Here is a 230,686-nt window from a genome sequence, read left to right as displayed (position 1 = left end):
TTGTGGGCATAGGTGAATATCTTTGAGAGGTCTTCGATGAGGGCGTTCTGAGCCAGGATGGCCTCGATCTTGCCGGGGATCCGATCCAGCTCGATCAGTAGGCGTTCGTACTGTTCGTTGGAGATGGTCTTTTTTTCTTTGCCGATGTTGAGCGCCATCATGATCAATATCAACACCTGTGCCGTGAAGGCTTTCGTGGAGGCGACACCGATTTCCGGTCCCACATGGGTGTAAGAGCCGGCGTGGGTGTTGCGGGCAATGGAAGAGCCGACCACGTTGCAGATGCCATACACAAAAGCGCCCGCCTTTTTGGCCAGTTCGATCGCTGCCAGCGTATCGGCTGTTTCACCCGATTGGGAGATCGCGATAACGATATCGTCCGGATAGATCACCGGGTTACGGTAGCGAAACTCGGAAGAGTATTCCACCTCTACCGGGATGCGACAGAACTCTTCCAATAGGTATTCCCCTATTAGCCCGGCGTGCCAGGAGGTGCCACAGGCAATGATCAGGATGCGACGCGCATTGAGAAAGCGCTCTTTATGGTCGATGATGCCGGAGAGAGCCAGGTTGTTACAGTCTACATTGATGCGTCCCCGCATGCAATCGCGCAAGGTACGGGGTTGTTCGAATATCTCTTTGAGCATATAATGGGGGTATCCACCCTTCTCCAACTCATTCAGGCTGACCTCCAACTGGATGATCTGCGGTGTCTTTTCCAGGTTGCTCAGGCTTAGGATCTGAGGCGATTTGTCGCGGTGTACTACCGCGATCTCCTCGTCCTCCAGGTAGATCACCTTATCGGTATACCCTACGATGGGCGAGGCGTCGGAGGCGATAAAGTATTCCTCTTCGCCAATGCCGACCACTAACGGGCTGCTTTTTCGCGCCGCGATGATGAATTCCGGATTCTCTTTCTCTACAATGGCAATGGCATACGCACCGACTACCTGCTGCAGGGCCAGCCGAACGGCTGTGATGGTATCCGTTTGATGGCTGACTTTGATATATTCAATCAGCTGAACAAGTACCTCCGTGTCGGTTTCGCTATGAAACACATATCCTTTTTGCTTCAAGCCCTCTTTCAGAACCGTATAGTTCTCGATGATGCCGTTGTGGATCAAGGCCAGGCTTTCAGATTGTGAATAATGGGGATGCGCGTTGGCTTGGTTGGGCTCACCGTGTGTAGCCCATCGGGTGTGAGCGATGCCAATATGCCCGGAAATATCTTTGCCTTCGCAAAAGAGCTCTAAATCGGATACGCGTCCTTTGGTTTTGTAGATGTTTAATTCGTTTTGGGGGCTAATCAACGCTACACCGGCACTGTCATATCCTCGGTACTCTAAACGGTGTAAGCCTTTTATTAAAATGGGAAATGCCTCTTGCTTCCCAATATATCCTACGATGCCACACATGTGTCTTTTTGTTTTAATAAGAAAGTACAAATATAGTAACAATATTTTGCGGGCGCAAGGTGGAAAACAGCATAATGTAAATTTTAATATGTATTATCTTTCAATAAGTCATATATAGTTGTTTTTAATTGTCATTATGTCAAACTGCTTCGATGGGCCTGTTTCGGGATTCAACACGAAGAACACGAAGATCTATCTAAAAAACGGAGTTCACAGCGGGAGAAAGCGCCAATAAAATTCTAAACAGCTTCTAAAAAGTATTACTTTTGTCAGAAACAATAAAACAAAGGATATATGGCTGCATACAAACGAGTTCTCCTGAAACTGAGCGGTGAGTCGCTGATGGGAGGAAAGCAATATGGAATAGACGAAACACGCTTGGGCGAATACGCTGCGCAGATCAAAGAAATCACCGACCTGGGTGTACAGGTGGGTATCGTGATCGGTGGCGGAAATATCTTCCGCGGATTGAGCGGTGCCTCCAAAGGGTTCGACCGGGTAAAAGGTGACCAGATGGGCATGCTGGCGACAGTGATCAACAGCCTGGCCCTAAGCTCCGCCCTGACGGCGATAGGTGTGAAGGCCGATGTCTTGACGGCTATCCGCATGGAGCCGATCGGTGAATTCTATAATAAATGGAAAGCGATCGACCTGTTGGAGCAGGGCCATGTGGTGATTATGTCGGGCGGAACGGGTAATCCTTTCTTTACGACCGATACCGGTTCGTCGCTCCGGGGCATCGAGATCGAAGCCGATGTGATGCTGAAGGGCACCCGGGTAGATGGTATCTACACCGCCGACCCCGAGAAAGATCCGACCGCCACAAAGTTCGATGAGATCACCTACGACGAGATCTACAACAGAGGGCTGAAGGTGATGGACCTGACAGCCACCACGATGTGTAAAGAAAACAACCTGCCGATTGTGGTGTTCGATATGGATACGATAGGCAATCTGGTGCGTGTCATTCGCGGAGAAAAGATCGGTACGCTGGTGCACAACTGATCTCCGGATCATCTCTTACTATTATCTGTTAACCTTATTTGTACGAAATGAAACCAATCTTTCGACACCTTTTTCTTTTCTTTCTTGCCGGTCTGTTGTTACTGACTTCGTGCGACAGGCAGGAGAAGAAAAAGATTGTCGTGGGGTTGTCACAATGTATGCTGGACGATGCCTGGCGGCAGACAATGATCCGGGAGACCCTGATCGAAGCCTCCAATCACGACGATCTGGAGGTGATCGTCCGCAACGCCGACACCGACAACCGGCAACAAATCGCCCAGATCAGGGAACTGATCGCCTTGGGTGTCGATGTATTGATCATCTCTCCCAACGAGTCCGACCCGCTTACGTCTGTGGCCGAAGAGGCCTATCAGGCTGGCATTCCGACGATTATCACCGACCGGAAAATCAGTAGCGAATTATATACCACCTTTGTCGGCGCCAGTAATTATGATATCGGGCGCGACGCGGGGCTTTACGCCTCCCGCAACCTGCCACCGAACGCCACTATTCTGGAGATATGGGGGCTTTCCACCTCTTCGCCTGCCCAGGAGAGACATACCGGGTTTGTGGAAGCCCTGGTGGGACGGTCGGATCTCTCGTTTATCAAACTGGAGGGCGAATGGCGCTATGATACCACCGCTGTGCGCATTGCGCGGAGGGAGTTGCCCCGGCAGATCGACCTGGTTTACGCGCATAACGATGTGATGGCCTTGGCGGCCCGCGAGTATTTTATGGCCGAGGACTCCGCGCGAGGAAAAGAGGTGCACATCATTGGCGTCGATGCCGCGCCGGGAGCCGGCCTGGAAGCCGTGGCCGACGGACGCATCAATATGTCGTTTCTCTATCCGCGCGGAGGGGAAGAGGTGATCCGTGCCGCCCTGAAAATAGCGCGGGGCGAGACGGTACCCCGTCATATACCACTTCATACGGCGCAGATCGACCGGGATATCGCGCGAACACTGCTGTTGCAGGCCGATCAGTTGATCAATTACCAGCGGCGGATCGAAGGGCAGGTGTCGCGTCTGGAGGAGCTTTTCAATCGCTATCATTTTCTGCAAAACTCGCTTTGGATCATCTCTTTCCTGATGGTCGGAATGGTGGTATTGATGTTTTATATCTTCCACCTGTTTAAGAAAATGCGCCGTACGAACCGGACCCTGCGGGAGATCAATAAAAAGGAGGAGGAGCAACGGCGCAAACTGATTGCCCTGAACGCGGAGATCAAAGAGGTGACGGCGCAGAAACTGCAATTTTTCACCAACATCTCGCACGAGGTACGCACGCCGCTTACGCTGATCCTGGCGCCACTCGACCGCCTGATCGGTCTGCTGTACGATTCGCCTTACCTGCCCGATCTGCAGTTGATACGCAAAAACGCCGACCGCCTGTTGCGGGTGATCAATCAGATCCTTGATTTCCGCAAGATCGAAACACAACAGGAAAAGGTAAAAGCGCGGGAAATTGATTTTGTTCCGTTCGTGCGTGAGGTGATGAGCTATTTTGATAGTATGGCGGCGGTAAGGCATATCGATTACCGGTTCGTATCGGATTTGAAACAGTGCAAACTATGGCTCGACAGCGACCAGATGGAGAAGGTATTGGTGAATCTCTTGTCGAACGCGTTTAAATTTACACCCGAAAAGGGAAAGATCGAGATAATACTCCGGCAGGAGGCCGACCGGGTCACCTTACGGGTGGCCGACAGCGGGCAGGGCATTCGGGCGGAGAACATTCCCTACCTGTTTGATCGCTTTTATACCGAAGACCGTTCGGTCGGCACCGGCATCGGCTTGCACATGGTTAAGGAGTATGTCGCGATGCATGGCGGAGAGGTGTCGGTCGAAAGCGAATGGGGAAAAGGTACGGTCTTTTCTATTGTGCTTCATACGGGGAAGGAACATCTTACAGGCGATCATGTGACGGTTACCGACCTCTCGCCCCTTTCTTTCCAGGCTTCTCAACTGGACGATTCAGAGGTGGATGCAATGCTGGCGAAAACCTATGATTATACCATTCTGTTGGTGGAAGACGACGAGGAGGTGAGAAGCTTCCTGGCGGGAGAACTGAAAGATCAATTCCGGGTATTGACGGCTGAGAATGGGAAAGAGGCGTTGCAGGTGTTGGAAGAGCAGGAGGTCTCGCTCGTATTAAGCGATGTGATGATGCCGGAAATGAATGGGTTTGAATTATGCCGCACGCTGAAAACCAACCTATCTTACAGTCATATACCGGTTATACTATTGACTGCCCTGACCGATGAGCGGCAGCGTCTTTACGGCGTTTCCCGCGGTGCCGATGGCTATATCCAGAAGCCGTTCCAGGTGAATTATGTGAAGGTGAAGATCATCCGCCTGTTGGAAGACCGCCGGTTGTATCGCGAACAGTTACTAAAGAAGCTACAGGACAACCATATGTTGTTGGGCGAACCGGAAAAGGCGGAGAATATGGACGACCTGTTCCTGCGACGCTTTATCGCGCAGCTCGAAGAGGTGTATACGGACGCGGAGTTTAATGTGGAGAAACTGAGCGATACGCTGGGCTTGTCGCGCGGACATCTCTACCGGAAGGTGAAGGAACTGACCGGTACAACGCCGGTGGATTTACTGCGTAACTTCCGGTTGAATAAGGCCACGCAGCTTCTCCGGCAGAACCAGTTGTCTGTCAGTGAAATTGCTTATCAGACAGGATTTACCTCTCCTGCCTATTTCTCGAAATGTTTTAAGGCTGTTTACGCGATGACCCCGAAGGAATACCAAAGCGGAGCGGAGCCGTCGGACAGCTAAACCAACGGGTTATCCCGGATTATTCACCGGCTCTTTGGGCTTGCGGTCGAAGAACGGATTCTTGCTTCCGGCACTCATCGGGATAGCCATCACGCATTTACATGCTCCCAACATCCCCAATTTCTGAGCGGCCCAGCCCGCGCTGAACATCACCCGTGTGTCGATACGCAAATCGGCTGCCATGGCACAGGCGGAACCGATGGCGATGCCCAGGTCGACGCTGTTGATGGCGCAGGGCACAAACTCAGGCTTTCCCTCGCAGGTGTTGTATCCGCAATGGGCACAATTCAATCCCTGTACCTGCTGCATCGTTCCAATGATCATGACTACATCGGCGCTTTCCAGGTTGTCGGCATCCCGCAGGAGGAATTTCATGCCGGTCTCTTCGGAGAGTTGGCGCATCTTGGTCGACAGGCATTCGATGTCGCCATCGGTCACCAAAGCCATCTCTATAATATCAACTCCTTTCCCTTTCGGGGCGGTGCGCGCGGCGGTCATCATGCGGCGCGCTACGTCCATCACAAGGTCTTTCCGTAGGTTACGTTCGTTTAGTATCATGTTGTTTATACTTGTAAATTGGTCATTGTTGTTGTCATCTCGAATGGATAGTCGGGATAATCGTAGATGCTGAACTGCGGTTCGGTCTTTCCCCTCCGGTAGTTCCAGATCGTACGGTATTCCTCCGTGTCTTCGCCCATCTCTTTCAGTTGACGAAGATAGGCGGCAATCGATTTGTTTTCCACGATATATACCCGGCCCATCGTATGGATAATCGGACTGTGGATGCGGCTTCCGTCGTGATCAAAGCGAAGGATGCGTTTGCCCTCCGCGGTGATGCCCACTGTCTCGAATGTCATACTCTTTCCAATCCCCGGCAAATTAAGCACATTTCTGTCTGTTCCCGCGAAAAGAAGGTGATTTTCTTTGAGGAAACGGGTGAGTTGTTTGCCTAAGGGGCGTTTGGCGCGTATGATTTCATCCAGCTCTTGCCGCTTTTCTTTCGGGATAAGGCCAAACACCTTCTCTTCGTGTTCCTCCTGAAGCGATCGGCTGTTGGGGGCAAACATGGCATAGTTCTCGCGGAAGCCTTTGACGGAGAAGGTATAATAACAAACCACTCCCAGGGCGTTGAGCGTCTGCCGTAGCTTGGCGGTGTGGCCGCGTCGTGAGGCGGCTACGGTGAATACCAATTGATTGGTGATGGTCCATCCGGCATTTTGGATGGCTTCGATGGCTCGTTTTGCCTCTGGTGTTACTTCTAAAGGCGATTGGAAGTGGGTCTGTATGTAGCATTGCACGATGCCTGCCTGCGCCGCTTTCTCTTTGAACTCACGCAGTATTTCCACCAGATCGTCGGTCACGCGCATGGGCAGGTAGGCCAAGAGGCGGCTGCCGAGGCGTACGCGTTGGATCTCCGCATATTTGTCGGTGTCGGGGCGCGATTCGTTTGCCTTTCGCTTGCGGATTGCCATCTTATAAACGGCATCCAGTATCTTACGCAGTGTCGCGTTCTGGCTCATCAGGGCGTCTCCACCAGTGATCAGGATATCGCGCAACTGGGAATCCTCTTCGAAATAGTTCATCAACCGGCGCAATTTCTTATCCCAGCTCTCTTTGGGTTTCAGGGCGTCGAAGTCGAAATTCAAACGCTCGCTCTGGAAGTCATACATACGCTGGCAGGAGGCGCAAAGCCCTCCGCAGGCACGCCCCATGGAGTCGGGAATCAGTATAGCCACCTCCGGGTAGCGGCGATGGATATTATGTCCGTCGGGCAAAAGCCATCCGGCAGCGTTAGGTTCGCCGCCCACCACGACATCCTCCTTCTCCCAGGCACGGATATCGCCGTAGGTCTCTACCAACTCTTCGGAATAAAGGATGTAGGAGCGTATCGTTTGGTCGTCGTAGCCCGCCTCTCCTGTGTTTAATAAGGAGAGGTAGTAAGGCGTAACGAAGAAGGGCATACCTTTCTTTTTAGCCTGCATCAGCCGTTGCATGGTCTCGGGCGAGAGCGTGTTACCTAAGAAAAGATTGAGCTCGGTCGGGCTTTTTATCGCCATCGCCAGATGGAAGCGGCTACTGTTCCACCAGGTTTCTACCTGCTGTTGTTTCTCTTCGTAAGAGATGCCTTCGGCGAACTGGTAGCGTGCCGTGGGTGAATGATGGCGTTCGATCCTCCGGATCAATAGGCGGATGATACGCTCTTTGTTCGCTTGCCGGATGGTCAATACCTCTTCTTCCAGGCCGGTCGGCCAGCGTGCCATCTGCCGCTTGACGCGGTTGCGATCCGGTTCGGGCTCTTTCTCCCGGTCTAACGCGATAAATAGGTGGAATAGGTCATTGAACAGGTCGGTCGATCCGTTCTCGGTGTATGAGCGGTTCAGGAACTGCCATAGATAGCTTATGGTCTTTATCGGGAGCTCTTCGCCGGTCGACAATTCATTGACCGATCGGTTGTCGTAATCAATCAGGAGGAGGATCTGATTGATCACCTCTTGTTGTTTTCCGTTGACTGTAACATATTCCCTTACGGCTTTTTTGAACGCTGTTTCATTCTCCGAGCCTTGCGCGATAGTACATAACGCGGGAAGATGCTGCGAATAACGCTTGTATAACTTTTCGATACTGTCGGACGGATGTTTTTTTCTTATCATAAAATGCTCTTGTTGATTAAGGAAGATACCTTGCCAAACACAGTCCCTGATTCTCATTAGGTATTGTGTTTTTCTCGTATAAATGCCGGGAGTGATTTTCCTCGTGGTGTGATTCGTGTAAACGAATTCTTACTGTTCTCTACAAATATAGTGAAAGCAGAGCGCAATCAAGCTTGCTTGAAATTGCCGAAGCGCATCCTATATTCTACAAATATACGAAAAAAAATCAACAAAAGAAACGCGAAAAAGGCTTAAAGCACCATAACTGAAGCTCTCCACCTTGTTGTTAGATGGGGCTATGGTGTTTTAAGCCTTCGTATATATATAAGGAACAATTAGAATGTTAAAGCGGGACAGTATTTGCTTAACGTTTCTTTCAGTACCTTTATATTGATCGGTTTTGTGATGAAATCGGAAGCGCCTGCCTGGCGTGCTTCTTCCATGTCAGAATCAAAAACATAGGCTGACTGCATGACAATAGGGATTGTCTGGGATATTTTCCGGATCTCTTTCAATGCCTCGATACCTGTCATTTCCGGCATTTTGATATCCAGCATGATCAAGTCGACTTTGTTTTGCTGAAACATATCCAGCGCCTCTTTTCCGGTTTTAGCACGGATCAGGTCACAATATTTATGCAAAATAGTTTTCAGCAATAAATAATTGCTTTCTTCATCTTCCGCAATCAGAAGAGTTACTCTGTCTTGTGTAGGCGCATCCTGTGTTGCTGTACTCATATTACCTAATTTATTATGTATAATCTGTCGCTTTTTTCTGTTTTTTGCAGCCCCTGCCACGGTGGCAAGAAGCGAGAAAAACCCCCTTGTTCTCAAAAAACGCTCAAATATATTAAATAAATTGCCTCCTGACACACCTTTTTGGGTTCTTACACAAAGAATTTCACAATTTTACCTTTTTTTGAGGGTCTCTCCAGCCTTTTTGTCCCTCTTTGTAGGGGTATTTTTTTTATTCTCACCCGCATGAGAATTTTTTCTCACGCGGGTGAGAATTTTTTTGCACGGTTTTTTAAGGGCTGAGAAAAAATTCTCAAGGTGTAAAAAAAACGTGAGAATTTTTCTGAAGATCGTTGCCGGGCTAAGAAAAAATCATGTTTTATTTTTTTTGTAAAAATTAATGTATACATTTGGCTGCAGCGATTGAAACTTAATAGATACTCTACTTTTTAGTAAAGGCTCAAGGGCTTTTATTTTTGATATATCAGCGAACAAACTCTAAGCCTATCGATACATGAGATAGGACTATATTTACATTTAATTCATAGAGATATGAAAAAACGACTAACACTTTTTACGTTCCTGTTATTCTTACTTATAACAGGGCAATTCAGCGCCATAGCGCAGATCAGTGAAGGAGGACTTCCTCCCAGTTTTGAACACCCGTCTCTTTCCTTACGCCAGGCTACGGTGCCTTTTACGGCAAAGGTCGACTTCGACGTGAACACGCTTATTCGTGAAGACCTCGAACGGGAGACTATGGGGGTACCGCTCCGCGCGGCCATTTCCATTCCCGAGAATATCAGCCTCATGCAAAAAGGGGAGTGGGCAACGCTGTCGAATGGTCAGCAGATACTCCGATACACCATTCATGCGCCGGGAGCTATCGCGACGCTTCTGACCTATGAGGAATTTTATATCCCGGAAGGCGGTAAGTTGTTTATCTACAATGCCGACCAGACACAGGTGTTGGGCGCGTATACCAGCCGTACCAACCCGTCGGGCGGTCAGTTCTCTACCCAGCTATTGTCGGGTGATGAGTTTACGCTGGAATATGTGAGTCCCTACAAGGCGAACGAAAATATATTTGTGGCGGTAGAACATCAGCCACGTATCAATATCTCCGGTATTGGTTATGGTTATAACTATATGGAGACCTACGACACCCGTCCGCAACTTCGTGCCGGTGAATCCGGAAAATGTATGGTCGATATCAATTGCGAAGAGGGTGATGATTGGCAGGTTGAAAAAACCGGCGTTGCCAAATCACTTACGCGCATTGGCGGTGCCAGTGGCGGATGGTATCTATGTTCGGGTACGTTAATAAACAATACGGCTCAGGACCTGACACCGTTTTTCCTGACCGCGTCTCATTGTTTCACAGACAATAAAGGTGTTGATGTAAGTGCGGAAGATCTTTTAATGGCTCAGTACTATTTTGACTACGAGTATGATACTTGTGGTAGTCTGGTGGTTCGCTCTGATGTGAAGACGCTTATCGGATCCGAGATGTTGGTGCGTATTCCGATCGAAGGCGCTTCCGACGGTGCTTTGTTGAAACTGGAGACCCAGCCTGATTGGCAGGTTTATTTCAATGGTTGGGACAGAACTAATACGCCTATGACAAGTGGTGTGGGTATTCATCATCCGCAGGGTGACGTGAAAAAGATCTCAACGGTAACCACTCCCGCGGTCGATGCCTCCTGGGCAGGAAGCGATGGCTCCAGAGGTGCTGAAAATGCCCATTGGAATGTCTATTTCTCACAAACCCAAAACGGGTATAGCGTAACCGAAGGTGGTTCTTCCGGTTCGCCTCTGTTCAATCAGGATGGCTTGGTTGTCGGAACACTGAGTGGAGGTAGCTCCAGCTGTAGCGCTCCGAATGGACGTAACCTCTATGGTAAGCTTTATTACCACTGGGATCAGGTGAATGACTTGGATTTACAGATGGCTGCTTACCTCGATAAAGGGGCTACGGGCGCCACCCGTTTAGAAGGAACCTATGAAGGGGGAGGCAAAGCTACCGCTTTCTTCAAAACGAACGCAACGGAGATCTATGTGTTTAAATCAATCACGTATACCAACCTATCCAGTCGGGCGACCAGTTACGAATGGAGCTTCCCCGGAGGAAATATCACCAGCTCTACAGAGATTGGTCCGCATACCGTTACCTATAATACGCCGGGCGAATACGAAACAACGCTGACGGTCAATAAAGGAACGGAGAATGAAGCGGTTTATAGCTTGACTATTCATGTGGTTGAAAAAGGGGATAACCCGGTAGCGCCGAAAGCCTCTTTTGCTATTGAAAACGCGGTTATGCAAGAGGGTTTTGATAATGTGGTCTATGCAACCGATTTCCCACCGGCAGGTTGGACTGTTAGTCTGGGTGACGAAGCGCAGAGTGCCAACCAATGGGTTCCGGGCAATCCGGGCTCATCAACGCCTACGTTTAACACGATCAATCCGGACAATGTAGCTTCCGCTATGGTTGTCTATGATGAAGCGGCTCCTGTCGATGCCTGGCTGTCGACTCCGCTGATGAATATACCGGCGAAGGCCAAGCTTGAATTCTATGCCGGATACTCTTCCTTCCGCTTAGAAGGGGGTGTTTTGAACTGTTATATCGTGGAAGCCGGAAAAGAACCGATTAAAGTATGGACCAACGCTACGGATATTGGCGGGTCACTTGCCTGGAATTGGTATCCGCAAACGGTCGACCTATCTGCCTATGCCAATAAAGAGGCTCAGATAGCCTGGCAGTATTACGGACAGACCGGTAACCTGGCAGGAATCGATGGTGTTCGTATGACAGAAGCTACCCAGGAAAAGGTAACGATCTACGTGGGTGAATACATTCAACTGACCGACCTCTCTACCGGACCTCCGATCCTGTATGACTGGACATTCGACGGAGGTAGTCCGGAGGCTTCTGCTGAGGAAAATCCAATCGTGCAATACCTCAATCCGGGAACCTATGATATCACCCTGCGTGTGAAGAACTACAGAGGAGAAGATACTTACACCCTGGAAGATGCTATTACGGTCAAACAACGCGTGCCGGTAGGTGGTTTTGAGGCTGTTGTTGAAGGTGGATACACCCTGACATCCTACGGCCCGTTCGCACCGAAAGAGGCAAATGTCTATTTTGCCGATAAATCGGAAAACTATCCGACAGAGTGGGATTGGCAATTCTATGGTGGAACCCCGAGCGCTTCCACCGCGCAAAACCCGGGCAAGGTAGTCTATAATCAAACAGGGGCCTATGATTTTGCTTATACGGCTACCAATGGCGAGGGAAGTGATAAGATCGAACTCGAAGAGTTTGCGAAGATCGGCTATACATCCGGTAATATCTGGAATATGAGTTACGGGGAAGAGACGATGGAAGCACACGCCTTTAGCGGAGGATATTACACCGGAACAAATACGGGTAACTATGGTAAAATGGCGGAACGCTTCGAAGCGCCTGTCGAAATGGGCTTTATCGAATCGGTAGACCTGATGATTCTGACCGGTGACCTGACGGGTGGAAATGACCTGACCGTATCTATCGCTCGCGAAGCGAAAGGCCTGCCGGGTACAATCATACAAACGAAAGCTTTGCCGCTTTCCGAGATTAATCCCAATGGATATACCACCGTTGTGTTTGATGAAGCGGTAGCCTTAGACGAAGCGTTTTATATTGTTGTGGACGGATTTAGACAAAACAAGGCGACACTTGCTATTGCCGCATCCGAAGGCAGAGAAGGTGAGATCCTTAAGAATACGGCTTATACGGAATACTATCTGGGTATTTTTGGCATGTATCTACGTATCGGTTGGTATCCATATACCAATTCAGCCGTATCAGGCATGGGGCTTTCCTTGAATATTGCTCCTAAGTTTACCTATACCCGCTTTGATCTGAAAGGTGATTTGGCGGTAAAACGGAAAAATATCGATAAGACCCAATCTACGGTACAGGTGGAAACGACCGCGCCTTGGACGGCAACGGCTGATTCTTGGATCACTATTCAGAACGGAGAAGGCATAGGCAACGGAAGCTTTACGTATACCGTGGAAGAGAATACCGGAAAGGCGAGAAAAGGATTGATTAAAGTAGCGCTAAGCGGAGGCACCATAGCGAAATATGTTCTTGTGGAACAAGCCGCCGTGACCCCGATCAATCTTAGTGCCGAACTGCTGGATACGAACGGAACGTTTAAGCTGAGCTGGGATACTGGCATCGTAGAAACGGAATCGGCTCCTGCCGTAAACACGGAGCAGGCAACCGCTTCACCGGTCGTAATCAATAGCGTGGAGACACAGCCGGAATACACCGCGGAAGAACTGCGGATTATCGAAGACCTCAAATCCGGCAAGATCGATATCAAGCAATTGGGTATTTCGGATGATCCCGAAGTGATCGAAGCCTTAGAAGCGATGATTATTAAGGGCGGACAAAATAATAAACTGGAAGTTGCCCAGATAGCTGTCCCGGGTGTTAAGACAAAGGCTAAAAAGAAAGATAATAACACGGCAAGAGAGATCCCGACCACCGACCTGGGGTATACCGACGGTGTATCGACCGGAAATTCTATCGGAACGGCAGCCGGAGGCGAATTGGAAGTAGCTATCCGATTGACACAGGAAGAACTCTTGAACTATCATGACGCGAAGATCAAATCAGTCAATCTGTTCCTTATGTCGGAACCGGTTGATGGTATCACCGTAAATGTTCGTCGTGGCAATACGATTATCCACTCACAAAAGGTAAACAATCCGGCGGTAGGTGAATTTATCCAAGTCGAACTGAATAAAGAGGTGCGTATCTACGCGGCCGAAGATATGTATATCGGATATGCGTTCAAACAGAAACCGGCGACCAATGATACACCCAACTATGTTCCGGCTACCGACGCGGGACCGGCTGTTCAGGGTAAGGGCGACTTGATCGCGTTCCCGGGAGATCCGTTTGAAAGTGTGGGCGCTATGGGATTGAACTACAACTGGCTGATAACGGCATCCGTAGAGGATATGCCTAATGATCCGACGATGTACACGATCTACCTGAATGGTAAGTATCTCGCTTCTACGAAGGAGTTGAGCTATACCGGTCAGATCTCTAAGAAGGATAACGCCTTCAAGGTGGCGGCAACCAACCTGTATGATTTGGAATCATTATTCACCAAAGAAATCCATCTGGAATACAGAGTGCACAAGATCAATATGCCGAAGGTGAAGGGTCTTACTTACGACAGCGATGTCCACGAGGCACTTGATGGTAAAGACTATACATTCCGCATCATTGTTGCTAATGGATATGATATCTCAAACATGACCATAACGACAAATAAGGGAAATGTTGTGGAGGATAATCTTGATGGCACATACACGATCAAGAACATAACCACCAATGTAAATGTCTCTATCAAAGGTGTAAAAACTGCTCCTAAAACGAAATCCGGTCTATACGACACGGGCTTTAGTGATAAGAATGCGGTTTGGACTACCGAAGGCCATATCTACATCTGGTATAACGGAGAACAGAAGACCGATAAGGGTGATATCCGCATATACACCTTCAACGGACGCTCCATCCTGATCACTCCGCTTAAGGAGGGTGAAACCGTATGCCAGGTTCCGGCAGGCAGCTACATCGTGCTTGTCGACGGCGAAAGCTTTAAAGTGATCGTGAAATAAACGATCGTGAAATAAACGAAAAGGTAAGGGCATCCCCCCTTATCGCAAACTCTACTTAGATCGACGAGGCTGTCTCACATGAGGCAGTCTCGTTTTGATTTCTAAGGTGGGGGAGTGGCATTTTTATATAAACTTGTTATTACAAATCCCGGGAATCTACCTCTTGGCATTACTGAACATAATATTTTACACGAACGTTCACGACGGAACCCTCATTTGATACAAACATTTCATGATCTAAACCTTATGGAGGGTGAGGGCTCTGGTTATGATTTGATCTATGAAAAATTAGCAAGAGATGGAAAGCAGTTACCCGTAATTGAGAGTACAAGTAGATAATCGCTTCCAACCTAAGTATGATATCGAAAGAGGACAGAGTAGAGGGGTCAAGATGTAAATTGATCATTATTTGTGAAAATACCGACGTCTGCACATATATTTTGCACACCGAACACCTATCTTTGCAACAAATCTATTTCGTATGACAACAAAATTGAGACGATATTTTTGGCTGATTGACACTCTTGGAAAAGGTGAACACACACTCGAAGAGTTAAGTGATAAATGGGATCGTAGTGTATATAACATAAACCATATAAGTCTATCGCGCCGTACATTTCAGGAACACAAGAATGCGATCAACAGTTTAGATATTGGGATACAAATCAGTTATAACCCATCTGACCATACTTACTTCTTGGTATCAGATGATAGGAAAGAAAATGCAACCGCCAACTGGATGTGGAATATGATGTCTTTGCAATCTGCCATTTCGCAAAACACCAGGATAAAAGACCGTATCATAACAGAAGAGAATCCTTCAGCGCAGTTATATCTTCAAAAGATATTGGATGCTATTCGTGGCAACAATGTTATCGAATTTTCTTATAAGCGATTTGGCGGGGAAGAGTTCAGCGTGATATGTTATCCATACTTTGTTCAGTTTACTAATCAACGGTGGTATATGTTTGGAATAAAAGAAGGAGAGGATAAGATGAAGGCTTATGCGCTTGATCGGATGAAAAGCATTGTTGTAAAGAAAGAAACCTTTAAATTTCCGGAAGAGTTCAATGCAGAAGAATACCTTTCAGAACATGCTGTTGGAGAGTATGAGAACATCCCGATCATGGATGTTGTCATACGTGCGTATGGTAAACAGGTGGATTATCTGCGAACACAGCCCTTACATCCTTCACAAAAGGAAACAAAGACGGAGGAGGGGAAGTCGGAGTTTACATACAGGTTGCGACCAACCACAAAGTTCTTCGGAGATATTCTGTCGAAAGGAAAGTATGTGAAGGTTCTTTCGCCCGGATATGTGAGGAAGAAGATGAGGGAGACGGTGGGGCAATTATCATTATACTATTAAAACATTATGGAAGATCGATTACAGAAGCTGATAAATATATCAGACAAACAACTTGCTTCGATGCAGAAAATAGCTCGTTCAAGAAAGCAGCAAGGTGTGCGGGATTATGTGCAGAACCCTCATCATTTCTCCGTTGAGGAGTTGGAAGAGCAGGAAGCCAGTCATTTGAAAAGGGAGAGTGAGAAGCGGATTTGAAATAGAATAAAATACAAATATTATGGCAAAAAAATGCAAAGGGAAATTTGAAGCTCTTAACCCTGAAAATAAGCTTTTCGAAATTTTGACAATAAAGAATAATCCTCCAAAATGGTGGAAAGAGATGTTAGAGGATAAAGACTTATACATTGAGATAAGAAAAGATAACTATATTAATGTATATTATTACGGAGGCTGTCTTGTCAAAATTTCATATAATCATAAAAATGGAATGATAGTTGAGACACATCAGAAGTATATGGGGGATATAATGCCCATTGGCAAAGATAAGAAAGGGCATGACATTTTCGAATATAGAGATTGCAGGAACGAGCTTACCTCTGTTTCTCACTATTTGGAGTTTCTAAAGAATAATATAGCAAAGGTGTATCTAAAAGAAACTGATAAAGGAAGAGAAAAACTTATGAAAAATAAGCTAACAGTCTCATCAGAGAAGAAGGTGCAAGGAGAACTCATTTTAGGGAATCGCAATCTCTATATAGACTCTGAATTTGCTTATCAAAGAGCTGATTCAGAGAAAGAAACTATTCGTTTTGATTTAGTAAGTTTGAACAATGGTATTTTACGGTTCATCGAACTTAAATTGATCTCTGATCCAAGACTAAGAGGAGAAAAAACAGACATTAGAGGAGAGAAAATTGATATTGTAGGTCAAATGAAAAAATACAAAACATTTATACAAGACAAAAAGAATTTCTTTTTAGATTATTATGAGAATGTTATCAAAATCAAACATAAGATTGGGATTATAGCAGAAAATCCAGTTTTAACTAAAATAAATTGCAAACCACTCCTCCTTATTGTTAACAACTATTCTGAACTAACTAAAGGTCGTGAAGAACGAATGAATGACATTGAGAATATTTTGAAGAAAGAAGATGAAGATTATATGATTATAAACTATCCTACATGCAAATAACCATCCACAGAGGCATCAACCAAATCGGTGGCTGCATCACTGAGATCGCCACCGATAAAACAAGGATTCTTATCGATTTAGGACAGAATCTTCCTAAAGGGAATGTTCCTTCGGACGACAATATGGCAAACAAAGAGAATATTGAAGACCTGACAAAAGGAGTGAATGCAATCTTCTATACCCATTATCACGGAGATCATGTTGAATTATTTAAGTATGTGCCCGAAGGCATCGAACAACATATTGGAGAGGTTGCGAAACAGGTTATGCTCTGCAAATATGAAGCTTTGATACATATTCCAGAGGATGCTCCTGTTAAAGTAGAAGACATCCAACTGCTTGAATTATTTAAAACATTCCGGGAAAAGCAGGAAATTCCTATTGGAAACATCAAAATAACCCCATACTTTGTTAGCCATTCCGCTTGTGATGCCTATATGTTCTTGATTGAGGCAGAAGGGAAGCGTATCCTGCACACAGGAGATTTTCGGGATCATGGCTACTTGGGTAAAGGACTAATGCAAGTCCTTGAAAAGATCATATTGCATAAAGGTGCGATAGATGTACTTATTACAGAAGGTACGATGCTGTCAAGATCGACCGAGAAGGTGTTACACGAAAATGATATAAAGTTAAATGCGATAGAACTGATGCGCCAGCATAAATACGTATTTGTTCTGTGTTCATCAACAGATATAGATCGCTTAGCTTCTTTTTATCAGGCAGCACAAGAAACGGATCGTAGTTTTTTGTATGACAACTATCAGAAGAATGTACTGAATATATTCACTGAAACGAAAGGAGCTATCTATAAGTTGTTTAGGTTCGATAATGGATATTATTATAAACACGGTCATAAAAAGCAGTTGGACATATTAAAGGGAAAAGGTTTCTGTATGTTGGTTCGGCCTAAGCATTATGATCAGATCAAAGAGCTTCTAACTCAATTGCCGGAAGAACAAACACTCTTTATCTACTCTATGTGGAGTGGTTATCTCAATGAGGGAGAAAACCAGAAAAAAGAGTATGTGAAAATAGAGAAGTTATTTAAAGGTAGAGTTAAAAGGCTACATACAAGTGGGCATGCTACTCCTGAAGCATTGGCAAAGGTCTGCAATTTGGTTAATCCGACAACAGCAATTATTCCTATACATAGTGAAGCCTCTTCAAACTATGCTAATTTGCCGATTACAGAGCATTTACGGCAAAAAATTATGACAACCTCATGTAGTATAGATAGTGTAAATATAGGAATTAATCAAAATAGTACTAATTAAAATGAGACAGCTAAAAATAATAAAGAGTGCTTGCAATGAGAGTCATGAGAGCTATGAATCTCGGGAACCAATGCCTGAATTTGAAACTATTCAGGAACAAAGAGCATGGGCTAAAAGTGAGTTTGAAAAGAGAACAGGGTTGAAGGATGGAGCTAAGGTTCGATATAGGGGTAACGAAAACAAAGATTATCGAACTTGGAACGGTCGTTGTTCTGACCCACACGATATATTAGACACTGATACTGTTTACGAAATTGAGTTCATTGAAATACATCGCTCTTTTACGATTGCCAAATTATTAGGATTTCGAGAAGTGGAATTTCTTGGCGGAATATTCATCCCTGTTGATAAGACAGAAGCAAAAAAATGGTTGAAAGAGGGGGATACTGTTCGTTATATTGGCAGATATAATAAAACCTTACTTTTTGATGATGCAAAAGCATACGATGCACTGGAATACGAAGGTGTTTATGAAGTAAAAAGCATCGTAGAAGACAGAGAGTATATAGGTCACCAAGCTTTAAAGTTGGTTGGGTTTGAAGGTTTATTATTTAATCGCTTATTCTTTGAAAAAATTATAAAAAGCATATAATCATGGACTATAACACAATTAGAGCAGCAGTTACTCACTCGTATGGAGAATACACACTGGTTTACACAGCTTGCAAAAAACAACGTAAAATCGATAAAATTGTGCGCACATTGTGTACAAATACACAAAAAAAGCAGCCACTTTTCAGTAACTGCTTCCTTTCTTCGTAGCGAGACCCGGGATTGAACCGGGGACCTCATGATTATGAATCATGCGCTCTAACCAGCTGAGCTATCTCGCCATCATGTTTTGTTTGTGCTTTCGGAAGAACACCTGCTTCCGTTGATTGCGGTGCAAAAGTAGAGGTATTTTTTTGATTCTGCAACCTTTTTCAAAAAAAAGTAATGGGAGGTATGTGGTGTTTTCAGAAAAAACGGTGAGGCTCAGTGGCGTTTTTGAAACATATATGGCGTTCGTTCCGTTTTTTCTGTGTAACTTGGGCGCAATAACATAAAAATTACTGGGATGAAAAAAGAGAAGTTTCATATCGAGTATGTTTTTGATAAGGTTTCAAAACGCAGTTTATGGAACCATGTAACCACTCCCCCCGGTCTTTCTTCGTGGTTTGCTGACGATGTGATGATCAATGGTTCTACCTATACGTTTATATGGGACAAAGATGAAGAGCAGGCGGAAGTGGTCTCGTTGAAGCCGGAGGTAAGTGTCCGTTACCGTTGGATAGAGGAAGAAGAGGAAGATGTTTATTTTGAATTTAAGCTACATACGATAGAGTTGACCGGAACCACGGCGCTGGAAATTACCGATTTTGCAGATGCTGACGAAAAAGAAGATGCGATCGACCTTTGGGACTCTCAGATAGACCGGCTTAAACATACACTGGGAATTTAACCGCCTGTTAGCGTAGTTTCACTCTTTTGCATGTGCTTATTATCGTTTTTTACACTACTTTTGCGCATTCAACCGGATAGGCCATGTTGAGAATAAAACGATTATATACATTTATATTACAGACTTTCCTGCCGTTATTCGTTATGACGTTCGGGATTTGTCTGTTTATTGTATTGATGCAATTCCTCTGGCGTTTCATTGACGATCTGGTTGGAAAGGGATTAGAGATGTCTGTCTTGGGCGAGATGTTCCTGTATGCCGCCTTGTCGTTGGTCCCCATGGCGCTTCCTTTGGCTATTTTGCTTGCTTCGCTTATGACATTCGGTAACCTGGGTGAGCGCCTTGAATTGCTGGCTATGAAATCGGCCGGTGTGTCGTTGATACACATTATGCGTCCGTTGATGGTCTTGATTGTCGCTGTCTCTATCGGTGCCTTCTTTTTTCAGAACAACGCCATGCCGGTGATTCAGGTAAAACTCTATACCCTTTTAAGCTCTATCCGTAATAAATCGCCGGAACTGGAAATACCGGAAGGCTCTTTCTATAAAGAAATCACCAACTTCAATGTATATGTAAAGGAGAAAGATAAGAAGACCGGCCTGTTGAAGGACATGATGATCTACGATTATTCGAATGGCTTCAATAATGCCCGGGTGATTCTTGCCGACTCCGGCCGCCTGAAGACTTCTGACGATAAGCTCTTCCTGGTGTTGACGATGTATGACGGTGAATCGTTTGAGAATATGCGTAAACAAACCTCAAACCGGGGACAAACAGCCGTTCCTTACCGTCGCGAGACATTCAAAAGTAAAGAGGTATTGATTGAGTTTGATGCCAATTTCAACCGTTACGACGAGTCGCTTATGGCCAATATGTATGTCGGGAAAGACTTGAACGACCTGCAACTGTCGATCGACTCTATGAGTGTGCGCCTTGACAGTATCAATACGCTGAACGCGCGTACGGTCTACTCCAGCTCCTACAAGCGATCCTTTAATCAGATTCAATACGCCAATACCCCCGAAGAGGAGAAAAAAGAGATCGACTTCAAAGAGTTTATGCGCTCGGATGAGGTGCGAGCTACGGAGGCGGCACAAATCAATTTCGATACCTATTACGCGGCGCAAAGCCCGAGTGGCCAGGCGACCATCCTGAACCGAGTGAAAAACTCCATTGATAATACGCGTACCGACTATATGTTTCGTGCCACCAATATCGGCACGGAGGCCAGTACTCTACGGCGGCATAAGACGGAATGGCATAAGAAATTCACCCTATCCGTAGCCTGTCTGCTCTTCTTCTTTATTGGCGCGCCTTTGGGAGCGATCATTCGTAAAGGAGGATTAGGAGTGCCAGTGATTATCTCTGTATTGCTTTTCATCTTCTATTACATCATCGATAATATCGGCTTTAAGATGGCCAAGGAGGGTGTATGGGATGCCTGGCAGGGGATGTGGCTGAGTACGGCGGTCTTGGCGCCTATGGGTATATTCCTTACCTATAAAGCGGTAAACGACTCGGTGATCCTAAACGCCGATACCTATATCAACGCGTTGAAGAACCTGATAGGAAAACGTTCGGACCGCAAGGTAGACATGAAGGAGGTGATTATTTATGCCCCGGATTACCAAACGGCTTCTGTTCGTTTGCAGCAGTTGATCGCTGATTGTACACAATACCTCTCTTCTCATAAGCGCTGGGTCAATTATTTTAGTTTCTGGAAACAGGGCGGAAAAGATCCCTCTGCCCGTCGTTTCTCAGACGAGGTAGAGTCTTTGGTAGAGGAGTTGGGTAATTCGGATCAGATCCTTATTATCAATAAACTGATGGATTACCCTATTATGACGGGTTATTATCAGATGAATGTCGACATAAACCCAACGTTGGGGCTTATTGTTGCACTCCTTTTCCCGATAGGTGGGCCTCTCTATTTACTTGCCACCTACAAGCGCAGGCTGCTTAACCACGACGTGAAGGTGGTGCAGCGCACCAGTGAGGAACTGCTCTCTTTGATTACTTCCCATTAATTATTGTTATATTGTATTATTCCGTACGTAAGGCTTCGGAATAATTGTTGTACTTTTGTCAACGAATTAACACAAAGGCTATAAACCATGAACGAATTTAAACTGAACACCATAGAAGAGGCGATAGAAGACTTCCGCGAAGGGAAATTTCTGATTGTAGTCGACGACGAAGATCGTGAGAACGAAGGCGACTTCATTATCGCTGCCGAGAAGATTACTCCCGAGAAGATCAACTTCATGATGTCGGAAGGACGCGGACTCCTCTGTGCGCCCATTACGGAAGAGCGTTGCCAGGAACTCGAACTGGAGATGCAGGCGCAACAAAACACCTCGATGTATGATACGCCCTTTACGGTGACGGTCGATAAGATCGAAGGCTGTACCACCGGCGTCTCTATGCACGACCGCGCGCAAACGATTCTCGCCTTGGCAAATCCGGAGACCAAGCCGACCGACCTGGCTCGTCCGGGACACATCAGTCCGCTTCGTGCCCGTTCCCGGGGCGTATTGCGTCGCTCGGGACATACGGAAGCAACTGTCGACCTGGCTCGTCTGGCCGGACTCTATCCTGCCGGGGCGTTGATAGAAATTATCAATCCGGACGGAACGATGGCTCGTCTGCCCGATCTTATCAAAGTGTCGCAGAAATTCGGTATCAAGATCATCACCATAAAAGACCTGATTGCCTATCGTCTTCAAACGGAGTCGATCGTAGAGAAGGGGGTGGAAGTGGATATGCCGACCGAACACGGCCATTTCCGTCTGATCCCGTTCCGCCAGAAAAGCAACGGATTAGACCATATCGCCCTAATCAAAGGAGAGATCAAAAAAGATGAACCCATCCTGGTGCGCGTTCATTCCTCGTGTGCGACCGGAGATATCTTCGGATCGATGCGCTGTGAGTGTGGCGAACAACTTCGTAAATCCATGGAGATGATCGAAAAAGAGGGCGAAGGCGTAGTCGTTTACCTGAACCAGGAGGGACGCGGCATTGGTTTGATGGAGAAGATGAAGGCTTACAAATTGCAGGAAAACGGTTTGGATACGGTAGATGCGAATCTGCATTTAGGTCACCAGGCCGATGAGCGCGATTATGGGGTAGGGGCACAGATCCTCCGGCATATCGGGGTGACCAAGATGCGTTTGATGACCAATAATCCGGTGAAGCGTGTGGGGCTGGAAGCCTATGGTTTGTCGGTGGTGGAAAACGTGCCTATCGAGGTGACGCCCAATGCCTATAATGTCTTTTATCTGAAGACAAAAAAAGAGCGGATGGGACATCAGCTGCACAATATCAAATAAATAACAAAGTGTTGCCTAAATCGAGAAATATGGTTACTTTTGTCGCCGAATTCATATAATACATAACAAATTACAGTTTTATGACACAAGTTTCAGATCGTTTAGCAAGTTTGTCGCCTTCGGAAACGCTGGCGATGTCGCAGAAGAGCCAGGAATTAAAAGCACAGGGTATTGATGTGATCAACCTGAGTGTTGGTGAGCCTGATTTTTTCACACCGGATCATATCAAAGAGGCGGCTAAGAAAGCCATCGACGACAACTTCTCATTCTATTCTCCCGTACCGGGATATATGGATCTTCGAAAGGCGATTGTGGACAAACTGAAACGGGAAAACGATTTGGACTATACAACCGATCAGATTATCGTGAGCGGTGGGGCGAAACAGTCGGTTTGTAACGTATTGTTGAGCATTGTCGGCCCGGGCGATGAGGTGATCGTGCCGGCTCCTTACTGGGTGAGCTACGTAGAGATGGTTAAACTGGCCGAAGGAACCAATGTGATTGTTGAAGCCGGTATCGACCAGGACTTCAAGATTACGCCTGCTCAGTTGGAAGCTGCCATCACGCCGAAAACCAAGGCGCTCATCCTCTGTTCGCCATCCAACCCGACCGGAAGTGTTTACTCGCAGGAGGAACTGCGCGGATTGGCCGAGGTATTGGCGAAACATCCGAACGTGATCGTATTGGCCGATGAGATCTATGAACATATTAATTATATCGGCAAACACCAGAGCATCGCGCAGTTCAGCGAGATCAAAGACCGCGTAGTGGTGATCAATGGTGTTTCTAAAGCTTATGCCATGACCGGCTGGCGTATCGGCTTTATCGCCGCTCCGCTTTGGATTGCTAAGGCTTGTAATAAATTGCAGGGGCAATATACCTCGGGAGCCAGCTCTATCGCGCAGAAAGCGTCCGTAGCGGCCTTCAATGGCGACCAGACCTGCGTGGAGCAGATGCGTGAAGCCTTCCTTCGTCGTCGCGACCTGGTGATCAATCTTTGCAAAGATATTCCGGGTATCAAACTGAATGTTCCTCAGGGTGCTTTCTATGTGTTCCCGGAAATGGATTATTACTTCGGCAAGAGCGCGGGCGACCGTGCGGTCAACGACGCGAGCGACCTGGCGATGTATCTGTTGGAAGTAGGTCATGTGGCTACCGTAGGGGGGGCTGCTTTCGGTGCACCGAAATGCTTGCGCTTCTCGTATGCTACCTCCGACGAAAACCTGATCGAAGCGATCAGCCGTATGAAAAAAGCATTGGCTAACCTGAAGTAAGCCAACGAATCAGTACAAAGAAAAGCTATTTCCTCCGGGGAATAGCTTTTTTGCATACATACACCTTTTGTTTTATTTTGATATGAAAGCATTATATACCGTATTACTCCTTGTCGGTTCCAATATTTTTATGACATTAGCCTGGTATGGCCACCTGAAGTTGCAAGAGATGAAACTTATCGATAACTGGCGATTGGGTAGCATCATCCTCTTCTCCTGGGTATTGGCCTTCTTTGAATACTGCCTGCAGGTGCCTGCCAATCGGATTGGCTTCATTGGAAACGACGGTCCCTTCTCATTGATGCAGCTCAAGGTGCTTCAGGAGGTGATCACGCTGGTTATCTTCACGCTGTTTGCAACGATCTTTTTCAAAGGAGAATCCCTTCACTGGAACCACCTGGCTGCGTGCGTTTGCCTGGTGTTGGCTGTTTATTTTGTTTTTATGAAGTAAAGACTTTAAGGACTTTAAGGACTTTAAAGTCTTTAACGACCTTTCCTCCCAAAAAAGAGCCGGCCGGATCATGCGATCCGGCCGGCTCTTTTTTTTATGATCGAAATAGAAATTAATCTACATTCAATGTTACGCGTTTGAAAGCAACCACTGTCAACTCCTTGTTCTGTTGTTTCAGATACTGGTCGATAGTCATTTTGTTGTCTTTCACGAATTCCTGTTGCAACAGGGTGTTTTCTTTGTAGAACTTCTGCATAGCGCCTTCGGCGATACGATCCAACAGGTTTTCCGGTTTGCCAGCCTGACGAGCTTTGTCGCGGGCGATTTCCATTTCCTGATCGATGATTTTCTGTTCTACTTCAGCCGGCGTAATAGCTACCGGATTCATAGCAGCCACCTGCATAGCCACGTCGCGTGCCACCTGACGGTCTACCGTCTGGTTGAAAGCAACGATCGTTGCCAGTTTATTTCCCGGGTGGATATAAGATACCGTACAAGCACCTTTCACGAATTCATAGAAGCCAAGTTCCATTTTTTCGCCGGTTACCCCGATACGGTCTGTGATATGATCCTGGATAGCGCGTCCGTCAGCCAACGGAGCAGCAGCCAACTCTTCCAGAGAAGCCGGCATTTTGTCTGAAGCAACGTTCAGGATATTCTGTGTCAGCCCGATGAATTCTTCCCCTTTCGCAACGAAGTCCGTTTCACACTTCAGGGCAACGATAGCAGCAAATTCGCCATTGTCCTGTGCCAATACGCAACCTTCAGCCGCTTCGCGGTCAGAACGTTTTGCAGCCACAGCCTGTCCCTTCTTACGAATGATCTCCATTGCTTTGTCGAAATCACCTTCTGATTCTGCTAAAGCATTTTTACAATCCATCATTCCAGCTCCGCTCATTTTGCGCAGTTTGGAAATGTCAGCCATAGTAACAGCCATAGTATTTATTCCTTTCTAATTTACGGGTTTATTATTCTTCTTCTTTTGCCTCTGCTTCAACGGCAGCTTCCGGAGCTTCCACTTCCTCTTCTACCTCACCTTCCGCTTTCGGGTTTTTCTTCACGGCAGCACGTGTGCGACGTTCTCTGCGTGGAGCTTCTCCTTCACCGGCAGCTTCTGTATCTACTTTTTCCGCTTTGCGTTCTTCCAAACCTTCTTTCATGGCCTGGCAGATAGCGCCAACGATTACCTCTACTGATTTAGAAGCATCGTCGTTTGCCGGAATCACATAGTCGATGTTGTGCGGATTCGAGTTGGTATCAACCATAGCAAATACGGGAATACCCAGACGGTTCGCTTCGCGTACGGCAATATGTTCTTTCATCACGTCTACCACGAACAAAGCAGAAGGCAGACGAGTCAGGTCTACGATAGAACCTAATGTCTTTTCCAATTTTGCACGTTGGCGGGTGATTTGCAGTTTTTCTCTCTTAGACAGATTATCGAATGTACCATCTTTCGTCATCTTGTCGATCGTGGTCATCTTCTTGATCGCTTTACGGATTGTTGGGAAGTTGGTCAACATACCACCCGGCCAACGTTCAATCACGTAAGGCATACCGATTGCTGATGCCTGATCGGCGACGATTTGTTTCGCTTGTTTTTTCGTAGCAACGAAAAGCACCTTCTTGCCCTGACGAGCCAGGTTTTTCATTACTTCGGCAGCTTCATCTACTTTAGCAACTGTTTTATATAAGTCAATGATATGAATACCATTGCGCTCCATGAATATATAAGGAGCCATCGCGGGGTTCCACTTTCTTTTTAAGTGTCCGAAGTGAACTCCGGCTTCTAATAACTGATCAAAATTTACTCTTGACATGGTTTGTTTTTTAATCGTTTACATTCTTTGTTTCGTTCAATCCCCAGGTAGTCCTCCCACATATCAGCATGTAAAAGAAATCCTGTCGATTTAGATACTAAACGCATTGTTTTTTGTAAGAGATACTCACAATAACATTAACGCTTACTGAACTGGAATCTCTTACGTGCTTTCGGACGTCCCGGTTTCTTACGTTCCACTTCGCGTGGGTCACGGGTTACGAAACCTTCTGCTCTCAAAGCTGGTTTGTCTTCCGGATTGATCTTGATCAATGCGCGGGCGATAGCCAGACGAGCTGCTTCCGATTGTCCTTTGAAGCCACCTCCATCGAGGTTGATCTTAATGTCATACTTTTCAGCTACATCCAATTTGTTCAATGGCTGTTTCACCACGAACTGCAGGATGCTGGATGGGAAGTAGTTTTCCAGATCACGTTTGTTGATTGTTATTTTTCCGGTACCTTCGCTAACGTATACGCGAGCCACAGCTGCTTTACGTCTTCCTATTGCATTTACAACTTCCATAGGTATTATTTATATAAATTTATATCAATTGACTTAGGTTGTTGTGCTTCGTGCGGATGTTCGCCTCCTTCATACACATAGAGGTTTTTCAGGATCTTGGCACCCAGACGGTTCTTAGGCAACATACCTTTTACTACTTTACGGAACAAACGATCCGCCCCCTTGTCCATCAGAACCTGAGGAGTAAACTCACGCTGTCCACCGGGATAACCGGTATATCTCAAATAAATACGATCGTTCCATTTGTTTCCTGTCAGAACGATTTTCTCTGCATTGATGATAATCACATTATCACCACAATCAACGTGCGGGGTGAAATTGGGTTTGTACTTACCGCGCAAAAGTTTCGCAACTTTTGAGCAAAGACGTCCCAAAGTCTGATCGGCTGCGTCTACAACCACCCATTCTTTGTTAACAGTTGCTTTGTTTGCAGAAATGGTCTTGTAACTTAAAGTATCCACTGCTTTTAAATAATTAATTAATAAAACATTTTTTTCGATCGAGTCTTCTCCTTAGGCTTGCATTATCGCTCGGACACATTTGATACAATAATGCGCTAAGAATTAAACTCTTAGTACATTTACGGATAATAATCGGCTTGCAAAGGTACGGTTTTTCCCGTAAATACAAAAGGTTTTAGATTCTTTTTCTCCCTTGCCCGCGTGGAGCTTGCGGTTGAGGATACTTAGAATTAGGGGTTTTGGGTTATTTCGTTCAACTCCCTGGCGAAATCACGGATTGCCTCCTTAATACGATTCTCTTGTTCCGGCGAAGGCTTTTTGGTGCCACTGATATAGGCGGCAAGCAGACTTTGTTTCATGCCCAACCGACGTGCCATGGCGGATGCGTTTAGCTCGGGAAATGTACGAAACACCAAAGAAACCCCTGTGGGCTTTGGGTCGTCATATAAAAAACTGGCCAGGCTTATATCTTCATCCAGCTCCTCCCAGCGTATGCCTTCGTTTTTTATCTTGTAGTCTAATCGTTGTTTATCAGTCGCTTTTTTCAATCGAGGATACCATAGAAGCGACTGCCAAAGCTCGCGCCCATCATCCAGAAGGATAAAAATCTTCTCATGGCTGAACCATACTTTTGTTGCTTTCATCGCTTTTGTTTTTTTGTGAAAAATTCCGGAGGATTATTCCCCACCGAAAATTTTCTTCCATTCATTAATAAAATTCTCTTTGTTCTCTTCCAGAATGCTTTCCGCCAATTTTATGTCTTTAGGTTTAAGCCCTCTGTTGTATACAAGTTTAACTTCTGTCTCTATCTCAAACTTTGCTTCACCATCTGAACTTTCTATAAGTATAGGTTCATGATCTCTGGTGAAAAAGTAAAATCTCAATCCGAATAAAATAAGTAATGTTGGCATATGTTTCAGTTTTGGTTTACTGCAAAGATAGGATATAAATTTATAACCTGCAAATTGTTTGGTGATGTTTTATCCCAACCTCGGGTTATGCCATGTCTTCCCCATACCATACAATAGGTCCATCCGGTAAATGCGTATTTGAATTCAGGTAGTGTAATGATGAAGGTGGGAGCGGATCTTCAGATTTAGTAATATTGAAGGAGAAAGGAGAAAGGAAAAAGGGACGTCTTTAGATATAGTAAAAATTGAAGATTTGAAGGAGCTGGGATATATATTCATAGCTGAAGGCCACAGAGGGCTGAAGGGCCGAGTCCCAACGGGACGAAGACTTAGCCCACGGGTAAGCAGGCTGAAGGCCTGCGCCACCCTGGGATTCCATGGATATATAAAAATGAGTTCTGTAAGAACGAAAGAAAAAATCCACTATTTACAGAACCTATCATCACATATTCTATCAAAGTATCTATCGTTCCTTCAGAACTCAATTTATTATATTGTCATGATACCCAGGGTAAGCAGGCTGAAAGCCTGCTTACCCTGGGCTAAGTCTTCGTCCCGCTGGGACTCAGCCTTCCAGGCTCTCTGTGACTTTCAGTCATATAAATAAAATCTTCCAATTTGGGAAGGTGTCATAAAAATAGTATCAAATTTTCTCCTCCTTAGCAAAGGAGGAGTACCCGAACGCAGAGAGGGGGAGGTGGTTTGGTGTAACTCTTTGTACATGGTATGTTGTTGGCAAATAGACATATATATAAGATCAAACCACCTCCCGGCTCGTACCTCGCCGTACTCCTCCTTTGCTAAGGAGGAGAAATTTTGTCACTATGTTTAGTATGTCTTTATCTTCAGATTTTGTAAGAACGGAAGGTGGGGATCGCGCTGCCAGCGCGAGATTATGCATAACCGTATGCAAGCATAGCGCAGCTTACGGTATAGCGACTCCCTGTCAATCAAGCGCCGCAGGTGCGAGATCTGCCATAATCCCGCCCCATGCGGGGCTTTTTATATAGAGGATTCACTACCGTAAGCTGCGCTACGCTTGCATACGGTTATGCATAATCTCACGCCTGCGGCGTGCTTCCCCGCAATCTTCCCATCTTCTCCCTTTCTCCTTTCTCCCTTTTCCTTTCTCCTTCCAATCCCCTCCAATTTGATTATAATGTAAAAAATACGCATTCGCCGGATGAACCATACAATATCTCTCGAAATGTTAAAATACAAAATGTAAGCAAAACCGCCATTTCGCTTTACAATATGATACGTTAAAAAGTGTTACTCCTGCGACTAATTTTAAATACCCCTACGTTTTTGGAAAAAAAGTCGGGCGATTTTGACAAAATGGTAGTTGGCGATTTTTGGAAAATCGGGTGAATTAACATTTGTTTACCGTTTTGCCTACTCCCCTTGAAAGCGAATCGTCTGCTGGGTAGATAGAACGGTGATTTCGATAAGGTCGCCTTTTTCTACCGGCCAGTTTAGGTATAGGGTGACTTTGTTATCGTCGCTGTCGAAGTAGCGGAAGCCTAAGCGTTTGCCATTCACCTTGACGGCGAAGCTGCTCTGGGCGTTGTCGATGGTGATTGCGGCTGCCTGGCTGAATTCAAACACCGGGAGTACCGGGGTTTTGAGACTCAGGTTAGCTGCTTTGCCGCTTACCGGGGCAAGCAAGGCCTCTTCTTCGGCTGTTCGCACCGGTCTTTTAACGCCGCCGGGACGCAGGAACGGGTTGAGGAAGCTGCGTGGCTCTGCCGCGTCGGGATAGTAGAGGACGCCGCCCTTGAATCCCATATTATTATGTGGGAACTCCGGGTTGGATGACTTCTTTACCGTGATATCGTAAATCATCGGTGTCGACCAGGAGACCCATTTGATCAGCGGATTGTGGTAGTTGTTGTAGGGGTCGTCGCGCAAGGTTTCGAATACGGTACAGCCCCAGGCTATCAGGGCGTTCTCGCTGTCGATTTTCACGGTCTCGCCCTGTCCGTACAGGCCGGATCGGAGCGTCAGGTAGCGGTTGAGTTCGTCGTCGTTTTGCAGGTATTTCCAATCACTGGGCAATACGCGATAGGCCGGATCGCCCACTTTGTTCTCGTACCACAATCCCAGGTCGCCTGTCCATAAGGCGCGTTTCAACGCCTCGAAGCCCCATGGGTCGTATCGGTAGAACTCCCAGCGGTTGCTCACCGGAACCCAGGTGCCGTCGTTGGTGCCGTCTTTCGATTCGCGCATCGTACCGTGCCAGTAGGTGGTGCCGGTCGATACATATTCGCCTCGGCTGGATAGGTAGGCACCCACATTGTTCTCGTCGTAGTATCGTCGGCCGTTCTCTTCGCTGCGGGCGGTGTCGTGCGCCGAGGTGATATTGGTGTATACCCAGGGCGCATAGCTGGTGGCTCCGGTGTAGCTGTCGATGCCGTGTCCCCCTTCGTGATAGAGCAGAAACTCGTTTTTATAGCGGGTCATCTTGTAGTCGCGGGTGATGTTGTTGGCCTGATCCTGGAAGATATTACCACCCCAGCCCTCCACGTAGAGTGAGCTGTGGTAGTTGCCACTCTGCTGTCCCCTGCGCTCTGCTTGTTGGTTGGCGTGTTGTCCTTCGGCGACCACCAGCATACCGCCCTGGCGTTTGACGGCAAAATCGGCAATCCGCTGCCCCGGCCGGTCGAACTTCGAAGAGGAGGCAATCTCGGCTTCGGTGTAGGGCTTTCCGCTGGGCCAGGTGGCGTATGTGTGCTGTTGGTTGTTCGAGATGCCCAGGTCGTAATACATACCAGAGAGCAACATGACCTCTTTGGATACCTCCGTGTCGCCATAGATATAGACGCCGGTGAGCGGGCTGCGGTAGACATTGCCTATCCAGGGCTTGAAATTTGCTTCGTAGGTGTTTGCGGTCGGGAGCTGGTTGCCGGCCCAGTCGGCTACGGGAGAATGTCCGAGGTATTGCACGCGGAAACGGCCGTTCATGCCGGCGCCGTAGTTGGCTGTTGCCTCTTCTAGGTTGATAAACTGCCCGAATGCCAACGCGGTGGGGCTCGCCTGTTCGTTGTCGTCGATCCATCCGCCGGCCGATACTTTCCGTTCGTCAATATCCTTCTGGTTGAATCCGAAGAAGCTGCGTCCATAGCTGCCCACGGTGAAGCGGAACTCCGAGTCGCGGGGGAGCGCCAGGGTGATGGCTCGCCACAGATAGCCCCCTGCCATGGTGTGAGGGATGTCCTGCCAGCTCTTTCCGTTGTCGGCGCTGTGTTGTATGCGCCAGTTGTCGGCATCGTAGAGGTTGCTCATGTCTTTCACCTCCCGGTTGAAGCGGATCTCTATCTGATTCTCTGAAATAACCCATACGTGTTCCATATCGAGAGGCGGGTAGGGGCGGGCGTTGATATCGTAGTTGTCGACCTGACAGTGCCAAAACCAGGGCATGGCAGAGCGTACGCCGTCTCGGCCTCTGTCGAACCCTTCGCTGTTCTCGCTCGAGAAATATTCCCATTCCCCATAGATGCCGCACAGGGCTTGGTAGAGGTTGTTGTCGTAGCGCTTGAGCTCTTCGCGGGTATTGACCGGGCCACCGGTGGCTTGCCAGCTGCCGTCGGCCGATTCGGGAATGAACTCATAGAAGATCATAGTGCCGTAGACAAAATAGTCCTCCAGGCTTTTCATCATCCCGACATGGGGATAACGGTTCTCTTCCTTCGCTTTGGCATAGGCGGCAGCGATATGTTTGTCGTAGCGGAAGTCGTCCGGTGCGTTATAGACGCTGCGGGGGGTACGTCGGCATCCCAGGGTGACGCTGTCGTCCATGCCGTTGACCGCCACCTGCCAGAACAACCGGGCAAACGCCTCGCCCAGGTAGAAGAAGTCGCTTTGTGGGCGATCCATCCCGGCGTTGCTTGGCTGGCGCATCACATCGTCGGCGGTTGCCACGATGATGGGCTTGTCGATGGTGCCTTCGATGACCCGGCGTGTTTTGTAATCGTCGGGGTTGAAGAGCTCGCGCCATTGGGGCGCTTCGTAAACCGATTGACCCGGGCCGACCAGCATAACGGCTACCCCGTAGTCTACTGCGTTTTGGGTGATCAGTTCCGCGCGTCCGGTCATCCGGTGGATGCCACCGGCGGCATAGTCGATCACATGCTCGTGGGAGTAGGCCGTGCCCAGGTGTTTGTCGTTTGCTGCCGTGGTGGCGCACGCCTGGCTGCCGGTAACGGTCAGTTTCGATTTCGATCCTATATTCATATAATCATAGAAGGGGACCCAGCGGGCGGTCACGGTCTGTTTGCCGCTGGCCACCTTCACGCGCGCTGCGGCTTTAGGGCCTAAGGTGGCCTGGGTGTTTTCGCCCGGTGTGCGGGCATTGCCTGTTTTGCCTTTCCAGGTGCCAGTCTCCAAGGGGGTAGCCAGGCGGATATTGATCACCGGCGCGTTGGCGTATGTCCCGAAATCGAAGTAGGAGAGGTAGCTATATGCGATTTTTATTCCGTCGACTGTGATGGTGAACGCGTCGTACACCTCTTGGCTGTTGGCCGGCTTTGTCGAGCAGACAATCTCAACCTCCCGATCGCTGATCAGGTTAACTGCCTGGATAGAAAATTTCTTTGCCTTTTGTTGTAGCTGACTATTTTCACGTCCATGAGCCATCCCGAAAGCGAATAGGATGGCTACACTAAATAAGAATAACTTTTTCATGGATTAGACTATTGTACTAATTTGTGTTTTGCATGATTCGGGATGACAAGATACAAAATCTTGTATCGAACGAAAAGAGGGGTCGTACGGGAAAAATAGACTAAAACAATAAAAAAACAATCTATAATTTTCATGTAAAATATTGTATTTTCTTTTCTTTCAGGTGGTTAATGGTATGGGTGGGGAGGGGAGTCCTTTGGATGTTTTTTCTATGAAATTAGATTATTCTTATACTTAAACAATGTAAAGTATACTTAATTTGCATGTAGTTGGTTTAGGATAAATATAACAAAGCATAATATGATAATGATGAAAAAACTGAGTTTTCTTATTCCCGCGGTGAGTTGTCTTTTGTTGGCGACGCCATGTCATGCGGAAGCACACTCTTCTACCTCTCCGGAAAAGATATCTTTGGCAGATGTCCGGTCGATTGTTAAAGTAGAACCGATTCAAATCGAATCGCCGGTAGCAACCACCCCCCGCTTGCCTTATCAGGTCTGGGTGACCTATTCCGATGGCAAAGCGGAATATCGCCAAACGAAATGGTCTAATTCGGCACGTGCCGTAGAGGAGGATCAAGCCAATCCGACGACGCATCCGGTTGGACATGAATATGATATCGAAGGGTTTATCATTGGCGACAATACCACCGCCAATGGGTATCCGATCACCGCTCATGTGAAGGTGGTCTCTCAGGCCTACGATGTGCCGTCAAACAAGCCTGTGGCTGAGGCGGTACCCCTAAATAAGGTGACTATTTTAGGTGATAACCGTTTGACCTCCAACCGGGAATTGGCTATCCGTGAGATCATCAGCTGGGATGTTGCTCAACAGCTCTATAACTACCGTGACACCTACGGCATGCCTACCGAAGGCTATCCGAAGTCCGACGGATGGGACTCGCCTACCACCAAACTGAAGGGGCATGGCTCGGGTCACTATATGTCTTCGTTGGCGTTGGCTTTCGCGAGCGCTACGAATCCGGAGCACAAAAGAATATTGCGTGAGAATATGACCCGGATGGTCAACGAATTGCGCGCATGTCAGGAGAAAACCTTTGTGTGGAATGAGGAGTTAGGCCGTTATTGGGAAGCGCGTGACTTCGCACCGGAAGAGGAGCTACGTGAAATGAAAGGCTCCTGGAAAGACTTCGACCAGCACAAGACAGAATGGGCGAAATATGGTTATGGTTACCTCAATGCCATCCCGGCTCACCACGCCGCGCTTATAGAGATGTATCGCGCGTATAATAATGAGAACTGGGTGTGGGCTCCCTATTATTCCATTCACAAACAGCTGGCGGGCTTGATCGATATCGCCACCTTTGTCGACGATCAGCAGGTAGCCGATAAAGCCCTGTTGATTGCCAAAGATATGGGGCTGTGGATCTGGAACCGCTTGCATTACCGTACCTACGTGAAAACAGACGGTACACAGGAAGAACGTCGGGCCAACCCGGGCAATCGCTATGAAATGTGGAATATGTATATCGCCGGCGAAGATGGCGGAACCGGCGAATCGTTGGCGCGTCTTTCCGAGATGGTAAATGATCCGCAGGAGAAAGCCCGTCTGCTTGAGGCATCGGCCTTTTTCGATAGCCCTGCCTTCTATGAGCCGTTGGCACGGAATATAGACGATGTGCGTACCCGTCATGCTAACCAGCACATACCGAAAATTATCAGTGCTCTCCGTAGCTTCCGGGGGAATAATGAAGCCTATTATTACAATCTGTCTCAGAATTTCTGGGAGATGATACAGGGGCGCTACCGCTATTCTACCGGTGGTGTCGGCAATGGTGAGATGTTTCGTCAGCCCTATACGCAGATTCTGAGTATGACTACCAACGGGGCGCCTACGTTGAATGAAACCTGTTGTGCCTACAACCTGGCTAAGCTGACGAAGGATCTGAATTGCTTCCATCCGGATGATGCCAAATATATGGACTACTACGAGCGTATTTTATACAATCAGCTGGTGGGTTCTCTGCATCATTCACATTATATGACTACCTATCAATACGCGGTAGGTCTGAACGCTTCCAAGCCTTGGGGTAACCATACACCGCAATCCTCTTGTTGTGGTGGAACAGGTTCCGAGAACCATGTGAAATATCAGGAGGCGGCCTATTTTGTTGGGGGGAACACCCTTTGGGTGGCGTTGTATATACCCACCTCGCTTTGTTGGGATGCGGAAGGAGTGGTTATTCAACAAGACTGCTTGTGGCCGGCTGAGAAATCGACCATCCGTTTGACGGAGGGCAAGGCTAACTTCGAGATGAAATTGCGTGTGCCTTATTGGGCTACGGAAGGTTTTGAGGTGAAGCTCAATGGTGTCTCTATCGCTGCCAGCTATCAGCCGAGCTCTTATGTCTCTATCCCCGCGCGTGATTGGACCACCGAAGATGTGGTGGAGGTGATTATGCCGTTTAGTAAACATCTCGATTATGGTCCTGATAAGATGGAAACTGCTACGGTGGGGCGCAATCAGCCCAATCTACAGCTGGACCCCATGTGGGCAGCTACCCTGATGTATGGTCCGTTGGCTATGACGGCTACCGGCGTGAACGAATGGGAAGAGGCGACGCTGACAATCGATTCCTATTTGGAGAGTATTATTGCCAATGGCCCCAGCGGTGGCTCGACCGGATCGAAAGGGAATCTTTACACCCTGACGCTTGGCGGGAATACTTTTGAGCCGGACTATTACAAAGATGAGAACTCGACACACTATTTCCGCATCAACCTGGTGGGTGATATGATTGGTGAATTCAGAAGCCTGTTGTCGGCAAAATTGCGGGATGCCGCTGTTTTCCAGCCGAAGAACTACACCAAAGCCTCTTATAAGGCATTGAAAAAGGCCATGGCTGCCGGCGAGAAACTGGTACATGCCAAGGAGGTGTCCCAAGGGCAGATCACGGCTCAGATTGCTGCGATCGATCAGGCGATAAATGGGTTGGCTTCAGTCAAACTGAACAAGACGGCGCTTGCTTCGATACTGAAAGAGGCTGAAGCGAAGGTGGCGGCTGACTATACCTGGGACAAATACGATGCGCTTCAAATGGCGATTGCTTCTGCCAAAGAGGTGAACGAAAAAGGTGACTTGCAATTGCAGGTCGACAAGCAGATCCTGACGTTGCGCAAAGCGATGGACGACCTGGTGCTGGCCTCCAGCGTCGACAAGAGCGCTTTGGGTGCCGTATTGGAACTGGCTGCCGAAAGGAAGAAGGCACAGGAGGCGTGGAACGCGCTGGCGGTGAAGGTGCCGGAATATTCCCCATGGGCACCGCATGCCTACAGACGCCTGATGGGACAACTCCAACGCGCGCAAATAACCTATCAAAACAAGGATAAGAACTATAACCAGAATGAAGTTAATCTGGCAACCTCCTCTCTTAACGCAGCAATCAACACCATGAGACCCGGTAACCTACCCGAACCGGAAGATCTCTATCCGTTGTCAACCCTGCTCCGACAGGCCGGAAGAGTGATCCCTTCCGAGGTGACACCGACAATCGCTGACGCGATTGCCTACGCGGAGATGGTGACGGCCTATGTCATCGATGGAAGCGGCACGCATGATATGATACAAAATGCGGTTGAAAAGCTGAAAGACGCGCTGAAATAAATGAAAGAAGAGGGCAGCAAAACTATGATTTTGTTGCCCTCTTTTTCTGTTGTAATGCAAAAGCGCGATTCGGCATAATCGGGTGTCGTGTTTTTGTGAAAATAAAAGTCATTAAATTTCTTTTTTATATCCAAATAATGGATACATTTGTCCCGTAATAGGACTGAAATAGAGGTGTTTTAGGGGGCGATCTTCTTGAAACATTTTCTGTTTAAGGACAATCAATTTGTGCTGATGTCTTAATTATTAATTTAAACGAACAAAATGACAATTTTTTTGAAGGCTAATAGAGCGAATTGCAATAAAATCTAGGAAATAGCTAACAAAAAGAACATTCGAAAAACACATGGAAAAGAAGACAATTGTAACCGGCGTGATCGGCGCCGATGTGCATGCTGTTGGAAACAAAATTATCGCGTATGCACTCGAGAAAGAAGGATTTAACATTGTGAACCTTGGCGTAATGGTTTCTCAGGAGGAATACATTGCCGCTGCTTTGGAAACAAACGCGGATGTAATCTTGGTTTCCTCCCTCTACGGACATGGCGAGATCGACTGTCAGGGATTGCGCGAAAAGTGCGATGAGGCAGGGTTGAAAGGCATTCCTTTGTTGGCCGGTGGCAATCTGGTTGTAGGGAAGCAGGATTTTGCTGAAGTGGAGAAGCGATTCATGGATATGGGATTCACCAAAGCCTATCCTCCCGGAACAACTATCGAAACAACCATCGCCGACCTGAAAGAGATATTAGGCCTATCGTAGGACTCCCCAACATTGTACGATGAATATTCTTACGGTAGATTTTGGTAGTACCTATACCAAACTCACGGCAATTAATGCGACCGATGCCGTTATTTTAGGCACCGCAAGCGCATTTACCACCATCGATACAGATATCATGCATGGCTTTCATGCCGCTTTGCATCTACTGGAGGAGCGGATAGGGGCTTTTCGCTATGATCGCCTGTTGTGTTGCAGCAGCGCCGGCGGCGGACTGAAGATGGTTGCCCTGGGGCTTGTGCCCGAACTGACTGCTCAGGCAGCCCGTTTGGCCGCGTCGAGCGCCGGTGCCAAGGTGATCCGTACCTACTCGTTTGAGATATCCCGCATGGAACAGGAGGAGATCTATGCGATCGATCCCGATATTATTCTACTCTGCGGGGGCACCGATGGGGGCAACAAAGAGGTGATCATAGCCAATGCCCGCCGTTTGTGTGAGATAGACCGTGACTTTACGGTGATCGTGGCCGGCAATAAGAGTGCCTCCCACGAGATCGAAGCCATTTTCGAAGCGGCCGGCAAGGATTATGTGTTGACAAAGAATGTCATGCCGACCTTCAATAAGCTCGATATCGAACCGGCTCGTCAGAGCATCCGCGACGTATTTATCCGAAAAATTATTGATGCCAAAGGACTCTCCGGCGTGCAGGCACTGGCGTCTGCCGACGTGATCCCAACGCCATTGGCAGTTATGGCCGCTTGTGAGCTGTTGAGCAAGGGCACGCGGAAAACGCCCGGTATCGGCGACTTTATGGCGGTGGATCTGGGCGGAGCAACGACCGATATCTATTCGATGTCGGACGGCAAACCCTCGATGAGTAATGTGTTGGAGAAGGGGCTGCCCGAGCCATTCAGCAAACGAACCGTCGAAGGCGACCTGGGTATGCGTTATAGTCTGCCATCGCTCATGGAGGTATCGGATCTCGAAGCGATGGAGCGTGAGTCGGGCATCAGCCGATCGGCTATCGAGGACTGGGTGAAGCGATGTATTGCCAAGCCGGAAACGATCGCTGACAGCCGCGAAGAGCAACTTATAGATGCTCTTTTGGCACACCGGGCGGTGGAAGTAGCGGTCGAACGGCATTGTGGCTTTTTGGAAAGTTCTTATACGCCTTTGGGCGAGATATTCACCCTGACGGGCAAAGACCTGTCGGAACTCTCTTATATAATAGGTATAGGCGGGGCGATTATCAACAGCTGTCATCCGCCCAATATCCTGAAAGGGAGCCTCTACAATCCACGGAAGCCTTATCTCCTGAAGCCGAAACAACCGGCTTTCCTATTCGACAGGCGATATGTTTTTGCTTCGATGGGGTTGCTGGGGAGTATCGATCCCGAACTGGCATTGCATTTTATGAAAGAAGAGATTATATAAATAAAACACCAAAAATAACTTAAATAAAAAATGGAACTTAAAAACAGAAAACTTACCCAAGATGAGTTTTTCAAAGAACGCGAAGAGGTGCTCCAACAATGGCCTACCGGCAAGTCAGTTGACCTTGAAAAAGCCATCGAGTATCAGCAGGGCATTGCCTCTGCCAAGCGTTTTGGTGACAAATTGGCCAAAGCCAAAGCGGAAGGAGTGACACTGATACAGCCTCGCGCCGGTGTGGCGCTGTATACGGAGCATATCAAGCTTTTGCAATACCTGGAAACGGAAGGCGAAGCGGATCTGTTGCCCAGCACGATCGACAGCTATACCCGCCTGAACCGTTATAAAGAGGCGGAAGTAGGGATTGAGAAGAGCAAGGAGAGCGGTCGCTCGATGCTGAATGGTTTCCCGGCGGTTAACTATGGGGTAGACATTTGCCGTACGGTGACCTCTTCGTTGGAGACGCCTGTGCAGGTACGTCACGGAACGCCTGATGCTCGTTTGTTGACTGAGATCACCATTGCCGGCGGTTTCACCTCGTATGAAGGGGGTGGTATCTCCTATAATATACCTTACTCCAAGAACCACTCACTGGCAAGCACGATTGCTCACTGGCAATATGCCGACCGTCTGGTAGGGATATATGAAGAGGCGGGTGTGTCGATCAACCGGGAACCGTTCGGTCCGTTGACAGGTACGCTGGTTCCGCCTTGTATCTCGAATTCGGTGGCCATTATCGAAGCCTTGCTGGCGGCCACACAAGGGGTGAAAGATATTACGGTGGGTTACGGACAATGTGGTAACCTGATTCAGGACGTGGCGGCTATCCGCGCGTTGAACCACCTGACACGGGAGTATCTGGATAAGTTCGGTTTTGAAGATGTACGGGTAACCACCGTTTTCCATCAGTGGATGGGAGGCTTCCCACAGGATGAGGCGAAGTCGTTTGCTGTGATCTCCTGGGGGGCTGCTGCTGCCGTATTGGCGAAAGCAACCAAAGTGATCGTAAAAACACCGCATGAAGCGATGGGTGTGCCTACCAAAGAGGCGAATGCTGCCGGTTTGAAAGCCACCAAGCAGTTGACCTCGATGCTGAAAGACCAGTCTTTTGTTGAAATACCGGCTGTTGTTGCTGAGAGCCAGATCATCAAAGAAGAGGTAACCTGTATCCTGAACAAGGTAGAGGAACTGGGTAAAGGCGATTATGTGCAGGGCACCATTGCAGCCTTTGAAGCCGGCGTGATCGATATTCCGTTTGCTCCGAGCAAATTCAATGCCGGCAAACTGATGCCAGCACGCGATAATTCCGGTGCGGTTCGCCTGCTCGATACGGGTAATGTGCCATTGACTCCGGAACTGAAAGCTTTCCATCGTTCCAAATTGGAAGAACGTGCCGCGTTCGAAAAACGCCCGGTTAGCTTCCAGATGGTGGTCGACGATGTGTATGCAATTGGAAAGGGATTCCTGGTGGGGAGACCGCATGGGAAATAAAAAATTTTCCTAATCCAGTTCCCCTCCTGCCCGAGGAGGGGGGGACCGCTGCTTGCAGCGGTGGGGTGGTGGGAGAATAAAATGTAAAACAATAAAACAGAATCAAAATGAAAATAAAAAATGTAATATGCGCTCAGGGGAAAACAGGTTTTTTCTTTGACGACCAGAAAGCTATCAAAGCAGGTGCCAAAAACGATGGCGCGTTCTATATCGGAGAGCCGATGACGGAAGGTTTCACCGCCGTGCGTCAGGCCGGAGAGTCTATCTCTGTACTTTTTATCTTAGAAAACGGGGCTGTGGCACATGGCGATTGCGCGGCTGTACAGTATTCAGGAGCAGGCGGACGCGATCCTTTGTTCCTGGCTAAGGACTTTATTCCGTTGATCGAAAAGGAGATTGCTCCGATGTATATAGGCCGGGAGATCACCAGCTTCAAAGAACTGGCTGACCTGGTGGATAAGAGCAAAAGCCCCTCTACCGGTAAGATCTATCATACGGCAATCCGCTACGGTGTGACGCAGGCGTGCCTGGATGCAGTGGCTAAAAGCCAGTCGAAACTGATGGCACAGGTCATTGCAGAGGAATACGGCACGACAGTATCTGACACAATGATTCCTATCTTTACGCAATCGGGCGATGACCGCTACAACAATGCCGATAAGATGATTATGAAGGGTGCTCAGGTATTGCCGCACGCTCTGTTCAATCATGTGGAAGAAAAAACAGGGTTGAAGGGCGAAAAGATAGAGGCTTATATCGAGTGGTTGCGCAACCGCATCCTGCAATTCAAGCCTTTTGAGAGCTACAACCCGGTTATCCATATCGATGTGTATGGCACCTTAGGGCTTGTGTTCGATAATGATTTTAAGAAGATTGCCAACTATATCGCCGGTTTGGAAAAGATCGCCGCTCCTTTTGCGCTGCGGGTAGAGGGTCCGGTGGATATGGGCGAGAAGGAAGCGCAGATAGAAGGCTTGCGTATCATCCGTGAAGAGTTGGAAAATATGGGATCCAAAGCAGAGATCGTTGCCGATGAATGGTGTAACACCCTGGAGGATATCAAAGATTTCACCTTGCGCAAAGCCGGACATATGGTTCAGATCAAGACGCCTGACTTGGGTGGTATCAACAACTCGATCGAAGCGGTTGTCTTCTGTAAAGAGAATAATATTGGCGCTTACCTGGGAGGTACCTGCAACGAAACCAACCGTTCTGCGGAGGTGTGTGCTCATATCGCTATGGCAACTAACCCGGTGCAATACCTGGCCAAGCCCGGTATGGGAGTTGATGAGGGCTATATGCTTATATTTAACGAAATGCAGCGTATCTTAGCGCTGAAAAATGTTTTATAACTAAATCCCACTATACTAACATGGAAGAAATAAGAATACTTTCCCCAACAGCTATTCTCGGCTATGGATTCCCGATGGACTCCTTTGTCGAAGGTATGAAACGTAAGCCGCATGTGATTGCTGTCGATGCGGGTTCCACCGATCCCGGTCCCTATTACCTGGGGGCAGGGAAGTCGTTTACCGATTTTAACTCCGTGAAACGTGACCTGGAAATCATGATCCCCGCTGCTATCGAAGCAGGCATACCGGTGATTATCGGCACAGGCGGCGGTAGCGGTGGACGGCCTCACGTAGCCTTCAACCTGGAGATCATCCGGCAGATAGCTGAAGAAAAGAAACTAACCTTCAAGCTTGCCGTTATCCAGTCGGAACTGGATAAGGAGCTGATCAAGCAGAAACTGGCCGATGGCGATATCGAACCCTTGTTCCCTGCGGAACAGATCACGGCAGAAGAGGTAGATAGCTGTGTGCGCATCGTAGCGCAGATGGGAGAGGAACCGTTTATCAACGCCCTTAATGAGGGAGCCAACGTGATCCTTGCCGGACGTTCTTACGACCCGTCTGTCTTTGCCGCCCTGGCCATCAAAGAGGGATTCGATCGCGGACTGGCGATCCATTTGGGTAAGATACTCGAATGTGCCTCGATTGCTGCCACGCCGGGAAGCGGAAGCGACTGTATGTTCGGCTACCTGCATAAAGATGATTTTGTGCTTGAGCCCCTGTCGCCTTTGCGTAAATGTACGACCCTATCGGTGGCTGCTCATACGCTTTACGAGAAGACAAACCCCTATATGCTGCCTGGACCGGGTGGAGCCATCGACCTTTACGGAGCCACTTTCACGCAGTTGACCGACAATACGGTGCAGGTGAAAGGCAGTAAGTTTGTGCCCACGGAAGAGTATTTTGTGAAATTGGAAGGGGTGAAGAAGGTAGGTTACCGCACGATCTCCGTAGCCGGCGTGAAAGATCCGGTGATGATCGACAAGATCGACGATATAGTGCAGAGCGTAAAAGCGCGGGTGAAAGACAACTTCGATGCCTATGGCATTACCGATTTCTTCCTCGACTTTAAGATCTATGGCAAGAATGGCGTGATGGGACTGTTCCCCGGTGCCGACAACCGCACGGCGCATGAGCTATGCATCGTGATCGAAGCGGTTGCAGATACGCAGGAGCGTGCCGATACGATCTGTGGTTTTGCCCGTAGCACCATGTTGCATTTCGGTTATGAAGGACGTATCTCGACAGCCGGAAACCTGGCATTTCCTTTCTCACCGTCCGACTGTAAAGTGGGCGAAGTGTACGAGTTTAATGTGTACCACCTGATGAAAGTCGACAATCCGTCGGAATACTTCCCGGTGGAGTACATTGAATTTAAATGAAGAATGAGGAGTGAAGAATGAAGAATTGACGCGAAGCGTAAAGTCATTTTGAAATAACTATCTAAAAACTCCCCTCCTGCCCGAGGAGGGGGGGACCGCTGCTTGCAGCGGTGGGGTGGTGGGAGAGCAAAACGTAAAGCAATTAAGAATAAATAAATTATGGAATATACATTAAGAGATATAGCTTCGGTTATCCGGAGTAAGAATTCCGGGCCGTATGAACTGACCTTTGATGTGATCTTCAAAGATTTCGAGACCTACGAGAAGGTGAAGGCAGCCCATGCGATCAATGAACCGGCTTTTGCCGCTTTATACAATATCCCGGAGTCGGATATAATCAAACTGGTCTATTTTGATCCGGCGAAAGCTGTGAAGATCACGATCGTGCGTCCGATCCCTTCGGGAGCGCTGGGCGAAACGGATGTGTACGGTGCGCAACAGCACTCTCCATTATTAGGCTATAAAGTTCAAATATAACAGCGTATGCTCAGCCGGATACAGGACTATTCTGTCTTTTCGCAATATTTCGCCCCGCATGGGCGGGAGCGGTTATTGTTCCTGGGTGAGCAGATCGCCCAGCGCCATCTGACGCATACAGACAGGCTTGTCGGCATTGTTGGTGACGCCGGTTCGGGAAAATCATCCCTCATCCGGGGGATGTTTCCCGGACTGGAACTGTCGAATGATGACGATATGCTTAACCCGCGTAAGATCATGCAGGTGCGCGACCTGTTTGAGGATGTGCAGCAATCGACCACCTATCATATCGATATGCGGTTTCAGATTGCCTTCACCCAGATGTATGAAATCGTTGAATTTGTACAGAATGCGCTCGAACACAAGCGACGGGTCATTGTCGAGCACTTCAACCTGCTCTATCCGGCCTTGGGTATGAATGCCGATATCCTGGTCGGGATCGGGGAGGAGATTATTGTAACCCGTCCAAGCATCTTTGGACCGCAACCGCAGAGTATCTATAATATCGTATCCAGTTCGTTGCACTACCGCCGCGTGGCGCATACGATCGAAGATATCACCATGCTGATACTCTCTACGGAGTTCAACGTAGACCGCAAGATTATCTATCCTTCCGATATGCGGAATGGCTTTATCCTGAAATTGACCAAAGAGGTCGATCTGGATTTCGAACGCTTGAATGCCCGGGTGAAAGAGGAGATAGCCAAGAACCTGGATGTCTGCTATTTCGACGAAGACCATATCCTGATTGGGGACACCAAGGTGGTCTGCAATTTCCCACGCCTGCACGTGCTCAATACCTCGGAGGTCGAGGCCTTTACGTTGATCAAGCGCTATATCCCGGATCCTAAATCGGATACCTTCTGTATCGTGGGCGTATTGAGCAATGATGAGAATATATCGATTGACAACCTGAATACGGTTCATTTCCTACAAAGAAAAAAGATATGATAAGAGAAATACATACCGACAACATAACCGACCTGGTCGAAAAGCTTTGCATTGAAGCCAACTGTCACCTGACAGACGATATCTTTCAGTGCCTGAAAGCGTGCCGGGCTACCGAGAAATCACCTTTGGGCAAGGATATCCTCAATACCTTAGTCGAAAATGCTCAAATCGCCCGCGACGAAACGGCTCCGATCTGCCAGGACACTGGCATGACCGTGGTGTTTGTTACCCTCGGACAGGAGGTGCATATCGCCGGTGGTTCGCTGGAAGAGGCCATCAACGAAGGCGTTAGGCGGGGATATGAAAAGGGCTATTTGCGCAAGTCTGTCGTGCGCGATCCCTTAGACAGGGTAAACACAAAAGACAATACCCCGGCGGTTATCCATTATGAGATTGTACCGGGCGACCAATTCCACCTTATTGTTGCCCCGAAAGGATTCGGTAGCGAGAATATGAGCGGTCTGAAAATGTTGAAACCCAGCCAGGGACTGCCCGGAATCAAAGAGTTTGTTATCCGAACCATCTCCGAGGCCGGCGCCAATCCCTGCCCTCCGATCATTGTCGGAATAGGCATCGGGGGAACGATGGAAAAGAGCGCCTACCTGAGCAAAAAAGCCTTGCTCCGCCCGGTGGGAGAAAAGAATCCCAACCCGATGTTGGCTGAATTGGAGGCCGAATTGTTGGAGACCATCAACAATTTAGGTATCGGCCCGGCCGGATTTGGCGGCACAACAACGGCGTTGAGCGTGAATATCCTGACCTATGCTACGCATATTGCCGGATTGCCGGTTTCGGTCAATATTGGTTGCCATGCGACGCGGCATGCGGAAGGGGAGCTTTAGGTAATTGATAATTATTAATTGTTAATTGATAATTAGGGCGAAACGAAGAAAAAGATATGGAAACAAAAACAATTATAACGCCTCCCTTTACCGAGGAGGTGATCCGGAGCCTGAAGGCCGGGGATATGGTGTATATCTCCGGAGACGTTTATACGGCTCGTGATGCGGCTCACAAACGCATGTGTGAATACCTGGACGAAGGCAAGCCGATGCCTTTTGATTTTGAAGGAGCGGCGATCTATTATGCCGGTCCTTGCCCTCCCAAGCCGGGCAAACCGATCGGTTCTGTTGGCCCTACAACGAGCGGACGGATGGATCTCTATTCGCCCCGCCTTATAGAGCAAGGGCTTAAGGTAATGATCGGAAAGGGCTTTCGCAGCCAGGAGGTGATCGATGCTATTGTGAAACACAATGGCGTCTACTTTGCTGCGATCGGCGGAGCCGCCGCCCTAATGGGCAAATGCGTGGAGAGCGCCGAAGTGATCGCCTACGATGAATTGGGCACCGAAGCGGTCAGACGATTAGTCGTCAAAGAGCTACCCGTTATCGTCGCCATCGACAGCCAGGGCCGTAATATGTACGAAGAGGGTCGCGCGGCGTATAATAAGGGCTAAGTGGTTGCTTTCACTTGGTGAAATTCTTTATAGATTAATCCAACTCCTTTTTCATTTTTTCGGGATTTTGGCGGCTGTCGAAGACTGAAGCAATGAATACGATTTCACTCTCTACCCAGTAAAGGATCTTGTAGTTTCCTTCGACCAGGTAGCGAAATTCTACACTCATATCTTTCAGTAATTCTTCCCGTTGTCCCGCCAATGGGTGGTTGGAAAGTATCTTTGTTCGGGATTGTATTTTGTCACGTATTTTTTTGGCAGTACGTTTGCTTGCAACTTGCACAAAGTAGTTATATATTTCTCGTAGTTGCTTTACGGCAGGTTTTGTCCATGTGACTCTCGCTACCATTTAGTCATCTCTTTTTCGAGATCCTCCTGCGAAATAACATCTCCTTGACGAGCGGCGGTTATTGCTTGTGCTGCCATTTCGCGGTATTCCTCTACAGTCATTCTGCGAGGTGTGTCTTCTGAAATGAAAACATTCTTCACACCTCTCATCAAACGTAGGGCATCAGCAATGGCATCCGCATTTCCGTTGGTGTCTATGTCTACTATTAACGTTTTCATATGTAATCTCTATTAGTTTATTGACAAAGATACAAAATGCTCTGACAGGAAGAGATATTTCATGTATGTTTCTGAGGTGCTATTTCCTCCCCCGTAGCATATGTCGTTTGCCGGGAGGGCCGGGGAGGCGTTCCATTTGGAAGCCGGCGGTTTGCAGGTTGCGGCGCACTTCGCCTTTGGCGCAATAGGTCACCAAGAGCGCACCCGGCGATGCTGATGCATAGAGTTTTTCAAACAAGGGAAGATTCCACATCTCCGGCTGTTTTTCGGGCGCAAAGGCATCGAAGAAGATGAGGTCGATCCCTTCTGGTAGCTGACAGTTGTTAGCGTCTCCCTCCATCTTATAAAGCGAAAACCGATCGGTGATGGCTACCGATTCTTCCCAAGGTGTCCGGTGCAAAGCCATGAAAAGATCTTTCTTTTGTGGTGCGACCGCGTTGGCGTAATTGAGTTCTTCGATCAACTTCTCTTCCAGCGGGAAACGCTCGATGCTGTAATAATCTACCTCTTTGCCGGAGGCAGTGGCTTCGCACAATGTTAGAAAAGCATTCAATCCCGTACCAAAACCTATCTCCAGTATGCGGATCCGCTGTTGTGGCATCTGCTGTAGTCCTGCCTGAATAAACACATGGGTCGACTCCTGAATAGCTCCTTTGGTGGAATGATAATGCTCATTCATAGAGGGGATAAACAACGTATGGCTGCCATCTTCTGTCTCTGTAAGAATTCGTTCTTGGGAAATCATGCGACAAAGATAGTATTTTCTTCATAGTTACGATTTTAAAGGCAAATGTGTTGATTCATATAAAATATTCTTACATTTGTGTGACTATATATATTACTATTGATTAATGTTTGAATCTAAAAGTGTGATAAAACGTTCTGTAAGAGTGTTTTTACAATTCGTAATCGTTTGTCTGTTTTGGGGACTTTGGTTTCCTCTTAACGTGTGGGCGGATGATACAAAACCGATACTGATTATCAGTTCCTATAATCCGGACACCCGGAATATGTCTGCCAATATCGCAGAGTTCATGGAAGAGTATAATCGTTTGGGCGGGAAAGCTCCGATAGCTTTGGAGAATATGAATTGTAAGAGTCTGCCTGAAGCATTGAGATGGAAGGATCGGATGAAGCGTTTATTGGAAAAACATACCGGCGAACGCGAGCCGGGTTTGATCCTGATTCTCGGGCAAGAGGCTTGGTCGTCTTATATTTCGCAAGACGAGATCCCTTTGAAAGATGTGCCTATAATTTGTGGGATGATCAGTCGCAACGCGATCATTCTGCCGGATTCGTCGTCATTCACCGCGGAGGATTTGAAGACGTGGGAGCCGGAGTATGTCGATATCCAAACGTATGAAAGTGAATTCCCCTTGACGGGTTATTTATATTCCTATGACGTAGAGAATACCTTGGAACTGATCAATCGTCTGTATCCCGAGACGGAGCATATCGCTTTGATTACCGATAATACTTACGGGGGGATTGCGCTTCAGACTTTTGTCAAGCAAGAAATGAAGCGTCTGAAAGGATATAACCTGATACTGATCGACGGGCGTGTGAACGGTATCTATGATAATGTGGAACAGATCCGTAACCTGCCAGAAAATACGGCGATCCTGATGGGAACCTGGCGAGTGGATGTGAACGACGGTTACTTTGTGGGCAACGCTACCTACACTATGATGAGCGCCAACTCTTCCATTCCTACGTTCACCCTGACGGCGGTCGGTTTGGGACACTGGGCGATCGGTGGATATATCCCGGACTACGACAATCGCAATATGGGGAGAGACCTGGCAAAGCAGGCCTATGACATTCTTTCCGGAAAGGTAGATCGTGAAGGGTTAAAACCTGAAATCGTACCGAGTGTTTATACCTTTGACGCTATTAAATTGAATGAACTGGGCATTGACAAGAATTTATTGCCCCGTCCTTATACGTTGGTCAATGACGAAGAGAACTTCCTATCGAGATACCGCTTTGAAATTCTGATAGCCCTGGCAGCGGTATTGAGTCTGTTCCTGATCATGGGTATTATTTTCTTCTTACGCATGAAGCGAATGAAAGACAGCCTGGTGGATTTGCAGGAGGACAATGTGCTTATTATGAATAATATGCAATCGTCGATCCGTTTCATTAAACCGGACTTTTCCGTGAAATGGCAAAACCAGATCGATTATCCCTGCAGTCCGCAATATGGTCCGGACAACTGCTTCCTATCGGAGGATGCGAAATTGCCTTATTGCGACAGATGTACGGTTGTGAAGGCTATGGAAACGGGAGAAACGGTGGAAGTAACCCGCGATTGTAACGAAGAGGGTGTTTATATTCATGTCTTGTCGACTCCTGTTTTTGATGATAACGGCAATCTCTTGGGTGTCGTATTCAAGAAAGAAGATGTTACCGGACAGAAGGCAGTTGAGCATGAGTTACGTCAGGCAAAAGAAAAAGCAGAAGAATCAGACCGTTTGAAATCGGCCTTCCTGGCGAATATGAGTCATGAGATACGCACGCCGCTGAACGCGATCGTTGGTTTCTCGGGCTTGTTGGCTGTGACCGAAGACGAACAGGAAAGGATGGAGTATGTTAGCGTGATCAATGCCAATAATGATCTATTGCTGCAGCTGATCAATGATATTCTTGACTTGGCTAAGATTGAGGCCGGTACCTTGGACTTCGCGTATGGCGATGTGGATATCAATCGTTTGTTCTCAGACATCGAACAATCGGGCCGTCTGAAGGTGAAACCGGGTGTGCGCCTGGTCTTCGTCGACAAACAGCCTGATTTTAGGATCTACACAGATAAGAACAGACTTTCCCAGGTGGTGAATAACTTCATTAATAACGCTGTTAAGTTTACGGACGAAGGCAGCATCACGTTCGGCTACCAGCTTCGGGAGGGGGAAATCTATTTCTATGTGAAAGATACCGGTTGTGGTATGTCGGAAGAGGGAGCTAATCAAGTATTCACCCGTTTTGTGAAGTTAAATACTTTCGCTCAGGGAACAGGTCTCGGCTTGTCTATTTGTGAAATGATCGTTAAGAGGATGGATGGAGTGATCGGGGTCGATTCCGAATTGGGCAAAGGCTCTACCTTCTGGTTTACATTGCCTGATAGCATTATCCGTTCGTCAAACGATTTCGACGATCCGATCCTGGTCGAAGAGAAAAAACCGACTCATCAGCCGGTGCAGAAAGCGGAAGGTAAACGAATGAAATTATTGATCGCTGAAGATAACAGCAGTAATTTTATTCTTTTCCGATCGATGCTGAAAGACTTTGAGCTTTATCATGCCCACGACGGTGTCGAGGCGGTACGACTTTTCAAAGAGAATAATCCGGATATTATCCTGATGGATATCAAGATGCCGAATATGGATGGCTATGAAGCGGTGGCTGAGATCCGTAAACTAAACACGACGGTTCCGATCATTGCCGTGACGGCGTATGCCTTTGGTGATGACGAGCGGCGGGTGAAAGAGAGTGGTTTCAACGACTACCTGGCGAAGCCCATCAATCCGGAAAAGCTATTAGATCTCATCGATGCTTACCTCTAACTATAAGAAGAAGCATTGATTCCTACATTTTATTAGAGCAACTGTTCGATCTCTTCCCAACGGAGATGGGCCAATGGGTTATTGTCTTGCACGAACGTATCGAAGAGTGCTGTCTTCGTCTCTTGCAGGTGAAGGATTTTTTCTTCGATGGTCTGGGAAGAGATAAACCGGAAGGCAATCACTGTCTTGTCTTGGCCGATCCGATGCGCACGGCTTAACGCCTGCATCTCCGCGGCGGGATTCCACCAGGGGTCGATGACAAACACATAATCGGCCGCAGTCAGGTTTAGCCCGGTCGCTCCCGCTTTCAGGGAGATGAAGAAGCAATGCGTGTCTTTCTCCCGGTTGAAGCGTTCTATCTCCCTTTCTCTTTGCGTGGTCTCTCCCGTAAGCATGGCATACGCCCAGCCTTCCCGGTCGAACTTTTCGGCCAGTAACTTCAAATGTTTCACATACGAGGAAAAAATAAGCACCTTGTGACCGTTTGCTTTCAGGTTTTCGAAGAAAAGGATGATTTGTTCGAATTTGCCGGAGTCTTCCCGGTAGGCGGGATCGATCATCTGTGGGTGGTTGGCCAGTTGGCGTAGGCGGTTCAATCCCTCCAAGGCGATGAAGGTGTCTTTTTGTCGATCGGGATTCTCTTTTGCTTTCAATAGGGTATGACGGATCCGGTTGGCTTCGGCGTTGTAGAGCTCCTCCTGCGCGTCCGTCATATCGCAATAGATCACCTCTTGAAGCAATGGTGGCAATTCGGGTGTAACCTCTTCCTTCGTGCGGCGAAGCATAAAGGGCGAGATCAGTTGGCGCAGTTGCTTTTCCCGCTCTTCGTTTTTCTCTTTGAGCATCTTTTGGATATACTCTTTCTTGAAGAAGGAGAAGCTGCCCAATAATCCTTCATTGATGAAATGAAACTGTGCCCATAAATCTTCCAGGGAATTCTCGATCGGTGTGCCGGTCAATACAAAACGATGATCAGACTGCAATCGCTTGGCCGCTTTATAGGAGACCGAAGCAGGGTTCTTTATATATTGACTTTCATCTAAGAGAATGATCTGAAACGGATAATCGGCCAGGTATTCAATGTCGTTGCGCATCGTGCCATAGGAGGTGATGACCACTTCGAAGCGATCGAATATCTCCCGAACCGAGTGAGAGCGCATTCGATTGGCACCGGCATAGACAAAGACCCGCAACTCGGGTGCGAACCGCTTTAGCTCGTTTTTCCAGTTGTGCAATAGCGAGGTAGGGGCTACCACCAGGCTGGCGGGCAATGCGGGGCGGAAGGAATCGAACAGGGAGAGCTGTCCGGTTGTCGGCGCGGCACTCTTTCGACCGGCTTCAGCATAGACCGATTGCAACAGGGTGATCATCTGCAGTGTCTTACCCAGTCCCATATCGTCGGCCAGGCATCCTCCGAACTGGTGGTGATAGAGGTGCGACAGCCAATAGAAGCCCTCTTGCTGGTAGGGACGTAGTTCTGCCTTTAGTTGGGCGGGGAGGGGAGGGCGTTTCGCCGGGATCTCTAAGATTTCCCGGAGTCTCTCCTGCTTGTCTGTTGGTATCTCCTCCATTATGGCGGAGGTTACGACCCCTAGGTGTATCTTTTTCAGTTGCAGACGATCGTTTTTCTCTTTGGCATACCGAAACAGATCGGTGTATTTCACAAACCATTCATCCGGCAAGAGCAGGGTGGTCTTGTCGGGCAATAGGTATTCTTTTCTTCCCTCGAGGATATGCTTGCGGAAACGGCTGAAGGGGATGCGAAACTCTCCCGCGATGATTGTGATGTTCACTTCAAACCAGTCGATCTTCTCTTCCAGATCAGATTCTTTGTGTATTGGGCCGATGTAATAGGTTTGCTCCCCGATCTGCTCCAATTCAAAATAGTCCTGCAGCAATACCTCTTTCTTTTGATAGAGCCATTCAATCAGCCGGTAAGGATCTTCTTTGGGCAACGTTGTGTAATGGTTAATCCCCTCTTTCTGTAGCCCTTCGCGGAGTAATAGGGCGGCCAGATGCTCTTCCCATATCTTGTCGCGCTTATACCACTCGATGGCAACCTCTCCCTCTTGCTCCTTTAGTTCGATTACCTTTTTGGTCTTGTCGTCCGGAAAGAAGATCCGGTTTCCGTTATAGAGAAAGGAGAGCAGTAATACGTAGTCTTGATTGAGATCCTTCTCCAGCGTCAGCCTGGCTAAGCGTGTGGGGCGGATCTCGGAGAAGGGGATGCCTTCGATGCGTACATCGTATTTCAACAGGGTTTTGGTGACGAAGTTGCGTATATACATCTTCTCGGATGATGCCGGCACGCTGATGTATTCTTTGGTTAGAAAAGGCTCCAGCTTCTTGGAATCGATATTCTCAATCGTATGGATCTCCTTATCGAGCAACACCACGGCGGGTTTGTTGCTCAACACGATCGCCCGCTTTCCCTGTAGGGTGATCTCCTGCTCTTGGTTGGTGAGCGAAATGAAATAGCGCAATCCTGCCTCCGTGTCTTTCACAAAGTGAAAGCGGCAAGAGGTCGTGTCGCGTAAGATGTCGATTTCATTTTGCACAAACAGCGTATTGTTCGAGAAGTCTGTTCGTATGAAGGCGCGTATGCCGGTCTGTATGGCCAATTGGGTGGCTTTGTGGTTGACCTGTTCGATCCGGGGATGGATATAGCGTTCGAGGGTCTCTTGGGTCAGCTCTTTGTGAAACTCCGTGATCGATTTCTTCCGCGAGTAGTGCTTCATCAGGTTCTGGTCGCTCACCTCGTTGACCTGCCGGATCAGCTCTACCCATTCCGTGGCGCGTCCCTCTTTCTCTTCCTGGTCGGCATCGGGGCTTCCCAATATGCGCATGCTGCCACTTTCTGTCCTTTCGGCAGAAAAGACAGCATATTTCCAGCCGAAATAACGGTGGGCATACAATACTAAAATAAGTTCATCCCTATTCATTAATCTTTGCCTTCGATGCTAAAACCTATCCAGGTAGGTCGGTCTCCGGGGGTTAATAATCCTCCCGGTATTTGTTCTCTTCCCGGTCGGAAAGGATGCTCAGGTAGCTTTTGTAGCGTGATTCGCTGATGCGCCCTTCGCGAATGGCTTCTAATACGGCACAGCCCGGTTCGTGGCGGTGAGTGCAGTTGTTGAATCGGCACTGGGCAGATTCCTGAAATATCTCCCGAAAATAGTGGGAGATCTCCGCGTCTTCCATATCGAATGTGCCGAATCCCTTGATGCCCGGAGTATCTATCAGGTAGCCTCCTTCGGGTAGCTCGATCATCTCGGAGAAGGTGGTGGTGTGCATCCCTTTGTTGTGGTATTCCGAAATATCGCTGGTGCGCAGGTTTACGCCAGGTATCAATTTGTTAATGATCGTCGATTTCCCAACACCCGAATGGCCGGATAGCAGGGTTGTTTTGTCTTTTAGTTCGGCCTTAATCACATCAAAGCCTTCCTCTGTTTTGGCACAGAGGCGGTAGCAGGGGTAGCCAATCGATTCATAGAGTTCGATCAGCTCTTCCATACGTGCTAGGTCTTCTCCCCGGTAGCGGTCGATCTTATTGAACACAATGCGCACAGGCACCTGATAGGCTTCGGCAGTGGCCAGAAACCGATCCGTGAATATGGTCGTGGTGATGGGAAAGTTTACGGTAGCGATCAATATCGCCTGGTCGAGATTGGCTCCGATGATATGGGATTGCTTCGACAGGTTGGAGGCGCGGCGAACAATATAATTTTTGCGGTCTTCGATCTCCCGGATCATGCCCATGCCTTCGTTGTTGATGTCGATATGCACCCAGTCACCAACCGACACAGGATTAGTGCTCCGAATCTCTTTCAGTCGGAAATTACCTTTGATTTTGCTTTCGATATCCTGTCCGTCCTCCGTCCGTACGGTGTACCAGCTACCGGTGTTTTTTATTACTAAGCCGCGCATTTTTTTGAATGATGAATGAAGAATGATGAATTGGAGCGAAGCGGAAATTCATCATTCTTCATTGTTTAATTCTGCCTGACAGAATTAAACCGTCATGATTTCTTTTTCCTTAGCTGCATACAATTCATCCGTTTTCTTGACAAACTTATCATGGATCTTTTGTACTTCTGCTTCGGCATCTTTCTCTACATCTTCGGGCACACCGTCTTTCACACTTTTCTTGAGCAGGTCGATGGCGTCGCGACGGGCATTGCGGATGCTGATCTTCGCATTCTCAGCCTCCTGTTTTGATTGTTTAGCTAGCTGGCGACGACGCTCTTCTGTCAGCGGGGGAATGCCGAGACGGATGATCTCCCCATTGTTTTCCGGCGTGATACCTACATCCGAGTTCAGGATCGCCTTTTCGATCTCTCTGATCATCGGCTTTTCCCAGGGAGTGATAATGATTGTCTTCGCATCAGGCGTATTGATAGAGGATACATTGCTCAGGGGAACCAGTCCTCCATAGTAAGGCACACGCACCCCGTCCAGGATCTTCGGATTGGCTTTGCCAGCGCGGATATGCGAGAGCTGTTCGTCCAGATATTCGATAGCTGATTGCATTTTTTCTTCAGCTGCTTTTACATACTGCTTAATATCTACCATAAGATTAACTGTTTATATGTTCTTTTCGATTCAATTTGATTCTGTTTTCTGGTAAACAAAAGTAGTAAAGATTTTCAACTAAACAAATTAAGCTTTTGATCTGTTCCATGAATATACTAACCTACAAAAAGAAAAAGAGGATGAAGAAGATAGTTTGTTTTGCCGTAATGGCAATTGCATTGGTCGCGTGCGGTACTACCCGTTCGCTCGATCTGAGAAAGCTAACGACAGGCATGAGCAAGGCACAAGTGGAACAGTTGGCCGGTTATCCCAACCGAATGATATCCTTCAAAGAGACCTCCAACGGGGTGCAGGAAGTATTGGAATACCAGACCGCACAACGCGAGGTGTATGCCCTGGAATTTTGGAACGACTACTTAGTCGGTTATGAATATCTTTATGAAGATGTTACTTATGTGGCTCCGGTTAATCCCCCTGTTCATTATCCTCCTTATGGACGCCCCATCTACATTGCACCAAACCGCCCAAATCGCCCTCGCCCGGGAGAGGGAAATGATCGACCTTCTAATAATCGACCCTCGCATGATCGACCCTCAAACGATCGCCCTTCGCATGATCGTCCGTCTGATGTCACCCGTCCAACCACCCGACCCTCTATTGGCAGTCGTCCGGTTGGTACTCAACCTTAAGAAGACTGATAAAGCGAAACAAATCCCTGAAACATATATGGTTTTGGGGATTTCTCTTTTTAAGGTAACCATAAAAAGCCAAACTACGGAATTGTTTTACGCCAAATTGCGGAATTATTTTACGCCAAATTGCGGAATTGCCAAAACGATGTATATCTTTGCTACAGACAATTAGAATAACAAAATGAAAAAATATAAGCAAAGAGTAGCAGACCGTGTACTAGCCAAAAAACTGGCAGGAAAAGGTGCTGTATTGATAGAAGGCCCCAAGTGGTGTGGAAAGACTACTACTGCAGAACAAATTGTTAAAAGCATTCTTTATTTATCTGATCCTGCAACCAAAAGCCAGAATCTTTTGATGGCAGATATTAATCCTCAACTCTTGTTGCAAGGTGAGACTCCACGCCTGATTGACGAATGGCAATTAGCTCCTAAACTATGGGATGCCATGCGTTTTGAAGTAGATCATCGGGATAAGATGGGACAATTTATATTAACAGGATCTGCTGTTCCTCCTGATACCAAGGAAATTAGCCATACAGGTACCGGACGTGTAGGGTGGCTAATGATGCGCCCCATGAGTTTGTACGAATCAGGAGAGTCTAACGGTCAAATCAGCCTGAAGGATTTACTCTCCGCCCCGGAACAAATTATAGCCGAAAATACAATGTCCATTTCTGATATTGCCTATGTAATATGCAGAGGTGGTTGGCCAAAAGCTACAGATTTGAAGGGTGAAACAGCCTTGGAGCAAGCCTTTGACTACTACGAAGCTGTTGTCAAGTCTGATATATCGCGGGTGGACGGTGTAAGTCGAAACCCCGAACGAGTTAAGCGTTTGATGCGTTCTTACGCAAGACTTCAAGGTGCACAAGCACCTCTGAGTACAATTCTACAAGACCTGGAAGCCAATGAATCTACTACAATGGATGATAAAACATTGGCCTCTTACCTAAATGCCCTGGAAAACATATTTGTCATCGAAAATGTTCCGTCATGGAATCCCAATCTGCGTTCAAAAGCAGCCATTCGCACATCAGATACACGTTATTTTATAGATCCTTCCATCGGGACCGCTGCTTTAGGCTTAGGTCCCAATGATTTAATAGCGGATTTGAATACGCTTGGCCTCTTCTTCGAGACGTTGTGCATGAGAGATTTGCGTGTATTTGCAGATACGCTGGACGGGAGCATTTATCATTATCGGGATAAAAGTGGATTAGAGTGTGATGCTGTTCTTCATCTTCGTAATGGCTCGTATGCGCTGATTGAAATAAAATTAGGAGGCGACAACCTAATCGAAAGTGGAGCAGAAAGCTTAAAAGCTCTTTCCGATCGAATAGATACAGATAAAATGAAACATCCTGCATTTCTGATGGTACTTACCGCTATCGGGAAATATGCATATAGAAGAAAAGATGGGGTTTATGTCGTTCCCATTGGTTGCTTGAAAGATTAGCATGTGAGAGAATATGAATTTTGAAAAAACTGTTTATAGGATTTATTTATGCCAACAAGTAAAAATGCGCAGTTGCGTTACGGGAACATGTCAGTCTGCCTTTTTTTATTCTCACCCGCATGAGAATTTTTTCTCACGCGGGTGAGAATTTTTTTTGCCCTGCCAAAAAGGGGTGACAAAAACAACGATTTTGTCGCTTACACTTTGTATTTTGTGATTGATTTCAAATCAGAAGGGGTAGCCTACGGCCAGGTGCCAGGAATATCCTCCTTCTTTGAAAGGATCTACGTTGAAATAGCCCTTTTTCTCGGTGGCGTAGGGGACATGCAAGCCCAGTCCGACATCAAAGCGGATCAGTAGGAACGAGAGGTCGTAGCGTAGTCCCACCCCGGTGCCCAGTGCCAGATCGTTGAAGAATTCGCTGGCTTTGAAGGTGCCGCCGGTGCGATCGTCTTCGCGAGCCGCCCATATGCCGCCGGCATCCAGAAAGAGAGCTCCCTCCAGGTCGCCCACCAGGCGCACGCGGTATTCCAGGTTGGCTTCAAACTTATAATCCCCTGTCCGGTCCACATAGGTATATGGATTTGTTTTGGCATCGGCATAATAACGCCCCGGACCGATCGAACGTATCGTGAAGGCACGTACGCTGTTGGCTCCTCCGATATAGAATTGCTCGTTGTAAGGAGCCACCCGTGAGTTGCCATAGCTATAGATGCCACCCGCCATCAGGCGACCAACAAGGCGGTTGTTTTTATCAATCCGGTGGTTATAGCGAAACTCGGTGGTTGCTTTCACAAACTGTGCGTAGGGGCTACCGAATAGGTTTTTCCCCTCTTTATTGAAGTCGTTTCCGGCGATAGCGCCTATACCACTGATGATATTACCTGCCTGTGTGAGTGATGCCATCCAGGAGAAATAATGGCGTTTGGAGACCGTCGCGTTATCGTAGGTGAACATATAACTCATGGCCGGTACAAACTGATCCTGTAGGCTTAGCCAGAGCGAAGGATTCTCATCCGCTTTCTCGATAAAGAGATCTGTCGGTTTCATTTTGTTATAGTTCAGACGGAAGGGAGTCACCTGGTGGCGCGTGGTTGGCGTGGGACGGAAGTCGTACCCCATGCTTATCCCTAAAGAGGTCATGCGGAAGAAGCGTGCCCGGTTTATCAGGTCGGCACTCAGCTTAAAGACCGTGGTGGATGGCCTCACCAGGTCGCGGTACACAAATCCCGGGAAGAGCACGAAAGGCATGGTCAAGGTGGCATTGGCACCAATCTCGTAACTGTTTATTTTTGTGCCCTCGTTGCGGTTGCCCGTTTGCCATTCGTAAGACCCTTTCACCTGAAATCCCAATAGCTCCCCACCGTGGAACGCATTCCGGCGGGTGATCGAGAAGATAGCCCCCGGCCCGATATAGTCATTGCTCTTTGTGCTGGCATTTACCTCTAACTCGCCATCATAGGGATAATCGAAGACGGTATTGATGCGTACATCCAACTGGTTGTTTTGGTTGTAGATCGCGCTTCGGCGGCGTAGGCTGTCTAACCGTTCGTCTCCTCCCTGCAGGTCACGCACGCGTCGGCGGTACTCCCCCTGCCCGGTGGTGTCGCGCGAGGCTGTTTGCCGTACGGGCGTATATTGAAATTCGGCATATCGGAATACGTTCAGGCGCGAAAGCCCGGTTTGCGTGCGTTGTTGTTCCTCCAGGGTGTAGAGATCGCCCGGCTTGAAGCGCAAGCGGCTGTAGAGAACCTCGGGACGAAGTTTCAGTTTCCCTTCGTAATAGATCGTCATGTCCTTGTATTGGATCGAATCGGTCGGTTCTTCGTTGTCGTATCCGTTCATATACACCGATATATGCCCGATGCGATAGGGGAGCATGGCATTGTAGGGTATCCCTTGTTTGCGCATCACCCGCAGCCATACCTTGCCCGGTGTCTGCAATGTATCCGCCTCGTAGACCACATATTCCGGACGGTAATAATAGAAACCGTTGTTGCGCAACAGGGAAGAGATGCGTTGCCGCTCGTTCTCCAGACGGATCACATTGAACTGATCCTCCTTGCGCAACAGGCTCTCGTGGCGATGGGCGTTGATCAGTGTATCAGCAAAATGGCGCATGCGCATATACTGAATGCTGTCGTAGCGGTAGGCATGATTCATCTCCACCCTGTAATTGATTTTCGCCTGCAGCGAGTCCTTTGCGTTGGGGAGTATCTCATAGTGGACGTTGCCGTCGAAGTAGCCATTCTCGCGTAACATATTCCGGGCAACGGCAACGCGCACATCGGGATTGACCGTATTGATCAGAACCGGCTTGGCCGCAAACTGATCGAATATCCATTTTCCTACCCCTTTTTGGTATTTCTTAAATCCATTGTATATCCATAATCCGAAAGGGATAGGAATGCGTGTGGTTGAACTACCGAACAGGGCATTGTTGGGGGCGTAAGCCAAGGCGCCTTCCACCTCCTGCATTGCCGCGTCGCCTTCGCGCGACGGATCGGGATCGACCACCTCCGTGGCTTTAATGCCTGTATAGAGCACCTCTCCTTCGGGTAGATGTTTGGTGACCGAACAGGAGGTGAACAAGCCTCCTCCCAGCCCCATAAGGAGAGGAAGGATAAAGATAAAGAGCTGATATGTCGTATTCTTTTTGATCATCCTGGCTATTGTTTATCCGTCTGTTCCGGAGTAACGCTTCCGGTTTCGCTATTCTCTTTCTTTTCTTCATATTCATTTTTCTCTTCCGCTACCGCTGTCTCTTTCTTTTGACGGAAATCGAACAGCTCACGCAGGCGAAGCACCTTCTTACGGAACACAATACCGACGCCTGTCTCCACGACCTCTCCTTCTAAGATGCTCTCGTAGTTGCGGTCATGGAAAAACTTAATCGTCTTCGATCCGGCAGGGTCCAAGAGGTATTCGGCAGCGAAATTATCGAGAAACGACTGTGTCTGCTCGGTGGTGTTTCCGGTAGCCACCGTGCCACCCACCGATACGCGGATGCGGTCGTTATAGAATCGTTTGGCAAAACTGAATGTTAGGTCGTTCTGCGTACCCGAAGCGGTCTCATACGTATCCAATCCCAGGTCGATGTCTACCCCTTTCAGGGCGTCTCCGGCGATGGAGTTGACCTGTCCGACCAGGAAGCTGCCTAAGGCGCCGCCCAGATTCATGTTGGTGGGGTCAGAGCCCATGTAGGTGCCGGTGATCATCATATAGATGGCATATCGGGCACGTTCGTCTTTATCTTTCGACGCCAGTTCGGAGCGGATATTCGTATCGTCTACCGCATCGATGATAAACTGCAGTTGCATATTCTCCAAACGCTCCTCGATGCTGATACCTACGTCGAAGTTCGATCGTCGTTGGAGGCCGTCTGCGTCGGTGATGGTGGCACGCATTCGCTCGGTTGCCGTGATATTGATTTGCGGATTCAGCATCTCGCCATCCCATTGCACATAACTGCCCTGGTGGATATCGAACGCCTTCAACGGCACGACCGGCAGGCTGTATTTCACCACGCCGTTGGTAAAGGTGTATCGTCCGTTAAGCACAATATCGCTTGGTGGTTCGTATTGGAGAATCAGCTCCCCACCACCTTCCAGTTCTACGTAGTTCGATTGATCCGGGGTGAGGTCTACGCGGAATTGCACCGTCGGGTCTATCTTCAACGCCAGGAACATCTCCATACCGCCGAATGCCATTTGTTGTCGTCGATCTCTTCGTTGCAGGGTCAGGGTGTCGGTGAACGAGGTGAAGGTGACCAGTCCATCCATGCGGTCTTGCACCGTTAACGGAGAGTCGGTCAATACATAGGTCAGGTCGGTCCCCGCCAGGAAGTGGGCGTCTCCACGAACGGCTAATCCTGTCAAAGGCCCTTTGATGGTGGTGTTGAAGTTCATGAATAATTTGCCATAAACCAGGCTTTCGGGGGTCCGGGCGGCATTCAATACCTGCATATTGTTAGCCGTCAGGCGTAGGTTGGCCATCATACGTGAGAAGTTGGATATATCAATCGTTCCGTCGATCACAAACGGGTTGGTACCGGTTGTCAGCAGGCGGTATTTGTCGAACGAGATATGGCTGTTTTTTACGGTTACTTTCCGGTTGTCAAAACGCAGTCGTGTATCGGCCATGCCGACATATACCGAGCTGGAATCGAGCTGCATAAACCCGTTCAGCATTGGCTGCGACGAAGACCCGCTGATCTGCATACTGCCGTTTAATGCTCCTTCCATTTTCGCCATGTCCTCCGGAATAAATGGGTTGGCTATGGTCAAGGGTAGGGAGAGTATATCGAACGATCCCTCTATATGATCTGTTTTGCCTGCCGTCTTATACAGGGCATAGGCTGTCATTCGCTCTTCCTGTTCGTGGTAGAGATGGACGTCGAATTGGTGTTCGCCATTATCCAGCGGCAGATAGACCGCGTTCAATAACATCTCTCCTACACGTCCGTTTTCGTAGAACAATTCGTCGATATTTGCGTCGGCCACCACCATAAACGTCTCCTCCATCGGGGCGTAGCGCACGTTGGCGTTCAGTATCCCTTTTAGGTTTGGCAACATGGAGAAACCGGAGGTGATTGTGTCCAGGTTCAACTGATTGAACTCTACATGCAACTCCGGGTAGGTGTCGCCCATGTCCATCGAATGGATCCATAGGGCCGCATTTTGTGATCCGGCCAGGCGTATGTTCGCATCCATATCCTGCATGCTTCCGAAGCGGAAATAGTTGTCCGGGTTCAGTTGGAAGGTGTTGAACGCGATGATTGGCTGTTCGGGGAATAACTTAAACCGCATTCCGTCAGCCTCCTTGGTTAGGCTTACACCCAACTGTAGGCCTGTCTCCCGGTGGTGATTGACAAATGAGAGCTCTGTGTCAATATAATTGTTTTTGACCGCTCCATGCATGTGGGCGGTAAAGGGTTGCTGTTGGCGATATTTTTTTTTGATGACATCGGCACTGTAGGTTAATCCGTCCGGATCGGGTCGTATTGCCGCGCGGATCGTATCGATCAGGAAGGTGTCTTTGGCAAACGAGTAGATGCCTGCATCCAGCCTGATCCCGTTCTCCGGAGAGGTAGATGCTTGTATGTCGATCTCCGTAAAGCTGAAGTAATAGGTCTTCAATAGGTTGTATAAAGGGTTGTCGCGTTGTGCCTTTATGGAAAGGCTCATGTCGGGCAGCGATGGTTGCAGGGCAGCAATATGGATTGTCGAATCTGTTTTTAGTTGCTGTGCCAGCTCATCGCCAATCCGGCTAAACTGCTCGAGCATGGTGTTTAATCCGGCGTTGCCGGTGAGTACCATCCTTAGGTCGTCGGAAGTGAGCGACACCTGTGTCGTGTCTTCGTCGCTGCGTGCTTTTACGATCAGCATCTTGGGTCTGAAACGCAGATCCGGCGTACGTATTTCCCAGCTACCCAGCGATACGTCTAATTGATTTTTCTCTTTCCAGTCGCTTTGAGCTTCGGCGTAAAGCGCAAACCCGGTATAAAAGAGGGAGTCGGTGAGGTGGAGCCCCTGGAAGTCGATGCGGTCCGTGTCTAAGATAAGGGTGGCGCTGACATTGTCTTCTTTTAATTCTCCCCAGGCGGTCACATCCATTTTCGCATACGGATAGGCACTCGCTATCGTGGCGGAGTACTGATGTTCTTTCAGAGAGGCCTCCAGGGTGACGTCTGCCAGGCCGGTGTTCTTATATAAGAGGGAGTCGATTCGTCCGTTGATGGCTGTCCAGGTGGTAGGGGCAAAGGGAGCGAATCCTTTCCCTTCCGCCTGCAAGGAGGCCGATACCCAAAGAATAGAGTCGACAGGCATGAAATGGATAGGTTCCAGGCTATCGATCTTCAGGGTGGCAGCATAACTCTCGCTCTGCTCCTGGAAGCGGGCGGCCAGCTGTACGCGGCCATCGCCTTCGGTTAGTTGCAGATCGGCACTGTATTCCCGGTTGTGCAGACCTACCTCGCCAGTCAGGTGTATGCCTGCGGGAATGGCATAACGCGCGCGTTCCTCTTTGGGTAGATAGGAGAGGATGAATTGCAGGTCGTGTGTTAGCGCCTCCAGTTGAATATCCGCCGAACGGCGTAGGCTGTCCATCACTGCGCCAATCTCTCCCGATGCCCTCATCTCTATGGCTCCCGGAATGTCTGCACTGAGTTGGCGAAGCATGATCTTATCGATATCCCCATCGGCCTTTGCTTGAAAGCGTATGGGTTGGGTGGGGTAGTCTTTTAGAAAGTCTGCCGGCAGGTCGGGGGCTAAGAGAAACAGATCGTTTTTTCCTACCGAAGCCGAGAAGGAGGCGTCGAATGCTCCGCTGGGCTCTTCCTCCAATAGGGTCCAGGGTAGGTTGGCCGCCAAAGCGATTTCCGAGTAGGGGGTTTTCAGATTGAATCCGGGAATGCGGATCAATAGGCTGTCTGTTTGAACCTTACCGTCGAGCGACGAAAGCACGAAGCCCGAACGCTCGTCGAATGCCAGCCGGCGGATATCTGCCGCGATCTCTTTCTCCTGATACAGGATAGAACGCACGTCGGCCTGCAGATTATTCAAGGCCAGGTGGGCAGGGTCTAATCCCGGTTGCGGTGCCAATGTATCAGCATCGTAAGTGATTGCCGATTCCGATAGGTGGAATGTGCCGATCTCATAACGCGCCGCACCCAGATCGATTCGTCCGTTCGACAAACCTACCTTTCCGATACCGGCCGAGAGGCTTAAGGTGTCGGCAGGCATATGCAGGGCGAAGGTCGATTGGTTGATCGCGATATCACCGATCCGGATTTTCCAGTTTATCGGTGTCGTTGTTGTGTCTTTTTTTTGTGTAATGGAATCGATGCGCACAAAGAGGTCGGCTTTTTTCAGCTCCGCGTGGTTCAATACGACCTCTTCGTCAGCCAGGTTGATATAGTCAGCCTTCAACAGGAAGTCACCGATCTCTCCTTGGATGAATAGACCCTCCACAAAGTTGCCCGTATTGACCCGGACCTTTTCGAGATGCACCTGCTCGACAGAGATGATCTTTTTGACCAGTGGCATGGGGTTTACGCGGATAGATAGTTGCTGGAGGCTAAATAGGGTGTCGGTGGGCGATTGCATGACCTGCACACCTTTTACTTTTAGGTCCAAAGGGAAGCCCAGCCGTATCCGATCGATATGAATATCCATCCCGCTGGACTCACTGGCATAGTGGGTAGCCTGTCTGACGGCGAAGTTTTGCACCGCCGGGATATATAAAAGGGCAGCCACAAGCAATACCAATACGATTGGTATCAGGAACAACATGCTTATCCACTTAATCCACTTCTTCATTTTTTGCTTGTCGCTTATATAGAGATAACGGATGAATGCCCTATTTAGTTCTAAAATGGGCAGAAAAAACTACACAAGGCAAATGTAGTGAAACTTCTTCTTCCCCCATTATTCAAAGCATCCTCTTTTTCTTATACCGGCCGGGGCTTTCGCCGGTTATCTGGGAGAAGAGGCGGTTGAAGTAGGAGATGTTGTCGAACCCTAGTCCATAGGCGATGTCTTTGATGTTTTCCTGATTAATAAGGATCCTTAACTGGGCTGTTTCTATTTTCTTTTGATTGATGTATTTGCCGGGGGTGCAATGCATCTCTTTTTTGAACAGGCGGATGAAATGGTCTTTCGTGAGGAAGCAGATCTCGGCCAACTGCTCTATCTCTATGGGTTTGTCGATGTTTTTATGGATATAATGCAGGCTTCTGCGGATGCGCTCCTCCATATGTTCGTTTTTAAAGACGGCACGAGCCAGGAAGCGCGAGAAGATCTGTTTGATAATGCCCTGGGATTCTATTTCGAAAGCCAAGGGACTCTTTTGCTGGAGCGCCATATTGTAGGCTACATGTGCGGAGTTATCGTATGAACTCGGGTCGTAATACTGCAACTCTCTTTCCGGGTTAATCCGGATCAACCGCTCTATCAGTTGGATATCCAACGGGTCAGCCTCTATCTCCGCGGGGAAATCGATCTGGTCGAAGATGCTGATATTTTTCCCGAGGTCTTCATATAGATGTATATAGTATAACTCCAACATACCATCGCATTCATAGGCATGTTTGGTATACGAAGGGGTCAGGTAGAGATGATCCTTTTTCAGTTCGGAGAAACCGTCCTCCCGTATGATCTTCGCGGTTCCGCTCTTTACATAATGTATCCGGGCAAAGGGGCTGTGTATGTTTTTCCAGTTCCAGTCCGCATTATGATAGGCATAGCCTACATTCAATAAAATGAAATCTCTTTTCAGTTCCTTTTTAATCATTATCAAGACGATTGAGGTGTAAACATACGGAATTATATCGATAAAGTGCAAGTTTTGGTCGATAATAACAAAGAAAAAGATATCGACATCCTGTAGCTTTGCAAAACAAGGTTTCACTTTAAATATATACCATGCAATACAGAGAAATAGGAAAAACAGGCATGAAGGTGTCTGCCATTAGTTTCGGTGCCTCCTCCCTGGGGGGTGTCTTTCATTCTTTAAAAGAAGAAACAGGAATAGAAGCGGTGCATACGGCGGTCGATAACGGGATTAACTTCATCGATGTCTCTCCCTATTACGGACACCTGAAAGCGGAGATCGTATTAGGGAAAGCGTTGAAAAATATAGATCGTAGCCGTTATTATCTTTCGACAAAGGTAGGTCGTTACGGACAGGACGGGGTGAATACCTGGGACTATTCGGCGCGCAAAGCCAAAGAAAGCGTATACGAAAGCATGGAACGACTCCATGTGGACTACATCGACCTGATCAATATCCACGATATTGAGTTTGCTGACCTGGAGCAGGTATGCAACGAAACACTGCCCGCCCTGGTGGATCTGCGTCGGGAAGGGGTGGTGAAACATGTTGGGATTACCAACCTGAATCTGCGTCATTTCCACTATGTGATCGATCATGTGCCAGCCGGAACGGTGGAGAGTGTGCTCTCTTTTTGTCATTATACCCTGAACGACGATGCGTTGGTGGATTCATTGGATTATTTCGAATCGAAAGAGATCGGGGTGATCAATGCGTCGCCTTTTTCGATGGGGCTGTTGACCGAACGGGGTGTGCCTGATTGGCATCCGGCACCGGAGGCATTGAAGCGTCTGGCGCAGAAGGCTACGGCTTATTGTAAATCCAAAGGGGTGTCTATCGAAGAATTAGCGGTGGCATTCTCGGTCAACAATCCACGGATTGCCACGACTCTGTTCAGCACGACCAACCCGGAAAATGTATTGAAAACGATCCGTTATGCTGAAACACCGCTGAATGAAGAGCTATTGGCTGAGGTGAAACGGATCTTTGAACCAGGGTTTAGGGATACGTGGGTGAATAGTTAATGATGAATGAAGAATGAAGAATTATGAAAGCGATACAAATAACTGAGCAAGGCAGGGTAGGGGTGACGGAGATTCCGAAACCGGAGTTGAAGCCCGGCCATGTGTTACTAAAGATAGGATATGTAGGATTTTGCGGTTCTGATTTAAATACGTTCAGAGGACTGAATCCGCTGGTGAAACTGCCGATTGTGCCGGGCCATGAGATCGGAGCGGTGGTGGAAGCACTGGGGGAGGATGTGCCTGATCATTTACAGCCGGGTATGCATGCCACGGTGAATCCGTATACCAGTTGCGGTCATTGCCCGTCGTGTCGCAACGGTCGGCCGAATGCCTGCGAGTTTAATCAGACCTTGGGTGTGCAGCGTGATGGCGCTATGGCGGAATACCTGCTTGTGCCTTGGGAAAAGGTGATTGCCGACGATGCCATTTCGGTACGCGACTTTGCTTTGGTGGAGCCGATGAGTGTCGGGTTTCATGCGGTCAATCGCGCAGAGGTGACCGATATCGATACGGTGATGGTGATCGGTTGCGGTATGATCGGGTTAGGGGCTATTGTGCGTGCCGCCTTGCGTGGTGCGCGGGTGATTGCGGTCGATGTGGATGACAGGAAACTGGATCTGGCCGAACGCCTGGGTGCGCAATACTCCGTGAATACCTTGAAAGAGAACCTGCATGAGCGGGTAATGGAGATCACCGCTGGCGCTGGCGCGGATGTGGTGATTGAGGCTGTTGGTCGCCCGGAGACCTATGTGGCTTCCATTTCGGAAGTGGCTTTCACCGGACGAGTGGTGTATATCGGCTATGCCAAAGAAAATATTCCGTTCGATACCTCCTGTTTTGTGAAGAAGGAATTGGATATCCGTGGCTCCCGCAATGCGATGCCGAACGACTTCAAAGCGGTGATGGAGTATATGAAGCGGGGGAACTGCCCGGTGGACGAACTGATCACAGCGATATATACCCCGGAAGAGGCACAGACGGCTTTAGAGAAATGGTCGGCCAATCCGGGAGAGGTGTTCCGCTTATTAATACAATTTTGACCTATGTATCCGATAATCGACGCGCATGCCCACCTTTGGCTTCACCAAGAGGCGATAGTGGAAGGAAAGAAGATCAGGACGCTTGAAAACGGGCGCTCCGAGTTTATGGGAGAGATACGCCAAATGATCCCGCCCTTTCTGGTAGATGGCAGGAATACGGCGGAGGCTTTTCTGGCGAATATGGATTATGCCCAGGTGTCGGCGGCTGTTATTACGCAGGAGTATATCGATGGTATGCAGAATGACTACCTCCTGGAGGTGGAACAGCAATACCCGAATCGCTTCTTCTGTTGCGGTATGGTCGATGCCCGTCAGCCGGGGTATTACGCCCATGCGGAAGAACTGATCGCCCAGGGATTTCGGGCTATCAAGATCCCGGCACAGCGTTTGGTGACATCAGCGGGCAGAGTGTGGCTGACCGATCGGGAAATGATGGATATGTTCCATTTGATGGAGAAGAACAACATCATCCTTTCGATCGACCTGGCCGACGGAGCGGAGCAGGTAGCCGAGATGAATGAGATCATTGCCGAGTGTCCTTCGTTGAAGATTGCTATCGGGCATTTCGGAATGGTCACGACAAATGGCTGGCAGGAACAGATCAAATTGGCACGAAACGAACATGTCCGGATCGAATCGGGTGGTATCACCTGGTTGTTTAATGACGAGTTTTATCCCTTCACCGGAGCCGTTCGGGCTATTCAGGAGGCAGCCGGACTGGTTGGTATGGAGAAATTGATGTGGGGATCCGATTATCCGCGCACGATTGTTGCCATCACATACCGTATGTCATACGATTTTGTTATCAAATCAAATCTGCTTTCGGAAGAGGAGAAATCCTTGTTTCTGGGGAAAAACGCGGAGGCTTTCTATGGACTAAAGAACCTGCCGCAGCTTCCTTATATTAAGAATATGTCGGAATAAATTCGCCGGAGTCTTCCGGTAAAAGAAAAACGATTAGAAAAACTATTGAATCCATGAAAAAGACAAAGCAAACATTCGCTTTAACTCTTATTTTCAGTCTGTTCTTCATCTGGGCCATAAGCAGCAATCTGTTGCCGACTATGATCCGTCAGCTGATGAAGACCTTTGAGTTGAGTGCCTTCCAGGCATCCCTCACAGAGGCATCCTATTGGATTGCCTACTTTATCTTCCCCATTCCGATTGCCATGTTTATGAAGCGCTACAGCTATAAAGCAGGTATCATCGTGGGATTGTCTATCGCTGCCTTAGGGGGATTGTTGTTCTTTCCGGCTGCGATCATTCAGGAATACTGGGCCTACCTGGCGATCTTCTTTATTATCGCAACGGGTATGTGCTTCCTGGAAACGGCGGCTAATCCCTATGTGACGGTTTTAGGCGACCCGGCTACGGCTCCGCGTCGGCTTAATTTGGCACAATCGTTCAATGGATTGGGTGCTTTTATTGCTGCGATGTTTCTGAGCAAATTGGTATTAAGCGGGCATGATTATACCCGTGAAACGATACCCGCCAGCTATCCTGGCGGTTGGGAAGGCTTTGTGCAATTCGAGACCAATGCCATGAAGACGCCCTATCTGGTGTTGGCAGCGGTATTGATTCTGATTGCTGTGGTGTTTATCTTCTCGCATTTGCCGAAAATTCAGGAAGGTGGGCAGGAAGAAGGAAGTGCGAAAGGGGAGAAACTAATCGATTTCAGTGTACTCAAATCGTCGCATCTGCGTTGGGGAGTGATCGCACAATTCTTTTACAATGGCGGACAGACGGCCATCAATGCCATGTTCCTGATCTATTGTTGCAAATATGTTGGTCTGTCGGAAAGTACGGCTACGACCTATTTCGGATTGTATATGCTGGCATTTCTTCTCGGACGTTGGATCGGCACGCTGTTGATGGTTCGCTTCAAACCGCAGAATATGCTGGTGGTTTACGCGCTTGCCAATATCTTCTTATGCGGAGTTATTATGGCTTTCGGCGGCATGATTGGTTTGTATGCCATGCTGGGTGTCTCTTTCTTTATGTCGATTATGTATCCGACACAATTCTCCCTGGCGCTCAAAGGATTGGGCAGCAAGACGAAAAGCGGATCTGCCTTTCTGGTAATGGCCATTGTCGGCAATGTAGTGCTTCCGCCGCTGACGGGGCATCTGATGGATATCAATGAGCAATTCTACCACCTGGCTTACTTTGTTCCGTTGATATGTTTTATTTTCTGTGCCTATTATGGTTGGAAAGGGTATAAGGTTATAAATTAAAATACGATAAAGATGAAAAAAGAAGAAGGATATCCGCAAAAGAGGTATGCGGTTCCGACAAAACGTTACTGTCAGACATTGGATCTGAAAGATGATCCCGAGTTGATACAGGAGTATGTGAAACGACATAGCGAAGCCTGCCATTGGCCGGAGATCAAGGAGGGCATCCAGTCGGTTGGTATTTTGGAAATGGAGATCTACCTGTTGGGAACACGATTGTTTATGATCGTTGAGACCCCTTTGGACTTTGAATGGGATACGGCCTTCGAAAAATTGGCCACCCTTCCCCGTCAAGCCGAATGGGAAGAGTATATGTCGATCTTTCAGGTGGCAGATCCCAAGGCCAGCTCTTCGGAAAAATGGAAGCAGATGGATCGGATCTTCCATCTGTATGAGTAGTTAAAACGCTTTGCTCTTTAATACTTAGATTAGAAATGAAAAAACTTTTAACAGCGTTGTTAGTACCGGTATGTCTTGTGGCTTGCCAGCCGGAGAAGAAAGTGGCTTACAACATCGATTCCGTCGCCTCGCCCAAAGGAACAGAAGTGTTTCAGCCCAACTGGGAAAACCTGGCGGAGCATTATCAATTTCCCGAATGGTTTGTCGATGCGAAGTTCGGTATCTTCATCCATTGGGGTGTGTATGCCGTGCCGGCTTATGGCAGTGAATGGTATGCCCGGACGATGTATCTGCAGGATAGCCGGGAATATAAACACCATATAGAAACCTGGGGCGCTCACACGGAGTTCGGGTATAAAGATTTTGTTCCGATGTTTAAGGCGGAGAAGTTTGATGCCGATGAATGGGCCGATCTGTTTAAAAAATCCGGTGCTAAATATGTTGTGCCCGTAGCCGAGCACCACGACGGATTCTCTATGTACGATAGTGATCTCAACGAATGGAACTCCGTGAAGATGGGACCGAAGAAAGATATTGTGGGTTTACTGAAGACGGCTGTCGAAAAAGAGGGACTTGTTTTCGGTCTGTCTACCCATAGGGCGGAGAATGCCTGGTTCTTCAATGGCGGCATGCAGTTCCCGTCGGATGTGCAGGATATGAGTATCTCGCTCTACGGTCGCCGTTATGAATCTGAAAAGTATACGGAAGAGTTTGCCCGTGAATGGCTCACCCACACGTATGAGTTGATCAATAAGTATGAACCCAAGTTGATCTGGTTCGACTGGACAGTGAATAACCCGGTATTGATGCCCTATTTCAATAAGTTTTTGGCCTATTATTACAACAATGCCCTGGATTGGGGCGACCAAGTGGCGGTAAATACCAAACAGGGCTATCCGACCAATATACATGTGTGGGATGTGGAACGCGGCAAATCGGGTAAGATGATGCAATTCCCCTGGCAAACCGACACCTCGGTGGGCAAGAGATCCTGGTCGTATATCGATGGCGAAGAGAATAAAACACCGGAACAGATCGTGCATGATTTGATTGATATCGTAAGTAAAAACGGGAATCTGTTGTTGAATATCGGCCCTCGTGCCGACGGAACCATTACGGACGAACAGAAAGCGGTATTGCTCTCGATCGGAAAATGGCTGGAAGTAAACGGAGAGGCTATCTACGGTACGCGTTGCTGGAAAAAGTTTGGCGAAGGAGATGCCGAACCGACAAAAGGATCTTTTTCGGATAATACAGCTACACCCTACAGCACACGCGATATTCGTTTCACAACCAAAGGAAATGACTTCTATGCTATTGTATTGAACTGGGATGAGAAAGGCGTATTTGTTGCCTCTTTAGATAAGGAGGCTATCGCGGATGCGAAGATACAGCAAGTCACACTGTTGGGATCCGAAGAGAAGATCGCCTGGGAACAGACCGATAAAGGGCTGAAGCTCTCTTTTCCGAAGAACAAACCTTGTGCATATGCCTATTCCTTCAAGATTACTTTCGATAAGCCGGTTGGCCAGCATCTGGCATCCGAAGCAGTCAACGAAGTGATGAAGCATGGTTCGTAAGAACACAGGAGAAGGATTTTTAATAAAAGAATTATATGCGAAAAACTATTATTACAGGCATCATATCGTTTGTCTGTTTTTATTCATTTGCGCAGAATCCGACATACAAGCAGCCGGTAGAAAAGGTTTCCTCCTTTAGCCAGCAAGAGGTTGTGTTAAAGCCTTCCTGGGTAAAAGACCGGGAAGAGCTTAACACGGCCTACCTGAAATCATTGGATCCCGACAGATTGTTGCATAACTTCCGGGTGACAGCCGGTCTGCCCTCGGAGGCTACGCCTTTAGATGGTTGGGAATCTCCGGGTATTGGCTTGAGAGGACATTTCGTGGGGCATTATCTCTCTGCTGTGTCCACCTTAGTGGAGAAATACCAGGATCCGCAACTAAATGAACGCCTGACATACCTGATCGATGAATTGTACCGATGCCAACAAGCCCTGGGAGGAGGTTATTTAAGCGCTTTCCCTGCGAAGAGCTTCGAGCTGTTGGAGGAGAAGTTCACAGGAGTCTGGGCGCCTTATTACACCTACCAGAAGATTATGCAGGGTTTATTGGACGCTTACACTCGGACGGGCAATAAAAAAGCGTATGATATCTTGCTTGGTATGGCCTCCTATGCCGATAATCGTATGTCCAAATTAGATGAAGAAACGATCCGGAAAATGATGTACACGGCTGTTGCCAATCCGCAGAATGAGATGGGCGCCATGAATGAACTGTTGTATAAGTTGTACAAACTGTCCGGCGATCCGAAATATCTGGCGTTAGCTGAGCTGTTCGATCCGGAGTGGTTTCTCACGCCATTGTCCCGGAATGAAGATATTTTGTCGGGACTTCATGCCAACACCCACTTGGTGCTTGTCAATGGTTTTGCCGAACGCTATTCCATCACCCAAGAAGAAAAATACCATAACGCTGTCATTCATTTCTGGGATATGCTTATTCACCGGCATGCCTATGCGAATGGTTCGAGTAGTGGTCCGCGACCGATCGCGACCACCCCGACCTCTGTCACGGCGGAACATTGGGGTGAACCCGATCATCTTTGCAATACCTTAAGCAAGGAGATTGCCGAGAGCTGCGTGTCGCATAATACGCAAAAGCTGACCTCGTATCTCTTTTCGTGGACAGCCGACCCGGCTTATGCGGATGTCTATATGAATATGTTCTACAATGCTGTGCTTCCGACGCAAAGTGATCATAGCGGTTCTTATGTGTATCATCTGCCTTTGGGATCGCCACGTAATAAGAAATACCTGAAAGAGAATGACTTCTTCTGCTGCAGTGGCTCGTCTATCGAGGCCTTTTCACAACTTAATTCCGGTATCTATTATCATAATGATTCAGCGCTTTGGGTGAATCTCTATACCCCTTCCGAATTGAATTGGAAAGAAAAGAAAGTGCGACTGACGCAGGATAGCCATTTCCCGAAAGACAAAGCTGTTCGTTTTACGGTTTCCACCAAACAGAAATCGACATTCACCCTGAAATTATTCATCCCCTCCTGGGCTAAAGAGGTAGAGGTGTATGTCAACAAAGAAAAACAGGCAGTAAATACATCGCCGGCCTCTTACCTCGAATTAAACCGGACTTGGCGCGACAAGGATGAGGTCACGCTTGTGTTCCATTATGACTTCCACCTGAAAGCCATGCCCGACAATCCGAAGGTGTTTGCCATTTACTATGGACCAATGCTTTTGGCTTTCGAAAGTCATGCGGAAATTCTTCTGAAAGGAAACAGGGCGGAAGAGGTATTGACAAATCTCTCTGTTACAGATGAGGAGCAGGCTCGTTTCCGCTTAGTGAACAACGGAAATACATACCCGCTTCGTCCTTTCTTTGATATAGATAAGGAGTCGTATGGCGTATACGCGACCATCCGGAATTATTAACAGTGAATCAAATAGAAAACTAAACACAATAGAAATGAATAAAAGAAATCTAAAGACAACCCTATTCTGCCTGGCCATCCTTATCAGCCACGTTTGTTACTCCCAGATCACTGAGCGGGAACGTCCCAAAGAGTGGGATCAGTTGGTCGATGGCGCCCGTTTCATGGATCGTTTTCTGCCGATGAATGGCAAGGTGTTATCTTCCGATACCTGGGGTGTCGACGGCGTGGTGCCCCGTTATGTTGATAATGGCATCGAAGACCGTATCTGGTCGTATTGGGGTGGCAATATCAAGCAGGGCAAAGACGGCAAATACCATATGCTGGTATGCGGCTGGCTGGAGAGCTCTGCCAAAGGGCATGGCGAATGGCCGAACTCCTATGTGTTCAATGCCGTAAGCGACAACCTGACCGGCCCGTTCGTTCCCCGCAATATGATCGGGAAAGGGCATAACCCGGAAGTATATCAATTGAAAGATGGCCGCTACGTGCTTTATGTGATCGACGGCCGCTATGTGGCTGACGACCTGAATGGAAGCTGGACATACGGGAAGTATGATTTCAATGCCCGCGACCGGCGTATCATTGAAGGCTTGTCGAACCTGTCGTTTGCCCAACGTGAAGACGGGGCTTACGTGATGGTATGTCGCGGAGGAGGTATCTGGATCAGCCGGGATGGCCTTTCGACATACAATCAGATTACTGACAAGCGGGTCTATCCCCCGGTGGAAGGGCGGTTTGAAGACCCGGTGATTTGGCGTGACCATATTCAGTATCATCTGATTGTGAACGACTGGTTGGGACGTATTGCCTTTTACCTTCGTTCGAAAGATGGTGTGAATTGGGTGACCGATCCGGGCGAAGCCTATGTGCCGGGCATTGCCAAGCACGCCGATGGTCGGGTAGAGGACTGGTTTAAGTTCGAGCGCATCAAGATGTATCAGGACGACTATGGCCGGGCTATTCAGGCCAATTTCGCCGTGATCGATACCCTGAAGCCCCAGGATAAACCGTATGACAACCATAGTTCGAAGAATATCGGTATCCCTTTGAATCCGGGACTATTATTGACCGTTCTGGATGAAAAGCCTATCACTTCGCAAACAAAGAGCATCCGTGTAAAGGTACAGGCTGAAAAAGGCTTCAATCCACAAACGGATATGGATATCAACAGCTTGCGTTTCGGTGCAAACACCGAGGTGAACTTCGGCCGTGGTTGCCGGGTAGTGCAAACGGAGAACGACGGTCGGGACCTGATTCTCACCTTCGACGCCCAGGGCAATGGCATAACCGAAGAGGAATTTGCCCCGAAACTGATCGGGAAATACAAAAACGGCCAGATGCTTTACGGATATGCCCGTTTGCCTTACGTAGAATATCTCGAACCGATCCTCTCGGCCCGCGCCCCCCTGTTTGCCCAATCGGAAAAGGGACAGGCCTGCACGATCGAGATAGAGAACTTCGGACAGGTGGCCTCCGCGAAAGCCTCCATCAAGGTGGCCTGTGGAGACCAGATAATCGCCTCCGGCATCGTCCCTCCGTTGAAACCATTTGAAAAGTCTATCCTGCAGCTTCCCTGCAAAAACAAATTCGAACAGGGCAAAGAATATGACTTCACGGTAACCATCTCCTCCGGAAAGAAAGTCCTGTCGACCTTCCAACTGAAAAAGAGGATAGTAGAATAGCGGTAAAAGAGGATTTTCCATGTTTTCCATGGGATTTTCCATTTCCGTAAAAGAACAAGTGTCTATTTTTGCATGACCAATTATTTGAGTCATTGCATATAGACACTTTTTTTAATACCATAGTTTGCATGAATAAGTTATCCTTGTCCTTTTCTCTTTTATACCTGTTCATTACATGTATTGCCGCCAACGACCTGCCGGGGCAGCCTCTGCCGGAAAAAGCGGTATATGCCCAAACCATTGACCTGAGCGGTGAATGGCAGTTCCAAATCGACCGGGAAGATATCGGAGTATCCCAAAAATGGTACAACAGGTCGTTGGAAGATGTGATCAACCTTCCGGGCTCTATGCCGGAGAAAAGGAAAGGCGATCCGGTGACCGTTCATACCCGGTTTACCGGAAGCATCTATGACAGCTCCTACTACTTCAATCCTTCGATGGCGAAATATCGGGTGGAAGGAAATACCAAATTCCCCTTTTTCCTCACGCCGGAAAGGCATTATGTAGGCGTGGCCTGGTATATTCGGGAAGTAGAGATTCCGGATTCATGGAGAGGAATGAAAGTCAATCTTTACCTGGAGCGTCCGCATGTCGAGAGCGCTGTCTGGGTGAATGGCCGCAAGGCGGGCAGTCGCAACAGCCTCAGTGTTGCTCATGAATATGATCTGACACCTTATATCCGAGCCGGAAAGTGCCGGATCGCTGTGCGGGTCGACAACCGGATGAAGGATATCAACGTAGGCCCTGACTCCCATTCGATAACCGACCAGACACAAGGCAATTGGAACGGCATCGTCGGACGACTGGAGCTACAGGCAAGACCCAAGGTGCATTTTCAATCGATTCAGCTGTTTCCCGACCCCGACTCCCGGATGGTCAACGTGAAAATGACACTCGATGCTTCTGAAAACACAACCGCGTCGATCACCCTGTCGGCCGAAAGCTTCAATGCGCCCTCCACCCATCGGGTGGCACCGCTCACCATTACGGAAAAGGTACGCAAGGGAGTGCACGAGATAGAGGTCTCTTTGCCTATGGGTGATGATTTCCTCCGATGGGATGAGTTCTCTCCGGCACTTTACCGGCTGAAAGCCCGGATAGAGAGTCGGGCGGGCATCGAGGAAAAGGATATGCAGTTCGGTATGCGCACATTCCGGATCGATGGGAAATGGTTTTATGTCAATGGCCGAAAAACCATGTTGCGGGGAACGGTCGAGTGTTGTTGTTTCCCCCTGACGGGCTATGCGCCGATGGATGTGGCTTCCTGGGAACGGGTGTTCCGCAAATGCCGTGAATATGGCTTGAACCATATGCGCTTCCATTCCTATTGTCCTCCCGAAGCGGCTTTTATCGCGGCCGACCTGGTAGGCTTCTACCTGCAACCCGAAGGACCGAGCTGGCCCAATCACGGGGTCTCGCTGGGCGATGGATTACCGATTGATAGTTATCTGTTAGACGAAACAATCCGGATCACCGAGCAGTATGGCAATTACCCCTCTTTCTGTATGCTTGCCTGCGGAAATGAGCCTTATGGCAGGCATTGGGTGGATTGGGTGAGCGATTTTGTCGATTTCTGGAAAGAGCGCGACGACCGACGAGTCTACACCGGCGCCTCCGTGGGCGGCGGCTGGCAATGGCAACCCCATAATGAGTTTCATGTCAAAGCCGGTGCCCGTGGTCTCAACTGGAAGCAGCAGCCGGAGAGCCGGATCGATTTCAGCGAGAAGATCGACAGTGTCCGTCAACCTTTTGTCTCGCACGAAACAGGGCAATGGTGTGCCTTCCCCGATTTCGATGAGATCTATAAATACACCGGCGTGAACAAAGCCCGGAACTTTGAGATCTTTCGCGATATCCTTTCCGATAATCATATGAGCGAGATGGCCGGGCATTTCAAGATGGCCTCCGGTAAATTGCAGGCGCTTTGCTACAAATATGAATTGGAACGAACCCTGAAAACACCCGATTATGCCGGTTTTCAGATCCTGTCTCTCAACGATTATTCGGGACAAGGCTCGGCGTTGGTGGGTGTGTTGAATGTGTTTTTCGAAGAGAAAGGTTATATCACGGCGGCAGACTTCCGGCGTTTCTGTGCCCCGACGGTCTTGCTTTCCAGGATGGATAAGTTTACCTATAATGAAGGAGAGTCTTTTATGGCCGATATTGAAATTGCTCACTTTGGCGATTCGCCCCTGCGGGATGCGGAGGTTGCATACCGATTGACGGAAGAGTCGGGTCGGGTAGCGGCGCAAGGCACGATCCGTAAGGGGAATATCGCGATAGGACAATCTGTTCTCGGCAAGGTAGCTCTTTCGCTCCCTGCCACCGGTGAAGCCCGGAAGATGAACCTGGAGGTTCGCATCAAAGGAACCGATGTGGTAAACGATTGGAATATTTGGGTCTATCCGGCTAAACAATCTGTCGATCAGGGCTCCGTTTATGTGACGGACAGCTGGGATGATCGTGCTAAGCAGGTATTGCAAGCGGGTGGAAACGTTTTATTGACCGTGGCGAACAAGGTCTCTTATGGTGACGGAATCGTCCAGTATTTCCAGCCTGCCTTCTGGAATACCTCTTGGTTTAAGATGGCTCCTCCGCATACGACGGGCTTGTTTATCAACGAAAAGCATCCGTTGTTTGCCTCTTTCCCAACCAGCTATCACAGTGACCTGCAGTGGTGGGAACTGGTACACAACGCGCAGCCTATGCTCCTAAGTGATTTTCCGGCCACTTATCAACCGTTGGTACAAAGCATCGATACCTGGTTCCTCAGCCGCAAACTGGGACTGTTGATGGAGGCAAACGTGTTGAATGGCAAATTGATGGTCACCAGTATGGATATCACCTCGGAGCCTGACAAACGCATCGTGGCCCGCCAGTTGCGCCATGCCCTATTGACCTATATGAATTCAGACCGCTTTATGCCCGAACATTCTGTGGTCGCCGAGCGAATAGACGACCTCTTCCTCAAAAAGACACCGGAGGTTAATATGTTCACCAAAGAATCGCCGGACGAACTCAAGCCGACCAACATCAAATAGGATACGACTAATAATAAGAACTGAAAAAAGAGACAAGAAGCGTCAGGAAGTGCTCTGTTTCGCAGGCAAGCGAAGGGTAATGAGATAGGTTGCGCACCGGCGACGGAACAGAGGCGATCTTTCGGCCTCGCCGGGAGCTATCGCCGCGAAGCACGGTGTGCAGGATATCCAGGTTGGTATTGTGTAGGAGTGTGCCATGGAAAAGCTGACGTTTCGAGGTGGCATACGAAGCCGTCCCCGATACCTTATAGCCATCCACCAATAGTTCGTTGCGCTTTCCGGCTTCTGCTCGGATACCGAACGAGGCCAGGGCGTCGATGATGGGGAGCAAGGGCTGACTGTCTAAGATGGAAATGGCTGTGCGATTGGAGATAAAAGCATAGTTGATATTGCCCTCGTCATGATAGACGGTGCCTCCGCCCGAGATGCGCTGAAGTACCGGGATATGGTGTGCACGGCAGAAGGCGGTATCGACCTCGGCCTCGATCGCTTGGTTGCGCCCGACAATAACCGATGGCGCGTTGATATAGAACAACAAAAAGTCCCCCGCAGGCTTCTCCAACAATTCTCTTTCCAGCGAAAGATTATAGGATGGATCGTGCGAGGGACTTTTTATAATTTGCATACCGTTATGGGTTTATACCACGTTGAATGCTTTACGCAGCGCTTCGACCTCTTCTTGTGAGATCGGCTGCAGTTGACCCAACGGAGTGGCCATAATCAGTGATTTGGCTGTAAACTCAGCTACCTCCAGGCGGTCGAACGTATTGATTAGTTTATCACCCGTAACGACTACCGAGTCGTTGGCAATCAACACACAGGGAACGCTCTTCAGTGTCTCGGCAATTTGCTTGTTTGCCTCATACTGCACACCGAAAGGAGCAGTCGGCACATCTTTGAGCATGATCCAGCTTTCCGGAATGGTGCGCACATCGAACTTCGCACCCGACGTGCTGAAAGCCATCAGGTTGGGCGACTGCGTAAGGATAATGGAGTTGATATGCGGATTCATGCGATAGATGATGTCATGCAAAGCGATCGAACGGCTGGGATGTTTGCCGGTCTCCACCAATCCGTCGCGAACCTGGACAATATCCTCCAAGGCCATATCCCAACGGGGAACACCCGAGGGAGTGATCAGAAAGTCATTGTCGCGCCAGCGCACAGACACCGTTCCGTATGAGCTGATCATCAAGCCCTGGTCGCAGGCGCGGCGTACCATTTTTACGATCTCGGCACGGATTGCCCGTTCATCCGAGGGATAAACGGCATTCATGAAATGCGGATATTCAGCCGACAGCGCCTTGTCGTGCAATGCGATCTGTTCGTCTGTCAACGTATTGGCTCCGCCCAGTATCTTTGCATTCAACAGGGTACGGGCAGAGAACTCCAATGTCTCAAAGCGTTGGTAGGCATCTTCCATATCTTCCCCGCAGAGCACAACGCCATGGTTCTCCATGATAACAGCTTTGTAGTCGGGATTATCCTTAAACTCCTTAGCGATATTCTCACCCAGTTTCTGGCTTCCCGGCACGGCATAAGGTGCGAAACCAATCTTACCGCAAATGCCTCTTGCCTGCGGGATGATGTTGGTGTCCGGAATCTGATGCACGATACTGAAAGAGACCAGTGCGGGCGGATGCGCGTGGATCACGGCAGTCATGTCGGGACGCATGTCGTAGATCGCTTTATGGAACGGAAACTCCGAGGAGGGCTTATGAAGACCTACGATGGTGCCGTCGGCTTTGACACACATAATGTCTTTTGCTGTCAGTGCTCCCTTGTCGATCGAGCCGGGTGTAATCCATATATCTCCCTGTTCGTCTTTGATGGAGATGTTACCACCGGAAGTGGTGGTCATGCCACTGCGATAGATACGCCCGATAATCAGGGTGATCTGGTCGGCAGGATGCATAAGCTTTGTATCAAGCTGTTTCATTGAAATAAGTATTTAGTCCGACAATTTGTCGGCGTTAGCCAATAGGTAATTTTCCGCTTCAACGCTCCACAAGCCTTTGTTGCCTTCGCACAGCTCGTGCAGGTGTTTGAAGACAGGGTTTGTTTCTCCCTTCTGCGCAAAGTCTGCGATGGGAGTCAGCGGCATATCGATATGTGTATAGATCAGTTTCTTGCCGCCGGGTATCTGGGGCAGGTTCATGGTGGTGTCGATCACGGCATTCAATCCGCCGATATGGGTCACCAATCCGGCCGGGTTCAGTCCCTTGCACATCAGATCCAGGGCTTCGACCATATCGCTGGTGTTGCCGCCACTGGTAGCAGCTACGTGGGTCGCGGCATAGTGGATGTTGTAGAAGTTCAACGAAGCGCGGAACTCGGGGTTAGCCGGTCCGGCAAAGAAGTTCAGGCAACCGTCGTGCGAAAGGATGGCGTCGGCCTGTTCCACCACCGGTGTAACCGGAGCAAACACAAACACATCGTTATACCCCTTACCGCCGGTCAAGGCGCGAAGCTCGGCTACCACATCCTTCATGGTTGCCGTATTGATATAGCGCAGATCGATACCATCTTTGGCCGCCTCTTCCACCGGGCACAACATAGCCGCCCGATCCAGGCGATCCTGGTCGATATCGGTCACGATCATCAAGCCCGGTTTGCGGTCGCGATGCAACAAATATTCTATCGCCGCCATACCCATCGGGCCCGCTCCGGCGAGGATAGCCAATGCGCCTCCTTCGACAATGTCCATCTTATGGATATAGGAGCCGGGAGATGTGTGGTAGTTGGCATGAACCGCACCGATCACACAGGAGAGGGGTTCGGAAAGTGACGCTGGGAAGAAACCTTCGCCGGTGTACTTCAACAGGCAATTCAATTCCATCACCTCGCGTGGAATAATCACATAGGTGGCATCGCCGCCCACAAATTCATACGAATAGCCGGGAGCGCTCAGGACACCGACCGGACCATTTTCGTAATTCAACGCCGGCTGGATAGAGAACTTATCGCCCGGAGCGAATTGATCTTTCCAACGGGCTCCCACCTCTACCAGTTCACCGGAGAACTCATGACCGATGATAACCGGACGCTCGGCAATGTTGCGCGGCACCCGTTTGTGGACATCCGCTTCATGCGTAGCTTTATAAGACGACATGCAGATGCTGTCGCATACCACTTTGGCCAGGATCTCGTCCTCTTTAATCTGCGGCAACTCGAACTCCTCCATGCGCAGGTCGTTCTTACCGTATAATCTGATTGCTTTTGTTTTCATATGGATTGTTTTAATTCATCATAACCTGTCCGCCGGTCACAGGGATAGCCTGTCCGGTTTCACAGGTCTGTTCGATAAGATACAGGATAGCTTTCGTCACGTCTTCCGGGCTGGTTCCCTTGCCCATCGGTACCTGAGCCATGTAGAAGTTGCGCACATCGTCGATGGTCTTAGCCCCCGGCACCTTGCCTGCGCGCAGGTATTGTACGAAGAGTCCGTTCTCCGGATCCGACCAAAGCGGGCCTTCGTAGAAGTTTCCGGGGCATACCGAATTGACCTTGATACGGAAAGGCGCCAATTCGAGGGCAAACGACTGGGTGAGTCCGATGCCGCCAAACTTACCGCCGGCATAGGCGAAGTTGGCTTTCGAGCCTCGCAGTCCCGACTTGGAATTGATCTGGATAATATCGCAGTAATTGTCGGCCTTATATCGGTTTTGCAATTTCATCACGGGCGATACCGCCTTGGCGCAATAGAAGTAAGCCGAGTAGTTGATCTTCGTAACAAACTCAAACACTTCGGGCGTCATATCCTCTAATCCGCCTGCGCGCAACACACCGGCATTGCTCACAAACACATCCAAGCCACCGAAGGCGCAAAGGGTTTCATGTACCAGATTGTCTAAACTATTTGTGTCTGCTACATTGGTCTTGACGAATATCACCCGGTTGCTCTTCGCCGAAGCGTTCAGACGCACGGCGGTTTCACGACCTACCTCTTCGTTCAGGTCGGCCACCACGATATTGGCGCCCTGGCTTACCAGGCAGGCAGCGATTCCTTCCCCAAAACCCTGGGCGGCACCGGTCACGACAATGGTTTTGTTCTCCACACGACCGGCGGTTGCTCCGGCGCTTACCTTGCGGCGATAGTTCTCCACTTCCCAATTGTCGATAAAGTCGATCTGCTCCTGCGTCATCGGATGTTCACCTCCGAAAGAGGCGGCAAACCAGGCAATCTGCATGGCATCGTTGAATACCTCGGTGATGATAGCCGCTCCGGCAGCATTGTCGCCTACGGCAATCATGCCAATGCCTTTGATCAGGATGACCTTAGGGGTATAGCCAAAGCGGGCAATGTATTCTTTTATCTGTTGTTCGATTTGATCGAGGTCGGTGGTTTCCGAATAGATATAATTCGATTTGCAATAGACGATAATATCCGGTGTGAACGGGCGACTGATCGCTTCTGCCTTCTCGGCAGAGCTGAGGAAGTATTCTAACACGGAAGAGTTGGTCACCTTCAATGTCTTCAATCCCTCGCTGCTAAGCATCATACGGATAGCCGGAATAATCTCTTTCATGCAGAGACAAACCGGTTTTTCTTCCTCCGGAAGCATTTCAACTATCCGGGAGTTGATGGTTGCCAACACATAGTCGTATTGCTCTTTGATCTCTTCAATCGTTTCGGCACCTACGAATATGCCATGATTCTGCAAGAGGATAATAGCCGGTTCCGTGCCATGAGCGGCTTTGAATGCCTTGATGCCGTCGTCGACCTTCTTAAACAACACATACCCCGGATCGGTATAAGGGATATAAAGCGCTTTGTCGCCAAACAGTTGAAGGGTCATCTCCTCGCAGTTTTGCGAACACATCAACGCATTCACCAACGTAGGATGCAGGTGTACCACAAAGGCGGCGCTGATCGCATTATGCATCGAGGTCTCGACACTCGGGCGGCGATCTTTGGTGATACAGGCTGCTGCCAGGTCATTTTTTACCTGTTCTTCGCGTTCGGCGGTATCCGCGCTGTATTGTTTGTCGGAAATAACCTGCAACCGGGCACGATCCAATACGGCAAATCCCTCCTCCGTGATGGTGGCGAGGGAAGAACCACTGGCTTTTACCCAGAGTTTGTCTGCCGTTTTGTAGGAGGTATTGCCTCCGCCGGCAATCACATATTCTTTTTGCCCGCCGTAATAGCGGGATATTTCTATCAATTGTTCAATCGCTTTCATGATTATTTTCCGATTACTGCTTGAATAAGTCTGTCTCCCAGGGCTACATACTCGTCGCGGTTGGCTACATCGGCCACGCCTTCGGTATTCAGATAGCCCTGGCCATTCTCTTTATACAGCGCCTGATGTGCTGCAACAAGGCAGGCACCTTTGTAATTGATCTCTTTCAGGAAGTCGGTCAAAGGAGCTCCTCCACGCGCAAACAATTCGATCGGTTCCATCGCCGGCGTATTGTGTTCGCTTCCGAGTGTCACCACAAATCCTTCGTCCCACAGATAACGCACATACTTTTCGAGTACCTCTACGCTGTTTCGTGTCGTGATAAACTCTACACTGTAGATACCACGCTGGCGCAGGGTGGCAACCGCTTTCGGCAGATCTCCTTCAAAATCGGTGAATCCCCCTTTTGCGTCATCAGCCAGGAACGGATAGGTCGGTATGCCTCCCGCCGCGCGAATGATGCGACACACATTCTCCAGAGGCAGGAAAGCCTTCGGGTCTTCGGCTACAAACGCTGCACCTCCCGCCTTCAACAGGTTGCCCCGGATCTCATTCTCCACACCAGCCACATCGGTCACCTCCGATTTCAGGGCTTTGCCACCGAATAATTGTTCGAAGCAAGCTTTGATCTGGTCTGCATCCTGGTTGAAATGTGCATACACAGCCAGGCGAAGGGCCTTGGCCAGGTGGCGTTCCCGGATATTTCCTTTGGTCAGATTCTTCTCTATCTCTTCAATATCCAAGGAGAAACCGGCGTTGTTTTCTGTCAGCAGATCATTCAGTTTCCCGCACATGGCTTTCACCTGTGCGTTGGATTCGTTGACTACTCCTGCCAATTGCGAAGCGTAGGGCTCCGGCAACTGGGGCGGACAGGCCAATCCTTTGCCGCTGATATAGGTGCGTCCCGGGTTGTTCGGGTCATTCACCCGGATGCCGTTTTGCTGATCTTCCTGTTGCAGGCTGATCAATTCGATATTAAACAACGGATAGAGCCTGCGCGCGGCACATCCTTCCTGCCAGGCGCTGTAGCCATCCATCGTGTAGAAGTCGTTGATCCCAACGACCGGTACCTCTTGGTCGCGCGCCATATCCAACGCCTGATCGATGTTGTCGAAAGCGCTGAAGGAGTAGGGAGTATGCAGGTGGGCATTGACATTTGCCCACCTTATAGATTGATTACTACGATCACACATAATATATTAGCCCATTAAATACCGGCTTTCGCGCGGCGTATTTGTTCTGCGTCCGTGAAATTGCTGGTCGGAACATGTCCTTTCAATGGCACGATCTTCTCATGGATCGCGTCGATGATCCAGCTTGGTTGCGGGAAGAAGGCATCTTCTAACTCATAAGCCGGCGTGATCCAATTGCGTGAACCTACCACAACAGGAGGCGCATCTAAGTAATCGAAGCCCAGTTCGGTGATATTGCGTGCCAGGTCATTGAGGAAGGAACCGCGGGTCGAGGCATCCGAAGCAATCACAATGCGTCCGGTCTTCTTCAGCGATTCCAATACCGGTTCGTAGTTGAACGGTACCAGTGAGCGGGCATCGATGATCTCTGCGCTCATACCATATTTCTCTTCCAGTTCCTTGGCGGCATCCAATGCGCGATAGAGCGTAGCGCCGATGGTCAGGATCGTGATGTCTTTACCGGCACGTTTCACGTCAGGCTCGCCAAAAGGTATTTCATAGTAGCCTTCCGGAACGCCACCCTCGTGGAACATTTCTCCTATCTCATAGATACGTTGGCTTTCAAAGAACACCACCGGGTCGCTACCCTGCAAAGCAGCATTCATAAGACCCTTCGCGTCGTAAGGAGTCACCGGGAATACCACCTTCAAGCCGGGAATATGAGCCACCAGGGATGTCCAGTCCTGTGAGTGCTGCGCACCATATTTCGAACCGACCGACACACGCAGTACGATCGGCATCTTCAACAGGTTACCACTCATCGCCTGCCATTTAGGCAACTGGTTGAACACCTCGTCGCCGCAACGACCCAGGAAGTCGCAATACATGATTTCCGGAACGACCCGTCCACCGCACATCGCATAACCAATAGCCGTTCCCACAATAGAGGCTTCGGCAATCGGTGAGTTGAACAGGCGGTGATAAGGCAATGCTTCGGTCAATCCGCGATACACGGCAAACGCACCACCCCAGTCACGGTTCTCTTCCCCGTAAGCCACCAGAGAGGCATCTTTGTAGAAGCGATCGATCAACGCTTCGAAGATACCGTCGCGCAATTGGTATTGTTTCATTTTAGAGACAGGCTTACCCTCTTTATCGGTCACAAAGCGTACCTTGCCGGCAATCTGTTTCACACGTGGATTTTCTTCCATCGGATGGTTCACCTCGGGTGTGGCATCCGAGAAGGAGTCGATCGACTCGTTTGAGAAAGTCATGGTTCCCAACAATTCCGGATTCTTCTTCAGATCCATGCGGGGAGACAATTCATCGTCGATAGCCAGTTTGAAGGTATCGAACATCGTATCTTTGATCTCTTTCCAGATGGCATCCAGATCGTCTTGTTTGGCTATGCCGGCTTCGATCAGTTCTTTTCCGTAAGCCACGATACAGTCATTGGCTTCCCAAAGTTCCATCTCCTCTTTGGTACGATACGAGGAGGCATCGGAAGGAGAGTGTCCGCTATAACGATAGGTCAATACATCCAACAATACCGGGCCTTCACCCTTTTCGATCAGTTCTTTCTTACGGCGATAGGCATCGATCACCGCCAACGGATTGTATCCATCGACGCGTTCGGCATGCATCTGCTGCGGATTCACCCCCGCACCGATGCGGGCAGCCACTTCGTAGCCCATGGTCTCGCCACAGGTCTGTCCACCCATACCATATTGGTTGTTCATGATATTCAATACGAAAGGCAATCCACCTTTCATATCGCCTTCCCACAGCTGAGTAAACTGGTCCATCGCCGCGAAGGTAAGTCCTTCCCAAACCGGACCGCAAGCCATTGAGGCATCACCCAGGTTGGCAATCACCAATCCTTTCTTCCGGTTTACCTTCTTATAGAGAGCCGCGCCCACGGCAATGCTTCCGCTACCACCTACGATGGCATTGTTCGGATAGATGCCAAACGGCGTGAAGAAGGTGTGCATACTTCCGCCCAATCCTTTGTTGAACCCTGTCTCACGGGCAAAGATCTCCGCCAATGCTCCGTAAAGCAGGAAGCGAATAGCCAGTTCTTTGGTCGAGCCGGAGAAGTTTTTCTTTACCACATTGACGGTCGCTCCGTTCCAGAAGTCATTCATGATCTTATCCAGTTCGGCATCCGACAGCTGCTCGATCGAGCGCAATCCTTTTGCCAGGATCTCGCCGTGGCTACGGTGTGAACCGAAGATATAATCATCTAATGTAAGCGTATAGGCCATCCCTACGGCAGCTGCTTCCTGGCCAGCCGACAAGTGAGCCGGTCCCGGGTTGTTATATTCTACTCCGTTATATCCGCCGGTTGTTTTCACGGCATGCAGCATGGTTTCAAACTCACGGATCACGACCATATCGCGGTAGATGCGTACCAAATCTTCTTTGGTGAAGTTTTTAGCATCTAACTCCTCTTTTACGTTTTTATCATACGCGTTTACCGGTATCGGAGAGAAAGTTACCTCTCCTTTTGCTCTGACCTTCGCGGGGTCAATAAATTGTGCTTTAGGCATCTTTTTTAATTAAGAATTAAGAATTATGAATGATGAATTTTCAATGAAGAAAGATGAATGATGAATGAAGAATGGAAGTCAGAAATCCATTCTTCATTCTTTATTCCTCATTCTTCATTCAAAAAGATTGTTTCTTTGAAGATTTCTGAGACAGTCGGGTGGGGGAAGATTACCTCTTCGAGTTCCTTGACGGTCATCTCCTGTTCGATGGCGATGCAGGCACCGTAGATCATTTCGCTACAGGGGTTGCCTATCATATGAACACCCAATACCTGTCCGTATTTCTCGCCTACTACCACTTTGCAAAGACCATTTCCGCCTTCGTTCTCTGCTACGAAACGTCCGGCGTAGGCCATCGGCAGTTGCAGTTCTTTGGCTTCGATGCCTTTTGCTTTGGCAGCCTCGATGGTCAAGCCTACGCTGGCTACCTCCGGATTGGTGTAGACCACACCCGGCACAGCATCGTAGCGCATCACGTCTTTGCGCCCTGTCAGGTTGTTGACCACCACTTCGCCTTCCCGGCTGGCGGTATGTGCCAACATGGAGAATCCGGTCACATCACCGGCGGCATAGACACCCGGCACGTTGGTGCGCATCTGGTTATCCACCTTCACCGCTCCGCGATCCAGTTCAACACCCAGGTTTTCCAGTCCGAAACCGGCGGTTACCGCGCGGCGTCCGACACTGACTAATATCTTATCGCCCGAAACGGTCTGTTCGTTTCCTTCGGGATCGAGGTAATGCACGGTGTTTCCATCTACTTTCACCACTTTGCAGGAACAATTAAAGCGTACCCCTTTCTTGGTATATACCTCACGCAACATAGCGCTGATTTCCGCATCGATACCGCCTAATATCTCCGGCAACATCTCGATCACGGTCACTTCCGTTCCCAAGGAATTGAAGAAGCTGGCAAATTCCATACCGATCACACCACCGCCAATGATAACCAACGACGAAGGTTGCTCTTTCATCGCCAGGATCTCGCGGTTGGTCAGAATCACTTCTCCCGCCTCTTTGATTCCTTCGATCGGAGGAACAAAGGCTTCAGAACCGGTACATAACAACAGGTTGGTTGCTGCATATTTCTCTTCGCCGCAGGTGATTTCCACCCCTTTATCGGAGCGTCCGTCGATAAAGGCCTCGCCTTTGACTACTTCCACGTGGTGGGCTTTCATCTTCGCACCCACACCGGCTACCAGCTTGCGCACTACCTTGTTCTTGCGGGCAACGATCTTGCCATAATCAAACGTCACCTCACCGGCTTTCACGCCATACTTGTCGCCATTCAATGCTGAATCATAGATCTTCGCGCTGTAAAGCAATGTTTTCGTAGGCACACATCCTTCGTTCAGACATACGCCACCCAGTTCGCGTTTCTCAAAAAGAACCACTTTCAGTCCTTTGGCACCAGCGCGTTCGGCTGCTACATAGCCCCCGGGACCTCCGCCAATAATTGCTAAATCAAATTGTTTCATAAAGCCATTTGTGTTTTTATAGTTCGACATTCAGGTTCTCAATCTCAATAGCGATCTGCTTCAGGAAGCGGGTCGCTTCGCCACCGTCTAAGGCCCGGTGGTCGTAAGTAAGGCTTAAGCCCATATAAGGTACGAAGGCATAGACGCCACCACCCAGATCTTTCGGGCGGGGAACAATGGTGTTAACCCCCAGGATAGCCACCTGCGGCAGGTTGATCACCGGCGTAAACATCTCGACGCCATAATTGCCCAGGTTAGACACCGTGAACGAGGCGGCAGCCGGTGACAATAGGTCGGGGCTGATAGAGCCTGTTTTGCAGGCTTCGGCTACCTCTTTCAGGCGGGTTGCCAGTCCCTGAACAGACAGGTAATCGGCATCGCGAACAACGGGAACCATCAGGCCGCGATCCGTATCGACCGCCAGTCCCAGGTGTACATGGTTGAAAAGACGCATACTGTCGCCTTCGAAATGGGCGTTCACCTGCGGGAATTGTTTCAACGCCCAGACAACGGCAAAGCAAACCAGGTCGTTGATCGTTACATTCAGTCCGTTGGCCTTGGCTACCTTCCGAAGTTCCATGATGCGTCGCGCGTCTGCTCCCAGGTGATGGGTCAGCTGGGCGGAGTTTTGCAACGAAGCATGCATAGAGCGTGCAATCAGTTTACGCATATTGGTTAAAGGTTTCACAACGCTGTCGCCATCGCCCATAGCCGGTTGAGCGGCTGTAGCGGAAAGACCACTGCTGCGTACCATACCCGCCAAACCGTCGCCTGTTGCCGGAGCGTGCAATCCACCCTCTTTGATCATGGCTTTGGCCAGTGGGGTGGTGCGTGGTGAGGCGCTGATGGCAGCCTCTACATCGTCGGCAATCACCCGTCCGCCGGGGCCTGATCCTTTCAGTGCGGCCGCATCGATCGCGTGTTTGTCGGCCAGGGCGCGTGCCCGGGGAGAAACAGCAGAGGCGGTAGATGAATAGGCGATCTGCGGTTGGGGAGCTGCTGCCTCTTGCTGAGGGGCTGCAATTGTTGTCTGTGGCTTCTCTTCTACAGCTTCCACCGTGGCCGGTGCTCCCGCTTCGGGACTCAATCCTTCGATCGATTCGCCCGGCTCGCCAATGACCAATACATTCACTAAGACGGGAATTTCATCCCCTTCATTAAAAAATACTTCCAGGATTTCGCCCGCTACCTTGGCCTCTTCTTCAAAAGAGGCTTTGTCGGTTTCGTAGGCGAACAATACATCGCCGATGGCTACTTTGTCTCCTTTCTTCTTTTTTAGTTCGGTCAGTATACAACTTTCGACCGATTGGCCCTGCTTGGGCATGATTACTGCTGTTGCCATATTTCTTTTTTTTATGTGTTTGTTTTTTTTGTTGTTGTGCAAGCCTTTAAAGCCTTTCATGCATTTAATGTCCACAAAAATACAACAATTATTTATATTTACAAGTAATAGCTGATATATTTAATTATAAGGATATTACACTTGCTTATTTGCTTTACAAGTTGTTAACTTGTATCGTTTTGTTTTGGTGTTCTTCCGGTTAAAAATTATCTTTGTCAAAAAACAAGTTCCATGCACGAATTACCCCGCTATAGAGAGATTTACGAAGCGCTTCGGCGTCAGATAGCCGACGCTGTTTTTGTTTCCGGCGATCTGTTGCCTTCTGAAAATGAGATGTGTCGTGTCTATGATGTGACTCGCCCGACTATTCGCAAGGCGCTCGATTTGTTGACGAAGGATGGCTTTATTGTTCGCCACCAGGGAAAAGGGAGCATTGTGAAAGGCGCCCCTAAGGAGATTGGTATCCTCTCGCTCTCGAGTACGACGTCGGCTATGGATGGTACGCGCCTGCAGACATCGATCATCGTAAAGCCGGAACACCGGGAGTGGAACGAGGCCTTTGCCTATCCCATCAGTGAAGAGGAACAGCAGGCGGGGTGTATCTATTTTGAAAGGGTGCGTATATTGAATGGTGAGCCGGTTATTCTCGATATTACGATGTTGCCGGATATAGGTCTGCCGCGCTTTACGGAATATAATTTGGAAAACGCCTCCCTTTTCGATCTTCTTCGTACGCAATATAAAATTACAGTAACGGGCGGCATTCAGCAATTATTTGCTATCAGCGCCGACAAACGAACTCATTCCCTTCTGCAGATACGCCAGGGGCATCCGGTGTTGCAAGTGAACCGGAGAATAGAAACCAATCGCCCGGGATTTTACCTCTACAGCCAGATTTTTTGCGTCACCAGCAAGTACGGACTTAGCGGCACTTTCTGAAAAAAATCTCAACATGACATTTTGCTATTTCAGCAGGTTTTTTTTTATTCTCACCCGCATGAGAATTTTTTCTCACGCGGGTGAGAATTTTTTTATATGCTTTTGGGGACGTGAGAAATGTTCCCAAAAAGTGTGAGACGCTGTCTTTTTACGGCATGCAGCCTTTTGGCTGTTTTTTGCATCACCTATAATAAGAGGTGGATTTTTCTGTCGGATTTGGTTAAAGTATCTATAAATTAGAGCCAATCCCATAGTAATTCACTATATTTGTATAATATAGGATGCGTCTCAGCATAGCTCAAGCCAGCTTGGTTCTGCATTCGTTGTATCGATAGAAGCCGACTCTTTGGGAAGGTATTAAACCAAAAGAGGAATTATCAGTCAAACAAGTAACGTTAAAAGATTCATTTATTAATAGAGGAGAATAAGAATATGAAACCCATGAAATTGACATCATTATTAGTAATGCTCCTGATAGCCTTCAGTGCGTCGGCTCAGGGAGAATTCTTCGACGATGTATATTTCTCTTCCAAAAACAAAAAGGCCAAGAACACTGAAGTTGAAGCGAAGAAGATTGTGCAGCCGAAAGAAGAAGTAGTATATGTAGCAGCCACGACTACCACGGCCGCTCCCGCCAGCAAGAGCGGTGAGCGTGATGTAGACGAATACAACCGCCGCTATTCCAATGCGGATATGGAAGAAGCCTATTACTATGAGGACGAACTTCCTTATGAAGACGATCCGGTAGTAGCTCAGCAGGAACGCCGTTCCGATACGGAATATACCGAACGGATCATCCGTTATCATTCACCCAGTAAGATCTCCATCGTCGGAGCCGATCAGGTAGACCTTTACCTGAGCGACGGCTATTATGGCTATGGATATGATACCGACTATTCCGGTGGAGGAGCGAATGTGAGCTTCAATATTAATATTGATAATGGCTGGGGAGGTTGGGGATACAACTATTGGGATTCCTGGTACTACGGATTAGGCAATCCCTGGTATTATTCCTCCTGGCACTATCGTCCTCATATGCATTGGGGATGGAGCTGGGGCTGGGGAGGCTATTATGGCGGATTGTACGATCCCTGGTTTAGCCCTTGGCATTATGGAGGCTACTACGGTGGCTTTTACGGCAGCTACTACGGTGGATATCCTGGCGGTTATTATGGCGGTTGGGGACACAACCACTATTATACGAACCATTACGTATCCAACCGTAACCATTACAGCAACGGACGTGCCTCTTATTCCAGAGGAACAGCCTCTCGTTCTACTGATCGGGTAGGAACGGCGAGTGCCTCAGCATCACGTACGGGACGCCAAAACGCGACCTCACTACGCAGTGATAACAACAGAGCTACGACAGCTACACGGGAGAGTGTAGGCACAACCACCGGACGGACAACCACCCGCGAAGGTGTAAGAGGTGCCGGTAACAGAGCCGGTGGAAGCGAAAGTACGCGGGTAGGTACCAGTACCGGTACGACAACCCGTCAGAGCGCTACTCAGTCAACGCGTCAGAGCAGTAGCCGTCAGAGCAATGCAACTGCTGCTCCATCCAATAGCAGTCGCACACGGGTATCGTCAAGCCGTTCCGCTTCGACAACCACCCGCCAGTCGGCCACCTCTTCTTCTACAAGCAGAAGTAGGACGAATAATAGTAGCACCTATAACCGCTCAAGCTCCAATTCAAACTCTTCACAACAGAGAAGTACCTATAGCGCACCTTCTACCTCTCGTAGTTCCTCCAGCGGATCATTCAGCTCAGGAAGCAGTGGTGGCGGTAGTCGCTCCAGTGGTGCAAGCAGCGGTGGCGGTGGCGGACGTTCCGGTGGTGGACGTCGCTAAATACACCGTTCTGAGTTGATACGTGAAGATGGAAGTTGAATAAAAAAACAAAAGGATGAAAAGAATAAATCTTATAATAGCAGCGCTGACCCTTTGTGGCAGCGTTGCTTTTTCACAAAGTATGTTGGATGCTTATAAGTTCGGGCAAACAGATATGCAGGGAACAGCCCGGTATATGAGCATGGGTGGCGCTTTCGGAGCGCTGGGCGGAGACATCTCCGCTATGAGTGGCAACCCCGCCGGACTGGCTGTTTACAAGAGCTCGGAGGTGGTTACGACCCTCAATCTCTCCATGACCAATGCGAAAACCAATTGGCTTGGCGAGACCGATAGTAAGAACCGAACGAAATTTAATTTCGATAATATCGCTTATGTGGCCTACTTCCCGACAGGAAGAGACGAAGGGCTGGTGAGCTGGAATGCCGGATTCTCTTACAACCGGCTTAAGAATTTCAATCGTCACTATTATGCGCGAAGCGGGAATGGACTCCACACCTCGCTCTCCGACTATATAGGTGAACGGGCATACGGACTGTCGGCAGATATTATTGGTAAAGACTTTGCCTATGACGACCTGAATGACTGGCTGTCGGTGTTAGGCTATCAGGGAGGACTCATTATCGATACAGGCAAAGATGGAGCCGGCAAACAGACCTACGGAAGCATGTTTGGCGAAGACACCGGAAACGGTTGGCGTCCTTTCAATCTGGATCAGGCACGTTATAATGTGAGGGAATCCGGTTCAATCGATCAATACAATATCTCTTTCGGATTGAATTTTGCAGAAACATTCCTGTTTGGTGCTACGCTGAACGTAACAGATATCAATTACCAATTGAAGTCTTCCTACGATGAGTATTTCGCTGTCGACGGTAACGATTTCTACCTGGATAACGGATTGAATACCGACGGAAGCGGATATGGCATCAATGTGGGAGCTATTCTGAGACCTTGGGATTTTCTGCGTCTGGGTGTTGCTTATAACTCGCCAACCTGGTATAAGATGACCGATGTCTATTATGGAGAAGCCGGATCGTCTTTGACCAACAATGAATATCCGAACGGTGATGCTATTTCTAATAATTCCCCCAAAGGGGCTTATACCGATTATGAACTGCGTACGCCGGATAAATGGTTGTTCAGCGCGGCCTTCATCCTGGGTCAATATGGCTTGGTGAGTGTAGACTACGAAATGACCAACTATCGGAACATGAAATTGTACAACTCTTATGGCGAAGCTGGCGACTACCGCTATGAGAATCAGGATATTCGCGATAATTTCAAGGCAGGCGGTACGTTGCGCATCGGAGCGGAAGCCCGTATTACCCCGCAGTTTTATGTACGTGCCGGTGGATCGTTTACCAATTCGCCGATGAAGGACAAATTGAAAGACGGCGATGTAGAGATCTTTACCGTAGGGACTATGCCTCATTATACAATCGATAAAGGAAGAAACAGCTTCTCTGTTGGATTCGGTTACCGTTTTACGCCGCAGTTCTATATGGACATGGCCTGTGTATCTACGGCTTACAAAGAAGATGCCTATGCTTTCTCCAGCATCATCCTCTACGACGATAATAATGTTCCGACTAAACTGATCGAGGCACAGCCGTTGTCGCTAAAGACCAGCCGTACGCAGGTTTCCCTGACAGTGGGATATAAATTCTGATTATTCGGAAAACAAATAGGAAGAAGGCCGGCATTCGATACAAACGAATGGCCGGCTTTTTTTATTTAGTATGCTGTTAAATTGCCTTTCGTTAGCGAAATGCCTACCTTTGCAATGGTTTTTAATAGGAGATTAGCGCCATGGTTAAAGCGATTTTTTTTGATATTGACGGGACACTCGTCAGTTTTCAAACACACCAAGTCCCTGCTTCGACGCGGGAGGCTATCAGCGCGTTGCGCGCGAAAGGCATCAAAGTTTTTATTGCGACAGGACGCCATATGCGGGCGATCAACAACCTGGGCGATATGGAGTTCGACGGCTATATCACCATGAACGGGAGTTATTGTCTGAAAGGCAAAGATGAGGTGATCTACCGCCGAGGAATCCCGAAGGAGGATATACTGGCTATGATCGATTACCAGGAAAAGGTGGAGAATTTCCCCTCTGCCCTGGTGCAGGAGAACGCCATCTGGATGAATTATTCAAACCAAGCGGTGGAAGAGATCTTTGAGCTGTTGAAGTTCTCAGATATTCCGCTTCGCCCCTTGCGGGAAGTAGCCGACGAAACCGTCTATCAGGTGATCGCCTTTTTCCAGAAAGAACAGCAGGAGCGTATAATGTCGGTCATGCCACATGCGGAAGCGACCCGCTGGAACCCTATGTTTTCGGATGTTGTTCCGCACGGAAGCAGCAAAGCGGTAGGCATCGATAAAATGCTCGAACACTTCGGGATTGCTTTGGAAGACTCCATGGCTTTTGGCGATGGTGGCAACGATGTAGAGATGTTGCAACATGTACCGATCGGTATCGCTATGGGAAATGCCGAAGAAGAGGTGAAAGCTATTGCCGACTATGTGACCGACACAGTCGACAACGATGGTGTACTAAAAGCGCTGAGGCACTTTGGGGTATTGTGATTAGTGATCAGTGATTAGTGTTTAGTGGTCAGTGATTAGTAGATTGACAAAATAAAATAAACGCGGAGAAAGTGAGTTGGTTAGACTCTTCTGTTCTCCGCGTTCTCTATTTGTAGTGATTGGAATCGTTATTCGATAATCTCAACCCATCCATAAGGATCCGGTTCATCTCCGCATTGGATTCCCGTCAGTTTCTTATAAAGTTTCGTACATACCGGCCCCGGTTTGTTATCGGTTGTGAAGATATACGACTTGCCTTCGTCCAGGTCGTCGACTTGTGAAAGCGGCGTAATAACGGCTGCCGTGCCACATTCCGCTGCCTCTTCAAAAGTAGCCAGTTCTTCAAACGCTACCGGACGGCGCTCGATGGTCATACCCATATCTTCCGCCAGTTGCATCAGGCTCTTATTCGTGATCGAAGGAAGGATGGAATTCGACTGCGGCGTGATGTAGCTATTCCCTTTGATAGCAAAGAAGTTGGCAGGGCCACACTCGTCGAGGTATTTCTTTTCTTTCGGATCCAGGTAAAGCACCGCGGCATATCCCTTTTCTTTCGCCAGCTCACCGGCTGCCAGGCTGGCAGCATAGTTACCACCCACCTTGATGGTTCCTGTTCCATAAGGAGCCGCGCGGTCGTATCCGCGCATCATGCACACCTTAGAAGGCTGGAATCCTGTCTTGAAGTAAGGACCCACCGGAGTAACAAAAACAATAAACATATATTCGTTAGCCGGTTTTACGCCCACCTGTGCACCCAATCCGATCAACAGCGGACGGATATACAGCGAAGCGCCGCTCCCGTAAGGAGGCACAAACCGCTCATTCAATTTGATCACTTTACGGATTGCCTCCTGGAATTTATCCAAGGGAAGCTCAGCCATTTTAATGCCCTGGCTGGAAGACTGCATGCGTTTTCCGTTTTCATCCATGCGGAAGACACGTGTCTTTCCGTCTTTGCCTTTAAAGGCTTTCAGGCCTTCAAAGGCCTCTTGTCCATAGTGTAGGCAGGTAGCCGCCATGTGGATGTTAATGATCTCGGAAGAAGAGACTTCCAACTCGCCCCATTTCCCATCCCGGTAATAACATCTCACGTTGTAGTCGGTTTTCATATAACCGAACGAAAGGTCTGACCAATTAATATTTTCCATAATCTTTGTAAGTTAGATTGTTATGGCAAATGTAAGCTATTTCGGGGTAAATTGGTTACTTTTGCTGCAAATTATTATCATTATGAAAGAGAATAAGGCAGAATGCAAAGTTATTGATTTGATCAACAATCATAAAGGAACAGCTTTCTCCTTTGAGTTGCTTCCTCCACTGAAAGGAAACAGTATCAAGAAAGTATATAGTGTGATCGATAAGCTTTGGGAATTCGACCCTCAATATATCAATATCACGTCGCACCACAGTGAGCCGATCTACAAAACGCTATCTGACGGACGCTTCGAACGTGTGAATATCCGCAAGCGTCCCGGGTCGGTCGCCATTGCGTCCGCCATCCAGAATCGCTACGGTATCCCGGCTGTGCCACATATTATATGTAAAGGATTCACCAAAGATGAAACAGAATACGCCTTGATCGATCTCAACTTCCTGGGTGTCTACAACCTGTTATTGCTTCGGGGCGACACAAAAACATTGGATCCCAACCTGAATCCGGCGGAGTATCACGACTATGCGATCGATCTTCAGAAGCAGGTGAATGACTTCAACCGGGGCGTAGCCGTCGATGGCACCCTTTTTGAAGCCAACGAAACACCCTATTCATACGGTATGGCTTGCTATCCCGAGAAGCATGAAGAGGCACCCAATATGGATTCCGATATCCATTACCTGAAAGAGAAGGTAAAGAACGGTGCGGAATACCTGGTTACCCAGATGTTTTTCGACAATGCCAAGTATTATGAGTTTGTGGATCGTTGCCGGGCAGAAGGTATCACGGTGCCAATCATCCCCGGCATCAAGCCGGTGGTGTTACGTAGTCAGCTTACGGTATTACCGAAAATATTCCGGGCAGATATACCCGAGCCTTTCGCGACAGAATTGCGCAAATGTAAAACAGATGAGGAGGCCAAAGCTGTTGGAGTGGAGTGGTGTATCGAACAATGCAAAGACCTGATCGCCCATGGCGTGCCCTGCCTGCATTTTTATTCTTTCCTGGCCACCGAAAGCGTTTATCAGGTGGCGAAAGCAGTCTTTTGATCAGTGATTAGTGATCAGTGATTAGTGGTTAGTGATTAGTGATTAGTGGTTAGTGATTAGTGGTTAGTGATCAGTGATTAGTGTTTAGTAGTTAGTGGTTAATTTTACTAATCACTAACCACTAACCACTACTCACTTTTTTATCAGATCCCCAGCGATGCCTTGATCTGTTCGATCTTTTCGTTGGCATCCTTTTCAGCTTGCGGGATATCTTCTATACGATTGATTTTCGCATGCACTTCGCAATAGAACTTAATCTTCGGTTCGGTTCCGGAAGGACGGATAGATACTTTCGTTCCGTCTTCGGTGAAATACTGCAACACATTCGAGGTTGTCGGCATATCTAATGTCAACGTTTCATTATCTGCGTAGCTATAGCTTTTCAGCGTACCGAAGTCATTGAAGAGGCTGACTTTTGAGCCGGCGATCTCGGTCAACGGGTTTTCCCGGAAACGCTTCATCATGGCTTCGATCTCTTCCGCGCCGCTCTTTCCTTTCTTCACCACAGAGATTCCCTGTTCTTTGGAATAGCCATACTCTACATAGATCTTCTGCAGTAATTGGTAAAGCGTAACGCCCTGGTCTTTGGCCCAGGCAGCTATCTCTGCCAAGAGGGCACAAGCCGAAATGGCATCCTTATCGCGCACAAAGTCTTCCGCCAGGAAGCCGTAGCTCTCTTCACCACCACCGATATAACTCTTCTTGCCTTCATTCTTACGCATCACATCAGCGATCCATTTGAATCCGGTATAGACATCATACATCTCCACGCCGTTCTTTTCGGCAATCGCGCGGATCGTCTCTGTCGTAACGATGGTCTTGACAATATATTCCTTTCCTTCCACCTTGCCCAGCTCTTTCCAGCGGGTGATCAGGTAATAGAGGTAGATCATACAGGTCTGGTTACCATTAACCAATACCCATTCGCCTTCATCGTTTTTGATCGCAGCGCCTACACGGTCGCCATCCGGGTCGGTCGCCAATACCAGGTCGGCATCGGTCTCTTTCGCCTTCTCTACCGCCATGGAGAGAGCTGCCGGTTCCTCCGGATTCGGCGAGATCACCGTAGGGAAGTCACCACTCACCACATCCTGCTCGGGCACATGAATGATATTGGTAAAGCCAAACGCCTTCATCACCGCCGGCACCAGTTTCACACCTGTGCCATGGATCGGCGTATAGACGATCTTCATGTCTTTATGGCGGGCAATTGCTTCGGGAGAAAGAGAGATAGAGGTCAAGGCGTTCACGTATTGTTCGTCGATCTCATCACCGAGAATCTCGATCAATTCCTTGTTTCCTTTGAATTTAATATCCGAAGCGTTACGGATCTTATTCACCTCGGCAATCGTATTGCGGTCGTGCGGAGCAATCATCTGCGCCCCGTCATTCCAATAGGCTTTGTAGCCGTTGTATTCTTTCGGATTATGTGAAGCCGTCAGGATAATACCACTCTGGCATCCCAATTTACGGATCGCATACGACATCTCCGGTGTCGGGCGCAGGTCTTCGAAAAGATAGACCTTGATGCCGTTGGCCGAGAAGATATCGGCAGAGATCTCCGCAAACAGGCGGCTGTTGTTACGGCAATCGTGTCCGATCACCACCTTTATTTGCTCCAGATGAGAGAATTCACTCTTCAGATAGTTGGATAATCCTTGCGTTGCAGCGCCTACGGTGTAGATGTTCATCCGGTTCGACCCCACGCCCATGATACCACGGAGCCCACCGGTGCCAAATTCCAGATCCTTATAAAAACTTTCGATTAATTCCGTTGAGTCGTCATTGTCGAGCATGGCCTGAACCTGTGCACGTGTTTCCTCGTCATAACTTTTACTAAGCCATCCTTGGGCTTTGGTTCTCACCATTTCAAGCAAATTATTATTTTCCATATTGTAATATTTAACATATAGTTCTTTCTAAAAAAACGAAGGCAAACTTACGTAAAATTATTGAAACAGAGTCTATCCGACAATAAATAATCAATAGATGGCTTCTCCAATAACCGGCCATTGGTTTTCGTCCCATAACAGGCGGAATATCCGCAGTTTGGAACGTCCGTTGTCATTGGCGTCATAGCCGTGGAATAACAAGAAGTCTTCATTGTCCCAGCCTACAACGGCATTATGTCCCACGCCATGCCAGTCCTCATCGCCTGCCATCAGGATGGTACCACCACCAAAGAGCATGTCTTTTCCCTCTTTGTCGTAATAGGGTCCGGCCACATTCTTAGAGCGTCCGTAAATCATTTTATAGGTGCTTTCAATGCCTTTGCAGCAATAGTCGATAGAGGCAAAGAAATAATAGTAATCCCCTTTTTTGTACACAAAAGGCGCTTCGATCGCATTGCCACCCGCGTCTACCGGATTATTATCGATTGATGGCGGGTTTTCTGCCCGGCGATCGTTCTTGCGCGAGGCGATGGTCCGGGGTTTTTCGCCCGGATAGGGCTTTTTGAGGTCGTCGGTCAGGCGAATAATCTGAAGCCCGTCCCAGAAAGAGCCCCAAAACAGATAGGGTTTTCCGTCTTCGCCATAGATGAGATTGGCGTCGATGGCGTTCCAGTTGTCGACACCGGGTATTGAGCAAATCACCGGACCCTGGTCGACCCATTCGAAGTCGGGGCTCTGTGGGTCAAGCGTTTTATTGGTCACCAATCCCAGGCAGGAGGTGTTCTTGCCAAAGGCCGAGATGGAATAATAGAGGTGGAACAATCCGTTGTGGTAGCTGATGTCTGGTGCCCAGAAGTGGCCACGGAATCCTTTTACCGCCTCCAGTGTCCAGTCGGGCGCTTTCTCGAAGACCGGTTTTTCGCGTTTCCACTCTTTCATATCCGGGGAGGAAAATACACTCACCCCATTCCCGGTCGTAAACAGGTAATAGGTGTTGCCTTCTTTGATCATCACCGGGTCGTGCACTCCGATCCTGCGTTGCGGATCGTTATTTTGGGCAAACAAAGCGATAGGCAGAGCCATCAGTAATAAAATGAAAAGTACATTCTTTTTCATAACAAACAGATTATTATTAAGTATATGTTACCGTAGTAGTGCTACGATTTTTTCCAGATAGATCCGGTCGGTTTCGTCGAAGCTGTTGAGGCTGTCGCTGTCGATATCTAATACGGCGTAGACCGTATCGTTTTGTATCAGGGGCACGACAATCTCCGAACGCGAGGCGGAGTTGCAGGCAATATGTCCGGGGAATTGATCTACATCGGGCACAATCAGGGTTTGTTTTTCTTTCCAGGCTGTGCCACATACCCCTTTGCCATAACGGATGCGGGTGCAGGCGACCGGTCCTTGGAAAGGCGCCAACACCAGTTGTTCTCCATCGACCCGGTAGAAACCGACCCAAAAGAAGCCGAAGGTTTGGCGCAGAGCTGCCGCCACATTGGCCATATTGGCGATTGTGTCCCGTTCGCCTTCAACAAGGGCAACTATTTGGGGAAACAGGGAGGCGTAACGCTCTTCTTTACTCGTTCCGGTGATTTGTAAATCTTCAGCCATGATCTTTTTGTTTTCTTGTTTTAGAAGAGCGAAGATAACTATAAACACAGACTCTATTCTATTAACACACGTTAAAAAAACGTACAATCAGCCTGAATAATGGCTATCTTTGCAGACTCTTAGCAGTGACGCTGCTACCAGCATAAGATCAATCATTTATGACACAAAAGAATTCTCCTTTAGTACTGGGTACTGAGCGTACAGGTAAATTACTGACGCAATATGCTATCCCGGCTATCATTGCTATGACCGCCTCGTCGTTGTATAACATTGCCGATAGCATCTTTATCGGGCATGGAGTCGGTCCCTTGGCTATTTCCGGTCTGGCTCTGACCTTCCCGCTGATGAATCTGGCGGCAGCCTTCGGGTCGCTGGTTGGCGCCGGAGCGGCCACCCTGCTTTCGCTCAAGCTGGGACAACGCGATTACGAAAGTGCCAACCGGGTGTTGGGTAACGTGTTTGTGTTAAACATCTTATTAGGTATTGCCTTTACGATTGTCAGCCTGATCTTCCTGGATCCGGTGCTCTATTTCTTTGGGGCCAGCGACCAGACAATCCAGTATGCCCGCGAATATATGGAGATCATCCTGATGGGTAATGTGGTGACGCATATGTATCTTGGCTTGAACGCGGTACTCCGTTCCGCTGGTTTCCCCCGCCTGGCCATGTATGCTACCTTGGCATCCGTAGTGATCAACTGCATCCTGAACCCGATATTTATCTTCGGTTTCGGATGGGGCATCAAAGGATCGGCTTGGGCAACTGTTATCTCGCAGTTGATCTCGTTGGGCTTTCAGCTCCGCCATTTTTCCAAATCGTCGAACCTTATCCATTTCCGGAAAGGCATATACCGACTGAAAGGTGAGCTGGTGAAAGATATCTTCTCGATCGGTATGTCGCCGTTTCTGATGAATCTATGCGCCAGCTTGGTGGTGATCCTGATCAACCGGGGATTGAAGGAACACGGAGGCGACCTGGCGATTGGTGCCTATGGTATCGTGAACCGGCTGTCGTCACTTTTCGTAATGATTATCATGGGACTGAACCAGGGCATGCAGCCCATTGCCGGGTATAACTACGGGGCGCGTCTCTTCCCGCGTGTGATGGAGATTACCAAACTGACCTTAAAGATCGGGATTGCTATTTCTACGACGGGTTTTCTGTTGGCACAAATCATTCCGGGCACCATGGTACGGATCTTCACCACCGACCCGGAACTGGTCGATATTGCCACAAAGGGATTGCGGGTTGCCTTTGCCGTATTCCCGATCGTCGGTTTCCAGATGGTAGCAACCAACTTTTTCCTCTCCATTGGCATGCCCCGCAAATCGATCTTCCTGTCGCTCTCGCGTCAGCTGATCTTCCTGGTGCCTTTCCTGATTATCCTGCCTCAGTTCTGGGGGACGTTGGGTGTCTGGATCTCTATCCCTTTCGCCGATGTAACGGCAGCTATCATCACCTGGTTTGTCTTGATGAATCAGTTCAAAAAGTTTAAAACCGCCAGAGAAAGCGATTAAAAGGAAAAAAATAATATATTTGTGTACATTGTTAATCAGAAAAACAGCATATGGAAAAGAAAATAATCCTTACGATCGGCCGTCAGTTCGGCAGTGGAGGACGCATAATAGGAAAACAGATAGCCGAGGAATTAGGCATCGGCTACTATGATAAAGAGATTATGGCGGTGGCGGCCAAAGAGAGCGGTCTTTGCGAAGAGGTGTTTGAAAAGGCAGATGAACGCACGGCCAGTGGGCTTTCGTACGCACTGACCACCGGTTATTCCTATATGGGTATGTATATGCCCTATACCGATTTCCTTTCCAACGACGGATTGTTTCAACTGCAAAGCGATGCGATGCGTAAGCTGGCGGCAGAGAACTCTTGCGTATTGGTAGGCCGTTGTGCCGATTACATCCTTCGTGATGAGCCGGGACTGTTCAGTTTCTTTATCCATGACAAGACAGAAAACCGGATCAAACGCATCATGGAGTATCAAAAGATTGGTGAAGAAGAGGCCAGAGAATTGATGATCAAGACCGACAAATCGCGTGCCGCCTACTATAATTATTATACGAATAAGACCTGGGGCGCTGCCAACTCCTACAACTTCTCGATCGACGCCTCCGTATTAGGCACCGACGAAACAGTCGCGCTGATGAAAGATTTTATCGAACGACGTCAGGGGAAAAGATGAGTTCGCTTAGGGTTCTCTATACTCTCCGATGATATAAATCGTATGGTCGGGTTGGATAGAAACCGGTAATTCATCGCTACCAAAGAAGATGTCTTCAATTAATTCTCCGTTTCTGTAAAAGTCAACTTGGGGAATGGAAGAAGATTGGAATAAAAAGATCTCATTTGAAACAAGCCCCAAGAGACCTACCATTTCCTCCGAAACCTTGTTTGTCGGAAGGGTGAAGGATGCCTCTTTACCTGTTATATTCCCTTCGTAATCAAGTGTGTTTGCTAAGTTTGAGATTTTAGCATGATAGGTGTTGCCCTCCATGTCCTTTTCATAAAAACCAAGTACGACTCCTCCTGTTACCGGCCGCATCTCTACCGGCTGTACCTCATTTGCTGGTGCCGGCATAATAACGGCTTTCCCATAATAGAGCTTGCCGGGGGGTGTGAATGATTCACCACTCTGTTTTAGTTTGATCTTTAAATTGCTGATCGGATCATTGCCCGCGATATCCGGGAGCTTCACATCTTTGTAGTTGCCATAAGCCACAATCGTCAGCTGGGAGGAGTTGTTCCTGTTATCGATATGAATTGTTTGCTTCCCTTCGATAGCCGCTTTGGAAAGAAATGTCTCCATAATCAATCGCTCCTGATCGTCGAAAATATACAAGGCCACCTCTTCGACATCACCGGATGTGGTCACGTCAGATCCGTAGCTATTAAGAACTTGCATGGATATATTATAGACCTTTTCTGCTTCTCCATCTTCTTCGCATGCGGTGAAAGACAGGGGGAATAATCCGACAAACAGCCAGATAAAAACGTTTTGTAACAGTCGGTTTTTCATATTTCAGTTGTTTTTAGTTTAAAGTACGATTAGTCTATCACATAACAATCCTATAAAGATAAGAAAATAAATCAATTAAAAAGCGGATGGTGTCATTTTTATACAAAAAAATAGGGTATTTTCGTATTGAACGATCTTAAAGACAGAGTGGAAAGAGATAATAAACTAAAATAAGTAACACGTATGAAAAGGTTCAGTAAACAGATCATTTTATGGAGCATATTGTTATGGATAGGCAGCGGGATGATGCCGATCTATGGACAGGATGTTATGGAGGAGGCGTTCGTGACGGTGAGTGGGGTAGTGAAAGACCAACGTTCGAAAAGAGCGCTTGAATATGTCAACGTGTCGGTGCCGGGAACAAATGTCGGTACCGTTACCAATGAGGATGGGCAATTCTCCCTCAAGGTAATGAAATCGTTGGGTGCCAATAAGATTGAGATCAGTCATATCGGTTACCTGAACAGCATTATCCCCCTGAATGGGCGGGATATAACCGGTTTGACTGTTGCGCTGGTGCCCAATGCCAATCTCTTGGAAGAGGTGATTGTGCGTGGAGGTGATCCCCGTTTGATTGTGGAACAGGCCATGGAAAAGATCCCTGAAAACTACAGCAAACAGGCCAATCTCTTTACCGGTTTCTATCGTGAAACGGCACAGAAGGGACGTCGGTATATCAACATCTCGGAAGCGATTATCGATGTCTATAAATCGCCTTACAAAGACATGAACGTAAACCGCGACCGGGTACAGATCTACAAAGGACGTAAGCTGTTGAGCCAACGTGCCGGCGATACGTTGGTGGTGAAGCTATTGGGGGGACCGAATCTATCGGTCTATGTAGATATCGTGAAGAATCCTGATGTATTGTTAGACCGCGAGATGCTGCCTTATTATGCTTTTCGTATGGAAGAGAGTGTGATGCTGGATGATCGCCACCATTATGTGATCAGCTTTAAGCCGCAGGCTATATTGCCTTACGCCTTGTATGAAGGCAAATTGTATATCGATCGGGAGAAGATGTCGTTCAGCCGGGCGGAATTCAATCTGAATATGGACGATCAAAATAAAGCTACGCAAGCCATTCTGCGGAAGAAACCGTTTGGTTTGCGCTTCCGTCCGCTGGAGGTCAGCTACCTGGTGACCTATAAAGAACGTGACGGGGTGACCTACCTAAGTTATATACGCAACGAGGTGCGCTTCCGGTGTGACTGGAAACGACGTCTGTTTGCCACCAACTACACGATCAACTCGGAAATGGTGGTCACCGATAGCAAACCGGCTGACACCACCATCCCCAGCCGGGAAGCATTCAAACAAAATCAATCGCTCTCTGATCGGGTGGCCGATTTTGTGGATGAGGACTTCTGGGGTGGGTATAACATTATCGAACCGACCGAGTCGCTGGAATCAGCCGTAAACAAGTTAAGAAAACAACAAAAATAATATCTTGATACTTTTTCGTACCTTTGGATAAGATAGGTATATAATGCGGTTATGTTAAACGGGATACTCTTGGTTGATAAGATCCGGAAAGGGGATATAGGAGCCTTCGAACAGGTGTTCAGGTTTTACTACACCCCTCTCTGTTTATATGCCGCAAGCCTTACCGGACGGATGGATATAGCCGAAGAGATCGTACAGGAGCTGTTCTATGTGTTTTGGAAAGAAAGGGAGCAGATCACCGTATTGCGTTCGCTGAAGAATTATTTGTATGGTGCCGTGCGCAACCGCTCTTTTCAATACCTGGAACATCTGGATGTGCGCCACCGTTACCAGGAGGCGATGGCAGGAAAAGAAAAGATCGAAGACCCGACACCGCATGACGATTTGGAATACAATGAATTGTTGAGACTCATCGATCAGACGATTCGTCAGCTTCCCGAGCGACGTCAACGCATTTTTAAGATGCACCGCTTCGAGGGGATGAAATACGCGGAGATAGCCGAGGCACTGTCGTTATCTGTCAAGACGGTGGAGGCAGAGATGACGAAAGCCCTTCAATTATTACGAAAAGAGATCGAGGCCTATACCTATAGAATATGAATAAAATGGATATACATCAACGAAAAACAGACCGGGCGTGGGACCGGTTATATGCCCGTCTGGATGAAGACGGACTGCTGGCGGGGGCTGTTGCCCCCTGTCGGAAAACGAAGAGGTTGCCCTCGCGGGGCATTCGCCTGTTGGCTGCGGTAGCCCTATTGTGTCTGGTGGTGGCCGGAGTGTATCATTATACGCTTCAGAACAACCGGGTCTCCTCCTTCCTGACACTTCGCAACGCGGAAGAGGCGACCACATTGATCACTACCCTGGAAGATGGTTCTGTGGTTTACCTGGCAGAAAAAGCGGTGCTTCGTTATCCCTCTTCCTTTGAGACCGATCGTCGTGAAGTGGCTTTGGAAGGAAATGCGCAGTTTGATGTCAGTGGCAACAAGGAACGTCCGTTTCTGATCTCAACAGAAAATGTGCATGTAGAGGTGGTAGGTACCTCCTTTCGGATACGAAACGAGGGAAACGCGCCTTTTGAACTAAGCGTGAAGTCGGGCGTTGTGAAGGTTGTTGCCCGGGAAAGCGGACAGAGCAGCCTGGTGAATGCCGGCGAGATAGCCCGCTTGCAAGCCGGCGAATGGCAGATTAATAAGATGGAAGCGAATCGCGACCCCATGAAGCGTATCCGCTTCAAAGATGAACGCCTGGGCGATGTCCTGCGTATACTCAATCAAGAGATCTCTTCGGTGCCGCTATTGACCATTCCTGCGTTGGAAGATCGTAGCTTCACGGTTGCCTTCGAAGGGCATAGCCCGGTAGAAATGGCTGAGGTTATTTGTCTGGGACTGGGTCTTGCTTATACCCAAACCGAAGAGGGCCTGTTGATTACAGAACCATGAAATAAGAGATAAAAGATGAGACTGCCGGTTCCTTTTCGCTTTATCCTATGTCTCGCCTGGTGGCTATTGTGCGTAGCCGCTCCGGTGATGGCAGATGGAGAGGGATTGGATCGGAAGATCGATCTGCCCCGAAGCAAAGGGAGTGTCTATAAGATGCTGGGACTGGTGACCGACCGTTCCGGCTATTTGTTTGTCTACGACAGTCGGGTGATCGACAACGACAAGGAGGTCAAGCTAAAAAAAGGGCGTTACACCATCCGGCAGGCCATCCGGCTCATCACCGGTGATCCCGCTTTATCGTTGCGTATCTCCGGTAACCATATCCTGATTCATCCGCAAGAGGCTGAAACAAAATTCCTTCCGAAAGAGGCACCTCCGCGGGAAGAGAACGTATTGTCTGAACCGGCGCTCTTTACCATCGAAGGGGTGGTGACCGACCGCTACAATAACGAGCCGATCTCTTACGCGACCATCGGTATTGTCGAAGGGGCGATCGGTACGATCACTAATCAGAATGGCGAGTTTAGGTTTACCTTCCCCGATTCCTTACGGAAATATCCGGTGCAGTTCACTCATTTAGGTTATACCTCTTACACGGTTGACACCGATCTGTTGGCAGGTGCTTACCGCTATATTACGCTGGAACCGAAGGTGATACCCCTGCAGGAGGTGATTGTCCGGTTGGTGAATCCGGTAAAGCTCCTGGATGAGATGTTGGCGAAGCGGGTGGAGAACAACGCGGCAGATCCGGTCTATCATACCGTTTTCTACCGGGAAGGCATCCATAACCGGAAGCGATTGGTGAGCCTCACCGAGGCATTGTTTCAACTCTATAAAACGCCCTATACCTCTCCGGTGACAAGCGATCAGGTGAAGCTCTTGAAGATGCGGCGCCTGCGTGATACCTCAGAGCGTGATACCATGATTACAAAGTTCAAATCGGGCATACAAACGACATTATTGCTCGATGTGGTAAAGAATCTGCCCGACTTCTTCCTGCCGGAAGAGCGTGTATTATACGACTATGCACATGCCGATATCAAAGAGATAGACGGTCGACTCGCCAATGTGGTCACCTTCGAACAACGAGCCGGTATCACCTCGCCACTTTTCAAAGGTGAGATCTATATCGATATGGAAAACAGCGCTTTGTTGGGTGTCTCCTTCCGGGTGCATCCCAAATTTGTGTCAGAGGCGGCCCCTATGTATGTCGAGCGCAAGAGTCGCCAGTTGCATGTTGTTCCGCAAGAGGTCTCTTATACCATTTCCTACAAAGAGTCGAAAGGGGTTTATTATATCAACCACATTCGGGGTGACCTGCAATTTCGTGTGCGTAAGAAGAGACAACTCTTTAGCACCGCGCTACATATCTGGTTTGAAATGGCCACCGTGAAAACGGAAACGGAAGAGGTAAAACGTTTTGCCCGGAGTGAACGCATCCCAACCCATAGCGTTTTCTCCGAAACAGAGTATACCTATGACAAACGATTTTGGGAACAATTCAATATCATTCTCCCGGAGGAATCGCTCCAGGAGGCCATCAATAAAATATCGAATATCATAGAGGAGACTGAAGAGTAGTGACTTTTAAAATCATAAAGAGGGCCTTTTCTCAAAGGCCCTCTTTATAGGTTTTTAATAGGTATTAGTCTTTAAGGCAAAAAGATTGTTTAGGTTATCTGCATGCAAAGATGAGCCTTTTATCGAGACCGCACAAAAAAAAAAACATATTATAAAACACATTTTCACCATTCTCGATACTTATTTGCAGGTTGTCTTACTTTTTAACATTTCGACTGCCTGTTTTTAAAGGCTCCAGTAGGCCATTTGGGCGATTCGTCCTTGATAAATACCCTTTACGTCACCCAAAACGGCCGGTTCGTTGGCTATGGTCAAAAACCATTCTTCGCTCAATGTTAAATATTCCTTATGCGAAACGGCCACAATGATGGCGTCATACCGCCCTTTTGGTTGCTTTTTCAGGCTCAGGCCATACTGCTTTTCCACCTCTTCGGGCGACGCGTAAGGGTCGGTCACATCCACCTCCATGCCGTAGTCTTTTAGTTCGTTGATAATATCCACCACTTTGGAATTACGGATGTCGGAAACATTCTCTTTAAAGGTCAATCCCATCACCAGGGCACGCGCGCCCAAGATGTTTTTGCCCTGGGCAATCATTCTTTTCACGATCTTCTTACCGATATAGCCGCCCATAGAGTCGTTCACAAACCGCCCGGAGTTGATCATTTTTGGGTGGTAATTCAATTCGCGTGCCTTATATACCATATAATAGGGGTCAACCCCCACGCAATGGCCGCCCACCAGTCCCGGCGTGTAGGGCTGGAAATTCCATTTGGTTCCTGCCGCCCGCAACACATCGTAGGTATTGATACCCATGCGGTCGAATATGATCGACAATTCATTCATCAACGCGATATTCACATCCCGCTGCGTATTCTCTATGATCTTGGCTGCTTCGGCCACTTTGATCGATGGGGTACAATGCAATCCCGCTTCCACTATCAGCCCGTACACCTTTTCCAAGGTGTCTAAGGTCTCTTCATCGGAAGCAGAAACAATCTTGATTGTATTTGAAAGCGTATGCTTCTGATCACCCGGATTGATACGTTCCGGTGAGTAGCCCACATGAAAGTCTTTCCCCGCTTTTAAGGAAGAGGCTTGTTCCAATAGGGGAATACAGTCTTCCTCCGTACAACCCGGATAGACGGTCGATTCATAAACCACATAATCGCCCTGTTTCAATACCTGACCCACCTGTCGTGTCGCGCTGAGTAACGCCGTCAGATCGGGTTGGTTGTGGCGATCGATGGGAGTAGGCACGGCAATGATATAGAAAGAGGCACGGCGGAGATCGTCGACTGATGAAGTGAAGAGGATATCTTTCCCTTCGAACTCTTCCGGACTCACCTCGTTGCCCGGATCCATCCCTTGTTGTAGTTTCTCTAACCGATCTTTGTCGATATCATACCCGATCACCGACAAATGGCGGGCGAATGCCATGGCAAGAGGCAATCCTACATAACCCTGGCCAATCACCGCCAGCTTTTTTTCTTTTCCGATCAATGCTTTATACATACCTTTTCTCCTTACTTGAACCAGAATGATTCCTTTACGCTCGACTCCATCTGCTGCTGTATCTCTTCCGGCAACTGATAAAAGAAGTCGATCCCACAGACCTTCTCTACGCTATCGATAGGGATCGCTAACGATCTGAGCGACTGCTTTCCATAATCTCTATTCTCTACTAAGAACGCAATTCCCTGGTATTTGTTATTTGAGTAACAACAAATCACCTTATAAAAATGCGTCGGTACGCCGACCCGGTTTTTCCCCATCACACGCATCCCCTCCTCAATGACCGGTCCGGTGGCTATCCATACCGATCCGTAATCTCTGGCCCATTGGCGACATTTATTCTCCAACGTGTTCCAGAGACCCTGGTTGAGTTTCCGGTTTTGGGGGCATATATTGCTTAGGTAGAATGTCTCGCGCATCGCCTTCTCTGACCATTTCATATCGCCGGCAGGTGCCATATGTCCGCGATCAAACCCGGTACCGGTGTAGTCTTCGTGAAGTGCCGTTGCCCCTTTTACCATCGGATCGGGCACGAACATATTGGTGCGAGGCAGTTTGCCGTTCGCCTCCTCGCGCGTCAGCTCCCAGGCTACCCAGTTGGCTATCTTATAGTTGGAGTTATAGGAGAGCGAGTAGCCCTCGTGGTGAATGATCTGTTCGTTGCGCTTGACACGAAGAATAGGCAATTCGATCCGTACCCCCTGGCTGTCAATATCGTTATTCAACGCAGCGTTTCTCTCACCGGGAAACATAAAAGTCTCCCTTGGGTCGGAAGAGAAGAGTTTTGCCAATAACCGTTTGGGCGCCGCGTTGTCGGGATCCTTCGGATAGATAATATCCGTGAGATAGAGAGCTGCGAAAATACCCACTATCACCAATAATACACTCCCTACAAACCTCCTGACGCTGGTCCAGAAGCTTTTTTCTTTCGCTTTCCGATTTGTTTTACCTGGCTTCTTTTTCTTAACGGGTTTTTTGCCCCCTTTTTTCTGTGTCATATAATACCTCTTATCGGATACAAAATTAATAGAAATAACGGATAATCGCTAAAGCCGGCTTATAGACCGGCCGCTCTCTTTCAACTTATTTTCATATCTTTGCGCCCATTGATGAGCTATATAACTACAAATTAATTGATTCAAAACAATGGGGAATTCATTTAAACCGGGCACGTTGTGTGTGCAGGCCGGATGGCAACCGAAGAAGGGCGAACCGCGCCAGCTTCCTATTTATCAGAGTACGACATTCAAATATGATACCAGTGAGCAGATGGCACGCCTGTTTGACCTGGAGGAGAGCGGTTATTTCTATACCCGCCTGCAAAATCCGACCAACGATGCGGTGGCTGCCAAGATCACGGCCTTGGAAGGTGGGGTGGCCGGTATGCTGACATCGTCGGGGCAGGCAGCCAATTTCTATGCGTTGTTTAATATTTGCGAATCGGGCGACCATTTTGTGGCGCAAACCAGCATATACGGGGGAACCTACAACCTGTTCTCCGTGACAATGAAGAAACTGGGCATCGAATGTACATTCATTGATCAGGATGCTTCGGAAGAGGAGATTGCCAAGGCATTCCGACCGAACACCAAGGCGCTGTTCGGTGAGACGCTCTCGAACCCGGGCGTGATGGTGTTGGATATCGAGAAATTCGCTCGCATTGCGCATAAACACGGGGTTCCTTTAATTGTCGATAATACCTTTCCTACGCCTATCAACTGTCGCCCGTTTGAGTGGGGGGCTGATATTGTGACTCATTCGACGACGAAATACATGGACGGACACGCAGCGGCAGTGGGCGGTGCCATTGTCGATAGCGGCAACTTCGACTGGGATGCCTATGCGGATAAGTTTCCGGGATTATGCACGCCCGACGAGTCGTATCATGGATTGACTTATACCAAAGCCTTCGGTAAAGGTGCTTATATCACCAAGGCAACGGCACAACTCATGCGCGACCTGGGATCTATTCAGGCGCCGGAGAACGCTTTCCTGTTGAATCTTGGATTGGAAACGCTTCATCTGCGTATGCCGCAACATTGTAAGAATGCTTTGGCGGTGGCCGAGTGGCTGGAGAAGAACGAGAAGGTGGCCTGGGTAAGCTATCCGGGACTGAAAAGCAATAAATACTACGACCTGGCACAGAAATATATGCCCGACGGCACCTGTGGCGTGCTTTGCTTCGGCCTGAAGGGTGGGAGAGAGGAGTCGATCCGCTTTATGGACAGCCTGAAACTGGTGTCGATCGTGACCCATGTGGCCGATTCGCGCACCTGTGTGCTTCATCCCGCCAGCCATACGCATCGTCAGTTGAGCGATGATCAACTGAAAGAGGCGGGCATCGCTCCCGACCTGATCCGGTTCTCCACCGGCATCGAGTGCGCGGAAGATATTATTGCGGATGTTGAACAGGCGCTACAATAAGAAATTATGAATTATGAATTATGAATTCGGCAACACGAACTTCATAATTCATAATTCATAATTCATAATTCAAAATTAGCATGGATTTACAGGATAAAGCCGAAAAGGTAGAGAAAGAGACCCGGCAGTTCTTTAAGAACATAAAAAAGAACCGGATGCGTGAACTGGATGACGTGGTTCATGCGCTTCACGAGGAGGCATTCGAGGAGATCGATTGCCTGGCGTGTGCGAACTGTTGTCGTACGCTGGGACCGCGATTGACTGATCGCGACATCGAGCGCATGGCCTCTGCCTTGCGGATCAAGCAGCAGGAGGTGATTGCCCGCTACCTGCGCATCGACGAAGACAATGATTATGTCTTCAAAGAGATGCCCTGCCCGTTCCTTTGTGCCGACAACTATTGCAGCATATACGAAGACCGTCCGCGTGCCTGTCGCGAGTATCCGCATACCGACCGCAAGAAATTCTATCAGATCTACCCGCTGACCATAAAAAATGCCGGGACTTGCCCGGCAGTTTTTGAAATCTTAGAACGATTGAAGAAAGAGTTTTAAGCCCCTCCCTTAATTCGCGAATTTATACAGTCCCGACGCGTGCGGAGCCAATGTCTGTACGAAGTCGTTGGATACGACACCCAGTTCTTCGCCGGTCCACATATTCGTTACCTTGCAGTCGCCATTCAGTCCCAGATCTTTCAGGTTGACCGCGATCTCCTGTGCCTTTTCGTCATCGATATTAAAGATAGCCAAATAGGCTTCCTGCGTATTCGGATTGCGAGAGGCAATCGCCACCTTATTGTCTTGCTGGAAAAGCTGCTGCACATCCGTGCTTTCGCGGTGCATTTTCAATACCTCTTTATTGGTAAGCAAGGAGAGGGTGAAGTCGTCGTTGCTCGGCAGGTCGCCACCAAACATCAACGGTGAACGGAAAATGGTGAACAGCGTCATCAGGGTGTATTGCTCGTCCGGTGTCAGGCGGGTCATACGGTCTTCGCCTCGCTCGCCACGTACGGATATTCTTCCCAGCGGAATCATATCGCAATCGGGCCAGGTGCCGGGTGTAATATAAGGATACCAGCCTTGGGCTACGTCCAACAGGTGGGTGATGTCTCTCCAAAGGTCCCATACATCGTCAACCATACGCCACATATTGGCATGTTCGCGCACATGTTCGGCATCCTCAAGCGGTGTTTTTCCCGGCGACAGGCTCAATACGATCGGACGACCGCATTGGTCGATGGCGTTACGCACCAGTTCGATCTCCGGCTGGTGATACGGACGGGTGATATCGTCGATCTTCACAAAATCAACACCCCAGTCGGCATACAGGTTGAAGATAGAATTGTAATATTCCTGCGCACCCGGACGATCGGCTACAACTGTGTAGTTGTCGCGCAACCAGCGGCATTGCAGTTCCGTGGAGTAGATCTGATCGGCCGTTACGCCTTCAGCTCCTAAGATCGGGAGTTTCTTTTCTACGGCCTCTTTCGGGATACCGCGCATGATGTGGATACCGAATTTCAGTCCTTTACTGTGTACATAATCGGCCAGTTCCTTGAATCCTTTTCCGTTGGCGGAAGAGGGGAAGCGGTTCGTGGCCGGCTGATAACGTCCATATTCATCCAATACATAACGAGGGTCGGTCTGGTTGTATCCTCCGGCTTTGTCGTTCTCCACAAACCAGCGGATATCCACCACCACATATTCCCAGCCAAATTCCTTTAGGTTTTCCGCCATGTAGTCGGCATTGGCCTTCACCTCATGTTCCATCACCGTCGGCCCATAGCAATCCCAGCTATTCCAACCCATCGGAGGGGTTGCGGCCCATTCCTTAAACTCCCCTTGCTGGAAAGCCACTCTCTCTACCTGCTTCTGTCCGCAGGAGCTCAACAGAAGAGCCGCTCCAAGCAATACTAATACACCATGTTTCATATTCTTTCTTTTAGAGTTAATAATTTTTTGTTTTTAAAAGGTTTATCCCTACCCGTTTCTGCTGAAAAGCCAATAATAGTCTTGTTACATTGAGAGGGTAAAAATAGTAAAAACTTCTTTATGTATTCATATTCAAAGAGAGAGGGTGCTTGGAAAACACCCTCTTTCCTGTTTTATCCATAAACGACAACATCAATACCCCGGGTTCTGCAAGATCTTCGGGTTCTTATCCACCTCGCTTTTGGGGAGTGGAAGCCAGTACATCTGTTTCGAGAAGCGTCTCTCTTCCACCGTTTTGCCCGGTGTATAGGTTTTTGTTCCGTCAGGCAATTTCAACACGGTGATGCCTGTTACGGTCTTGTTCAGATATTGTTCGCCCAGTTTCCAGCGGCGCACATCGAAATAACGGTGTTCTTCGAAAGCCAACTCCACCCGTCTTTCGTTGCGGATCTTATCCAACAGGGCCTGGCCGCTATCGGTTACATCCGGCATCTGAGCGCGTTCTCTCAGTGTGTTCAACGCTTTGCGCGCGTTGGCTTCGTCGCCTGCCATATAATAGGCCTCCGCCAGGTTCAGGTATTGTTCGCCTAAGCGCAGCCAGATCCAGTTCTTGGGTGTTTTCACATTCCAGGAGTTGGGCACATAGCTCTCGTCCATAAACTTACGCATGTTGTAGCCTGAGATTGAGGTGTTCCAAGAGTCGCCTCCGTATTTGGAGTCGCGTCCACCGCTTGTCAGTTCGTTGCCGTTCGCATCCGCGTCGATATAACATTCCACATCTCTTCCTTTCCAGGGATCGCCATCACAAAGCACATAGGCATACAGGCGTGCATCGCGGTTTTCGAATGGTGCTTTCTTATGTTCCGGGTTGTTCCAGTCGAAGGCAGAACCATCCGCCATCTCGAAGGCATCGACAAATTCCTGCAAAGGCGTGTTGCCGCCCCACAGTCCGTAACCATTCGGTCCGTTTGTCTGGTCGATGGTGTTGATGGCTTCACCGTCGGCGCTGGTGGTTCCTTGTCTGTCGAACAATACCTCCACATTGCCGCCGTCGAGGAACAATTGCGTATAGTTCTCTTTCACATCATCGTATTTGTTATACAATCCGTAACCGTTAGCCAATGCCTGATCGATACATGTTTTAGCTGCGTCGGCTGCTTTCTGCCATCTGTTGGGATCGGGAGAGGTGTAACCAACCAATTCGCTTTCAACTCCAATGTTCATCAGGTCGCTCGCGGCATACAGAAGGATTCTCGATTTCAACGCCAACGCAGCAATGCTGGTAGCACGTCCTTTCTCCGATCCGGAGAAGCTTGCCGGCAATTCCGTAGCCGCCTTATCGAGTTCAGAAACCATAAAGTCGACACAATCTTTATAGGAAGAACGCTGCATATTCATGATCTCGTCTACATCGTTGAGGGTAAAGGCTTTGGTGATCAAAGGCATACCTCCCCATCTGGAGATCAGGTCGTGATACAATAGTACCCGGATAAAGCGTACCTGGCCGATCAATAGCGCCTTTTCGTTTTCGTCGCTGAAAGGCACCTCGTCGATACGGTCGAAGAAGAGGTTACAATTGGAGATGTTCGACCATACGGTACTCCAGGAGCGGTTGTCCCATCCCCACCAGGCGCCGTTCATACGTCCCAGTTCCGACGGACTCACATAACCCTGGGTGATTGGTTCACATCCTCTGGACCAGGTCAGGTAGGTCTCGTCGACCACAGAGCTTTGCCATGATTCGGTCCAACCAACTCCCACCTGATTGTAGCGGGAATTCACAAATGCTTTCACCAAAGCCGGGTCATTCCATACGTCGGCTTCAGATATTTCTGTCAATGGTTTCTTATCCAACAAATCCTCGCAAGCGGTAAAAACAAAAAGGGAGGATAAACAGATAATCGAATATTTGATTATTTTTTTCATGATAGTCCTAATTTAGAAAGTTACGTTAACACCGAAATTGATCACTTTTGACTGCGGAGTGCTCCAGGCAGCAAATCCTTGTCCGCCTTCTGCCGTTTCAGGGTCAAGATCTTTCATCTTTGTGAAAGTAAGCAGGTTGTAACCGCTTACATACAGGCGCAGGTTGCTGAATGGGGTCTTTTCCAATGTCCGGGGTGAGAAGTTGTAGGCCAATTCGATGTTTTTCAGACGCAGGTAAGAAGCGTCGTTCAACCAGAAGGTGTTCTTTTGTCCGGTAACGGTTGCTTCGCGGTCGTACACACGCGGATACTTCGCGTTGATATTATCTTCCGTCCAGTGATTGTTGTAGAAGTCTTTCGTGAAGTTACCGATCGCTCCCGATTCAAAGAAGGTGTATTGCCATACGCGGCCGGCTCCCTGGAAGAGTCCGGAAAGTGACCACTGCTTCCATGTCAGGTCGAAATTCAAGCCGTAGATAATTTCAGGAATAGCCGTTTTCTCCAGGCGTACCTTGTCATTGGCGTCAATCACCTCGTTATCATCTGTGTTTTTGAAGATCAGGTCACCCAATTTGGCATTGCTCAGGTGCGGATAATTATCCAGATCGCTCTGTGTGCGGAAGATACCGATGGCTTCATACATCACCCAATTGGCACCGATCGGTTTGCCCGTACGTTTTTGCCATTCCACTACGCCTTCTGCCTCGTCGATGAAATCGATACGGCTCTTCGCATAGGTGAAGTTACCTCCCACATTCAGGCGGAAATCGCCAAACTGCTTGTTGTATCCCAAAGAGAGTTCCGTACCGTAGCTCGAACATTCCCCGATGTTTTCATCCGGCAAAGAGAGTCCGGCATAATCAGGAATAGAAGCATTGCGAGTGGCCAGGATGTTTTCTCGTTTGGTCTTGAACACATCGACTTCGAAATTGAAGTTCTCCAGGAAGCGCGATTCCAATCCCACGTTGTAGGTGGTGGCTACCTCCCAGGTAATATTGGGGTTCGCCGTCCGCTTTTGCCATACACCCGTCTGCGGTTTGGGGCTGCTGCCGCCTAAGATCGCCGGGTTCTGGAAGGTATAAGTTGTCATATACTGGAACGAAGATACCTTGTCGTTACCCATCTGTCCGAAAGAGGCTCTCAATTTCAGGTAGTCCATCCAGGAAACATTCTCTTTCCAGAATCCCTCTTCTGAAATTCTCCAACCCAACGAAACGCCCGGGAAGAAGCCGAAACGATTGCCCTTCGGGAAGTTTTCCGAACCGTCGTAGCGCCAGTTGAACTGTGCCAGGTATTTGCCGGCATAGTCATAGTCGACACGTCCGAAGAAGTTCATACGGGCTGTCTCAGAGGCGGTACCGTCGTTCTGCGCGGTGGTTTTGTCTCCGGCAAACAATTGGTCGATCGTCGAAGAGATGAAATCCTGACGATACCCCTGCAGGTATTCATACCGGCTGGTGTATTGTTCGTAGGCCACAAAAGCCGCTACGTTGTGCACATCATTGAACGTATGCTGGTAGTTGAGGCGCGCGTTCAGGGTGATACCCAGTGTCTGATTCATATACTCATTCAGTGTCGCGTTGGAGGGGCCATATTTCTTCGTCACATACTCATCGCCCACTTTTTGGTAGAGTTCGAACTGTTTGGAGAAATTCTTATGGAAAACATCCGAACGGTCGATATAAAGTCCTCCGTCAACCGACAATCCCGGTGTGATAAAAGGCATATCGTAATGCACTGTCAGGTCGGCATTGAAGTAAGAGCGTTTGTTTTCCTGGTATCCCATCGATCCATCCACGGCGGTTGCCGGGCTGAAATTGTCCTGGGAAGCGGTGGTCGGATAGTTGGTGCCCGGCCAGTATACATTCACCATCGGATCATACTTCACGGTGTAGCGCCAGATATCTTCCGAGCTATAGAGCGGCGAGTTACGGTCTTCCTGACGAGCGGCCACATTCACTGTCGCGCGGAAATTCTTATGCGGCGTAATGTCGATGTTCGATCTCAGGTTGTACTGTCCGTAGTTACTGGCGCTGTTCTTATAGTAGTTTTCCTGATACTGGTAGCCCAAGGAGACAAAATACTTCACGATGTCATTACCGCCCGAAACCGATAGGTTGTGTTGGGTCTGCGGAGCGGCCGTACGCAGGATCTCATCAAAGAGGTTGATGTTCGGGTAATTAACCGGGTCGCTACCATCTTTGAATTTCTGGATCTGATCGGCTGTGTACTTATCATTACGTCCGTAGATAGAATTCTCGATTTCGTTCTGTAGTTCGGCATATTGCCAAGATTCGCTCATCTCGGGCAGTACCGTCGGACGGCTGAAACCGATATTTCCGGAATAGTTCACCGTGGTACGTCCCTGTTTTCCTCGCTTGGTGGTCACAAGGATCACCCCGTTAGCCGCACGTGAACCATAGATAGCTGCCGAAGCATCTTTCAAGATGGTAACGCTTTCGATATCATTGGCATCGATACGAGAGAAACCGCCGGCACGGTCGGCTACGCCGTCGACAACGATCAACGGGCTGGAATCACCGGTGGTGCTCCGTCCGCGGATCAACAGGTTTGAGTCGTCATACCCCGGTTCCCCGTTGCGGTTGGTCGCAATAAGCCCCGGCAGACGCCCGGTCAGGCTGTTGGCTACCGAGATGGTCGGTACGCTGGCGATCTCCTGTCCCGAGGTAACGGCCAATGATCCGGTTACTGATACACGTTTCTGTACCCCGTATCCGACAACGACTACTTCCTCCAGCGAACGAGAGTCTTCTCTCAGGACGATCTGCAGTGTCTGCTGGTTGCCGACAGTCACCTCCTGGGAGAGATACCCCACATAGGTAACGATCAATACCGCGTTTTCGGATACCGACAGGGTAAACTCCCCGTTGTAGTCGGTTACCACGCCGTTGGTGGTTCCTTTTTCCATGATATTGGCACCAATGATCGGCTCGCCGAGGTCGTCGGTTACTGTTCCGGAAATGCTTTTGCCTACCTGCTGATTGCTGGGTAAGGCAGCTTTTTTGTAGATTAATATAACATTGTTCTCAATAGAATAGGCCAAGCCCTGGTTCTTCAGGAGTATATCGAGTACCTCTTCAATGCTATTGTCATTGATATGCAGGCTTACGCGCCTGTTGTCGTTCAACTCTTCATTGTTATACAAAAAAGAGACATCCGTTTGTTTTCTTATCTCCAGCAACACATCTCTGACTGATTGATTGCGAACGTTTAAGTTCACCTTCATCTCTTGTGAGAACGAATTGGAAGCGAGTAAAGAAAAGGTGGATACGATGATTAAAAAAGTGGATAGTTTCATGGTTCTCAGTACTTTTTTTAAGGCATAATAATCGCCGTAAAACCTTCTGATAAAAGATTTTTTCATACATTTGTAATATTATAGTTTGCAAATCGGTGAATTTGATAGACTGTATGTAGAATCGGCAAATGTTCCCGCATTTTCCGATTCTTTTTTCTCTATGAGGTGTTGTTCATGTTTGATTCGATTTAAAGGTTTAACATATACTATTTACTTCTCAAAGATCTCAATGCCGTCATCCGTTTGTTTGTAGTCGAAGTTTCGATACTTTTTGAAGGAATTGAGGATCTGCAATAAGCCTTCCCGTTTACTAAAGAAGCCTGAATAGAGTTGTTTCTCTATGTTGGTCGATGTAACGGTGATCATTACGCCGAACTGCCGCTCGAGGATCTTGGCAATATCCGCCAGCTTCTCGTTTTCAAAGAAGCACTGCCCGTCTTTCCAGGAAGCATACAATTCGGAGTCTACTTTCAATATGTTGGTTTCATGCGTATTTTTATCCAAAATGATCTGCTGATCGGGGAACAACACCACTGATTTCCCCATAAAGTCCGGATGGTTGAAGCCTACGCGCACAGAGCCCTCCATCAGAGTGGTGATGATCTTGGCATCCTCATTGTAGGATTTCACGTTGAAATGGGTACCCAGGACGCGCACCTTTACATCGTTTGTCTCCACGATAAAGGGCTTTTTCTTGTTCTCGGCCACCTCGAAATAGGCTTCGCCATTTAGTTTTACTGTGCGGTTGTTGCCGGTGAATTGCAAGGGGTAACTAATGGAAGAGCAGGCGTTTAGTTCTACGATCGTTCCGTCGCTCAGGGTCAGTTGCGTCACACTGCCGGCCGGACTCTTCGATTCTACGTAGATCGGAAGCGCGTTCTCAGTTCGCTGCTCCATAAATCGGAGCCCACTGAATACCAACAGAAGAGCAACTGAAGCGGCAGCTACCGACTGCCATAGGCGGAGTCGCTTTTTCAATAATAATCGTTGGATTTTCATTTGTGTCTGGTAGAACATCTTCTCCTTTGCCTCGATGGCTTGCGTGGCGGCCATTTCATGCGCGAGACGCTCTTTTAGCTTGGCCAGAAAGCGTTTGTTTTTCTCGCTCTCCTCGAGCCAGGCATCAACGATTCTCTTCTCTTCCTCCGTTGCACTGTCGTTCAGAAAAGAGGAAATCGCCACCCATATATCTGTTTTGTTGTTCTTCATGTTGTTTTTTTTCGGTAAACCTTGTTTCACTGTGGGTTTATCATCTCTTACATATATAAAGAGCATAAAAACAAAAAAGACATCTAAGTCAATAGCCGTTTTTTTTGAAATATTTTTCAGGGAGGTGTTGGATAGTAAAAAGATCAAAATACAAAGTGTAAGCAAAAAGTGGATTTCGCTTTACAATATGATACGTTAAAAAGTGTTACCCGCCTGACTAATTTTAAATACCCCTACGTTTTTGGAAAAATACTCAGGCGTTTTTGACAAAATGTCAATCTTCAAATTTTGGAAAATTGGAAGGTCAGCCCCTCCAACCTCCCCCAAGGGGAGGCTTAATGTTGTATCTTCAGATTTTGGAAGAATTGAAGGTGGGGATCGCGCCGCAGGCGCGAGATTATGCATAACCGTATGCAAGCGTAGCGCAGCTTACGGTATAGCGACTTCCTGTCAATCAAGCGCCGCAGGTGCGAGATCCGCCATAATCCCGCCCCATGCGGGGCTTTTTATATAGATGATTCACTACCGTAAGCTGCGCTGCGCTTGCATACGGTTATGCATTATCTCACGCCTGCGGCGTGCATCCCTGCAACCTTTCTCCTTTCTCCTTTCCTGAATCAAATTTTGGAATATTTGAAGGTGGGCGAGGTGCACTGAAATAATTTAAATCCCGCAGGGATTTCCTATTCGTAACCCTCTGTTAGAGAGCGAAGCGAACGACCGGGGGTATTCCGCTAATAATAACTAACGAACCCGGAATGGGTTCAACCCGCTTCGGGGTTGCTCGGAGAGTAGATCTTGCCTATCTGCCTACCACGGGTTTGCTTCGCTACACCCGCGGTTACGAATAGGAAATCCCTGCGGGATTTATATGAAAACCAATTTTCTCCGATTTGAAGATCGCCCGTCAACAGTCCTCCACCGGAGGAACCTTACCCTGCATCAAAAGATAAACAACACAATATTCCCTAAGCGCTTGGTGAGTTTTTTGATGGCTAATACCATCTGGGCGTTGACGGTTTTTTCGGAGATGGAAAGGATCGTGGCTATTTCGCGGTATTTTAGGCCCTCTTCGCGCGCCATGAGGAAGATGAGGCGGCATCGTTCCGGCAACTCATCGATCGCCTCCTTCAGGGAGAGCGATAATTCCTCATCGACAGCCAGTTGCTCCGGCGTCTCTTCGTGGGAGAGTTGCTCGTAGACCGATTCGAGTTCCGTCAGAAACACCTTGTTTTCCATGCGGAGGTAATAAAGCGCTTTGTTTTTGGTGATGGTGTAGAGGTAGGCTTCAAAATGGTCGATGGTAGCCAGTTTCTTTCGATTCTCCCAGATGATACAGAAGACATCCGACACGATCTCTTCGATCAATAAAGGGGAGTCGACTAAATAGGAGGCAAAACGATACACCTGCAGGTAATAACGATCGTAAAAAAGCCGAAAAGAATCATGATCGCCTGCCGCTATTCTTTCTAAAAGTATCGTCGTGTCTGTCTCCTTTGTAGTCATTGAAATACCTGTGTTAGGGCAAATATAAAGAATGTTATTGTTAAAACCCTATTTGTGCTTATCTTTGTCCCCAATTTAGAAAAATAAAAACAGAGAAATGGAAACGGTAGCAAGCGGCATTCGCCCCACAGGCAATCTGCACTTAGGGAATTATTTCGGTGCGGTAAAGAGTTTTCTGCAGATGCAGAACGAATACAATTGTTTTTTCTTTATTGCCGACTGGCATTCGCTGACCACGCATCCTACTCCGGGTAACATCCGCAACAGTGTGAAAACCATTTTGGCGGAGTATCTTGCCTGCGGCATCGATCCGGAAAAGGCGACGTTGTATGTGCAAAGTGATGTGCGCGAGATACCGGAGTTATATCTTTACCTCAATATGAATGCCTACCTGGGCGAATTGGAACGCGTGACCTCCTTCAAAGACAAGGTGCGCTCGCAACCCGACAATGTGAATGCCGGATTGCTGACCTACCCGACACTGATGGCGGCGGATATCATCATCCACCGTGCTGTGAAGGTGCCCGTAGGGAAAGACCAGGAGCAGAACATGGAGATGGCGCGTAAGTTTGCCCGTCGCTTCAATCAGATCTATGGCGTGGAGTATTTCCCGGAACCGGCCTCTTTCCATATGAGCGAGAAGGCGGTGAAGATACCGGGACTCGACGGGTCGGGTAAGATGGGTAAGAGTGAAGGCAACGCGATCTATCTGATTGACGATGAAAAAGCCATCAAGAAAAAGGTGATGAAAGCCGTGACCGACTCGGGACCTACCGAGCCTAACAGCGAAAAACCGGAGGCCATTGCTAACCTCTTCACGATGATGGAGATTGTGTCCGATCAATCTACTTACGATCATTTCAATGATTTATACAACAATTGCGCCATCCGTTACGGCGATCTGAAGAAACAACTGGCGGAAGACATCAACAACTTCTGCGCCCCGATCCGCGAACGCATCCTCGACATCCTGGCTAACGAAGCCTACCTCGAAAAAGTAGCCCGCCAAGGAGCCGAGAAAGCCTCCGAAAGTGCCGCCAAAACCCTCCGCGAAGTACGGGAGATCATCGGGTTTAGGCCATAAAGAAAAGACATAAACCAAATAATATAAACTAAAACCGGTCCCAAAAGGGGTCGGTTTTTGTGTATAAATATATTGGAGATTCGCCCAAAAAGTACTATATTTGAATGTGCCAAAACGTGTAATAAATAGAATTACTATGACAAAAATTATAACAGAAAAACAATATCAAGCAGCATGCGAAAGAATCGAAGAGCTGCTGCCACTTGTAAGCAATGAAACACCTATCAGCGATAGAAATTTCATTGAGTTGGATTTAATATCTAATTTAGTCGCAGACTACGAGGAGAAGCATTTCCCTGTAACAAAACCTACTTTAATAGAAATCCTCAAACTTCGCATGTACGAGATGAACCTGACTCAAAAAGGCCTCTCTGAGCTTATTGGCGTAAGCCCATCACGCATTAGCGAGATCCTCTCCGGCAAAAGTGAGCCGACTTTTCAGATGGCACGTACTATCAGCAAGACGCTCCATATTGATGCGGATATTGTATTGGGGGTTTGAGGAAGTTTTTTTTGTATATTTGTAAATACATAATCATTACACAGGTATTATGACTACAATTATCATAGAAGACAATAGTCTTCAGGCAAAGCAACTTCTTGAATACATCAAAACGTTACCATTTGCAACTGTTATCGAAGAAAAGGAGAAAAGCTTTGAAGAGGCTGCTGTGGAGTGTAACGCGATATCTGTAGATGAGTTTGTTGACGAATTAAAGGGACGTATTAAAGTTCATTAATATTGACAAACTAACCGGCAGCGCCCTGTTTTGATTTTCTCAAAACAGGGCGCTGTCTTTATATCTTTTGTTATCACCTTCTTCTGCGCACACTCCGTACGGCGCCTGTGGATGCCTTTTCGGCTTTGGGAGCTTTGGCGGCTTTTTCCTTGGGCTCTTTCGGGGCTTTGGTGGTTGCTACCCGTCCGCGTGAGGAGCTTTTGGTTGCTTTTGTATTCGTTGCCTGGGTCGTCGTGTCGGGCTGGAACCAGAGTTGCTTGTTGAACTGTGCCAGTTGTTTCTCGATCGTATCCTGTGCCAACGCCATGGAGTCGGGTTCGGGATATATCTGTGCCAACGTGCGGTTCATCAGGTTTTCCGTTTTAATGATATCCCCTTTGAACATACGGCGGCGGAAATAATCGTCCATCGTGAAGGTCTTCGCGTTGTTCAGGTTGGAAGTCATGATATAAGCCGTATTGATATAAGGGCGGATATCTTCGTATGGCAGCCAGAACAGGGGCGTCGTCTCTTCACCAAAATCACCATAAATGGTCATAATCGGGCAAAGAGCCAGTGTCTTTACGTCGAAGAGCGAGTTGTTCTGATCAAAATACCAGGCCTCTTTCACATAATAGCGTTTCACTTCGGCCGAAGGCACATCGCTTTCGTTGACCACATAGGAGGGTTGTCCTCCGGTACGTCCGGGCACCTCTTCGTAATAAATGTAGGCATTATCCAATACAGTCTTAAAGGGGATCACATCCTCCTCGGCAAACGATTCATACCCGTCGTGGTATTCGTACACCTTGATCTTGCCTTCGCTCAAGAGTTGAAAGATCATAGAGAAGAGGTTCATCTGTCCATTCAACGGACGCACCGGATAGTAAAGCGGAGCATTCTCGTCTTTGGTCAGGTCGATTTCGCGATACAACACACGCATCCAACGGGCATTGCCAATCTCCTGGGTGTTGCGTTCGTTCAGATCCTGCGCGCGAACGGTCAGGTCGGGCAGGCCCGATTGTTGCTCTGTCTGCGCCCGTGAGCCACGGGTTGCCTGAGGGGTACGGCGTTCGGGCTGTTCCTGCGCATCCATCGTCTGCGACGAGATCAGTGCTCCTAAAGCCAATATATAATACAAACGTTTCATATATCTGTTTTTTCTTAATTGACAATTATTTCTAACGGAGATATCGGTCGTTCGATACCGTCAGGACCTTTGGCTACTACGCCGGTGATAAAGAAACTCTTTCCACGGGCGAACTCAGAGATTTTAGATCGCTGATCTGCCGAGAAGGTAGATCCTTCCGTTGCTGAACGGACCATATTCCCGAAGGAATCCGGATAAGTTACCGTAAATCGTAACACCGTAAATGGCTGATTGATGATATCATCGTCGATAGCCGCCATAATGCCTCCCGCCTGTAATAGGTCGCGTTTGGCAATACGCCCACCGCGGAACTTACGTGGTGCCCCATTGGCATCTTTATATTCAATATAAGGCATCGGGTCGGGCAAGGCACGCACGCGGAAAGTGGTCTTAGCCATTTCCGCCAATCGACCATCGGCCATACGAGCATTCACGGTAATAACGGCTTCCGTACCTACCGTACTTGGGGTAGCCACCCAGTTGTTGCCCGAACCGGTCAGACGTCCGTTGGTCATCGTTGCCGATACATTGCCTGAAGGTACCCCGGGAACAGCAATGCGCACCGGGTTCTCAATGCCGGCATACATCACGTTCATCATGGTCGGAGCCACTGTAGCGTTCGGCTCGGTCACGTAGTATTCACTTTCGAATTCCCGGCGCAAGATGCTTCCGTCGCTATTAGGCATTTCGATATATCCTTTCACCGGGAAGGTTCCCGTAGCTGAGGTATTCATGGTAAACAAGCCTTTGTTTTCGACAGGTAGTTCCGCTCCGTTTACAAAGACTGTCGGCCGCTTTGTCGTATCGACTGCCGACAACACAATGTTTGCCCGGTAATTATTTCCCCGCATCACGATCTGGCTTTCCGGAATCACCTGGGCGGTGATATGGTTCACGCGGTAGTCGCCCACGTCTACGCTGCTCAACAGGTAGCTCAACATCTCGCCTTCCGCGTAAAGCACATCGCTCTGCAGTTTGGTCAGGATGGTGATCGCAGCTGCGGTCGGCATACTTTCAAACATGGCTTCTTCCCAGGTGCGGATATTCAATCCTGCCTTTTGAGGAGGATTGGTGTTTAATGTCGATTCGATCAGTTCCGTTTTCGCGGGATCATCCACCAGGCTGGTCAATAATGCCCGGTAGGCATCGATCGATTCCCGTAGTCTTTTCCCTTCGCCAACTACCGGAGCCAGCATCACACGCGACGCGGCTTCCAGATCGTCCTTCTTGTCTATATTCGTTACATCCCCATTCTTCCCATCGGCTGTCTTGACAATCGCCTCTTTCAAGTCTTGGATATAATTAAACAGCGAGTCGGCTGCCTGCTTTACCTGATTCTTCTTGGCGTATGAGTCGCCTGCTTTCTCCGGATTGATATTGTAATAGGTATCCATTTCCTGCGATACCATCACGTTACGGTTCGACGCGTTGTTGATGGTCGTCCGAAGACTATCCTCCACCAATTCGAATCCGTTCAATACCTCCGAGGAGACATTAAGCGCCATCATAGCGATGAACACCAGATACATCAGGTTGATCATCTTCTGACGAGGGGAATTCGGATTATTTCCTATTGCCATAGCGCTTATTTATTCGGGTTATAGGGTTGTTGATAGTTTTGTCCCTGTTGGGGTTGCCCGGGGTAACCCTGCTGCGGATATTGTTGCGGTTGTTGATACGCCTGCTGCGGGGGCACCTGTTGCTGATAAGGATTCGCAGGAGCAGCTCCCGGCATATTGACTGTCATAGCCTGAAGCAAGCGGGTATATACCTGGTTGAGGTCGGTCAACTGACGTGTCATCTTTTCCGTTTCCGTGCGGAACACCGAGCTATCCACTACCGAGCCATCGTACATTTCACGTATGCGGTTCAAGCCGCCATTGATATGTTCGATCGATTCGATCTGCGAGCTGATGCTCTTCAACTGGATTTCGTAAATGGTATTCAAGCCGGAAATATTGCGGTTAAGCATTTCCATCTGCTGCACATAGCCGCGTGAGTTCTGATTGATTCCGTCCGAATTGTCGGTAATATGTTTGTAGGAATTCAACAGGGTATCCGACACATCGGTCAGTGAGTTGGTTACCTGGCTGAAGCGCTCCATATTTTCGGAAACACCCGACAGCTGTTCCAGATACTTCTGGGTAGCTTCGGTCAGTTCCGCCATTTTGGAAATCTGCTCGGCGGCTTCGCTTAGCTTATTGATGCTGCTGGCGAGATTCTTGGTATCCGCTTCCGAGATATTCAGGTTACCTTCGATATTCAGGCTGCCACCGCCACCTCCGTGGGGCATGCCACCTGTCATGCGGATCACGCCATTATCACCATTTCCATTCGCTTCCGCGCCTACCAAGGCACCACCTTTTCCTACGAAATCCGGGCGGTCCATCGGGTTTTTCGATTTCAATACCGGGAACACATCTTCCCAATGGTAGTCGTCGTTCGGCTTTTCAAAACCAAAGATGAAGAATACCAACGCCTCTACCGACAAAGAGATACCAATGATCCAGTTTGCATACGGAAGATGGAGCAATTTAAACATCGTACCGATAATCACAATAGAGGCTCCCCAGCTGTAGACAAAATTCAGGAGTCGCTTTCCGCGTTCGCTGGAAAGAAACATCTCTACCCGATTCTTATATCTTCTATATTTTCCCATGTTCTATCTTTATACTTAATCTTAATTTCTTATTTACCTTTTTTTCCTTTCGAGAAGCCAACCTGCGTACGGGCGCAACGGAAGCCAATATACGAGCGTGTCTCGTTTTGATATTCAAACGTACGCATATCCGAACGGATAAACTGGGCCACATCTTTCCAGGAGCCACCGCGTACTACCTTTTTCTTCATCGCGTACGGGTCTTCTTTTGCCGCGTCGTAATGCAATTCCGGATTCATATCGCTCATCATAGCCGGTCCTGCTTCCGCATAACTGGTCGATGTCCATTCCGACACATTACCTGCCATGTCATAGAGACCGAATTCATTCGGCGCATAGGAGGCTACACGGGAGGTGATCAAATGGCCGTCAGCCGTATAATCGCCATCACCCGGTTTGAAGTTGCCTAAGAAACAACCTTTTTCCGATTGCAACTCATCGTTCGACCAGGGATATTTGTTTTCGCTCTTACCGGCGCGTGCCGCGTATTCCCATTCGCCTTCTGTCGGCAGGCGGAACGGCTCAACCATTTGCCCGGCAGGCAGATTCAACGATTCTTTGAATAGATTGGTGCGGTATACGCAATAGGCTGTTGCCTGTTCCCAGGAGACGCCGACTACGGGGTAGTCGTCGTAGCCCGGATGCGAGAAATACATCCGCACATAAGGCTCGTTATAGGCGTTGTTGAAGTCGTTTACCCAAGCCGTCTCGTCCGGATAGATATTGACAATGCGCGTGTGCAGGAAATCCCATTCGCTCGAAAGCGGGCGGGTAATCGTTTCGTTGATCACGCGTCCTTCGTCGTCGATATAAGCAGTATCTTTCGAGATCATCACCACCTCGTTCGGATCGACCACGATGTCGGTATTGCGCACCCGGTCGTATGGGTTCAGACGGTTTTTGCGCAACGAGGCTGCCGTATAGTCATACCATTCATATTTGTAGTTCATCTGTGCCGGATCGAGTTTCTTCTCGCCCGTCACCGGATGGGTATAATACACACTTTCGATGGCCATCTGCTCCTCTTCGCTGGCACGACGCCAGGGTATCGGACGGCTCCAATCCAGGTAAGGCTCTACCGGATCGCCATAACGGTCTTCGGTAATCATAAACAGATCGTTCCCGCCATATTGAGGATCAGCCAGGCGCGTACGGATGATCGAATCGCGCACATAATATAGAAACTGACGGTACTTGGCATTGGTGACCTCTGTCTGGTCCATCCAGAACGCATCGAAGGAGACCCCTTTCGTGTCGGGCGTTATACCCCACAGCTCATCACTATCGGCGGGTCCCATCTCGAAAGCACCTCTTTTAACCAAAACCATACCATAAGGAGCAGGCTCATTGACTGCTACCGTACGAACTCCCGTCACCTCCCCACCGGCATTCCGCATCGAGCGGCCGCAGGAGGTGGTCAGGATGGCCATTGTTATCAGTACAAACAATATTTTCTTCATATGTTATAATATACGAACACTCTTGTGTCTGTTTTTTCCTGTTTTTGTCTGTTTCAGCTTCAGGCTGAACTTTGCCATTATTTCATGGCTGCCGTGGGTCGCCTTTCGGATAGCGGAATAGGAGTAGTCATACGCGTATCCCACTTGGAAAGGCCCGATCGAAGCCCCTAAAAAGAGAATAACCGATTCGTTTACACGCCACGAAAGACCGCCGTTGAACATCTTATTATAGATCAGACGAGCTGTTATGTCCGCCTGAAAATTGATCATTTCCGTTTTCAGAAAAACCGACGGTTGTAACTCAATCAACGGGTTTGAGGTCTTAATATTGTATCCGGCCATAAAATTATACATCCTCGCCGCGTATGTTTTAGCTGTTTCGTCCAGCCCTATTTCGGGTTCCATCAGATGGGAAACGCCAAAACCGGCGTAGAACTTCGGATGCGAATAATAGATCCCGGCATTCATATCGAAGGTCATGCCTTCTGCCTGGGTGATGGGGATCGCCTCGTCGGCTTCCGCGCCCACGTCGTTGTCGGGCAGTCGCACGCTATCGCCCTGAAACGACATATTGAAGATGCCCAGTTGCAAGCCGACGCTCAGGGTGCCGCCCCAGAGATTCTTCTTATAGGCGTATTGCCCGCCTGCCTGGGTGATATTCGAAAGACCTATTTTCTCCGAAAACATCACCACCCCAATGCCATGCGTTCGCTCGGCAAAACGGATCGGCATATCGGCCATCACAAAGGAAGACTTGGGCGCCCCCTCGAAACCCACCCATTGCTGACGGTGGATACCGAAAACGTTCAGGTTTTCCGATTGTCCGGCATAGCCCGGGTTATAATAACCGGTGGCCATGAAGTACTGACTAAACTGCGCGTCGTATTGTGCCCGCACCACACCGGCGCAGCATAACAAGACAAACAGGATGCCTAACAGAGATTTTCTCATGCGTTTCATTAATCCAATTATAAAAACGGCCTATCACTGTAGAAATTGTATAGACCGGAAATTTTAAAAAATGATTTTGACAAAATGTAAACAAAAACCCCGTTTTGCTTTACAATATGATACGTTAAAAAGTGTTACTCCTGCGGGTAATTTAAAATACCCCTACGTTTTCGGAAAAATTCTCGGGCGTTTTTGACAAAATGATAAATTCGTCTGAACCGGGATTACGCTGATTTTGGGATTCCTCGGATGTGATTGGCTGGATTTAATATGATTATTCTGATGGATGTGGATCTTCAGGAAAGAGAAGATGGGAAGGAGAAAGGAGAAAGGGTATAGGAGATGTTGGCAAAGGTAACACTATGTTTGGCTTTATTTATAAGACTGAAGGTCACAAGCCCGAAGGGCTGAGTCCCAGCGGGACGAAGACTTAGCCCACGGGTAAGCAGGCTGAAGGCCTGCGCCACCCTGGGTGTCATGGTAATACAAGAAATAGAGTTCTGAAGGAACGATAGATAGTATGATAGGATATATGGTGATAGCGCCTGTAAATATTGGATTCTTCTTTCGTTCTTACAGAACTCAATTTTATATATCTATGGAATCCCAGGGTTGCGCAGACCTTCAGCCTGCTTACCCGTGGGCTAAGTCTTCGTCCCACTGGGATTCGGCCCTTGCAGGCCCACTGTGGCCTTCAGCCATGAATATATATTACTACCTCCCCCATCTTACCAAATCTGAAGACACTCCTTTCCCCTTTCTCCTTTCTCCTTCAAATTTTCCAAAATTTGATTGCCTGTTTATAAATTCTTCTCCAGATAAATATGGATAAGGCGTGGAATGGCGAAGCGCTCTATATCATGGATGGATATCTCCGTGAAGGCCTCGAAGGCCGGAGCGGGTTGCTCGATCTCAATCCGGTAGAAGGTGGCGTAGATGACCTGGTGGGAGAGGATGTGCTTCTCTACGGGGCGGTCGATGGCGATCGAGAGCTGTCCGGCCTCGGCAAAGAGGTGGTGGAAAGCGTCGGTTTGTTGAAGCTCGGCGAAATCCATCGGCATGTCGGTCTCTATCAGCGGGAATTCATACAGTCCTTTCCATATATCCTTGCCCTCGCGGCGATGCAGCCAGGTGGTTTCCCGGTAAAGGATATGAAAATAATGGAAGTAGCGGTTGCGACTCTTGGTTTTGCCAGCTTTGACAGGATAGGCTTGCGGATTTTGCTCTTGCCATGCCACGCAGCGACCGGCGAAGGGGCAGGCTGAGCAGTCGGGCTGCTGCGGTGTGCATTGCAACGCGCCGAACTCCATAATGGCCTGGTTGTGTAGGCCGGCCTGGTCGGAAGGCATAATCTCCGCCGCCAGCGCGGTGAATTCTTTCTTGCCCTGACTGCTGTCGATAGGGGTGGAGATGCCAAAGAGGCGGGATAATACGCGGTACACATTACCGTCGACCACCGGATAGGGCTGGTTCCAAGCAAAAGAGAGGATAGCAGCTGCCGTATAGTCGCCAATGCCTTTGAGTGCCAATACCTCTTTATGTGTGGAGGGGAAACGACCCTGGTGGCGAGACATAATCTCCCGGGCGGCCGCGTGCAGGTTGCGCGCCCGGCTGTAATAGCCCAGTCCCTGCCAGTATTTCAATACCTCGTCCTCCTCGGCGGCGGCCAGCGACGCGACGTCAGGGAAGCGTTCCATAAAGCGCCGGAAATAGTCTATGCCCTGGGCTACGCGTGTCTGTTGCAGGATAATTTCCGATATCCAAATGGTGTAGGGATCTCGGGTCTCTCTCCACGGCAGCTCTCTTTTGTGTTTAAAATACCAGTTGATGAACAGATTACTGAACGTCAGCTCTTTCTTTTGGGGCAAAATGGGATTCTTTTTTTGTGAATTTGGCACCATAACTCTTTGATCGATGCAAACATACGCAGATAATCTGAGAAGGGAAAGAATCTTTTTAATAAAAAATGGCAAACAAATTTTTCCCAACTCCAAATAAAAGCTATATATTTGCAGTCCAAAAAATTAAAGACATAATTCAATATAATATCAAAAGACATGACTAAAGCAGACATTGTTAGTGAAATTTCGAAGAGCACTGGTATTGACAAGTCAACGGTACTGGCCAGTGTAGAATCTTTTATGGAGATTGTAAAGGATTCTTTATCGGAGGGTGATAACGTATACTTGAGAGGTTTTGGTAGCTTCGTGGTGAAGAAAAGAGCACAGAAAACAGCTCGTAACATCTCTAAGAACACGACGATCATCATTCCGGAACATAACATCCCATCTTTCAAGCCGGCGAAGACCTTCTTGAAGCAAGTGAAAGAAAAATAAGAATTTAGTTTAATTATATAAATCAATAAAACGATGCCAAGCGGAAAAAAAAGAAAAAGACATAAGATGTCTACGCACAAGCGCAAAAAGAGACTGAAAAAGAATAGACATAAGAAAAAATAAGCTGTCTATTTTTCTGGCAAACTCTTAAAGAACAAACTTACAAGCAATCTTCTAAGTTTGTTCTTTGCGTATTTAGTAAGATCAGAAATGTGATATAATCCAATTTATAAGTGACAAGTGAATTAGTAGTAGATGTAAGACCCAAAGAGGTATCGATTGCTGTACTGGAAGACAAAAACCTGGTGGAGCTTCAGAAAGAAGCACGCAATGTGTCGTTTGCAGTAGGCGATATTTTTATTGGCAAGGTTAAGAAACTTATGCCCGGGTTAAACGCTGCTTTTGTCGATGTAGGTTATAAAAAGGATGCATTTCTTCACTACCAGGATTTAGGTCCCCATTTCACATCTCAACAGAAATTCCTCAAACAGGCTTTAAACAGCGATCCGAAGAAGTTTCCTTCGATTGCTAAAACACAGTTCCTGCCGGAGATCGAAAAAAACGGCAGCATCAGTGAAGTGCTTAAAGCCGGGCAGGAAGTGCTGGTGCAGATTGCCAAGGAACCTATATCCACCAAAGGACCCAGACTGACTTCCGAGCTTTCCTTTGCCGGAAGATACATCGTGCTCATACCTTTTGCTGATAAGGTATCTGTCTCCACCAAAATCAAATCGAGTGAAGAGAGAGCCCGGTTACGCCAGTTGATTCAAAGCATCAAACCGAAGAACTTCAGTGTGATTGTTCGCACCTCTTCGGAAGGCAAACGCGTAGCCGAACTCGATCATGAGCTAAAGACATTGGTGAAGCGTTGGGAAGAGAACATTCCGAAAGTAGCCAAAGCCAAAGTGCCGTCTGTTATTTACGAAGAAACAGGACGTACGGTGGCTTTGTTGCGTGATATTTTCAATCCCTCTTTCCAGCACATTCATGTGAACGATCCCGATATTTACCGGGATGTACGCGACTACGTAAGTTTGATCGCTCCCGGACGGGAGGAGATCGTGCAACAGTATCGGGGGGAACTGCCCATTTTCGATAACTTTGCCATCACCAAGCAGATCAAATCGCTTTTTGGGCGTACTGTTACTTACAAGAGTGGAGCTTACCTGATTATCGAGCATACAGAGGCCATGCATGTGATCGATGTTAATAGTGGCAACCGTTCGCGTGGCAGTGATGCCCAGGAAACGACAGCTATTGACGTGAATATGGCAGCCGCCACGGAAATCGCGCGTCAGATGCGCCTGCGTGATTTGGGAGGGATTATCGTAATCGACTATATCGATATGGTAGAACCTGCCAACCGGCAGAAATTGTTTGAATACATGTCGAAGGCCATGGCAGGCGATCGGGCGAAGCATAATATTTTGCCCATCAGCAAATTCGGTTTGATGCAAATCACACGCCAACGTGTCCGTCCCGAGATGGAGCTCGATACGAATGAGTCGTGTCCGAGTTGTTTCGGTACCGGAAAATCAAAACCATCTATTTTATTTACCGATAGTCTGGAAGGAAAAATCGATTGCTTAGTGAATAAGCATCATGTGAAGAAATTTACCCTGCATCTGCATCCCTATGTGGCAGCATTTGTGAACAAAGGAATCGTTCCGCTTAGTCTGAAGTGGAAATTCAAGTATTCCCTTGGAATGAAAGTGATCCCTGATCAGAGTCTGGCATTCCTCGAATATCATTTCTATGATACCGACAAGAATGAACTTGACATGAAAGAAGAGAAGGAGATAAAATAGGGGAGAGCCCGGTACGGAAAAAAGCGTACCGGGTTTTCTTTTTTATAAGGTGACTAAAATAGCTGCCGATATGACAGGATGGCGGTTTGTCATCCGGTAAGATCTCGTGTAAACAAGTTTGGCACGGCATTTGTTAAATACTTAGTGAGCTCGCTCGAGAAAAAGAGCGGGCAAGAGAATAGAAAAGATATTAACAAATAAAATAAAGAATAAGAAAATGGGAAAAATTATTGGAATTGACTTAGGAACAACCAACTCTTGTGTTGCCGTATTGGAGGGTAACGAACCGGTTGTGATCTCAAACAGTGAAGGAAAGCGTACGACTCCTTCTATTGTGGCCTTTGTGGAAGGAGGAGAAAGAAAGGTGGGCGACCCGGCAAAACGTCAGGCGATCACCAATCCGGAGAAAACAATATTCTCTATCAAACGTTTCATGGGGGAAACCTATGATCAGGTATCAAAAGAAATCAATCGCGTGCCTTATAAAGTGGTGAAGGGTGATAACAATACACCGCGCGTGGATATCGACGGTCGTTTGTATACCCCGCAGGAAATCTCTGCCATGACACTTCAGAAAATGAAGAAAACGGCAGAAGACTATCTGGGACAAGAGGTGACAGAAGCGGTGATTACCGTACCGGCCTATTTTAGCGACGCACAACGTCAGGCTACGAAAGAGGCAGGTGAAATTGCCGGTCTGACCGTTCGCCGTATCGTGAACGAACCGACGGCTGCCTCTCTGGCTTATGGTTTGGACAAGACAAACAAAGATATGAAGATCGCCGTGTTCGACTTAGGTGGTGGTACGTTCGATATCTCTATCCTTGAGTTGGGTGACGGTGTGTTTGAAGTAAAATCGACCAATGGTGACACGCACCTGGGTGGTGACGACTTCGACCACGTAATTATCGACTGGTTGGCAGAAGAGTTCCAGCGCGAAGAGGGACCGGACTTGCGTAAGGACCCGATGGCTCTGCAACGTCTGAAAGAGGCAGCCGAAAAGGCTAAGATCGAATTGTCGAGCTCGACCAGCACGGAGATCAACTTGCCGTATATTATGCCGGTAGATGGTATTCCAAAGCACTTGGTGAAGGCCTTGACGCGTGCTAAATTCGAACAATTGGCAGACTCGTTGATCCAGGCTTGTATCGAGCCTTGTCGTCAGTCGCTGAAAGATGCTAACCTGAGTACTTCGGATATCGATGAAGTGATTCTGGTAGGTGGATCAACCCGTATCCCGGCTATCCAGGAGATTGTTGAGAAGTTCTTCGGTAAGGCTCCGTCAAAGGGAGTGAACCCGGACGAAGTGGTAGCTGTTGGAGCGGCTATCCAGGGTGGTGTGTTGACCGGTGAAGTGAAAGATGTGTTGTTGCTCGACGTGACTCCGCTTTCGTTAGGTATTGAAACCATGGGTGGTGTGATGACCAAGTTGATCGATGCCAACACGACGATCCCGACAAAGAAATCGGAAACATTTACGACAGCGGCCGATAACCAGCCATCGGTAGAGATCCATATCCTGCAAGGCGAACGCTCGTTGGCACGCGATAACAAATCATTGGGCCGTTTCCACTTAGATGGTATTCCAGCAGCTCAGCGAGGCGTTCCTCAGATTGAAGTGACCTTCGATATCGACGCGAACGGTATCTTGAATGTATCGGCCAAGGACAAAGGAACCGGAAAGGTACAAAACATACGTATCGAGGCCTCCAGCGGTTTGAGTGATGATGAAGTAAAACGCATGAAGGATGAAGCCGCCGCCAATGCCGAAGCGGATAAGAAAGAAAAAGAGCGCATCGATAAGATCAACCAGGCAGACAGCACCATCTTCCAGACGGAAAAGCAACTGAGCGAACTGGGCGACAAATTGCCAGCCGACAAGAAAGGCCAGATCGAAGCCGCCCTTGCCAAGCTGAAGGATGCTCACAAAGCCCAGGACATCGATGCCATCGACGCCGCCATGGCCGAACTGAACACCATATTCCAAGCCGCCAGCCAGGAAATGTACAACGCCGGCCAACAACCCGGCGGCCAACCCGGTCCTGGAGCCGACTTCAGTGGTCAGCAACAACCCGGCAACAACCCCGGCAACTCCGACGGCGAAGTGACCGATGTGGACTTCGAAGAAGTGAAGTAAAAGGCGATTAGAAATAATCAATAAACAATAGAAAATCCCTGTAAACGAATAGTTTACGGGGATTTTTGTTTTTATATATTTGTAGATAGCTATTGGTTTTGATAGTTTTTTATCATACATTTGTACCATAATTGTTCCGCGCGCTAATTGGCGACAATGTGCGCCTTATTCATGCTTATTAGGTCTTATTATACCTTAATCGGCGATAATGTAACGGATGATGCAAAATATATGGGATTTAGTCAACTGAAAATACCGAAGATCTGTGAACAATGTGGAAAGCCCTTTGAGGCAAAAACAGTGGTCACTCGTTTCTGTGGTTCTACCTGTGCAAACAAGTCTGGCAAAGAGAAGAAGCGGAAAGCTAAGGAAGCTGAGCAGAAGCAGAAACTCTTAGAAGAATCAGCTAGCAGGATTGCGGAAATGCAAACTCGTCCTTATATCTCAATCACAGAAGCAACAATTCTGTTTGGGATATCTAAAGATACTATTCGCCGCCTTATTAAATCGGGGAAAGTTCCGGCGGTTAATTTTGGAAAACGACTGACAAGGGTAAGCAGGAAGCACCTCGAAGAAATGTTTACTGCGGTTGAGATACCAGAAGAGCCAAAAGAAAAGCCTATGAAACTGCACTACGAGATTGATGAATGTTATACTATCAATGAAATATCAGAAAAGTATGGTGCTTCTCTTTCTTCCGTTGATAAAATCATTCGCCGAAACAGTATTCCCAAACGTCAAGTTGGAAAATATGTATATGCCCCAAAAGAACTAATCGATAAAATATTCGCAGGCAAATGAAACAACTCTCCAATACAAAAGTAACTGTTCGGCTTCGTAAGGCGGAAGACCGTAAAGAGTGGTATGTTTATATTGAAAGCTATCCGGTTTATGCTCCCGGCAAGCAAACCCCACAGCGTGTTCGAGAATACTTGAATCGCTGCATTACTACTGTAGAGTGGGATAAAAAACGTACTGCCCGCACCGATGCAGATGGAACAAAAACCTACAAGCCCAAACGTGATGATAATGGAATAATCGTTTGCCGAAGTGAGAAAGACCAAGAAACGATGCTGTATGCAGATGGAATCCGTAAGCTTCGGCAACGAGAATATGATAATGCTGATCTATATAGTGATACAGAAAGTGCACAAGTTGAACAAAAAGAGCGTGCGCAGCAGAATTTCGTAGAGTATTTTAATGCTACCGCCAAGAAACGCCATGCACAAAGTTCGGACTCTATCCGTGTAAACTGGAAACGAACCTACGAATTAATAAAGCTTTTCGCTGGAGACACATTGCCTTTTGCCAAAATCGACAATCGCTTTGCCGAAGATTTTAAGTTATATCTGTTGTCTGCTCCCTGCGGAGGGAATAAAAGCGGAACTATTTCTCGCAATACCGCAGTAACATACTTTTCCATTTTCAAGGCGGCATTAAAGCAAGCTTTCATAGATGGATACCTGACAACTGATTTATCTGCAAAAATCAAAGGCATACCGGAACAAGAGTCAAGACGTGAATACTTGACCGTTGAAGAGCTTAACATTCTTGCAGGCGCACCATGTGAACGTGATGTTCTCAAACGCGCTGCATTGTTTTCTGCTCTTACCGGATTACGACATTGTGATATTCAGAAATTACGATGGAAAGAAATCAGCATGAATGGCGACCAAGCACAATTGCATTTCACACAACAGAAAACAAAAGGTGTGGAATATATGCCTATTTCGCAACAGGCACTTGATTTGTGTGGCGAACCTCGTGAGCCGGAGCAACTTGTTTTCGAAAATTTACCCGATCCTGCATGGGTTTCTAAACCCTTGAAACGTTGGATAGAAGCCGCCGGAATCACGAAGCGGATTACATTTCATTGCTTTAGGCACACATACGCAACTCTTCAATTATCCAGTGGTACAGATATTTACACTGTTAGTAAGATGCTCGGACACACCAACGTAAAAACCACACAGATTTACGCAAAAGTTGTGGACAAGAAGAAAAGCAAAGCGGCACAAGCGATTCAGTTGAACACTCTTAATAACACAGAAGAATGAAACAAAACAGTCTTTTGCAGTACATTATATTATATGCGATCGTGGCTTGCGTTGCTTTGGCGATTGCAGCATTAGCACGCATGTTTACTGTTTCGGTTGGCTTTGATAGTTTTACAGCTTTCATCGTCTTTATTGTGATATTAGCTATTCAGGCGGTAGTATATTTAAGTATCCATGTGGCACTTCAAAATATAATGTTGCCGTGGATCGGGAACGGATTAGCTAAGATTCCTTATTTCCGCAAGAAGATTGAGCAAAGACAAATTCCTCAGATTGTTGCTGAACCACAGATAGAAGAAAAGAAATTTGAAATTGATATACCGGAATCGAATGTGTCTTTAGACGATATTCGGAATGAACAGCAGAAAAACATAGCCAAAGAACAGGAAGAAATGCTGAATATTGCTCTGGACTATACTCGGAAATCGTTTGCCCTTTATCTCTCAGATGATGATCTTGATATTCTTTGCCGGAATATCCGTGCATACATGGACAAATTAGAAGAGAAAGAGTTGAAGCCGGTTATAGTCAAAGAACTGACAGCCATCGACCTCCGTCATTTCGGGTGGAATATCTGGAACTACTTCAAGCCAAGAAATCAGATGGATATTGCTAACTTCCTAAAAAACGTTTTTCCTGATGTTTTCAAGGGAGTAGAAGTAGTAAGCATCAAACGACATTTGAAGGATGATGAGTTGAAAGGGGTGATTAAGATAGAGGAGAAACTTTAGTGGTTTGAAAACCATATATTAGAGATTGATATCGATACACTCTCAGTTTAATCTCTATCTTTGTGAAGTGAGTTTATGTTTTAAGCAAGACATATTATGGATGACAAGTAAAAACAATATTAAATCTGCAATAAAAAAATATTATGGGAAAAATAGTAAGACCTGATTTTTCTACGTACTTAGCGCATTTTACAACAAATAGACAGCCTGTAGGGAAAAGTGACCCTGCAAATCCTGTAGGAGTGAAAGCAAAAGGATATGCACTGACTAGGCTAATTAGTATCCTTAATGACAAGAGAATAATTGCATCCACAATGCCTTGGACAGGTACACATGCTGTATGTTTAACTGAATGCCCTTGGAGTAGTTTAATTGATCATACGCGAGCTTATTCTCCTTATGGGATAGGATTTTCAAAACAATTAGTTTTTTCAAGAAATGGGGGCCCAGTATATTATGTTCGAGCGGATCAGTATGAAAAACAAAATTGGCATGACCATTTAAAGGCTTTTGTAACTCCATTTTGGCCACCATACAGACCACGATCTATAAATAAGAGAAAAAGCTTCACGACATGTGATTACACACATGAAAGAGAATGGAGAATTCCACACGATTTTTCGTTTGAATATGATCAAATTGAGTTTGTAATCTTAGACAAATATGAAGATATGGCTAAGTTCCCTAAAGAACTGAAAGATGCTATAGGGAGAGATAAGTTCTTATTGATGGATAACTATAAAATGATTGAAAAATTATGGCCTGTTCATAATCTTGGTGTTTGAATTACTTGATTTGACAAAATTGTTTGGCATTCATTTCTACTAATGTATTAATATTCTGCTATTGGGTATTGATGAGATAAAATTACAAAATATCACCACCCTAAGTGTTTTCTAAGTGTTTCTCCAGTGTCGCCCAGACACCGCAGAAACACTTTCTTCATTTGCGCCATAACAATTAAAATCAACAGTTATGGAAGTAAATGAAATTTCTTTTGAAAACCTGCCGAAGGCAGTAGCGCATTTAGTCAGCGAGCTGGCTGAAATCAAATCTTTAGTTGAAAAGGGGCAAACGCCTATTGTCCCTCAGAAACGAATCCCGATTGACATTGAAGAAGCTTGCCGGATTATCGGCAAATCAAAACCTACCGTGTACGCTCTTGTACGCAAGCGAATGATTCCCTGCTATAAGAACGGCAAGAAGCTCTATTTCTTTGAGGAGGAACTATTGGAATGGATCGCTAAAGGCAAAAAGAAAACCATTCAGGAGATAGAATCCGAAGCAGAGGCGGAATACAATAAGCGTAAAAACATACGGAAATGAACCTATTCGATTTATTAGGCAATTTCTGGCGAGTAGACGAGCAGGAGAACTTCAGCGGCAATGATACCCGATTGTATTTCTTCTTGGTTCATTTGGCTAACCGTTCCTATTGGTCGGAATGGATAGAGTGTTCCAACAAACGATTAGCGGCCAATGCGAATATATCTTTGGATGTTCTGAAGACTTCACGCGACCGACTAAAGGTGGCCGGTTTGTTGGATTATGTTTCAGGGGGCGGACATAGGGTTAAAACTAAGTATCAGATTTTAGCACCTAAGTCCGACCTTAAACTCCCTCCCTACAATATAAAGACTAAAGACAAAAACTCTAATACAAATTCTTATGGAAAAAGGAAAGGCTCAGTCTTTACGGGAAGTGATTTCGACTAATCAACAATTCTTTCAGGCATTGCAGAAAGATGCTCAAGAGATGGTCGCCCATGAAAAAGAAAAGATTCGGAAGCTACGTTTACCTCTACCGTTGACTTATGCTGACTTTCGGAGTTTGTTTTGTGAGTTTGGTACAATTTGTTTGCACAACCGCAATCAGGCTAAGAATTTTGTCATTGACAAAAACAATGAACCAATGATAGAGCAACTCTATTGCTACATAACCAACGATTCTGCTTTCTCCGGAGATTTGAACAAAGGTGTCATGCTGCAAGGAAAATATGGTTGTGGCAAAACGATTCTGCTGGAAACATACTCATTGCTCCACAACCATATTTCGAGAAAATTTTTTCTGAATCAGCCTTTGTTTACGTTTATCAAGTCTGTGGAATTGCAGGAGCAAATTGTAAAGCAGGCGGCAAGCGTATTTGCCCGGCGCCCATTAATCATTGATGAATTTGGACGAGAATCCAAAATGGTTCAGGATTATGGGAACGTCAGCCGACCCATATCCGAATTGTTAAGTTTGAGAAGCGATATTGGAGTCGTAACACATGGCACCACGAACTTCACTTTTGCTACACTTTCGTCCGATGAGTTCTATGGCGGAATGATTGGCGACCGCCTCAAAGTGATGTTTAATTTTATCACTTTGAATGGTGAAAGCCGTCGAGTTTAAGCTTTCATCTAATGGCTCTCTGTTGGCGAGCAATGTAGCAAGAGGGAACTGGACAAGTCCTGTTCTATCCTCTTGCCCTACGGGGTTACTTGCTGTTAATCAGCAAAATATTAAAAACGAGTTTTATAAAGACTCGCATAAGCAAAATTGCTAATATCCTATTGATTAGGCGATTAATAAAATGAATTCTTATAAAAAAGTTATAATATGGCACAAAATAAGAATAAAACAGTATTGACGACGATTGGAATTGACCACAGCACCAATCGCCAGATAGATAAACTTTGCAAGCGATACAATCTGAAAAAAGGAGAGATTGTGAAGCTCGCATTCGAGTATATGGATAAGGCTTGTATAAATCCGTCCGAACCTCCCGAATCTGTCAAAACAGAACTGGCAAAGATCAATAAGCGACAGGATGACCTGATACGTTTTATCCGTCATTTTGAAGAAAAGGAGCTGAATCCGATGATCCGAGCGACACATTCGATAGCTGCCCGTTTCGATGAAGTAGTCAAAACATTGGAAGAATTGATTAAATCGGAAATAACTCTCATGTGGGATAAACATTCAGATATCCTGCAACGAATAAGCGATACATTTGGGAAACATGCAAATATTGTCAATAGCCAAACAAAGCAAATAGCCTCTTTAACTCAGATACAAAAGCAGGATAATAAAAAGCTATTAGATCTAATTGCTTTATATACCGAACTGACAACATGTGGAGTTATGGATGGTAAGCGAAAAGAGAATCTAAAAGCAGAAATTATTAACTTGATAAACGAGTAATAGTATGAACATAGACTTCCCGCCACCATCCGCCGGAACATACAACAATGCCGGAGGTTGTCGTCAGTTGGCAAATTATCTCGAACATGAGGATTTAGAACGTATGGAAAAAGGTATTTATACGGAAGGCTTCTTCAATCTGATGGAAGACAATCTGTATAAAGTCCAAGTTATTGAGGATATTGACACGAATATCGGTCAACTCTTGAAAACGGATGCCAAGTTCTACGCTATCCACGTTAGCTCCTCAGAAAAAGAACTGAAAACGATGGGTGAAACCGAGCAGGAGCAAGCCGAAGCCATGAAACGATACATTCGGGAAGTCTTTATCCCAGAATACGCCAAGAACTTCAATAAAGGATTATCCGCCGAAGATATAAAATTCTATGGAAAAATCCATTTCGATCGCTCCCGATCAGATAATAAGCTGAATATGCATTGCCATTTGATTGTAAGCCGAAAAGACCAGTCAAATAAAAAGAAGTTATCGCCATTAACCAACCATAAGAATACCAAAAAAGGAGCAATCAAAGGTGGCTTTGATAGAACGAACTTGTTTCAGCAGGCAGAAACAGGTTTTGATAAGCTTTTCGGCTATCAGCGAGATTTGCAAGAAACATTTACATACTGCAATACGATGAAAAACGGAAGTATAAAAGAGAAATTGCAAATGAAGGAGCAAGAATTAAAACAATCCTCAAAGCCTTTAGTGTATGAAATAGAAAATAGTAAAAATCAAGAGCGTACCAACGTTGGTACAGACATACAGCCAAACGTTCAAACGCATGGCCAGTCAAACAGCCAGCCAGCCGCTAAATCGATTAATCAATTAAGCGATAGCATTAGCGGAGAAAACCTTCTCTCTTCGTTATTCTCAATACTCCCCACCGCTGCAGATGTTGGTAATCCCAATCCGGAAGATAAGCAACCACTGAGAAAACCCAAGAAAAAGAAGAAAGGTAGAAGAATGGGCTAATAAACTCCTTTTTCATTTGGCAAACAAAGGTATATTCCAAGAATAAAACGTCAACACCAAGCCGCAAGCGGTTTTACACGAAATCTCCACACCTCCGCTACGCTTCGGGTAGTATTTCTCGTAAAAGTGTTGCCTTATTTATTCTTTCCATAGAAGAGGTGTTTACAAAATGTAAAAAGGGGAAAAATATGCAGGTATGTATGAGGGATAAATAGAGCGATTCCCTTTTTGGAGAATTCCTGTTTTTGCCCGTAAAAACAAAAAAAGCTTATGTATATATACATGATCTTGATAACTTTATACCACATATGAGTACTGTTTCTCAAATATTTAGTAAATTTGTCGAATTGTGTCAAGTCAAACACTATCAAAGATGCTGCTTGCAGAAAAAAAATGTCAGTTACGTGAAGAAAAGCAATTATTACAGAGGCAGGTTTCCGCTGCTCTTGAAATAGATAATGCTTTATATTGCAAGATTGAGTGTGGAGATCGTTCGGCTAAACGCGACCAAGTCATAAAGCTTGCAGAATTGTTTCAGTATAACCCCCAAAAAATGCTTGTGCTTTGGCTAGCGGATAAGCTCATTACAGCTATTGAAGATGATATAAATTTATTATCTATGGCTTTGAGTATTGTAAAAAAATAGTATTAACGACAAATCATAATATATGTTCGACATTTTTAAACAAGACGTAAAGATTGGCGATAAGGTAAAATTATATCTTACCACAGGAAAAGAGCCCGAAGGTAGTGTTGTCGAAATAGGGGATAACTATGTATTGCTGCAAAGTGATGAGCAAACGAAAAGTCGTTTTTTTGATAAAATGCTAGGTGGTTGGGATGTATTAAATAAAACCGTATCGGCGATAAAGTCCAATGAAAATAAACCCATGCCAATTGTAAAGGATGATAAACCGGCTACAAGCAGCAGTATCGGTATTAAAATTGTTGGTAAAATCCCTCTTGAATCGTTAGAGAAGACTGTTAGCAAAAAAAGTAAAACTGAAAAACCGAAAGGGGAAATTCAAATAAAAAAAGGAACTGTACGTGATTTTTCCGACCTTCATACACTTCTTTCGTCTGAACAAAAAAAACAAATGGAAGACAATGCTAAATTGGAAAATGAATTACTGGTTAGCGCCAATGGGTATATTACAAAATATTTTGCGGACAGACAATTTGGTTTTATTTTAGATAAGTTTGGCTATGAAATATACTTCCATGCAAGTGATATTCGAGACAGTTTATTATCAAGTTCTCTGATTTCAACTTCTACGAAATTACAGCTGCCCGTTCTATTTACTCTTTCAAAAAATTCGAAGGGTGACAAGGCAATACTGATTCATAAACCCAAAACAGTAAGTGCTATTTTAGATAAAGCAAAATCTTTTGTTGAAAAAAAAGATTATAATATGGCAATTGGCTTTATTGAACAAATTTTCTCCTCTTTCCCCAATAATGACAATGCTCTTAAACTACATAAACAGATTAAATCAGAAATCAAACCATGGAGCAGCAGTGGTAAAAAAATAAAATCATACGATATAAATTATCAAAAAGCAGTAAAGGCAAAAAATATTGATAAGGATTTTGATTCTGCACTTAAATATTATATGCTTGCTTTTGAGAATAATGAAAAACGGGAGAGTTGCATAAAAGATATTGGAATGTTGTATGTTCAAATGGGAGAACCTCAAAAAGCCCTCGAATTTATAGATGAATATGAAGAAGAATTACAAGACACTCTTACAACATACAATTATTTAGCAAATTTTTATTCTTCCGTAAAAGAGTTCGATAGAGTTATAGAATATGTAGACTTACTTCTTGAAGACAAAACAGTAGCAAGAGATAAGAAAAAAATGTCTCTATATCTATCTCAAAAAGGATTTTCGTTAATTCAATTAGGGGAAAAAGATAATGCAAGGCCTGTTTTGGATGAAGCATTAGGATATTTGCCCGAAAACACTTATGTTATTCGTCTTTTGCAAGCTTTGGATGAGCCTGATGAGGAAAAACAAAGCCAAATTATTGCAGAAGCTGAATTTGACTCTTTTGGGGGTGGACTAAGCAAGTTTGTTCAAGAGACACTTAATAATTATGATGAGTATTTGGGTATACCTGCAAAAGTCATAGACACAGGGGATTTTACTCATACAACATTAAAAAGTTTAAGAGATTTAATCGACACTGCTGGACGAGCTAGACCGCGAGAACGAGCGAACTATCTATTAACAGAAGCGAAATTAATGATCTCGTTAGAACCCGAAAAAGAATCTAGTCTGAAGTCTGTATTAGCAAGATATTGTAATGCTATGGCATTGAATCACGCTTCGGAAAATTCTTCTATGGATGTTATACGGAACTATTATTTAGAAGCTTTTGGATTAGAAGAAAATTATAGATTCACAGCACCACAAGTTGCGCTATTTTTGATTTCGTATAAATCAACATACAGTGAATTATTAGGGTCTAAGACCCCCTCTGTTGATGAAGCATTAAATTATATAATTGACCAAGATACAAAAGATTACATTTGGGAAGGTCTATTGTCTATGTTTTTATGGAATAGAAGCATCTCCGCTAATGTAATTGGGAAACTTTTTAATAATTTAGATTTCAGAGATAATTCAACTCAATATCTTCTTAGAATAGGAGTTGTAATTACCTCTCAAAATGTCTCATTGGATGACTATATAAACTTTTGGAATGGGGCAAGAGAAATTAGGCAACGTGATTACCGAAAATGGTTAGCTTCCGTAAAAGCAATTTATTTGAACGACAACCTTGAGGTTATTGTTAATCAATTAAAAGATTCCATATCTGACCTCAAAAAGAACTGGCTAACCACATTAGATACAAGCAGATTAACAATATTAACAACGGATATAGTTGAAGTTTTAACTCAGTATCTAAAACAAAATGGATACAGAGATAAAGAACGTTTGTATGGCAATGCGAAGACTCAAGTAAATCAATTAATAAGTGAGTTTAGAGAGCAACCTACAAAACTTTCTTATGAAGGATTTGTCCCATTGTTAGAGAAAATAATTCTTTCTTTAGACAATTCCTTCAAATCAATTGAAGCAGCAAGTATTCCGGTTGTTAAAGTTAGCATTTTAGGCGAAGAAGGCTCTGTTGTGAACCAAGAGGATAAAACGGTTTTCATTAAGGTTCAAGTGGAAAATTCTAAAAATTCTTCACCAATTAGAGATATATCAGTCTTTCTAAAAGAATCTGATGAAGTTAAATCAAAAGATAAGGCTGATTATTCAGATTCTGTTGATGGTGGTGAACATTGCGAATTGCAACTTAAAGCAGAGCTATCCGATAAAGTAATACAAGATAAAGCTACGACAATTAATATTGCTACTTCTTACAAAATTAGAAACCAAGAAGAATCTGTTGTAAAAGAAGAACAACTATCTTTACGTTTGTATTCAGAAGAAGAATTTGAAACAATTCCAAATCCATACGAGAGGTTGGCTAATGGTGGTCCTGTTACCGACACAAAAATGTTTTACGGCAGAAATGAAATCATCAAAAAAATAACAGAAGCAATAATCACAACGGATTCTAAGCAAGTGGTAATATATGGGCAGAAACGATCAGGAAAATCTTCGGTGCTTTATCATTTGAAAAAATCTCTAGAGGCTACAAATAAAACATTCTGTATATCTTTTAGTATAGGGAACATCTTTGAAAACATTTCTACAGAAACATTCTTCTATAAAATAACCGATTTAATTGCAGAAGAATTGGAAAATTATAATACCGAAGTGCCGATATTCAAGTCTCCTACCTTTTCCGAATTTAAAGAAGCACCTAATCCTGCTGATTTTTTTAGAAAACAAATTCGTCTTTTCAAAAAAGCCTGTTCAACTCTTGATGAATGGAAAGATAAAAAAATAGTAATTATGATCGATGAGTTCACCTATATCTATACGGCGATTAAAAAAGGAAAAATTTCTGATGGTTTTATGAAACAATGGAAAGCGATAACCCAAAACGAAGATTCGATGTTTTCCTCGGTACTTGTTGGTCAGGATATTTTTCCAATGTTTAAAGAGGAGTTTCCAAACGAATTTGGAATAACTCAAGATGAACGACTTACTTATCTTTCAAAAGAAGATGCTGTCCGATTGATAGAAGAACCAATTGGAAAAACCAAATCAGGTGGAAACAGATTTATCGGCGACGCGCTGGAAACAATAATAGACTATACTTCCTGTAATCCGTACTATATTCAAATTTTTTGTGCCCGCCTCGTTTCTGAAATGAATCGTAAAAAATATATTCAGGTAACAAGTGCTGATGTTAAAAAAAATGCAGATAGTTTCATAAATGGAGGACAAGCGCTTACCGACGACAAATTTGATAATTTGCTTAATGCAGGTGAAGAACACGATATTCAAAGATACAAACAGGAAGTTTCTAAGGAAATTCTTAAAAATGTTGCAACAAATGCCAAATTCATTGGATTTTGCAAACGTGATCAAATATCAATTAAAACCAAAGATATAGATATTGATGAAGTATTGAAAGATTTGGTTAAGAGAGAAGTATTGGAGCAGAGAGAAGATAGTTACAAAATACAAGTAAAACTTTTTCAAGAATGGTTATTAAAGCATTAAACTCACAGAATCCCTTTTCTGATTATGGTCAAATCGTCAAAGGAAGCCGATTTGCAGGGAGAAAGAATGAAGTACAAACAATACAAAATCGCATACTTGGTGATGCATATGGAAACATTGCTATTATGGGTATGCCGCGAATAGGCAAATCAAGTTTAGTTTGGAATGCATTGATGCCGTTAAAAGAAAAACTACTGAACAAAAGAAACATTCTATCGTTTATTTATGTCGGACGACTTGTTTCCTCAAAGGATTTTTTTAAACAATTAGCGTGTCAAGTATTGGAAGAGCTTGAGCTTATAGAAAGCCACGAATCTTCGTTTAATAAACTTCAACCAATATATGACAAGATGAAAGCTGAAAAAGACAATTTTGAATTCAAGAATCTTGTTCAAAAATTTTTCCGTTTTTTGAAACGAAACGAATTTAGAGCATCTTTTATTTTGGATGAATTTGACCATGTCGCCTCAATTTTCACTGTTTCTGATTTTCAATTATTACGAGAGTTGGCTTCGCAACCAGAGACGCAGATTTGCTTGGTTACTGTTTCCCGTCGAACTATTCAGGAGATTGAGGCAGAAAACGGTGCGATATCAAACTTTTGTGGCATTTTCTCAGATTTACGGCTTGGATTGTTCAATAATTCAGATATTGCTGAATATTGGGATTCTTTGAAGCGATTAGACATTGAAGTGTCGGATGAATATAAGCAAAACATTGATTATTTAGTTGGCAGACATCCATTTCTGATCGACATGTGTAATTATGAAGTTTACAACTTAATGTTAAAAAACCAAGTTGTAAAATTTGATTTTGAACCATCCTATTTGGAGTCTGAGCTAAAATTGGCACTATTTAATAACTTTGATAAAATAATTATCCTGCTAAAAGACGAAAAACTATACGATAAAGCATTACAGTTAATTTTGGGGCCCATATATAATGTTACAATATCAGATGAGCAAAAACTTCTGAAATATGAGTTTATTAGAAAAGTTGGCTCCATGAAAAAATATTCATTGTTAAAAAGAGAATTTAACAATTCTAAAAATCAGAATTCGGCTTCATATGTTTGTTTCTCGGATTATTTTACCGAATTATTATATTTGAAATATAATGATATAGACTTTTGGCCTCTTTGGAAGGAAACAGAGCGGGCAGTAAGAGATTTAATTAAGACGTGGATTACTGAAGTTTTTGATGATGATTGGGAAACTAAATATTTGACAAAATACGCTAAAAGTGGAGGAAAATACGACGGGATTAAAAAGTTGTGCAATACTCGAACATATTCAAACAAAAAATTTGGTAATTCCAGCGAACATTTGATAGACTATACATTTCCAAGAGATATGTATGATTTATTTATTTCCTCAGATTGGGATTGGTTTAAAAAAGTATTAGGAGATGAAAAGAAAGAATGGGGTAAAAAATTCAATTTCTTAGCAGATATAAGGAATCCTGTTGCACATAATAATAGCGAATTTATCTCAATTGATGATTTTAATACAGCAAAAAAGTATTGTGAAACTATTATTGAACGAGTGACAAAATGGAGAAACAACTATTAAATTTATGATAATGTAAATAGACCAGCAGAGTGAAGAATTTATGCAAGCGGTTGATGTTGTGCTAAACAAATGCAAATCGCTATTTCTTACGGGCCAAGCAGCCTCAGACAAAACTCATTTTTTGAAGTACCTAAGCGAACAGTGTAAAAGAAATGAACTTCATGTCGCTATCGTTACACCAAGAGTAATTGCTGCGATTAATACTGATGGGCAAACAATGCATTCGTTTTTTCAAATACCAATCAGTGTTTTTTCGCCAGAAGGCAAACGGATTCGTACAAAAAATTCATATGGCGATAGTAATAAGATTTTGATTTACAATATTATTTGCTTATCATGAAATGCAAAAGCAAGTAACTTTTCAAATAAGACAGCAACTAATGAACTAAAAGAATTGGTTGAAAAATTTGGATTATTAGGAATGTCTGGTGCAGGTGCTGGAACTTTTTACGAACTTTTGTGATCGCGCAAAAATCACGCATATCACGCATCGATCACGCAAAAAGTAAGCAAAGCGAGCAACAACAAATGAGGCAATGCATAGTGTAGCGAAAATGTCGGATAATTCACACAGAAAAGAAATGCTTAGTAATATACGGTTTGAAAATATAGATGCCTTGCTTTTTTGTGGCGATATCCACGGAGAGTTTGAAACGATTGCCTATAAACTAAATCAATACGACAATGCCGTTCTGATAGTCTGTGGAGATATTGGCATGGGATTTCACAAGGACGAATACTATTTGACATTATTTCGCAAGCTTAATCTGAGGCTGTCCAAAAAGAATAATCACTTGGTTATGTTTCGAGGAAATCATGATGCTCCGGATTATTTCAATGGTAGTTTCAAAAAACATAAACACATCCACTTGTTAGAGGATTACAGTATTGTACAGGTTGGAGCAACAAATGTTTTGTGTGTCGGAGGTGCAACTTCTATTGACCGTACATATAGGATAGAAAGAGAGCAAAAAACAGGAAGGAAAACCTATTGGGGTGATGCTGAATTGCCTTATTTTGATGAGGAGAAGCTGAACGAAATTAATTATGTGTATCCTAATAAAATCGATATTGTAGCAACGCATACCGTTCCTTCTTTTGCTTATCCAACCACCAAGCAAGGTATTACCACTTGGTTGAAAGTGGATGACGGGTTAGAGCAAGTCATTGATCGGGAGCGAGTAACTATGGATCTGATATTCGCAAAGCTACAAGAGCAGCAAAAGAACATAGTAGATTGGTATTATGGACATTTTCATGAACATAAATTAGAGCGACATTACGATATCAATTTCAGATTATGCGATTGCGGAGAAATAAATGAATTTCGAGAGCGAAGAATGGACTACGAGTAGAGAGTTTGTTCACTATCCTTGCATGTTCATTGACAATGAACAGCATTTCAAAATGAACACAAACAACCACAAACGACAATGTAACCGATGATTTCTATACACTATATCAGTACCGCATTTGTACCATAGAAACTTAACTTTCTGATACTCACATACGCTCAATTTCGAAGAAGTGAAGTAAAAGGCGATTAGAATTCAAAGAATCGAGAAGTTAAATAATTAACAAATAATAAAAACGGGCTGCAAACCAGGTGTTTGTAGCCCGTTTTGCTTTAAGAAAATTATTGCAGGTTATTGTTTTGACTGTTTATTATCATACATTTGTAACAGATGACAAGCACAATATAATTATGCCCGAACATCAAAACATAGAATAGAAATTCTCTTGACATGGACAATGAGCAATAATACAAAAATATCAATTCGTTTCTTCGATGACCGCGAGGTTCGTGCCATTTGGGACGAAGAGAACAACAAATGGTGGTTTAATGTAGTAGATGTAGTAGCAGCACTCTATGGGCAAGACGACTACACCAAAGCAAATAATTATTGGCGTTGGTTGAAACGTAAACTAACCAAAGAGCAAAATCAACTTGTGAGTGCTACTCACGGTTTCAAGTTTATGGCAGCTGATGGTAAAAGACGTTTGGCTGATACGCTTGATAGCGAGGGCGTTATTTCTCTTGCTAAGCATTTTCCTAACAACAATGCAATTAAATTCCTCGATTGGTTTACTTATAGTGACAACAGCATTGATGGACAAAGCAAAAAGAAGGCATATTCTTTTTTCGAAAGCAATCTCATCAACGATGCGGAAATTGGCACAACAAAAAGCCTACAACAAATCCACGCCTATTTGTTTGGTGGTCTTTACGATTTTGCAGGACAGATAAGACAAAAGAATATTTCAAAAGGCGGGTTTCAGTTTGCGGTATCACATTTCTTAGGCAATACATTGAAACAAATAGAAGAAATGCCTGAAAACTCTTTTGACGAGATTGTCGATAAATATATTGAAATGAACATTGCTCATCCATTCATGGAAGGAAACGGACGAAGCACTCGTATTTGGTTGGATCTGATTTTTAAGAAGCGACTGAAATTATGTGTCGATTGGAGTAAGATTGACAAAAAAGATTATCATAATGCAATGCTGCTGAGTCCCACAGACTGTACACTACTGAAGAGTTTACTAAAGAATTCCCTTACAGATGAAATCGACAGTCGCGAAATGTTTATGAAAGGAATTGATTATTCCTATTATTATGAAGAGAATGAGTAAAAATGACAATGTAACCGATGTTTTGTGCATATAGTCTTAGTATCGTATTTGTACAGCAAAGCAAAACTCGATGATAATCATGTATTATTTCTTTCGAGGAATTTGAAGTAATATGCGGTTAGAAGCAGTCAGTAAGTAATAGAAAATTCCTGTAAACTATTTGTTTATAGGGGTTTTTGCTTTTGTGAATTTGTAGATAGCTATAGTGTACCGATAAGCTATGAAAGAGGTTTTTATGAAATGGAACAAGGGGTAGGCTGTGTCTAAGGGGCCTTTTGTTCGTTTTTTTTCAAGGAGTTTTTCGAAAAAAAAATGGCCGGTTTATGCGCAACCCCATACCTCCGCATGGCCAAAAAGAAAAGGCGGCTTATAGATAAGCACGCCTTTTCACCCCCACATTAAAAACACTGATCTGTGTTAATAACAAAAACTTGATTTATCGCTGACTTATTAAATTGTTTGTAGGGTCTGTTTTGTAAAAGTTGATTGATATAGGGCAAAAATAGGGGGTCTCCTTGAATCTTAGAGTCGGTGTTCCTGCCAAAAAGAAAAGGCGAATCTATCTATCTTATTTTTTTTGATAGCATTGCCGTTGTTTTTGAGATAAATAACATAAAAAAAGAGTTCGACATCCCTTCCGTGAAGGGGGAGGAATTTCAGTTGTTGATTTTTGAGTCCGCCCCAAACAAAAGGGGGTGTTGTTTGTTGAAGCATCATGAGGACAAAACGTATGTTTAGAAAAGTATGAAACTCGAGTTAAAGTTTGAAAAACAAATGTTACATTTGCAGTGTAAGACAAAGTGAACTAACACCTCTGGCATTTAATAGAAGCACCATGATGAGATTATTTTTGCCATATACTATCAGATTATTGCTTGTTACTCTTTTTTGCTTTTTGGCAAGTGGTAACATCAAAGCGGAAGTGATTCCGGCAGATGCTGATACCGATTATATATTATTGATCAACCCGGATGCGGAGACTTGTGCCTGGAGTGCGATGTACATTCCTCATATCGTAGCGGATATGGCCGAAAAATATCCGGATCTTCCTGTTTATGTGGAGCATATGCTGGCGCTTAGCCTGACAGGTACCGACGATTTGGTCGCTTTTCAGGAGCGGTTGTTTGCCAAATACCAAAAGGCGCCTGCCTACATTATTATGCTGGAGGCCGACACGTATAGTGTGATGCATGAAGCCCTCGATGCCCGCTGGGGAGAGGATATCCCTACTTTGTTGCTTGCCCGTAATAATTACATCGGCTCCATTGATACCTATATCACACGCAAAGATATTCATCGGGTGAATCGTATACCGCTTGAGCCGATTGTGCGCGACCGTGATAATCTGACGGTTGTTTATCATCCGTTCTACATCAAAGAAACCCTTGCTTTGATGAAGTCTTTGTACCCCCATCTGAATAAATTGATTTTCATATCCGACACACGTTATATCAGTGCTCAGAACCGTGCGGATCTGGAAGAACTACTGTATACCACTTATCCGGATCTGAAGGTAGAACATTTTGTTTCCGAGGATATGTCTACCGATGAGATGGTCGGCCTCTTGTCGCGGGAACCGGAAGAGACCGGGCTTTTGTTTTTTGCTTGGTATAATGCCAATAGCTCGGATGATGAGAGTGATATTTTCCTGCAGACGAATGCCTATCGTATTTTTTACCTTTATGCCAATTCTCCTGTGTTTACATTGAACGATGTGGGGGTATTGGAAAATGGCATGGTGGGTGGTTATTACACTCATTTCGAGCAGGTCTATGCTACCGTTATGCAGGCGTTCGACCGTATGGTGGCTGGCGAAGTACATCCTACTTTTATCGTTCCTCCGGCACCTCACCCGACGTTCAACTATCTGGCGATGCTTAATGGCGGCCTGGCGCTTTCGCAGTTGCCGGCAGATGCCCATATCTATATGCGTCCGCAAACCTTTTGGGAGAAGAATAGTACGTTGTTTGTGATCGTGTTGTTGTTGATGACGCTGACGGGGGCTGTTGTCTATTTCTTCAGCCGCCGGACCCATCGGATCGAGACGCGGGAGACCAAACTGCGTGCCAGCTATAGCGATTTGATCAATAATATGCCGATTGGTTACCGGCAAGAACGATTGATTTTTGATTCCAAAGGTGAACCGGTCGACTATGTCGTTTCCGCCGTAAACCCAAGTTACGAGGAGCAACTCTCGCCCCGCGAGGAGATTGTGGGCAAAAAAGGAAGCTTGGCTAATCCGGAGATGTTTAGCGAAATGCTGAATATCTACAAAACGATCTTATACGACAACCATACGCGGGTGAATATGGCCTATTATTTTGATGCGACCGATCGTTATTTCAGCCTGATCATCTCGCCGTCGAGCGATCCGGGGTATATGGATCTTTTCTATGTCGATACCAGCGAATTGCATAAGACACAGCAGCTGTTGCGTACGGTGAACAGCAAACTGATGATGTCACTGGATGTGGCGAATATCACTCCCTGGAAGTGGGATATGGAGCGTCGTTTGATCCTTTGCGATGTCAATAAGCCCATTGAGCGTTACGCGGAAGGCATACGGGAAGAAGAGCAATTATGTATCCCCGAAGAGCGTTATTTCTCACGTATCCACGAGGATGATATCGAGTTGGTGCAGAAAACGTTGAAGGAGCTGATCGAGAATATGACCTATAACCACACGGCGAAGTGTGAGTTTCGTATCTATAAAACCATGGCTAAAACCTCGTATGACTGGGTAGAGGTGCGTGGTGCGATAGAGAAACGTAGTGAGAATGGTAAAGCTACTTCCCTGCTCGGCACATCGGTGATCATCACCGACCGTAAAAATATCGAACAGGAATTGTTGCAGGCCAAAGAAAAGGCTGAAGAGTCAAACCGCCTGAAGTCTGCCTTCCTGGCCAATATGAGCCATGAGATCCGTACGCCGCTGAATGCGATCGTAGGCTTCTCCAATATTCTCGCGGCAACGGAGAAAGACGAAGACCGCCAGGAATACATCAGCATTATCGAGAATAATAATACGCTTCTGTTGCAGTTGGTTAGTGATATTCTGGATCTCTCCAAGATAGAAGCCGGCACCATGGACTTCCATTATTCGGATGTCGACCTGAATTTTATCCTGTATGATTTACAGGAGGTGACACAGGATCGGGCGAAGAAAGAGGTGAAGGTGGAGTTCGATAATATGATCCCCAACTGCTTTATCCGTACGGAGAAGAAGCGGATCACACAGGTATTGAATAATATGCTTTCCAATGCTGCTAAGTTTACCGATAGCGGCAGTATCCGCTTTGGTTATAAACTGATCGAGGGCGGTAAGCTCTATTTCTATGTGAGCGATACGGGTTGTGGTATCTCTCCCGAACAGCAGGAAAAGATATTCGGACGCTTTGTGAAGCTGAACCACTTTGTGCAGGGTACAGGTCTTGGCTTGTCGCTTTGTCAGATGATCGTGATGCATATGGGTGGCACGATTGGCGTGCAGCCGAACGAAGAGGGGCAGGGTACTACCTTCTGGTTCACTTTGCCTTATGTGCCGGTTGAGCATGCGGAGAATATCCTGGAAGCGGCAAAAGAGGAAGAGGTTAAGAGTGATAAATTGAAAGTCTTGATCGCGGAAGATAACCAGAGCAATTTTGAATTGTTTGAAGCCATTCTGCGCAATGATTATGAGATTATCCATGCCTGGAACGGGAAAGAGGCTGTCGATATGTTCCGGGAACATACGCCGCATATTGTTTTAATGGATATCAATATGCCGAAGATGAACGGTTATGAAGCGACCGTAGAACTCAGAAAGATATCCCAGGAGGTGCCTATCATTGCCGTGACGGCTTATGCCTTCTCTACGGATGAAAAGCAGATCCGCCGCAACGGATTCAACGGCTATTCACCCAAACCGCTCAATCCGCAGAAATTGAAACTGCAGATGACTGAGTTGTTGAAGTCGCAGGCTGGTATCATTTGATTTTTTTACCGTACGGTTATATGGAAGCAACCCTGCTTCTTCTCATGCTTTACGTAGCATTTTCCCTGTTTCTGTAAGTCACGGAGCACCATGGCTAAGGCCATTTTTAGCTCTTCGTCGCTTACCTTTTGCTTTCCTTTCTTGATTTTCTTATAGCGCTTCCAGGTAATATCAAAGGTGGTGCCATAGAGGTGGGCGGAGTTCGACGATGAATTGATATTTGTCGTTTGTAGTCTTTTAATATCGTCTGCGGTGCGGGTCACGCTGGTTACCTTCACCTTATAAAGCGGAGCGTTATGGCTTTTGAGTAAGTCGATGAAATTTTTCCCGATTGTTTCCAGTAATTCGGCTGCTTCAGGCACCAGGTAGGGAATGGAGTGGGTCAATTTTTCTACCTCGTAGTTTTTATTTGTCTCGATTTCAACCATCTTCCGGGAGGCCTTTTTCGCCTCTTTCCGCGAAGAGAGAGGAGTGATGCCCAAGCGTTTTGCCGCCTCCAGGTGGAGCGGGTTCAGGTCGTTGAAATCTTTGTTGTAGCTTCCTTTGTAGTGGATCTGGCGCGTTTCTTTTTTACCACAAGAAGGGGTAAGGAGCATCCATGACAAACAGAGGATGAGCCATACGAACGGTTTAATTTTCATCTATATTGAGCGTGTGTTTTCGTTTAATATCTATTGTTGCCAGATATTCCAGGCGGCAAATGCCTGCAATAGCAACATCTCCAAGCCGTTTTTCACGACAGCCCCTTTCGCTTCTCCCTTTTTCATAAAGAGCGTTTCGTCGGGGTTATAGAGCAAGTCGTAAAGCAGGTGATTGGGTGTAAGCAGATCGTACGGAATATCGGGACATTCGTTCACGTGCGGATACATGCCGACCGGTGTTGTGTTGACAATCACTGTGTACTGTTCCATGGTCTTCGGCGTGATCTCATCGTAGGTGATTCCGAATTCGCGGGGCGAACGGGATACCAGCGTGGAGCCGATGCCCAATTGTTTCAGTCCCTGAAAGATGGCACGCGATGCTCCTCCTGTCCCTAATATCAACGCTTTGCGATGTGACTGATTGAGAAGCGGTTCGATGGATTGCTTAAACCCGATAATATCCGAGTTGTATCCCACCAATTTCTTTTTCCCGAACAGTCCCTTTTTGAACTTAATAACATTCACCGCGCCAATGCGCCGCGCGTCTTCGTCGATATCGTCCAGGTAGGGTATCACCTGCGTCTTGTAGGGGAGCGTCACATTCAGCCCTTTCAGTTCGGGATTGTCCCGGAGTACATTCTTTAATTCCTTGATGTTTTCGATTTCAAAGTTTAGATATTGCGCATCGATACGCTCTGATTCAAACTTCTGATTGAAAAAGGTCATGGAGAAAGAATGTCCCAATGGGTAGCCTATCAGCCCGTATGTATCCATGTTTTACTTTGTTTCTTTATTTTTTTCCCGTGTACATCGAGCAGATGCCCCAGGTCATTTTTCTTATTTGTACCTCCTTAAAACCAATCTCTTCCAATAGTCCTGTCATCACCTTACCCTGCGGCACCACCTCGATGGAGGCGGGCAGGTAGGCATACGCCTTTTTCTCTTTGGAGAACAGTCGCCCCAGAAACGGAATCACCAGGCGGGAATAGATAGCGAATAATTGCTTCATCGGGAAATGCTCCGGCGTGGTCAGCTCCAGTATCATCAGATGTCCGCCCGGCTCCAGTACCCGGTGCATCTCTTCGAGTCCCTTTCGGATATCGGCGAAGTTGCGCACACCGAACGCCGCCGTTACCGCGTCGAAGCTATTTGCTGCGTAGGTCAATGCCAGGCTGTCCTGTCGATCGAACACGATCCGGCCTGTCATACCCTCCTTATCCACCTTCTCCTGTCCGATCCGCATCATCTCTTCCGAGAGGTCAGCGCCTGTGATAACCTCAGGCTGTAGCGCCCGGCACATGGCGATGGCCAGATCGCCCGTTCCGGTGGCAATGTCCAGGATGCGTCGGGGCTGGAACGGTTTCAGGTAACGGATACCTTTGCGTCGCCATCCCCGGTCGAATCCGAACGAAAGTATATGGTTCAATCGGTCGTAGGCCCCGGCGATATTGTCGAACATACGCTCTACCTGTACGCCCTTCTCCTCTGCCTGGTTGTAGGGCAGTATCTCTTCCGAACCATATTGTCGCATGGGCTTACCGTGATTGCAGGTAGTCGGTTACGTTCTTTTCGATGCGTGCGAGCAAGCTGTCGGTATCCTCTTTTACAAAGGTTTCTCCGGTGATATGCTCATATAGCTCGATATAGCGATCGCTGATGCTGGTGACAATCTCCGGTGTCATCTCCGGTACCGTCTGTCCGGCTTTCCCCTGGAAATTGTTATCCATCAGCCATTCGCGTACAAATTCCTTCGAGAGTTGCTTCTGCGGTTCGCCTTTGGCAAAACGCTCTTCGTAGCCTTCGAGGTAGAAGTAGCGCGATGAGTCGGGCGTATGGATCTCATCGATCAGGTAGATCTTTCCGTCGCGGTGTCCGAACTCATATTTGGTGTCGACAAGGATCAATCCCCGTTCGGCAGCGATCTCCGTGCCGCGCAGGAAGAGCTCCATGGTGTATTTTTCCAGCGTCGTGTATTCTTCTTCAGAAACCAATCCCTGCTTCAGGATCTCTTCGCGTGAGATGTCCTGGTCGTGTTCGCCAATCTCCGCTTTGGTAGTCGGCGTGATGATGGGGTGGGGGAAGCGTTGGTTCTCCACCATACCTTCCGGCAGTTCGACGCCGCATATCTCACGGGCGCCCGCTTTATAAGCACGCCAGGCGCTTCCTACCAGGTAACCGCGCACGATCATCTCTACCGGATACCCGGTGCATTGAACGCCCACCGTGACCATCGGATCCGGCGTAGCCAGCTTCCAGTTGGGGCATATATCCGCCGTCGCATCGAGAAATTTCGCCGCGATCTGATTCAGCATCTGCCCTTTGAAAGGAATCCCCTCGGGCAACACCACATCAAAAGCCGAAATGCGGTCGGTAGCTACCATCACCAACAGTTCGTCGTTGATATTATACACATCACGTACTTTCCCATGATAGACACTCTTTTGTCCCGGAAATTGAAAGTCTGTTCTTGTTAATGCCTTCTTCATTGTTCTTTGCTATTAGATAGTTTTTTTGAATCTTCTTTTACTGTCCGTTCGGTTTTGTTCTTTTTATCGAACTTCTCATACGCTTCCACAATGCGCTGCACCAGTTTATGGCGTACGATATCTTTTTTGGTAAACTCGATCCGTCCGATACCGGGCACCCCCTTCAATACATGCATCGCCTGAATCAGTCCCGACGTAGCCGAGGGCGGCAGGTCGATCTGTGTCATGTCGCCCGTAATCACCATCTTGGCGTTCATGCCCAAACGGGTCAGGAACATTTTGATCTGATGGGTGGTGGTGTTCTGCGCTTCGTCGAGGATGATCACTGCATCGTTGAGTGTGCGTCCGCGCATAAAAGCCAATGGAGCAATCTGGATTACATTATTCTCCATGTATTCCTTTAGTTTGGCGGCCGGGATCATGTCCTGCAGGGCATCATATAGCGGTTGCAGATAGGGGTCGAGCTTGTCTTTCATCTCGCCGGGTAGGAATCCCAGTTTCTCTCCCGCCTCCACAGCCGGGCGGCTTAGGATAATCTTGCGGATCTGCTTGTTTTTGAGGGCACGTACCGCCAGTGCGATAGCAACGAATGTCTTCCCCGTTCCAGCAGGGCCTGTGGCAAACACCAGGTCGTTCTCGTCGAATGCCTCCACCAGGCGCTGTTGATTGTCGCTGCGTGCCAGGATCGGTTTGCCGTTCATCCCGTGAATGATCAGGTTCTCCTGTTTGACAACGACCGGTGTATTTCCTTTGATAATATCGAGGATCACCTCTTCTGTCAGCGAGTTATATTCTTCGCAGTATTTCTCCAATTCCCGGATCTTCTTCAGGAAAATCTCCGATTCCTCCTCTTCGCCGATCACCTTCATCACATTGCCTCGTGCCACTACACGCAGCTTGGGAAACAATGTTTTGATCAGTTGCATATGTGTGTTGTTCACCCCGTAAAAGATCACCGGGTCCACATTTTCTAATATATAGATGCGTTCTATCATTCTTCTCTGATCCCTCTGTTCTCTATTCTCTGACAAGGGGATACAAAAATAAGCATAATTTCTTAAAAACAACGGATATACCCCACCGACAGCGTATCGTAAAGTTTATCCCGGAATCCCTTGTCGTAACGGAGCGAAAGAATGTTTTTTTTGTATTCGACGCGCAGGTTGTTTCGCCATTGCATCGGGCTGTCGCCATTGTCTTTGTAGCCATTGAAGCCAATCAGTTCGGTAGAGAAGGTCACCGGGCGATACTTGGCTGTCAAGCCGGCTCCGTAGGCAGTGGCATCGTTCTGGCGGTGCACCAGGTCGTTGGTCATCCAGCAGTAAAAGCCGAACAAAGCCTGCGCGCGCAAAGAGAATCCCTGGGGCGTCTCTCTGATCAGGTCTCTTCCCAGGTTGATATCAAACCAATAGGCTGCCGCGTCCGTATACCGGGCATCGCAAAGGCGTCCCCCGCTGGCGGACTTCAGGTTGATCGTCACCATGGCGTCCAGCCACTTCTCGCTTTTTAATACCTGAAAAAAGGAGCTGATGATCACATCGCCGTGGCAGGTGATCGGGCTTTCGGTGCCTACCGCATAGCGCTCGTCGCGTGTCTCCGGTGTCATTTTGTATTCTTCAAAAAGACGTAGGCTTACCTCCACGCCGGCGCGCCCTTTCACGAAAGGTAATAGAGCGCGAACGTATCCGTTGGTGGTCTTATCGCCTGAATAATAATGGTATTCGCCCCGTGCCTCCACTTCGTAGCGCATAGCGACTTTGCCCGAGCGCATCTCCGGCATAGGAAAGGCATTGGGACCAAAATAACGGGGGGAATAGATCAGTAGTTCTGTTTTGTCGCGCCAACTGTCGCCTTTTGCCGCAAAAGCAACGAGGAGACACAAACCGATTGAATATAGATATTTTCTAAGATGCACGCTTGTCTTTTTTTGTGAAGAGGCAAAGGTAGTATTTTTTTAGGAATCATAATCAGGCAAATAGCTTGACCCGGTATGACGGCACAAAAAAACTGCCACCCCGCAGTGGGATGGCAGTTAAATTCTTTTTGAAGAGGTGTTACCCTAAATAAGTTTTTAGGAGCTTGCTGCGTGTTCCTTGTCTCAATCTTCTGATTGCCTTTTCTTTGATCTGGCGGACGCGCTCTCTTGTGAGGCCAAATTTGTCGCCAATCTCTTCTAATGTCATTTCTTGACAGCCAATACCGAAAAACATTTTGATTATCTCACATTCTCTTTCGGTCAATGTAGCAAGCGCTCTATCAATCTCCTTAGCTAATGATTCGTTCATCAACGACCGGTCGGCGATCGGAGCATCATCGTTCACAAGCACGTCCAGGAGGCTGTTGTCTTCGCCCTCTACGAACGGAGCATCCACCGAGATATGACGTCCGGACACCTTCAGGGTATCGGAAATCTTATCCACCGGAATGTCCAATTCATCTGCCAGCTCTTCGGGAGAAGGACGACGTTCGTTTTCCTGTTCGAATTTTGAGAAGGCTTTGCTGATCTTATTCAGCGAACCTACCTGATTCAACGGGAGACGAACAATACGTGACTGCTCTGCCAACGCTTGCAGGATAGACTGGCGAATCCACCATACCGCATACGAAATAAACTTAAAACCACGCGTTTCATCGAACTTTTCTGCCGCTTTGATCAATCCCAAGTTGCCTTCGTTGATTAAGTCGGGCAGGCTTAAGCCTTGATTTTGATATTGCTTTGCAACAGAAACAACGAAACGCAAATTGGCTCTTGTCAATTTCTCTAATGCTTTACGGTCTCCTCTTTTGATTGCCTGTGCCAATTCTACTTCTTCTTCCACTGTGATAAGGTCTTCACGTCCAATTTCTTGGAGGTACTTATCAAGGGAAGCGCTTTCGCGATTGGTAATGGACTTAGTAATCTTTAGTTGTCTCATCCAATTTGTTTCATTGAAAATATGGGGTGCAAAGTTACACTTTTTTTCGGATAAATTGGCTGAATGCACCCCACATCCAGCCAATTAAGTACCTTTAACAATCTTTTTACCCAAAAGACGAAGACCTATTCCGCTAAATCAATCGCGTAATATTTTGAACGTCCATTCGGATACATCCCTTTAATAAACAACACCTGGTCTCCGGATGTCTTCATCACACTCTCTACAATCTTTTCAAATTCTTCCGGAGTAGACACGCGTTGCTCATTCACAACCATAATAATATAGCCTTTCGTGATGCCGGCCTCTTTGATTTTTCCATTGGAAACACCGCTCACTTCAATACCATAGCGAATACCATATTGTTTTTTCTGGTTATCGCTCAGTTCCTTGAAGGCGGCACCCAATACATCGGCCACATCACCACGGTTCTTCACCTCCTCGGTATTACCTTGCGTATTGCGTAATTCCACCGTAAAGGATTGCTTTTTACCAAAACGGTCGACAGTCACCTTTACCTTGTCGCCCGGGCGATATTTGCTGATCTGTTCCTGTAAAGCGCTTGCCGTACGGATCGTCACGTCATTCACGCCCACAATCACGTCGCCCGCTTCCATACCGGCTTCCAGAGCTGAGCTACGATCGGCAAATTCAACCACATAGGCTCCTTCGGTCACTTTCAGTTTTTCTTTCTCTTTCGGATCCACATTCTGGATGTCCTGCATCACCACGCCTAATATAGCCCGTTGCACCACGCCATACTGTTTCAGGTCGGCTGCTACTTTGCCGGCAATACTGATAGGTACCGCAAAGGAGTATCCGGCGAAGTTTCCGGTTTCCGAATAGATCGCGGTATTGATACCCACCAGTTCACCTTTCGTGTTTACCAGGGCACCCCCGCTATTACCCGGGTTCACCGCCGCATCGGTTTGGATAAACGACTCGATTCCTCCATTTGTGCGGGTAATGCCACCGCGCCCTTTGGCACTGACAATACCGGCTGTCACCGTCGATGTCAGGTTGAAGGGGTTTCCGATTGCCAGTACCCATTCACCCACTTTCAAGGCATCTGAGTCGCCAAACGGAATCGTTGCCAGGTCGTTTGCGTCAATCTTAATCAGGGCTATATCCGTCTGCGGATCGGCTCCGATCACTTTTGCCGAAAATTTCCGGTTGTCGTTCAGGGTCACTTCCAATTCATCCGCCCCGTCGATCACATGGTTGTTGGTCATAATATACCCATCCACAGAGATAATCACGCCCGAGCCCGAGCCTACGCGAGGCTGTGGTTGCATCTGTCCACGACCGCCAAAGCCGAAAAAGTATTCTTCCAGCGGATGTACATATTGTCTTCCACTACGCTGTTGCGCTTTGGCCGTTGCTTTAATATGCACCACCGCATGCACCGAGTTCTCCGCGGCTATTGTAAAATCAATATTCTCCGCCGCTACGGTGTTATAATTGGCATAATGAAAAGGTTGTTGTTTAAACCCATATTCCGAGTCCACCGAATAGGTTGCCTCCGACAATTTCTTATTTGTCAGGTATGAACTCGTACCGATAGCGGCACCCACACTAATAGCTGCTATTGCCACAACCCCCAAGATATTCTTCCACGCTTTCTTCATACACTTTCAATCTTTTAATTAAACACTTAAATTTAACATTTTTCTTTATGCACAAATAAAATCAAAAATCGTGCTCTTCTATCTACCCTATCCTCTTTTTTCAACTCTTTTAACGCCAAATAGGTGTTACTTAACGGGGATTAACAGTACTGTGCATAACCATGTACCCGTTTCATGTCATCCCCCTGTCAGGCAGACTGCCATTTCTACATATAGAACATCCAAACCGCCTGAAAGTTTAAACAATTAGCTTCGTTTAAGTCTTTTTTTGGCAACTCCGGTTTTTTCAAAAAGTCAAAATGCAAAGTGTAAGCAAAAAGTGGATTTTGCTTTACAATATGATACGTTAAAAAGTGTTACTCGCCTGACTAATTTTAAATACCCCTACGTTTTCGGAAAAATACTCGGGCGAAAATATCAAAATGATAGTTGAGGCATGCAAAAAAACGGACGGTTTCTGTCCTTCAGATTTTGGGAGATTTGAAGGAGAAGGGAGAAAGGAGCGTCTTCAGATATTGGAATATGTGAAGATACTGAAGTCCGGAAGGACTTATACTTTGGATAACCCCGAGCAAGCCGCCAGGCGCAGCTCGGGGTTGATTGTGTCATAGAAACGAGCTCCGTAGGTGCTCAACAGTTGACCTCCTACGGAGCTCATGATATATATATTACGTCTACCCCGAGCTGCACCTACGGTTTGCACGGGGTTATCCAGGTTGAAGCCCTTTCGGGCTTTCTAAAACCTTCCCATCTCCTCCTATTTGAAGAAAAACCCCGATACCATCTGTGTCAACCTTCCCTATTTGCTCTGCGCCTTCGGCTAAGCGATCTTCGATTCCTTTCTCCCTTCTCCTTCCTCCTTCACTTTTCTCCTGTCTGAAGGAATCAGTAACTACTTTTGGGTCAGCCATAGGGGAGAGGTGGTCATTCCCCCATCTATTCATGCAAAACAAAAGAAACATCTGTCGGATGGTCTTTTAAGAAATAAATAACTAATTTTGTCGACATGATTGCAGTTTGCTGGTCTGTCGCTCATTCGCAAGGGTGGGAGGAACGTCCGGGCAACACAGGGCACCATACTACTTAACGGGTAGCTGTTCGCGAGGGCAGAGTAACGTAACAGAAAACGACCGCCTCTTCGGGGGTAAGGGTGAAAAGGTGAGGTAAGAGCTCACCGGGTTGCGCAGCAATGCGTGATGCCGTACGTCTTATGGGTTGTAAGGTCATGTATACCGGCGCATGTAGGGCTGCCCGCCCGATGCCGGGGGGTAGACCGCTAGAGCGTCGGTGAGAGCCGGCGTCGAGATAAATGGCAGACACTCTCTCCTTGGAGGGAGTACAGAACCCGGCTTATAGGCAAACTGCAATTTTTAATTAATATCTCTCCCTATGAAAGAGAAAGACGCAAAAAAGCAGCAGAAGAAAGCGAAGAAACCCTCCCTAATCGTGCGCATCACCGACTTCATTGCCTTGGCTATCCGCTTTGTCACCTATGACATGTGGCGTATCACCGGCAACGATGTCTCCGGCTACAAGCATCTGGGCATCCATGCAGCCAAGTCTATTTCTCTTGCCGTACGCAGCTTCCTCAACCTCAACCTCCCAAGCCGCGCCTCTGCCCTCACCTATAGCATTCTCTTAGCCTTTGTTCCCTTTTTGGCTGTACTGTTGGGCATCGCCAAAGGATTCGGATTTCAGGAACACGTACGTCAGGTATTGATAAACACCTTTCCCGGACAAGGTGATAATTTAGAAAATGTCTTTGGATTCGTAGAGAGATACCTCGATCAGATTCAGGGTGGTTTGATTATTGGGATCGGGGTCGTTATCTTATTGTACACCGTAATCAACCTGCTTTCCAATATTGAAAACACCTTCAACGATATCTGGCAGATCAACAAACCGCGTTCGTTTGCTCGAAAAGTTACCGATTATCTGGCGCTGTTACTGATCATCCCGGTATTGATGGTCGCCTCGAGCGGGATGTCGATCTTTGTTCAAACAATCCAAAACACCATTCTCGACGAGTTTGTATTCCTCACCCCCGTGGTCGATCTGGTGCTGAAAATCGTCCCCTTCGTCATTGCCTCCTTCGTGTTTGCCGGGCTTTACATATTCCTTCCCAATACAAAAGTAAAGTTCCTGCCGGGGCTTATTGCCGGTGTGTTGGCGGGAAGCGCTTTTCAGATTTTCCAGCTTATTTATATCAGTGGACAGATATGGGTAGGTAAATACAATGCCATCTATGGGACCTTTGCTGCCATTCCTTTGTTGTTGTTGTGGGTGCAGCTCTCGTGGGTGATCTGCCTGTTTGGCGGTGCATTGGCCTATGCGATACAAAACGCGAGTACCTTCAATTATGACGCCGACACCCAGCATATCAGCCGTCGCTACCGCGATTTTGTCCTGATCACCATTATGACCCTGATCGTAAAACGGTTTGAAAAAGGGGAGAAGCCTTACACCGCCGACGAACTCTCGCAGGAATACCATATCCCCATCCGTCTGGCCACCGATATCCTCTACCAGTTGTCTGAATTAAACCTGGTCGCAGAGGTGCTTGAAGACCACGACGAATGGACCATCTATTACCAGCCGGCCATCGACATCAACCTACTGTCGGTCTCCTATGTCCTGCAACAAGTCGACCGCGAAGGCTCCGAAAACTTCCGCATCGACCGGGAGAATCTCTTCCGTGCCGAGTGGGAAGCCGTCATCCATTCACGCGAAGAGATGTACAACAAAGAAAATCATCTGTTATTGAAGGACATTGGAATAGAAAAATAGTATCTTTGGGGGAAAGAGGCAGGAAGCCTTATATATTCTAAGGTACAATTAACCCCGGAGGAAACTAACTATTTATTTTATGAATTGTAAAACTATTATTTCAAAAAAAGCCATTGTCTTGCTGCTGGGTGCTGTTACTGTCACCCAGGGCATGACAGCTCAGGTGAAGGATCCGGACTATATTTACAGGATCAGTGCCGATGCCGAAAAGATGCAGGAGGGTAAATTTGAACCCACCTGGGAATCGTTGCAGCAATACGAAGTGCCCGAATGGTTCCGGGATGCCAAATTCGGTATGTGGACCCATTGGGGACCGCAGTGTCAACCGCAAAGAGGCGACTGGTATTCGCGTGGCATCTATGAAGAGGGCTCTTATCAATACAAAGAGCATATCAAACAGTATGGCCATCAATCTGAATTCGGTTTCAAAGATGTTATCAATGAATGGAAAGCCGAAAAGTGGGATCCGGAAGCTATTGTAGCCCTCTATAAAAAGACGGGAGCCAAATATTTCGTAGCCTTGGCGAACCACCATGACAATATGGATCTCTGGGATAGTAAATATCAACCCTGGAACTCTGTGAATATGGGTCCCAAGCGAGATATTATCGGGGAATACGAAAAGGCGGTACGCAAGAACGGCCTCCGCTTTGGCGTAACCTTCCATGCGGCCCATGCCTGGTTGTTTCATGAACCGGCACAGCTTTCCGACACCAGCGGTCCGAAAAAAGGAATTCCTTACGACGGACGCCTGTTGAAAGAAGATGGAAAAGGAAAATGGTGGGAAGGGTATGATCCACAAGATCTGTATGCGCAAGACCATGCCCTCAGTGCGGAAAAGAATATTCACAAAAACTGGCACTGGACCAATATCGGAGGGGTTACCTTCCCGGACCGGAAGTTCACGGAGAATATCTATAACCGGACTCTCGATCTGATCAACCGCTATCAGCCCGATCTGCTCTATTTCGACGATTCTGTACTACCTCTCTATCCATTTAGTGAAGGGAGCCTGAAAACGGTTGCCCACTTCTATAACTCTTCCATGACATGGAACAACGGGAAAAACGAAGCGGTGCTTACCGGAAAAGTATTGACGGAGGACTATGAAAAACAGGCTATGGTATGGGATATCGAAAAAGGTACGCCCAATGAGATTCAGGAACAACCCTGGCAGGTATGTACCTGTATCGGAAGCTGGCATTACGACATCAGAGCGTATGAGCAAAACCGTTATAAAAGCGCGGAAAGAGTCGTACGCCAATTAATTGATGTGGTAAGCAAAAACGGTAACCTATTGCTCAATATCCCGATGCGTGGCGACGGATCGTTTGATGATAAAGCCCTGGCAATCGTAGAAAAGATTGGTGCCTGGATGGAGGTCAACGGAGAAGGCATCTATGCGACCCGCCCTTGGAAGGTATTTGGAGAAGGGCCTGATGCCGAATCGACTGTTGCCCTGAACGCGCAAGGATTCAACGAAGGACGCATCGACAAATACACCGAGAAAGAGGTGCGTTATACCTCCAAAGGCAAAACGGTGTATGCTTTTGTCATGGGGCATAATCAAGAGACCTTCAACCTGAAATCGTTCGGTAAAGGGGAGAAGGTTCGATCGGTGACCTGTCTGGGTACGAACGAAAAAGTGCAATGGAAAAAGACAAACAACGGATTGGAGATTAAGCCAATGAAAGGACAAGACGCCGTCATGGCTCCCATTTGTTATAAGATTACATTGCGCTAACAGAAACAGTAAACTCTAAAATCCATCTAAAAAGGTGTGTCAAATCGTTTGACACACCTTTTTTCATTATTAAGAATTCCTAATTTACAAGTGATTATTCCTGTATAGCCGTTTATTTCTCTATTTTTGTTTTTCGTTCGTATGAGTAAAGAGTATTAGCCCGAAAAGGGATTGCCACAGAGAGGAAAAACCAATATTATATAAGTTAAGTTATGAGTAAAAAAAGTATCAAACACACGATTGTTTTCATGTTGGCTTGCCTGTTTTCTGCCGTGCAAGCACAAGATGTATCTATTCATGTTCAATCAGAAAAGGTAGATGGACTGATCGACCAAAAAATCTATGGTCAGCTGTTCGAACACATCTATTTTTCTGCCAACAACGGATTATGGCAGGAACTGATTTATGGTCGCTCTTTTGAGCCTCAACACTATCCGGGCATTCCTCCCCGGGATGGTTATTTTGATGGTTGGTTTGTGGATGACGCAAACGTGTTGCATTCGCCCACGCGTTACGAACAACCCATTCCTGTCACGACGATCAACAGCGATAGCTATGAGATCTCCATGGATGTCAATTGGAGAGCCTATAAATTGGCTGGCCGCCGATGGAGCGGTGGGCTGTTGGATATCCGTTTCGCCTTCAAGAATCAAATGAACGGAGAACCCTATTTTCTTCGCATCCATGATCCTTTCATTGAAACAAGAAATATGAGGGAAGGTGCTCCGGAACCTAAGCCGGCTAACTTCTCTATTTCCACCTTCTCGGAGATGGAGATAGGTGCACAGGAGGGTATGCCGGGATGGACCGGTCAACGAAGAGTTGTCAAGGCGTTGCAACCTTTGAAAACCGCAATCGCCAAAAAGGAGCAGATAACCCTGGGCGGCGAATGGCATAAGCTGCGCATCCGCTGCGAAGGGAAACGCGTGCGTGTGTACTGGGACAACAAACAAATCATCAACTATCAGTTACCCGAGAACAACCCCACCAATGAGATTGCCTTTTGGGTGAACTATACCGAAGCGTTGTATAAAGATATCCGTATCACTTCCACAGACAAAAAGACCGTCTATTTCGAAGGCATGCCGGAAGCAGTGAAAACACCTGAAGTGGCTCCTCAATGGCAGTCGTTTGGCAATGGGACATTTGAGTTAGTCAAGAATGATGCTGTCAATATGGATTATTCGCAAAAGATCACTGCAAGCGGCAGCAAAACCGGATTAATGCAAGGCCCTCAAAACATCATTCGTCAGGAGAGCTACGTGGGTTCTGTGTATGCGAAAGGCGATTCGAAAAGCGAACTCTTTGTAGCCCTTAAAGCTGGCGACCGGTATCTCGTGGAGAAGATGATCGGAAAGCCGGGCAAAGACTGGACAAAATATGTATTCAGCCTGAATGCCGGGGATTATGTGGGGGATGCTGATTTTGCCATCTACACGAATCAGGGAACGGTTCAGATAGATCAGGTGACTGTTTCTACACAAACCGGTTTAGATCTTGGGGGATTCCGTCCTGACATCTACCAAACGGTGAAAGACTTGAAACCCACTTCGATGCGTTGGCCCGGAGGTGGTTATGTGGCCCAATACGACTGGAAATGGGGCATCGGTTCACAGGAAGAAAGGCAACGCTGGCCGCATTGGATGTGGCTTGATTATGATCAGAATGCTTTTGGTACGGATGAGTTTATCCAATTCTGCCGCCAGATCAATACAGAACCGGTTATTGTAGTGCGCGTCGGTTTCGACCGCCCGGAATCCGAACATGCCCAACTATTGCAGGATGCCTGCGACTGGGTAGCCTACTGTAATGAGCCGGCCACAGGCAAATGGGGAAGCAAAAGAGCAGCCAACGGACATCCCGAGCCGTATAACGTGAGACTTTGGGAGATCGACAATGAGATGTGGGAAATGGGTATCGAAGCATACGAAAAAGCAGTCCGCAAGTTCTCCGTGGCCATGCGCGAGGTCGATCCCACCATCAAGATTGTCGCCTGCGGTGGTTTCAGAGAAGACGAAGCCTTCTTGAACAGCTCCGGTAGTTACTTCGATTATTTGAGTTTACATCATTATGAGCGAGCAACCGGATATGCCACAGGTCCCGAACGATTAGGCGAACAATATAATCGCTATGCCGAGATGATCGCCAAATGTCCGAATCCAAACATCAAATTGTATATTTCGGAATGGAACCTCAACAGCATCGATTGGCGTACCGGTCTGTTTGCCGGAGGCTTCCTGAATATGTGCGAAAGGACACCGGTGGTAGAAATGGGTGCGGCTGCCTTGTTTATGCGTCGTACGGATGCTCCCGACTGGAACAATGCCTTTATCAATTTCGATTACAAAGATCTGTTTGTGGCGCCTAATTACCAGGTGACGAAGTTGTGGTATGATAACTTCTCCAAATACAGGCTTGCCTTTACGGGAAATACTGAAGAGTTAAACATCACCACAACACTTGCGGAAAACGGCAGCAAGGTCATTGTGAAAGTAGTCAATCCGACTGAAAAGACGTATACCCTGACCATTCGTGGCGATTGGAAAGGCATTGCGGATACTGATTATACCTATTACGCACCCGGCTCGTTGGATGCGATAAACAGTATGGAAAACAAAAATGCCGTTGCCCTGAAGAACAAGAAAGCGACAGCCAGTGACCGTACCGTTACCTTGTCTGTCGAGCCGCTGTCAACCGGCGTTCTTAGTATCGTAAAAGAATTTTAGACCATCGGTGCTGATCTGAAAATCGATAATTGTATGATTTAAACACGGAGGCACAGAGACACAGAGGCTTTTATTCTTATTGAATTAAAAACTCTGTGTCTTGGTGCCTCTGTGTTTATACTCCCTCCTCTTCATTAAGAATTCCTAATTCACAAGTGATTATTCCGAAAAAACCGTTTATTTCTCTATTTTTGTCCCTAATTCGTACAAATAGTGAATTTATTGGTCTGAAAACGGACTGCCGCAATACAACAAGGGATACTGCATGAAGAAGATTTTGCTTTTGATCGTTTTATGGATGAGTGCCCTCTCTCTTTGGGCACAGGTGAATACCGATCGGGTCATTGCGATTGGTCGGAATGCGCTCTATTTTGAGGATTATGTCCTTTCTATACAATATTTTAATCAGGTGATCAAAGCAAAACCCTATCTGGCAGAGCCCTATTTCTACCGGGCGGTGGCCAAGATCAACCTCGACGACTTCAAAGGAGCAGAAGACGATTGTACCCTTTGCATCGAACGCAACCCCTTCTTAGTGCAGGCCTATTATGCCCGTGGCATTGCCCGCCATAATCAAGACAAACTGGCGGGAGCCATCGAAGACTACAAAAAAGGACTGGAATACCGTCCCGAAGACCGGGGGATGCTGGTGAACCTCTCGGTCGCCTATATCCAACAAAAAGACTTCGCCCGGGCGGAAGAGACGTTTGAAACGCTGATGGTAGCCCATCCGCGTGAGTCCATGAATTACCTGACCCGCGGAGCGATGTATATTGAGCAGGGCGACACCCTGAAGGCATTGGCCGACTACAACAAAGCCGTCGAGATGGATCCCTACTACGCGCCGGCTTATGGCAACCGGGGTATCCTGCGCTATCAGACACACGACCTGGAAGGTGCCTTGGCCGACTACAACGAAGCCATCCGCTTGGACACCCGCCAAAGCGGCTACTTCATCAACCGCGGACTGGTGCGCTACCAGATGAACGATCTGCGTGGCGCCATGGCCGACTACGACCAGGTGGTAGCCATGGATAGCCGTAACCTGATTGCCCGCTTCAACCGGGGATTATTGCGTGCCCAGGTGGGCGATACCAACCGCGCCATCGAAGATTTCGATGTGGTGATCGAACTGGAGCCCAACAACTTCATGGCTTACTACAACCGTGCCCTCTTGCGCTACGAAACGGGAGATATGCGCGGATCGATCAACGACCTCAACGTGGTATTGGCTGAATACCCCTCGTTTCTTGACGGGTATTATACGCGTGCCGATGCCAAGCGTCGCCTGAACGACCAGGCGGGAGCGGATCGCGACTTCTGGGCGGCGATCAAATTGGAAGAAAAAATGTCACAGGGAGGCAACGGCCGTTCTACGACCCATACCGCTCAGAAAAAGGATGATGAACCTCAGGAAGAGCCACAGGAAGACAAGACACGCGAACAATCGGATAAGACGATCGAGAAGTTCAACCGCCTGGTGGTGTACGACAAAGAGGATGAATGGCAGAACAAATACCAGAGCGATATCCGGGGAAGGGTGCAGGATCGTAACGTACGCGTTGATCTGGAACCTCTCTTTATCCTAACCTATTATGAGAAACCGGATCCGGTGAAGAAGCTCGTTTATTACGATAAAACGGTGGAAGACTTCAATAACAGGCAGTTATTACCTCGTCTGTTGCGTATCACCAATGAAGAGGCACCGTTGAACGAGGTACAGGTGGCTATTCATTTCAACTCCATCAATCAGCTCTCCCAGCAGATTCAGCAAAACCCGGAGGATGCGGTGGCCTATTTTGCCCGTGGCATCGACTATATGCTGGTGCAGGACTTCCAGGAAGCCATACAGGACTACGACCGGGTGATCGAATTGGATCCCGGCTTCAGTATGGCCTACTACAACCGGGCGGTGGTGCGCTATAAACAGATGGAATATGAGATGTCGACATCCACAAACAACCAGTTGGATCTATCGTCTACCAGCATGACGCTCAACAGCGGAAGAAACCAGCAGGCACAGATCTCACAAGATCAGGTTGCACTGAAAGCCCTGGAAAACCAACGGGCATACGCGCATGAAAATATCGTGAGAGACTACGATCGAGTGATTCAGCTTAATCCCGACTTTGTGTACGCCTGGTTCAACCGGGGTAACCTGCGTTGCGCCCAACGCGACTACCGGGCTGCCATAGCCGATTATAACGAGGCTATAATGCGTAACCCCAACTTCGCCGAAGCCTATTTCAACCGCGGACTGGCACGCCTCTCCCTGGGAGACACCACACAAGGCATCACCGACCTAAGCAAAGCCGGCGAACTGGGTATCATCAATGCCTACAATATTATCAAACGGATGACGAACTGAAATTAATTGATAATGGAAAATTGATAATGGATAATGGATAGTGAATGTAACGTTGGAAAAACTTTCAACTTTCAATTTTCAACTTTCAACTAAAAAGCACTATCTTTGCCGATTATTCAGAAAACAAAGCAAAAATCGTATGATAAAGGTTACTTTTCCGGACGGATCCGTAAGAGAATTTGCAAAAGGGACGACCGCGTTGCAGATCGCGGAGAGCATCAGTTCCCGTTTAGCCCAAGAGGTATTGGCGGCCAGCGTAAATGGTGAAACATGGGACCTGACACGTCCTATCGAGGCAGACTCTACCGTGAAGCTATTGAAGTGGGAAGACGACGAAGCCAAACATGCTTACTGGCACTCGAGCGCTCACCTGATGGCGGAAGCGTTGCAGGAGCTCTATCCGGGTATTAAGTTCGGTATCGGTCCGGCAATCGAAAATGGATTCTATTACGACGTGGATCCGGGAGAAGGCATGACCATCAAAGAGGGTGATTTCCCGGCTATCGAGGCAAAAATGATGGAACTGATCGCCCGCAAAGAAGAGATCAAACGCGCTGACATCACGAAAACTGATGCCATGAAGATGTTTGGCGACCGCGGCGAAACCTATAAAACAGAATTGATCGGTGAATTGGAAGACGGTACGATCACCACCTATACACAAGGCGCTTTCACGGATCTTTGCCGGGGACCGCACCTTCCGAACACCTCGTATATCAAAGCAGCTAAAATACTGAATGTGGCCGGTGCCTATTGGCGGGGCGACGAAAAACGCAAACAGCTGGTACGTCTCTACGGTATCACCTTCCCGAAGAAGAAGATGCTCGACGAATACCTGGTTCTGTTGGAAGAGGCTAAAAAGCGCGATCACCGCAAGATCGGACGTGAACTGGAACTATTTGCTTTCTCGCAGAATGTGGGAGCCGGGCTTCCTTTGTGGTTGCCGCGTGGAACACAGTTGCGTCTGAAACTGGAAGACTTCCTGAAACGTATTCAGAAGAAATATGGTTATCAGCAGGTGATGACGCCGCATATCGGTGGAAAGAACCTATATATGACCTCCGGTCACTATGAGAAATATGGTAAGGACTCATTCCAGCCGATCCACACTCCACAAGAAGGGGAGGAGTTTCTGTTGAAACCGATGAACTGTCCGCACCATTGCGAAATATTCAAGCTCACGCCGCACTCTTACAAAGACCTGCCTATCCGTTATGCGGAATTCGGTACGGTTTATCGTTACGAGCAGAGCGGTGAGTTGCATGGGCTGACCCGCGTACGTGGTTTTACCCAGGACGATGCCCACCTGTTCTGTCGCCCGGATCAGTTGAAAGATGAGTTCCTGAAAGTAATGGATATTATTTCTATTATCTTCAAAGCGCTCGACTTTGAAAACTTCGAAGCACAGATCTCTCTGCGCGATCCGGATAACAAAGAAAAATATATCGGTTCCGACGAGAACTGGGAAAAGGCGGAACGCGCCATTATTGAAGCCTGCGAAGAGAAAGGGTTGCCGGCACGCGTGGAACTGGGCGAAGCAGCCTTCTACGGACCGAAGCTCGACTTTATGGTGAAAGATGCTTTGGGACGCCGTTGGCAGTTGGGTACCATCCAGGTAGACTACAACCTGCCGGAACGCTTCGAATTGGAATATACCGGTGAAGACAATAAGAAACACCGTCCGGTAATGATCCACCGCGCTCCGTTCGGATCGATGGAACGTTTTGTGGCGGTATTGATCGAGCATACGGGAGGTAAGTTTCCGTTATGGCTGACACCCGACCAGGTGGCGATCCTGCCGATCAGCGAAAAGTTCAACGACTACGCTTGGGAGATTGCCCGCGAATTGGAAGAATCGGATATCCGCGTGATCGTAGACGATCGCAACGAGAAGGTAGGCCGTAAAATCCGTGATAATGAGCTGAAAAGGATCCCTTATATGCTGATTGTCGGAGAGAAAGAAATGGAAAATCGCGAGGTTTCTGTAAGAAAACAGGGCGAAGGTGATAAAGGTTCGATGAAAATTGCTACATTTGCAGCGCTTTTGACTGAAGAGGTAGAAGAAATGATGAATCGCTGGCAAAGGTCGACTGCTATAAACAACTAATAACGAGGAGAATAAAACTTTTTAATGAGGAGAGAAATTCCCAGGAGAGAAAGTCCGAAAGACCAGTACAAGATCAACGAGCGCATCCGTGCCCGTGAAGTACGATTGGTAGGTGACAACGTAGAACAAGGCGTATATTCAATTTTTCAGGCCCTGAAAATGGCTGAAGAACGTGAGCTCGACCTTGTGGAGATATCACCGAATGCTGTGCCCCCCGTTTGTAAGATCATCGATTACCAGAAGTTTCTTTATCAACAAAAGAAGAAACAGAAGGAGCAAAAAGCGAAATCGGTTAAGGTGGTTGTCAAAGAGATCCGCTTCGGACCGCAGACCGATGATCATGACTACAACTTCAAACTGAAACATGCCAGAGGATTCCTTCAAGAGGGAGCCAAGGTAAAGGCTTATGTGTTTTTCAAGGGACGGTCGATCCTGTTCAAAGAGCAGGGCGAAGTATTATTGCTTCGTTTCGCCAACGACCTGGAAGAATTCGGTAAAGTGGAACAGTTGCCGGTATTGGAAGGAAAGCGCATGATTATCATGCTTTCTCCGAAGAAAGCCGCTGCTTCGACAGCTCCGGCAGCCAAGCCCAAAGTGATCAAGAAACCGTCTGAGGAGAGCCCAAAAGAAGAGAACGGCGACAACGAAGCGGAAAAAGAATAAAACAAAAAGATCCACAGTGGATCTTTACTATAAACAATAAATAAATAAAGCAAAATGCCTAAGATGAAGACTATCTCCGGTGCCAAAAAGAGGTTCGCCCTTACCGGAACAGGAAAAATCAAAAGAAAACACGCTTACAAGAGTCACATTCTGACCAAGAAGACGAAGAAGCAAAAGAGAAACCTGACCCACATCGGTTTGGTGGACGCAGCGGATGTAAACAACGTAAAGCAAATGCTTTGCTTGAAGTAACCTTCTAAAAAAGCGAGTTTAAAAAAGATTTTTATTAACCGAATGCATTAGCCAAAAAGATCATCCGTAAGAAGATGGCGCTAACATTCAAAAACAGATTAGAATTATGCCTAGATCAGTAAATCATGTTGCTTCAAGAGCAAAAAGAAAACGGATTTTAAAGCTTACCAGGGGTTACTATGGCGCGCGTAAAAACGTATGGACCGTAGCAAAAAACACTTGGGAAAAGGGATTAACTTACGCATTCCGTGACCGTCGTAACAAGAAACGTTCATTCCGCGCATTGTGGATCCAACGTATCAATGCGGCTGCACGTCTGGAAGGAATGTCTTACTCCCGTTTGATGGGCGCTTTACATGCGAATGGAATCGAGATCAACCGCAAAGTGTTGGCCGACCTGGCAGTAAACCACCCGGAAGCATTCAAAGCCATTGTGGACAAAGTAAAGTAAATGTCATAACTTTATGAAACCCGAAGGAGTCTCTTGTTAAACAAAGAGGCTCCTTTTTCTGTTATATAACAAAGAAATTGATTGTCGATTATTTGGAAGTGTCGATGTCAATGTGTATATTTGTGATAAGAAAAAAACAAGAGGAGTTAAGCCGCACTTTTTCGATTGGGAAACTCATCAAGTTTATTTCAATTCCGAGACATCGCTCTCGTTGCTAATGGCGGGCCGCGCCCTTCGGGGTATGCTTAGCACAGCGGATTACAAAGGTGACGAAGCACTCAAATCCTGTCATACGGAGTTTGTTCATATCTAATGGTGCGGCTTTCTTTATACAAAGAGGTGTTCCGAAAGGAATGCCTCTTTTGCTTTCTCTTGGAGGGTATTCGGAAGAAATCATATTTCGATCGCTATATAAACCATCGAAAATGCGTACCTTTGTTCATTATAAGCATTTTAGAAAGAGACATACCAACAGACAATGATAAACAACGACGACTCAAAGCAAGTCTGTAAAGTGCCTGAGCCTACGCTACGCAGGCTGCCTTGGTATTTGGCTTTTGTGAAACTCCTCAAGGGGAGGGGAGAGACTTTTGTCTCTTCTACCCAAATAGCGAAAGAGATCAGCGTAGATGCCAGCCAGGTAGCCAAAGACCTTTCTTTTGTGAAGATCTCCGGAAAAACACGTGTGGGCTATGAGATCCAGTCATTAATTGATGTTTTGGAAGACTTTCTGGGCTTTACGGCTCAACACAAAGCCTGCATTTTTGGGGTAGGAAGCCTGGGGGGCGCCCTATTGCATGACTCGGGCTTGAAGCAATATGGTGTGGAAATCGTAGCCGGTTTCGACAGCAAAGAAGAATTGGCGGGACAGGTTACCAACGGTATTCCGGTCTATCATATCCGTGAATTCATGGAAAAACAAAAGAGCCTGAATGCCACTATTGCCATTCTGACTGTCCCGGTAGAGAACGCCCAGGAGATTACCGACCAGGTAATAGCCGGAGGCATCAAAGCCATCTGGAACTTTACCCCCTTCCGTATACGCGTGCCGGAACATATTGTGGTACAAAACACCTCTATGTATGCCCATTTGGCGGTGATGTACAATCGATTAAACTCGCTCAATCCATAGACTTATGAAAATTATTGCTGTCGGAATGAATTATGCTTCTCACAATAAAGAGATGCATCATTCGTTAGAATTAGCAGAGCCTACGATCTTTATGAAGTCGGATTCTTCTCTGCTGAAAGATGGAAAACCCTTCTTTATCCCCGATTTCTCCTCGCAAATTGAGTATGAAACGGAATTGGTGGTGCGGATCAACAGGCTCGGAAAGAATATTGCTGAACGCTTTGCCTCCCGTTATTATGATGAGGTAACGGTGGGAATCGATTTTACGGCACGCGACCTACAGCGTGATTTCCGCGCCAAAGGGCTACCGTGGGAGTTGAGCAAGGCGTTCGATCATTCGGCTGTTATCGGGGAGTTTGTTCCTCTTTCAGAGGCAGGAGATATCAATAACCTCTCTTTCCATCTGGAGATAAACGGGAATAGCGTGCAATCGGGTAATACCTCGGATATGCTTTTTAAGGTAGACCAGCTGATTGCTTACGTGAGTCGTTTTATGACGCTGAAGATTGGCGATCTGATTTACACGGGAACACCGGCAGGTGTCGGCCCGGTGAAAATAGACGATCACCTGACCGGATGGCTGGGCAACCAAAAGTTGTTAGACTTTTATGTGAAATAATTTTTATTGATGAATCGTACGTTATATATAACTCTCCTTTTGTGTTTTGTCGGTCTGTTTGCCCGGGCAGAAAAGATTGAGTATACCTCTGTCTCCAAACTGCATGAAGGCAAATGGGTACGGATTGAGATCGAAGAGACAGGCGTCTGCAAGCTGACCTACGACGAGCTGAAGAAAATGGGCTTCAGCGCCCCCGAAAAGGTGGGTGTGTATGGGTATGGTGGCTGGCCTTTGCAGGAAGATTTCACCCTCTCCTGGCATGACGACCTGCCGGCCGTACCGCTCTGGCGAGGCGATAACTTTATTCTTTTCTACGGACGAGGCGTGAGACGGTGGGAGTATAACAGTAGAGACTATCGATTTGAACATATCAACAACCCTTATTCAACCAAAGGATATTATTTCCTGAGCGATTTCTTTGAACCGAAGGAGATGGAAACCGATCCGGGAAAAGATAACAATACAGGAAGAGTCATCGAAACCTATGATGATTACAAGGTGCATGAGAAAGAACTGGTATCTGTCAACCAGTCCGGTCGCCAACTGTTCGGCGAATCTCTGCGCGGAACAAGCCGCACCGTCGACTTCTCCTTTCCGGGTATCACCAACGACAATGCGAAAGTCTCGATGCGCGCCATTGCCCGGACAAACAATGAAACGGGCACTTTTACTATGGTCATCAATGGCAACACGACGGTTTCTACGACGGTTAGAGACGACGGCAGCACCTACACAAGAGCCAAAGATGGAACCATTAACAAAACCTGGACAGGAGACAAAACGGAAAAGATCAAAGTAGAAGTATCCTACGACCGTTCAAGCCACGAGAACTGCCATCTCGACTATATCCGTATGCAGGTAAAGCGTCAGCTTCAACCGTATGGAGCATACACCCTGTTTCGCAGCGTGGAGTCGATCGGTATGGATGCACGGTTTATGATCCAGGGCGCCAATGCCCATTCGCTGGTGTTCGATGTGACCGATCCGGCGGATGTGAAATTGATGCAGACATCGCTCAACGGTTCTGAACTTTCGTTTGCGATTGAAGCCGGAGATTTACGCGAATTTGCCCTGGTGCAAGCGAATAACGGTGGGTTTATTGTTCCGACCAAAACAGGCGATGTGGTTAATCAGAACCTGCATCGTCTGGAAAATATTGAAATGATCATCATCACTCTTCCTTTCCTCCGCGAACAGGCAGAACGATTGGCCGACGCGCATAGAGCAAATGGACTCTCGGTTGAAGTGGTGATGGCCCAGGATATCTACAACGAATTCTCCAGCGGAACGCCCGATGCCAGCGCCTACCGTCGGTTGATGAAAATGCTTTACGACAAGGCGTCTGGAGAAAATAAACCGAAATACCTATTGCTCTTCGGCGATGGCCTATACGACAACCGGGGTCTCGTGACGGAGATCAAAAGCGCGTATCCACCCGAAGAGATACACAGCCGTGTGTTGCTCACCTATCAATCCGAGAATTCCCTCGATATCAATTCGTTTGTAACAGACGATTATTTTGGTATTCTTAAGGATCAACCGGCAATCGCTACCAATATTGACAACGCTCTCACCTCCTGGAAGATGGATATCGGTATCGGACGTCTGCCGGTCCGCACGCAATCGGAGGCCTACTATGCGGTAGAAAAGATCATCAACTACATGAATAATAAAGAGACCGGTATCTGGAAAAACAGTATCGCGCTGGTAGCTGATGACGGGAACACGTCGGATTCATTCACCAATACGCACCTGACACAATCGGAAAGTCTCGCCCTGCATATGGAAGACTACCACCCGGAGTATCGGTTGAACAAGCTCTATTTCGATGCCTATAAGAAAGACAAATCGACCTCTCCCGCTACCTATCCGGAGGTGCGCAAACGCCTATTGGATCTGTTTAAGACGGGCTTATTAGCTGTCAACTATATAGGGCACGGAGACACCCAGGCATGGAGCGATGAGAAGATATTGATCGAATCGGATATCAATACTGCCAGCCATGAGCGGTTGCCTCTATGGGTTACGGCGACCTGCGACTTCACCCGCTTCGATGCGGTGGCTACCTCGGCCGGTGAACAGGTATTCCTGAATCGTACCAGCGGTGGTATCGGACTGTTTACCACCACGCGTGTTGTTTTATCCACTAAAAACGGTCCGCTTAACAAGAAATTATTCGAAAATCTTTTCCCTAAAGAAAACACACAAAGACATGCTTTTGGTGAGGTGATGCGGTTGACGAAAAATGCTCTCAACGACAGAAACCGTCTCAACTTCATCCTGATCGGTGACCCGGCCATGCAACTGGCCTATCCGGAGCTCTCCATGAAGGTGACAACGATCAATGGCAAACCGGTTGGCGACGAGCCGGAGACACTTCGTGCCTACGATGAGGTGGTGATCGAAGGGGAGATTGTTGACTACGACGACCAACTCGTGACCGACTTTCAGGGAACGGCTAATTTCGCCTTCCTCGATAGTAAGGTTGATAAGGAAACGCTGAAGAACAACCCCACCTCGCCCTATCCAACGGTTTCATTCACAGAATATGCCAATATGCTCCACACCGGAAATGCGCAGGTGGAGAACGGACGTTTCCGTTTCTCTTTCCAGCTGACCGATAAGATCTCCTATTCCAATGATTTCGGGAAAATGAACCTCTACGCGTTAGATGGAACGACCGGTACGGAGGCTAATGGCGACTTCTCTTACTTCAGGCTGGGTGGTACCAATCCCAACAAACCGGAAGATAACGAAGGACCGGAGATCCGTTCACTTTATCTGAACGATTCCACTTTTGTAAGCGGAGACCGGGTGAATCCCACGCCTCTGCTTGTCGCCAATGTATGGGATCAAAGCGGTATCAACGTAAGCAACAATACCGTTGGGCAGGATATTATGTTGATCATCGACGGAAATTCTTCGTTGAGTTATTCATTGAATAATTATGCAGAGAATGTGGCCGACCGGGAAGGAGAGGTAAGGGTGGTATTCCCTATCCCCGAGCTGTCGGAAGGGGAGCATACGGCTGAGTTTATGATATGGGATATTCATAGCAACTCCACGCGCGATACGATCACATTCATCGTAGAAAAAGGCTTAAAACCTGATTTGATCGAAGTGAATGCCTCGCCCAATCCGGCACGCGAACGCGTTGAGTTTCGTCTCGATCACAACCGGCCGGAGACGCTGATGACTGTCTCACTCTATGTTTACGATACCGCCGGACGTCTGCGCTGGCAACATCAGGAAAAGGGTTCTTCGGAATTGTTTAAGTCCTATATTGTGAGCTGGGATATGGTGGGCAATGACGGTGCACGCCTTCGTCCCGGTGTCTATATCTACAAAGCGGCTATCCAAACTCACTATTCCAAAGAGGCGACAAAAGGCAATAAATTAATTGTGCTCGGACAATAAAGCTGCCATAAAACAGTTATTATAATACGTTTAATATCCGGTGTTGGGTCTAACTGCCGGCTAACATATCAACAAATAAGTTATATATGATGAAAACTTCTCGCATAGGTATTGGTTTGATGATCATTCTTCTGACTGTTTCGTTTACATCCCTCAAGGCTGAGGGCGATGATATAAAAACAAAGTTTGCTCCTATCTATACAGCGATCCCCTCTCTTTCTATTGCTCCTGACGCCCGTGGAGGCGCCTTGGGTGATAACGGGGTAGCAACTACTCCGGATATCAACTCGCAATACTGGAACGCGGCTAAATACGCGTTCAATTACAGCAAAGCCGGGGTCTCTCTTTCGTATACGCCCTGGTTACGTAAGCTGGTAAACGACGTTGGTTTGGCTTACCTCTCCGGTTTTTATAAGATTGGTGATAGCGACCTGCAGGCAATCGGTGGTTCTATCCGTTATTTCTCGTTGGGAGAAGTAAACGACTCACAAGGAGAGATGAGTGGTATACCGGCCATTATCAATCCCTATGAAATGGCTGTCGACGTGAGCTACAGCCGTAAGCTGTCTGAATCCTACTCCATGGCTGTAGCCTTGCGTTATATCCGTTCCGATATGAACGCGCAATCAACCGACGATATGTCGCCTGCCAATGGCTACGCAGCCGACGTCTCCGGGTATCTGGAGAAATATGTGATGCTGGGATACAGCGAAAGCCTTTGGAGTTTTGGGTTTAATATCTCGAATATCGGTACGAAGATTACCTACGATGGTGGGCATACCAATAAGTTCCTTCCGGCTAAATTGCAGATCGGTACCGGATTGCTTTATCCGATAGACGACTTCAATACGATCGGATTCTATCTGGATCTGAGTAAATACCTGGTGCCCTCAATGCCTGTTCTCTCCGGAAACCCCAGCCAGGAAGAAATTGAGCAGTACGACAAAGACAAGGTCGAATATGAAAACATGGGATCGATCAAAGGGGTATTCAAATCGTTCCATGACTCCCCCCAGGGATTCAGCGGCGAGATGAAAGAGGTGATGGCTTCGTTCGGGGTCGAATATGGATACAATGATCAGTTCTTCCTGCGAGGAGGTTATTACTATGAAAACGAAAATATGGGTAACCGTCAATACTTCTCATTGGGTGCCGGGTTCAAGATGAGCGTGTTCCAATTGGATGCTGCCTATCTGATCAGTACCGTTCCCAGTAATCCGCTCGACCAAACGCTTCGTTTCTCCCTCTCTTTCGATATGGACGGGTTGCGGAATCTATTTAGATAATGGTTAATGATCAATGTTTAATGATTAATGATGAAGGTTCGGGTTGGTTTTGGATATGATGTGCATCAGTTGGTTCCCGACCGGGATCTATGGCTGGGAGGCGTACGTATCGATCATACGGTAGGCCTGAAGGGACATAGTGATGCTGATGTGTTGATTCACGCCATCTGCGATGCTTTGTTGGGGGCTGCCAATCTGCGCGACATCGGTTACCATTTTCCGGATACGGCTGGCGAATACAAAGACATCGACAGCAAAATACTCCTGCGCGACACCATGCGCCTCCTTCGCGAAGCGGGCTACGAGCTGGGCAATATCGACGCGACCATCGCTGCCGAACGTCCGAAGATCAACCCGCATATCCCCTCCATGAAACAAACGTTGGCTGCTGTTATGGCGGTCGATGAAAACGATATTTCCATCAAAGCTACCACAAGCGAACGTCTTGGCTTCGTTGGCCGGGAAGAGGGCATGGCTGCCTACGCTACCGTGTTGATCACGGCGCGCTAAAAAGCTCCTTTCTTCAAGTCTCATTGTTGCTCTATTTTTTGTACTTTTGTATGATAGATAAGGTGAACGAATGACATGAATAGACTGATTACAATCCTTTTTTTAGTATTTATATCCTGTTTCTCTCTTTCAGCAACGGAAAGTTATGCCTTTCGTGTCTACCTGAAAGACAAAGGGGATTGTAATCATACGCTTGAGAAGCCGGAGGAGTTTCTCTCTGCCCGGGCCATCGAACGCCGCCTGAAAACAGGGAACCTGTTGACTGAGTCCGATCTGCCGATCTCTGCCTCCTATCTGCAAGCGCTGGAAGAGGCAGGAGGGGTCTTGATCACAAAGAGCAAATGGCTCTCCACGGTAGCCGTTTCCTCTTCCGACAGTTTGATAGCAGATCGATTGCTGGATCTTCCTTTTGTTGATTCTGTGAAGCTGGTATGGAAAGGCGTTGCCCATAGGGAAAAGGGAACCTCTTTTGCTGAGACTGACACCACGCGACTTTATCCTTCCGATGAGCTGTTGCCCGATTACTACGGATATGCTCAAAAACAAATCGATATGCTTCAAGGTAATAGCCTGCACGAAGCGGGATATACCGGTGAAGGGATGCGGATTGCGGTGATCGATGCCGGATTTACGCATGTGGACCGTATCAGCGTGTTCGATTCTTTGCGGATCGGCGGAACCTATAACTTTGTGGCACCCGGACAACCTGTTTTTCAAGGCGATGATCACGGTACCCGGGTATTGTCCTGCCTGGCCGCCAACCAGCCGGGCCTTATGGTCGGAACAGCACCGCATGCCACCTACTGGCTGCTGCGCAGCGAAGACAGTTCTACGGAGTTTCCTATCGAAGAGGATTATTGGGCAGCAGCCGCTGAATATGCCGATAGTGTCGGGATCGACCTGATCACCTCTTCCCTCGGTTATTCCTCTTTCGATGCGAAAGAGATGAATTACTCACAAGAGCTCTTGGACGGGAAAACGGCCTTTATCAGCAAAGCGGCAGCCATGGCGGCCGAGAAAGGTATATTGGTGGTCTGCAGTGCCGGCAACGAAGGCAATAGCGCTTGGGGAAAGATCACCTTCCCGTCCGACGCGACAGATATCCTGACTGTCGGAGCTATCACCTCCAAAAAAGAAAAAAGCAGCTTTAGCTCCACGGGGTTTACGGCCGACTATCGCGTCAAACCGGATGTGACGGCATTGGGCAGTGGCTGTTGTGTGATTGGCGAACAAGGACAGATCCGTTATGCCAATGGCACCTCCTACTCCACGCCTATCGTGGCCGGGCTGGTTGCCTGTCTGTGGCAGGCTATCCCCGAGCTGACCCCTACCCGACTGATTACCCTATTACAAACGACCGCCAGCCAACACAAACGACCGGACGCGGAGAAGGGCTACGGCATACCGAACCTCAGTAAAGCACATAAAAAAGGAATGAAAAATGACTGATAGCCTGTTTCATACATCTACGCCACCCGAAGCAATCTCGCTTTCGGCGCTTAACCTGCAGGTGAAAGGAGCGATCAACAGAGCCTTTCCTGATGGCTGCTGGCTGCAAGCGGAGACGAGCGATGTGCGTGCCAATGCGACCTCCGGTCACTGCTACCTGGAGTTTATCGAGAAAGACCCAAAGACCGGGCAGCTGTTAGCCAAAGCACGGGCGACGATCTGGGCCAAGACCTACCGGATGCTCAAACCCTACTTCGAGCAGGAGACAGGACAACGGTTCACATCGGGCATCAAGGTGATGGTGAAGGTATTGGTCGATTACCACGAGGTGTATGGATTCAATCTGACCATTGTCGATATCGACCCGACCTATACCTTGGGGGATATGATGCGCAAGCGCCTGGAGATTATCCGCCAACTGCAGGAGGAAGGAGTGTTTACATTGAATAAGGAATTGGAATTCCCGACATTGCCCCAGCGCATTGCCGTGATCACCTCGCCGACAGCCGCCGGATATGAAGATTTCATGAACCAATTGACCCATCATACGGCGGGCTACTGTTTCTATACCCGTCTTTTTCCGGCTGTTATGCAGGGAGAGAAGACCGAAGTATCGGTCGTGGCGGCACTGGATGCGGTCTATGAACACTATGAATTGTTCGACGTCGTGGTGATTATTCGCGGTGGGGGAGCCACCTCCGAATTGGCCAGCTTCGACAGTTACCTGTTAGCCGCCCATTGTGCCCAGTTCCCGATACCGGTTCTGACGGGCATCGGACATGAGCGCGACGATACAATAGTCGATATGGTAGCCCACCGGCGGCTGAAAACACCAACAGCCGTGGCCGAGTTTCTGATCGAACAGATGGACGAGGTCGCGCAAGAGATAAACAATCTTTGCGAACGCGTACGTCTGCAGGCAACCACTCACCTTAAGGAACAAAAGAATTATCTTCAGCTCATGGGCACCCGCCTCCCAGCGTTGGTCACCGGACGGCTGGAGCGGAACCGGAATCTGCTGCAAGGCATAACGGGACGCTTGCCACATCTGGCATCGACCCTATTGACACGCCATGACTCCCTATTGGGGAATCTCACGGGAAGATTGCAAAACAGCCTGGTGCATTTCGGGAACGAGAAAAGACGCCACCTGGAACTGACTGAACAATTCCTGAAGATGGTCTCTCCGGACTATATCCTGCGACGCGGGTATAGCCTAACCCTGAAAGAGGGGAAAATCATAAAGAAAGCCGAAGATATTCAACCGGGCGACAGGCTGACCACTCGCTTCACGGACGGGGAGGTTGAATCGACGGTACATGAGATAGTAAAAAACAAATAAATCATACCGATATGGCCGGAAAAGGAGAATCGTATAACGAAGCTATCGAAAAACTTCGTAAAATTGTAGCAGAGATCGAAAACAACGAGCTCGATGTGGATGTTTTATCAGAAAAGGTCAAAGAGGCGACACGCCTGATAAAGCTCTGCAAAGAGAAATTGTTTAAAGCCGACGAAGAAGTAAAGAAAATATTAGAAGAACTGGAATAATGGAACGTTTTATCATCATCGTAGCAGGAGGAAAAGGGTTGCGCATGGGAGCCGACCTGCCGAAACAATTCATCCCATTAGATGGCAAACCATTATTGATGCACACCCTGGAGGCATTCAACAGATGGGATGAGTCGGCTGAGATTATTCTGGTGTTGCCGGAAGATCATCAGGACTACTGGCGTATGCTCTGTAAAGAGATCGGAACAACCATCACCCATGTGATTGTCAACGGAGGAGAGACCCGTTTCCATTCCGTTAAGAACGGGTTGAAATACATCGCCGAAGAATTGGGCTTCTCACCGGAACGGAAGAAAAAGGCGCTGGTTGCCATACACGACGGGGTGCGTCCTTTCCCATCATCCGAGGTGATCGACAACTGTTTCAATAGTGCCGAGAAGGAGGGAAATGCCATTCCGGTTATCCCGATCGTTGATTCCATTCGCCAGGTGACCGAAGAGGGAAATTTCCCGATGGATCGTGCCGACTTCTATGCCGTGCAAACGCCACAGGTGTTTCATAGCGACCTCATCATAGAAGCCTACCGCCAAGACTACTCACCGCGGTTTACCGACGATGCCTCGGTAGCCGAAGCCATGGGTGCCGCCATCCATCTGGTGCCGGGCAACCGGGAAAACATAAAGATCACCACGCCTTTTGATTTATTAATTGCCAAAGCAATTTGTCCGTATTGTCACTAAAAGAGAGCGACTATGCTTGATCTCGACAAACGATCGATCACATACCTGCCCGGAGTAGGCCCGCGTAAGGCTGAAATTCTGCAAAAGGAACTCGACGTGGTTTCTTTTGAGGATATGCTTTATTATTTCCCTTATAAATACATCGATCGGAGCCGTTTCTATACCGTCGCGGAGGTTACGGGAGATATGCCCTATATCCAACTGAAAGGACGGATTCTCTACTTCGATGTGGCGGGCGAAGGACGGGGCAAGCGATTGATTGCCCGCTTCACTGATGGGACAGGCAATATCGATCTCGTCTGGTTTAAGGGGTTGAGTTTCATTCTGGAAAAATACAAAGCCAATACTGAATACATCGTTTTTGGGAAACCCAACGAGTTTGGACATATCATTAATATACCCCATCCCGATATCGATCCGCTGGATCATGCCGAACAGGTGGCAAGTGGCCTGACCCCTTTCTATAATACGACGGAAAAGATGAAGAAGTCTTTTCTTAACTCACGCGCCATACAAAACCTGCAATATGCCCTATTAAGCACCATCAAATGGGAGGTGCCTGAAACATTGCCCGCATGGCTGTTGCAGAAAATAAAGATGATGCCGCTCTCGGAAGCGATCCGTAACATCCATTTTCCCGAATCGGTTGATAAACTGAAAGCCGCCCAGCTACGCCTGAAGTTCGATGAGTTGTTTTATATTCAGTTGAAGATCCTTCATTCGGCCGAACTGCGAAAGATGAAACTGAAAGGGATCGTCTTCTCGAAGGTAGGCGATTACTTCAATACCTTTTATGCCCATCATCTGCCTTTTGAACTGACCGGTGCCCAGAAACGCGTTATCAAAGAGATGCGTGCCGATATGGGTAGCGGACGACAGATGAACCGTTTGTTGCAAGGCGATGTGGGCAGCGGAAAAACGCTGGTAGGACTGTTGGCTATGTTGCTGGCGCTTGATAATGGCTGTCAGGCTTGCATGATGGCGCCGACCGAGATCCTGGCCAATCAGCATTATACGACGATCAAAGAGTTCCTCCGGGAGATGGATATAGAGGTAGCTCTATTGACAGGATCGACCTCCAAAAAGGAGCGCACCCGCATCCTGCCTGCCATAGCTGCCGGAGAGATACGGATTGTGATCGGTACCCATGCCTTGATCGAAGATACGGTGCAGTTCGCTTCGCTTGGACTGGCCATTATCGACGAGCAACATCGCTTCGGGGTGGCTCAACGCTCACGCCTTTGGTCGAAAAGCATCGAGGTGCCGCATATCCTGGTGATGACGGCAACACCTATCCCACGTACGTTGGCGATGACCCTGTATGGCGACCTGGATGTGTCGGTGATCGACGAACTGCCCCCGGGACGAAAGCCGATCCGCACGCTCCACCGCTATGACAATAAGAAGGCGGAATTGTTCGACTTCCTGCGCAAAGAGATTGGTTTGGGGCGCCAGGTGTATGTTGTTTATCCATTGATCGAAGGAAGTGAAAAAATGGATTATAAGAACTTGGAAGAGAACTTCGACTTGTTCAAAGAGATATTTCCTGAATTTAAGGTATGCATGGTGCATGGGCGCATGAAAGCCAAGGAGAAGGATGCGCAGATGCAACTCTTTGTCTCCGGTGAGGCACAGATATTGATGGCTACTACCGTGATCGAAGTGGGCGTGAATGTGCCGAATGCCTCCGTAATGGTGATTGAAAGTGCCGAGCGTTTTGGGCTCTCCCAACTGCACCAGCTCCGGGGACGGGTAGGGCGGGGGTCGGAACAATCCTATTGCATCCTGGTTAGCTCCTACAAACTAAGCGACGATTCCCGTAAACGCCTGGAAATAATGGTCAATAGCAATGATGGATTCGAAATAGCCGAAGCCGATCTACGCCTGCGCGGACATGGTGATTTGGAGGGCACCCGACAGAGTGGCGAAGGCATCGATCTGAAAATTGCCAACCTCGGAACCGATGGGCAAATACTGCAATATGCCCGCGATATGGCACAAGAGATTTTGAACGAAGACCCCGATTTATTGGCCGAAACCAACCGATTATTGAACAAAACCCTTAAAAAGCATTTCAACAAAAAGACCAACTGGGGGATGATTAGTTAGTATGTTATAAAACATAGTCATTTCTATCTGACTGAAAATCAAACAATTTATTTTCTGACACTTCTTTCCTTCCGGGAAAATTACAATTTATTCACAGGCAATCGTTTGGCATACTTCTTCAAATTGACGTACTTTGTGCATCAATTAAACCGATCTATTACTATTCAGCGTCGAAAAAGATCGATTTAGTAAGGGAAAGTATTTCAAATTATAAGATGAAGATAAAGGTACTACTAAGCATCGGGGGAGTTCTGTTTTCATTATTCGCACAGGCACAAACTGTAGAGAATGAGGAAAACGGCAAAATTACCTCACATACACAACTCATGGAAGAACGTATCTCTGAACTTATGGCAGACAAAGTGCCGGTAAGAAAGGATATCGCTTTGCAAGAGTTGATCGAAATCAACGAGAGAGCGCAGCTTTTGCAAAAGGAGTCATTAATGTTTCCCGCCGAAGAACTCTACGGTTCGCATTGGGACAACAAATGGGTTGACCCTTTCCAGGGGCAGATCAAGCCGGTCTTCCCGGATTCCTGCCAGATCGACTGCTCTGCGTTCAATATTCCTATCGATTCCCAGATAAAAGTAACATCCAAATATGGCCCGCGCGGCCGCCGCATGCACCGGGGTATTGACCTGAAAGTGCAGATTGGCGATACCATTCGTGCTGCCTTCGATGGCAAAGTGCGTATTCGTGCTTATCAACGGGGAGGCTATGGCTATTACCTGGTATTGCGCCATCCGAACGGATTAGAGACTGTTTATGGCCATCTTTCTAAGTTTCTCTCTAACGAAAACGAAATTGTCCGCGCCGGACAACCCATTGGACTGGGTGGAAACACCGGCCGTTCTACCGGATCCCATCTGCATTTCGAGACCCGTTTCCTGGGGCAGACACTCAATCCGGCTGATCTGATCGACTTCACCGAAGGGGTTCCGCATAAAGATATGTATGTATTCCGCAACGTGAAGATCAACGGTCGCAAGAGCAATATCTACACCTCCGACGACACCCAAATGGTGTATCACCGCGTGAAATCGGGCGATACGTTGGGTAAGATCGCTCGTAGATACGGAACGACCATCAACGAATTGTGCCGCCTGAACGGTATTAAGAGCACGACCACCCTGCGTATCGGTCAATCGCTCCGTTGCAGCGCAAGCAGCAGCGCCGTGAAAGCCTCCGAACAAACCACCGTGAAGCAGGCAACCGTAAAAGCAACAACAGCCGCCGTCGCTTCACTTCCTGAAAACAAAACAAAGAGTGTTTCGACAGAAGCCACCAACGAAGCGGTTTACCACAAAATACAATCGGGTGACACCCTGGGTGCCATCGCCACAAAATATGGTACAACCATCAACAAACTGTGTGAACTGAACGGCATCAAACGCAACACCATCCTGCGCCTCGGCCGCACCCTGCGTTGCTCATAAACGAAACAATTTCGATATCCACATAAAAAACGAGGTAACAGAAAGCTGTTACCTCGTTTTTTCATGCCTTTATTTCTTTTTATTGTCAATATTCTTCCTCATTGAAAAAGAAATCTTCTTTACTGGGATAATCCGGCCAAATGTCTTCCATGCATTCGTAGATTTCACCTTCATCTTCCATTTCCTGCAAATTCTCAATCACTTCTAAAGGTGCGCCGGAACGTTGAGCATAGTCAATCAATTCATCCTTGGTTGCAGGCCAGGGAGCGTCTTCCAGCTTCGATGCTAATTCTAATGTCCAATACATAGTTTCTCGGTATTACAATCACCGGTTAAGGGTGATTTGGGTTTCAAATTTTCCGCAAAAATAAAACATTATTCCTTAGATACAAGTATTATCCCAAATAATTTCCTTTCCGCCCTCCCTTAGGCTCTCTTCACGGGCAAGAACAAAGAAATAATCTGATAATCGGTTGATGAATATCAACACCGGATCTTCTACTTCGGCCGTCTCTCGTAAACGATAGATTTCCCTTTCGGCACGGCGGCAAACCGAACGACAGACATGAGCCAGCGCCGCTGAAGGCGATCCGCCTGGCAGCAGAAACGAACGCATTTTGGGTAGCGTATTGTCTATGCGATCGATCTCTTTTTCGATTCGCACGATACTCTCCGGCGTGATACGGCTCTCTATCCGAATATCCGTTTTTTCGGGATCGGTCGCCAGGTAAGAGCCGATCGTGAACAGCTTGTGCTGTACGAATAATAGGAGCGCACGCGTGGCTTCATCGCTTACGGAGGTGATAAGGAGTCCCACGAACGAATTCAATTCGTCCACGGTGCCATAGCTTTCGATACGCCGATCGGCTTTCGACACCCGGTGGCCACCGACCAACGAGGTCATCCCTTTATCGCCTCCTTTGGTGTATATCTTACTCTTTTCCATGTCAATAATATATTTTATAATTTCGTTTATACCATTGGGGATTCAGAAACACAATCCCAACACTATACAGATCCAGCGTGACCGTCACCTCCGGCAGGTCGCAGATAGCTTTCCAGGCGGCCAGATGTTTCTTGCTTTTGTGGATCGCGTCAATAACGCAAACACCGGTGGGGGCCAGATGCTGTTTACACCTGTTAAACACTTCAAGGGTATCATATTGTTCATCTTTCCCGCTAAAAAAGAGAAAATCGAACGAATCGTAGCTCTGCAAGACCGCTTCCAGCTGTGTCGAGAAGTCGCCTGTTCGCTGGTCGATCGGTGTGCGCGCAGCCTCCTGGTAGACCCATTGGGCAATGGTTGCCAGTGCCGGTTCGGGTTCCAGCGAGACACACGATAGTGCCGGGGCATACGAGGTGAGATAAAGCGTAGAAAGCCCCATGGAAGAGCCCACTTGCAAGATGCGCTCCGACCGGAAATGATGGGTCAGCCGAAACAGTAAGGCACCGGTTTTAGGGGTTATCGCCTCCTTGCGCACCAGTTCGCCAACGGTTGTCTTTCGCGTTTTCCTGGGACGGCGCGGGTTGGGATAGACCAAGATATCGTTGTTTTGCAACAGTCGCTTGCGTAATAATTCAATCTCTTTGAATCGATAATAGGATGCCTTCTCGCCAATAACCTTCGTCAATAGATGGAACACGAATGGCGAATGCACCCCGTGTCCTTTCGTGCGGAAATGTCGCCGGTAGCGCACGATATGCTTCGGTGGCATCGGTTTCCTTATGAGCTGTTTTATCTTCTTCACGATCTCTATATTTCTTGATCGGCAAAGGTAAAAAAAGCAAAGCAAGCAAACTTCTTTTTTTGTTTTATAATGCCTATTTTTGTGGTGTATCATGAACAACCATAAAACAATAGATCTTATGAAATCTCTATTACCTATTTCCTTCGTTATGTTGCTTTGCCTGGCAGCATGTACCACGAAAAAAGCACCGCAGGCAGAAACGTGGGAAACCCTCTTCAATGGCAAAGATTTGAATGAGTGGACAGTGAAAATCAAAGGATATCCGGCCGGAGAGAACTTTGCCAATACCTTCCGTGTGGAGGAAGGGCTGATGAAGGTGCGCTACGATGGCTATGATTCGTTTGATGAGCGCTTCGGACATATCTTTTTTCATAAACCCTATTCGCATTATAAATTACGCGTGGAATATCGCTTTGTAGGCGAACAAGCGCCTAATGCGCCGGGATGGGCCTACCGCAACAGTGGAGCCATGCTTCATTGTCAGGCACCCGAAACCATGCATCTCGACCAGGACTTCCCGGTGTCGATCGAAGCTCAGTTTCTGGGTGGCGACAATACGGGCGAACGCCCGACAGGAAGCGTCTGCACGCCGGGCACGGAGGTGTCTATCGAAGGGGAGCCCTATAAAGGGCATTGTGCCAACTCTTCCTCTAAAACTTATCATGGCGACCAGTGGGTAACGATGGAATTGATCGTCTTGGGCGATAGCATCGCGCATCATGTGATCGAAGGAGATACCATTATGAGCTATTCGCATATCCGTGTGGGCGGTGGCAATGTAAGCCCGAAACCGACTATCCCGGAAGGACCGCTGACAAAAGGGTATATATCACTCCAATCCGAAGGCCATCCGATCGATTTCCGAACGGTGGAGATATTGGATTTGAGCGGGCAGTATTAATTATCATAGCGTATGAACAAAAAGTATATTCTTCTTATTCTCCTATTCCCATGTATGCTTTTGCAGGCACAGCAAAAGGCGGTGACGATAGAAACAAACGTGGGCACGATGAAGGGGATTCTCTATGGCGATGTGCCAAATCATGTGCGTGCCTTTACGGAGCGTGCCAACCGGGGTGATTTCAATGGTACCCTGTTTACCCGTGTGATCAAAGATTTTATGATTCAAGGTGGAGCAGCCGATTCGCGCAATGCTTCGCCCGGTGTGCGGGTGGGAAGCGGCGATCGCAGCGCTGAGATCATGCCGGAAAAGAGCGAAGGGCATTTCTTTAAGAAAGGAGCGATCGCGGCTCCGCGTCAGCCCGACAATATCAATCCGAAGAAGAAATCGGATATGTCGCAGTTCTTTATTGTGCAAGGGAAGGTGTACACGCCCGAAGAGTTGAAATCCATGCAGCAAACAACGAACCGTCCGATCCGCCGGAAGGCGATGGCGGAGTTTTATGATCCGATCAAAGAGGATATGGAGAAATGGAAAACAGACGATAAGGTATTGTATAATCAACATGTGGTGGAGATCAATCATAAGGTGGATTCCGTGATTCGTGCTACGCCCGGTCATCTGTTGTTTACGGAGGAGCAGCAAGAGGCCTATACCACCGTCGGCGGTGCTCACCATCTGGATGGACACTATACTATTTTCGGCGAGATCACCGAAGGCTTGGAACTGATTGATCGCATCGCCAATCAGCCGACCGATCAATACGACCGCCCGAAGACGGATATTCGGATCATACGTGTAACGGTACAATAAAAAACAAAAGATATGCTACGCAGGGATTTTATTATGGTGCAGATTGAGGAGTTGGGTAAGGTGATTGCCCAGTTGATTGCCCAACGTCAGATGGGTGCGACCCGGCGCATTCCCGAGCAAATACAGACGGTCTACGACTCCTTGCCGTTAGACCGCCACATACTCCTGACAGCCTCCCCCGAAGAGGTCCGCCGCCTGCTCGACAGAGAGGATAGCGGCGGAGTCCTTCGTATGGAGATTGCCATCAAAGCCTTGATCGAAGAGAGCTATCTTTACCCCGACAAAAAGCAGGAGATGCTTACCCGCGCCAAAGAATTATTGGAATATCTGCAACAAACAGATGTGACCTTTTCTTTTGAAAGGGTTAATTTGTTGGGTCAGATTGAAGGGTTATTGGATTCCTGAATGGTTATTTTCTCGGCTTGTCCAATGCTTAGTCTTTGCGTGTTGTAGGTCTTGCCCACGATCAGATGAATATCATTGAGGACATCTTTCGGCGTATCTTTGGGGACCTGTAGTATAATTCCCAAATCATCTTCCATCTTTGTGATTTCCTTTTTTTCTAATTCTTTACGGAAATCTCCAAAAGTAGTTTTTTCGTTTACGGTGATGGGTGTCGGTGCGCGACCGAATTCATTGACTACATAGACTATGACCGCCTCAAATTCCTCCCCTTCATTAAACAGATCGTTCTCTTTCAAGGTGAGCCCATAATTTTTCGGGGACTCGTTCTTTACATAGGCTTTTCGACCTTTTTCAGCCAAGAGAGCTTCTGTTTTTTCGAAAGCAACCTGTATATTTTGATAGATTCGCCGGATAAAACTCTCCGTAGAAGCAGCATCGCATTGTAAAGAGATCAAGATCGGTTTGCCGTCGGCATGCTCTTCCAATAAAGTTTTTTTCAATTTACTTTCCAATTGTACGATGTCAATAAATTGATTATTGTACAAGATCTGATCTCGTGCATTTACAAGCAAGAACGACAGGTGAGTCGCCTCTCTGGCATCTTGTCCCTTGAGCACTTCTTTTTCAAACCTAATATACTCCGCCTCAAAGTATTCAGGCGTGTACTTCTTGTTATCCTGCGAAATAATTGTACCTTCGCCAGGGATAAGTTGTTCTAACTGCCGGTTTACTTCCGGACGGGCAAAGGCATACAAGGTACAGATTGCCACCGGTATAAGAAGTAATGACTTCCACCGTGCCCGATGATTGGATTGTTTTTTACACATCATAGTAATTCTTTTTTTGAGTTTACTTTGATTAAAGCTGTTGGCAAGAGTGTAGGAGCTGGAGCCGACAGCTTTTTTCACTAATAATAATTGATATTTTGTTGCATCGATGCCATTTTTGATCACTTCCCGGTCTGCCTGATACTCATGGATATCCTGCAATTCGCGTTTCAATAGCCAAGCGGCCGGGTTGAACCAGTGAAATAAAATAATGATTTGTGCAAACAGCACATCTGAGGAATGACGCTTATGATAATGCGCTAACTCGTGCGTCAGTATCTCTTCCGCATGTTGTTCGTAGTCCTGTTGTGGCAGGACGATATATTTCCACCAGTTGAAAGGCGAAATCGGTTGGTCGATCACGACGATAATATAGTCGTTGACGCGTATTTTCCTGCCCGACCGGATCAGGAGTAACAGGTGGATAAACGAGCGCAGAAAGAGTGTGAAAGCAATCGCTCCTCCTGTTAGATAGATACAGCTAAAGATCAGGCCGTAAGGAATTTGGCGGTTTGTCTCTTTTGCTTCCGAAACCTGTGGGATTTCTGCCGGAAGGATAAGCCGTTCGGTGATGGCTGTTTCTTCCAGGCTGATCACCTTTTCCAGTTCTATAAAGGTTTGCTGAATGAATCCGGGTGAATCGGTTTTCACCTTTACCAAAGGCAGCAACAGGCAGGCAATCAAGCCTCCGATCAGTATCTTCCGGTTGAAAGGAAAGAAGGTTTCGTTGCTCAACAGCAATTTATAGCTGAAGTAAAACAACACCAGCCCTAAGGTCGATTTGACAATATAGATCAGGAACGCCGCCATTACGATTACCGCTCTTTTATCTGTCGGATAATATCCTGCAACTCTTCCACCGACAATTTCTCCTCTTCGATCAAGGTGGAGACCACCGAAGTGTACGAATTGCCGAAATATTTATTGACCAATGTCTTCAGGGAGCGGTTGCGGTATTCCTCCTGTGTCACCAGGGCGTAATACTGGTAGGTGTTCCCATACGCCTTATACCCGATATACCCTTTCTCTTCCAGGATACGCACCATGGTAGACAGCGTATTATAATGTGGCTTGGGCTCCGCTTGCATATCCAGTAACTCACGGATAAACAAAGGCCCCTTCTCCCAGAAATAGCTCAGAATCTCTTCCTCTTTAGCTGTTAATTTCTTCATCTCTATCTCTTCTTTTTTATGTGATGCGACAAATGTAACTAAAAGAGTATATAAAACAACTATCATCTTTAGTTGGTCTACTATATTTATTAATAATTAACAAAATCGTGTAAAAGAGTCGTTGTTGGCTTTTGTTTGGTGTAAGTTTTATAACTCAAGCTATTTATCTGCTCGATGAAGTAATCGCTAAACTGTAGAAAAGTAAAATATATCAATTGTCAAATTGATAGCAAAACCCCCATTTTGCTTTACAATATGATACGTTAAAAAGTGTTACTCCTGCGGGTAATTTAAAATACCCCTACGTTTACGGAAAAAAAGTCGGGCGATTTTGACAATTTGTAAATTCGTCTGAACCTTGAAACACCGTTCGCTTCCGAAGGGAGCAATACGCTGATTTTTGGATTTTTCGGATGTGATTGGTTTGATTTAATATGATTATTCTGATGGATGCTTTTCTTCAAATCGGAGAAGAGGGGAAGGTGGCTTTTGGCACAGATTGCACAGATTACACAGTTTTAAATATTCAATCGGAGAAGACGATAAAGGCAAGCAATCGTAGATTGCTCCGCTCTGTAGCCAGTTGCCTCAGGCTGCTGGTCTTCAAATGGGAGAAGAGGGGAAGATTCTCTTTATATGACTGAAAGTCACAGCGGGCCTGGAAGGCCGAGTCCCGGAGGGACGATGACTTAGCCCATGGGTAAGCAGACTGAAAGTCTGCGCCACCCTGGGTATCATGATAATACAATCAGTCGAGTTCTGAAGGAACGATAGATGGTATGATAGGATATATGGTGATAGCGCCTGTGAATAGTGGATTTCTTCTTTCGTTCCTTCAGAACTCATTTTTATATATCCATGGAATCCCAGGGTGGCGCAGACCTTCGGCCTGCTTACCCTGGGCTAAGTCTTCGTCCCGCTGGGACTCGGCCCTTCAGGCCCGCTGTGGCCTTCAGCCATGAATATATCTCCTCGTTCCTTCAACTTAAATTTCCAAAATCTAAAGATCCTACCCATCTTCATTATTACACTACATGAAATTAATACGCATTTACCGGATGAGCCTGTTGTGTGTTCAATGTGTTTGTTGCATAAAGTGCTGATAATGAAGAATGGGTATTATTGTACACTTTTGTGTAAATACGTGCATGTGAGTGAAATGTGAATAGTAAAGAAAGAGTTTTATATATAGCTTTACGGGAAAGTATATACGTATGGGTAATGTAAAAGTTTCCAGAGAGATCTATTAATAATGTAACGAATGTAAATTGCAATAATTAAACAATATGAAAAAGATTATTTGTATAACAAAAATAACAGTTCTTATCCTATTAGGTACAATAGGATGGTTGGGTCATAGTGCCTATAGCCAGGAGAATAATTTGCGGACAAAATTCTCTGTTCCTACCGAACAATTTGAAGGAGAATGGGTGGCTACAGTTGGTGAATATAGCTATGAATTGACAATCGTAAAAAAGATGGTTTATATGGAACTGTTCAAAGTCGATGTAGAGTCGTTGATGGGTTCGATGATCTGGAAAAAGAATGGACATGTGATTCGTTCGACAGAAATAGATGGTGTGAAAGCTCTTTTGGTAGATAAAGGATTACCTAGCGTTAAAGAAGCTCGTTTTTCTTTCAAAGATAGTGAAAAGGAGATAGCTGGCAATGTGGATTTTATAATAGATGCGGATAATGCTAATTTGGCTCGTTGGACTCTCATAATAGACAGGCAAGTAAATATGATCCTGGGATGGAAAACGGTGGAGTTTGATATCCCTAAGGAATTAACCTTCGAGAAGGTACAATAATTTTTCAAAAGATAGGGAGTGTATCGAAAGGTATGCTCCCTTTTTTACCTACCTCGTTTTTCTGTACGAGGCTGTGAACAACAAGTCTTCCTATTTTAAATATCTTTACGATTTCTGACGCTTTCTGTACTTGACTTTCAATTGGAAGGTATGAAAAAAGAGGTATCTTTGAGGCGGGTATTCCGGGTTTTTTTTCTTTTGCCGGAAACTTACTGTCTAATATTTTAATTGAAAAACATGTTATGAAGAGAAGAAAGCTAAGAATGGGTATGGTCGGCGGTGGTAAGAATGGCTTTATCGGAGCTATTCACGTCCGGGCGGCACTAATGGAGAATCATGTAGATTTAGTATGCGGATGTTTTAGTACCAATCCGGAGGTGAATAAAAGTTCCGGACTCGCTTACTTCCTGCCGGAAGAAAGGATTTACAATACGTATCAGGAGATGTTCGACAAGGAGATGGCTTTGCCTGCCGACGAACGGATGGATTTTGTCGTGATCGTAACACCTAATCACCTTCATTTCGAACCCGCCATGATGGCCTTGGAAAGAGGATTCCATGTGGTGCTCGATAAACCGATGACCTTCTCGCTGGAAGAGGCGAAGTTGTTGAAGGACAAGGTGGAAGAGACCGGTCTGGTGTTTGCTCTGACTCATGTCTATACCGGTTATCCGGCCGTGAAAGAGATGAAGGCGCGTATTGCCAAGGGTGAACTGGGTAAGCTGCGCCGCATCTATGTGGAGTATCCACAGGGCTGGTTGTCGGAGCGGATCGAATTGCAGGGTGGTAATAATGCCGGTTGGCGTACCGACCCGAAACTATCGGGAAAGGCCGGCTGTATTGGCGATATCGGCACCCATGCCTGGCATCTGACGGAATATGTCACCGGACAACAGGTGACGGAGCTTTGTGCTGAGCTGAATACCTTCGTGCCCGGACGTCCGATCGATGACGACGGAGCCGCTTTCCTGCGCCTGGATGGCGGAGCAAAAGCGACCTTGACCGCTTCTCAGATTGCGATCGGTGAAGCCAATAATATCCGCATCCGCGTCTATGGAGAAAAAGGCGGAGTGGACTGGCATCAGATGGATCCGAACCGCCTGATCGTGAAATGGGGCAACAAGCCGGAAGAGGTGATCCATGTGGGCAATAATACCTACTTAGGTCCTGAAGCCCTATGGGATACCCGTACTCCTGCCGGACATCCGGAAGGCTTTATTGAAGCCTTTGCCAATATATACCGTAACTTTACACTGACCGTGATGGCCAAGCTGATGGGCGAAGAGCCTACCCGGGATATGCTCGACTTCCCGAATGTGAACGATGGCCTGCGAGGCATGCAGTTCATCGAGACCATGGTGACAGCCGGCTGGAACGATGAGGTGAAATGGCAGAAATGGATAGAATAAACCGAGTTGTTTGATCGCTATTTATAGCCCCAAGGGAAATACCTTGGGGCATTATTAACTCTATAATCAATAATTTATTTATGAATTTAAAACGCTTATTGCTTTGTGGTTGCTCCCTGTTGGCGGTGACCACTTTTGCGCAAAAGAATGAATGGCTTGACCCGACAGTCAATCAGGTCAACCGTGCGCCGATGCACACGAATTATTTCGCCTATGAATCGGCGGAGGCTGCCCGGAAGGGCTGTAAGGAGTCGTCGGAGAATTTTATGACACTTAATGGTGTCTGGAAATTCAACTGGGTGAAAGATGCCGATCTGCGTCCGACAGATTTCTTCAAAGCCGGTTTCGACGACAAAGGATGGGGCACGATGCCTGTACCGGGTAACTGGGAGCTCAATGGTTATGGTGAACCTATCTATGTGAACAACCAATATCCCTGGCGTAATCAGTTCAAAACCAATCCGCCCAATATCCCTGTTGAAAACAATCATGTAGGTTCTTACCGCAAAGAGATTGTCGTTCCGGCGAGCTGGAGCGGGAAAGAGATATTCGCGCATTTCGGTTCGGTTACTTCCAATATCTATTTATGGGTAAATGGTCAGTATGTAGGTTATAGCGAAGACAGCAAATTGGAGGCTGAATTCAATTTGACCAAATACCTGAAACCGGGTAAGAACCTGATCGCTTTCCAGGTGTTCCGTTGGTGTGACGGCTCCTATCTGGAAGATCAGGACTTTTTCCGTCTGAGTGGTGTGGGACGCGATTGCTATCTCTATGCCCGCAGTCCGAAACATATTCAGGATATTCGCCTGACGCCCGATCTGGACGCGGCCTATCAAGATGCGACCTTGCATTATGAACTCAACCTGAAAGGCAGTGCGACCGTAGAACTGAAGCTGACCGATTGTCAGGGCACCGAAGTGGCTTCGGCTACAGTGAAAGGCAGTGGCAAGCAGACCGGAAGCATGGCAGTCGCCAATCCGAAGAAATGGACAGCAGAAACACCGTACCTTTACACCTTGACTGCCACCCTGAAAGAGGGCAACAAGGTATTGGAGGTGATTCCGCAACGTGTTGGGTTCCGTAAGATCGAACAGAAAGGTGGACAGATTCTGGTGAACGGACAGCCGGTTCTCTTTAAGGGTGCCAACCGTCACGAGATGGATCCTGATCTGGGGTATGTGATTTCCCGTGAACGGATGCTGGAAGATATCCGCTTGATGAAAGAGTTTAATATCAACGCAGTGCGTACTTGTCACTATCCGGACAACAACCTCTGGTATGACCTCTGTGATGAATATGGTTTGTATGTCGTGGCAGAAGCCAATATCGAATCACACGGTATGGGGTATGGCGAAGAAACGTTGGCGAAGAACGCTTCGTTTGCTAAGGCGCATATGGAACGCAACCAGCGTAATGTGCAGCGTAGCTTCAATCATCCTTCTGTGATCTTTTGGTCGCTGGGTAACGAAGCCGGTTTCGGACCGAACTTCGAAAAATGCTACACTTGGGTTAAAGCGGAAGATCCTTCCCGTCCTTGTCAGTATGAACAGGCGCATGGCAATGAGTTTACCGACGTCTACTGTCCGATGTATCTGGGCTATGAGCGGAGTGAGAAATATGTAAGCGGAAATCCGACCAAACCGCTTATCCAGTGTGAATATGCTCATGCGATGGGTAACTCACAGGGTGGTTTCAAAGAATACTGGGACCTGACCCGTAAATATCCGCATTACCAAGGTGGTTTCATCTGGGACTTTGTCGATCAGTCATTACGTATCACACGCCCCGACGGGGTGACCTATTATGGCTATGGTGGCGACTGGAACCGCTATGATGGCTCCGACAATAACTTCTGCGACAACGGGTTGATCAGCCCTGACCGGGTGCCCAATCCGCATATGTATGAAGTAGGGCATATCTATCAGTCGATCTGGGCTACTCCGGTGGATATGAAAACCGGCATGGTAAGTGTTTACAATGAAAACTTCTTCCGCGACCTGAGTGGTTATTATGCCGAGTGGCAATTGTTGGCCAATGGCGAAGTGGTGCAGTCGGGTGTGATCAACGACCTGAAGGTGGCACCGCAGCAGAAGGCAAACCTGAAGCTCGACTATACGACGGAAGGCATCTGTGGATGTAAAGAATTGTATTTGAATATCGCCTTCAAGTTGAAGAAAGCGGAAACAATGCTGCCGGCCGGTTATGTGGTGGCTAAGAACCAGTTGTTGGTGCGTGAAGGCAAACCGGCGGATATGGAATTGAAGAACGTGGAACAGATGCATGTGGCAACCGTTCCGGCTACGCTTGTGGAAAATGATCGTCAGTTCCTGATCGTGAAGGGTGAAACATTCCGTATGGACTTCGGACGTCGGGACGGTTTCTTGTCGCGCTACGAAGCAAACGGACAAACGATGTTGAACGAAGGAGGTAAACTGACACCGAACTTCTGGCGTGCTCCGACCGATAACGATATGGGTGCTAACCTCCAACGCAGATACCGTGCCTGGTTGAATCCGGGATTGAAGCTGAAATCGTTGAAGGGCGAAACAGTCGATGGCCTGGTAGTGATCAAGGCGGAATATGATATGGAAGCGGTCAAAGCCAAATTGTATCTGACCTATGCCATCAATAACGAAGGCGCTATCAAGGTGACCCAACAGATGGTGGCCGATAAGTCGGAAAAAGTGGCTGATCTGTTCCGTTTCGGTATGCAAATGCAGATGCCCAAAAATATGGCGCATATCAAATTCTATGGTCGTGGACCGATAGAAAACTATTCCGACCGTAACAATGTGACCGATTTAGGTATTTACCGTCAATCGGTGGAAGAGCAGTTCTATTCTTATATCCGTCCGCAAGAGACGGGTGCGAAAACGGATGTTCGCTGGTGGAATCAAACCAATCGCGGAGGAAACGGCTTGCAGTTTGTGGGCGAAGCGCCTTTTACGGCTACTGCCCTGCATTACTCTATCGAGTCGCTCGACGACGGAATGGATAAAGGACAGAGTCATTCGGAATTGGTTCCGCAGGTGGATTATACCAATTTCTGTATCGACAAAGTACAGATGGGCTTGGGTTGTGTGAACAGCTGGGGCGCTATGCCGTTGGATCCATACCGTATCCCTTACCAGGATATGGAATTCACCTTCATCATTCAGCCGGTGAAATCGGCTTTGTAAGAAGCACGTTATAATATAAATAAGAAAAGAGGTTCTCCGATTGCGGGCGACCTCTTTTTGTGTCTGCGGGGCTCTCTATTGTCTATTTCGCAAAATTTGTTTTTCTTTGCTGAAAATTCCGAAGGTAGTGAATCTGATCATTGAACAAGGGAATACCGCTACCAAAGTGGCTGTGTATGACCAGGGGCAAAACAAAGCCTCTTTTATGTATAAGGATTTCAATTGTGAGCTGCTGGCGCCCTTATTTGAGCAGTATGACCTAACATATGGGATTCTTTCTTCTGTGATAGGGATTGATGCTCGTATGGTGGCCTGCTTGGAGAAACGCTTGAAGCGACTTTTGCAGTTGACGCCGGACACGGCACTCCCCATTCGGATCGGCTACGATACGCCGCATACGCTGGGGAATGATCGCCTGGCTGCTGCCGTCGGAGCCTATACCTTGCAGCCGGGAAGAACGCTGTTGGTGATTGATGCCGGTACGGCAATTACCTATGAACTGGTCGAGGCGTCGGGACTGTATGTCGGAGGGAATATTTCGCCCGGTATGGCAACCCGTTTTAAGGCGCTTCATCACTATACCAAGAAGTTACCTTTGGTATCTGAACAGGAGGAGATCCCGTTGATGGCAACGAATACAGTCGCGGCCATACAGGCGGGAGTGGTCAACGGACTTGTGTACGAAATAGATGGCTATATCGATGCTTTACAGGCAAAATATTCCGACCTTTTCGTTTTTTTAACAGGTGGACATTCGTTTTATTTGCAGGGACGCCTAAAAAACCGCATCTTTGCAGACATTAATTTAGTGTTGACAGGCTTGAATAGAATCTTAGAATATAATGTTGAAAATTAGCAGGGTAGTAGTTATAAGTATTCTTATAGTCACTCAATTACAGGTGTGGGCGCAGAATAATACCAATTCGCCTTATACCCGTTTTGGGTATGGTGAGATAGCCGATCGTTCGTTTGCCGCCGGTCGTGCTATGGGGGGATTAGGTATTGGATTAAGGTCAGGAAAGCAGGTGAATCCCATGAACCCGGCTTCCTATACAGCCGTTGATTCGATGACCTTTATCTTTGATATGGGCGTCCATGTGCAGCGGTCGTGGTATACAGACGGAGAGAACAAGCAGAGCAATTACAATGGTAATCTGGAGTATCTGGCGATGTTATTTCCTATTCATAAACGGATTGCCATGAGCGCAGGGATTCTTCCCTATTCCTTTGTGGGATACGAGTTTGGCGAGTCTGTGACAGAAGGAGCAACGTATAGTAACGTTTTTTCAGGATCAGGCGGTTTAAACGAAGTGTATGTTGGTTTGTCAATAGATATATGGAAGAAGCGTCTTGCATTAGGTGCCAATGTTGGTTACCTGTTTGGAAAGATTGATCATCAGCAAACATCCTCCTTTCCCCAAGAAAGTAGCGCTTGGAATAGCGTGAATATGCAACGGGTGAAAGTGAATGATGTGAAGTTTGACTTCGGTTTGCAATATACGCATCCGCTGAGCGCGACCCAGAAAGTTGTTGTAGGAGCTGTTTACTCGCCGGCAAAACAATTGAATTCAACCTCCTATAACATACTGCAGGTAGGATCGACCTCATCGGGAGGATATATTGAATCGGATACGACCTCCAACCAACGATTTGATTTGCCGAATTCAGTAGGCTTGGGTGTTTCGTATACCAAAAACAATAAGTTGACCGTGGGTGCTGATGTGAAATATGAAGATTGGAGTACGACCTATTTCTTTGACAAGAATGACTCGTTTGACAATCGGTTGCGCATCGCTTTAGGCGCGGAATATATACCGAACTTTCAAGAGCGGAATATATTGAAAAGATCGCGCTATCGCGCAGGAGCTCATTACAGCAACTCCTATCGACAAGCAACGATTCAGAACACGCGGTATGGTTTTAAAGAATATGGTGTAAGTGTGGGTATGGGGATTCCGGTTCGTACAGGATATCCGTATGATGAAAATCGTTCTTTGATCAATATCTCTTTGGAATATGTGAAGGTACAACCGGAATTACGTACGATGGTGAAAGAGCAATATCTGCGTTTGACGTTGAATCTTACATTTAATGAAATGTGGTTCCTGAAACGGAAAATATAAAAACGGAATAATCTAAAAAAAAGAACAGATATGAAACTACGAGTATTTTTATCAGCTTCACTGCTCTTCATGGGAGTGTTAGGAGCAAGTGCACAGAAAGGAATTGATAACGGAACACCTTTTGGCTCAGGAGAAGATAGTATTCGTTGTATTACGGCGAATAGTTTGTATTATCCTTATGCAAAGTCAGGTAACTATGCGGATGCGTTAGAGCCTTGGACAACTGCTTTTACAGAATGTCCGGCTTCGAATAAGAATCTATACCTGTATGGTGTGCAGATTGTAGACTGGCAAATTGCCAATGCGACCGATGCGGCACAAAAAGAAGAATTGATCAACAAATTGATGTTTGTGTACGATCAGCGTATTAAGTATTTTGGCAATGACGCGCGTTATGGTGCCGACTGGATCTTGTCTCGCAAGGCTCAGTCTTATGTTCAACATAAAGGAGAAAACGTCGATCCGAAGTTGCTGCGCGACTGGCTGGTGGTAGCGCTGGACCAATATGGTGAAAAGACAGAACCGATGGCTGTTTCTTACTTTATGTTTGCTTCTCATCGTCTGTTGATCCAGGATCCGGAAGCCAACAAAGCACAGTATATTGAAGACTATCTGCGTTCGACCGCTATTTTCGATGCTCAATTGGTTGCAGCTAATGCGGCAAACAATGAGAAAGACATTAAAACATTGACTACATACAAGACAGGTATCGATGCCGGTTTTGCCGGTAGTGGTGCTGCTGATTGCGAAACGCTGCAGAATATGTACGCTGAGAAAGTGGAGGAGAACAAAGAAAACATGGAATACCTGCAGGAAACATTGGCGTTGCTGAAACGTGTACGTTGTACGGATACCGATGTGTATATCGCGGCTTCTCGTTATATGCACGTGAACAACCCGACAGCGGAATCGGCTGTAGGTTTGGCTAAACAGGCTGTACGTGATAATGATTTTGAATTGGCTATCAAATATTTTGAAGAGGCTGCCAGCCTGGATGAGGATCCGGCATCTAAAGCAGACGATTATTATATGATCGCTGTGATCATGACTAATCAGAACAACTACTCTCGCGCTCGTCAGTATGCGAACAAAGCGCTTGAGCAGGTGCCAAGCTATGGTAAGGCCTATATCCTGATCGGTCAGATGTATGCGGCTACTGCTAAATCGGTTTATCCGAACGATGCAGTCTTGGCGAAGGTGGTTTATAACACAGCTATCGACAAGTTCGAGAGAGCCCGTCAGGTGGATTCTGAAGTGGCTGGTGAAGCAAACAGCTTGATCAACACCTATCGTGCACACCTTCCTTCTACGGAAGATGTATTTATGCATCCGGATATTGAGAAAGGAAAACAATTCAAGGTAGGCGGATGGATCAATGAAACAACGACTATCCGTTAAGAAATGACAAACGAGCGTTTTACTTGTAAAACGAAAAATAGTGGCATAACAACTACCTTTGGGGTGGTTGTTATGCTTCTTTTATTTTCTTTCTATCCTTCGTGTAGCCGCGATAAAGGCGAGGTGGTTACGGTGGAGTTTGATCCGGAAAATACCTATACGATGCGTACGACGGAGATCTCTTCCTTGATATCCGACTCCGGGCTTACGCGCTATCGGGTGGTTAGCCCCGAGATGCTTGTCTTCGACAAAGCATCGGATCCCTTTTATTATTTCCCGCAGGGGCTCTATATAGAGCAGTTTGATACCCTGTTTAATGTGCAAGCGAGCTTCGAGGCGGATACCGCCTATCATTGGACGGAAAAGAACCTCTCGAAAGCCATTGGAAATGTGGTGGTGGTCAATCTGGACGGAGAGCGGTTTGAGACCGACACGCTTTGGTGGGATCAGGAAGGTGAACGTATCTATTCTGATGCCTTTATGCATATCGTCGAGAAGAGCGGACTGGATCTGTATGGGATCGGCTTCTCCTCTGATCAGAATATGACCGACTGGGTGATACGCCGTCCGACGGGATCGGTGCCTGTCACGGAAGAACAGCCTGCCGATACGACCCGTGTCGATGAAGCGGAGATGGTCGCGCTTCCGGAACCCGATGGTGACGATTCGTCCGAATCGCCCCAGGTGCTTCCTGTCTCGAAGGAAATAAAAGTAGAACCTGTACTCTTGATGGAGCGCGATGAGTAATCTTCTTATCTATATCATTATATCCCTTGTTTTTTCTGCCTTTTTCTCAGGCATGGAGATCGCTTTTGTCTCTTCTAATAAATTGCGCTTTGAATTAGATAAGGAGCGGAAGACTTTATCGAGCCGTATCCTGGAGATCTTTTACCGTAATCCCGGGCAGTTTATCTCTACCATGCTGGTGGGAAACAATATCGCCCTGGTGGTTTACGGGTTGCAGATGGCTATATTGCTTGAGCCAACGATCGCCCGCTTTGTGAGTGCTGAGGCGTTGATTGTATTGATACAGTCTATTATATCTACGCTGTTGATACTCTTTGTGGGCGAGTTTATCCCGAAGACAATATTCAAACTGAATCCGAATTTCTCTTTGAATCTGTTTGCTGTTCCGCTGTTGATATTGTATATCTTGCTCTATCCGATCTCTCGCTTTGCCTCTTTCATCTCCTACATCTTCTTGCGGATCGCGCGGGTGAAGGATCTGAACACCTCGGTGAATCGCACTTTGGGAAAGGTCGATCTGGACTATTTTATCCAGCAGACCATCGATGAGACGCCACAGCATCTCTCTGTCGATACGGAGGTTAAGATATTTCAGAACGCCTTAGACTTCTCCAAGGTGCGTTTGCGTGACTGCATTGTGCCGCGAACAGAGATTGTCGCCTGCGACCTTACGGTGGGGGAAGAGGACATACGCACGAAGTTCATTGAGACGGGTCTGTCGAAGATCGTGGTCTATAATGAGAATATCGATGATATAGTCGGTTATATTCATTCGTCGGAATTGTTTAAGCATCCGGACGATTGGCGGCAGCAGATTCAGGAGGTATCGATCGTGCCCGAAACGATGGCAGCTAATAAGTTGATGAAGGCGTTGATGCACGATAAGAAGAGTCTGGCGGTGGTCGTCGATGAGTTTGGCGGTACGTCGGGCATTGTGACGCTGGAGGATATTGTGGAAGAGATATTTGGTGAGATCGAAGACGAACACGATATTAAATCGCATATAGCGAAGAAGGTGTCGGACGACGAATACCTGCTCTCCGGACGGGTGGAGATCGATACGTTGAATGAGATGTTTCAGTTGGATATACCCGAAGCCGATGACTATGCCACGGTGGCGGGGTACATACTGCATCATTATCAAAACTTTCCGAAGCTGAATGAAACGGTCGTAATCGATAAATACTCATTTAAGATCATCAAAGTGTCGGCTACCAAGATTGAACTGGTGCGCATGACGGTGCTTTTATGAAAAAAAAGAAGAGAAATAGTGTTCCATTTTCTTTTTTTTGTATCTTCGCACCCTTAAAAGCAGAATACTAATAAAATAAATAAAATATAATTTAAAAGATACATGGCTACGCTGGAAAAAATCAGAAGCAAAGCAGGACTTCTTATCATTGTTGTAGGGGTCGCATTGTTTGCTTTTATCATTGGTGACTTTTTGAACTCAGGTTCAACGTATTTCCGACAGACTCAAGAAAAGATTGCATCTGTAAACGGTGAAGTAATTTCAATTCAGGATTATCAGGCACGCATGGACGAGATGATCGAAGTCTATAAAATGCAATCGGGTAACGCTAACCTGACCGATGAACTGAACTCGCAGGTGCGCGAATCCGTATTTCAATCCATGGTACGTGAAATGGTATTAGGAGAGGAAACCGACAAACTGGGTATGGTGGTAAGTCCGGAAGAACTGTTTGATATGGTTCAGGGAGAGAACATCTCACCGATGCTTCAACAAATGCCTATGTTTATGAATGAGGCAGGTCAGTTTGATAAGACGGCACTGTTGAACTTCCTGAAGATGATCGACGATGATAATATCGCGAATTATCCGGTAGAGCAACAGGCACAGCTGTTGTCATTGCGCAACTTCTGGTTGTTCTGGGAAAAGAACCTCAAGAGCCAACGTCTGGAAGAGAAATATCTTGGTTTGATGACAAAGGCAATCTCTGCGAATGCATTGGATGCCAAAGATCATTTTGAAGGTAACAGCAATACGAGCGATATCGCTTATGTGATGCAGCCCTATTCTACTATTCCGGATTCAACGATTACGATTTCCAAGGGTGAATTGGAAAAACTCTATAACCAACGCAAAGAGACTTACAAACAAACAGAAGCGAAGGTGATCAACTACATTGCTGTAGACATCGTGCCAAGCGCAGAAGATTTTGCGAAAGTATCTGCTGAGATCGAAAGTGTAAAACCGGAATTTGCCTCTACGACGAATGTAGCGGAAGTGGTGAATGAATACTCTGACAATCCTTACCTGGATGCCTTCTTCTCTGCATCAGCCTTTACCGGTGACGAAGACCTGAAGCATTTTGTGACGACTGCCAATGTGGGCGACGTAGAAGGACCGCTGTTCTCTGGCAATACCTATCGTATGTTCCGTTTGGTGGACAAGGTGGTTGCACCGGACTCAGTGAACGTGAGCCATATTATGTTGGCAGGCATGACGGATGAACAAACAGCTGCTTTGGCTGATAGCTTGGTGGGTGTTTTGAAAAATAAAGGTGATTTCGCTGAATTGGCTGCTCAATACTCTGTTGACCAATCGGCTCAGGCTGGTGGTTTGCTGGGATGGTTTACGGAAGCTACCGCTTTGCGTGGTGTGAACGAAGACTTCAAAACGGCTGTTTTCTCTGCAAACGCGGGCGATATCAAGGTGGTGAAGTCTATGTACGGAACACATATCGTGAAAGTGAATGAGAAGACCTCGAATGTAGACAAATACAAAGTGGCAAACATCAGCATGACTGTTTCCCCGAGCTCTCAGACCTATAGCAACCTGTACAACAATTTGAATCAATACATCTCTGTGAACAATACGCAGGCGAAGTTCGATGAAAACGCACAGGAAGCAGGATATAACCTGGTGAGCAACTTCAACCTTGGAAAGAACGACCAGACCCTTGGGCTTATCAAAAACTCTCGTCAGGTGGTTCGTTGGGCATTCCAATCAAAGAAAGGCGATATGTCTGATATCTTTGAGTGTGATGATAAATTTGTTGTAGCGGTTATGCTGGGAACCATTCCGGAAGGATATCGTTCTTTGGCCTCTGTTACGCCTATCTTGGAAAATGAACTCAGAGCACAGAAGAAAGGTGCGATTATCGCGGAACAGCTGAAATCAAAGAATCTCTCTTCACTGGAAGATTACGCCGCTGCGATGAATAACGCTACGATAGAAGATGTTAAGTTTGTCGGATTCAATACCAGTCGTATCTCTGGCGTAGGTGCAGAACCTAAGATCAACGCGATGGCTGCTGTGTTGCCCGAAGGAAAGGTGAGCGAGCCGATCATTGGTAACAATGGGGTGTATGTGATTAAAGTGGTTCAGAAGAACAAGGCTGAAGGCGAATACAATGAAGCGGAACAAATGGCTTCGGTAAACGGATCCAATGCTTATCGCTTTAGCTATCAGACTGTTCAGGAACTGATTGATCAGGCGGAAGTGGTCGACAATCGCGTTCGTTTCTATTAATAATCAGGAAACATCTTTATAAGATATCGGATCGAGATCGGAAGCTATTCCGGTCTCGATCTTTGTTTATAGCCCCTCTCTCTTTGGTAGAAGCCATCGGTAAGGGCTTTTTTGTGTATCTTTGCATGTCGCAACAAACGTTGTGGCTGTTTGCTGACAAAGAAGCTTCGATATGAATACAAAAAGAGTTTTGCTGGGCATGACACTGCGTGAGCTCACGGAAGTAGCCGGGGAGTTTGGATTGCCTTCGTTTGCTGCCCGGCAGATGGCGGATTGGCTGTATAAAAAGCGTGTATGTCATATTTCCGATATGACCAACCTGCCCAAAGCAAAGCGCCTATTGTTGGAAGAGAAATACGAAGTGGGCGCAACCCCTCCCGCGGAGTCTATGCATTCGCAGGATGGCACCATCAAATATCTCTATGCCGTAGGGGAGGGTCATTATGTGGAGTCTGTTTATATCCCTACGGATGATCGGGCTACCTTATGCGTCTCTTCTCAGGTGGGCTGTAAGATGAATTGTCGGTTTTGCATGACCGGTAAGCAAGGCTTCTCGGCCCATCTGAGCGCGGCTGAAATACTCAATCAGATACAATCCCTTCCGGAGTATGAACGCCTGACCAATATCGTCTTCATGGGCATGGGGGAACCGTTGGATAATACGGAGGAGTTGTTTAAGGTGCTGGAGATTCTTACTGCCCCGTATGGTTACGCCTGGAGCCCGAAGCGTATCACCGTTTCGACCATTGGAGTGGCAAAAGGCTTGGAGCGTTTCCTGGCCGAGAGTGATTGTCATCTGGCGGTGAGCCTGCACTCGCCCTATCCGGCGGAGCGGTTAAGCCTTATGCCGGTCGAAAAGGCTTTTCCTATGCGGGAGGTATTACGCAAAATAAAAGAGTACGATTTCTCTCATCAGCGTCGTGTCTCTTTTGAATATATTGTTTTCAAAGGACTGAACGATAGCCGGCAGCATGCGCAGGATCTGGCGGCATTGTTGCGAGGCATTCCCTGCCGGGTGAATCTGATCCGTTTTCATGCCATTCCGGGTGAGTCGTTTGAGACTTCGGATCTCGCGCAGATGGAGATTTTCCGGGATACCTTGAATGCGCATGGCGTGGTCTGTACCATTCGTTCTTCCCGCGGAGAGGATATCATGGCCGCTTGTGGCCTTCTCTCTACAGCGAAAAAGAATCAAAATAGATAGAAAAGGCTTATGGAAAAAGAGTTATATTTGCATCCTATAAAAGGAAACAATAAAAAAAGAAAAGATATGAAAACGAATTCAATTATTATCTCGCTCTTGTTTGTCCTTTTGTTAGGTGCATGCTCTTCCGCGCCTGTCTTACCCAGTTCAACCGGTTTGGCCTATGAGGTGGTCGTTACGATGACCGAACAGCTCTGGAAAGGGGAAGTGGGCGAAGCGGTGAAAGCCGATCTGGCATCGGAGGTGCCCGGATTACCCCAGGTTGAGCACTCTATGCGTATCACCTATGCCTCTCCTCAGAATTTTAACGGATTATTGACCTATGTGCGCAATCTTTTGATTCTGCGTATCGACGCGACAGCCTATACACAGGTCTCGGTCAATATGGAGCGCAACCGCTGGTCGCGGGGGCAGCTGATTCTTACGCTTAACGCGCCCACAGAGGCCGAAGCGATTGCTTACCTGACAGAGAATCCCAAGGTGCTTGTTAATCAGTTTGTGAAAGAGGAAATGACGCGTGCTGTCTCCTTGTTCGAGAAGACCTACAGTCAGGTTGTCTATGAAGGAGTGAAAAAGAAATTTGATGCCGAATTGAAGGTGCCGGATAACTTAACCTACTACCGCGATACGGCTGATTTCTTCTGGGCCTCCAACAATGCCGGAACAAGCCGTATGGATGTGGTCGTCTATTCTTTCCCTTACCGGGATGAAAACACCTTTACCAAAGACTACCTGGTCAATAAGCGCGATTCTATTATGAAGCTCTATATGCCGGGTGCTTTCCCTAACTCTTATATGACAACGGAAACGCGCTATGTGCAGCCCCTTTATTCGCCGATCACTGTGAAAGGAAAATACTGTGGGGTGTTGCGTGGCTTATGGCGTATGCAGGGCGATATGATGGGAGGGCCTTTTGTGAGCCATGCCCGCCTGGATGAAGCCAACAACCGGGTGGTCGTAGCGGAAGGCTTTGTCTACGCGCCTGAAACCGATAAACGAAATACGATTCGCCGCATAGAGGCGGCATTATATACGTTACGTCTGCCGGGTGAAGAAGAGCTACCCAATGAGGTGGTTGTCATTCCCTGACAAGAAATAGAAGAATAAACAAATAAGAAGCATGAGCGAACGAATGATAAGAGTGGGTATCACGCAGGGTGATATTAATGGTATAGGCTATGAGGTGATACTGAAAGCCTTCGGTGATAATCGTTTGGCGGAGATGTGTACGCCTATTATTTACGGCTCATCCAAGATCGCCGCCTTTCACCGTAAGACGCTTGATCTGCCCCCTGTGAACCTAAGCCAGATCTCCAAAGCTGAAGAGGCGGGGCTCAATCGGGTCAATATCATCAACTGTGTGGCGGATGAGACCAAGATAGACCTGGGGCAATCGACCGAGGTAGCCGGAAAAGCTGCCTTCGATGCCTTGGAAGCTGCCGTGAATGACCTGAAACGCGGTGTGATCGATGTCTTATTGACAGCGCCTATCAATAAGGCGAATATACAGAACGATCAGTTTCATTTTCCCGGACATACGGAATACCTGGAAGAGCACTTCGCCCGGGAAGACCAGAAGGCGTTGATGATTCTGATGACAAACGATATCCGCGTGGCGTTGGTGACCGGCCATATCCCTTTGGCACAGGTGGCATCGACGTTGAAGCAAGAGGATATCATCACCAAATTAGTTGTGTTTAACGCCGCGTTGAAGAAAGATTTCGGTGTTATTAAGCCGCGCATCGCGGTGCTCTCACTGAATCCGCATGCCGGTGACGGTGGTCTTTTGGGCAACGAAGAGCAGGAGCTTATTATACCTGCTATGCAGGAGGCTGAGCGCAAAGGCGTGATGTCTTTTGGTCCCTATGCGGCGGATGGCTTCTTCGGGTCACGAATGTACGAGTCGTTTGATGGCGTATTGGCCATGTATCACGATCAGGGCTTGGCTCCTTTCAAGACATTGGCTATGGAAGAGGGCGTGAATTATACGGCCGGTTTGTCAATCGTTCGCACCTCTCCGGCGCATGGCACCGGCTATGATATTGCCGGGCAAAACAAAGCCTCCGAAGAATCGTTCCGACAGGCATTGTATGCTGCTTTGGATGTTTACCAGAATCGGAAACGATACAAAGAGGCTACGGCTAATCCGTTGCGGAAGCAATACTTCGACAAAGGTGGAGACAATGTGAAGCTCGACCTGACCAGAGATGACGCGGAAACGCTTTGATTGAGCCCAGTATTGTCCGTGTTTCGCCCAATGGAATGGGGACTCTTTTCAATACTTTCCTTTTACGGATAGGAAGTTTTTCAGTATGTTTGTCGGATAAAATAAAAGTTTGGCATGTTTAAAGATAAAACAATCGTATATACTTCGGGAACATTCGATATGTTCCACTACAATCATCTGCGGATGATTAATTATGCCCGCGCGTTGGCGGATATTCTGATCGTTGGTGTTAGCTCGGACGAGTTGGTCTCTTCCTATAAGGCGCCCCCTATCATTCCTTTCAATGAGCGCTTGCAGATCATCGAAGCCCTGAAGACGCCCGATATCGTGATCCCTCAGCATACGTTGGATCATACGGAGATCGTGAAGAAGCTCAATATTGACGCGTTTGTCGTAGGCGATGATTGGTGGGGTAAATATGATTACCTGAAAGACCTGGGTGTACAGGTATTCTACTTCCCTTACGGCACAGGTGTCTCTTCTTCCAATCTAAAGAAAACCATTCACGACAGTTATGAGGCAACCCTCCAGTCGCAACGCCAGGCCAAGCCTGTGAAGATCGAAGGGTTGGGCGAGAAATAACGAATCTATGAATAAGTATGTTTGCATAACCGGAGGTACCAAAGGTATCGGTAAGGCGGTAGCGATCTGTCTGGCACAGAGCGGTTACTCTTTGTTGCTTACTTATGGGTCTGATCAGGCGTCTGCCGAAAAGACCCGGCAGGAGCTGGAAGAGGGCTATGACGTGAAGGTATTAACGCTGAAAGCCGACAGTACCGACAGAGCCTCTATCGAAGTCGTCGGTCAGTTTCTGGAGGTAAACGATATCCTACTCGACGCGATGGTGTTCAACGCGGGCATTACCTGCCGCGATCCGTTCGAAGAAATGTCGCTGGAAGAGTGGGAGCGGGTATTCTTTGCCAACGTGCATTATCCGGTCTTTCTCCTGCAACGCATAGTAGGCCGCATCCGTAAGGGCGGAAGTGTTGTCTTTACCGGATCGCTTATGGGGGTGCATCCGCATTCCGTTTCGTTGGTGTATGGCACGACCAAGAGCGCGGTGCATGCCTTGGTGCGCAACCTGGTGAAGCATCTTACGCCGTATGATATCCGTGTGAACGGCGTGGCTCCCGGCTTTGTGGATACCGAATGGCAGAAAACCAAACCGGCGGAGATACGCCGCAATATCGAAAATAAAATCTCCCTCAACCGTTTCTGTGAGCCGGGCGAACTGGCCGAGGTCTATAAGATGTTGATCGAAAACAACTACCTGAACGGAGAGGTGATCGTGGTCGACGGGGGATATTCCTATAAATAACAAAGAATGAAGAAAGAAGATAAACGCAAAGAATACGAATCGTCACTCAAATCGATCGAAACAGAAAACAAAATAGACCGGATCTTCTATCGTCCGATAGGATTCTCCTTGGCTCGTGCCTTGAAAGGGACAGGTGTTACCCCGAATACGATTACGGTTATTTCTATCTTTGTCGGCGCTGCTGCCGGCTTTCTGTTCTATTCCGAGAATATTTACTACAACTGCCTCGGCATCCTGTGTCTGGTGTGCGCGAATATTTTAGACTGTGTCGACGGACAGTTGGCGCGTATGACCGGCATCAAATCGGAGATCGGGCGCATCCTCGACGGGGTGGCGGGTGATATCTGGTTTGCTTCCATTTATATCGGCTTCGCCCTGCGTTTGTCTCATTTATACGGCACCTATTGGTTTTTTGCCTTAGCCGTCTTGTCGGCCTTGTCTCATCTGTTGCAGGCCAATATTACCGACTACTATAAAACCCTTCATCTCTATTTCATCAGCAAGGAGAAGGGGAAGGAGTTTCAAACCGTAGACGATGTCGATGCCATCTATGCCGCTATGAAGCCCGGTGTCAATAAGGTGTTTTATTTTTTCTATCGTTGGTACACGCTGGTGCAGATGAAGGCAACGCCTCAGTTGCAACGCATGCTGGCGAGCCTGAAGGCGCGTTATGGCGATGATATCCCGGAAGAGATACGTCTCTCATTCCGCGGACAGAGCAAACGCATCATGTCGCGCTATATTGACCTGCTGACATTCAACGGACGCACGATTTTTATGTTTCTAGTTGTCTTGTCCGGCTTTTTTGTGTCGCCGACGCTTGTCTGGGTATATTACTTATATGAAATAATAGTTCTGAACTGTATATTAGTCATTGGGATGCGTAAGCACGAAAAAATGTGTGCATCTTTTGTATAGATCATTATGAAAAAGACTGTAATAGACATCTATGACCTACAGGAAATGGTGCCGTTTTTCAAGTCTAAATTCGGTACATTTCTGGGAAAGCTAACTCTCAAATGGTTGGGAGTAAATAAAGTAAACAGGGTTCATTCCAACAGCTGTCATCTTCGGGGAGCTGATTTCACCTCCGCTTTGTTGAACGATCCTTTGATCGATCTGCACTACAAGGTACATAACGAAGAGTTGTTGAAAGATCTTCCGGAAGGCGCTTTTGCGACTGTCTCGAATCATCCGATCGGTTCGTTGGACGGCATTATCCTGATCGACATCTTTGCCAAATACCGTCCTGATTTTAAAGTGATGGTAAACGGTTTTCTGACACGGATAGGAGCGATGGAAGACAATTTTATTTCCGTTGTGCCTGAATCCAGTAAGCAGGACGAGAACGCGCCTGTCAATATCAACGGTGTCCGTCTGTCTCTGCAACGATTGAAAGAGGGGCATCCGATGGGATTTTTCCCGGCAGGAGCCGTATCGATGTATAATGAGGAAAAGAAGAAGATAGTCGATCTCCCCTGGACACATAGCGTGATTCGATTGATCCGTAAGTCTAAAGTGCCTATTTACCCTGTTTTGTTCGATTTCCTGAATACGCGTTTCTTCTATTGGCTGGGCACCATTGATTGGCGTATCCGTACGTTGCGTATGCCGGCGGAAGCCTTTAATAAGCGTGGGCGTACTGTCGATGTCTACCTGGGCGAACCCATCACGCCGGAGCAGATCCAGCAGATGACCGACGAAGAGGTAGCCGATTTTCTCTACCAATCCACCTACAACGCCAAGAAATAACAGGCGCTTTTTTGACACCTTGTTAGGGGGCTAAAAAAATTCTCACCCGCATGAGAAAAAATTCTCACCCGGGTGAGAATTTTTTTTGCGCGATTTCGCGGGTGGACAAATGTCCACATTTCCCCTCTAAATGTCCACCTTTTGAATGTCCACCCAATTCGGATAAATGTACACCCCGCTATTGGGTGTGTATGTTATGTTTGTGAACGATTTGTTAAGAAATATTATTAACCTATAATGTAATCTATTATTTCACAACCTAAATATTTTTAAGATGAGGAAACATTTATTTCTTTCCGTAATGCTTAGTCTGTGTACCTTCGGCGGCATGGCGTTGTATGCAACACCTGCCATGGCTACTGTGGTACAATCTCCGACTATCAAGGTGCGTGGTCAAGTAATTGACGAACAGGGTGAATCCCTACCGGGGGCTAACATCAGAATTAAAGGAAGAGAAGGCGGAACCGTTACCGACCTGGACGGAAACTTCGAACTGGAGGTTCCCGGCGACGCTATCCTTTTGGTCAGTTATGTGGGCTTCAAGGAGCGTGAAGTGGCTGTTCGCAATCGTGCCATTATTGAAACCATTCAGTTACAATCGGATGATCTGATGCTTGATCAGGTGGTGGTTATTGGTTATGGTACACAAAAGAAGTCCGACTTAACCGGCTCTGTTTCGGTCGTAGACGCGGACGCTTTGAAATTGACATCAAACTCCAACATCTCCACCATGCTTGAAGGTAAGGTGTCGGGTGTGCAAGTGACCTCTGACGGACAGCCCGGTGCTGATCCTACCGTTCGTATCCGTGGTATCGGTTCTTTCGGCGATACCTCTCCGCTTTATGTGATCGACGGTATTCCGATGGGAACATCTATCCGCGATTTCTCTTCAAACGACATTGAAACCATCCAGGTGTTGAAAGATGCTTCGGCTGCCGCTATCTACGGTTCGCGTGCTGCTAATGGTGTGATTATCATCACCACTAAACGCGGAGAAAAAGACCAGCCGCTGCGGGTGAACTACAACGGATACTTCGGGGTGGATAATATTCCGAGTAACGTTTACGACGTGATGAATGCTGACCAATACAGTCAGTACCTCGGTCAGGCGGCCGCGAACTCCAACACGCCGTTGCCATCGGGATACCAGCTCAACAGCTCAACCGGGAAATATCAGTTCCAGGACGACACCAATACCAATTGGTTTAACGAAGTGTTCAAGACAGGTATCCGTCAGAACCACAACGTGAACCTTTCCGGAGGTGGCGCCAATAATACCTATAATATATCATTAGACTATTACAACCAAAAAGGGACGCTCGAAGGAGCCGGTCCTAACTATGAACGATATACCGCGCGTGTCAACAACACCATGGATACTAAGTTTATTAAGTTCCAAACCAGTCTTGTTTACTCGCACTCCAACCAGGATAACATGGGCTTGTCGAATGCTTCCGAATATGTTCAGGGTTTGTATGGCGACGTAACCAACGTATTGCGTGGTACCCTGCTGATGCAGCCTACCATCAAGGCGTATGATTCTGACACATGGGTACTGGATAACCTGGTAGGAATCGCTAACAACTACAATTATGACGCTTACGGTTATGGTGTTTATTACGATACCGTGCATGGTGATATCTCCGCTTCCAACCCGTTGTTGGTAAATAACCTATTGCAGCGCAACACCCGCGTAGACCGCTTCGTGGGAACCGCTTCGGCCGATGTGGATCTCCTCAAGATGATTAGTGTCGATAGCAAAAATCATAAGCTCAACTATAAAGCCAACCTCTCTTACAGCAAGACCCACGCCAAGGACTTTACCTGGATTCCCGCCTGGGTACAAAGTAACCGTGTGTACTTGGCCAAGAGCAACGAACGCTTGACCAAAGGATCACGCGATTATTCGGACGCGTTGATAGAGAATATCCTTACTTACGACGGTACGATGGGCAAGCACCACATCAACGTAGTGGCAGGGCAGACCTACCAGGAACAAAACACCGATCTGTTGACCGGATGGGGTATCAATTTCACGGAGCCTTATTTCCTACAGCTACAGAATGCTTCGACTACCTATTCGGAAAGCTACGAATACAAACATGCTATCTTGTCGTACATTGGTCGTGTCAACTACAATTACGATGACAGATACCTGCTCTCGGCAACCGTACGCCGCGATGGTAGCTCACGCCTCTCCAGCAATATCCGTTGGGGTACTTTCCCCTCTGTCTCCGCGGGTTGGCGTTTCGATAAAGAGAGTTTCTTCCCATTCGATATAAACACCGTGAATATGTTCAAGTTGCGCGCCAGCTATGGGGTGCTTGGTAACGAGAATATCGGTGAGTATATGTATCAGGCGGTTATGTCGCGTAACAATATGACTTACAACTTCAACGGTACGGTAGTGACCGGTTCTGCCGTTTCCACTTTCGTAGACAATAACCTGGCATGGGAGAAAAAGAAAACCTACAATGTGGGTCTCGACCTCGCCTTGTTTAGCAATAAATTGGAGTTTACGGCCGAGTGGTATAAGAATGCCAGTGAAGACCTTTTGTATGCTGTACCTGTTCCGGAACAAGCCGGTGTATCCAATACCACCGTTACAATGAATGCCGCTTCGATGAACAACTCCGGTTTTGAGTTCTCGGCAACCTACCGCAACCGCGACCGCGACTTCAAGTATGAAGTGTCTGCCAACCTCACTACATTGCGCAACCGAGTGACTTCGTTAGGTTTTGGTACCGACTCTTATATCTCCGGAGCCTATATTACCAATGTAGGAGAGGAAATAGGTCAGTTCTACGGCTGGGTGTATGATGGTATTGCCCGTACGCAGGCAGACCTGGATAATCATGCCATTCAAGAGGGTGCCCAGGTGGGTGACCTGCTCTATAAGGACGTGAGTGGCCCGGACGGTGTGCCCGATGGTAGAATAGACAGCGACGACCAGGTGGTGTTGGGCAGCGGTATGCCTAAGGTGAACTTCGGTCTTAGCGCTCGCTTTGAATACAAACGTTTCGACTTGAATATCGCTACTTTCGGCGCCTTGAACTATCACGTCAGCGATGACATCTACAACTCGCTTAACTCTGCTTACGGCTGGGGAAATAAAGAGGTAGGTATGCTCGATGCAAACCGCTGGAGCGAAGATGGCAGCACTTATCTCTCTAACGTGCCACGTACTTATGTGACCAACAGTGCCAGCATGGGTTGGAACGACCTCTTCAGCTCACGCAAGATTCAGAACGCGGCCTACTGGAAGATTGCCAATATCGAATTGGGTTATAACTTCCCGAACAGTTGGTTTGGCAATTATGTATCTGATGTACGTCTCTATGTGTCAGCACAGAATCTTCATACATTCACCGGCTATAAAGGTTATAATGTCGACTATGCGGGAGGAACATTCACTCCGGGATATAACTTCTGTTCTTATCCTACCGCGCGCACGTTCATGTGTGGACTTCATTTTACATTCTAATCGCTTCTATCTGGTATCAAAAAATTAAAAATATATTTTATGAAACTATATAAATATTCACTTGCTCTCCTTTTGGGACTTAGCACACTGTTTTCTTGCAGTGACAGGCTGAACCTGTTGAATCCCAACCAGCAAACCTCAAGTACCTTCGGCTTTAATGCCGATGATCTGGAGGAATCCGTGATTGCCGCCTACAACCACCTCCGTATGGAGGGCTCTTATGCGCGTGTGGGCTACACCATCGACGTATGCCGTGGTGATGAAGCCTGGAACTCTTCACAAGTATGGTACCTGCCTTTCGATGATATGAACGCGGAAGTTATTTCAGATATTACGTGGTGGCCCTGGCGCGAATGGTACTACACCATCAATGTATGTAACTTCGCTATTTCTCGTTGTGGTGAAGATAACAGTCAGCTTTCTGAGAAGATGAAACGCATCAAAGGACAAATGCTTTTCATACGCGCGCTGTCGTACTACAACCTGGCAGGGTATTATCAGAATCCGCCCCTTATTACGGACTACGCCACTTACTCCTCGCTCGACGGACTTTATGGTGCCAACAGCACCTACGATGAGGTATTCGACCAGGTAGAAAAAGATTTCAAAGAAGCGATGGAATTGCTTCCTTCTCGCGATGAAGGCGGTGAATGGGCCGGTGGACGTGCTACCAGCGGTGCGGCGGCAGGCTATTATGCCCGCGCTCTTATGATGCGTCAGAAATACAGCGAGGCACTCCCGGTATTGAAAGACATCATTGGTAAGAAGTATGGCGCTTATAAACTGATGAATAACTATGGAGATAATTTCCAACAAGGTCCGGCTTACGAGAACAACGCGGAGAGCCTTTTCGAAGTGCAGTTCCTCGACTATGGATCGCAAGGCACCGACGACGAATGGACTCCGGTGAATACCAGCCCGAATGCTACACAAGGATCGGCTGTTGAGAGTAACTTCGCTCCCGGCAACTATGGTGGTTGGGCCGACATCTCAGCATCTCCCTGGCTTTACCATCTGTTCAAAGCGGAGCGCACCACGAAGGGAACACTCGACCCCCGTCTTTATTGGACTATCGGAACCTACGAACCCGATTGGGCGGATTTCGAATTTGGTAATGTGGCTTATACACACGCGATTGGGGCAACCGATAATATTGTGACCAACAACATTTACGGAGGTCTGCCGATTGCCAAAAATACGAATCTCCGTACTGGTCTCTACAGTACCGTTGTGACAGGTTTGCGTAATGGTATCAACCTGCGCATGATGCGTTATTCCGATGTGCTGTTGCGTGCCGCTGAATGCGAAAACGAAGTAAACGGTCCTACACAGCAGGCAATCGACTGGATCAATGAGGTGCGTAATCGTGCTAATCTCGCCGACCTGAAACTCAGTGACTTCAATAGTGCCGATAAGCTCTTCGAACAGATTGCCAACGTGGAACGTCCGAAGGAGTTCGGTTGTGAGTTTGGTCGCGGCTTCGACCTTATCCGTTGGGGATTCTTCTACAATAACGACCGCTTGCAGCAACTCAAAGAACACGCCGTGGTACGCCGCACCGTAGAGGGAACAAAGAATCCGGTGAGCTATAGTGATATCTCAACCGATCCAGAACTGAAGAGCTCTTACGATACCTACCTGCCAGGACATGAATTCCTGCCTATTGTACAGCGGTTATTATACAACAACCCGAATCTGGATGGTAATTCCGCTAACTATAGTACGGATAACTCCTCTTATTTCACCAGCCAGGGTTGGAAAGTACGTCCGGTGGTAGATCTAAATAAATAAACAAGAATCAATTACACTCTTAAAAAATTAAGACAATGAGATTATTCAAAAAATTAATATACGCTTGCTGTGCCCTAACCTTCGGGTTGCTGGTATTGACAAGCTGTGAGGGCGGCGAGCTTTACGAAGTAAACGCCCCGGACTGGCTTTCCGATAAGATCCAGGAAATTGAAGATTCGAAGAAAGATCCGGAAGAAGAGGTGCTTGAAGGCATGCAGGAAGATGTGTACACCTTCGGGAATACGGATTATACATCCGGCTTTTGGTCTTCTTTCTCTAAGTATTACGTGATACCCGATGGGGAGAAGTGGAACGCGGTGTTCAACCTCCACATCAACCCGGGCGACAATACCTATTACAAGAATTTTGCCCTTATCATCACCAACGATGTGGATCGCGGAGGTGCGGGATATACCGAATATGGAGCTATCCGCTTTGATGTCACGGGTAAGCCTGAAGAATTCAATTCGCAGTGGGGTGATCATATCGATTTCAAGTATATCTCGGGCACGTTGCTTCTCGATCCTGTGAGCAATGCGGATGCTAACATACAGCGATTGGGAGGTAAGATTACGCTTACCGTAGACCGTACCAGCGCAAGTGCTTTCTTCGTGAAGATGAGCAACAGCGAAGCCACTAAGACGTATGAGCAACCCTACAAGGAAGCCAATCTGAACGCGGACGAGAGTAACACCAATATCCGTTGCTTCCTGGTTCCCGAAGGTTCTTATATCGACTTCATGCAGACCAATATCGTGCCTATCGGTGGCTTGACCTCTGCCGAAGACAAGAACCCCCTCTCCATGGAGCTGTTGAATGTACCCGACATGGTCAATATCGGTACTTCGCTCGAAGATGCTATGGCGAATGTTTCTGCTATCATTACCTTTGAAGAGGGAGTGACGAAGACGGTTGAAGCTTCCGAACTCCAATTCTCTGCTATCCCCGATATGGAACAACTGGGCGAGAAAACGCTTGTGGTTATCTACAACAAGACCTTCAAGGGTGAGAATTGCGATCTGCCGATTTTGGCGAATGCTACTTTTGAAGTGGTGGAAAAGATTGTATCGATCGAGGTGACTACTCAGCCTTCAAATACACGCTATTATTATTACACCTCGGCGGCTACCGAAACGTTGACAGACCGCACAATGGCGTTCGATCCGACGGGCATGGTGGTTACGGCCACTTACGCTAACGGAACTTCAAGAGTTGTTGACAATGCGAAACTCCGTTTCTCTGCCGTAGCAGCGAAGAGCGGTACTCATACTGTTACCATTACCGCAGATGGAGGAATTACCCAAACCGTAAAGGTGACCGTGTCCGAGTCAACATCTTCTGCTGTGACCAACTCTGCCAATGTGGTAGGAGCCGAAGACAACTCAACAGGCTTCTGGGGAGCTCATTCTGATGACTTCAACGTGCCGGTGGGTGAAACAAAGAGTATCACCTTCACCAACTACAGCAGTCTGGCAGCAAACTGGAACAATTTCGTGGTGATTCTCCGCAAAGCCGATCTGGCCGAATATGGCGTGGTTCGCGCCGACAACCATGGATGGGGCAACGGATATGCCGCTTGTCTCCCTGTAGGAACACAAGGCGACTGGGCTACCTGGCTGGCCGGTATGAATGGAGCTAAAGTGACGGTTTACGTGACCAACTGTGGTAATAGCACCGCCGATATCCAGGCCGTGATGGAGGGTACAACAGGAACCACCTCTACACAGTGCTATTTAGGTATCAACACTGTGGATCCCAGCGATCTGAACTTCGCATTGACTGTCGACGGGTCTCATCTTGTCTTCGGAGCTAAATAACTAAATATTCTATATCACCCATGCCGTTCCTCTGATTCGTAGGAGGGACGGCATGGAACTTTACTTCATACAAATGAAAAAGCAATTATTCCTTATAATATTCCTGCCGATTCTCTTCGCCTTCGCGGCTTGCTCCGATAGCGGCAGTGAGATCGAAAACGGAGAGGTAACCCTAAGTACTCCGACGGTAACCGAAACCACAGGTGCCTCGCTGACTGTCGCTTCGTCGGTCATCAGCGGTGCCAATCAGGTGGTCAAGAAGGGATTCTGCTATAGCGTTAACACCCAAAGTCCAACCATCAAAGACAACGTGGTGGATGCCGACAATAATTTCACGGCTACAATCTCCGGCCTGATGAGCAACACCTCTTACCATATCCGCGCTTATGTCTATAGTGACAGCCGTTACATCTACTCGGATCTGCTCACGGCAACCACCGAAAGCTTAGGCCTTAACGAACAACTTGAAAACTATGTGGCACCCACTTATGCCGACAACTATACCTCTATTGCCGGTTGGAACCAACGCGATAAGTGGAATCTGGCCAATGTGCACGACCCTACGGTTGTATTGGCAGAAGATGGCTACTACTATATGTATCAAACAGATGCCTCGTATGGGAATGCGCACGTAGCAGGTGGGCATTTTCACGGACGTCGATCTAAAGATTTAGTAAACTGGGAATACTTGGGAGGCACCATGTCGACGCTTCCCGGTTGGGTAATTCCTAAGTTAAACGAGATTCGTGGCAATATGGGCTTGGGCAAAGTGCAACCCAACGTGAACGATTTTGGCTATTGGGCACCTTGTGTTTACAAAGTGAAAAACGGACTCTATCGTATGTATTATTGCATTGTTTGTCCCGGGCTTATTGATGGTGATGGCACTTGGAGCGAACGGGCTTTCATCGGTCTGATGGAAAACAGTGATCCCTCCAACAACGATGGATGGGAAGATAAAGGATATGTCATTACAAACGCTTCGGACAAAGGGTTAAATTTCAGAGTGAAGGCCGATAATTGGGCAAACTGTTACTTCAAATGGAATGCTATCGACCCAAGTTATATTGTCGACAAAGAGGGAAAACATTACTTGGTCTACGGCTCATGGCACAGTGGTATAGCCATTGTTGAGGTAGATGCTGCTTCGGGAAAACCCATTGCGACATTACCTAATCCTTGGGGTACGGATGCCGATATAGCTCCTTATGGTCAACTGATTGCTACCCGTCGGGCAGGCGATCGCTGGCAAGCATCCGAAGGACCGGAGATTGTCTACAATCCCCAAACCGATTACTACTACCTGTTTATGGCGTATGACGAACTGTCGGTAGCCTACAACACTCGCGTGGCTCGCTCGAAGAACATAACAGGTCCCTACCTGGGCATCGATGGTGCCAATGTCTCTGCCGGAGCCGATATGTATCCCGTTGTAACGCATCCCTACAAATTCAGTAAAGGGTATGGCTGGGTAGGTATATCGCATTGTGCCGTTTTCAACAATGGTAACGGCAATTGGTATTATGCCTCACAGGGACGTATGCCTCACGATGTGCCGGGTATCAATGCCAGCAACGCCATCATGATGGGACATGTTCGCTCCATCCGTTGGACATCCGACGGCTGGCCCGTGGTTATGCCCGAACGCTATGGGGCGGTGCCCGACGTTGCCATCTCCGAAGCGGAACTGTTAGGCGACTGGGAACTGATCGATTTGCAGTATCAGTATGCACGTCAAAAGGAGGCGACAACCATCACTTTAGATGCCAACCATACTGTCAGCTCCGGCACCTGGAAGGGAGCCGCATGGAGCTATAATGCGACAAACAGTACGCTGACAATCAATAATATCGAGCTTTGTCTGCAACGCGAAGCCGATTGGGAGGCATCTCCCCGTACCCATACGATCGTCTTTGCCGGGTATGCCGGGAAAAAAACCTATTGGGGAAAGAAACGTTAGTCATTTACACAATACACACTAAAAATATAAAATAGAGTTATGAAGAAAAGCATTATCTTAGGTATCTGTACCCTGATGACACTCTCGCTCTCCGCGCAGGAAAAAGCAGAGGTGGTTGTCAATGCCGATCTGGGCACCCATACCATCAGTCGCCATATCTATGGCCATTTCTCTGAACATCTGGGACGATCTATCTACGGAGGCATCTGGGTAGGAGAGGAGTCGTCCATCCCTAATACGAACGGTGTACGCAACGATGTGGTGGCGGCTCTCAAGCAGCTGAAAATACCTAACCTGCGTTGGCCGGGTGGCTGTTTTGCCGACGAATACCATTGGAGAGACGGGATTGGTCCACGCGAGCAACGTCCCAAAATGGTTAATACCCACTGGGGAGGCGTTGTTGAAGATAATAGTTTTGGTACCCATGAGTTTCTGAATCTCTGCGAACTGTTGGAGACAGAGCCTTATATCTGTGGTAATATGGGTAGCGGCACGGTGGAAGAGATGTCGAAATGGGTTGAATATATCACCTTCGACGGCGAGAGCCCGATGGCTAACCTGCGACGGGAAAATGGACGCGAAAAGCCCTGGGCGGTGAAGTTCTGGGGTGTAGGAAATGAAAACTGGGGCTGTGGTGGTAATATGTCTCCCGAAGGCTATGCCGAAAACTATCGTCGGTATGCCACCTACTGCCGCAATTATGGCGACAACCGTCTTTACAAAATTGCCGGAGGACCGAATGTCGACGATTACCGTTGGACGGAAACGCTGATGAAAAATATTCCTCGTGGACAGATGAACGGTCTCTCCCTGCACTATTACACCTATGCCGGTAGCTGGACAAACAAAGGCAACGCCACCGGTTTCCCCATGGATGAGTATTACAGCACATTGGAAAATGCGCTGCGTATGGATGAACTCCTGACCCGTCACTCGGCGATTATGGATCAGTATGACCCGCAGAAACGCGTAGAGCTGGTGGTCGACGAGTGGGGCGCCTGGTACAATGTAGAACCCGGCACCAACCCCGGCTTCCTCTATCAGCAGAATACCCTGCGTGATGCGATTCTTGCCGGACTGACTTTCAATATATTCCATCGTCATGCCGATCGCGTGAAAATTGCCAACATCGCACAGATGGTCAATGTCCTACAGGCGATCATCCTCACTGAAGGTGATAAGATGATGCTTACACCTACCTATCATGTGTTCGATATGTATAAGGTACACCAGGATGCTACCCTGCTGCCGGCCGATGTGAAATGCGGCACTGTTGGACGTTCCGAGCGCAAACGTATGCCTATGGTGAGCGTGACTGCTTCTAAGGATAACGAAGGGGCTGTTCATATCTCTTTTGTGAATATTGATCCGACGAAAGATATCGAGATCACCTGTCCGGTGCGTGGTCTCTCCGGAGGAAAGATCACCGACAGCCAGCTGTTGACAGCCAAGGATGTTGGTTCTTTCAATACGTTCGACAAGCCCGAAGAGGTGACACTGACCTCTTTTAAGGGTGCCTCTTTTAAGAACGGTGAGTTGCGCTTCAAACTGCCGGCAAAATCTTTGGTTACTATTGAATTGAAATAAGTTATTATCCCATGAAACGACATTGCCTTACCACTTATCTCACACTGCTTGTTATTGGCCTTCTTTGTCACTCCTGTAGAACGACAGAGCGCGAGGCTATCACGCCGGAGGCCAATCCTAATCCTTGGGCAGATGATTATACGTTGGTCTCTGCGATGGTCGATTACCGACAATGGGGCTCCTATAATGTGCATGACCCTGCCTGTATCAAAGTGGGAGATACCTTCTATGTCTATTCTACCGATGCGATCTATCGGGAAGACAAAGATGTGGCTGCCGCGGCAGGTGTGCCGCTGGGGTATATCCAGGTGCGTAAGTCGAACGACCTGGTGAACTGGGAGTTCGTCGGATGGGCATTGCCCAAGATTCCCCAGGAGGCTATGCAACATGTGCGCTCGAACGCCCTGCGTGGCGAGGGAGCTACCAATATATGGGCACCCTACGTGGTGAAACATGGAGAGAAATACCGTCTTTATTACTGCGTGTCCGCTTTTGCTCAGTCGGTCTCTTATATGGGACTGGCTGAGTCGGATTCGCCGGAAGGTCCTTGGGAACTGAAGGGGTGTGTGGTGAAGACCGATGCCTCTTCTGAGATGAATGCGATTGATCCGAGTATCGCTGTAACGGCAGAGGGTGAACACTGGATGGTTTACGGCTCTTATTTTGGTGGATTGTTTGCCCTCCAGCTTGACCCGGAGACGGGGCTGGCACTCCGTGAAGGCGATCAGGGACACCTTATTGCCCGCCGTGCCAATGGTGCCAAGGATAATATTGAAGCGCCGGAGGTGATCTACAATCCGGAGTTCAATCAATATTACCTCTTTGTCTCTTATGATCCGCTGATGACGACCTATAACGTGCGTGTCGGACGTTCCGACTCCCCGGCAGGTCCTTATTATGATATGTTTGGCAACGATATGCGCAAGGAGACGAATAACTATCCTATCCTGACGCATCCCTACCGCTTTGCCAACCATCCGGGATGGGCCGGGGTGGCACATTGCGGGGTGGTGAACGATGGTGGGCGATTCTTTATGATGCACCAGGGGCGTCTGAGCCCCGGCAATCAGATGATGGATCTGCACGTGCGTGAGCTTTTCTGGACTGCTGAAGGGTGGCCGGTTGCCTCGCCTGAGCGCTATGCCGCCATTCCGAACGAAACGTTTGTTGAAGCTGATTTTGCCGGTGAATGGGAGATTATCCTGATTCGCGAAAGTGCTTATGAACGCGGACTCTATGCCGGACAGATTCTCTGGGGAGAGGGTGAGCTGCAGGCCGACGAGGTGAATGTTTCCCAACTCTATACCTTTACCACTTCGGGTGAGGTGACCGGCGAACAGTCGGGGCATTGGAAATATGCCGATGGTCGGTTGGCATTGCGACTGGGTGATGATTATTACGGTGAACTAATCCCTCATATGGGGCAAGACTGGGAAAACGAACAAAAAACGATTCTCTTCACCGGTCTGGATAAACAGGGCTATTCTCTTTGGGGGAAACGGGTGAAATAAAAAGAGAAAAAAGATAACTGCTTACGTGCTTTTCGTTATCTTTGGGAAGTAATCTCATAGTGTGATGTGCCATAGATCTCGAAAAAACCGCCTTATCTGTTTGCTGGCTACCCTTTTGCTGTTCTTGCCGGGCAGGGAAGGGTATGCGGTGTTTAACCCCGAAGCCTACAATTTCAACTATCTGACTACCGACCAGGGACTCTCCCAGAATATGGTCGACTATATCTATAAGGATAGTCGTGGCTTTATGTGGTTTGCCACCTGGAATGGCCTCAATTGCTACGATGGCTATCAGTTCAATTATTACAATACCCAGTCGGAGGCGAACGCGATCAATAGCCTCTTTGTACATGTCTTGCAAGAGGATCGCCACCACTACCTATGGGTGGGAACCGAAGAGGGACTCAACCGCATCAATCTCTATACCGGAGATATCGAAGAGGAGGCCTTGAAGCCTTTTATCGGCGACCCGCTTTTTCGTGATCCTATCTATTCCATTCTCGAAGACAGCCGGGGGCATATCTGGGTGGGAAGTAGCGGGGGACTAACGCGCATCACCCTCGATGATAACGGTGACATCTCCTCTATCCGGAAACCGCAGAACGACATCGGCCGTGATGTGACGGCGTTGTGGGAGGACAGTAAAGGACGCCTTTGGGTGGGGTATCGATCGGGGTATCTGCAATGGATCGAACCGGGCGATGCGGATAATTTCCGGTTGAGTCGGGTAGACGGCACACTCCGAGACGCCTATATCGGTGAGGTGTTTGTGTTGGTGGAAGATGAGGCGTATCTTTGGATTGGCACCTACGACGCCTTGGTGCGTCTTGACAAAGCAACGCTAACGCATCGTTCCTACCTTCACGATCCGGCCGATCCCCATTCCATTATGCAAAACTGCGTGAAGGATATGCTGATCGATAAGAACGGAGATCTGTTGATCGCTACGCTATTGGGGCTTTGTAGCTACGACAGGGAGAAGGA

174 protein-coding genes, 1 tRNA gene and 1 other RNA gene (2 of these 176 running past the window's edge) are annotated in these 230,686 nt (G+C 47.3%); 115 read left to right on the top strand and 61 right to left on the bottom strand.

What is annotated here, in order from left to right:
• Positions 1-1,415: the 5' portion of a glutamine--fructose-6-phosphate transaminase (isomerizing) gene (gene glmS / locus M2134_RS01560; RefSeq protein WP_280749643.1), read on the bottom strand. The gene continues 430 nt to the left of window position 1, outside the view; 1,415 of the gene's 1,845 nt are visible here — the first part of the coding sequence; its start codon is at positions 1,413-1,415; its stop codon lies off the left edge, out of view.
• Positions 1,416-1,709: 294 nt separating this feature from the next.
• Here glmS (M2134_RS01560) and pyrH point away from each other — a divergent pair, with 294 nt between their 5' ends.
• A complete protein-coding gene (gene pyrH / locus M2134_RS01555) occupies positions 1,710-2,420 on the top strand; it encodes a UMP kinase (protein WP_280749642.1) in 711 nt (236 codons plus the stop codon).
• Positions 2,421-2,467: 47 nt separating this feature from the next.
• Positions 2,468-5,206, top strand: a complete 2,739-nt coding sequence (locus M2134_RS01550) for a substrate-binding domain-containing protein (RefSeq protein WP_280749641.1) — start codon at positions 2,468-2,470, stop codon at positions 5,204-5,206.
• A 9-nt stretch (positions 5,207-5,215) separates the two neighbouring features.
• Here the strand turns inward: M2134_RS01550 and M2134_RS01545 are convergent, their stop codons facing one another.
• The 3 genes from M2134_RS01545 to M2134_RS01535 form a co-directional block, all read right to left on the bottom strand.
• Entirely contained in the window at positions 5,216-5,764 is a 549-nt protein-coding gene (locus tag M2134_RS01545) for a DUF2148 domain-containing protein (RefSeq protein WP_280749640.1), read from the bottom strand.
• A gap of 5 nt (positions 5,765-5,769) precedes the next feature.
• Positions 5,770-7,857 (bottom strand): KamA family protein, encoded by a 2,088-nt coding sequence (locus M2134_RS01540; RefSeq protein ID WP_280749639.1) that lies wholly within the window; start codon positions 7,855-7,857, stop codon positions 5,770-5,772.
• A 335-nt stretch (positions 7,858-8,192) separates the two neighbouring features.
• Complete coding sequence (locus M2134_RS01535) at positions 8,193-8,594, bottom strand: response regulator (protein WP_280749638.1); 402 nt, start codon at positions 8,592-8,594, stop codon at positions 8,193-8,195.
• Positions 8,595-9,143: 549 nt separating this feature from the next.
• Between M2134_RS01535 and M2134_RS01530 the strand changes: the two genes are divergently transcribed.
• The 6 genes from M2134_RS01530 (at position 9,144) to M2134_RS01505 (ending at position 18,649) form a co-directional block, all read left to right on the top strand.
• Positions 9,144-14,276 (top strand): PKD domain-containing protein, encoded by a 5,133-nt coding sequence (locus M2134_RS01530; protein WP_280749637.1) that lies wholly within the window; start codon positions 9,144-9,146, stop codon positions 14,274-14,276.
• 481 nt (positions 14,277-14,757) lie between these two features.
• Positions 14,758-15,645, top strand: coding sequence for a WYL domain-containing protein (locus M2134_RS01525; RefSeq protein ID WP_280749636.1), 888 nt, complete (start codon positions 14,758-14,760; stop codon positions 15,643-15,645).
• 6 nt (positions 15,646-15,651) lie between these two features.
• Positions 15,652-15,840, top strand: coding sequence for a hypothetical protein (locus M2134_RS01520; RefSeq protein WP_280749635.1), 189 nt, complete (start codon positions 15,652-15,654; stop codon positions 15,838-15,840).
• Positions 15,841-15,862: 22 nt separating this feature from the next.
• Positions 15,863-16,780 carry a hypothetical protein gene (locus M2134_RS01515; protein WP_280749634.1) on the top strand — a complete coding sequence of 306 codons (918 nt, stop codon included), beginning with the start codon at positions 15,863-15,865 and terminating at the stop codon, positions 16,778-16,780.
• Positions 16,771-18,057, top strand: a complete 1,287-nt coding sequence (locus M2134_RS01510; protein ID WP_280749633.1) for an MBL fold metallo-hydrolase — start codon at positions 16,771-16,773, stop codon at positions 18,055-18,057. Before M2134_RS01515 ends, M2134_RS01510 begins: the two co-directional genes overlap by 10 nt.
• A 1-nt stretch (position 18,058) precedes the next feature.
• Positions 18,059-18,649: a hypothetical protein gene (locus tag M2134_RS01505; protein WP_280749632.1), complete on the top strand. Its 591-nt coding sequence runs from the start codon at positions 18,059-18,061 to the stop codon at positions 18,647-18,649.
• A 167-nt stretch (positions 18,650-18,816) separates the two neighbouring features.
• Here M2134_RS01505 and M2134_RS01500 read toward each other — a convergent pair.
• Positions 18,817-18,890 (bottom strand) — tRNA-Met (locus M2134_RS01500).
• A gap of 224 nt (positions 18,891-19,114) precedes the next feature.
• On the opposite strand from M2134_RS01500, the gene M2134_RS01495 reads away from it, so the two are divergent.
• The 5 genes from M2134_RS01495 (at position 19,115) to M2134_RS01475 (ending at position 24,552) form a co-directional block, all read left to right on the top strand.
• Positions 19,115-19,498 (top strand): START-like domain-containing protein, encoded by a 384-nt coding sequence (locus M2134_RS01495; RefSeq protein WP_280749631.1) that lies wholly within the window; start codon positions 19,115-19,117, stop codon positions 19,496-19,498.
• An 83-nt stretch (positions 19,499-19,581) separates the two neighbouring features.
• Positions 19,582-21,525, top strand: coding sequence for an LptF/LptG family permease (locus M2134_RS01490; RefSeq protein WP_280749630.1), 1,944 nt, complete (start codon positions 19,582-19,584; stop codon positions 21,523-21,525).
• 87 nt (positions 21,526-21,612) lie between these two features.
• Entirely contained in the window at positions 21,613-22,827 is a 1,215-nt protein-coding gene (locus M2134_RS01485) for a bifunctional 3,4-dihydroxy-2-butanone-4-phosphate synthase/GTP cyclohydrolase II (protein WP_280749629.1), read from the top strand.
• Positions 22,828-22,907: 80 nt separating this feature from the next.
• Entirely contained in the window at positions 22,908-24,101 is a 1,194-nt protein-coding gene (locus M2134_RS01480; RefSeq protein WP_280749628.1) for a pyridoxal phosphate-dependent aminotransferase, read from the top strand.
• Positions 24,102-24,183: 82 nt separating this feature from the next.
• The gene (locus M2134_RS01475) at positions 24,184-24,552 is read left to right on the top strand and encodes a DMT family protein (RefSeq protein ID WP_280749627.1); all 369 of its coding nucleotides are present in this window, start codon (positions 24,184-24,186) and stop codon (positions 24,550-24,552) included.
• A gap of 112 nt (positions 24,553-24,664) precedes the next feature.
• Here the strand turns inward: M2134_RS01475 and tsf are convergent, their stop codons facing one another.
• The 7 genes from tsf to M2134_RS01440 all read right to left on the bottom strand — a co-directional run bounded on the left by tsf (position 24,665) and on the right by M2134_RS01440 (position 32,951).
• Entirely contained in the window at positions 24,665-25,489 is an 825-nt protein-coding gene (gene tsf / locus M2134_RS01470; protein WP_280749626.1) for a translation elongation factor Ts, read from the bottom strand.
• 31 nt (positions 25,490-25,520) lie between these two features.
• Positions 25,521-26,372 (bottom strand): 30S ribosomal protein S2, encoded by an 852-nt coding sequence (rpsB, locus tag M2134_RS01465; RefSeq protein ID WP_280749625.1) that lies wholly within the window; start codon positions 26,370-26,372, stop codon positions 25,521-25,523.
• Positions 26,373-26,509: 137 nt separating this feature from the next.
• Positions 26,510-26,896 (bottom strand): 30S ribosomal protein S9, encoded by a 387-nt coding sequence (rpsI, locus tag M2134_RS01460; protein ID WP_280749624.1) that lies wholly within the window; start codon positions 26,894-26,896, stop codon positions 26,510-26,512.
• Positions 26,897-26,901: 5 nt separating this feature from the next.
• Positions 26,902-27,357, bottom strand: coding sequence for a 50S ribosomal protein L13 (gene rplM / locus M2134_RS01455; RefSeq protein ID WP_280749623.1), 456 nt, complete (start codon positions 27,355-27,357; stop codon positions 26,902-26,904).
• 230 nt (positions 27,358-27,587) lie between these two features.
• On the bottom strand, positions 27,588-28,001 hold the full coding sequence (locus tag M2134_RS01450; protein ID WP_280749622.1) for a DUF2442 domain-containing protein: 414 nt from the start codon (positions 27,999-28,001) through the stop codon (positions 27,588-27,590).
• A gap of 33 nt (positions 28,002-28,034) precedes the next feature.
• Complete coding sequence (locus tag M2134_RS01445) at positions 28,035-28,268, bottom strand: DUF4160 domain-containing protein (protein WP_280749621.1); 234 nt, start codon at positions 28,266-28,268, stop codon at positions 28,035-28,037.
• A 1,395-nt stretch (positions 28,269-29,663) separates the two neighbouring features.
• Positions 29,664-32,951 (bottom strand): hypothetical protein, encoded by a 3,288-nt coding sequence (locus M2134_RS01440; protein WP_280749620.1) that lies wholly within the window; start codon positions 32,949-32,951, stop codon positions 29,664-29,666.
• A 306-nt stretch (positions 32,952-33,257) separates the two neighbouring features.
• On the opposite strand from M2134_RS01440, the gene M2134_RS01435 reads away from it, so the two are divergent.
• The 10 genes from M2134_RS01435 (at position 33,258) to M2134_RS01390 (ending at position 45,834) form a co-directional block, all read left to right on the top strand.
• Positions 33,258-36,575 (top strand): beta-L-arabinofuranosidase domain-containing protein, encoded by a 3,318-nt coding sequence (locus tag M2134_RS01435; protein WP_348525020.1) that lies wholly within the window; start codon positions 33,258-33,260, stop codon positions 36,573-36,575.
• 346 nt (positions 36,576-36,921) lie between these two features.
• Positions 36,922-37,335 (top strand): methylaspartate mutase subunit S, encoded by a 414-nt coding sequence (glmS, locus tag M2134_RS01430; protein WP_280749618.1) that lies wholly within the window; start codon positions 36,922-36,924, stop codon positions 37,333-37,335.
• A gap of 19 nt (positions 37,336-37,354) precedes the next feature.
• Entirely contained in the window at positions 37,355-38,728 is a 1,374-nt protein-coding gene (gene glmL / locus M2134_RS01425; protein ID WP_280749617.1) for a methylaspartate mutase accessory protein GlmL, read from the top strand.
• A 30-nt stretch (positions 38,729-38,758) separates the two neighbouring features.
• Positions 38,759-40,216 carry a methylaspartate mutase subunit E gene (locus M2134_RS01420; protein ID WP_280749616.1) on the top strand — a complete coding sequence of 486 codons (1,458 nt, stop codon included), beginning with the start codon at positions 38,759-38,761 and terminating at the stop codon, positions 40,214-40,216.
• Positions 40,217-40,323: 107 nt separating this feature from the next.
• Positions 40,324-41,568, top strand: coding sequence for a methylaspartate ammonia-lyase (locus M2134_RS01415; RefSeq protein ID WP_280749615.1), 1,245 nt, complete (start codon positions 40,324-40,326; stop codon positions 41,566-41,568).
• Between the two features lie 20 nt (positions 41,569-41,588).
• The gene (locus tag M2134_RS01410; protein ID WP_280749614.1) at positions 41,589-42,950 is read left to right on the top strand and encodes an acyclic terpene utilization AtuA family protein; all 1,362 of its coding nucleotides are present in this window, start codon (positions 41,589-41,591) and stop codon (positions 42,948-42,950) included.
• Between the two features lie 156 nt (positions 42,951-43,106).
• Positions 43,107-43,427: a DUF4387 domain-containing protein gene (locus M2134_RS01405; protein ID WP_280749729.1), complete on the top strand. Its 321-nt coding sequence runs from the start codon at positions 43,107-43,109 to the stop codon at positions 43,425-43,427.
• A 6-nt stretch (positions 43,428-43,433) separates the two neighbouring features.
• Positions 43,434-44,378 carry an alanine-tRNA synthetase second additional domain-containing protein gene (locus tag M2134_RS01400; RefSeq protein ID WP_280749613.1) on the top strand — a complete coding sequence of 315 codons (945 nt, stop codon included), beginning with the start codon at positions 43,434-43,436 and terminating at the stop codon, positions 44,376-44,378.
• Complete coding sequence (locus M2134_RS01395; protein WP_280749728.1) at positions 44,378-45,220, top strand: fumarate hydratase; 843 nt, start codon at positions 44,378-44,380, stop codon at positions 45,218-45,220. The genes M2134_RS01400 and M2134_RS01395 overlap by 1 nt, the downstream gene beginning before the upstream one ends.
• 56 nt (positions 45,221-45,276) lie before the next feature.
• Positions 45,277-45,834: a Fe-S-containing hydro-lyase gene (locus tag M2134_RS01390; protein ID WP_280749612.1), complete on the top strand. Its 558-nt coding sequence runs from the start codon at positions 45,277-45,279 to the stop codon at positions 45,832-45,834.
• A gap of 34 nt (positions 45,835-45,868) precedes the next feature.
• On the opposite strand, the gene M2134_RS01385 is transcribed toward M2134_RS01390, so the two are convergent.
• The 3 genes from M2134_RS01385 to mnmD form a co-directional block, all read right to left on the bottom strand.
• Complete coding sequence (locus M2134_RS01385; protein ID WP_280749611.1) at positions 45,869-46,183, bottom strand: type II toxin-antitoxin system RelE/ParE family toxin; 315 nt, start codon at positions 46,181-46,183, stop codon at positions 45,869-45,871.
• Positions 46,177-46,401: a hypothetical protein gene (locus M2134_RS01380; RefSeq protein ID WP_280749610.1), complete on the bottom strand. Its 225-nt coding sequence runs from the start codon at positions 46,399-46,401 to the stop codon at positions 46,177-46,179. Before M2134_RS01380 ends, M2134_RS01385 begins: the two co-directional genes overlap by 7 nt.
• Positions 46,402-46,480: 79 nt before the next feature.
• Positions 46,481-47,146 (bottom strand): tRNA (5-methylaminomethyl-2-thiouridine)(34)-methyltransferase MnmD, encoded by a 666-nt coding sequence (gene mnmD, locus M2134_RS01375; protein WP_280749609.1) that lies wholly within the window; start codon positions 47,144-47,146, stop codon positions 46,481-46,483.
• A gap of 106 nt (positions 47,147-47,252) precedes the next feature.
• Between mnmD and M2134_RS01370 the strand changes: the two genes are divergently transcribed.
• Positions 47,253-49,964: a response regulator gene (locus M2134_RS01370; protein WP_280749608.1), complete on the top strand. Its 2,712-nt coding sequence runs from the start codon at positions 47,253-47,255 to the stop codon at positions 49,962-49,964.
• A gap of 32 nt (positions 49,965-49,996) precedes the next feature.
• On the opposite strand, the gene M2134_RS01365 is transcribed toward M2134_RS01370, so the two are convergent.
• The 3 genes from M2134_RS01365 to frr form a co-directional block, all read right to left on the bottom strand.
• Entirely contained in the window at positions 49,997-52,906 is a 2,910-nt protein-coding gene (locus M2134_RS01365) for a DEAD/DEAH box helicase (RefSeq protein WP_280749607.1), read from the bottom strand.
• Positions 52,907-52,958: 52 nt separating this feature from the next.
• Entirely contained in the window at positions 52,959-53,891 is a 933-nt protein-coding gene (gene rsgA / locus M2134_RS01360) for a ribosome small subunit-dependent GTPase A (RefSeq protein WP_280749606.1), read from the bottom strand.
• An 84-nt stretch (positions 53,892-53,975) separates the two neighbouring features.
• Entirely contained in the window at positions 53,976-54,536 is a 561-nt protein-coding gene (gene frr / locus M2134_RS01355) for a ribosome recycling factor (protein WP_280749605.1), read from the bottom strand.
• 140 nt (positions 54,537-54,676) lie between these two features.
• Between frr and M2134_RS01350 the strand changes: the two genes are divergently transcribed.
• Both M2134_RS01350 and M2134_RS01345 read left to right on the top strand, forming a co-directional pair.
• Positions 54,677-55,186 (top strand): hypothetical protein, encoded by a 510-nt coding sequence (locus tag M2134_RS01350; protein ID WP_280749604.1) that lies wholly within the window; start codon positions 54,677-54,679, stop codon positions 55,184-55,186.
• A 184-nt stretch (positions 55,187-55,370) separates the two neighbouring features.
• A complete protein-coding gene (locus tag M2134_RS01345; protein ID WP_280749603.1) occupies positions 55,371-56,645 on the top strand; it encodes a DUF4143 domain-containing protein in 1,275 nt (424 codons plus the stop codon).
• Positions 56,646-56,873: 228 nt separating this feature from the next.
• On the opposite strand, the gene M2134_RS01340 is transcribed toward M2134_RS01345, so the two are convergent.
• From M2134_RS01340 to M2134_RS01330, 3 genes are all read right to left on the bottom strand, one after another.
• On the bottom strand, positions 56,874-59,309 hold the full coding sequence (locus tag M2134_RS01340) for a BamA/TamA family outer membrane protein (RefSeq protein ID WP_280749602.1): 2,436 nt from the start codon (positions 59,307-59,309) through the stop codon (positions 56,874-56,876).
• A gap of 5 nt (positions 59,310-59,314) precedes the next feature.
• Positions 59,315-63,964: a translocation/assembly module TamB domain-containing protein gene (locus M2134_RS01335; protein WP_280749601.1), complete on the bottom strand. Its 4,650-nt coding sequence runs from the start codon at positions 63,962-63,964 to the stop codon at positions 59,315-59,317.
• Positions 63,965-64,076: 112 nt separating this feature from the next.
• Positions 64,077-64,937 carry an AraC family transcriptional regulator gene (locus M2134_RS01330; RefSeq protein WP_280749600.1) on the bottom strand — a complete coding sequence of 287 codons (861 nt, stop codon included), beginning with the start codon at positions 64,935-64,937 and terminating at the stop codon, positions 64,077-64,079.
• Between the two features lie 131 nt (positions 64,938-65,068).
• Here M2134_RS01330 and M2134_RS01325 point away from each other — a divergent pair, with 131 nt between their 5' ends.
• The 9 genes from M2134_RS01325 to M2134_RS01285 all read left to right on the top strand — a co-directional run bounded on the left by M2134_RS01325 (position 65,069) and on the right by M2134_RS01285 (position 77,868).
• Positions 65,069-66,001, top strand: a complete 933-nt coding sequence (locus M2134_RS01325; protein ID WP_280749599.1) for an aldo/keto reductase — start codon at positions 65,069-65,071, stop codon at positions 65,999-66,001.
• Between the two features lie 23 nt (positions 66,002-66,024).
• Complete coding sequence (locus tag M2134_RS01320) at positions 66,025-67,041, top strand: zinc-binding alcohol dehydrogenase family protein (protein WP_280749598.1); 1,017 nt, start codon at positions 66,025-66,027, stop codon at positions 67,039-67,041.
• A gap of 3 nt (positions 67,042-67,044) precedes the next feature.
• Positions 67,045-67,965 carry an amidohydrolase family protein gene (locus M2134_RS01315; protein ID WP_280749597.1) on the top strand — a complete coding sequence of 307 codons (921 nt, stop codon included), beginning with the start codon at positions 67,045-67,047 and terminating at the stop codon, positions 67,963-67,965.
• 53 nt (positions 67,966-68,018) lie between these two features.
• The gene (gene fucP / locus M2134_RS01310) at positions 68,019-69,275 is read left to right on the top strand and encodes an L-fucose:H+ symporter permease (RefSeq protein ID WP_280749596.1); all 1,257 of its coding nucleotides are present in this window, start codon (positions 68,019-68,021) and stop codon (positions 69,273-69,275) included.
• Positions 69,276-69,287: 12 nt separating this feature from the next.
• The gene (locus tag M2134_RS01305; protein ID WP_280749595.1) at positions 69,288-69,674 is read left to right on the top strand and encodes an L-rhamnose mutarotase; all 387 of its coding nucleotides are present in this window, start codon (positions 69,288-69,290) and stop codon (positions 69,672-69,674) included.
• 35 nt (positions 69,675-69,709) lie between these two features.
• Positions 69,710-71,254 (top strand): alpha-L-fucosidase, encoded by a 1,545-nt coding sequence (locus M2134_RS01300; protein ID WP_280749594.1) that lies wholly within the window; start codon positions 69,710-69,712, stop codon positions 71,252-71,254.
• A 35-nt stretch (positions 71,255-71,289) separates the two neighbouring features.
• The gene (locus M2134_RS01295) at positions 71,290-73,143 is read left to right on the top strand and encodes a beta-L-arabinofuranosidase domain-containing protein (protein ID WP_280749593.1); all 1,854 of its coding nucleotides are present in this window, start codon (positions 71,290-71,292) and stop codon (positions 73,141-73,143) included.
• Between the two features lie 34 nt (positions 73,144-73,177).
• Complete coding sequence (locus M2134_RS01290; protein WP_280749592.1) at positions 73,178-74,827, top strand: glycoside hydrolase family protein; 1,650 nt, start codon at positions 73,178-73,180, stop codon at positions 74,825-74,827.
• Between the two features lie 128 nt (positions 74,828-74,955).
• Entirely contained in the window at positions 74,956-77,868 is a 2,913-nt protein-coding gene (locus M2134_RS01285; protein WP_280749591.1) for a sugar-binding domain-containing protein, read from the top strand.
• A gap of 7 nt (positions 77,869-77,875) precedes the next feature.
• Here M2134_RS01285 and M2134_RS01280 read toward each other — a convergent pair whose 3' ends face one another.
• From M2134_RS01280 to M2134_RS01245, 8 genes are all read right to left on the bottom strand, one after another.
• A complete protein-coding gene (locus M2134_RS01280; RefSeq protein ID WP_280749590.1) occupies positions 77,876-78,493 on the bottom strand; it encodes a biotin/lipoate A/B protein ligase family protein in 618 nt (205 codons plus the stop codon).
• Between the two features lie 12 nt (positions 78,494-78,505).
• Positions 78,506-79,807 (bottom strand): class II aldolase/adducin family protein, encoded by a 1,302-nt coding sequence (locus M2134_RS01275; protein WP_280749589.1) that lies wholly within the window; start codon positions 79,805-79,807, stop codon positions 78,506-78,508.
• Positions 79,808-79,819: 12 nt separating this feature from the next.
• Entirely contained in the window at positions 79,820-81,097 is a 1,278-nt protein-coding gene (locus M2134_RS01270; protein WP_280749588.1) for a zinc-binding dehydrogenase, read from the bottom strand.
• A gap of 10 nt (positions 81,098-81,107) precedes the next feature.
• Positions 81,108-83,054: an SDR family NAD(P)-dependent oxidoreductase gene (locus M2134_RS01265; RefSeq protein WP_280749587.1), complete on the bottom strand. Its 1,947-nt coding sequence runs from the start codon at positions 83,052-83,054 to the stop codon at positions 81,108-81,110.
• A gap of 2 nt (positions 83,055-83,056) precedes the next feature.
• On the bottom strand, positions 83,057-84,247 hold the full coding sequence (locus M2134_RS01260) for a hypothetical protein (protein ID WP_280749586.1): 1,191 nt from the start codon (positions 84,245-84,247) through the stop codon (positions 83,057-83,059).
• A 14-nt stretch (positions 84,248-84,261) separates the two neighbouring features.
• The gene (locus M2134_RS01255; RefSeq protein ID WP_280749585.1) at positions 84,262-86,736 is read right to left on the bottom strand and encodes an alpha-ketoacid dehydrogenase subunit alpha/beta; all 2,475 of its coding nucleotides are present in this window, start codon (positions 86,734-86,736) and stop codon (positions 84,262-84,264) included.
• A 107-nt stretch (positions 86,737-86,843) separates the two neighbouring features.
• Positions 86,844-88,214, bottom strand: coding sequence for a dihydrolipoyl dehydrogenase (gene lpdA, locus M2134_RS01250; protein ID WP_280749584.1), 1,371 nt, complete (start codon positions 88,212-88,214; stop codon positions 86,844-86,846).
• Positions 88,215-88,230: 16 nt separating this feature from the next.
• Complete coding sequence (locus M2134_RS01245; protein ID WP_280749583.1) at positions 88,231-89,556, bottom strand: dihydrolipoamide acetyltransferase family protein; 1,326 nt, start codon at positions 89,554-89,556, stop codon at positions 88,231-88,233.
• Positions 89,557-89,787: 231 nt separating this feature from the next.
• Here M2134_RS01245 and M2134_RS01240 point away from each other — a divergent pair, with 231 nt between their 5' ends.
• From M2134_RS01240 to M2134_RS01225, 4 genes are all read left to right on the top strand, one after another.
• Positions 89,788-90,495, top strand: a complete 708-nt coding sequence (locus tag M2134_RS01240; protein ID WP_280749582.1) for a GntR family transcriptional regulator — start codon at positions 89,788-89,790, stop codon at positions 90,493-90,495.
• A 432-nt stretch (positions 90,496-90,927) separates the two neighbouring features.
• Positions 90,928-92,349, top strand: a complete 1,422-nt coding sequence (locus tag M2134_RS01235) for a hypothetical protein (RefSeq protein WP_280749581.1) — start codon at positions 90,928-90,930, stop codon at positions 92,347-92,349.
• Positions 92,350-92,404: 55 nt separating this feature from the next.
• On the top strand, positions 92,405-94,018 hold the full coding sequence (locus M2134_RS01230) for an outer membrane protein transport protein (RefSeq protein ID WP_280749580.1): 1,614 nt from the start codon (positions 92,405-92,407) through the stop codon (positions 94,016-94,018).
• A 140-nt stretch (positions 94,019-94,158) separates the two neighbouring features.
• On the top strand, positions 94,159-94,935 hold the full coding sequence (locus tag M2134_RS01225) for a Cof-type HAD-IIB family hydrolase (RefSeq protein ID WP_280749579.1): 777 nt from the start codon (positions 94,159-94,161) through the stop codon (positions 94,933-94,935).
• A 128-nt stretch (positions 94,936-95,063) separates the two neighbouring features.
• Here the strand turns inward: M2134_RS01225 and M2134_RS01220 are convergent, their stop codons facing one another.
• On the bottom strand, positions 95,064-96,083 hold the full coding sequence (locus M2134_RS01220; protein ID WP_280749578.1) for a branched-chain amino acid aminotransferase: 1,020 nt from the start codon (positions 96,081-96,083) through the stop codon (positions 95,064-95,066).
• 82 nt (positions 96,084-96,165) lie between these two features.
• On the opposite strand from M2134_RS01220, the gene M2134_RS01215 reads away from it, so the two are divergent.
• Complete coding sequence (locus M2134_RS01215) at positions 96,166-97,137, top strand: methylenetetrahydrofolate reductase (protein WP_280749577.1); 972 nt, start codon at positions 96,166-96,168, stop codon at positions 97,135-97,137.
• Between the two features lie 143 nt (positions 97,138-97,280).
• On the opposite strand, the gene M2134_RS01210 is transcribed toward M2134_RS01215, so the two are convergent.
• The 3 genes from M2134_RS01210 to M2134_RS01200 form a co-directional block, all read right to left on the bottom strand.
• Positions 97,281-99,029 (bottom strand): phospho-sugar mutase, encoded by a 1,749-nt coding sequence (locus tag M2134_RS01210; RefSeq protein ID WP_280749576.1) that lies wholly within the window; start codon positions 99,027-99,029, stop codon positions 97,281-97,283.
• A 90-nt stretch (positions 99,030-99,119) separates the two neighbouring features.
• The gene (locus M2134_RS01205) at positions 99,120-100,145 is read right to left on the bottom strand and encodes a family 43 glycosylhydrolase (RefSeq protein ID WP_280749575.1); all 1,026 of its coding nucleotides are present in this window, start codon (positions 100,143-100,145) and stop codon (positions 99,120-99,122) included.
• A gap of 27 nt (positions 100,146-100,172) precedes the next feature.
• Positions 100,173-100,643, bottom strand: a complete 471-nt coding sequence (locus M2134_RS01200) for a GAF domain-containing protein (protein ID WP_280749574.1) — start codon at positions 100,641-100,643, stop codon at positions 100,173-100,175.
• 158 nt (positions 100,644-100,801) lie between these two features.
• Here M2134_RS01200 and M2134_RS01195 point away from each other — a divergent pair, with 158 nt between their 5' ends.
• Together M2134_RS01195 and M2134_RS01190 are read left to right on the top strand one after the other, a co-directional pair.
• Entirely contained in the window at positions 100,802-102,160 is a 1,359-nt protein-coding gene (locus M2134_RS01195; RefSeq protein WP_280749573.1) for an MATE family efflux transporter, read from the top strand.
• A gap of 50 nt (positions 102,161-102,210) precedes the next feature.
• The gene (locus tag M2134_RS01190; protein WP_280749572.1) at positions 102,211-102,837 is read left to right on the top strand and encodes a cytidylate kinase-like family protein; all 627 of its coding nucleotides are present in this window, start codon (positions 102,211-102,213) and stop codon (positions 102,835-102,837) included.
• A 6-nt stretch (positions 102,838-102,843) separates the two neighbouring features.
• Here M2134_RS01190 and M2134_RS01185 read toward each other — a convergent pair whose 3' ends face one another.
• Positions 102,844-103,671 (bottom strand): FimB/Mfa2 family fimbrial subunit, encoded by an 828-nt coding sequence (locus M2134_RS01185; RefSeq protein WP_280749571.1) that lies wholly within the window; start codon positions 103,669-103,671, stop codon positions 102,844-102,846.
• Positions 103,672-103,854: 183 nt separating this feature from the next.
• On the opposite strand from M2134_RS01185, the gene M2134_RS01180 reads away from it, so the two are divergent.
• Genes M2134_RS01180 through M2134_RS01165 form a run of 4 tightly spaced genes read left to right on the top strand, consistent with a single transcriptional unit; the run spans position 103,855 to position 108,143 of the window.
• Complete coding sequence (locus tag M2134_RS01180) at positions 103,855-105,117, top strand: carboxypeptidase-like regulatory domain-containing protein (RefSeq protein ID WP_280749570.1); 1,263 nt, start codon at positions 103,855-103,857, stop codon at positions 105,115-105,117.
• Between the two features lie 51 nt (positions 105,118-105,168).
• Positions 105,169-105,717, top strand: coding sequence for an RNA polymerase sigma-70 factor (locus tag M2134_RS01175; RefSeq protein WP_280749569.1), 549 nt, complete (start codon positions 105,169-105,171; stop codon positions 105,715-105,717).
• A gap of 5 nt (positions 105,718-105,722) precedes the next feature.
• Positions 105,723-106,562, top strand: coding sequence for a FecR family protein (locus M2134_RS01170; protein WP_280758110.1), 840 nt, complete (start codon positions 105,723-105,725; stop codon positions 106,560-106,562).
• 15 nt (positions 106,563-106,577) lie between these two features.
• Entirely contained in the window at positions 106,578-108,143 is a 1,566-nt protein-coding gene (locus M2134_RS01165) for a carboxypeptidase-like regulatory domain-containing protein (protein ID WP_280749567.1), read from the top strand.
• 225 nt (positions 108,144-108,368) lie between these two features.
• Here M2134_RS01165 and M2134_RS01160 read toward each other — a convergent pair whose 3' ends face one another.
• Positions 108,369-109,658, bottom strand: a complete 1,290-nt coding sequence (locus M2134_RS01160) for a nucleotide sugar dehydrogenase (protein WP_280749566.1) — start codon at positions 109,656-109,658, stop codon at positions 108,369-108,371.
• Between the two features lie 11 nt (positions 109,659-109,669).
• A complete protein-coding gene (locus M2134_RS01155) occupies positions 109,670-110,656 on the bottom strand; it encodes a DNA/RNA non-specific endonuclease (RefSeq protein ID WP_280749565.1) in 987 nt (328 codons plus the stop codon).
• 148 nt (positions 110,657-110,804) lie between these two features.
• Between M2134_RS01155 and M2134_RS01150 the strand changes: the two genes are divergently transcribed.
• Positions 110,805-112,082: an O-acetylhomoserine aminocarboxypropyltransferase/cysteine synthase family protein gene (locus tag M2134_RS01150; protein WP_280749564.1), complete on the top strand. Its 1,278-nt coding sequence runs from the start codon at positions 110,805-110,807 to the stop codon at positions 112,080-112,082.
• A gap of 80 nt (positions 112,083-112,162) precedes the next feature.
• Positions 112,163-112,636, top strand: coding sequence for a YkgJ family cysteine cluster protein (locus M2134_RS01145; RefSeq protein ID WP_280749563.1), 474 nt, complete (start codon positions 112,163-112,165; stop codon positions 112,634-112,636).
• Between the two features lie 9 nt (positions 112,637-112,645).
• Here M2134_RS01145 and M2134_RS01140 read toward each other — a convergent pair whose 3' ends face one another.
• From M2134_RS01140 to M2134_RS01120, 5 genes are all read right to left on the bottom strand, one after another.
• Positions 112,646-114,013 (bottom strand): glycoside hydrolase family 27 protein, encoded by a 1,368-nt coding sequence (locus M2134_RS01140; RefSeq protein WP_280749562.1) that lies wholly within the window; start codon positions 114,011-114,013, stop codon positions 112,646-112,648.
• 192 nt (positions 114,014-114,205) lie between these two features.
• Positions 114,206-115,939: a RagB/SusD family nutrient uptake outer membrane protein gene (locus M2134_RS01135; protein ID WP_280749561.1), complete on the bottom strand. Its 1,734-nt coding sequence runs from the start codon at positions 115,937-115,939 to the stop codon at positions 114,206-114,208.
• 12 nt (positions 115,940-115,951) lie between these two features.
• On the bottom strand, positions 115,952-119,257 hold the full coding sequence (locus M2134_RS01130) for a TonB-dependent receptor (RefSeq protein WP_280749560.1): 3,306 nt from the start codon (positions 119,255-119,257) through the stop codon (positions 115,952-115,954).
• 210 nt (positions 119,258-119,467) lie between these two features.
• Positions 119,468-120,466 carry a FecR domain-containing protein gene (locus M2134_RS01125; RefSeq protein WP_280749559.1) on the bottom strand — a complete coding sequence of 333 codons (999 nt, stop codon included), beginning with the start codon at positions 120,464-120,466 and terminating at the stop codon, positions 119,468-119,470.
• Positions 120,467-121,408: 942 nt separating this feature from the next.
• Complete coding sequence (locus M2134_RS01120; protein ID WP_280749558.1) at positions 121,409-121,972, bottom strand: RNA polymerase sigma-70 factor; 564 nt, start codon at positions 121,970-121,972, stop codon at positions 121,409-121,411.
• Positions 121,973-122,069: 97 nt separating this feature from the next.
• Between M2134_RS01120 and trpS the strand changes: the two genes are divergently transcribed.
• The 3 genes from trpS to M2134_RS01105 all read left to right on the top strand — a co-directional run bounded on the left by trpS (position 122,070) and on the right by M2134_RS01105 (position 123,796).
• On the top strand, positions 122,070-123,056 hold the full coding sequence (trpS, locus tag M2134_RS01115) for a tryptophan--tRNA ligase (protein ID WP_280749557.1): 987 nt from the start codon (positions 122,070-122,072) through the stop codon (positions 123,054-123,056).
• A 136-nt stretch (positions 123,057-123,192) separates the two neighbouring features.
• On the top strand, positions 123,193-123,558 hold the full coding sequence (locus M2134_RS01110; RefSeq protein WP_280749556.1) for a helix-turn-helix domain-containing protein: 366 nt from the start codon (positions 123,193-123,195) through the stop codon (positions 123,556-123,558).
• A gap of 49 nt (positions 123,559-123,607) precedes the next feature.
• Complete coding sequence (locus tag M2134_RS01105; RefSeq protein ID WP_280749555.1) at positions 123,608-123,796, top strand: hypothetical protein; 189 nt, start codon at positions 123,608-123,610, stop codon at positions 123,794-123,796.
• A 73-nt stretch (positions 123,797-123,869) separates the two neighbouring features.
• Here M2134_RS01105 and gldN read toward each other — a convergent pair whose 3' ends face one another.
• The 6 genes from gldN to mutY all read right to left on the bottom strand — a co-directional run bounded on the left by gldN (position 123,870) and on the right by mutY (position 131,866).
• Positions 123,870-124,925, bottom strand: coding sequence for a gliding motility protein GldN (gene gldN / locus M2134_RS01100; RefSeq protein ID WP_280749554.1), 1,056 nt, complete (start codon positions 124,923-124,925; stop codon positions 123,870-123,872).
• Between the two features lie 14 nt (positions 124,926-124,939).
• Positions 124,940-126,505, bottom strand: coding sequence for a gliding motility protein GldM (gldM, locus tag M2134_RS01095; protein WP_280749553.1), 1,566 nt, complete (start codon positions 126,503-126,505; stop codon positions 124,940-124,942).
• Between the two features lie 5 nt (positions 126,506-126,510).
• Entirely contained in the window at positions 126,511-127,584 is a 1,074-nt protein-coding gene (gene gldL, locus M2134_RS01090) for a gliding motility protein GldL (protein ID WP_280749552.1), read from the bottom strand.
• Between the two features lie 29 nt (positions 127,585-127,613).
• Complete coding sequence (locus M2134_RS01085) at positions 127,614-129,044, bottom strand: SUMF1/EgtB/PvdO family nonheme iron enzyme (protein ID WP_280749551.1); 1,431 nt, start codon at positions 129,042-129,044, stop codon at positions 127,614-127,616.
• Positions 129,045-129,047: 3 nt separating this feature from the next.
• On the bottom strand, positions 129,048-129,995 hold the full coding sequence (locus M2134_RS01080) for a type IX secretion system membrane protein PorP/SprF (RefSeq protein ID WP_280749550.1): 948 nt from the start codon (positions 129,993-129,995) through the stop codon (positions 129,048-129,050).
• A gap of 800 nt (positions 129,996-130,795) precedes the next feature.
• The gene (mutY, locus tag M2134_RS01075) at positions 130,796-131,866 is read right to left on the bottom strand and encodes an A/G-specific adenine glycosylase (protein WP_280749727.1); all 1,071 of its coding nucleotides are present in this window, start codon (positions 131,864-131,866) and stop codon (positions 130,796-130,798) included.
• A gap of 186 nt (positions 131,867-132,052) precedes the next feature.
• Between mutY and M2134_RS01070 the strand changes: the two genes are divergently transcribed.
• From M2134_RS01070 to M2134_RS00985, 18 genes are all read left to right on the top strand, one after another.
• On the top strand, positions 132,053-132,331 hold the full coding sequence (locus M2134_RS01070) for an HU family DNA-binding protein (protein ID WP_280749549.1): 279 nt from the start codon (positions 132,053-132,055) through the stop codon (positions 132,329-132,331).
• A gap of 233 nt (positions 132,332-132,564) precedes the next feature.
• Positions 132,565-134,139, top strand: a complete 1,575-nt coding sequence (locus tag M2134_RS01065) for an Rne/Rng family ribonuclease (protein WP_280749548.1) — start codon at positions 132,565-132,567, stop codon at positions 134,137-134,139.
• A 217-nt stretch (positions 134,140-134,356) separates the two neighbouring features.
• The gene (gene dnaK, locus M2134_RS01060; protein WP_280749547.1) at positions 134,357-136,276 is read left to right on the top strand and encodes a molecular chaperone DnaK; all 1,920 of its coding nucleotides are present in this window, start codon (positions 134,357-134,359) and stop codon (positions 136,274-136,276) included.
• A 231-nt stretch (positions 136,277-136,507) separates the two neighbouring features.
• On the top strand, positions 136,508-137,077 hold the full coding sequence (locus M2134_RS01055; RefSeq protein WP_280749546.1) for a helix-turn-helix domain-containing protein: 570 nt from the start codon (positions 136,508-136,510) through the stop codon (positions 137,075-137,077).
• Positions 137,074-138,333: a site-specific integrase gene (locus tag M2134_RS01050; protein ID WP_280749545.1), complete on the top strand. Its 1,260-nt coding sequence runs from the start codon at positions 137,074-137,076 to the stop codon at positions 138,331-138,333. The genes M2134_RS01055 and M2134_RS01050 overlap by 4 nt, the downstream gene beginning before the upstream one ends.
• A complete protein-coding gene (locus M2134_RS01045; protein WP_280749544.1) occupies positions 138,330-139,064 on the top strand; it encodes a hypothetical protein in 735 nt (244 codons plus the stop codon). Before M2134_RS01050 ends, M2134_RS01045 begins: the two co-directional genes overlap by 4 nt.
• Before the next feature lie 143 nt (positions 139,065-139,207).
• A complete protein-coding gene (locus M2134_RS01040) occupies positions 139,208-139,849 on the top strand; it encodes an abortive infection system antitoxin AbiGi family protein (protein ID WP_280749543.1) in 642 nt (213 codons plus the stop codon).
• Positions 139,850-140,039: 190 nt separating this feature from the next.
• Complete coding sequence (locus tag M2134_RS01035; RefSeq protein ID WP_280749542.1) at positions 140,040-140,390, top strand: helix-turn-helix domain-containing protein; 351 nt, start codon at positions 140,040-140,042, stop codon at positions 140,388-140,390.
• Positions 140,387-140,779 (top strand): hypothetical protein, encoded by a 393-nt coding sequence (locus tag M2134_RS01030; RefSeq protein ID WP_280749541.1) that lies wholly within the window; start codon positions 140,387-140,389, stop codon positions 140,777-140,779. The genes M2134_RS01035 and M2134_RS01030 overlap by 4 nt, the downstream gene beginning before the upstream one ends.
• A complete protein-coding gene (locus tag M2134_RS01025) occupies positions 140,733-141,458 on the top strand; it encodes a hypothetical protein (protein WP_280749540.1) in 726 nt (241 codons plus the stop codon). The genes M2134_RS01030 and M2134_RS01025 overlap by 47 nt, the downstream gene beginning before the upstream one ends.
• Positions 141,459-141,665: 207 nt before the next feature.
• Entirely contained in the window at positions 141,666-142,250 is a 585-nt protein-coding gene (locus M2134_RS01020; RefSeq protein WP_280749539.1) for a BfmA/BtgA family mobilization protein, read from the top strand.
• Between the two features lie 4 nt (positions 142,251-142,254).
• Positions 142,255-143,226 (top strand): DUF5712 family protein, encoded by a 972-nt coding sequence (locus tag M2134_RS01015; RefSeq protein WP_280749538.1) that lies wholly within the window; start codon positions 142,255-142,257, stop codon positions 143,224-143,226.
• A 373-nt stretch (positions 143,227-143,599) separates the two neighbouring features.
• Positions 143,600-143,872, top strand: coding sequence for an XRE family transcriptional regulator (locus tag M2134_RS01010; RefSeq protein WP_280749537.1), 273 nt, complete (start codon positions 143,600-143,602; stop codon positions 143,870-143,872).
• 22 nt (positions 143,873-143,894) lie between these two features.
• Positions 143,895-147,860: a hypothetical protein gene (locus tag M2134_RS01005; RefSeq protein ID WP_280749536.1), complete on the top strand. Its 3,966-nt coding sequence runs from the start codon at positions 143,895-143,897 to the stop codon at positions 147,858-147,860.
• Positions 147,842-149,431, top strand: coding sequence for an AAA family ATPase (locus M2134_RS01000; protein ID WP_280749535.1), 1,590 nt, complete (start codon positions 147,842-147,844; stop codon positions 149,429-149,431). Before M2134_RS01005 ends, M2134_RS01000 begins: the two co-directional genes overlap by 19 nt.
• 581 nt (positions 149,432-150,012) lie before the next feature.
• Complete coding sequence (locus tag M2134_RS00995; protein WP_280749534.1) at positions 150,013-150,786, top strand: metallophosphoesterase; 774 nt, start codon at positions 150,013-150,015, stop codon at positions 150,784-150,786.
• Positions 150,787-151,183: 397 nt separating this feature from the next.
• Complete coding sequence (locus M2134_RS00990) at positions 151,184-152,068, top strand: Fic family protein (RefSeq protein ID WP_280749533.1); 885 nt, start codon at positions 151,184-151,186, stop codon at positions 152,066-152,068.
• A gap of 835 nt (positions 152,069-152,903) precedes the next feature.
• Positions 152,904-156,041, top strand: a complete 3,138-nt coding sequence (locus tag M2134_RS00985) for an ATP-binding protein (protein ID WP_280749532.1) — start codon at positions 152,904-152,906, stop codon at positions 156,039-156,041.
• Between the two features lie 5 nt (positions 156,042-156,046).
• On the opposite strand, the gene M2134_RS00980 is transcribed toward M2134_RS00985, so the two are convergent.
• The 9 genes from M2134_RS00980 to M2134_RS00940 form a co-directional block, all read right to left on the bottom strand.
• Positions 156,047-156,682, bottom strand: coding sequence for a DUF5715 family protein (locus tag M2134_RS00980; protein ID WP_280749531.1), 636 nt, complete (start codon positions 156,680-156,682; stop codon positions 156,047-156,049).
• 30 nt (positions 156,683-156,712) lie between these two features.
• Positions 156,713-157,456 (bottom strand): shikimate dehydrogenase, encoded by a 744-nt coding sequence (locus M2134_RS00975; protein ID WP_280749530.1) that lies wholly within the window; start codon positions 157,454-157,456, stop codon positions 156,713-156,715.
• Positions 157,457-157,472: 16 nt separating this feature from the next.
• On the bottom strand, positions 157,473-158,213 hold the full coding sequence (gene ubiE / locus M2134_RS00970) for a bifunctional demethylmenaquinone methyltransferase/2-methoxy-6-polyprenyl-1,4-benzoquinol methylase UbiE (RefSeq protein ID WP_280749528.1): 741 nt from the start codon (positions 158,211-158,213) through the stop codon (positions 157,473-157,475).
• Between the two features lie 4 nt (positions 158,214-158,217).
• Positions 158,218-159,168: a phosphoribosylaminoimidazolesuccinocarboxamide synthase gene (locus M2134_RS00965; protein WP_280749527.1), complete on the bottom strand. Its 951-nt coding sequence runs from the start codon at positions 159,166-159,168 to the stop codon at positions 158,218-158,220.
• The gene (locus tag M2134_RS00960; protein WP_280749526.1) at positions 159,165-160,163 is read right to left on the bottom strand and encodes a PhoH family protein; all 999 of its coding nucleotides are present in this window, start codon (positions 160,161-160,163) and stop codon (positions 159,165-159,167) included. The genes M2134_RS00965 and M2134_RS00960 overlap by 4 nt, the downstream gene beginning before the upstream one ends.
• A gap of 62 nt (positions 160,164-160,225) precedes the next feature.
• Positions 160,226-161,083: a hypothetical protein gene (locus M2134_RS00955; RefSeq protein ID WP_280749525.1), complete on the bottom strand. Its 858-nt coding sequence runs from the start codon at positions 161,081-161,083 to the stop codon at positions 160,226-160,228.
• 139 nt (positions 161,084-161,222) lie between these two features.
• Complete coding sequence (locus M2134_RS00950) at positions 161,223-162,083, bottom strand: RNA polymerase sigma factor RpoD/SigA (protein ID WP_280749524.1); 861 nt, start codon at positions 162,081-162,083, stop codon at positions 161,223-161,225.
• A gap of 125 nt (positions 162,084-162,208) precedes the next feature.
• On the bottom strand, positions 162,209-163,711 hold the full coding sequence (locus M2134_RS00945; protein WP_280749523.1) for a Do family serine endopeptidase: 1,503 nt from the start codon (positions 163,709-163,711) through the stop codon (positions 162,209-162,211).
• A 707-nt stretch (positions 163,712-164,418) separates the two neighbouring features.
• On the bottom strand, positions 164,419-164,622 hold the full coding sequence (locus M2134_RS00940; RefSeq protein WP_280749522.1) for a hypothetical protein: 204 nt from the start codon (positions 164,620-164,622) through the stop codon (positions 164,419-164,421).
• A gap of 101 nt (positions 164,623-164,723) precedes the next feature.
• On the opposite strand from M2134_RS00940, the gene rnpB reads away from it, so the two are divergent.
• From rnpB to M2134_RS00840, 20 genes are all read left to right on the top strand, one after another.
• Positions 164,724-165,080, top strand: an RNA gene (rnpB, locus tag M2134_RS00935) — RNase P RNA component class A.
• Positions 165,081-165,208: 128 nt separating this feature from the next.
• Positions 165,209-166,498 carry a YihY/virulence factor BrkB family protein gene (locus M2134_RS00930; RefSeq protein WP_280749726.1) on the top strand — a complete coding sequence of 430 codons (1,290 nt, stop codon included), beginning with the start codon at positions 165,209-165,211 and terminating at the stop codon, positions 166,496-166,498.
• A gap of 151 nt (positions 166,499-166,649) precedes the next feature.
• Positions 166,650-168,242 carry an alpha-L-fucosidase gene (locus tag M2134_RS00925; protein ID WP_348525022.1) on the top strand — a complete coding sequence of 531 codons (1,593 nt, stop codon included), beginning with the start codon at positions 166,650-166,652 and terminating at the stop codon, positions 168,240-168,242.
• 212 nt (positions 168,243-168,454) lie between these two features.
• Complete coding sequence (locus M2134_RS00920) at positions 168,455-170,968, top strand: family 16 glycoside hydrolase (protein WP_280749520.1); 2,514 nt, start codon at positions 168,455-168,457, stop codon at positions 170,966-170,968.
• 265 nt (positions 170,969-171,233) lie between these two features.
• The gene (locus M2134_RS00915; RefSeq protein ID WP_280749519.1) at positions 171,234-173,336 is read left to right on the top strand and encodes a tetratricopeptide repeat protein; all 2,103 of its coding nucleotides are present in this window, start codon (positions 171,234-171,236) and stop codon (positions 173,334-173,336) included.
• A 139-nt stretch (positions 173,337-173,475) separates the two neighbouring features.
• On the top strand, positions 173,476-175,443 hold the full coding sequence (gene thrS, locus M2134_RS00910) for a threonine--tRNA ligase (protein WP_280749518.1): 1,968 nt from the start codon (positions 173,476-173,478) through the stop codon (positions 175,441-175,443).
• Positions 175,444-175,467: 24 nt separating this feature from the next.
• Positions 175,468-176,106: a translation initiation factor IF-3 gene (gene infC / locus M2134_RS00905; protein WP_280749517.1), complete on the top strand. Its 639-nt coding sequence runs from the start codon at positions 175,468-175,470 to the stop codon at positions 176,104-176,106.
• A 54-nt stretch (positions 176,107-176,160) separates the two neighbouring features.
• On the top strand, positions 176,161-176,358 hold the full coding sequence (rpmI, locus tag M2134_RS00900; protein WP_280749516.1) for a 50S ribosomal protein L35: 198 nt from the start codon (positions 176,161-176,163) through the stop codon (positions 176,356-176,358).
• A 106-nt stretch (positions 176,359-176,464) separates the two neighbouring features.
• On the top strand, positions 176,465-176,809 hold the full coding sequence (rplT, locus tag M2134_RS00895) for a 50S ribosomal protein L20 (RefSeq protein ID WP_280749515.1): 345 nt from the start codon (positions 176,465-176,467) through the stop codon (positions 176,807-176,809).
• A 481-nt stretch (positions 176,810-177,290) separates the two neighbouring features.
• Complete coding sequence (locus M2134_RS00890) at positions 177,291-177,941, top strand: redox-sensing transcriptional repressor Rex (RefSeq protein ID WP_280749725.1); 651 nt, start codon at positions 177,291-177,293, stop codon at positions 177,939-177,941.
• Positions 177,942-177,945: 4 nt separating this feature from the next.
• A complete protein-coding gene (locus M2134_RS00885; RefSeq protein WP_280749514.1) occupies positions 177,946-178,560 on the top strand; it encodes a fumarylacetoacetate hydrolase family protein in 615 nt (204 codons plus the stop codon).
• 9 nt (positions 178,561-178,569) lie between these two features.
• Complete coding sequence (gene porU, locus M2134_RS00880) at positions 178,570-181,977, top strand: type IX secretion system sortase PorU (RefSeq protein WP_280749513.1); 3,408 nt, start codon at positions 178,570-178,572, stop codon at positions 181,975-181,977.
• 86 nt (positions 181,978-182,063) lie between these two features.
• Entirely contained in the window at positions 182,064-183,263 is a 1,200-nt protein-coding gene (porV, locus tag M2134_RS00875; protein ID WP_280749512.1) for a type IX secretion system outer membrane channel protein PorV, read from the top strand.
• A gap of 30 nt (positions 183,264-183,293) precedes the next feature.
• Entirely contained in the window at positions 183,294-183,773 is a 480-nt protein-coding gene (gene ispF, locus M2134_RS00870) for a 2-C-methyl-D-erythritol 2,4-cyclodiphosphate synthase (RefSeq protein ID WP_280749724.1), read from the top strand.
• Between the two features lie 75 nt (positions 183,774-183,848).
• The gene (locus M2134_RS00865; RefSeq protein ID WP_280749511.1) at positions 183,849-185,222 is read left to right on the top strand and encodes a S8 family serine peptidase; all 1,374 of its coding nucleotides are present in this window, start codon (positions 183,849-183,851) and stop codon (positions 185,220-185,222) included.
• Positions 185,215-186,564 (top strand): exodeoxyribonuclease VII large subunit, encoded by a 1,350-nt coding sequence (xseA, locus tag M2134_RS00860; RefSeq protein ID WP_280749510.1) that lies wholly within the window; start codon positions 185,215-185,217, stop codon positions 186,562-186,564. The genes M2134_RS00865 and xseA overlap by 8 nt, the downstream gene beginning before the upstream one ends.
• Before the next feature lie 11 nt (positions 186,565-186,575).
• The gene (xseB, locus tag M2134_RS00855) at positions 186,576-186,773 is read left to right on the top strand and encodes an exodeoxyribonuclease VII small subunit (RefSeq protein WP_280749509.1); all 198 of its coding nucleotides are present in this window, start codon (positions 186,576-186,578) and stop codon (positions 186,771-186,773) included.
• Positions 186,773-187,474 (top strand): 2-C-methyl-D-erythritol 4-phosphate cytidylyltransferase, encoded by a 702-nt coding sequence (locus tag M2134_RS00850; protein ID WP_280749508.1) that lies wholly within the window; start codon positions 186,773-186,775, stop codon positions 187,472-187,474. Before xseB ends, M2134_RS00850 begins: the two co-directional genes overlap by 1 nt.
• 12 nt (positions 187,475-187,486) lie before the next feature.
• A complete protein-coding gene (gene recG / locus M2134_RS00845) occupies positions 187,487-189,583 on the top strand; it encodes an ATP-dependent DNA helicase RecG (protein WP_280749507.1) in 2,097 nt (698 codons plus the stop codon).
• Positions 189,584-189,798: 215 nt separating this feature from the next.
• Positions 189,799-191,019 carry a LysM peptidoglycan-binding domain-containing protein gene (locus tag M2134_RS00840; RefSeq protein ID WP_280749506.1) on the top strand — a complete coding sequence of 407 codons (1,221 nt, stop codon included), beginning with the start codon at positions 189,799-189,801 and terminating at the stop codon, positions 191,017-191,019.
• A gap of 85 nt (positions 191,020-191,104) precedes the next feature.
• Here the strand turns inward: M2134_RS00840 and M2134_RS00835 are convergent, their stop codons facing one another.
• The 3 genes from M2134_RS00835 to M2134_RS00825 all read right to left on the bottom strand — a co-directional run bounded on the left by M2134_RS00835 (position 191,105) and on the right by M2134_RS00825 (position 192,767).
• Entirely contained in the window at positions 191,105-191,326 is a 222-nt protein-coding gene (locus M2134_RS00835; protein ID WP_005633363.1) for a DUF2795 domain-containing protein, read from the bottom strand.
• A gap of 75 nt (positions 191,327-191,401) precedes the next feature.
• Positions 191,402-191,965 carry a cob(I)yrinic acid a,c-diamide adenosyltransferase gene (locus M2134_RS00830; protein ID WP_280749505.1) on the bottom strand — a complete coding sequence of 188 codons (564 nt, stop codon included), beginning with the start codon at positions 191,963-191,965 and terminating at the stop codon, positions 191,402-191,404.
• A gap of 1 nt (position 191,966) precedes the next feature.
• On the bottom strand, positions 191,967-192,767 hold the full coding sequence (locus M2134_RS00825; protein WP_280758109.1) for a class I SAM-dependent methyltransferase: 801 nt from the start codon (positions 192,765-192,767) through the stop codon (positions 191,967-191,969).
• A 118-nt stretch (positions 192,768-192,885) separates the two neighbouring features.
• Here M2134_RS00825 and M2134_RS00820 point away from each other — a divergent pair, with 118 nt between their 5' ends.
• The 3 genes from M2134_RS00820 to M2134_RS00810 are packed head-to-tail and all read left to right on the top strand — an operon-like array spanning position 192,886 to position 194,886.
• On the top strand, positions 192,886-193,668 hold the full coding sequence (locus M2134_RS00820; protein ID WP_280758108.1) for a DUF1080 domain-containing protein: 783 nt from the start codon (positions 192,886-192,888) through the stop codon (positions 193,666-193,668).
• A gap of 12 nt (positions 193,669-193,680) precedes the next feature.
• Positions 193,681-194,481, top strand: a complete 801-nt coding sequence (locus tag M2134_RS00815; protein WP_280758107.1) for a peptidylprolyl isomerase — start codon at positions 193,681-193,683, stop codon at positions 194,479-194,481.
• Between the two features lie 12 nt (positions 194,482-194,493).
• Entirely contained in the window at positions 194,494-194,886 is a 393-nt protein-coding gene (locus tag M2134_RS00810; RefSeq protein ID WP_280749501.1) for a hypothetical protein, read from the top strand.
• On the opposite strand, the gene M2134_RS00805 is transcribed toward M2134_RS00810, so the two are convergent.
• Entirely contained in the window at positions 194,859-196,523 is a 1,665-nt protein-coding gene (locus M2134_RS00805) for a M56 family metallopeptidase (protein WP_280758106.1), read from the bottom strand. The genes M2134_RS00810 and M2134_RS00805 overlap by 28 nt on opposite strands.
• A gap of 5 nt (positions 196,524-196,528) precedes the next feature.
• Entirely contained in the window at positions 196,529-196,885 is a 357-nt protein-coding gene (locus M2134_RS00800) for a BlaI/MecI/CopY family transcriptional regulator (protein WP_280749499.1), read from the bottom strand.
• Positions 196,886-198,171: 1,286 nt separating this feature from the next.
• On the opposite strand from M2134_RS00800, the gene M2134_RS00795 reads away from it, so the two are divergent.
• From M2134_RS00795 to M2134_RS00685, 23 genes are all read left to right on the top strand, one after another.
• Positions 198,172-198,696, top strand: coding sequence for a hypothetical protein (locus tag M2134_RS00795; protein ID WP_280758105.1), 525 nt, complete (start codon positions 198,172-198,174; stop codon positions 198,694-198,696).
• A 242-nt stretch (positions 198,697-198,938) separates the two neighbouring features.
• Positions 198,939-200,105 (top strand): Gfo/Idh/MocA family oxidoreductase, encoded by a 1,167-nt coding sequence (locus M2134_RS00790; RefSeq protein ID WP_280758104.1) that lies wholly within the window; start codon positions 198,939-198,941, stop codon positions 200,103-200,105.
• Positions 200,106-200,185: 80 nt separating this feature from the next.
• Positions 200,186-203,287, top strand: coding sequence for a glycoside hydrolase family 2 TIM barrel-domain containing protein (locus tag M2134_RS00785; RefSeq protein ID WP_280758103.1), 3,102 nt, complete (start codon positions 200,186-200,188; stop codon positions 203,285-203,287).
• A gap of 127 nt (positions 203,288-203,414) precedes the next feature.
• Entirely contained in the window at positions 203,415-204,143 is a 729-nt protein-coding gene (locus M2134_RS00780) for a type III pantothenate kinase (protein ID WP_280758102.1), read from the top strand.
• Entirely contained in the window at positions 204,130-205,410 is a 1,281-nt protein-coding gene (locus M2134_RS00775; RefSeq protein WP_280758101.1) for a hypothetical protein, read from the top strand. Before M2134_RS00780 ends, M2134_RS00775 begins: the two co-directional genes overlap by 14 nt.
• Before the next feature lie 30 nt (positions 205,411-205,440).
• Positions 205,441-206,808, top strand: a complete 1,368-nt coding sequence (locus tag M2134_RS00770) for a hypothetical protein (protein WP_280749491.1) — start codon at positions 205,441-205,443, stop codon at positions 206,806-206,808.
• Positions 206,809-206,811: 3 nt separating this feature from the next.
• Entirely contained in the window at positions 206,812-207,555 is a 744-nt protein-coding gene (locus M2134_RS00765) for an LPS export ABC transporter periplasmic protein LptC (protein ID WP_280749490.1), read from the top strand.
• Positions 207,548-208,807, top strand: a complete 1,260-nt coding sequence (locus M2134_RS00760) for a hemolysin family protein (RefSeq protein ID WP_280749489.1) — start codon at positions 207,548-207,550, stop codon at positions 208,805-208,807. Before M2134_RS00765 ends, M2134_RS00760 begins: the two co-directional genes overlap by 8 nt.
• 102 nt (positions 208,808-208,909) lie before the next feature.
• The gene (locus M2134_RS00755) at positions 208,910-211,051 is read left to right on the top strand and encodes a SurA N-terminal domain-containing protein (protein WP_280749488.1); all 2,142 of its coding nucleotides are present in this window, start codon (positions 208,910-208,912) and stop codon (positions 211,049-211,051) included.
• A 172-nt stretch (positions 211,052-211,223) separates the two neighbouring features.
• On the top strand, positions 211,224-212,255 hold the full coding sequence (gene rlmN / locus M2134_RS00750) for a 23S rRNA (adenine(2503)-C(2))-methyltransferase RlmN (RefSeq protein WP_280749487.1): 1,032 nt from the start codon (positions 211,224-211,226) through the stop codon (positions 212,253-212,255).
• Between the two features lie 66 nt (positions 212,256-212,321).
• Positions 212,322-213,344 (top strand): DUF4837 family protein, encoded by a 1,023-nt coding sequence (locus M2134_RS00745; RefSeq protein WP_280749486.1) that lies wholly within the window; start codon positions 212,322-212,324, stop codon positions 213,342-213,344.
• Positions 213,345-213,375: 31 nt separating this feature from the next.
• Positions 213,376-214,482, top strand: a complete 1,107-nt coding sequence (pdxA, locus tag M2134_RS00740; RefSeq protein WP_280749485.1) for a 4-hydroxythreonine-4-phosphate dehydrogenase PdxA — start codon at positions 213,376-213,378, stop codon at positions 214,480-214,482.
• 114 nt (positions 214,483-214,596) lie between these two features.
• Positions 214,597-215,064: an adenylyltransferase/cytidyltransferase family protein gene (locus M2134_RS00735; RefSeq protein ID WP_280749484.1), complete on the top strand. Its 468-nt coding sequence runs from the start codon at positions 214,597-214,599 to the stop codon at positions 215,062-215,064.
• Positions 215,065-215,071: 7 nt separating this feature from the next.
• Positions 215,072-215,800 (top strand): SDR family oxidoreductase, encoded by a 729-nt coding sequence (locus M2134_RS00730; protein WP_280749483.1) that lies wholly within the window; start codon positions 215,072-215,074, stop codon positions 215,798-215,800.
• A 6-nt stretch (positions 215,801-215,806) separates the two neighbouring features.
• The gene (locus tag M2134_RS00725; protein WP_280749482.1) at positions 215,807-216,718 is read left to right on the top strand and encodes a CDP-alcohol phosphatidyltransferase family protein; all 912 of its coding nucleotides are present in this window, start codon (positions 215,807-215,809) and stop codon (positions 216,716-216,718) included.
• Positions 216,719-216,724: 6 nt separating this feature from the next.
• A complete protein-coding gene (locus M2134_RS00720) occupies positions 216,725-217,552 on the top strand; it encodes a lysophospholipid acyltransferase family protein (RefSeq protein ID WP_280749481.1) in 828 nt (275 codons plus the stop codon).
• Between the two features lie 274 nt (positions 217,553-217,826).
• Entirely contained in the window at positions 217,827-221,036 is a 3,210-nt protein-coding gene (locus M2134_RS00715) for a TonB-dependent receptor (RefSeq protein ID WP_280749480.1), read from the top strand.
• Between the two features lie 39 nt (positions 221,037-221,075).
• The gene (locus M2134_RS00710; RefSeq protein WP_280749479.1) at positions 221,076-222,827 is read left to right on the top strand and encodes a RagB/SusD family nutrient uptake outer membrane protein; all 1,752 of its coding nucleotides are present in this window, start codon (positions 221,076-221,078) and stop codon (positions 222,825-222,827) included.
• 35 nt (positions 222,828-222,862) lie between these two features.
• The gene (locus tag M2134_RS00705; RefSeq protein WP_280749478.1) at positions 222,863-224,644 is read left to right on the top strand and encodes a bacterial Ig-like domain-containing protein; all 1,782 of its coding nucleotides are present in this window, start codon (positions 222,863-222,865) and stop codon (positions 224,642-224,644) included.
• A 73-nt stretch (positions 224,645-224,717) separates the two neighbouring features.
• Positions 224,718-226,604, top strand: coding sequence for an arabinan endo-1,5-alpha-L-arabinosidase (locus M2134_RS00700; protein WP_280749477.1), 1,887 nt, complete (start codon positions 224,718-224,720; stop codon positions 226,602-226,604).
• Between the two features lie 39 nt (positions 226,605-226,643).
• The gene (locus M2134_RS00695) at positions 226,644-228,191 is read left to right on the top strand and encodes an alpha-N-arabinofuranosidase (RefSeq protein WP_280749476.1); all 1,548 of its coding nucleotides are present in this window, start codon (positions 226,644-226,646) and stop codon (positions 228,189-228,191) included.
• 11 nt (positions 228,192-228,202) lie between these two features.
• Positions 228,203-229,702: an arabinan endo-1,5-alpha-L-arabinosidase gene (locus tag M2134_RS00690; protein WP_280749475.1), complete on the top strand. Its 1,500-nt coding sequence runs from the start codon at positions 228,203-228,205 to the stop codon at positions 229,700-229,702.
• Between the two features lie 100 nt (positions 229,703-229,802).
• A protein-coding gene (locus M2134_RS00685; protein ID WP_280758100.1) for a two-component regulator propeller domain-containing protein crosses the window boundary here: on the top strand, positions 229,803-230,686 show its start. 3,292 nt of this gene lie beyond the right edge of the window; only the first 884 of its 4,176 coding nucleotides appear in the window; it begins with the start codon at positions 229,803-229,805; the stop codon falls past the right edge of the window.

The sequence above is a fragment of the Parabacteroides sp. PM6-13 genome, from assembly GCF_029892605.1.
Taxonomy (GTDB): Bacteria; Bacteroidota; Bacteroidia; order Bacteroidales; family Tannerellaceae; genus QVMG01.
This window is presented reverse-complemented; position numbering and strand designations above follow the sequence as displayed.

Bases quoted from the DNA above. Each gene is read 5' to 3' on its own strand.
- pyrH (WP_280749642.1), top strand. From the start codon at position 1,710: ATGGCTGCATACAAACGAGTTCTCCTGAAACTGAGCGGTGAGTCGCTG.
- M2134_RS01550 (WP_280749641.1), top strand. From the start codon at position 2,468: ATGAAACCAATCTTTCGACACCTTTTTCTTTTCTTTCTTGCCGGTCTG.
- M2134_RS01545 (WP_280749640.1), bottom strand. From the start codon at position 5,764: ATGATACTAAACGAACGTAACCTACGGAAAGACCTTGTGATGGACGTA.
- M2134_RS01540 (WP_280749639.1), bottom strand. From the start codon at position 7,857: ATGATAAGAAAAAAACATCCGTCCGACAGTATCGAAAAGTTATACAAG.
- M2134_RS01535 (WP_280749638.1), bottom strand. From the start codon at position 8,594: ATGAGTACAGCAACACAGGATGCGCCTACACAAGACAGAGTAACTCTT.
- M2134_RS01530 (WP_280749637.1), top strand. From the start codon at position 9,144: ATGAAAAAACGACTAACACTTTTTACGTTCCTGTTATTCTTACTTATA.
- M2134_RS01525 (WP_280749636.1), top strand. From the start codon at position 14,758: ATGACAACAAAATTGAGACGATATTTTTGGCTGATTGACACTCTTGGA.
- M2134_RS01520 (WP_280749635.1), top strand. From the start codon at position 15,652: ATGGAAGATCGATTACAGAAGCTGATAAATATATCAGACAAACAACTT.
- M2134_RS01515 (WP_280749634.1), top strand. From the start codon at position 15,863: ATGGCAAAAAAATGCAAAGGGAAATTTGAAGCTCTTAACCCTGAAAAT.
- M2134_RS01510 (WP_280749633.1), top strand. From the start codon at position 16,771: ATGCAAATAACCATCCACAGAGGCATCAACCAAATCGGTGGCTGCATC.
- M2134_RS01505 (WP_280749632.1), top strand. From the start codon at position 18,059: ATGAGACAGCTAAAAATAATAAAGAGTGCTTGCAATGAGAGTCATGAG.
- M2134_RS01495 (WP_280749631.1), top strand. From the start codon at position 19,115: ATGAAAAAAGAGAAGTTTCATATCGAGTATGTTTTTGATAAGGTTTCA.
- M2134_RS01490 (WP_280749630.1), top strand. From the start codon at position 19,582: ATGTTGAGAATAAAACGATTATATACATTTATATTACAGACTTTCCTG.
- M2134_RS01485 (WP_280749629.1), top strand. From the start codon at position 21,613: ATGAACGAATTTAAACTGAACACCATAGAAGAGGCGATAGAAGACTTC.
- M2134_RS01480 (WP_280749628.1), top strand. From the start codon at position 22,908: ATGACACAAGTTTCAGATCGTTTAGCAAGTTTGTCGCCTTCGGAAACG.
- M2134_RS01475 (WP_280749627.1), top strand. From the start codon at position 24,184: ATGAAAGCATTATATACCGTATTACTCCTTGTCGGTTCCAATATTTTT.
- tsf (WP_280749626.1), bottom strand. From the start codon at position 25,489: ATGGCTGTTACTATGGCTGACATTTCCAAACTGCGCAAAATGAGCGGA.
- rpsB (WP_280749625.1), bottom strand. From the start codon at position 26,372: ATGTCAAGAGTAAATTTTGATCAGTTATTAGAAGCCGGAGTTCACTTC.
- rpsI (WP_280749624.1), bottom strand. From the start codon at position 26,896: ATGGAAGTTGTAAATGCAATAGGAAGACGTAAAGCAGCTGTGGCTCGC.
- M2134_RS01450 (WP_280749622.1), bottom strand. From the start codon at position 28,001: ATGAAAGCAACAAAAGTATGGTTCAGCCATGAGAAGATTTTTATCCTT.
- M2134_RS01445 (WP_280749621.1), bottom strand. From the start codon at position 28,268: ATGCCAACATTACTTATTTTATTCGGATTGAGATTTTACTTTTTCACC.
- M2134_RS01440 (WP_280749620.1), bottom strand. From the start codon at position 32,951: ATGAAAAAGTTATTCTTATTTAGTGTAGCCATCCTATTCGCTTTCGGG.
- M2134_RS01435 (WP_348525020.1), top strand. From the start codon at position 33,258: ATGATGAAAAAACTGAGTTTTCTTATTCCCGCGGTGAGTTGTCTTTTG.
- glmS (WP_280749618.1), top strand. From the start codon at position 36,922: ATGGAAAAGAAGACAATTGTAACCGGCGTGATCGGCGCCGATGTGCAT.
- glmL (WP_280749617.1), top strand. From the start codon at position 37,355: ATGAATATTCTTACGGTAGATTTTGGTAGTACCTATACCAAACTCACG.
- M2134_RS01420 (WP_280749616.1), top strand. From the start codon at position 38,759: ATGGAACTTAAAAACAGAAAACTTACCCAAGATGAGTTTTTCAAAGAA.
- M2134_RS01415 (WP_280749615.1), top strand. From the start codon at position 40,324: ATGAAAATAAAAAATGTAATATGCGCTCAGGGGAAAACAGGTTTTTTC.
- M2134_RS01410 (WP_280749614.1), top strand. From the start codon at position 41,589: ATGGAAGAAATAAGAATACTTTCCCCAACAGCTATTCTCGGCTATGGA.
- M2134_RS01400 (WP_280749613.1), top strand. From the start codon at position 43,434: ATGCTCAGCCGGATACAGGACTATTCTGTCTTTTCGCAATATTTCGCC.
- M2134_RS01390 (WP_280749612.1), top strand. From the start codon at position 45,277: ATGGAAACAAAAACAATTATAACGCCTCCCTTTACCGAGGAGGTGATC.
- M2134_RS01385 (WP_280749611.1), bottom strand. From the start codon at position 46,183: ATGGTAGCGAGAGTCACATGGACAAAACCTGCCGTAAAGCAACTACGA.
- M2134_RS01380 (WP_280749610.1), bottom strand. From the start codon at position 46,401: ATGAAAACGTTAATAGTAGACATAGACACCAACGGAAATGCGGATGCC.
- mnmD (WP_280749609.1), bottom strand. From the start codon at position 47,146: ATGATTTCCCAAGAACGAATTCTTACAGAGACAGAAGATGGCAGCCAT.
- M2134_RS01370 (WP_280749608.1), top strand. From the start codon at position 47,253: ATGTTTGAATCTAAAAGTGTGATAAAACGTTCTGTAAGAGTGTTTTTA.
- M2134_RS01365 (WP_280749607.1), bottom strand. From the start codon at position 52,906: ATGAATAGGGATGAACTTATTTTAGTATTGTATGCCCACCGTTATTTC.
- rsgA (WP_280749606.1), bottom strand. From the start codon at position 53,891: ATGCGCGGCTTAGTAATAAAAAACACCGGTAGCTGGTACACCGTACGG.
- frr (WP_280749605.1), bottom strand. From the start codon at position 54,536: ATGGTAGATATTAAGCAGTATGTAAAAGCAGCTGAAGAAAAAATGCAA.
- M2134_RS01350 (WP_280749604.1), top strand. From the start codon at position 54,677: ATGAAGAAGATAGTTTGTTTTGCCGTAATGGCAATTGCATTGGTCGCG.
- M2134_RS01345 (WP_280749603.1), top strand. From the start codon at position 55,371: ATGAAAAAATATAAGCAAAGAGTAGCAGACCGTGTACTAGCCAAAAAA.
- M2134_RS01340 (WP_280749602.1), bottom strand. From the start codon at position 59,309: ATGATCAAAAAGAATACGACATATCAGCTCTTTATCTTTATCCTTCCT.
- M2134_RS01335 (WP_280749601.1), bottom strand. From the start codon at position 63,964: ATGAAGAAGTGGATTAAGTGGATAAGCATGTTGTTCCTGATACCAATC.
- M2134_RS01330 (WP_280749600.1), bottom strand. From the start codon at position 64,937: ATGATTAAAAAGGAACTGAAAAGAGATTTCATTTTATTGAATGTAGGC.
- M2134_RS01325 (WP_280749599.1), top strand. From the start codon at position 65,069: ATGCAATACAGAGAAATAGGAAAAACAGGCATGAAGGTGTCTGCCATT.
- M2134_RS01320 (WP_280749598.1), top strand. From the start codon at position 66,025: ATGAAAGCGATACAAATAACTGAGCAAGGCAGGGTAGGGGTGACGGAG.
- M2134_RS01315 (WP_280749597.1), top strand. From the start codon at position 67,045: ATGTATCCGATAATCGACGCGCATGCCCACCTTTGGCTTCACCAAGAG.
- fucP (WP_280749596.1), top strand. From the start codon at position 68,019: ATGAAAAAGACAAAGCAAACATTCGCTTTAACTCTTATTTTCAGTCTG.
- M2134_RS01305 (WP_280749595.1), top strand. From the start codon at position 69,288: ATGAAAAAAGAAGAAGGATATCCGCAAAAGAGGTATGCGGTTCCGACA.
- M2134_RS01300 (WP_280749594.1), top strand. From the start codon at position 69,710: ATGAAAAAACTTTTAACAGCGTTGTTAGTACCGGTATGTCTTGTGGCT.
- M2134_RS01295 (WP_280749593.1), top strand. From the start codon at position 71,290: ATGCGAAAAACTATTATTACAGGCATCATATCGTTTGTCTGTTTTTAT.
- M2134_RS01290 (WP_280749592.1), top strand. From the start codon at position 73,178: ATGAATAAAAGAAATCTAAAGACAACCCTATTCTGCCTGGCCATCCTT.
- M2134_RS01285 (WP_280749591.1), top strand. From the start codon at position 74,956: ATGAATAAGTTATCCTTGTCCTTTTCTCTTTTATACCTGTTCATTACA.
- M2134_RS01280 (WP_280749590.1), bottom strand. From the start codon at position 78,493: ATGCAAATTATAAAAAGTCCCTCGCACGATCCATCCTATAATCTTTCG.
- M2134_RS01275 (WP_280749589.1), bottom strand. From the start codon at position 79,807: ATGAAACAGCTTGATACAAAGCTTATGCATCCTGCCGACCAGATCACC.
- M2134_RS01270 (WP_280749588.1), bottom strand. From the start codon at position 81,097: ATGAAAACAAAAGCAATCAGATTATACGGTAAGAACGACCTGCGCATG.
- M2134_RS01265 (WP_280749587.1), bottom strand. From the start codon at position 83,054: ATGAAAGCGATTGAACAATTGATAGAAATATCCCGCTATTACGGCGGG.
- M2134_RS01260 (WP_280749586.1), bottom strand. From the start codon at position 84,247: ATGTGTGATCGTAGTAATCAATCTATAAGGTGGGCAAATGTCAATGCC.
- M2134_RS01255 (WP_280749585.1), bottom strand. From the start codon at position 86,736: ATGCCTAAAGCACAATTTATTGACCCCGCGAAGGTCAGAGCAAAAGGA.
- lpdA (WP_280749584.1), bottom strand. From the start codon at position 88,214: ATGAAACAATTTGATTTAGCAATTATTGGCGGAGGTCCCGGGGGCTAT.
- M2134_RS01245 (WP_280749583.1), bottom strand. From the start codon at position 89,556: ATGGCAACAGCAGTAATCATGCCCAAGCAGGGCCAATCGGTCGAAAGT.
- M2134_RS01240 (WP_280749582.1), top strand. From the start codon at position 89,788: ATGCACGAATTACCCCGCTATAGAGAGATTTACGAAGCGCTTCGGCGT.
- M2134_RS01235 (WP_280749581.1), top strand. From the start codon at position 90,928: ATGAAACCCATGAAATTGACATCATTATTAGTAATGCTCCTGATAGCC.
- M2134_RS01230 (WP_280749580.1), top strand. From the start codon at position 92,405: ATGAAAAGAATAAATCTTATAATAGCAGCGCTGACCCTTTGTGGCAGC.
- M2134_RS01225 (WP_280749579.1), top strand. From the start codon at position 94,159: ATGGTTAAAGCGATTTTTTTTGATATTGACGGGACACTCGTCAGTTTT.
- M2134_RS01220 (WP_280749578.1), bottom strand. From the start codon at position 96,083: ATGGAAAATATTAATTGGTCAGACCTTTCGTTCGGTTATATGAAAACC.
- M2134_RS01215 (WP_280749577.1), top strand. From the start codon at position 96,166: ATGAAAGAGAATAAGGCAGAATGCAAAGTTATTGATTTGATCAACAAT.
- M2134_RS01210 (WP_280749576.1), bottom strand. From the start codon at position 99,029: ATGGAAAATAATAATTTGCTTGAAATGGTGAGAACCAAAGCCCAAGGA.
- M2134_RS01205 (WP_280749575.1), bottom strand. From the start codon at position 100,145: ATGAAAAAGAATGTACTTTTCATTTTATTACTGATGGCTCTGCCTATC.
- M2134_RS01200 (WP_280749574.1), bottom strand. From the start codon at position 100,643: ATGGCTGAAGATTTACAAATCACCGGAACGAGTAAAGAAGAGCGTTAC.
- M2134_RS01195 (WP_280749573.1), top strand. From the start codon at position 100,802: ATGACACAAAAGAATTCTCCTTTAGTACTGGGTACTGAGCGTACAGGT.
- M2134_RS01190 (WP_280749572.1), top strand. From the start codon at position 102,211: ATGGAAAAGAAAATAATCCTTACGATCGGCCGTCAGTTCGGCAGTGGA.
- M2134_RS01185 (WP_280749571.1), bottom strand. From the start codon at position 103,671: ATGAAAAACCGACTGTTACAAAACGTTTTTATCTGGCTGTTTGTCGGA.
- M2134_RS01180 (WP_280749570.1), top strand. From the start codon at position 103,855: ATGAAAAGGTTCAGTAAACAGATCATTTTATGGAGCATATTGTTATGG.
- M2134_RS01175 (WP_280749569.1), top strand. From the start codon at position 105,169: ATGTTAAACGGGATACTCTTGGTTGATAAGATCCGGAAAGGGGATATA.
- M2134_RS01170 (WP_280758110.1), top strand. From the start codon at position 105,723: ATGGATATACATCAACGAAAAACAGACCGGGCGTGGGACCGGTTATAT.
- M2134_RS01165 (WP_280749567.1), top strand. From the start codon at position 106,578: ATGAGACTGCCGGTTCCTTTTCGCTTTATCCTATGTCTCGCCTGGTGG.
- M2134_RS01160 (WP_280749566.1), bottom strand. From the start codon at position 109,658: ATGTATAAAGCATTGATCGGAAAAGAAAAAAAGCTGGCGGTGATTGGC.
- M2134_RS01155 (WP_280749565.1), bottom strand. From the start codon at position 110,656: ATGACACAGAAAAAAGGGGGCAAAAAACCCGTTAAGAAAAAGAAGCCA.
- M2134_RS01150 (WP_280749564.1), top strand. From the start codon at position 110,805: ATGGGGAATTCATTTAAACCGGGCACGTTGTGTGTGCAGGCCGGATGG.
- M2134_RS01145 (WP_280749563.1), top strand. From the start codon at position 112,163: ATGGATTTACAGGATAAAGCCGAAAAGGTAGAGAAAGAGACCCGGCAG.
- M2134_RS01140 (WP_280749562.1), bottom strand. From the start codon at position 114,013: ATGAAACATGGTGTATTAGTATTGCTTGGAGCGGCTCTTCTGTTGAGC.
- M2134_RS01135 (WP_280749561.1), bottom strand. From the start codon at position 115,939: ATGAAAAAAATAATCAAATATTCGATTATCTGTTTATCCTCCCTTTTT.
- M2134_RS01130 (WP_280749560.1), bottom strand. From the start codon at position 119,257: ATGAAACTATCCACTTTTTTAATCATCGTATCCACCTTTTCTTTACTC.
- M2134_RS01125 (WP_280749559.1), bottom strand. From the start codon at position 120,466: ATGAAGAACAACAAAACAGATATATGGGTGGCGATTTCCTCTTTTCTG.
- M2134_RS01120 (WP_280749558.1), bottom strand. From the start codon at position 121,972: ATGACTACAAAGGAGACAGACACGACGATACTTTTAGAAAGAATAGCG.
- trpS (WP_280749557.1), top strand. From the start codon at position 122,070: ATGGAAACGGTAGCAAGCGGCATTCGCCCCACAGGCAATCTGCACTTA.
- M2134_RS01110 (WP_280749556.1), top strand. From the start codon at position 123,193: ATGACAAAAATTATAACAGAAAAACAATATCAAGCAGCATGCGAAAGA.
- M2134_RS01105 (WP_280749555.1), top strand. From the start codon at position 123,608: ATGACTACAATTATCATAGAAGACAATAGTCTTCAGGCAAAGCAACTT.
- gldN (WP_280749554.1), bottom strand. From the start codon at position 124,925: ATGAAACGTTTGTATTATATATTGGCTTTAGGAGCACTGATCTCGTCG.
- gldM (WP_280749553.1), bottom strand. From the start codon at position 126,505: ATGGCAATAGGAAATAATCCGAATTCCCCTCGTCAGAAGATGATCAAC.
- gldL (WP_280749552.1), bottom strand. From the start codon at position 127,584: ATGGGAAAATATAGAAGATATAAGAATCGGGTAGAGATGTTTCTTTCC.
- M2134_RS01085 (WP_280749551.1), bottom strand. From the start codon at position 129,044: ATGAAGAAAATATTGTTTGTACTGATAACAATGGCCATCCTGACCACC.
- M2134_RS01080 (WP_280749550.1), bottom strand. From the start codon at position 129,995: ATGAGAAAATCTCTGTTAGGCATCCTGTTTGTCTTGTTATGCTGCGCC.
- M2134_RS01070 (WP_280749549.1), top strand. From the start codon at position 132,053: ATGACTAAAGCAGACATTGTTAGTGAAATTTCGAAGAGCACTGGTATT.
- dnaK (WP_280749547.1), top strand. From the start codon at position 134,357: ATGGGAAAAATTATTGGAATTGACTTAGGAACAACCAACTCTTGTGTT.
- M2134_RS01055 (WP_280749546.1), top strand. From the start codon at position 136,508: ATGGGATTTAGTCAACTGAAAATACCGAAGATCTGTGAACAATGTGGA.
- M2134_RS01050 (WP_280749545.1), top strand. From the start codon at position 137,074: ATGAAACAACTCTCCAATACAAAAGTAACTGTTCGGCTTCGTAAGGCG.
- M2134_RS01045 (WP_280749544.1), top strand. From the start codon at position 138,330: ATGAAACAAAACAGTCTTTTGCAGTACATTATATTATATGCGATCGTG.
- M2134_RS01040 (WP_280749543.1), top strand. From the start codon at position 139,208: ATGGGAAAAATAGTAAGACCTGATTTTTCTACGTACTTAGCGCATTTT.
- M2134_RS01035 (WP_280749542.1), top strand. From the start codon at position 140,040: ATGGAAGTAAATGAAATTTCTTTTGAAAACCTGCCGAAGGCAGTAGCG.
- M2134_RS01030 (WP_280749541.1), top strand. From the start codon at position 140,387: ATGAACCTATTCGATTTATTAGGCAATTTCTGGCGAGTAGACGAGCAG.
- M2134_RS01025 (WP_280749540.1), top strand. From the start codon at position 140,733: ATGGAAAAAGGAAAGGCTCAGTCTTTACGGGAAGTGATTTCGACTAAT.
- M2134_RS01020 (WP_280749539.1), top strand. From the start codon at position 141,666: ATGGCACAAAATAAGAATAAAACAGTATTGACGACGATTGGAATTGAC.
- M2134_RS01015 (WP_280749538.1), top strand. From the start codon at position 142,255: ATGAACATAGACTTCCCGCCACCATCCGCCGGAACATACAACAATGCC.
- M2134_RS01010 (WP_280749537.1), top strand. From the start codon at position 143,600: ATGCTGCTTGCAGAAAAAAAATGTCAGTTACGTGAAGAAAAGCAATTA.
- M2134_RS01005 (WP_280749536.1), top strand. From the start codon at position 143,895: ATGTTCGACATTTTTAAACAAGACGTAAAGATTGGCGATAAGGTAAAA.
- M2134_RS01000 (WP_280749535.1), top strand. From the start codon at position 147,842: ATGGTTATTAAAGCATTAAACTCACAGAATCCCTTTTCTGATTATGGT.
- M2134_RS00995 (WP_280749534.1), top strand. From the start codon at position 150,013: ATGCTTAGTAATATACGGTTTGAAAATATAGATGCCTTGCTTTTTTGT.
- M2134_RS00990 (WP_280749533.1), top strand. From the start codon at position 151,184: ATGAGCAATAATACAAAAATATCAATTCGTTTCTTCGATGACCGCGAG.
- M2134_RS00985 (WP_280749532.1), top strand. From the start codon at position 152,904: ATGATGAGATTATTTTTGCCATATACTATCAGATTATTGCTTGTTACT.
- M2134_RS00980 (WP_280749531.1), bottom strand. From the start codon at position 156,682: ATGAAAATTAAACCGTTCGTATGGCTCATCCTCTGTTTGTCATGGATG.
- M2134_RS00975 (WP_280749530.1), bottom strand. From the start codon at position 157,456: ATGGATACATACGGGCTGATAGGCTACCCATTGGGACATTCTTTCTCC.
- ubiE (WP_280749528.1), bottom strand. From the start codon at position 158,213: ATGCGACAATATGGTTCGGAAGAGATACTGCCCTACAACCAGGCAGAG.
- M2134_RS00965 (WP_280749527.1), bottom strand. From the start codon at position 159,168: ATGAAGAAGGCATTAACAAGAACAGACTTTCAATTTCCGGGACAAAAG.
- M2134_RS00960 (WP_280749526.1), bottom strand. From the start codon at position 160,163: ATGATAGAACGCATCTATATATTAGAAAATGTGGACCCGGTGATCTTT.
- M2134_RS00950 (WP_280749524.1), bottom strand. From the start codon at position 162,083: ATGAGACAACTAAAGATTACTAAGTCCATTACCAATCGCGAAAGCGCT.
- M2134_RS00945 (WP_280749523.1), bottom strand. From the start codon at position 163,711: ATGAAGAAAGCGTGGAAGAATATCTTGGGGGTTGTGGCAATAGCAGCT.
- M2134_RS00940 (WP_280749522.1), bottom strand. From the start codon at position 164,622: ATGGCTGACCCAAAAGTAGTTACTGATTCCTTCAGACAGGAGAAAAGT.
- M2134_RS00930 (WP_280749726.1), top strand. From the start codon at position 165,209: ATGTGGCGTATCACCGGCAACGATGTCTCCGGCTACAAGCATCTGGGC.
- M2134_RS00925 (WP_348525022.1), top strand. From the start codon at position 166,650: ATGACAGCTCAGGTGAAGGATCCGGACTATATTTACAGGATCAGTGCC.
- M2134_RS00920 (WP_280749520.1), top strand. From the start codon at position 168,455: ATGAGTAAAAAAAGTATCAAACACACGATTGTTTTCATGTTGGCTTGC.
- M2134_RS00915 (WP_280749519.1), top strand. From the start codon at position 171,234: ATGAAGAAGATTTTGCTTTTGATCGTTTTATGGATGAGTGCCCTCTCT.
- thrS (WP_280749518.1), top strand. From the start codon at position 173,476: ATGATAAAGGTTACTTTTCCGGACGGATCCGTAAGAGAATTTGCAAAA.
- infC (WP_280749517.1), top strand. From the start codon at position 175,468: ATGAGGAGAGAAATTCCCAGGAGAGAAAGTCCGAAAGACCAGTACAAG.
- rpmI (WP_280749516.1), top strand. From the start codon at position 176,161: ATGCCTAAGATGAAGACTATCTCCGGTGCCAAAAAGAGGTTCGCCCTT.
- rplT (WP_280749515.1), top strand. From the start codon at position 176,465: ATGCCTAGATCAGTAAATCATGTTGCTTCAAGAGCAAAAAGAAAACGG.
- M2134_RS00885 (WP_280749514.1), top strand. From the start codon at position 177,946: ATGAAAATTATTGCTGTCGGAATGAATTATGCTTCTCACAATAAAGAG.
- porU (WP_280749513.1), top strand. From the start codon at position 178,570: ATGAATCGTACGTTATATATAACTCTCCTTTTGTGTTTTGTCGGTCTG.
- porV (WP_280749512.1), top strand. From the start codon at position 182,064: ATGATGAAAACTTCTCGCATAGGTATTGGTTTGATGATCATTCTTCTG.
- ispF (WP_280749724.1), top strand. From the start codon at position 183,294: ATGAAGGTTCGGGTTGGTTTTGGATATGATGTGCATCAGTTGGTTCCC.
- M2134_RS00865 (WP_280749511.1), top strand. From the start codon at position 183,849: ATGAATAGACTGATTACAATCCTTTTTTTAGTATTTATATCCTGTTTC.
- xseA (WP_280749510.1), top strand. From the start codon at position 185,215: ATGACTGATAGCCTGTTTCATACATCTACGCCACCCGAAGCAATCTCG.
- xseB (WP_280749509.1), top strand. From the start codon at position 186,576: ATGGCCGGAAAAGGAGAATCGTATAACGAAGCTATCGAAAAACTTCGT.
- M2134_RS00850 (WP_280749508.1), top strand. From the start codon at position 186,773: ATGGAACGTTTTATCATCATCGTAGCAGGAGGAAAAGGGTTGCGCATG.
- recG (WP_280749507.1), top strand. From the start codon at position 187,487: ATGCTTGATCTCGACAAACGATCGATCACATACCTGCCCGGAGTAGGC.
- M2134_RS00840 (WP_280749506.1), top strand. From the start codon at position 189,799: ATGAAGATAAAGGTACTACTAAGCATCGGGGGAGTTCTGTTTTCATTA.
- M2134_RS00835 (WP_005633363.1), bottom strand. From the start codon at position 191,326: ATGTATTGGACATTAGAATTAGCATCGAAGCTGGAAGACGCTCCCTGG.
- M2134_RS00830 (WP_280749505.1), bottom strand. From the start codon at position 191,965: ATGGAAAAGAGTAAGATATACACCAAAGGAGGCGATAAAGGGATGACC.
- M2134_RS00820 (WP_280758108.1), top strand. From the start codon at position 192,886: ATGAAATCTCTATTACCTATTTCCTTCGTTATGTTGCTTTGCCTGGCA.
- M2134_RS00815 (WP_280758107.1), top strand. From the start codon at position 193,681: ATGAACAAAAAGTATATTCTTCTTATTCTCCTATTCCCATGTATGCTT.
- M2134_RS00810 (WP_280749501.1), top strand. From the start codon at position 194,494: ATGCTACGCAGGGATTTTATTATGGTGCAGATTGAGGAGTTGGGTAAG.
- M2134_RS00805 (WP_280758106.1), bottom strand. From the start codon at position 196,523: ATGGCGGCGTTCCTGATCTATATTGTCAAATCGACCTTAGGGCTGGTG.
- M2134_RS00800 (WP_280749499.1), bottom strand. From the start codon at position 196,885: ATGAAGAAATTAACAGCTAAAGAGGAAGAGATTCTGAGCTATTTCTGG.
- M2134_RS00795 (WP_280758105.1), top strand. From the start codon at position 198,172: ATGAAAAAGATTATTTGTATAACAAAAATAACAGTTCTTATCCTATTA.
- M2134_RS00790 (WP_280758104.1), top strand. From the start codon at position 198,939: ATGAAGAGAAGAAAGCTAAGAATGGGTATGGTCGGCGGTGGTAAGAAT.
- M2134_RS00785 (WP_280758103.1), top strand. From the start codon at position 200,186: ATGAATTTAAAACGCTTATTGCTTTGTGGTTGCTCCCTGTTGGCGGTG.
- M2134_RS00775 (WP_280758101.1), top strand. From the start codon at position 204,130: ATGTTGAAAATTAGCAGGGTAGTAGTTATAAGTATTCTTATAGTCACT.
- M2134_RS00770 (WP_280749491.1), top strand. From the start codon at position 205,441: ATGAAACTACGAGTATTTTTATCAGCTTCACTGCTCTTCATGGGAGTG.
- M2134_RS00765 (WP_280749490.1), top strand. From the start codon at position 206,812: ATGACAAACGAGCGTTTTACTTGTAAAACGAAAAATAGTGGCATAACA.
- M2134_RS00760 (WP_280749489.1), top strand. From the start codon at position 207,548: ATGAGTAATCTTCTTATCTATATCATTATATCCCTTGTTTTTTCTGCC.
- M2134_RS00755 (WP_280749488.1), top strand. From the start codon at position 208,910: ATGGCTACGCTGGAAAAAATCAGAAGCAAAGCAGGACTTCTTATCATT.
- rlmN (WP_280749487.1), top strand. From the start codon at position 211,224: ATGAATACAAAAAGAGTTTTGCTGGGCATGACACTGCGTGAGCTCACG.
- M2134_RS00745 (WP_280749486.1), top strand. From the start codon at position 212,322: ATGAAAACGAATTCAATTATTATCTCGCTCTTGTTTGTCCTTTTGTTA.
- pdxA (WP_280749485.1), top strand. From the start codon at position 213,376: ATGAGCGAACGAATGATAAGAGTGGGTATCACGCAGGGTGATATTAAT.
- M2134_RS00735 (WP_280749484.1), top strand. From the start codon at position 214,597: ATGTTTAAAGATAAAACAATCGTATATACTTCGGGAACATTCGATATG.
- M2134_RS00730 (WP_280749483.1), top strand. From the start codon at position 215,072: ATGAATAAGTATGTTTGCATAACCGGAGGTACCAAAGGTATCGGTAAG.
- M2134_RS00725 (WP_280749482.1), top strand. From the start codon at position 215,807: ATGAAGAAAGAAGATAAACGCAAAGAATACGAATCGTCACTCAAATCG.
- M2134_RS00720 (WP_280749481.1), top strand. From the start codon at position 216,725: ATGAAAAAGACTGTAATAGACATCTATGACCTACAGGAAATGGTGCCG.
- M2134_RS00715 (WP_280749480.1), top strand. From the start codon at position 217,827: ATGAGGAAACATTTATTTCTTTCCGTAATGCTTAGTCTGTGTACCTTC.
- M2134_RS00710 (WP_280749479.1), top strand. From the start codon at position 221,076: ATGAAACTATATAAATATTCACTTGCTCTCCTTTTGGGACTTAGCACA.
- M2134_RS00705 (WP_280749478.1), top strand. From the start codon at position 222,863: ATGAGATTATTCAAAAAATTAATATACGCTTGCTGTGCCCTAACCTTC.
- M2134_RS00700 (WP_280749477.1), top strand. From the start codon at position 224,718: ATGAAAAAGCAATTATTCCTTATAATATTCCTGCCGATTCTCTTCGCC.
- M2134_RS00695 (WP_280749476.1), top strand. From the start codon at position 226,644: ATGAAGAAAAGCATTATCTTAGGTATCTGTACCCTGATGACACTCTCG.
- M2134_RS00690 (WP_280749475.1), top strand. From the start codon at position 228,203: ATGAAACGACATTGCCTTACCACTTATCTCACACTGCTTGTTATTGGC.